We start from the raw sequence: 224,298 nt of genomic DNA, 5'->3' as shown, positions 1-224,298 counted from the left end.
GGGACCTCCAACAAGCGATGGAGGTCCCCTTTTTTCACGTCTTGTCTTTACAGTTCCTGACCCAAAAAGATCAACGTATTGCCGTGGGCTTCAGCGGCTGCACGCTGGTTGTAGCTGTCGCGATGGGAGCAGTTGAAGCCATGTTCGGCCTCCGGGTACACGACAATTTCCACGTTATCGTTGTTCTCGAAACGCTCGGCGATTTTCTCCACGGCTTCCAGTGAAATGTGGCTGTCCTGTTCACCGAAGTGCATCAGCAGCGGCACTTCGATTTCGTCGGCGCGGTCCAGGTGGTTCTGGATCCCGCCGCCGTAGTAGGCAACGGCCACTTCTACCAGCCCGTTGGCGGCGGTGAGGTAGGACAGCAGGCCGCCAAAGCAATAACCGATGGAAGCGATCCCGCCGTCCAGGCCTGGCTGCGCATCGAGCGCTTCGATGGCCAGTTTGATGTCGGCCTGCGCCTTGTCGATGTCCGTGGCGTTCATCAACTCGACGGCGCGTTTCCAGCCGGCTTCGTCGTAGGTCAATTCGATGCGCTGGCCGTTGCGCCAGAACAGGTCCGGCGCGATCACCAGGTAACCATCGGCGGCGTATTGCTCCGCGACCGAGCGAATGTGTTCATTCACGCCGAAGATCTCCTGGATCAGCACGATCCCCGGGCCTTTGCGGGTATGCGGAATCGCCAGGTAAGCGCCGAATTTACCGTCGGGGCTGTCGATCTCGATCCATTGGGTGGTCACGCTCATGGTGGCTCCTGTCTACACAAGTGAGAGGGATGAAGCTTATTGCGGTGGTGTGGCCTGAAAGCTGGGCAGTGCCTGAATCCGTTTCCACCAGTCATCGAAGCCGTTGACGGCAAACACCTGCGGTGCATCCGGCGTCATTGCCATGTAAGCACAGGCCGGTGCCAGGTAAAAGTCACCCAGGCTCGGATCCTGGCCGGCGACGAATGGATCGGAACCTTTGATTTTCATCAACTCACGCAGGACCATTTTCGAGGCCTCGATGCCTTTGCGACGGGATTCTTCGTTCTTTCCGCCGATAAAGTCGGGGAACAAGTGATAGCCGAACACCGAGCCTAGCGCACCGTAGCCGTAGGAGTCGTAAATTCCCATGACCATGTGTGTGCGAGCACGGTCGTGGGCATTGTCAGGTGTCAGCGAAGGCCCCGGCAGGACTTCGTCAAGATACGCCACGATTGCGTCGGTTTCGATAATCCGGAAACCGTCGTGATCGATGACCGGTACCTTGCCAAACGGATGACGTGCCAGGTGTTCGGGCAGGCGCGGTTCGCCTTTCATCACATTGACCTGCAACTGGTCGAAATCCGCACCTTTTTCCGCAAGCAGCATCTTCACTGTGCGCACATACGTACTGCCGTCAAAACCGTAGAGAGTGAGGCTCATGGCGATTGCTCCGTTCTTATGGAAGTGGAGGACGCGATGAAGACTCTGGCGTATCAACGGTTATTGCAACGCCAGGCGAAGCGAGCCAACAGTGCATCCAGGCTGAGCTTGCCGGCACCCCAGAGCAACAACGGCATTAGGGCTGCAAGGTAGATCAGCGGCAGTTTGAAGTTGCCGTGACCTTTGTTGCTGATGGAGTAACCCTGGGCAAGCTCACTCAATGTAGACCAATCGGCCGGCCAGTGAACGGCGGCGGTCGCGACAAGGGTGACAACGATCAGAATGATGGCCGACACCCGCGTCCCGAGACCTACCAGGATGGCCAGGGCGCCAATCAGCTCGGCCCACATCGACAGTTCCCAGTTCAGCGTGGCCGACACGTGGTTGAACGGAAACGGGAAGGCATCCTGAATGTCGGCAAACCAGTTATCGCCATTCCATTTTTTCAGGCCCGACTCGAAGAATTCCCAGGCAATGAACAGCCGCAGCGTCAAAGGCGCGAGCCAGCTACCGGCACGGTCGAGGTTCAGGTGCAGGCCTTTCACGGCCGAAGAGAGTGAGGTGTTCATGGGCTTGATCTCCGTTCAGACAGTGAGGCGGGGCAACGTTGCCCCGCGCAGAGGGTTACTCGCCAGCGCCGCACTTGCCTTCGCCGCACTTGCCTTCCCCACATTTACCTTCAGCCGGTTTTTCCGCGGTGTCGGCCTGGACCTGGCTGTAGCCGTGGGCCAGTTGCTTCATGCTGAACGCCTCGGATTCGGAGGCCGAAGCCACGTTCGACAGTGCCAGGCCACCTGCGATGATCAGGCTTAGGGTCAGGGAAGAAGTCGAGAGCTTGAACATGGTGATACTCCGTAGCATTGAGTGAATTTGAGCGCTTTGATCGGCTTGGCCGATCGACAGGCACAGTTCATCAAGCGGGTGTATCTGCGATGTGTCTTTTGCCCGGGGTTTTATGGGCAGGGTGTGTCGCAAGCGGGTCTATACACACTCCGATACACAACCACGAAAAACTCGAGCCTATGCAATCCCCCCTGTGGGAGCGAGCTTGCTCGCGAAGAGGCCGGCACAGTTGACATCGAGGCTGTCTGACCCAACGCCATCGCGAGCAGGCTCGCTCCCAAAAAGGGGCAGTGTCGTGAACAAATCCAGGGCCCTGCGCAGATCAACTGTGGGAGCGGGCTTGCTCGCGAAGGCGGTGTGTCAGCCAATGTTGACGTGTCTGATCCACCGCTTTCGCGAGCAAGCCCGCTCCCACAAGGGGCAGTGTCGTGCACAAATCCCGGGCCCTGCGCAGATCAACTGTAGGAGCGAGCCTGCTCGCGATGAGGCCGGCACAGTTGACATCGATGCTGTCTGATCCACCGCTTTCGCGAGCAAGCCCGCTCCCACAAGGGATTCGTGGTGTTTTTGAGAGGGGGAGGCGGCAATCTGTGATCCAGCACCAACCAACAGCGTCTAGCCTCCGTGTCCCCGCAATCCCACGGGGCGAGACTTCGGAACCCGGCATGCAAGCGCTGTTGAACGAGATCCTTGACGCCGTCCGGCCGCTGATCGGTCAGGGCAAGGTGGCTGACTACATTCCTGCCCTCGGCACGGTGCCGGCCAATCAGTTGGGCATCGCCGTGTATGGCAACGACGGCGAGTTGTATTGCGCAGGCGATGCCGACACGCCGTTCTCGGTGCAGAGCATTTCCAAGGTGTTCAGCCTGGTGCAGGCCATCGATCATTCCGGCGAAGCGATCTGGGAGCGCCTCGGTCACGAGCCTTCAGGGCAACCGTTCAACTCGCTGGTGCAACTGGAGTTCGAACGCGGCCGCCCGCGCAATCCGTTCATCAACGCCGGTGCCCTGGTGATCTGCGACATCAACCAGTCACGCTTTGCCGCGCCCGCGTTGTCGATGCGCGATTTTGTCCGTCGGCTGTCCGGCAACCCGCAGGTCATGGTGGACGGCAAGGTCGCCGAATCCGAATACCAGCACCGCGCGCGTAACGCGGCCATGGCGTACCTGATGCAGTCGTTCGGCAACTTTCACAACGACGTCGAGGCCGTGCTGCGCAGCTACTTCAGCCATTGCGCGGTGCGCATGAACTGCGTGGACCTAGCGCGGGCGTTCTGCTTCCTGGCCAACGACGGGTTCTGCAAACACAGTGGCGAACAGATCCTCACCGCCCGCCAGACCCAACAGGTCAACTCGATCATGGCCACCAGCGGGCTGTACGACGAAGCCGGCAATTTTGCCTATCGCGTTGGTTTGCCGGGCAAGAGCGGCGTCGGCGGGGGGATTGTCGCAGTGGTGCCGGGGCAGTTCACGGTGTGCGTCTGGTCCCCGGAATTGAATGCCGCCGGCAACTCCCTGGCCGGGATGGCGGCGCTGGAATTGTTGAGTCAGCGGATTGGCTGGTCGGTGTTCTAAGGCGTCCGGGCCAGCGTGGTTAATGACGCTTCCTGGATTTTCCTATACATTTTCCAGCCGCCCCCTGCATGGTGAAACCGCTTCATGTCTCTTGCGCTCGAACGTCTAGTCGCTGGCACGCCGATCCCTTTTGCCGGTAATCGTGTCACTGTCGTCAGCCCCGAACTGGCTGCGCGCTTTCAGCCCGGGGACCATTTGCTGGTGGAGCAGGTCAGCGGCGAGTTGTTGTTGATTCCGGTGGCTGACCAGCAAGCGGCGGCCGTCGCCATCGAGCGCGCCGAAGCGGCGTTCACCGCGCTGTCCAGCGTCTCTGACCAGGCGATCAGCGCCTTCTTCGATCTCTTTGCCCAGCGTTTGGAAAACCCTGAGTGCTGGGCCTTAATCGAGGCCGCCAACCTGGCCGACATCGAGCGCGCCAAGGCCCGCGGGCGTTCAACCACTCGACTGCTGGCCGATGAACGCATGCGTCGCGACATGATCGCTGGCCTGCGAGCCTGGCGCGATGCAGCGGCGACTCGCGGCAAGGTGCTCAGTTGCGTCGAGCACGGCGGTTGGAAAGTCGAGCAAGTGGTGTCGCCACTGGGCATCGTCGCGTTCGTGTTCGAAGGCCGGCCGAATGTCTTCGCCGACGCCGCCGGTGTATTGCGCACCGGCAACACCGCCGTGCTGCGCATTGGCAGCGATGCGTTGGGCACCGCTCAGGCCATCGTCACTCACGCACTGAACCCTGCACTCAGTGACGCCGGCTTACCGACTGGCGCGGTGTCTCTGGTGGAAAGCGTCAATCACGCCGCCGGCTGGGCGATGTTCGCCGATCGGCGTTTGTCGCTGGCCGTCGCCCGTGGTTCGGGCCGTGCGGTGAGCCAACTGGGCAGCATTGCCCAACAGGCCGGCACCGCCGTCAGCCTCCACGGCACTGGTGGCGCCTGGCTGATTGCCGACAAAGACGCTGACGCCCAGCGCTTCGCCGCCGTGGTGCGCAATTCGCTGGACCGCAAGGTCTGCAACACCTTGAACGTCTGCCTGATCCAGCGCGACCGCGCAGCCGAACTGGTGCCGCTGTTTCTCGACGCACTGCAACAGGCCGGCACCGCCCGGGGCCAGGGTTGCAAGTTGCATATCGTTGAGGGCAGTGAGCAGTGGTTGCCGACTGAATGGCAAACCGGCAGCGTTGAGGTTTATCGCGCCGAAGGCTACCAGACCGAGGCGCTGGCCGAACCGTTGCCCGAGGATCAGTTGGGCCGCGAGTGGGAATGGGAAGAAACCCCGGAAGTCAGCCTGAACATCGTCGACGACCTGGACAGCGCCATCGCCTTGTTCAATCGCTACAGCCCGCAGTTCACCGTGTCGCTGATCAGTGAAGACGGGGCGGCGCACGAACGTTTCTATAACGCGGTCAACGCACCGTTTGTGGGCGACGGGATTACCCGCTGGGTCGATGGGCAGTACGCGCTGAACAAGCCGGAGCTGGGTCTTTCGAATTGGGAGAGCGGTCGCCTGTTTGCCCGCAGCGCCATTCTGTCGGGAGATGGGGTGTTTACCGTTCGTAGTCGCATGATCCAGACCGATCTGTCGGTCAAACGCTGAGCATTCCGGGCACAGGCGACGAACGCACTATAATTAAGGTGTGTTTGCGTCTGTGTTTTGAGTGAGGGCTGCGCCATGAAACTTCATTCTTTTCAGCATTACTCCCATGATCTGGAAGCGGTCATGCACGACACGTGGATTACCGCCAGGGTGAAGTCGGCCCTGGCATTGGCCGAACCCACCCTTGGCCTGCAGATCCACGTCAAAACCCTTGGCTCTACGGTGACTTTGAGCGGTCGAGTCAACACCCATAAACAGTGCGAGCAGGCTGTTGCGCTGGCCCGCACGGTGCCGGGTGTCGTCGAAATCGATGCCCGGGATCTGCTGACTCACGTGTTCACGCCAGGCAGCGTCCCCACAGCACCCAACGCCGAAGAAACAGCCGAGCGTCGGCCACCAACGTCAGCAAAAGACGACAAGTGACAAGGGCAACCGTGTGAGTGCAGCGCTCCCGTTAACCGGGAGCGCCTTGACGCGGGCATTTCAGCTCAAGCAACAATGGATTGTGTTTTTTGGGTGTTCTCTCTTGGGGAGCAAAAGCGGACTATCTGCCGGTCCCTGAGAGGTTTACCCAATGAAACGCGTCCTCATGTTGTTGGCCAACGGTGTCGAGCCGCTGGAAATGGCGGCTTTTACCGATGTGCTCGGTTGGGCCAATCTGCTTGGCGATCAACCCGTGGAATTGATCAATGCCGGCCTTCGGCCGCAGATCGTGACGACCTTCGGGCTGTCCCTTAATCCAGGTCATTTGTTGAGTGAGCTGGATCTGGACAGCTTCGATGCCTTGGCATTGCCCGGCGGATTTGAACCGTCGGGCTTTTATGAAGAAGCCTTGAGTGAGCCGTTTCTGGCGGTCATCCGGCACTTTGTCGCGGCCGGTAAAGTCGTCGCCAGTGTCTGCGTGTCGTCGGTGTGCCTGGGCGTTGCAGGGGTGCTGAAAGGCAAAGACGCCACGACCTATCACCAAGTGGGTGGCAAACGCAAAAACCAGCTGGTTGAAGCCGGTGCCCGCTTTGTCGACTGGCCTGTGGTGGTCGATGGCCGCATCATCACTTCGAGTGGCCCCGGTACTGCGACGGAAGTCGCCTTCGTGCTGCTGGAACACCTGAGCAGCGCCGCGAACGCAGGAAATATCCGTCAGAAAATGCGCTTTCCGACACCGTCTCGCCAGTGGTATGAAACGCCGCAAGTGCCTTAGACCTGTACGCCTTCATCTGCCCCGTACATCCGACGAACCTCCCTGGTCCGACACGGCGAACTACGCTTCAACGCCTGAGCCACAAAAACCAGTGCAGGCTTGCGGGCGAAAGACACCTGTTTACGAAGGCGTAGAGGTCGTCATGAATCAGTCGCAAGAGCAGGTCGCGTCACCCTGGCACGCGGGCGAGCGGCAGTTGCAGGAAAGCGTCGGTGTGGCCGAACGCATGGAAGTCTTCGGGCGCAAGGTGGTGCGCGATTATCTGCCCGAGCAGCATCAGCTGTTCTACGCGCAACTGCCGTATTTGCTGGTGGGTGCCGTCGATGAGCAAGGCGTGCCGTGGGCGACCCTGATTGAAGGGCCGCCCGGATTTGCGCATTCGCCTGATCCCCACCAGTTGCAACTCGAACGCCTGCCCGCCGAGGGCGATCCCGTCAGGCCCGCGCTCAAGGCGGGTGCCTCGGTGGGGCTGCTCGGTATCGATCTGAAAACCCGCCGTCGCAACCGAATGAATGGCCGCATCAGCACCGCCACCCAAGGCGGTTTTGCCGTTGCCGTCGAGCACGCCTTTGGCAACTGCCCGCAATACATTCAACTGCGTGCCGTCGACCCTGGATCGGTGGGCCGCGCTTCATCTGCGGTGGGCGTCGAGCGTTTCGATGAACTCGACGAGGCCGCCCGGGCGACCATTGGCAACGCCGACACCTTTTTCCTTACCAGCTATGTAGACCTCGATGGCGACTCGAAAAAGCGCTCGGTGGATGTCTCGCATCGTGGCGGCAATGCCGGTTTCGTGCGGGTCGAGGGCAACGTGCTGACGATCCCCGATTTCGCCGGCAATCTGCACTTCAATACCTTGGGCAATCTGCTGCTCAATCCACGGGTGGGGCTGCTGTTTGTCGATTTCGAATCGGGTGATGTACTGCAAGTCGCGGGGCGCACCGAGATTATCCTCGAAGGCCCTGAAATAGCGGCGTTCCAGGGTGCAGAACGGCTTTGGCGAATGACGGTGGAGCACGTCGTGCGCCGCGCCGGCGTGCTGTCGCTGCGCTGGCAATTTGAAGGATTCTCCCCCAACAGCCTGATGACCGGCAGTTGGCAGCAGGCCGAGGGTCGATTGCAGGCCGATGCCTTGCGCGATCAATGGCGATTGTTGCGTGTAGCCCGCATCGTCGAGGAAAGCACCAGCATCCGTTCGTTTTACCTGGAGCCGACCGACGACGCCGGCCTGCCGCGCTTTGAGGCCGGGCAGCATTTGCCCGTGCGCTTTTGCCTGGCCGAGGGGCAGGCGCCTTTGGTGCGCACTTACAGTCTGTCGAGCGCACCGTCGGACAGTTTCTTTCGTATCAGCGTCAAGCGTGACGGGCTGATTTCGTCGCATCTGCACGAGCGTGTCCGCGAGGGCGATCTGATCGAAGCCCGCGCGCCACAGGGCCGGTTCACGGTGAAAGCCGATGAGCGTCGGCCGCTGGTGTTGCTGGCCGCGGGCGTCGGCGTGACGCCCTTGTTGTCGATGCTGCGCGAGGTGATCTACGAAGGCGAACGCATCCGCCGCACTCGGCCGACCTGGTTTATTCAAAGTGCCCGCAGCCTCGCCGAGCTTGGGTTTCGCGATGAGTTGTACGAACTGGCCACCCGCGCCAAGGAATCGGTGCGCGCGCTGCGCCTGCTTAGCCAACCCGAGGACCATGCCCGTGAAGGTGAGGATTTCGAGGTGGCCGGGCGGGTCGACATCGAGTTGCTCAAGGCGTTGCTGCCGTTGGACGATTACGATTTCTACCTGTGCGGGCCCGGTGCTTTTACTCAAGGGATCTATGACAGTTTGCGGGCCTTGCGCATCGGCGACGAGCGCATTCATGCGGAGACGTTCGGTCCTTCCACGCTGGTCCGTCTGCGGGACCAACTGAGCCCGGCTCCGGCACAAGTGCCGGCAGCGGACAGTTCGGTGAAAGTGGTGTTTTCAGCGTCGGCCAAGGAGGCACGCTGGGAGTCGGGCGGCGGGAGTTTGCTGGAACTGGCTGAAAGCCGTGGCTTGAATCCGCACTTCAGTTGCCGTGGCGGCTCGTGCGGAACGTGCCGCACCCGGCTGCTCAGCGGACAGGTGCATTATCTGAACATGCCCGCCGAGCTGCCGGCGCCAGGGGAAGTACTGATTTGCTGCGCGGTGCCAGCCAAGGGTGATGAGCCCCTGGTGTTAGAGATCTAGGGCGGCCACCCATCAAGCGGCGTCGACGGCTTTGCCATACACGGCGCAGGTAGTCGGGTGCTCGGCTAGTGACACAAAGCTGCGGCTGCTGGCTTCCAGGGCGTCGATCGAACCGGTCTCAATGTCGTAGACCCAGCCATGCAGGTTCAGCTGACCTTTTTCCTGGGCCAGGCGCACGCTCGGATGCGTCTGGATGTTGGCCAGTTGCGCGATGACGTTCTCGCGGACCATCGAACTCACCTTCGCCGCGTCATCGGCATGAGGGCGGGATTCGTTGATGACCTTGGCCGATTCGGCGTGTTGCAGCCATCCGCTGACGGCCGGCAGGTGATCCATGCATTTGCACTTGGCGACGGCGGTCATGGCGCCGCAATCCGAGTGGCCGCAGATCACAATGTCCGTCACGCCCAGTACCGCGACCGCGTATTCGACAGTGGCCGAGACCCCGCCCGGGTGCGGACTGTAGGAGGGCACGATGTTGCCGGCGTTGCGGATCACAAACAATTCACCGGGTTCTTGCTGGGTCAGCAGTTCGGGCACGACACGGCTATCGGAACAGGTGATGAACAACGTGCCGGGATGCTGGGTGGTGGCCAGGTGTTTGAACAGGTCGGTGCGTTGCGGGAACGCTTCTTTCTGGAACTTCAAAAAACCTTCGATGAGCGCTTTCATGGTGATGTCCTCGTAAATGATTCAGATGTCTGTAGCAGCTGTCCTGTGGCGAGGGGGCTTGCGTGTGTTCAGATCGGTTAGAAAGGACGCAGTGGCAGGAACTTGCCATCAAGGGTGATCACAGCGCGGTGGCCGCCTTCCGGATCTTCGACCTTTTTCATGTCGAGTTTGAAGTTGATCGCGCTGATGATGCCGTCGCCAAACTGCTCATGAACCAGGGCTTTCAAGGTAGTGCCGTAGATCTGGATCATTTCGTAGAAACGGTAGATGGTCGGGTCGGTTGGCACACCCGAGAGGCTGCCGCGCAGCGGGATGATTTGCAGGCGGGCCACGGCGTCGGCGTCCAGCTCCAGTTTCTCGCCGATCACTTTGGCGGCGGATTCCGGCAGCGGGTGCTGGCCGAGCAGGGCGGCGGTGACGTAGGCCAGACCGAGGCCGGTGCCTTCGGTCAGGTCCTGCCAGGACAGATTTTTGCGGGCCTTGGCGTCGAGGATCGAGGTGGTCAGGGCCAGACTTGGGTCGTTGTAAGCGTGGGACTGTTGCATGGTGTTTCTCCTGTCGGCGATGTGTTGCTTGGGTGTGAAGCAATCTTCTGCCGATTGATCCATAGCGTCCAAGACCGATATACAATGCTGTGCATAAGTCCTGCCTATAGATGGTGTGCCCCATGCTGCTGCGACATCTGCGTTATCTGCTGGCGGTTGCCGACCACGGCGGCTTCACGCGCGCCGCCGAGGCGTTGCACGTTTCACAACCGACCCTGTCCCAGCAAATCCGCCAGTTGGAAGAAACCTTGGGCGTGAGCCTGTTCGACCGAACTTCGCGCACGGTCAAACCAACGGATGCAGGCGAGGCCTACATCGAGTGCGCACGTCGAGTATTGGTGGAACTGGAAGCCGGCAAGCGGGCGCTGCATGACGTGAAGGACTTGTCGCGCGGCACCTTGCGCCTGGCCATGACGCCGACGTTCATGGCGTATCTGGTGGGGCCGTTGGTGCGCGATTACGTGGCGCGGTTTCCCAACATCCATCTGCAGATTTTCGAGTTGTCGATGGATGACATCGAGGCGGGGCTGGTGGATGACTCGCTGGACATCGCCATCGCGTTTACCCAGGTCAGAAATGCCGACATCGAGTCGATCCCGGCGTTTACCGAAACCTTGGGGGTGATGGTGGGGCGGGATCATCCGTTATATGAACGCCAAGTCGCGCTGTCCGCTGAAGAGGTGGCGCAACTGGATTTTGCGCTGTTGGCCGCGGACTTCGTCACCCGCACCCGTATCAATGAATATTTTGCTCAGGAGCTGATCACGCCGAAGGTGGTGATTGAGGTCAACTCGGTGAGCACGTTGCTGGAGGTTATTCGGCACACGGCCATCGCCACCATCCTTCCGGAGCCCATCGCCACTCAGGATCGGGCACTGCACAAAATTCCGTTGCTGGGGGAAGCGCCTACGCGCGGGGCGGCGCTGCTTCGGCGCAAGAACAACTATCACAGCGCGGCGTCTGTGGCGTTCATGAATCTGGTGTTGGGCGCGGGGGCGACGGAGTCAGTCGTCCAGTGATTGGCAGACGCCATTGGGGGCCTTGCCCGTGGAGCTCACGGTCACCGAGTCGTCATCGGCGAGAACGATCGAAATCGTGACGCCCGAACCCTTGGCTTCGAAGCTGCGCGCTTTGATCATGGCTTTGGTTTCGGCTTCTACGTTGTTGATCAACACCGGTCCGTCCTGATCCGCGTGAATGATGATTTTCCCGGGGCATTCCACATCAAATGAGGGAACACCTTCGATCTTGTTTGCGTGAGCAAGCGTTGCGGTCGCCAGCAACAGCAGAAATGTCAGAGTATTTTTCATCGCAAGTCTCCAAGGGCACAACAGCGAATACGCTTAACGATAGCTGTATTTGCTGCGCACGAGACAAACAAAAAAAGGCCCCGCTCGATATTACGAGCGGGGCCTTTTTGTTGATTAGCGGCGGGGGATATCAGTAGAACCGGTCAATCACCCGAACTTCATTCTGGTTCTGCATCGAGGCCCACGCCTGTTTCAGCGTTTGCAGAACATGACCGATGAAGTCCTTGTCGGCCGCGGCTTTCTTGCCGACGTAGCCCTGGCCGCGACGGTACATCTTCAGTCGGGCGAGCAGGTTCTGGTTGTTCTGGTCGAACTCGGCTTCGTGGGCGTGCGGCGACAGGCAGTCGATATGAACCTGGCCCGATTTGCTGATCCACAGAATGTGGCTGTCATGGCTGTCTTTTTGCGCAGCGAAGATACCAGCCAGTTCATCGATAGTAGGTTGATTGTTCAGATTCATAATATGCCCCTTGACCATTTGGTGATCTTTCAAAGTTGATTCGCTAATACAGGTAGCCCATCGGTTAGTTGATCCCTGGCACCGAAACCAGGACGTCAGCGGTCAGCCGTCGATTCGACGGGGTGTCGCGTCTGTTGCATGTAGTCGTGTTGAATAACTGCTACGCAATAGCGTCACAACGAAGAGAAGCAGCGAAAACCTGGAGGCTACCGCCGACTTTTGAGGGTCGGCCACAAGCTTCATGAGGATTGATCGCCAGCGCTTCTCGTCCTTGTACTGGACGTTCGGGCCAGGTCAGCTTCTTCAATCTGCCTTGTGGGCAGCGTGTATCCGGGAAAAACAGCTCGGCGGTCAGACGAGCTTGCTCAAACATGTTGCTGTACTCCCGATCGGGGAGATGTCTGCATCATGCAAGGGCAAATCGGAGGCGTCAACCGTTATGTAGTGATTATTTTCAGTCACTACATATTGTCGGACAAAGCGCTTTGGAATTAAAAAGGGGAGTCACAACGGGCCGATCAGGACGATGGCTGCGGGCTTTGGAAGCGGTAGAAGGTGCAGGGATAACCGTCTACCGGCCGCTGATGCAGGGTGAATTCATCGCCCGCGAGCTGTGGCATCACCTTGGCCCAGAACCGCCGTGCAGGCGGGTTCGCGTCGATGTGGAAAATCTGCCATTGACCGGGGAACCGGCTCAAGAGGGTGGAAACGACAAACTTCGCGACACCTTGGCCACGAAAGCGCCGACTGACAAAAAGGTAGCCGATGTTGTGCTCGGCACCTTCGATATGAACGTCGTCGTCCACGGTCACGAAACCGGCGAGCTCACCGTCCACCTTGATCAGAAACGGTCGGGTCGCGGGGTTGCGCCAGTAATCCGTTTTCGGCTGAATGTTGTAGAAGCCGTGCTCTCCTAGTTTCAGTGGCAGCCACTCGCTGAAGTCGTGCATGTAGAACTGCATCAGGTTTTCGATCGTGTCCAGTTCATCGCGGTGTGCGGCGTGCAGTTCGATCGCAGGCATGCTGGCTCGCTCCAGATCGCAGGGCCATCCGTGGCCCTTTCGGGATCACTCAGTGGGGCGCGAAGTCGTACGTCCCACCTGTCTTTAACGCAGCGGCGTAGGCAGGACGTGCCTGGAAGCGTTGTACCCAGGCCGCCACATGAGGATAGTTGCCCAGCTTGCCCTGAGCCCGGGCGATCTCGCCGATAAAGCTCATCTGGATATCGGCAGCGCTGAACTCATCACCCAGCAGGTAATCGGACTGGCTCAATGCCGTGTCGAGGTACCCGAGGTAGTTGGCCACTTCCGAGTTGATACGCGGATGCAGCGGTGCACCAGCTTCACCCAGACGCCCGACGTACAGGTTCAACATCAGCGGCAGCATGGCCGAGCCTTCGGCGAAGTGCAGCCACTGGACGTATTCGTCGTAGGCGGGGGTAGACGGATCGGGTTGCAGGCGCCCCTGGCCATGACGGCGAATCAGGTAGTCGATGATCGCGGAGGACTCGATCAGCTTCTGCGCGCCATCCTCGATAACCGGCGATTTGCCCAAGGCGTTGATCGCTTTCAATTCCGGCGGTGCCAGATTGGTTTTCGGGTCACGCTGATAGCGTTTCAGCTCATAAGGAATGGCCAGTTCTTCCAGCAGCCAGAGAATCCGTTGGGAGCGGGAGTTGTTCAGGTGGTGCACGATAATCATAAACAAGGTTCCTTTAGCAGCTGTCGAGTGAAACGAGGCTGCGATGCCTTTTCAGAAAATGGGGCCATCGCCGGGCTTGAAGAACACTAGACCATTACGGCCCATTCGAGTGCCCTCAAGCTTTGCTGGCTGGTTTCGCCGCGCGTTTGGCGCCAGTTGATGGCTTGCGCTTGGTGGGCTTTCGTTTGTTTTTCCACGGTGTGGCACCACGCCCGGCCGGGCTCGCCGGCCCACTGATGGTCAGGCTCAGACCGGTACAACGGGCGACCTGCTTGCTCATCCATGCGGCCTGTTTGGTGACGAACTCTTCCAGGCTCATCTCGCCGCTTTGCACCATGTCCAGCGCCTGTTCCCAGATGGCCGTGGTGCCGGGGTCGGCAATGGCGCGCGGCACCGCATCGATCAGGCTGAAGGCGGCCGGGGTCGCGGCCAGGGCTTTACCGTTCTTGATCAGGTAGCCGCGGTCGAGCAGGCCCTGGATGATCGAGGCGCGGGTGGCTTCAGTGCCAATGCCTGTGGTGTCCTTGAGCTTCTGTTTGAGCAGCGGGTCTTCCACCAGTTTGGCGACGTTCTTCATTGCTTTGATCAGGTCGCCTTCGGTGAACGGTTTCGGCGGTTGCGTCCAGAGGTCCTTGAGCTTCACATCGGCCACCGCGCAGTCACGCCCTTCGGCCAATGCCGGCAGCGTTTGCGGTGCCGGCGCCTCGCGACCCTTCGCCGGGGCGAGCGCCTCGGGCAGCGCGCGTTTCCAGCCGGGCTCGACGATCTGCTTGCCGACGGCACGCAAGGCTTCACCGGCGCAGTCGAAGTCAGCCTGGGTGCGGTCGTATTCATGGTTGGGCAGGAACTGCGCCAGATAACGCGCACGGATCAGGGTGTACACCGCGCGTTGCTTGCCCACCAGTCGATCAAGATTTTTTGCTGCCGCCGTCGGGATGATGCCGTGGTGAGCCGTGACCTTGGCATCGTTCCAGGCGCGAGAGCGGCGCTGTGGCTCCAGGTGGTCGTTCAAGGCGTTCAGCGAAGGATCGGCATGGCGGAGCGCGGCGAGTATGCCCGGGGCTTCGCTGTGCTGGCTCATCGGCAGGAAACCGCAATCGCTGCGCGGATAGGTGATGACCTTGTGGGTTTCATAGAGCGCCTGGGCTATGTCGAGAGTTTCCTGGGCGCCGAGCCCGAGTTTCTTCGAGCAGACTTCCTGCAAGGTGCCCAGATCGAACGGCAGCGGCGCGACTTCACGCATCCGCTCGGTACGCAGCTTGATCACCCGGGCACTCGCCGCGCTGTTGATGGCGGCGGCCGCTTGCTGGGCCAGCGCCTGATTCAGGCAGCGATCCTGATCGTCACAAACGTCGGATGCCGCGCGCCACTGGGCAGTGAACGCCGTACCGTCGTGCAACAGCTGCACGTCGATGGCCCAATAGGCGACCGGCACGAAATCGGCAATGCTGCGGTCGCGATCCACCACCAGCCGCAAGGTCGGCGTCTGCACCCGGCCCACCGGCAACACGCCTTGATAACCGGACTGTCGCCCCAGCAGCGTAAACAACCGGCTCATGTTCATCCCGATCAACCAGTCGGCTCGGGAACGTCCCAGCGCCGAATGATAAAGGCTGAAAGTCTCTGCACCCGGTTTGAGCGCCGCCAGCGCCTTGCGGATCGACGCATCGTCCAGCGCCGACAGCCACAGTCGCCGGATCGGCCCGCGATAGCGGCAATGTTCGACCAACTCCCGGGCAATCATCTCGCCCTCACGGTCGGCGTCGGTGGCAATCACCAGCTCATCAGCCTCGCCGAGCAAGCGTTTGACCGCCTTGTACTGGCTGGCCGTGCGCGGTTTGACCGTCATCTTCCATTTTTCCGGAATGATGGGCAGATCCGCTAGCACCCATCGCTTGTATCGTGCGTCGTAGGCATCCGGCGGCGCGGTTTCCAGCAGATGGCCGATGCACCAGGTCACCGTGACATCCGTTCCCAGCCAGCAGCCGTCGCCCCGACGCTTGGCGCCGAGTACTGCCGCGATGTCTTTGGCCTGGGAAGGTTTTTCACAGAGGTACAGCTGCATAACCACCGTCGTTCATCAAATGTGCAAGGGGCGCACAGAATGGCCGGTGATGAGCAATGGATCAATCATTATCTGTATGGATGTACAGCTTATGCGTTGCGATTGATTGCCAGGGCCGGGCGATGTACATCGGCAGGTGACCAGATCCGCGCCTGATCTGGATTTCAGGTGGTCCACACTTCTAGCGTGACGGCACCGTGATTGTTGAAGTACATCAACCGCGCGTCGTTGGCGAAGCAGAGGAGTGGACCGGAGGCCGGCGCTACCCAGCCCTCCGGCCAGCGGAGTCCATCGCCAATGGCAAAAAAACTGTCGCGATCCTTGCCAATTGCCCCCACGAGCGTGAACCAGGCGGCATCCGCTGATTGACAGCGAATGAAACGTTCGAAAGGTCGCAATTTTTCAATGCGCAAGCCGTTGGCATCGTGCGGCTGGTTCCAGTCGGTCCAGGACCCTGACGCCCGAAAGAAATAGCGTTCTCCAGAGGTGAGTTGCACCGGTGTCTCGAACCAGGGGTCATCCGCTTCCACGGAGCCGCGATAGAGCAGTTTTCCGGCCCCCGGGGGGGCAATTTGCGAATCAGGCATGGAGAAGACCCTTAGATTGCTGAGACTCGAAACCCCACGCCACGAACGCTTATCTGCACAGTAGGGAAGTGACCGCTGACATGAATCGTAGATGATATTTCAACGTAGCCAGGTTTGTTGTCCGCGAGTCTCGCTGACAGCCGCATCGCCCCGTTCGGCTGCGAAGCAGTCGTGGTTGCGAAATTTGGGTTATACCTGACAGTTCGCAGTCTCAAATTTTGGGGCCGCTGCGCAGCCAGCGGGAGCAAGGTCCCTCGCTACATGAGCGGGGCGCAAATCTTGCTTTCACAGGTCCATCACCGTCATGAGGAACGTATTCCATGAAAAGCACCGGTCCTAGTCCTGTCATTACCATCGCAGAGCAGCCAGGCATTCTGTTGGTGAAATTTCACGGTATTCAGGTGGCCGCCTCCTCGCGCGCACTGGTGCTGCTTGAGGCCAATTATCCTCCGGTGTACTACGTACCATGGGAGGACATTGCCGAAGAGTATTTCGCCCGTACCGACCACACGACCTATTGCCCGTACAAAGGCGACGCCACTTATTACAGCCTGCAAATCCCGGGGCATGAGGGCGCTAACGCGGTGTGGCGCTATGAAGACCCCAAAGTGTCGGTCGATCAGATTCGCGGCTACGTGGCGTTCTATCCAGATCAGGTTACGTTTGAGGTGCTCAAAGACGTTGAGTGATGTCGCGCATTGACGGTAATGCTGGTCACTTTACCCAATCTCCAGTCGAGCACGAACCCTGGGGTGAGGGGCGTTATTACATCAGCGAATAGCCCCCACCAGCGTAGATTCATCAATCTGACCAATCGAAGTCACCCCCGTTAACGTCATGGCCACGCGCATTTCCTTGGCGAAGATATCCAGCATGTTCTCCACCCCGCGTTGACCATCGGCCGCCAGTGCATAGGCCATGGATCGCCCCAGCAACACGCCTTTGGCGCCCATGGCCAGCATCCGCACGACATCCAGCCCTGAGCGAATACCCGAGTCGACCAGCACCGTCAGGTCATTCCCCACCGCTTGCATGATCGGCGGCAATGCCTTGGTGGTAGAGAGCACGCCGTCAAGCTGCCGCCCACCGTGGTTCGACACCACAATGCCGTCCGCACCAAAGCTGACCGCGTCCCTGGCATCCTGCGGGTCGAGGATGCCTTTGATGATCATCGGGCCTTTCCAGAATTCACGAATCCACTCCAGATCGCTCCAGCTGATCGACGGGTCGAAGTTATTGGCCAGCCAGCCCATGTAGTCCTCGAGCGTGACGGCTTTGCCAAGGTACTTCGAAATGTTGCCCAGGTCGTGTGGACGACCCATAACGCCGACGTTGAGCGCCCAGTCGGGCCGGGTCATGGCCTGAAGCATTCGCCGCGATGACGCGAAAGGACCTGACATGCCTGAATGCGCGTCCCGGTAGCGGGCGCCGGGGGTGGGCATGTCGACGGTAAACACCAGGTTTTTTACCCCGGCGGCTTTCGCGCGTTCCAGGGCATTTTTCATGAAGCCCCGGTCTTTGAGCACGTACAGCTGAAACCAGATGGATTGCTGGCTCTGCGCCGCGACTTCCTCGATCGAACACACCGATACCGTTGAAAGGCACAGGGGAATGCCTTTGTTTTCCGCTGCTCTGACCGCCTGCACTTCACCTCGGCGCGCGAACATGCCCGTCAGGCCGACCGGCGCCAATATGACGGGCATTGAAAGCGGTTGATCGAAGAGGGTGGTTTGCAGGCTCAGGGTTTCGACGTTTTTCAGAATGCGCTGGCGCAGGCTGATGCCCGTCAGGTCGGCGCTGTTGGCCCTCAGGGTATGCTCTGCATAAGCCCCGCCATCGATGTAGTCGAACAGGAAACGCGGGAGTTTGCGACGTGCTGCCTCGCGGTAGTCGGATGCGGATGAAATGATCATGGTGCCTCGGTCGGGTGAGTGTCGGGGCTGTAAAGCTCGTTGAGCTTACCTGTGGCGAGGGGATTTATCCCCGTTGGGCTGCGAAGCGGCCCTCAGCGTTCTTTCATACAGAATGAGTTGTCTGTATTTACGACTGCTTCGCAGCCGAACGGGGGCAAGCCCCCTCGCCACAGGGGATTGTGGTGACTTCAGTTGGTATCCAGATCCACGTTTTTCGTCTCACGCAGACAGATCATCCCCACCACGAGGCTCACCGCGGTAATTACCACCGGGTACCACAGCCCGTAGAAGATGTCCCCGGTGTACACCACCAACGCAAACGATACCGTCGGCAGGAAGCCGCCGAACCAGCCGTTGCCGATGTGGTACGGCAGGGACATCGAGGTGTAGCGGATGCGCGTCGGGAACAGTTCGACCATCAGCGCCGCCAGCGGGCCGTAGCACATGGCGGAAATGATGATCAGCACCACCATCAGCGCCACGATCATGGTCTTGTTGACCTGTTGCGTATCGGCTTGTGACGGATAGCCCGCCAGGGTCACCGCACCGCGCAGGGCCGCTTCGTCGAAGCCATCCAGTTTCACATCACCGACGCTGACCTGCACGCCGCTACCGGCCGGGGCCGCTTCGCTGCTGTAGGGCAGGCCTTGTTTCACCAGGAAGGTTTTGACCTTGTCGCAAGGGCTGTCAAATTTCGCTTTGCCTACCGGGTCAAACTGGAACGTGCAGGTGGCCGGGTCCGCCAGCACAGTGATCGGTGCCTGACGGCTGGCCTGGTCGATGGCCGGGTTGGCGTAGTGGGCGATGGATTTGAAGATCGGGAAATACAGCGCGGTCGCCAACAGCAGGCCAATCATCAGCACCGGTTTGCGCCCGACCTTGTCCGACAGCCAGCCAAAAAAGATGAAAAACGGCGCGCCGATAATCACGCTGACGATCAGCAGACTATTAGCCAGGGCAGGGTCCATTTTCAGGAACTGGGTGAGGAAAAACAGCACGTAGAACTGCGCCGCATAAAACGTCACCGCTTGCCCGGCGTTGATGCTGAACAGGGCAATCAGCACCACTTTGAGGTTTTCCCATTTGCCGAAGGAGTCACGCAGCGGTGACTTGCAGAGCTTGCCTTCCTCTTTCATTTTCACGAAGGCCGGCGACTCGTGCAGGCTCAAGCGAATCCAGGTCGAGATGCCCAGCAGAACGATCGAAAACAGAAACGGAATCCGCCAGCCCCAGACTTCAAACTGGTCACCGGTGAAGTAGCGGCAACCGAGTACCACCAGCAGCGACAGCAACAGGCCGAGGGTCGCGGTGGACTGAATCCAGCTGGTGTGGAAACCGCGTTTACCCATCGGCGCGTGTTCGGCGACGTACGTCGCGGCACCGCCGTACTCGCCGCCCAAGGCCAGGCCCTGAAGCATGCGCAACACCACGAGGATGATCGGTGCGGCGATGCCGATGCTTGAATAAGTCGGCAGCAGCCCCACGCAGAAGGTCGCCAGGCCCATGAGGACGATGGTCGCGAGGAAGGTGTATTTACGCCCGATCATGTCCCCCAGCCGTCCGAACACCAACGCACCGAAGGGCCTCACGATGAAACCAGCGGCAAAGGCCATCAGCGCAAAGATGAACGCCGTGGTGTCGTTGACCCCGGCGAAAAACTGTTTACTGATCACCGCCGCGAGGGCGCCATAGAGGAAAAAGTCGTACCACTCGAAAACCGTCCCGAGTGACGACGCGAAGATGACTTTGCGGGTGTCGGGGCTGATGTCGACGCTGCGCGCGGCATCCAGCGGCTGAACATGTTCTGACATATCGGTATCCCTCACAGTGATTGTTTTTGTTGTTCCACTGTCGGCGCCTGCCTTGTGGGCGGGTGCCGCGCATCCATAAAACGCGTGAATATCAATCTTTGTAGGAGCGAACGGTGCGGCGATCCGACTTGCTCGCGAAGGCGTCAGACCTGATACACCGCGTCATCGTTTTTCGCGGGCAAGCCTCGCTCCTACGGGTGTGATTCAGGCGTTAGTCAGCAGTTCGTTCTCCGGGGTGAGGCTCCCTGCGCCGGGGTTGAGTATCAGTTGCGCAGCTTTTTCGGCAATCATCAGCGTAGGCGAACACGTATTGCCCGAGGTAATCCGCGGCATGATCGACGCATCAGCGATGCGCAAGCCGGGAATCCCGTGAACACGCAACTCGGCATCGACCACCGCATCCACATCATTGCCCATGCGACACGTCCCCACCGGATGGAAAATCGTCGTGCCAATCCGCGCCGCGGCTTCGTGCAATTCTTCTTCACTCTGCAAGCTTCCACCGGGCAAATACTCGACCGGTTTGAACGCTTGCAAGGCCGGCGCGGCGACGATGCGTCGGGTCAGGCGAATGGCGTCAGCGGCGACCCGCAAATCTTCCGGATGACTCAAGTAATTGGGCTGAATTAACGGTGCTTCCTGCGGATCAGCTGAACGAATTTCCACCCGTCCACGACTCTGCGGCCTTAGATCGCAAACCGACGCCGTAAAAGCGGGAAAGGCATGCAACGGCTCACCAAAACGCTCCAGCGACAACGGTTGCACGTGGTATTCGAGATTGGCCGAAGTCTGTTCCGGCCCCGACCGGGCAAATGCCCCCAGCTGACTCGGCGCCATCGACAGCGGGCCGCTGCGGTCATACAGATAACGCAGGCCCATGCCCATTTTGCCCCACACGCTGCCGGCGATCTGGTTCAGGGTGCGCGCGTTTTCCAGTTTGTAGATCAGCCGCAGTTGCAGGTGATCCTGCAGATTTCCGCCAACGCCAGGCAGCTCATGGGCCACGCCGATCCCCAGTTTTTGCAGCAGCGGGCGAGGGCCGATCCCGGAACGTTGGAGGATGCTCGGCGAACCGACGGAGCCTGCGCACAACACGATTTCCTTGCGCGCCTTGAAGGTTTTCGCCTGACCTTGATAACGCGTACTGACCGCCGATGCACGGCCATTCTCCAGCAGCACACGATCCACTTCGACATCGGTCAGCACGGTCAGACTGGCGCGATTGCGGATCGGTTTAAGAAACGCCTTGGCCGCGTTCCAGCGAATCCCGGCCTTCTGATTGACCTGGAAATAGCCGCAGCCTTCGTTATCGCCCTGATTGAAATCATCGATGCTGGCAATGCCGGATTGCTCGGCAGCGCTGCGGAACGCATCCAGAATCGGCCACGACAGCCGCTGACGCTCGATCCGCCATTCCCCGGCGGCACCGTGAAACTCCGAGTCGCCGGCAAAATGGTTTTCGCTTTTCTTGAACAGCGGCAGGACGTCGTCCCAGCTCCAGCCCGGATTGCCATCGGCGGCCCAGCCGTCATAGTCGCCGGCCTGGCCACGCATGTAGATCATGCCGTTGATCGAGGAGCAGCCGCCCAGCACTTTGCCGCGCGGGTAACTCAGCGCGCGACCTTGCAGGCCAGGTTGCGCTTCGGTCTTGAAGCACCAGTCGGTGCGCGGGTTGCCGATGCAGAACAGGTAACCCACGGGGATGTGAATCCACGCATAGTTATCGCGGCCGCCGGCTTCGAGCAGCAATACGCGGTGTTGCGGGTTGGCTGACAGCCGATTGGCCAGCAAACAACCGGCCGGCCCGGCGCCGACCACGATGTAGTCGAATTCATCAAGGGAAGTCTGCATCCCTGACCTCGTATTGTTGTTCTTGTTGTCGGTCATCCTAGTTGTTAGCTTTCGTCAAAAGAATGTTAGTTTTTGCGCAGCCGCTGTGCGTTTTCAGACAGCGCCTCACCCAGCGTAGACCCAAGGACGACTCATGTTCGACTGGAATGACCTGCGGTTTTTTCTCGAGTTGCAGCGCAGCGGGCGTTTGCTTACCGCCGCCCGCCGTTTGAACACCACCCACGCCACCGTCGCCCGGCACATCGAGGCCGTCGAAAAGAGCCTCGGCACCGCGCTGTTTGTCCAGCATGCCCAGGGCTACGAACTGACCCCGGCCGGCGAAGCGCTGCTCAAACACGCCGAAGCGATGGAAAATGTCGCGTTGCTGGCGCAAGAGGAAATCACCCAATCCACGGCGCTACTGGGCAAGATTCGCGTCGGCGTAACGGAAGGGCTGGGCATCATGTTCCTCGCCAGCCGTATGAACGGGTTGTTCGAACGCTACCCGGGACTGGAAGTGGAGCTGGTGGCCGTGCCGCGCTTCGTCAGCATCCTCAACCGCGAAGCCGAAATCAGCATCCACCTCGAACGCCCGGCCGCCGACATGCTGGTCACGCGCAAACTCACTGACTATCGCCTGGCGCTCTACGCGAGCCAGGCCTACCTCGAAAAGGCACCCCCGCTGCACAGCCGCGAAGACCTCGGCCGCCACGCCTGGATCGGCTACGTCGACGACCTGCTGTTCAGCCAGGAACTGATGTTCCTCAACAGCTTCTGCCGCAACCCGCAGGTGGTGTTCCACAGCACCAGCGTCATCGCCCAGCAACAAGCGGCGCGCTCGGGGTTGGGGATCGCGGTGCTGCCGTGCTACATGGCCAGTGCCGATCCGGAGCTGGTGCCGTTGTTTGCGGATGAGAGCATTCAGCGCAGTTACTGGATCAGCACGCGGCGGGAGTTGCATAAATCGGTGCGGCTGCGGGTGATGTGGGATTACGTGGTGGAGTTGTGCGAACGCGAACAAGACCTACTGCTAGGCCCGAATCCCCTGTAGGAGCGAAGCTTGCTCGCGAAGGCGCCAAGCCTGACACACCGCGTACTCGTTCTTCGCGGGCAAGCCTCGCTCCTACACCGATCAGGTGACTGGTCGATGAAGTTCAGACGATTTCGGAGTGGGAGCGTGTCAGATTCATTTTTCCAAATGTCCACTCACGCCTCAGAACGTGCCGACACTCTTTGCGGTGAAAGCCAACTTAACGATGTTGTTGGGATTGTTCTGCCACTTCTGCACGTCGGTCGGAACGGTCTCGTTGCGCACGATGCACTTCCATTCCACGTCTTTGCCGTCGTCCGCGCCTGGGAAAAGTACCTTGCCGGTCCATGTAGGGTAGTCGGGTTTATCGTTGAGTTTTACGGCCTTGGCCGGGTCCCAGCTCCCTAACTTCGGATGGTCGCCCACAACATAAACGCTATAGCCCGGCGTCGTGTTGCCGTTAACGCACTTAAATTCCACTTCGTCTGTTAAGGGCGTCCACTGGGCACCTTGGGCGTCGTGGAACACCGGCAGCATCGCCAACAAGAGAACGCCCAGGGGCAACAGGTAGCGGTTGCGAGACATGATGAACACCTCAGTTCAATTCAGTGGAGGCAGCTTAGCCCCGGAAAATCTGAAAGTGACCTGTAAGAACTGACAGTTCGTTAGAGTGTAGTGGTCTAATGAAACCGGACACCCATTTAGGCGAGAATGCTCGCCAGATCGAGGTGTCAGATGACCAAACAACGCCGTTCCTTTTCTGCTGAATTCAAACGCGAGGCTGCCGAACTCGTGCTCAAGCAAAACTACAGCTACATCGAAGCCAGCCGTTCACTCGGCGTCGGCGAGTCGGCACTACGCCGCTGGGTCGACCAGGTTCAGCAGGAACACCAAGGCGTTACCCCGCAGAGCAAAGCGCTGACACCGGAGCAGCAGAAAATCCAGGAGCTGGAAGCCCGGATCGCCCGGCTTGAACGGGAAAAATCGATATTAAAAAAGGCTACCGCTCTCTTGATGTCGGAAGATCACGAGCGTACGCGCTGATCAATCAGCTGAGCGTCCATGAGCCGGTTGATTGGCTATGCAACGTATTTGAAATCAACCGCTCAAGTTACTACGCCCACCGCCTCAAGCGCCGAACGCCGAACGCCGGACGTCGAACGACTTCGGTTGCGCAGCCGGGTGAGCGAGTTGTTTTCACAAAGTCGCAGTGCTGCCGGCAGCCGTAGCATCCTCTCGTTGATGCGTGACGATGGTGAGCAACTCGGTCGGTTCAAAGTGCGCAGCTTGATGCGTGAGCTTGACCTCGTCAGCAAACAGCCAGGTTCTCATGCCTATAAACGAGCGACGGTTGAACGGTTGGATATCCCGAACATCTTGAATCGGGAGTTCGAGGTCTCGGCACCCAACCAGGTGTGGTGCGGCGACATCACCTACATTTGGGCTCAGGGGAAATGGCACTATCTGGCTGTCGTGATGGATCTTTGCGCGCGCCGGGTGGTGGGCTGGGCGCTATCGGAAAAGCCGGATGCCGAGCTGGTTATCAAGGCGCTGGATATGGCTTACGAACAACGGGGAAGGCCTCAGGGCCTGCTGTTTCACTCGGATCAAGGGTCGCAGTATGCGAGTCGTTTATTTCGCCAGCGACTGTGGCGTTATCGCATGTGTCAGAGCATGAGTCGTCGGGGGAATTGCTGGGACAACGCGCCGATGGAGCGCGTGTTCCGCAGCTTGAAAACTGAATGGATACCGACCACGGGTTACAGAACTGCTCAAGAAGCCCAACGCGATATCAGCCATTTCTTGATGCATCGGTACAACTGGATTCGGCCCCATCAATTCAACGGTGGGCTGGCGCCAGCTCGGGCCGAAGAAAAACTTAACGTCGTGTCCGGGATTAGTTGACCACTACAATCCCGGTAGGGCTTGCGGTGGGAATTAGCCTGTAACGCCGCGAAATTGTTGAGAGCATGGTGGTTGCATAACGTCGAGCCGAAGGAGTAATCGCAAACCTTCTGTGGCGAGCGGCCAGTCCGTCGCCACAGAAGGGGCGTGATGGCGATGTTGAAATGCCACCACTGAAATAGTATGTTACTCAAAATCTAACTACGGTCCACAAGGAAGACATCATGTCGCTCAAGGGAAAGATCATTTCCGGCTATCTCGTCATTGGTCTGATCTACGCGCTTTACTCCTGGATGTTTACCATCTACTCCCACGCCGGCTTCGCCTACAACCTGGGCAGAGGCCTGATTTGGCCTGCCGCGATGTTCCCTGCGTTCGGTGCCTTTATCGGCGTCATTGTCCTGCTCGTGGTCATCGGCGCGATTCATTTGAATCGCCGCTAAGCGATCCGCACCTCCAAACTGATCAAGGACAAATGCTCATGAGCATGAGAAAGGTATCGCTGGCTGTGTTGTTGGCAGCGGCACTGGCAGGCTGTGGGGCCAGCAAGGATAAGGCCGAGGAGCTGATCGAGACCAGCGGCTTGACCAAAAATTACAGCACCATCGTGGAAATGGCATCGGCCAGTTACGCTTCCCGCTACCCGATGCTGGAACGGGAACAGATTCGCAACGTTGTGCGGGACAAACTCGATCCGGACGAATTGAAAAGCGAGATGGTTGACATCTATGCCGATCACTTCGACAACGATGAACTCGATCTGATGATCCGTGCCAACAAACATCCCGAGCAAGCCATGGCCATCATCCTCGGCTCCAAACAAGGCCGCGCGCTGGCCGAAAAGGTGATGGACGTCCAAAAAACCATTGCTCAAGACATGCAAGAAGCGATGGTGGACAGCGATGACGCAATCATCGATGCGCTGGATGATATGAAGGACGAGCTGAAGGGCTAAAGCTCACCATCGCGCCTAGTATCGTGCACAGACGTCTTGCAAGATTTCCAGGCCGTGGATTCAGTAGATGATCCGTACCCCGTTCGAAGTGGCGGGGCGGATTATTTAATGGCTGGTTAACGCCAGCGTCTGTAGCAGCTGTCGAGCCTGCGAGGCTGCGTCCGAGGGCGCCGAAATAATCCCGAACCCGATGCCGACCAGACACCGGCCATACCCATTGCCCCCCCCTAAAAACCTCGAATTCAACCCAAATCCCCCTGTAGGAGCGAGCCTGCTCGCGATGGCGCCAGACCTGACACTATCGATTCCAGCCAAGAATTTTCCTCCCGACTTTTGATGCCTTAAACATGTTCAAGGGCTCACGTTTAAAGACACTCAGTGTTACGTCCTAACGGCTACAACGCCTTGCGTCATTACCTACGCGTACGCCAGAATCCGCCGGCTTGTGCGTCCAGGGCGTGGGTTCTATCGTGGTCTCGTCGCTGAAAAACAGCGATGGGTTTGGTAGACCCTCAGCATCGACGCATAGCGTCACCTTCGGTGGTCCTTTCTCAGGACTGCGGTTTTATGGTGGCCATGCGTAGGGCTCCTTCGGGGGCGCCGGTTCCGATGCCCGGTCTACCAACCTCCGTATGGCCGCCACCCTCCGTTTGGTAGCGAGAGGGCGATGGCTCCTTTTTTAAGTAGCATCGGAGTTTCACTATGATCAAACCAACACCAAACCCACCAGACACCGATCCGGCATCCCCCTACGAATCCCTCGATTCCAAAAAACTCCACGAAGCCGCCGAACGCGCCCTCGACCACTACCTCAATCCAGGTGCCCACATCATGGCCAGCACCCACGAACCCGAACCCATGTTCCTCGCCAACCCGGCGTACGACACCGAATCCCTGCTGGCCAACGCCAGCGAATCACTGGGCTCGGCGACGACCATGCTCAGCAATTTTGCGGCGTTGTTGGATAACTCGCATCGCAAGACCTTGCTGGGGATTACCCAAGTGGTGATGTTGGGGGAATTGGCGGTGAATCAGGCGTTGGATAAGGTTGAGGTGAAGGAGTAAGTACAAACCCTCTGTGGCGGTCGGGTAGGCCATCGTCGCAGAGGGGAAGTTAATAAGTCGGCATCCCCATTAAAAAATTCTACTATTTGATTTTTTAAATGCCACTCATGCTCTTGCGAGCTCTCTTGGTTGCGTTTGGGTCAGAATCGAAGTATATGGCCATGCTTGTTTCTGTAAGTTTAAGCAGCGTTTTCCCTTTTTGTTTAAGTTCAATGCTGTCTGGTTGCTCTCCGTTAACGACTTCGGAGTCGGGATATGCGGATAGCAGGAGAGATATCATTGCTGCTTTTATATTTTTTCCGCCTACGCTTTCTTTTGCTTTTTCGCTAAAGAAAAACAATATTGCTGTTATAAATTTGTGGTCCCTGTCTTGGTAAAATGTGGCCTCGCTAAATATGCCGTGTTCAAGGTTTTTCACAGAAGAGTACGATGCAGTGTCTCTTATCGTTTTTTCGTAAGTTTCTTTTATTTTGCTGTAAGGCATGCCGAGTTGTACTTCTCGCCAGCCTAAAGGGTAGGGGCTTCCCTCTGAAAATAAATTGTCACTCGTTGCTAGAGTGTACTTTTTTGATATTTCAGAAAGCTTGGACTCTGCTTTATTTAATTTTTCTGTAGTAATTAAAGCTGATTTCTCAATGTTTTCAATTTTTACAGTTAAATGTTGCGTGTAGATTGGTAGTAAGGTGCTATAGCCGAATGCGAGTGTTCCTGCGGCCGAAAGTGCGGCGACTATTCCAGGGTTGTCCTTCCAGCTCATTTTTACAAGCCTCTTTAATTTTGTAAGTGTAGTTTGCACAGGAGTATAGATGCTCCAGTCGGAGGTGAAAAGGTGGATTTTTAGATGCCATTTTTTTGAACCAAAAAGGGGCTGCTGTGTTGTTCCGTTATTTGTGCAGTCCACTTCGAATCGAATGCGGGGCTCACGACAGACAGCAATCGGTCAAAAGCGGCCTAACTTTCTGAGTGGAAAGCAACCAGAAATGGTCAGCGGGTTTTTCAAAATGTTCCGCAAGTCTCTAGATCCTCGTGCATTCGGGTTCAAAGCCTGCTGGAGATCTCCTTCCAGATGTAGGCGTAGTTGTATTTCAGCCAGCGCACCAACACTTTATCGAACTGCCGGCGAAACCAATTACGTTCTCTTGATGCCAGCCTTGTCTCTATCGATTCCCTGAGTATGTCAGGATCGAAGCCCGTCCATACCGGTGGTACAGCAGCCACTAGATTGGTGAAACACACCGGTGCGACTTCTGAATAGAGGATTTCGTACAGAATGTCAGGGTCAACGCCTCTGACCTTCCGCGCGACAAAGTCATACTCGACCGGAAAATCGTTGAATGGCTCGGAGAGTGCGGCTCTGATCTTTGTCAGTTGTGGTTCAGTCAGAAGATGTCCCAATGCGAAAACTCCTCCAGTTCTTCATCCAGTGAGCTCGCAACCGCTTCGCCCGCGAAACCGCCAGCGACTGTTCCAGCCAAGACAATCGCAATCGCGCAAATGGGCATGGCAGGGCCGCAAAACGTGCTGACGCCCATCCCAGCGAGGATACCGCCCTGCGGATTCCACGACACTTGGACACTCAGCCCACGATCATTTGGACACTCGTTCCACGCTCACTTGGACACCTGATCCACGTCCACTTGGGCAGGCAGTCGGAGCGCAGCGACGCAGGCTTGCATTGTTAGTCTGAAGTCTCTGTCGCCGTCAATTTCGTTGCGCGTCTGCGCATCGATTCGCCCTTCAGTTCGATCCGATAAGCGTTGTGCACCAGCCGGTCGAGGATCGCATCGCCCAAGGTCGGATCGCCGATCAGTGCGTGCCATTTGTCCACTGGCATCTGGCTGGTCACTAGCGTCGAGCGGTTGCCGTAGCGGTCGTCCAGCAGTTCAAGCATGTCGCGCCGTTGCGCAGCGGTAAACGGCGCCAGGCCCCAGTCGTCCAGGATCAGCAAGTCGGTCTTGGCATAACCCGCCATCAGTTTCGCGAAGCGGCCGTCGCCGTGGGCCAGGCCTAGTTCTTCCATCAAGCGCGGCAAGCGCAGATAACGCACGCTGTAACCGTCGCGGCAGGCCTTATGAGCCAGCGCGCAGGCGAGCCAGGTTTTGCCTACGCCAGTTGGGCCGCCGATGATCAGGTTCAGGCCGTCGCGCAGCCACTGGCCGCTGCCCAGTTGCAGGATCAAGGCCTTGTCCAAGCCACGCGGACTGCGATAGTCGATGTCTTCCAGGCAGGCGTTATGGCGCAGTCGTGCGGCCTTGAGGCGAGTAGTCAGGCGGGCGTCTTCGCGCTCGGTCAGCTCGCGGTCGACCATCAGACCGAAGCGTTCGTCGAAGCTGAGATCGTTGATGTCAGGCGTTGCGTGTTGTTCGCCAAGCGCCTTGATCATGCCGTGCAGGCGCAGGGTTTGCAGCTTGTCGAGTGTCGGGTTGGGCAGCATTTTGGTGCTCCTTTTTCAGGTCAGTGGTAGTAGCCAGGGCCGCGCAGGTTGATGTGTTCTTCAGGCAGTAACGGCAGGTTTTGCTGGGCCAGCGGCAGCCGTTCCAGCCCTTGGCGCAGGATCGATTCAAGGCTTTTGTAGCTGCACGCGCCCAGTGCCAGCGCTCGCTGGCAAGCGGCTTCCAGCCGCTCTTCGCCGTGCTGTTTGCTCAGGCGCAGGATGCCCAGGCAGGCGCGGAAGCCGTGCTGCGGATGGATCCGGCGTTCGAGGATGTAGGCGATGACGCCGGCCGTATTCGGGCCTGTCTGCTCTGCCCAGTGGATCAGTCGCTGGGGCGTCCATTCGGCGTGTTCGCGGTGACTTTTGGGCATGTGCTCAGTTTGGGTGGTGTGGCGGCCTTTATGTGCTGAGCGCAGATGGCTGGCCACGCGCTGGTTGGCGTGGAAGCACTCGACGGTTTGCGCAGTCAGCCGCACTTCGAGTTGGTGCTTCACCAGCTGATACGGCACCGAGTAGTAATGGCCGTCGACCTCGACGTGGTAGTCGATGTGTACCCGCACCTTTTTCCATTCGGCGTAGACGTAAGGGTGTTCCGGCAGCGGTTGCAACGCAGGTTGGTCGATGGTCTCGAAGGCTGACCGGCGTGAGCCGGGCAGCTTCTTGAAGGGCTTCTGATTGAGGCGATCCAGCAGCAGCGCGATGGCTGTGTTGAGTTCGCCCAAGGAGAAGAACTGGCGGTTGCGCAGCACCGCCAGGATCCACCGCTCGACGACCTGGACGCCGACTTCAACCTTGGCTTTGTCCCGAGGTTTGCGAGATCTGGCAGGCAACACGGCCACGCCGTAATGCTCGGCGAGGTCGCGGTAACTGGGGTTGATGTCGGGCTCGTAACGATGCGCTTTGGTAACGCCGCTGCGCAGATTGTCCGGTACCAGGATCTGCGATGTACCGCCGAGAAAGGCGAAGCAGCGCACGTGCGAGCCCAGCCAGTCGGGCAGTTTCTGCGACCAGGTGGCCTCGGCGAAGGTGTAGCTGGACGCGCCGAGGACGGCGACGAAGATCTGCGTTTGGCGGATCTCGCCGGTTCGCCGATCAATGACCGGCACGGTCTGGCCGGCGTAATCAACGAACAGCTTCTCGCCGGCACGGTGTTCCTGGCGCATGACCACGTCGACCTTGGCGGCCCAGAGGCGGTAGTGCTCGCAGAACCAGCTGTACTGGAAACCTTGCGGGTGGCTGAGCCGATACTCTTGCCAAAGCAGGGCCAGGGTGACGCCGGGGCGACGTAACTCGGCATGGACATGAGCCCAGTCCGGTATCGGACGTTGATCACTGGGCACCGTCGGCGCTGGCGGGAATAGACGTCGCTCCAGTTCGGCGTCCGACAACTGCGTGGGCCAAGTCAGCCCGCAAGCGTTGAAGCGGTGCAGGTAATTGCCGGCACTGCCGCTGCTAATGCGCAGGCTGGTAGCAATTTTGCGCACGGACAGGCCGGCGTCGAACTTTAGGCGTAGTACCTCTCGGATTTTACGCATGGATATACGCTCCACGACGACCTCTTCGCTTCGAGAAAAGAGGTCGATGGTAGTGAATAATCCTGCGTTGCTGCCTGCCTGAGCTTGGGTCGGATCAGTGAGAGATCACTGTCCAAGTGCTCGTGGAATGAGTGTCCAAGTCAGCGTGGAATCGCTGTCCAAGTGTTCGTGGACTGGGTGTCCAAGTGCGCATGGAATCCCCATACCGCCCAACGCTCCCGCACCCACAATGATGCCTTGGCGCGCCGCTTCTTTAGGTTTGTTTTCAGCATCCAATATTTGATAGGTCGCCAGAGCGGCGGTCACCAGAACGCCGAGCTTGCCCATGATCAGCATTTTTTTGGTGCCGGTCGTGAATTTGGCATTATCACGGCCCGAGGATTCCAGAATGGCGTAGTGGACCTTATTTTTTTCTACTTCTGAAAGGCTGTCGTAACCCTTTTGGAATAGGCTTTCAGCGTACATATCTAAGAGCGTTTTGAGCCCCTTTCCGTCCTTTTTCTTCCTTTGGACGATAGCCAAACCCTGCGCAGAGGTGACTTTTCGATGTTCCATCATGATTTTGTTTCGCATCTCATGACTGAACTTCACACCTTATTGCGCGGTAATCTTCCCAGCTTTCACGTCATCCCGAGTTTGCTGAGACATGCGATTGATGTTCCTGGTGTAGCTTGTCCTGACTTTTTCATCAGAAATGGCATCCAGCGAAAACCTCAGCGCAGTGCCCTCCATCAGTTCTAACGCCCTGTCGAGGGGAGAGTCTTGCAAGGCGTGCTCACGCTGAACAACATAGCTGCCGGTGACAATGTACGGCTCTGTCATAGGATGGTCCTTATCCTAGAATTTGGTTCAATAGGCTCTCGGTGAGCGAGGGCGCCTCTGCGGATGCTTGCTCTTCAAACTTGAGCATCCCGCACGTCGTGCCCGATGGGTTCGAAAATCTAACAGCGTTGTCCTTATCGAATACGCCGGGGAGCGATGAGCCGTCCTCAAAGTGCGCGGTGCACGATAAGCCCTCATAGCTTTCTTCAACAGGAATTCTGAAGCCGATCCAGTTCGCGTAACCCGCCAACAGCGAGGGAGGAACAAACTCGCAAGGTGTATGGGTACTGCCGATTATCACCGTCCCCGACCCGCCAACTACAACGCCGCCGTGGGTGCCACCACTGTCGATGGTTGCGGCATTTTTGCCGTTGATGAACACAGTCGAAGACAGCCCTGATGAAAGCGCACTGCCTCACGTACAGGTGTCGCCTTGACGTGCTGCGGAAAGGCCATCGAAAAACACGTCGGGAGAGCCTGTCGCAATGGGATTAGTACCGTGCCCCGGCAACGGGCAACTGTATGGATCACTCTTACGCGCTGCTGGCTTAGCCACTATGACCTCCTGTCAAATCCGTTTGAGCGTTGTAACCTAACAGAACAGATCTTCGATTAGAAATCCGTGGTGATGGGCGTACGCAATGATCTGCGATCCATGAACTGCTGGGCCTGGGAGCCCCCAGCGCCGCTTCTACCTTGTTGGGTGGCCAAAATTAGACCTCTTCAGGCCGACAGCGCCTTCATTAAACCGCTGGTACCGAGAATTTTCATGACCCGCTTCAAGTTGTAGGCGAGGACGTTCAAGCTCATCTCCTGAACCGCGCTTACTCCGCTCAGCTTTCGTGTCAGGAAATGCTTGGCGCCCATCCATTGTTTGAGTGTCCCGAAGGGATGCTCGACCGTACGCTTGCGGACTCGCATCATGTCCGGCGCGTTGCTCAGCCTGTTCTGCATTTCCTCCAGTATGGCTTCATGCTCCCAGCGTCTAACCCGCCGTTCCGTGCTCGGTGTGCACTGCGGTTTCATTGCGCAGCCCCTGCATTTCGAACTCCAGTAACGGTGCAGCGTCAGGCCTTTTTCAACGTTGGTATAGCGCCAGATCAGTGCTTCTCCAGCCGGGCAAATGTATTCGTTTTTGCCGCTTCATAGATGAAGGCATCGTTATTGAAACGCCCGTCCGCTTTGGCTCCAGAGGTCATCGGCTGGGCACATAGGCGGTGATGTCTGCATTGTGACAAGCCAGGATTTGTTCGCTTTTGAAGTAACCTCGGTCAGCCACTACCGACAACGTATCTGACGCCATCGCTTCGCGGGCCTGCTTGGCCATCGAGCTGAGTTGATCGCGGTCGGAACCGACGTTGGTCACCTCATGCGCAACGATCAAATGGTGCTGGGTATCGACCGCTGTCTGCACGTTGTAACCGACGATTCCAGTGCCGCGCGTCCATCATGGAACGGGCGTCTGGATCGGTCAGTGAGACCTGTTTATCCGGTGATTCGTTGAGCTGAGTTTCAATGACCTGTAACTCTTTCATCTGAGCTTTGAGCTTGTCGATTTTCTCTTGCAGACGAGCAACCTTGGGCTGAGCGACCGAGGGTTCTTGCCGATCGGCTTCGTCGAGCGCAGTCAGGTACCGATTGATACTTGATTCAATTTCTTCCATTCGCCGCTTCAGTTTGGCGCTGGTGAAATTGCGGTCGCGGTTGTTGACCGCCTTGAATTTACTGCCGTCGATGGCAACCAGATTTTCTCCGAATAATCCCAGCTGCTGGCACAGCACCACGAACTGGCGGCAGACGCCTCTGATGGCCTTACTGTTGTCTTTTCGGAAGTTGGCAATGGTCTTGAAATCGGGCGTCAAACGCCCGGTCAGCCACATCAGTTCGACGTTGCGTTGGGCTTCTTGTTCAAGACGCCGGCTCGATGGAATGCGGTTCAGATAGCCGTAGATGTAGATCTTCAGGAGGACAGCGGGAAGGTAAGCCGGCCGGCCAGTATCAGCAGGTAAGGCGCCCTCGAAACCTAGTTTGACCAAGTCCAGTTCGTCGACAAAGATGTCGACTACGCGCACCGGATTGGTATCCGTAACGTAATCGTCGAGGTTCGCCGGAAGGAAGGTTCCTTGGCCTCGATGTTCACCTTGGATAAAGCGCTTCATGGGCGATCCCTGCGATGAAATCCTCAGAAATCATAGCAAGGGTTTGCGAAAGCGTTTTTACACACTCTGGGCCAATTGCGGACATTCGTCGCGTCGCTCAGCCTCCAGCGCATCAAGCCGAAAAACCACCGTCGATGGTCAAACTTGCTCCGGTAATATACCCAGCTTCCGGCCCCGCGAGGTAAGCCACAAAGGCCGCGATCTCATCATCTTTACCATACCGATCAAGCGCCATCAGTGCTTTCAACTGATCGGCAAATTCGCCATCAGCGGGGTTCATTTCGGTGTCGATAGGACCTGGTTGAACATTGTTGACCGTAATACGGCGAGGGCCGAGATCGCGGGCCATACCTTTGACTAACCCAACCAATGCCGACTTACTCATGGCATACACCGCTCCGCCTGCAACAGGAACACGCTCTGCGTTGGTGCTACCAATGTTGATAATGCGACCTCCATCATTCATATGGCGAGCCGCTTCCTGGGAAGCGACAAAGACGCCACGAATATTGATTGCAAAGGTTCGGTCCAACTCATCCAGAGGAAATTCCTCGGTGGGAGCCCAACTCAGCACGCCAGCATTGTTTACCAAGATATCTAGCTTGCCGAAATGCTCTGCTGCCTGGCGAATCGCATGCTGCAGCGCAGCGACATCGGCGCTATCAGCGCAAATGGCACGGCACTTACCACCGTTTGCCGTAACTTCCGCAACCAGTGCGTCAGCTCGAGCTGCAGATGAAGCGTATGTAAAGGCTACCGCTGCACCTTCACGGGCCAAACGTCTGACAATGGCTGCGCCGATGCCACGGGAGCCGCCTTGTACAATTGCAACTTTTCCTTCAAGGCACTTTACGAACGACATAGTGTAATCCTTGCTTTCCATCGTGGGATCGCCGCAGCGAAGATGAATGTTTAATGACAAACCAAGCTACATGGCCACAAGCCTTATAGACGCAGCATACTTAAGTATCAATGAGCAGATTGTCTATGTACTGGCTTTTTTTTTGAGCTAGTCTGCTCGAAATCTATTGCCTGGTGTCTGCGCCAAAAGGAGTAACTCTTCAATGATCACGCGCATTTTCGGCTGAATGTAGGGGGTCTTGATCCAAATAGCGTGAATGGGCATATCGTCTACTGCTTGATCGTCCAGCACAGAAATGAGCGCGCCTGATCGGAGGTGCTCCTCCACCAGCCATGTAGGTACCTGGGCCAAACCGCAACCCGCCAAAGTTGCGGCCAAAATTGCTTCGCAATCCCCTATCTCATGACGTACGGGGATTTCATAAGCTGCAGTCATTCCCTCCTCGTTTTTGAGTAACCAGCTAGGCCGTTGGCCTAAAGGCCATCCTATGACACAGTCGTGTTGTGAGAGGTCCTTAGCTACCTGTGGTGCACCGCGGCGCGCGAGATAAGACGGGGAGCCACAGATAACTCGGCGCTGCTCGCCCAATCGACGAGCGACCAGATCTACATTGTTATCGAGCGGCCCCACACGCACCGCCAAGTCAATCCCATTGCCCATCAAATCAACGGTCTGATCGCTGAAGGTAACTGATAGCTCTAGCTGTTCGTACCGTTTCGACAGTTCTATCAGGGCGGGCAGGATGTACCTGCGTCCAAATGCTGTGGGCAATTCAACGCGTACACGACCGGCAGGTAACTGCTGCTCACTGCCCAATCGATTTTCAGCTTCGTCCAAGATGGCCATGGCGTTCTGGCAATCGGTGAGGTAGGAATCACCATCATTGGTCAAGCTCACTCGCCTGGTAGTCCTGTGCAACAGCTTGGTTCCCAAGCGTGTCTCCAGTCGCATGATGCTTTTGCTCAAAGCCGAGCCGGTCATTCCCAAAGCCAGGGCGGCCGAGGTGAAGCTGCCTGTCTGGGCAACGGTGACGAAATTCCGAATCTCAACAAATTGGTTCTTAATCATGCCAATTGATTCCGCGCAGGACCTAGAGAATTGAATTTTAGGGACTTAATCGTATCCTGTGAATAGCATAGACTAATTCAACTGTATGGAAATGTGCTTTAAACATCGTCGAGTTGTGCTGAACTTTTTCATGCTTAATTGTTAAAAGCTAATAAGCGCAAGCTTATCTTGTATAACCTCTACTGAGAATTAGCATAAATGAATGTCGCGAAAAATTTTCAAGGTAAAGTTGCATTTGTACAAGGTGGTTCCCGAGGTATTGGGGCTGCCATTGTTAAACGTCTGGCTCGCGAAGGCGCAGCCGTTTCATTCACTTATCGTTCCTCTCCAGACGAAGCTAAAAAACTAGTAGACGAGATTACCCTCGCAGGAGGCAATGTTTTCGCTATTCGTGCTGACAGTGCTGATCCTGAAGCATTACAGCAAGCTGTGCGCCAAGCAGTAGAGAATTTTGGCAGACTAGATATCTTGGTAAACAATGCGGGCATTCTCCCATGGGGACCACTGGAAGAACTGACATTGGCGGAAATTGACCTTGCATTGGCTGTCAACGTAAGAGGTGTGATTATTGCCAGTCAAGAAGCCGTACGTCACATGAGTACAGGTGGCCGCATTATTAATATTGGCAGCATTAATGCCGACCGAATTCCTGTTGCCGGCGGTGCCGTGTATGCAATGACTAAAGCCTCGCTTGTTGGTTTTACCAAAGGTCTGGCGCGAGACTTGGGACCACGTTGCATTACTGTCAACAACGTTCAGCCAGGACCGGTCGATACCGATATGAATCCAGCCGACGGTGAGGCAGCCAGCCAACTGAAACAGTTAATGGCACTAGGCCGATACGGAAAAGATGAAGAAATTGCCAGCTTCGTTGCATACCTTGCTGGGCCGGAAGCCGGATTTATTACTGGCGCTAGCCTGAGCATTGATGGTGGGTTTGCAGCTTGACCGCCGAAAAGACTGAAGCAGCTGGATTTTTATAAACAGAGATGTGGAGAGAAAACAGTCCGTATCTTTTGTATTTCGTAAAGTGGGACTTATGAATAAATTTATAAAGAATATTGTGATTGCAGCCTGCGTTGTGATGAGTTCTTTCACCGTGCTGGCGACTGAGGAATTTCCTGTTCCGGCAGGATTCGAAAGAGGCTTTGAAGAAGTCAATGGCCTGAAAATGCACTATGTTGCGGGTGGAAGCGGGCCTTTAATGCTGATGGTGCATGGCTTCGGTCAATCATGGTATGAGTGGCATCAGCTCATGCCTGAACTGGCGAAAAAACACAGAGTCATCGCTGTGGATCTTCCTGGTCTAGGGTTGTCTGAACCACTCAAGACCTCGTATACCGGGCAAGAGGTGTCTCCGTATATATACGCTTTTGCCAAACGCTTTAGTCCAGATGCGCCGTTTAATTTAGTGGCTCATGATATTGGTATTTGGGCAACTTATCCGATGCTGGTGCAGCATCAAAAAGATATAGCCAAGGTCGCCTATCTTGAGTCGGTCATTCCGGACGAACTGATATACACCTTTCCGGCGTTTACCCCGCAAGGTGAGTCAACAGCTTGGCACTTTAGCTTCTTTTCAGCGGATGGAGCATTACCCGAAACTGTAATTTCGGGAAAGGAAAAAGTCTTTCTCTCTCATTTCATCAAGAAACATGCTGAGAAGCCGGAGGTGTTTACTGATGAATTGCTTGGACTTTACGCTAAATCGTATTCGAAGCCTCACACTTTGCATGCTGCATTCGAATACTATCGCGCGCTTCCGCAATCTGTGCTGCAGAACAAAGAACTGTTGGCTCAAAGCAAACTGACTATGCCGCTACTGGCAGTGGCGGGTGACGGGCGAGGCAGTCTTGGTCAGACTCAAATTGATCAGATGAATAAGTACGCCACGAACGTACAAGGTCATGTGCTGCCTGGCTGTGGTCATTGGTTGATGGAGGAGTGCCCTACATTGGTCAAACCACTACTCATCGATTTCTTCGACGCTAAATGATCAGGAAGTAGACTGCGTAGTCAAACCTCTACTTGTTAGTCACGCTTGGCATGGATTTCATCGCTCTGTACTAATAAAGTTTGGAGCGATGCCGCAGTGTGCGGGTTAATGTCGTTTTTATTGCTAGCTTTTTTTTAATAAGCGTGTGCTATCTTCTCGTGGTTTTCAGGAATTAGAGCCTTCTTATGCGCCGTTTTCTTACCTTACTATTGATGTTGTTTTCAGGGTTTACCCATGCGGGAGGCAGTCTATTTGATGTTAAACCTGAGTTTCTTCCTGCAGAAAAAGCATTTGCCTTCAGTTCTCAGCGTCTTCCCTCAGGGGAAACTCAACTCTACTGGCAAGTCGCCGATGGGTATTACCTGTATCAGCAACGTTTAAACTTCGATGGTTTGGCCCAAAAAAATACTCCGCCGTTTCCTGAAGGTGAAGTTCACAGCGATGAGTTTTTCGGTACCCAGCAAGTCTATCGGCAGGGGCTGGAGTTGAAGCTTCCAGCCGAGGCCAGCGGTAAAATCAAGGTGGGCTGGCAGGGCTGCGCCGATGCCGGTTTGTGCTATCCACCGCAGTCAGTGATCGTTGACCTGGGCGGTAGCCCGTCGGCCACCACTCCTGCCGAAGCACCCGATCAAGCACTTGCCAGTGGTCTTCAGCAACGAGCACTTGGCTGGAGCCTGCTCATCTTCTTCGGTCTGGGCTTGCTGCTGGCGTTTGCCCCTTGCTCTCTTCCCATGCTGCCGATTCTTGCAGGACTGGTAGTCGGCAGTGGCGCGAGCCCGCGGCGCGGTTTTGCCCTGGCTGGTAGCTATGTGTTCTGCATGGCGTTGGTATACGCCTCCATGGGGGTGCTTGCTGCCATGCTGGGCGCCAACCTCCAGGCGTTGCTGCAACAACCGTGGGTGCTGGGTAGTTTTGCTGCGGTATTCATCCTGCTGTCGTTACCGATGTTTGGTTTTTTCGAATTGCAGTTGCCCGCCTTCCTACGCGATCGCCTGGAAAATGCCAGTCGCCAACGAAATGGTGGCAGCCTGGTGGGCGCCGGAGTCCTGGGCGCGTTGTCAGGACTATTGGTAGGTCCGTGCATGACAGCCCCTCTCGCTGGCGCGCTGCTATACATCGCGCAAAGCGGTAACGCACTGCACGGTGGTCTTATTCTGTTCGCCATGGGCCTGGGCATTGGTCTTCCCTTGTTGTTGCTCGTCACTGTTGGCAACCGCTTCCTGCCCAAACCAGGGGCGTGGATGAACTTGCTCAAAGGCGCCTTCGGCTTCCTGTTTCTGGGAACGGCGATCTACATGCTGAGACCAGTATTGGATGAGTCGATTTGGATCGGACTGTGGGGCACGTTGTCGCTGGCCCTGGCTTATGCTGTCTGGCATCAACGCCAACCAGCGGCCCGGACGACTCACATGTTCGGCATTGCTTCTGTTGTGTTTGGTGTCTGGGGTAGTCTGCTTGTCGTCGGCGCTGCTGGTGGCTCAGATGATCTCTGGCAACCATTGAAGGTATATAGAGCAACCACTACCAGCGCTGCATCGCAACCGTCGGGACATGATGCGTTCTCCACTATTAAGTCTGCGACTGCGTTGCAAAACGAGCTGGATTCGGCGAGGGCAAGTGGTCAGTGGGTGCTGCTGGATTACTACGCCGACTGGTGTGTGTCTTGCCGAGTGATGGAAAAGGAAGTGTTTGGCCAACCACAGGTAACGGACGCATTGAAGGATGTGCGCCTGCTGCGCCTGGACGTCACCGCTGACAACGCTAATAGCCGTGAGTTGTTGAGCCGCTATAAGGTACCGGGGCCTCCAAGCTTTTTATGGATCGGGCCGGACGCAGAGGAGCGTCGTGCTCAGCGTATTACTGGACAGGTTGACGCCGAGGCGTTTCTTCAGAGTTGGAACCAAGCTAAGGAAGGTAGTTGATGCTTACATTCAATATTGGCAGCTTTGTAATTTCACTCAGCCATCTGTTGCTGATCAGCGCGTTATTGGTCGCTACCCTGATTGGACGTCGAGTGGCCAAACAGGGTGGGGAACGCCTGGATTCGGTGCTGTTCTGGCTGTTGATGCTGGGACTTCTGATAGCCCGAGCGAGCTTCGTTCTCGTCTATCGAGAGCACTATGGCAGTGACCTCTGGCGCATCATCGATGTACGTGACGGCGGTTTCCTTGCCTTGCCGGGTGCAATCGCAGTGGTGATTGGGGCTCTGATCTGGGGCTGGCGAAGTGCAGCGCTGCGTCGACCACTGGCTGCGTCGGTGGTTGCCGGCATGCTCCTGTGGGGCTTGGGGACACTATCGCTGAGCGTTTACGAGCAAGGTACGCGTTTGCCGGAAATACCTGTGCGCACGGCCACTGGAGAGACCGTACAGCTCACGCACTATCAAGGGCGTCCACTGGTTATCAACTTGTGGGCCACCTGGTGCCCACCCTGCCGTCGTGAAATGCCTGTGCTGCAGAAAGCTCAGGAACAGCGTCCAGATGTGAACTTTCTCTTCGTGAACCAAGGTGAAGGATCGGATATCGTCAATCAGTTTCTCTCCAGCCAAAAACTAAGCTTGAACAACATTTTATTTGACGGAGGCGGACGGCTTGGCCAGATCGTTGGTTCGATGGCGTTACCAACGACCCTGTTCTACAGTGCAGACGGCAAATTAGTGAGCAGCCATCTAGGAGAGCTATCTGATGCAAGCCTGGCTAGAGCACTCGAACATTTCGAAGAGCGCTGACGGAGCTTAGCTAACGAAGGAGCTACACGCTCGTTTAGCGGCTGTTTTCTCTTCGTGCTACATCGTTAACGACTCACAAAAAATCTACCCTACCCCCCTTGAGAGCAAGTAACTAACTATGGAATGGATTGCGGACCCCACCGCGTGGCTTGGTTTGCTGACACTGATCGTGTTGGAGCTAGTCCTCGGAATAGACAATCTTGTTTTTATTGCAATTCTTGCCGACAAATTGCCACCCGAGCAACGCGACCGGGCACGACTCATCGGGCTTTCGCTTGCACTTCTTATGCGGCTGGGCCTGCTTGCGGGTATTTCGTGGATGGTAACGCTGACCAAGCCATTGGTGACGGTGTTTGATCATGTGTTCTCCGGCCGAGATCTGATCATGCTGTTCGGCGGTGTGTTCCTGCTGTTCAAAGCGACGATGGAGCTTCATGAGCGCCTCGAAGGGCATGTAGCGCAACGTACGGGAAACGTCAGCTATGCGCTGTTCTGGCCGATCGTCTTGCAGATTGTGGTGCTTGACGCCGTCTTCTCGCTGGATGCCGTGATCACCGCCGTGGGGATGGTTGATGAACTCTCGATCATGATGATCGCTGTTATCTTCTCCATCGGTATCATGATTGTCGCCAGTAAGCCGTTGACCAACTTCGTCAACTCACACCCCACTGTGATCATGCTATGTCTGGGGTTCTTGATGATGATTGGCTTCAGTCTTACGGCTGAGGGCCTTGGCTTCCATATTCCAAAGGGCTATCTCTACGCTGCCATTGGCTTCTCCATCCTCATCGAATTGTTCAACCAGATTGCCCGCGCACGTCGCAAGAAATCCTTGCAGGGCCAGCACTCAATGCGAGTCAGAACGGCGCATGCTGTTTTGCGTTTGCTGGGAGGCAAACAACTGGAGCAGGACGAAGTGGGTGAAGAAGTCGTTGATATGGTCGGCAGCGATGGCCTGGAGCCTGTTTTTGATCGGCGCGAGAGGGTCATGATCAGCGGAGTACTCAGGCTTGCAGAACGGAGCGTTCGGACAATCATGACCCCAGGCACTGAGATTGATCAGATCAAACTCACCAGTCCATGGACCGAACTTGAGGACGTACTGATCAACTCCCCTCATTCCAGGCTTCCCGTCACCCGTAACGGCCGTGTAAGCGAAGCACTGGGCTTCGTCCAGAAGAAGGATGTGCTCAACGTATTGCTTGAAGGCAATCAGGCACAGATTGAAGAACTGGTACGTCCGGCGCTCAGATTGTCGGAGAGGTTGACGATTCTCAATGCACTGGAGCAATTGCGCAAAGAGTCCACGCACATCGCCTTCGTGGTCAACGAACGTGACGGGGTGATCGGGCTGTTAACCGTGACCGACATTCTTGAGTCCATCGCCGGCGAGCTGCCTGATACCAGCGACCTTGAGCGCTTATCCGTAGCGCACCAATGAAGGTTGCTTCTCCACACTGGTCATTGACGCCACAAAGGCTGCGGTCTAAGGACGGTATCTGCAAGCGTTGCTAGGGGAGGTTCCCTTCCGCCTCAAACGAAGAGGGGGAAGGCGTAGCCTCAGCTCTTCACCTCAATCAGTTTGTGATTTCTTAGACCCTCTCAAAGGCTGCTTTTGGCCCAGAGTGTGTAAAAACGCGCTGATGGAATGTCGGCGCGCAGCGCCGACGGTTGTTAGCTGAGTAATTGCTCGCAACAAGTCCTGCGGATCATCACTAGGGCCTGGGAGCCCCCAGCGCCGCTTCTACCTTGTTGGGTGGCCAAAATCAGACCTCTTCAGGCCGACAGCGCCTTCATTAAACCGCTGGTACCGAGAATTTTCATGACCCGCTTCAAGTTGTAGGCGAGGACGTTCAAGCTCATCTCCTGAACCGCGCTTACTCCGCTCAGCTTTCGTGTCAGGAAATGCTTGGCGCCCATCCATTGTTTGAGTGTCCCGAAGGGATGCTCGACCGTACGCTTGCGGACTCGCATCATGTCCGGCGCGTTGCTCAGTCTGTTCTGCATTTCCTCCAGTATGGCTTCATGCTCCCGGCGTCGAACCCGCCGTTCCGTGCTCGGTGTGCACTGCGGTTTCATTGCGCAGTCCCGGCATTTCGAACTCCAGTAACGGTGCAACGTCAGGCCTTTTCCAACGTTGGTATAGCGCCAGATCAGTGCTTCTCCAGCCGGCAAATGTATTCGTTTTTGCCGCTTCATAGATGAAGGCATCGTTATTGAAACGCCCGTCCGCTTTGGCTCCAGAGGTCATCGGCTGGGCACATAGGCGGTGATGTCTGCATTGTGACAAGCCAGGATTTGTTCGCTTTGAAGTAACCTGCGCATTCCACGCCATCCGGCCACTCAGTCCACCAACATCCGGCCACCTATTCCACGGTCATCCGGCCGGGCAGTCGGAGCGCAGCGACGCAGGTTTGCATTGTTAGTCTGAAGTCTCTGTCGCCGTCAATTTCGTTGCGCGTCTGCGCATCGATTCGCCCTTCAGTTCGATCCGATAAGCGTTGTGCACCAGCCGGTCGAGGATCGCATCGCCCAAGGTTGGATCGCCGATCAGCGCATGCCATTTGTCCACCGGCATTTGGCTGGTCACCAGCGTCGAGCGGTTGCCGTAACGGTCGTCCAGCAGTTCAAGCATGTCGCGCCGTTGCGCAGCGGTAAACGGCGCCAGGCCCCAGTCGTCCAGGATCAGCAAGTCGGTCTTGGCATAGCCCGCCATCAGTTTCGCGAAGCGGCCGTCGCCGTGGGCCAGGCCCAGTTCTTCCATCAGGCGCGGCAAGCGCAGATAACGCACGCTGTAACCGTCGCGGCAGGCCTTATGAGCCAGCGCGCAGGCGAGCCAGGTTTTGCCTACGCCAGTTGGGCCGCCGATGATCAGGTTCAGGCCGTCGCGCAGCCACTGGCCGCTACCCAGTTGCAGGATCAGAGATTTGTCCAGGCCGCGCGGGCTGCGGTAGTCGATGTCTTCCAGGCAGGCGTTATGGCGCAGTCGTGCGGCCTTGAGGCGAGTAGTCAGGCGGGCGTCTTCGCGCTCGGTCAGCTCGCGGTCGACCATCAGACCGAGGCGTTCGTCGAAGCTGAGATCGTTGATGTCAGGCGTTGCGTGTTGTTCGCCAAGCGCCTTGATCATGCCGTGCAGGCGCAGGGTTTGTAGCTTGTCGAGTGTCGGGTTGGGCAGCATTTTGGTGCTCCTTTTTCAGGTCAGTGGTAGTAACCAGGGCCGCGCAGGTTGATGTGTTCTTCGGGCAGTAACGGCAGGTTTTGCTGGGCAAGCGGCAGCCGTTCCAGCCCTTGGCGCAGGATCGATTCAAGGCTTTTGTAGCTGCACGCGCCCAGTGCCAGCGCTCGCTGGCAAGCGGCTTCCAGCCGCTCTTCGCCGTGCTGTTTGCTCAGACGCAGGATCCCCAGGCAGGCGCGGAAGCCGTGCTGCGGATGGATCCGGCGTTCGAGGATGTAGGCGATGACGCCGGCCGTATTCGGGCCTGTCTGCTCTGCCCAGTGGATCAGTCGCTGCGGCGTCCATTCGGCATGTTCGCGGTGATTTTTGGGCATGTGCTCGGTTTGGGTGGTGTGGCGGCCTTTGTGCGGCGAGCGCAGATGGCTGGCCACCCGCTGGTTGGCGTGGAAGCACTCGACGGTCTTAGCGGTTAGCCGCACTTCGAGTTGGTGCTTCACCAGCTGGTACGGCACCGAGTAGTAATGGCCGTCGACCTCGACGTGGTAGTCGATGTGTACGCGTACCTTTTTCCATTCGGCGTAGACGTAAGGGTGTTCCGGCAGCGGTTGCAACGCAGGTTGGTCGATGGTCTCGAAGGCTGACCGGCGTGAGCCGGGCAGCTTCTTGAAGGGCTTCTGATTGAGGCGATCCAGCAGCAGCGCGATGGCTGTGTTGAGTTCGCCCAAGGAGAAGAACTGGCGGTTGCGCAGCACCGCCAGGATCCACCGCTCGACGACCTGTACGCCGACTTCAACCTTGGCTTTGTCCTTGGGTTTACGCGAACGCGCGGGCAGTACGGCTACGCCGTAATGCTCGGCGAGATCGCGGTAACTGGGGTTGATGTCCGGCTCGTAGCGATGCGCCTTGGTGACGCCGCTGCGCAGATTGTCGGGCACCAAGATCTGCGATGTGCCGCCAAGAAAAGCGAAGCAGCGGGCGTGCGAGCCCAGCCAGTCGGGCAGTTTCTGCGACCAGGTGGCCTCGGCGAAGGTGTAGCTGGATGCGCCGAGGACGGCGACGAAGATCTGCGTTTGGCGGATCTCGCCGGTTCGCTGATCAATGACTGGCACGGTCTGGCCGGCGTAATCAACGAACAGCTTCTCGCCGGCACGGTGTTCCTGGCGCATGACCACGTCGACCTTGGCGGCCCAGAGGCGGTAGTGCTCGCAGAACCAGCTGTACTGGAAACCTTGCGGGTGGCTGAGCCGATACTCTTGCCAAAGCAGGGCCAGGGTGACGCCGGGGCGACGTAACTCGGCATGAGCCCATGCCCAGTCGGGCATCGGACGCTGATCGCTGGGAACGGCGGGCGGCGGTGGAAAAAGCCGCCGTTGCAACTCGGCGTCCGTTAGCGCAGACGGCCAAGTCAGGCCGCTGGCAGCAAAGCGATTGAGGTACTCACCGACGCTGGCTCGACCCACTTGCAAGCTGACAGCGACCTGGCGGGCAGATAGGCCGACCTCGAATTTGAGACGTAGTACTTCTCGAATCTTACGCATGGATAACCGCTCCACGACGACCTCTCCGCTTCGATAAAAGAGGTCGATGGTAGTGAATTAATCCTGCGTTGCTGCCTGCTTTAAGGGTGGCCGGATGAGCGTGGAACGGGTGGCCGGATCACCGTGGAATCAGTGGCCGTATGTTCATGGAATAGGTGGCCGGATGGCCGTGGAATCCGCAGTAACCTCGGTCAGCCACTACCGACAACGTATCTGACGCCATCGCTTCGCGGGCCTGCTTGGCCATCGAGCTGAGTTGATCGCGGTCGGAACCGACGTTGGTCACCTCATGCGCAACGATCAAATGGTGCTGGGTATCGACCGCTGTCTGCACGTTGTAACCGACGATTCCAGTGCCGCGCGTCATCATGGAACGGGCGTCTGGATCGGTCAGTGAGACCTGTTTATCCGGTGATTCGTTGAGCTGAGTTTCAATGACCTGTAACTCTTTCATCTGAGCTTTGAGCTTGTCGATTTTCTCTTGCAGACGAGCAACCTTGGGCTGAGCGACCGAGGGTTCCTGCCGATCGGTTTCGTCGAGCGCAGTCAGGTACCGATTGATACTCGATTCAATTTCTTCCATCCGCCGTTTCAGCTTGGCGCTGGTGAAATTGCGGTCGCGGTTGTTGACGGCCTTGAATTTACTGCCGTCGATGGCGACCAGATTTTCTCCGAACAGTCCCAGCTGCTGGCACAGCACCACGAATTGGCGGCAGACACCTCGGATGGCCTTGCTGTTTTCTTTTCGGAAGTTGGCGATGGTCTTGAAATCGGGCATCAAACGCCCGGTCAGCCACATCAGCTCGACGTTGCGTTGGGCTTCTCGTTCAAGACGCCGGCTCGATGGAATGCGGTTCAGATAGCCGTAGATGTAGATCTTCAGGAGGACAGCGGGAGGGTAAGCAGGCCGGCCAGTATCGGCCGGTATGGCGCCTTCAAAACCCAGTTTGACCAGGTCGAGTTCGTCGACAAAGACGTCGACTACGCGCACCGGATTGGTATCCGTAACGTAATCGTCGAGGTTCGCCGGAAGGAAGGTTCCTTGGCCTCGATGTTCACCTTGGATAAAGCGCTTCATGGGCGATCCCTGCGATGAAATCCTCAGAAATCATAGCAAGGGTTTGCGAAAGCGTTTTTACACACTCTGGGCCAATTGCGGACGTTCGTCCCAAGACCTGGCTCTGGCCGAAAGCAGCCCTTCATCACGATTTGTCGTTACGCTGAGTTCAACTCAAAATGTGGATGCATACTGCCCAAGCACAGAGCAGGCATAGCAGAGCACCGATGAAACAGTAGATGCGGATTCGATATTCCGGGATCACAAAAGCTCCCTTTTCTGGATCTGCCGATAACGGTATCGCTGCTCATCACGGCATTTTAGCGTACTCAAATTCCAGGACCGGGCGGTTCGGTCGTCGCGGTTGTCCACGTGATCACGTTGGAGGAATGCCGATAACGTCATTCGATTACCAAAGGTAGTCGTAAATGCTGATCTCTAGCAGGACTGCGGGTGGTCAGGCAGCCGCTAGCGGCTGGAATGACGATTTCAACCCCCGGACCTTTCAGCCGCACTCAATAAAACTAGCTAAGTAAGTTAGCTAAATGTTAATTTGCCATCCCCTTGACCATGAGACTCCAAATTCAACATGCGCATGAAGTCGCCGTCATCTCCGCCATACCCCGCCGACGATCCACGCAGCTTGCAGATTGCCAGTGATCCCGTTGGCCAACAGCTGCAGCAGATCGCCATCCTGACGCGAAAAGCTGCCGGCAATCTAGGCACGGCCCTGGGCATTAATCAGACCGACGTGGCGGCACTGGAACACCTGATCACCGACGGTCCTCTGCCACCCACTGAACTCGCAGCGCGTCTTTCAGTGACCACAGCAGGCATAACGCAGGTCATCGACCGGCTCGAGCGCGCCGGGCACGTGGTTCGTGAGCGCCAGGTCAATGACAAGCGCCGGGTGCTGGTGTGTCCAGTACCCGCTTCGGTGGCGCAGGCTTATCGGCATATCGCGCCAATGCTCAATGGTCTGGGCGCTGTGCTCGGTGCGCTCGACGGCCAGGACCGCGCGGTGGTTGAGGCATTTCTTGGGCAGGTGATCAAGGTCTACCGCACCACCTTACCGGGCAGCACTGCCGCCCCCCTTGAAAATCAGGACGCGTGATGACACCACAAAAAGTTCTTGTGACCGGGGCCAGCATCGCCGGGCCAACGCTGGCTTACTGGCTGTCGCGGCAGGGCATGGAGATTACAGTGGTCGAGAGGGCGCCAGCCTTTCGCGATGGCGGGCAGACTATTGACGTGCGTGGCGCCGGGCGCGAGGTCGTCCAGCGTATGGGGTTAGAAGATCTGATTCGGGCGAACACGACCCATGAGCAGGGCATCGCATTTGTTAACCAACGCAACCGGACAAAGGCGTTCATTGGCGTAAACGCCTTCGACGGCGGAGGGCCAATAGCCGAACTGGAAATCCTCCGGGGCGAACTTGCCAAGCTGTTGATCCAGCATAGTCAGGACCGGGTCACGTACCGATTCGGCGACAGCATTGAAGCCATGGAAGACAATGGCGAGCATGTTCGTGTGCGCTTCAAACAGGGTGCAGAGCAGGTTTACGATCTGGTCATCGTGGCGGAGGGGATTGGCTCGACAACACGAAACCAAGTGTTTGGCAACGAAGTCCAGCGCCGACCCCTCGATCTCTATACCGCCTATTTCACCGTGCCTCGGCAGCCAAGCGATGGCCAGATAATGCGCTGGCACAACATTCCAGGCGGCCGCTGTGTCTGTTTACGCCCTGACAATCTGGGCACCACGCGCGCCTTTTTGTCTTTTCAGCAGGCGCCGAGCGGATACGAGAAGCTCGCGCAGGCCGAACAAAAAACCTTACTCAAGCAAATGTTTGCCGACGCCGGCTGGGAGACACCCCGCGTGCTCGCTGCGCTGGATGACATAACCGATCTCTATCTGGAAGCGGTTGGTCAGGTCAAAATGCCCCGTTGGTCCAAGGGTCGCATCGTGTTGGTGGGTGACGCAGCCTATTGTGCATCGCCCATCAGTGGCATGGGCACCAGCCTGGGTCTATGCGGCGCCTACGTGCTGGCCGGCGAACTGGGGCGCCACGCCGATCACACTCAAGCGTTCGCGGCCTATGAAAAGCTGATGCGGCCTTACGTCGCTCAGGCGCAAAGCGTACCCAAGTTCGCACCCAGACTGGCATCGCCGCATTCGCGGCTTGGCATCGCTCTTGGTCACGCGGTGCTGAGGATGGCCACCGCGCCGGGATTCAAGACCTTGTTCGGAAAAGTCCTTTCACCGAAAGCTGACGCCATCGACCTACCGAACTATGACGACCGACAGCGGACATAGACCGAATGTCTGCTTCTGGCCCAGAGTGTGTAAAAACGTTCTTCAGCGAGATTGGCGCCCAAATCAGAGCTGAAAATCACGCATCTACGCAAAATCCAGGTCTGCCAACCAACCGATAAACTTCAGATTTCACACAGAAGCGCAGACTTCAATTTTGACTAAGCGTTTTTACACACACTGGGCCGTTTGCGGCCCATCGCGAAGTCTTCCGATCGACCTTAAGCGGACGGCGCAGAGGGCAGGCTTATTTTTGCGATAACGCAGCAGGTCAGGACTGAAGCCATCGCGAGCAAGCTTCGCTCCTACAGAAGCGCGGCATGTTTCAGGCGAGGATTTCGAATGATGTGCTAGCCATGCGTTCGCCGTTCACCAGAATGTGCACTGCGTGTTTGCCCACATAGTGTTTGCGAGTAGTCAGCTCCTTAATCTGCTGCCCTCGACTAACAAACTCACTCCCCCCACCAGCCAAAGTCAACGCCTTCAGCTTGAACACCTTCGCCGAAGTGCTGCCATTGGCTTTGACGTAATCAATCGCATAATCAATCACCAACCGCTGACTCTCTGGCACTGTGGATTTCACCGCAAACGACAGGGTGATTTTCTCCCCCAACCGAATCACCGCCGGCTCCACCTTCACCCCAACAATCTCAACCTCAGCCTTGCCACTCGCCCCAATAATCGCCAACGCCCGCTGATTCCCCTGCTTAATCAAACTGCGCAGCGCATGCTTGGCAATCCACGCCGTGTGCTTGTTCTCCAGCGCCCAACCCTCAATCAGATCCAGCACCCACTCCGGATGGTCCTTGGTAATGTCATTAAGGTGATTAGCCACGGACTTGCGCACGTAAAGGCTGTCATCCGCCTTGAGGTTGTCGAGAATCGCCGCCGCCAATGTCGGATCACTCTGAATCTGCTCCAACCGAAACGACCACGGCAACCGCGGTCGGCTGCCTTCACTGGCCAGGCGCCGAACATGCTCATTCCCATCCCGAGACCATTCCTGCATCAGCGCCAACGACCGCTGCAGATCACTGCGCAGAAAATACCGAATCGCAAATTCCGCAGACCCAAACGCAGTGAAGTACTTGAGCGCCTCCATCGACCGCTCAAAATCATGCCCGCCATACATCGCCACGTAATGCGGCAGCGAGATGCTGACAAACCCGCTGTTCAAACGAGGGGCGAGGGCGCGCAGCACTTCAAGAGATTCGTCATAACCCAGCGGCAACAAGGCGTGTAGGCATTCGCTGACCCGGGCCATGCGTTGCATGATCGACAGGTCGGCGAGGCCGTCGTTGGCCTTTTTTAGGAAGGCTTTGGCGTTGAATGCCGGGTAGACCGCCGTCATTTCGGTGGCGATGTGTTTGAGGCGTTCGGCGTTGAAGATTTCCTTCAGCGCCGGGGCGGGTTGTTCGGCGGCGGTCATGGTCGGGTCCGTTCGAGGGGGCCGGTCAGGTTATCGGGGTACTGATGAAGGCCTCAAGCTTTTCCGCCTGCGCGGTGAATTCGGCGATTAAAGGAAACCGTTCGGCATCGACTTGATCCGGTGTCACCAGGTTGGTGAAGCTCCAGGCGACGGCGAGGGTGATGCCGTCTTGCCCGATCAAGGTGCCGTTTGCCAGCGGCTGTTTTTCCAACTCCCGTTCAAGCGCGGAATACGCCGCGGCGAGTTGGCCTTCAACCCGTTCAACCCAAGGCTGGTATTGAATCTCGGCGGGGCGCAGGTTGCGTTCGTAGTAAAGCTGCACTGACTTTTCGCACGCCGCCAACCCGAGCCCGATCAGGCGCCATGCGCGCAATCGTTGCTTGAGGTTGCTAGGGATCAGGCTTTTGCCGGGGCCGGCCAGGGCTTCCAGGTAGTCGATGATCAGCGTCGAGTCGATCAACACTTCACCGTCGTCCAGCACCAGGGTGGGCGCCTTGACCACGGGGTTGATCTGCTGGAAGTGCTCGAAGTGGCGGAACACCGAAACTGATTCGTGCTCCAGGTCGATGCCCAAATGTTTGGCGGAAATGGCCACGCGCCGCACGTAGGGCGAATCCAGCATGCCGATCAGTTTCATTGAGCCGCTCCTTCAGGTGTCCATGTCGGGATGGACTACCTTAGCTGAGGTTCGGCGACCTGCAAACGGCGCTGGGCTAATCGTCGAAACCGACCTGTTCGTGAATCTCGTCGACCTTCAATTCCAGTCGATACGCCACGGCGATAAACAGCGCCTGGCACAGGCACAAGGTCGCGCTCAACGAGCGGAAGGCAAACGAGCTGCCTTCATTGACCAGCAGCACGGTGTTGGCGCGCTTGGCCAGGGGCGAGAGGTTGCTGTCGGTGATGATCAGGGTTTTCGCCTGATGGTGCTGGGCGATGCGCAGGCAGTGCTGGGTTTCCTTGCCGTACGGCGTGAAACTGATCGCGATCACCAGGTCATTGGCGCGCACGCTGCGCATCTGCTCGCGGTAGCTGCCGCCGAGGCCGGAGACCAGGTGGATGCGCTTATTGGTGTGTTGCAGGTTGTAGACCAGGTAATCGGCCACGGCGAACGAACGGCGCACGCCGACCACGTAGATGTTGTCGGCGTTGACCACCAGGTCCACGGCTTTGTCGAAAGCCTCGTCATCGAGTTCCTGCCCCAGTCGCTCGATGCCGGACAGGGTCGCGTCGATGCACTCGCGGGCGAGGTCGCCGCCGCTGGCTTTCTGCGATTTGTTGGCGATCATGCTGCGAATGCGCTGCTGGTAGTTCTGCACCGGCGTGGTTTTGTGCGTGTACGCCTCTCGGAACAGGGCCTGCATTTCGCTGAAACCGCTGAAGCCGAAGCGCTGGGAGAACCGCACGATGGCCGACGGGTGCACTTCGCACTCGCGGGCGATGTCGCTGATGCGGTCGACCATGATCCGGTCGCTCTGCTGGCTCATGTAGCTGGCGATGCGTTTGAGCTGGCGCGGCAGGCTTTCGTATTCGTTGGTGATCAGCTGCAGCAGACGCTCGGCATTGATCGGGGGGCTGACGAGATCGCTGTCGGGCGTGCTCTCGGTCGTAGCCGGCTGATCGGTGCGGGACATAGGGAATCCTTCTGGCTTGTTCTTATAGGGCTGACTTGTGTGTCGTCCCCTGACAATAGGTTGGCTGTGCGCAGTCTACAGGGTAGGCCGGAATAAAATCTTGAGCTTGCAGCCGGCGCGAGGTTTGCTGAAACGATGCACTGTGTCTGAAATGCTTTGGTAAAAGTTTATTGGAAAAAATATTCCACGTAAAAATTATTTGGAATAATTATTGATTGTTCGGTCCCGGTCGTTTTAGTCTGCATCCCACCAAGAGTGTTCGGCGCCTCCATCGCCCCGAACGCAGGCTGATAAAAATAACAGGAGCCAGCATGGGCCAGACTCGTTTTGCCAGTGGGCGTCAATTGGATCTGATTTGCCTGGGGCGCCTTGGCATCGACCTCTATGCGCAGCAAGTCGGGGCGCGGCTGGAAGATGTTTCAAGCTTCGCCAAATACCTCGGTGGATCATCCGCCAACATTGCCTTCGGCACCGCTCGGTTGGGCTTGAAATCGGCGATGCTGAGCCGGGTAGGGGACGATCACATGGGCCGGTTTCTCCTGGAATCCCTGGCTCGCGAAGGCTGTGATGTCAGCGGTGTCAAAGTCGATCCGGAGCGCCTGACCGCCATGGTCCTGCTCGGTCTCAAGGACCGCGAAACCTTTCCTTTGGTGTTCTACCGTGAAAACTGCGCTGACATGGCGCTGCTGGCCGAAGACATCAACGAAGCCTTCATCGCCTCCAGCAAAGCCTTGCTGATCACCGGCACCCATTTCTCCACCGACGGCGTCTACAAGGCGAGCATCCAGGCGCTGGATTACGCCGAGAAGCACAACGTCAAACGGGTGCTGGATATCGATTATCGCCCGGTGCTGTGGGGGTTGGCCGGCAAGGCTGATGGGGAAACCCGCTTCGTCGCTGATCAGAACGTCAGCCAGCATGTGCAGAAAATTCTTCCGCGCTTTGATCTGATTGTCGGCACCGAAGAGGAGTTTTTGATTGCTGGTGGGTCGGAGGATTTGCTCACGGCGTTGCGTAATGTCCGGCGTTTGAGCGATGCAACGTTGGTGGTCAAGCTTGGTCCACAGGGTTGCACGGTGATTCACGGGGTGATTCCGGTGCGGCTTGAAGACGGGGCGATTTACCCCGGCGTTCGGGTGGAAGTGCTCAACGTATTGGGGGCCGGCGATGCCTTCATGTCGGGCTTCCTCAGCGGTTGGCTGGAGGATGCCAGTGACGAGCGCTGCTGCCAGTTGGCCAATGCCTGCGGCGGTCTGGTGGTGTCGCGTCATGCGTGCGCCCCGGCGATGCCGACTCGCGCCGAACTCGATTACCTGTTCAACAGCCCGGTGCCGATTACCCGGCCGGATCAGGATGCGGTGTTGCAGCGTCTGCATCAGGTCAGCGTGCCGCGCAAACAGTGGCGGCAGTTGTTCATCTTTGCCTTTGATCATCGTGGGCAATTGGTAGAACTGGCGCAGGAGGGCGGCCGCGACCTGAGCGCGATCTGCGAACTCAAGCAACTCTTTATCAAGGCCGTGGAGCGGGTTGAAACCGATTTGCGTGAGCAAGGTATTGACGCTGATGTTGGGTTGCTGGCTGATCAACGTTTCGGCCAGGACTCGCTGAACGCAGCCACCGGTCGCGGTTGGTGGGTGGCGCGGCCGGTGGAAGTCCAGGGCTCGCGGCCGTTGGCGTTTGAACATGGGCGCTCGATTGGCAGCAACCTGATTGCTTGGCCGCAAGAGCAAATCATCAAGTGCCTGGTGCAATTCCATCCCGACGACGAGCCGATGCTGCGGCTGGAACAGGAAGCGCAGATCAAGGGTTTGTATCAGGCCTCCCAGGTCAGCGGTCATGAACTGCTGCTGGAAATCATCCCGCCCAAGGATCATCCGTCGACCCATCCGGACGTGCTGTATCGCGCACTGAAACGCCTCTACAACCTGGGGATTTACCCGGCGTGGTGGAAGATCGAAGCGCAGAGTGCCGAGGAATGGAAACAACTCGACGAGCTGATTCAGGAGCGCGATCCGTATTGCCGTGGCGTGGTGTTACTGGGCCTGAATGCGCCGGCGGCGGCGTTGGCCGAAGGGTTTCAACAAGCGAGTCAAAGCCAAACGTGCCGTGGTTTCGCCGTGGGCCGGACGATTTTCCAGGAACCGAGCCGCGCGTGGCTGGCCGGGGAAATCGACGACGAGGCGCTGATCCGCCAGGTGCAGGACACCTTCGTCGAACTGATCGAAGCCTGGCGCACGGCCCGCGCATGACGCAACACCGCGTTATCGTTCTTCGCGGGCAAGCCTCGCTCCTACAGGAAGCAGCGGTGATCTGTAGGAGCGAGGCTTGCCCGCGAAGGCGGCCTCAGACTCAACGGAAATTTAGAAAACAATAAAAGGTGCAGCCATGCCCGCTATCCGAATTGGCATTAACCCGATCTCCTGGAGCAACGACGACTTGCCATTCCTCGGTGGCGAGACGCCGCTGAGCACCGCTTTGAGCGAAGGCAAGGAAATCGGTTACGAAGGTTTCGAACTCAACGGCAAATTCCCCAAGGATGCCAAAGGCGTCGCTGACGTGCTGCGGCCCTACGAACTGGCGCTGGTGTCCGGCTGGTATTCCAGCCGTCTGGCCCGCCGTTCCGTGGCCGAGGAAATCGACGCCATCGGCAGTCACGTCGAGCTGCTGGCGAAGAATGGCGCGAAGGTGCTGGTTTACGGTGAGGTGGCTGACTCGATCCAGGGCCAACGCATTCCCTTGGTCGAGCGCCCGCGTTTCCACACCGAACAGGCCTGGCAGGAATACGCCGACAAGCTCACCGAACTGGCGCGTTTCACCCTGTCCCAAGGCGTGCGCCTGGCCTATCACCACCACATGGGCGCCTACGTCGAATCCCCGGCCGACATCGACAAGCTGATGGTGCTGACCGGCAGCGAAGTGGGTCTGCTGTTCGATTCGGGCCATTGCTACATCGGCGGCGGGGAGCCGTTGCAGGTGCTGCGTAAACACATCGAACGCATCTGCCACGTGCATTTCAAGGACGTGCGCAAACCGGTGGTGCAACTGGCGCGTAACAACCTGTGGAGCTTTCCTGACTGCATCATCAACGGCACCTTCACCGTGCCGGGCGATGGCGACATCGACTTCGCCGCGCTGCTTGATGTGTTGCTGGCCAACGATTACCACGGCTGGCTGGTGGTCGAGGCCGAGCAGGACCCGGCCGTGGCGCCCAGTTATGCCTACGCGAAAAAAGGCTACGACACCTTGCGTGCGCTGCTCGATGAGAGGATTGCCTTATGAGCCTGCTGGTCAAAAGCAACGCCCGTGGCCGGACCATGGTCGAGCTGGGCAAAGGTGAACTGGAATACGTTGGTTTCGCCGCTTACCGCTTGAGCCTGGGCGAAACCTTGCCGGTGTCGGCCGGTGATAAAGAACTGTGTCTGGTGCTGATTAGCGGCCGTGTCAGCATTAAGGGCGAAGCACCGGGGCAGGGCGCATTCGACTGGGACAACATCGGCGATCGCCATTCGGTGTTCGAAGACAAATCGCCGTTCGCTGCTTATCTGCCACCGGGCAGTCAGGCTCAAGTCGTTGCGCTAAGCGATGTGCAAGTCGCCGTCTGCGCCGCACCGGGCTCAGTCGAAAAGGGCCTCGGCCCGCGTCTGATCAAACCGGACAGCATGAAGCGCAGCGTGCGCGGCAAAGGCGCCAACACCCGATACGTGTGCGACATCCTGCCGGACACCGAGCCTGCCCATTCGCTGCTGGTGGTGGAAGTGCGCACGCCGTCTGGACACTCGTCGAGCTACCCGCCGCACAAACACGACACCGAAGACTTGCCGCACCAGAGTTTTCTCGAAGAAACCTATTACCACCAGATCAACCCGCCCCAGGGCTTCGTGTTTCAGCGCGTCTACACCGACGACCGCAGCATCGATCAAGCCATGGCGGTGGAAAACAGCGACCTCGTGGTCGTGCCCAAGGGCTATCACCCGGTCAGCGTGCCATACGGCTACGAGTCGTATTACCTGAACGTGATGGCCGGGCCGAAACGGGTCTGGCAGTTCCATAACGATCCGCAGCACAGTTGGCTGCTCGATCTCTGAATTCCAATATTCGAACGGAGAACAAGAACAATGAGCGACGCCCCGGTCATCGGCCATTACATCAACGGTCAAGTGCAAGACAGCGGCAGCGAGCGGTTCAGCAACGTCTTCAACCCGGCCACCGGCAATGTTCAGGCACGCGTCGGGCTGGCCAGCCAGAAGACCGTGGACGATGCCGTCGTCTCGGCCCTGAAAGCATTCCCGGCTTGGTCCGAGCAATCGTCCTTGCGCCGTTCGCGGGTGATGTTCAAGTTCAAGGAGTTGCTCGACCGTCATCACGATGAACTGGCAGAAATCATAAGCCGCGAACACGGCAAGGTGTTCTCCGACGCCAAGGGCGAAGTGACCCGTGGCATCGAAATCGTCGAATACGCCTGCGGCGCGCCGAACCTGCTGAAAACCGAGTTCAGCGACAACATCGGCGGTGGCATCGACAACTGGAACCTGCGCCAGCCACTGGGTGTGTGCGCCGGGGTCACGCCGTTCAACTTCCCGGTGATGGTGCCGTTGTGGATGATCCCGCTAGCGTTGGTCACCGGTAACTGCTTCATCCTCAAACCCTCCGAGCGTGACCCGTCCGCCAGTTTGCTGATGGCGCGCCTGTTGACCGAAGCGGGGTTGCCGGACGGCGTGTTCAACGTGGTTCAGGGCGACAAGACTGCGGTCGACGCACTGCTGCAACACCCGGACATCGAGGCGATTTCCTTTGTCGGCTCGACGCCGATTGCCGAGTACATCCACCAGCAGGCCACCTCCCGTGGCAAGCGGGTCCAGGCGCTGGGTGGGGCGAAGAACCACATGATCGTCATGCCCGATGCGGATCTGGATCAAGCCGCAGACGCCTTGATCGGTGCGGCTTACGGCTCGGCCGGCGAGCGTTGCATGGCGATCTCGATTGCGGTCGCGGTGGGTGATGTGGGCGACCAGTTGATTTCCAGATTGTTGCCGCGCATCGACCAACTCAAGGTTGGCAATGGCATGCAGGGCGACAGTGACATGGGGCCGTTGGTGACAGCTGAACACAAGGCCAAGGTCGAAGGCTTTATCGATCAGGGCGTGGCGCAAGGCGCGCAGCTGATTGTCGATGGTCGTGGATTCAAGGTGCCGGGCGCCGAGAACGGTTTCTTCGTCGGCGCGACGCTGTTCGATAACGTCACGACCGAGATGAGTATTTATCAGCAGGAAATCTTCGGCCCGGTGCTGGGCATTGTCCGCGTTCCGGATTTCGCCAGCGCCGTCGCGTTGATCAACGCCCACGAATTCGGCAACGGTGTGTCGTGTTTCACCAGCGACGGCGGCATCGCCCGAGCCTTCGCCCGCACGATCAAGGTCGGCATGGTCGGCATCAACGTGCCGATTCCGGTACCCATGGCCTGGCATTCCTTCGGCGGCTGGAAGCGCTCGCTGTTCGGCGATCACCACGCTTACGGCGAAGAAGGCATCCGCTTCTACAGTCGCTACAAAAGCGTGATGCAGCGTTGGCCCGACAGCATCGCCAAGGGCCCTGAATTCAGCATGCCGACGGCCAAATAGTTCACCTGTGCGGAGAACAACAATAATGAGCAAACCCCTGCGTTTCGCCTTGAACCGTATGGTCGCCCCACGTTTGTCCCTGCCTGCGTTCATCGACCTGGCGGTGGCCCTCAAGGCCGACGCGATCGAAATTCGCAACGACCTTAAAGGCGTCGAGATCGAAGACGGCACCGCGCCCGAGCGCGTCCGTGAGTTGTGTGCCACCCACGGCATTACCGTGCTGTCGATCAACGCGTTGTATCCGTTTGATGTGTGGAATGACGAGCGCCGTGCCCACGCCTTGAAGCTGGCTGCCTATGCCCGCGATTGCGGCGCTTAAGGGTTGGTCATGTGTCCACTCAACGACCGTGCCGACCCGCGTGACGAGGCCGCACGTGCTTCCGGTCTGCGCACGGCGTTGAGTGAACTGGCGCCGATCCTGCGCGATCACGACATTCTCGGTTTCATCGAGCCGTTGGGTTTCGAAGAATGCTCGCTGCGCCGTAAACGCACGGCGGTGGAGGCGATCAAGGCCATCGGCGGGCTGGATGTGTTCCGTCTGGTTCACGACACTTTTCACCATCATCTGGCCTGCGAGCATGAATTCTTCCCCGAGCTGACCGGCTTGGTGCACATCTCCGGTGTCGAGGATGCCGAAGCGCCGCTGGCGACCATTCGCGACGGCCATCGCGTGCTGGTGGGCGAGGGCGACATCCTCGGCAACGCGGCGCAAATCGACACCTTGCTCAGCAGCGGTTACAGCGGCTACCTGTCGTTCGAACCGTTTGCCGACAGTGTCCACGGCCTGGCGGATATCCAGCAGGCGATCGGCGCGAGCATGGATCACCTGCAAAGAACTCAAGGTTAATGGAGATCCCCTGTGGGAGCGGGCTTGCTCGCGAAGACGGCGGTACATCCAACATTGATGTCGCCTGACACACCGCTTTCGCGAGCAAGCCCGCTCCCACATTAGACTGGGTTTGCCTTCAAAAAAAGGTGCAAGCATGACCACAACAAGACTGACCATGGCCCAGGCCCTGGTGAAATTCCTCGATAACCAGTACATCGAGGTCGATGGCGTCCAGAGCAAATTCGTCGCCGGGATCTTTACCATTTTCGGTCACGGCAACGTGCTGGGCCTGGGGCAGGCCCTGGAGCAGGACAGCGGCGACCTGATCGTCCATCAGGGCCGCAACGAGCAAGGCATGGCCCACGCCGCCATCGGTTTCGCCAAGCAAAACCTTCGCCGCAAAATCTACGCCTGTTCCTCATCCGTCGGCCCCGGCGCGGCGAACATGCTGACCGCCGCCGCGACGGCCACCGCCAACCGCATTCCCTTGCTGCTGTTGCCCGGCGACGTTTACGCCTGTCGCCAGCCGGACCCGGTGCTGCAACAGATCGAGCAGTTCCACGACCTGAGCATCAGCACCAACGACGCATTCAAGGCCGTAAGCAAATACTGGGACCGCATCAACCGTCCCGAGCAGTTGATGACCGCGGCGATCCACGCCATGCGCGTACTCACCGACCCTGCCGAAACCGGCGCCGTGACCCTGGCCTTGCCGCAAGACGTGCAGGCCGAGGCCTACGACTATCCCGATTACTTCCTGCAAAAACGCGTGCACCGCATCGAGCGCCGTCCGGCCACTGAAGCGATGCTCGGCGACGCCTTGGCGCTGTTTAAAGGCAAGCGCAAACCGCTGATCATTTGCGGTGGCGGGGTCAGATACTCCGGTGCCAACGCGGCGTTGCAAGCGTTTGCCGAGCGCTTCGATATTCCCTTCGCCGAAACCCAGGCCGGCAAGAGCGCGGTGGTCTCCAGTCACCCGCTGAACGTTGGCGGGATTGGCGAAACCGGTTGTCTGGCGGCGAATCTATTGGCCAGGGAGGCGGATCTGATCATCGGTATCGGCACTCGCTACAGCGATTTCACCACCGCGTCGAAATCCCTGTTCCAGCAGGCGGACGTGCAATTTCTAAACCTCAACATCAGCCCCTGCGATGCCCTGAAACTCGACGGCGTGCAACTGCTGGCGGATGCCAAAACCGGCTTGCAAGCCTTGGCTGAAGCCTTGGGCGATTACCGTTCGGCGTGGGGCGATCAGCCGCGTCAGGCCAAGGCGCAACTGGACGAAGAAGTCGATCGCCTCTATCAGGTCGAATACCAGACCCAGGATTTCATCCCGGAAATCAACGACCACATGGACCCGGCGGTCCTGCGCGAATTCATCGAGCTGACCGGCTCCTGCCTGACCCAGAGCCGCGTGCTCGGCGTGCTCAACGAAACCCTCGCCGATGACGCCGTGATCGTCGCCGCTGCCGGCAGCCTGCCCGGTGACTTGCAGCGCAGCTGGCGCAGCAAGGGCGTGAACACCTATCACGTCGAGTACGGTTATTCCTGCATGGGGTACGAGGTCAACGCCGCATTGGGCGTGAAACTCGCCGAGCCCGAGCGCGAGGTCTATGCGCTGGTCGGCGACGGCTCTTACATGATGCTGCACTCGGAGTTGGCGACCTCGATCCAGGAGCGCCGCAAGATCAACGTGGTGCTGCTCGACAACATGACCTTCGGCTGCATCAACAACCTGCAGATGGAACACGGCATGGACAGCTTCGGCACCGAGTTTCGCTTCCGCAACCCGGAAACCGGCAAGCTCGATGGCGGGTTCGTGCCGGTGGACTTCGCCATGAGTGCGGCCGCCTATGGCTGCAAGACTTACAAAGTGAACACCGTTGAAGAGCTGAAAGCCGCACTGGCGGATGCACGCCGGCAGACCGTGTCGACGCTGATCGACATCAAGGTGTTGCCCAAAACCATGATTCACAAATACCTGTCGTGGTGGCGGGTCGGCGTTGCGCAAGTCTCCACCAGCGCCCGCACCGATGCGGTGGCCAAGACCCTGAACGAACGACTGGCCAAGGCCCGTCAGTACTGACTGCTCGACAAAAATTCCAACAGGAGATCAGAAATGTCTTTGAAGCTGGGTGTTATCGGTACAGGGGCCATCGGCCAGGATCACATTCGTCGTTGCAGCCAGACCTTGCTCAACAGCCAGGTTGTCGCCGTCACCGACATCAATTTGCAGCAAGCGGCCCAGGTCGTTTCCGACCTGAAACTGACCGCCGAGGTCTACCCCGACGGCCACGCGCTGATCAAGGCGCCCGAAGTCGAAGCGATCCTCGTCACCTCCTGGGGGCCGAGCCACGAAGCGTTTGTGCTGGCGGCGATTGCGGCGGGCAAACCGGTGTTCTGCGAGAAGCCCCTGGCGGTCACCGCTGAAGGCTGCCGCAACATCGTCGAGGCCGAAGTAGCACACGGCAAGCGCCTGGTGCAGGTCGGTTTCATGCGTCCATACGATGAAGGCTATCGCGCCCTGAAAGCGGTGATCGACAGCGGCCAGATCGGCGAACCGCTGATGCTCCACTGCGCGCATCGCAACCCGACCGTGGGCGAAAACTACAAGACCGACATGGCCATCACCGACACGCTGATCCATGAATTGGATGTGCTGCGCTGGTTGCTCGACGACGATTACGTATCGGTGCAAGTGGTGTTCCCGCGCAAGAGCAGCAAAGCCCTCGCGCATTTGAAAGACCCGCAAATCGTGCTGCTGGAAACCGCCAAGGGCACGCGCATCGACGTGGAAGTGTTCGTCAATTGCCAGTACGGCTACGACATCCAGTGCGAAGTGGTGGGGGAGACCGGCATCGCCAAACTGCCGGAGCCTTCGCAGGTTCAACTGCGCAGTGGGGCGAAGCTGTCGAATGCGATTTTGATGGACTGGAAGGATCGCTTCATTGCGGCGTACGACGTTGAGTTGCAGGCGTTCATTGATGGTGTGCGCGCTGGTCAGGTGGGCGGCCCCTCGGCGTGGGATGGCTTCGCAGCGGCGGTGGCAGCAGATGCCTGTATCGAAGCCCAAAACAGCGGCCAGATCGTAAAAGTCACCCTGCCAGACCGCCCCCACTTCTACGGCTAACCCCCGATTCCCTGTAGGAGCGAGGCTTGCCCGCGAAGGCGGCTATTCAGCCAACATCAATGTGGATTGTGCTGACGCTTTCGCGGGCAAGTCGGATCGCCGCACCGCTCGCTCCTACAGGATGTGTGCCGGGCTCAAGACCTGTTTAGGGAGAACAATAAAATGCGCATCGCACTAGACCCCTACATGTACCGCAACCTGTCCCTGGGCAAGATGGTCGACAAGGTTGCCGAGCTCGGTTACGAACACATCGAGCTGTCGCCCCGGGAAGATTTCCTGCCGTTCTATAAAGCCCCACGGGTCGACAAGGCGCGGATCAAGGAGTTTCGCAAAGCCCTGAGCGACAGCGGGGTCAAACTCTCTTCCTTATTACCGATGTACCACTGGGCTGCCGCCGATGAAGGTTTGCGCGTGGCCGCCGTGCGTAACTGGAAGCGCGCGATCCAGATTGCCGTGGAGATGGACTGCGAACTGGTCAACACCGAGTTCACCGGCCAGTCGGACAACCCGCTGGTGTGCGAAAACCAGTTCATGCGCTCCATGGACGAGTTGATCCCGGAGTTCGAACGCGAAGGCATCAAGCTCGACATCCAGGCCCATCCGTACGACTTCTGCGAGTGCAACAACGAGTCGGTGGACATCATCCGCGGGCTGGATCGCGACTGGATCAACTACCTCTACGCCGCGCCGCACACGTTTTTCTACGACGACGGCGTCGGTGATATCGCTTCGATGCTCAAGTACGCTGGCTCCAAGCTAAGCCACTTGATCATCGCCGACACCTACAACCACAAGGCTTCCTCGGGTTTGCGCTACATCGTCAACCCGCCGGGCGCTACGGCTACCGTGCACCAGCATCTGGACATCGGTCAGGGCGAAGTCGACTGGGAAGCTTTTTTTGGCACTTTGCGCGAGATCAAGTTCGACGGCATCGCCACGGTCTCGGTGTTCGCCTGGGAAGACCGGCCGGACGAGTCCAACCGGATGATGCTCGAACGCGTCAAAAGCGAACTCTGCCGCTAAAGGCCGGCACAAAACCTGTAGGAGCGAAGCTTGCTCGCGAAAGCGGCGGCACAGTCAATATTGATGTCGCCTGATACAACGCTTTCGCGAGCAAGCTTCGCTCCTACAGGGGCGGTGTACATCCAGTGAGCGGTTACAGAACAATTAGAAGGAATGCACACATGCGTATCGGACTTGTCGGTTACGGCCATGGCGGCCGGTTTTTTCATGCTCCGCTGATCAGCAGTCTGCCGGCGGCGACGTTCGTTGGCGTGGTCACCCGTTCCCCGGAGCGCCGACAGTTGCTGGCGGCCGAGCACCCCGGCGTGCCGGCCTTCGACAGCATCGGCCAACTGGTGGAGGCGGGCGTCGATGTGCTGGTGATCTCCACACCGCTCAAGGGTCGCCCGGCGCTGGTGCTTGACGGTATTGAACTCGGCGTGGCGGTGGTCAGCGACAAGCCGTTCGCCGCCGATGCGCAGCAAGCCCAAACCCTTATCACCATGGCCGAGCGCCAGGGCGTACAGCTCAGCGTCTACCAGAACCGACGCTGGGACTCGGACTTCCTCACCGTGCGCAAACTCATCGAGTCCGGCGCCCTGGGTCACGTCACCCGTTTCGAATCGCGGATCGAACGTTACTCGCCGCAATCGGTGAACAACGGCAGTGGCGGTGGCTTCCTACGTGATCTTGGCAGTCACCTGGTGGATCAGGCGTTGCTCTTGTTCGGCCCGGTGACAACGGTCTACGCCGAACTGGATTATCTGGAAAAAGGCCAAACCTTCGACAACGGCTTCTTTGTGTCCCTGACCCACGCCAACGGGGTGATCTCACACCTGGGCGGCAGCTGCCTGCAAAACACACCGGGCCCGCGATTCCGCGTGACCGGCACCCAAGGTTGTTACAGCGTCGATGGCCTGGACGGGCAAGAAGCCTCGGCGCTCGCCGGGCTCTCGCCGAAATCTGAGGGTGAACGCTGGGGCGTTGAAGAGCATCGCCGCTGGGGCTGGTTCGAGCAGGGCGAAGTGCGCGAGCGCGTTCCCTCCGAGCGCGGGTGTTGGAATCAGTTCTATTTGCAGCTACAAACCGCGTTACAGAGCGGTGGCCCACTGCCTGTTGAGGCCCGTGATGCACTGGCGACCACCCACGTTCTAGACGCTGCGCGGCTGAGTTTCGAGCGGCGTCAGGTCGTGGAACTAAGCCCGTTTGAGAGCCATGGAACAAAATCAGAATAAAATTCTAAAATGAGTTGATATAGAAATAATATTCCAATAAAGTCATTTCCAGCGAACTGCCTCTCGCTCGTCATCAACGCTTTTACCGCTTGCCCGCTTACTGAAAATCGTCACGCCTCATCCATAAAACCAACAAGAATGTGGAGAAAGACTTTTCATGAAGACCAAGATCCGTTTTGCCTCACTGGCCTTGTCCCTGATGTTCGCCAGTGGCGCTGCCCTGGCCGACATGAAGATCGGCGTCAGCATGTCCCAGTTCGATGACACCTGGCTGACCTACCTGCGCGAATCCATGGACAAGAAAGCCAAGTCCTACCCCGACGGCGTGCAGTTGCAGTTCGAAGATGCCCGTAGCGACGTGGTCAAGCAGCTGAGCCAGGTAGAAAGCTTCATCAGCCAGAAAGTCGATGCCATCGTGGTCAACCCGGTGGACACCGCCGCCACCAAGAAAATCACCGAGGCCGCCGTCAAGGCCGGCATCCCGCTGGTGTACGTCAACCGTCGCCCGGATGACCTGAAGCTGCCAAAAGGCGTGGTCACGGTCGCGTCCAACGATCTCGAAGCCGGTGAAATGCAGATGCAATACCTGGCCGACAAGATGGGTGGCAAGGGCGACATAGTGATTCTGTTGGGAGACCTGGCCAACAACTCCACCACCAACCGCACCAAAGGCGTCAAAGAGGTGCTGGCCAAGTACCCGAACATCAAGATCGAGCAAGAGCAGACCGGCACCTGGCTGCGGGATAAAGGCATGACCCTGGTCAACGACTGGCTGACCCAGGGCCGCAAGTTCGATGCGGTCGTGGCCAACAACGACGAAATGGCCATTGGTGCCGCGATGGCCCTGCAACAGGCAGGCGTCGACAAGGGCAGTGTGCTGATCGCTGGCGTCGACGGTACGCCGGACGGCTTGAACGCGATCAAGAAAGGTAACATGGCTGTTTCGGTGTTCCAGGACGCCAAGGGTCAGGCGGATGGTTCGATCGACACCGCCGTGAAAATGGCCAGGAACGAGCCGGTTGAACAGGCCGTGTGGGTGCCATATCGCTTGATCACTCCGCAAAACGTCGACACGTTCAAATAGCCCGTCCGCCAAATAACAACAATAAGCACGCAAGGTTGCCACCGCGACCTTGCTGATGGAGTACCTGATCATGTTCGCTTCAGCGACTGCTTCGAGCACCCCGTTGGTGGGTATCCAGCCAACCGCAACACCTGTCGATGAGCCGTACCTGCTGGAGATCATCAACGTCAGCAAGGGTTTTCCCGGTGTGGTGGCGTTGTCCGACGTGCAGCTTCGGGTCCGTCCCGGCTCCGTCCTGGCGCTGATGGGTGAGAATGGCGCGGGTAAATCCACCCTGATGAAAATCATCGCCGGCATCTACCAGCCGGACTCCGGTGAACTGCGCCTGCGTGGCAAACCGGTGGTGTTCGAGACGCCCCTGGCCGCGCTTCAGGCCGGGATTGCGATGATCCATCAGGAACTCAACCTGATGCCGCACATGAGCATCGCCGAGAACATCTGGATCGGCCGCGAGCAACTCAACAGCCTGCACATGATCGACCACCGCGAGATGCACCGCTGCACCGCGAAATTGCTGGAACGCCTGCGGATCAACCTCGACCCGGAGGAGCAGGTCGGCAACCTGAGCATCGCCGAACGGCAGATGGTCGAAATCGCCAAGGCGGTGTCCTACGACTCCGACATCCTGATCATGGACGAACCGACCTCAGCCATTACCGACAAAGAAGTCGCGCACCTGTTTTCGATCATTGCCGACCTCAAGAGCCAGGGCAAAGGCATCATCTACATCACCCACAAAATGAATGAAGTGTTCGCCATCGCCGATGAAGTGGCGGTGTTCCGTGACGGCGCCTACATCGGCCTGCAACGGGCCGACAGCATGGACGGCAACAGCCTGATCTCGATGATGGTCGGCCGCGAGCTGAGCCAGTTGTTCCCGGAGCGCGAAAAGCCCATCGGCGATCTGCTGCTGTCGGTGCGTGACCTCAAGCTGGACGGTATTTTCAAAGGCGTGTCCTTCGACCTGCATGCTGGCGAGATCCTCGGCATCGCCGGGCTGATGGGGTCGGGCCGGACCAATGTCGCCGAAGCGATTTTCGGCATTACCCCGAGTGATGGCGGCGAGATTCGGCTCGACGGCGAAGTGGTGCGCATCAGCGATCCACACATGGCGATCGAGAAGGGCTTTGCGCTGCTGACCGAGGATCGCAAGCTCAGCGGTCTGTTCCCTTGCCTGTCGGTGCTGGAGAACATGGAGATGGCGGTGCTGCCGCATTACGCCGGCCACGGTTTCATTCAGCAGAAAGCCCTGCGGGTGTTGTGCGAAGACATGTGCAAGAAGCTGCGGGTGAAAACCCCGTCGCTTGAGCAGTGCATCGACACCTTGTCCGGCGGCAACCAGCAGAAAGCCTTGCTGGCACGCTGGCTGATGACCAATCCACGAATCCTGATCCTCGACGAGCCGACCCGGGGCATCGATGTGGGTGCCAAGGCCGAGATCTACCGGCTTATCTCCTACCTCGCCAGCGAAGGCATGGCGGTGATCATGATTTCCTCGGAGCTGCCGGAAGTGCTGGGCATGAGCGACCGGGTGATGGTCATGCACGAGGGCGACCTGATGGGCACCCTCGACCGCAGCGAAGCGACACAGGAACGGGTCATGCAACTGGCCTCGGGCATGTCCGCGGTTCACTAAGTCAAGGGTGAACGCAGTTCTGTGGCGAGGGGATTTATCCCCGTTGGGCTGCGAAGCGGCCCCAAAAGATGGGACTGCTGCGCAGTCCAACGGGGATAAATCCCCTCGCCACAGGGTATGTATTCGATGCCGGAATTCATTAGAAGGGTGAGTGGTTATGAACGCGATACTGGAAAACAAGCCAGCAACGACACCGGTCAAGAGTCGCCGGCGCTTTCCGACCGAGTTGAGTATTTTCCTGGTGCTGATTGGCATCGGCCTGGTCTTCGAAGTCTTCGGCTGGATCGTGCGCGACCAGAGCTTCCTGATGAACTCCCAGCGCCTGGTGCTGATGATCCTGCAGGTGTCGATCATCGGCCTGCTGGCGATTGGCGTGACGCAGGTGATCATCACCACCGGTATCGACCTGTCATCCGGTTCGGTGCTGGCGCTGTCCGCGATGATCGCTGCCAGTCTGGCCCAGACCTCGGATTTCGCCCGGGCGGTGTTTCCGTCGCTGACCGACTTGCCTGTCTGGATTCCGGTGATCGCCGGGCTCGGCGTGGGACTGCTGGCGGGCGCGATCAACGGCAGCATCATTGCCATCACCGGGATTCCGCCATTCATTGCCACCCTTGGCATGATGGTGTCGGCGCGGGGCCTGGCGCGGTTCTACACCGAAGGCCAGCCGGTGAGCATGCTCTCGGATTCCTACACGGCCATCGGACATGGCGCCATGCCGGTGATCATTTTCCTAGTCGTCGCGGTGATCTTTCACATCGCGCTGCGCTACACCAAGTACGGCAAGTACACCTACGCCATCGGCGGCAACATGCAGGCGGCGCGCACCTCGGGGATCAACGTCAAGCGTCACCTGGTGATTGTCTACAGCATCGCCGGGTTGCTTGCCGGCCTGGCGGGGGTGGTCGCCTCGGCACGTGCCGCGACCGGGCAGGCGGGGATGGGCATGTCTTACGAGCTGGACGCGATTGCCGCGGCAGTGATTGGAGGCACCAGCCTGGCCGGCGGCGTCGGGCGCATCACCGGCACCGTGATCGGGGCATTGATTCTCGGGGTGATGGCCAGCGGGTTTACCTTTGTCGGGGTTGATGCGTATATTCAGGACATCGTCAAGGGACTGATTATTGTGGTGGCGGTGGTGATCGACCAATACCGCAACAAGCGTAAACTCAAGCGCTGAGTCGCAGAACAGACAGCCAATGCGCCACGCCTGACCCGCGTGGCGCAGCCGTTTGTCTTCTATATACAGCCGCTCGATTGAATTTCTTGCTATAAACGCACTCCGATAATCACCGCAAAGGCTGCAATAGAGCACTTTCCGGGCTTTGTCGGACAAATTCGCTGTCTTTTCAATTGCAGAGGCCTCAAGTCGGCCTTAGACTGCCGGCCCTCGTAAATTGAGTGCCGGGTGGCGCTTGGAATAAACGGCGCCTTTCCGATGGCCAGACCAGGTCCGCCGGAATGCTCCCTAATTCGCCTTAATGCACGTTTTTTTATAGAGATATCAATGACAAAGGACAAGTTGCTGGCCATGCCGGCGGATGACTACATGAATGCCGAGCAACATGCTTTTTTCTCCGAGCTGTTGCAGAACATGAAAGTCGAAACCCATGAGCGCATCGAACAGAACCGCATCGCCATCGAGAGCCTGGACACACCAGCCGATCCGGCCGACGCTGCTTCTGTCGAAGAAGAGCGCACCTGGCTGGTGAATGCGATCGATCGCGACCAGCGCATGCTGCCTCAGTTGGAACAGGCTCTGGAACGCATCAAAGAAGACAGCTTCGGCTGGTGCGACGACAGCGGCGAGGCCATCGGCCTGAAGCGCTTGCTGATCAGCCCGACCACCAAGTACTGCATCGAAGCTCAAGAGCGTCACGAACAGATCGACAAGCACCAGCGTCAGGCCTGATTTCGTAACGACCCGCATCGCGGGCAATCTTTGCTCCCTGCAGGAGCGAGGCTTGCCCGCGATGCTTTTTGCCGTCTGCGAAAACCTCAAGCACTTCTATTGATCTGCTGCAGCGCCCACTACTAATGGACCATAGATAATGGCCCAGTAGTGGCGTTTAATGCCTGGACAACAATTAGAAGATGCATGGGGTGACGAAGATGACGAGAGACGGATCTCTGGTTGCGGCAGTGCCTGCACCAGTGTTTTTGCCGAAAAACCCTTGGCTGACGCCAACCCTGCAAAGCATCGCCCTGATGCTCTTGCTGTGCGGCATGGCGCTGGGAGGCTGGTCGCTTTACCTTTGCCTGCCACTGGCCATTCTGGTTATCTGGCTGCCACGCCTGCGCTCACGCACCACTCCCCAAGCAACTCCTGCCGACGGCGCCAGTGCCATCGCCGAGTTGACTCGCGATCTTTCCTACACCACCAGTCATAACGCCTTGTCGGCCGCAGGCGTGGCCTTTTCGGTCAAGCAACTGGCCGACAAACTGCAATCGCAACTCGACGCGGCGGCGCAAATCGTCAGCAACGCCGAAGTGATGATCGCGACCGAACAAGCCACCTCGAAACTCAGCCGCGAAGCCCTCAGTGCCGCCAGCGAAGCTCATCAGAGCAGCGCAGCAGGGCGCACGGAACTGATTGAGTCCATCAGTCGCATGCATCAGCTCAGTCAGCGCGCCAGCAGCAGCCGTGAACTGATCGAGGCCTTGAGCCTGCGCAGTGACGATATTCAACGGGTTACCCTGGTGATTCAGTCGATAGCCAGCCAGACCAATCTGCTGGCCTTGAACGCCGCGATCGAAGCGGCCCGAGCCGGGGAACACGGTCGCGGGTTCGCGGTGGTGGCGGATGAAGTTCGCGGTCTGGCGGCGCGCACGGCGACGGCAACCGGCGAAGTCGGGGAGATGGTTGCCGATATCCAGCAACGCACGGCTCAAGTGGTGGAGCAGATCCGCCAACTGTCCAGCGACCTCGACACGGGTGTTGAGCAGGTCGAACACACCGGCCAGCACCTGGAAAACATTGCGCGTCTGGCCGCCGGCGTCGAGAACCAGGTCGGGGAAATCGCCAGGGGCGCGGACACCAACCGCGAACAACTCGACAGCCTGTTCCACGCCATCGAACAGATGCGCAGCGACCTGGCGGTCAGCGACCAACAGACCCAGCGCCTGGCTCAAGCAGCAGTGCAAATGGAAGGTCAGGCCGAAACCATCAGTGAGCGTCTCGCCGAGGTCGGGCTGGATGACTACCACCAACGGATTTACGACCTGGCCCGCGAAGGCGCCAGCCAGATTGCCGCGCGTTTCGAAGCGGATATCGATCAGGGTCGTGTGAGCCTTGATGATCTGTTCGATCGCAGTTACCAGGCGATCCCCAACACCAGCCCCGCTAAGTTTCAGACCCGCTTCGATCGTTACACCGATCAGGTCTTGCCAGAGATCCAGGAACCGTTGCTGCCGCGACATGAAGGCCTGGTGTTTGCCATCGCCTGCACCCAGCAGGGTTACGTGCCGACCCACAACACACTCTTCAGCCAGCCGCTGACCGGCGATGCGCAGGTCGATACGGTAAAAAACCGCACCAAGCGCAAGTTCGCCGACCGTACCGGCATCCGCTGTGGCAGCCATCAGCAGCCCGTGTTGTTGCAGACTTACACCCGCGACACTGGCGAGCTAATGCACGACCTCTCGGTGCCGATCATGCTCAAGGGGCGGCATTGGGGTGGATTGCGCTTGGGCTACAAGCCCCAGAAGCCCAAAAAATAGAACAACCGATGAATCACTTGTTGTGAGGGGGCTTGCCTGTGGCGAGGGGATTTATCCCCGTTGGGTCGCGAAGCGGCCCCTAGCGTCCGTTCAGAGATACTGAATTGTCTGGATTGACGACTGCTGCGCAGCCAAACGGGGCGGTGCGACGTTTCGCTAAACCCCCTCGCCACAGTCAAGACTGGCGGGCTAGTGAATCTGGTGCATGCGCAGGTTCAGGTCGTCGACCACCCGCGCCCAATCGGCGTCTTCACGCAATTGTTCTTTGAGGAAGCCTGCTTGTTGCGGCGTCCAGAACTCGGCATCGATGAGTTTCTTGTCGTCGGCCAAGGGGGAATGACCGGCGATGAAATCGTCGATGGCTTTCTCGCTGGAGTCCAGGCCGAGCTGGTCGAACAAACCTTTCAAGTCGTGTGTAGGTGAATCCATCTTCATCTCCTTGCGGGTCGCGTCGAATGCGAGGTCTGAGGTGCGGTGTCATTGCATCTGAGGGGGCCGCGCTTCAGGAGTTCGATCACGATGTGGGTCAGCAGGAGAGAGCATAGACGGCAAATCCGACGATCAGGCTTTCAATGCACCTTCATCGACGGCGAGTTTAAGGGCTTGGGCAGCCTCCTTGGCGGCGATAGCGGCGACTTCCGAGGTTTTGAACCAGCGATCCTTCTCGACCTGGTGATACGTCACCGCAGTCAACGGTGGTTTGGCACGCATGATGATGACTGCCTGGAATTCGCCGTCGACCTCTCTGGCTTCGCCCCGGATAAAAAATTCACCGATATCAAATTCCGTCACGTAGCTGCCTTCCCTTGGAAATATTTTGTTGTGTTGAACGCCGTCCGTCCTGGGGACGGATTTCGTGGATCGGGCAGTATGGCAGTAGTTGCCTGCCGGCGGCTGAGTTAAGTCGCCGGCATGACGAAACGTCTATAGGTATGAACGCAAAAGAACACGTCAGACGCGTGACTCGAATGAGCGGGCAAGGGCGCAGGCTTCGTTATGGCATCCGCGGAAACCTCTTACGCGTCCCGTGGAAATTTCCTTGATGTGGAAGAAGGCATTACCGGCCAATACCACTTGAAAGCGTGGCAGCAGAAAGCTTTCCGGCTGCAACTCATGCGGCTGGAACATCACCGGGAGCAAGGGGACGGAGCTGTTTGCGCGCTCTGTTTGGGAGGAGGCGAAGTGAGTCATTGTGCACATGTGAAGTCCTTTTCATTGTTTTGCCGACGTGTGTACGTCGTTTTGGGTAGTCTCTGTGAGCAAGGCTGCTCTAGAATCACCCTCACTGGTGGGCGAATGGTGTTCATCTAAAGCAATTTTTTACTGGCGATCTGTCAGAAAAGTGCTTTTTTTAAAGAGATTTTTCCCTAAAGTTGGTAATCCGGTTTCCTCTGGCTGCAAGAAGGGCGTTTTCCTTCAACATCTGACGACTTTCACAGAGGACGGCGCGAGGGGTATTCCAGTAATCTCACTGACCTCGCGAGGCATGAGCGCTCTGCTCAGCTCAGGATTTCAATTCGGGTCTTACGGCAAACTTTCGGCATGGCCGCTTTTTTCTGCTGTGCGCTTCTTCTGCGTGCGGCATCATTTTCAGATGTGGGGATGTTTCCTTGGCAGTAAGTAATCTCGATATGCATGCTTTGTTCGTGCTCGGTGATTTGCGCGCAAAGCTGGTTAAACAGTTTCAGTCACGTTTCGTTTACATCACCGAACAGAACGCTGAAGGCATTTACATTGCCGAGATCGACACCGAAGAGGCACTGGTGGTCGATGACAAGCCAGGGCTCAAGCTCAAGGTCGGCGATCATTTCAGTGCTTCGGTATTGCCCAGTCGTGAAGGTGGCAAGCTCGACATCAAGTTCCGTGAAATCAAACTGACGGTGTACGGACTGGGCGATTACGCCTTTGTCACCACCGCAGACGGTCACGCGATTGTGTTCAAGGAAGGTCATAGCGTGGTGATGGTCTTCGCCGCTCACCAGCAGTTGCAGGAAGGCCTGACCAAAACCCTGAAAGCCGTGACCGCCAAAGCCGCCAAGTGGCGCAAGGGCGAACTGATCACGTTCAAGGCCAGCGAGTAATGACCCTGACCCGCGCCGATTTCCACGAACAGAACCAGGCCAGCGCGCAAGTCGAAGCCCGGCGGCTGTTCGAGCAGAAGGCTGTTCTGCAGGGAGGCTGGCTGAGTTGGGTCGCGTCACAGATCTACACGCTGCGCCCGGCGGCGTACGCCAGCATGGTAAGAAGAGAGCTGGCTCGCTTGCAGGAAACTTCCGAAAAGTAATTCATGCCCCCTCGAAAGCAGGAACCTCTACTACAGTCAGTTGACTGGGTATTCAGAGGCTTGCGGTCTTCTGTCAGGCCATCCTGCTATTGCTGTGAACAGCACGAGGTGCAAAAGCATGAAAGGATTTCGACGGTTGCTGGCCGTTGCCCTGGCCACGTTTGGTGTATTGAGTTCATCCCTTCCGGTATCTGCGGCCCAGGCGCCGATCCACTTCGCCGACCTGAACTGGGAAAGTGGCAGCCTGATCACCGATATCCTGCGGATCATCGTCGAGAAGGGCTACGGCTTGCCGACGGACACCTTGCCCGGCACAACCATCACCCTGGAAACCGCACTGGCCAACAATGACATTCAGGTCATTGGCGAAGAATGGGCCGGGCGCAGTCCGGTCTGGGTCAAGGCTGAAGCCGAGGGCAAAGTCGTGAGCCTGGGCGATACGGTCAAGGGGGCGACTGAAGGCTGGTGGGTGCCCGAATATGTGATCAAGGGCGACCCGGCCAAGGGCATCAAGCCGCTGGCGCCCGGTTTGCGCAGTGTCAGCGACCTGCCCAAGTACAAGGATGTGTTCAGCGATCCGGAAAGCCCGGGCAAGGGACGCTTCCTCAACAGCCCGATTGGCTGGACGTCGGAAGTGGTGAACAAGCAGAAACTAACGGCCTATGGCCTGAACGACAGCTATGTGAATTTTCGCAGCGGTTCCGGAGCGGCGCTGGATGCAGAGATCAGTTCGTCGATTCGTCGCGGCAAGCCGGTGCTGTTTTATTACTGGTCACCGACGCCGCTGCTCGGGCGCTTCAAGCTGATTCAGCTGGAGGAGCCGCCCTTCGATGCCGAAGCCTGGAAAACCCTGACCGACGCAGACAACCCCAATCCGAAACCGACGCGCTCGCTGGCCTCGAAGCTGTCGATCGGTGTGTCCACGCCTTTTCAGAAGCAGTATCCGCAGATTGCCGATTTCTTCAGCAAGGTCGATTTTCCGATCGCCCCCTTGAACAAGGCGCTGGCTGAAATGAGCGAAAAACACACCCCGCCACGTCAGGCGGCGGAGGCGTTCATGAAGGCGCACCCGGATGTTTGGCAGGCGTGGGTGCCCAAGGATGTGGCGGATAAGGTATCTGCCGAGTTGAAGTGATGCAGGGAGACTGATGCCGCTTTCGCGAGCAAGCCCGCTCCCACAAGGATTTTGTGAGCGCTGAAGATCCATTGTGGGGCTTGCTCCGGGCGGCGTTCCGACGAAGCTTTTGCTTTTGCTTTTAAAACCGGGTCTGCACCGCCAATTCAAACGTCCGCGGTGTCCCGAGGTAATACGCCGGCGACACATGCGCAAACTCGGCATACACCTCATTCGTCAAATTACGCACCCGGCCGGTGACGGCGGTATGCCGATCGACCTTGTAACTGAGAAACGTGCCATAGAGCGTGTACGACGGCACAGTCATGGTGTTGGCACTGTCGGCAAACACCGAGGCCACATAACGTGCATCGACACCGCCTTGCCATTGCGGCGCGAAGTCATAGGTCAGCCACAGATTTCCGACCCGGTCCGGCACGTTGGTCGGCGTGTTGCCCTTGCGTGAAACCACCACGCCGGCCGCATTCTTCTCGGTGAACTCGTCGTACTGCGCATCGACCCACGCGAAGTTGCCCTCCGCCAACAGCTTGTCGGTGATCCGCAGGGAGCTGGCCAACTCGATCCCTTTGGACGTCTGCTGCCCCACGGGAATACTGGTGGTCGGGTCCAGTGGATCGGTCACTGCGAAATCCTTTCGCTCAATCGTGTACGCCGCCACCGTTGCCGAACCGCGCCCGTCCAGATAATCGAACTTGCTGCCGACTTCCCATTGCTTGCCGGTGGACACGTCGAAATCCTGCGTGCCGTTGGGCTGTTCGGCGGCGGTGCTGTATTGCACGTAGACGTTGGCGGAGGGAATGAACTGGTAGGTCAGGCCGACCCGACCGGTCACCGGCTCCCAGCTGCGTTTCAAATGCCGGGGATTGCTGGCGGTCACTGCCCGGTGATTGGTCACGTCCAGGTCGATATCGTCGTAACGCACGCCGGTCAGCAACGCCAGTTTGTCGGTCAGTGCCAGGCGGTTTTCGGCGAACAGGGCTTTGGTCGTCACCTCGTTGGTCTTGTCGCTGACAAAACCCGGTTTAGTGCCGGGGATGTCATAGAAGTGCCCTGGCTGAAAGTTGTTCGGGTCGACGGTGCTGGCACCTTTGACGTTCAGCGGCGAGTTGGTGGTCTGGTTGGCCTTGTACTCGAAACCGCCAGACCAGGTAGTGTCCAGGCCAAACAGCGTGTTGTCGTGGCGCAACTCGAACTGGTTGCCATTCTGTTCGCCCTGATGCCGAACCTGATACGCCGTGGAGCGGTTCACCGCGCTGTTGTCGGCGTTGTACTGGTAGGTTTCCAGGTTGCGGTAATCGCGCTGGCTGTCGAGGTGATAAAGGGTGTTGCGCAGGGTGGTGCTGTCGTTGATCCGATAGTCGATGATCGAGCGAACCCAGATCGTGCGCTGCTCGTAACGCCCGTCTTCAACGTTGTAGTTGTTGAAGCGGTTGTGCCTGTCGATTTTCAGTTCGCCGGCCTTGGGGTTGAGCACGGGCGTGCCCCAGTACGGACTGTCTTCATGTTCGTCCTGATATTCCAGCGCGAGGGTGTGGGACAGGTTGGGCGTCAGGTCGCTGAGCAGCGAGAACGCCACACTCCAGGCCTCGCGCTCTTGACGGTCGATGTAGCCATTGCCGGTGTTGTGGCTGACGTCGAGCCGCGCGTAGTGCTGCACATCTGCACCGGCCTCGCTGAGCGCGTGGTTGAGGCCGAACGCGGCTTCGGTGGTGTCATAAGTGCCGTAGCTGACGCGGCCTTCGATCGCGCGCTCTTCGCGGGTCGCGAGTTTGGTCACGTAGTTCAATGAGCCGCCCACGGAACCGGCGCCATTGATCAGCGACGACGGGCCGCCCACCAGTTCCACCCGATCATAAATCCACGCATCCACCGGCCGGGCGAGGCCGCCGGAGACGTTGATGCCGTTGAACATCTGGGTGATCTGGCCGCTGGTGAACCCCCGGTAGGAGACAAATCCGCCGAAACCCGGCGGTGCGCTGGCATTGACGCCGGGCAAGGTGTTGGCGGCGTCCTGGAAGTTTTGCGCGCCGTGGCGCTCGATGTCATTGCGGTCGGCGATGGCCACCGACGCCGGGGTTTCACGCACGCTCAGGCCCAGACGCGAGGCCATGCCGCTGGCTTGATCGAGGCTTAACCCCGGCTCAGTCACCGCTTCGCCATCAATCATGATGGGCGCCAGGTCGACGGTGGATTGCGCCCAGGCGTTAACAGACAGGCAGCCGCACAGGCTGGCCAGTAAAGGAATGCGTTTCATCGATGAATCCTGAATGCTTGTCTAGGAAGCAGCGCACAGGCAAACGTCACGCGTTGGCGCGGTGGGCTGATCGGAAAAGGCGAAGTAACTCAGGCGAAAGGCGGGGCGCGAGGATTGGCCGAAGGCCAGGTGAAGCGGGCAGGGAGGTCAGCGCTGGCGACGACGGCCAAGGGTGGGCTGTGTTGCTCCGGAAGGATCGCCAGGGTCAGGCTGGAGTTGAGCGCCGGGCCCATGCCGCCGGTGGAACACAGCGGGCAACCGAAGGCCTTGGACAGGGTCGGCAGGTTGTCTTCGGAGCTGTTCGGGGAGGCTGGCGCCTGGGTGGCCGGATCAACCGAACAGAACTGGCCGCCGATGCCGTTGAGCTGCATCCCGACCATTTGCCCGTGACCGATACTGCAGGCGAACACGTTGAACAGGACGCAGCAATAAAGCATCCAGGCCATCAGTGTGCGATCAGTTCGGGCGAATTTCATGGAGCGGTACTTTACCACCGCCGATGACAAATACCCTTACAAAAACGTTCAAGGAGGTTCATCCTGCTGCGACATTTCACGCTGGATGTCTGAATATGAGCCTAATGGTCGCGCAATGGATTGCTGCAATCTTCCTGTTGATGAGCCTGGTCCATTTGTACTGGGCGGCGGGGGGCAAGTTGGGAAGCGAGGCGGCGGTGCCGCGAGTACCCGGGGAGGGCGACGCAGAATCAAGGCCGGCGTTCAAGCCGTCGGGATTTGCCACGTTGTTGGTCGCGGTGGGGTTGCTGTTGATCGCGATGCTGGTGTGCCTGCGAGTCGGGCTTTATCTGCCGACGGTGCATCACTGGTCGCTGCAATGGGTGATCAGCGCCATTGCGATGCTGTTGTTTGCCCGGGCGATTGGCGATTCGAACCTGGTGGGGTTCTTCAAACAGGACAAGGATTCGAAGTTTGCCCGGCTCGACACCTGGGCGTATTCGCCGTTGTGTGTGGTGTTGGGGGCCGGGTTGTTGGCCGTTGCCTGGATCTGAATTGTTGCTGAAAAGCTTCGCGGGCAAGCCTCGCTCCTACAGGATCGCGCAAAACCTGTAGGAGCGAGGCTTGCCCGCGAAGAGGCCCGCCCAATCAACACAAACTTCTGAATTAACTCCTGCTCTCAGTGCGCCGACTACTCACCTCAGCCGGCACATCATCCCCCGCCATGCGCTTGCGAAACAGCGCCGCCCGGGCCAGCAGCAACGTGGTCACCGGCACCGTGATCGACAACAGAATCGGAATCAGCCAGGCATGCAGCACCGGCCCGGACTTGAGCGCCGAAAAGTAGATGATCGAGGCCAGCGCCACGCACCACGCCCCCAAGGTCGAGGCCAGCGCCGGTGGGTGCATGCGCTGAAAGTAGTCCTTCATCCGCACCAGGCCAATGGCGCCGATCAGCGCAAACACACTGCCGAGCACCAGCAGGATCGCCACCGGAATTTCAACCCACAGAGACAGTTCCGCGTTCATTCGATCACCTCGCCACGCAGCAGGAATTTGGCCAGAGCAAACGAGCCGACGAAACCGAACAGGGCGATCAGCAGCGCCGCCTCGAAATAAGTGTCACTGGCATAACGAATGCCCAGCGCCAGCATCATCAGCATCGCGATGATGTACAGGTAGTCCAGCGCCAGAACCCGATCCTGGGCCGATGGGCCTTTGAACAGGCGAATCAGGGTCAGGATCATCGCCAGGGAAAACAGAAACAGGCTCAGCAGGATCGCGTTCGACAGCAATTCGCTCATTCGAAGATCTCCATCAAGGGGCGCTCATAGGTCGCCTTGAAGTGCTCGATAAACAGCGCTTCATCATCCAGATCGAACACGTGCACCAACAGGATGCTGCGGTCCAGCGCCAGTTCCGACCAGACCGTCCCGGGAACCACCGTGCAGATCATCGACAGCGCCGCCAGGCCATTGGCATCGCGCAAATCCAGCGGCACTTTGATGAAGCGCGAGCGCGGTGGACGGCGACCGGCGTTGAGCACGCCCCAAGCCACGGTCAGGTTCGACACCACCACGTCGCGGCCGACCAGGAAGAACAAACGCAGGATCACCCCGGGTCGACGAATGCGGATCGGCAGCGGCCGCAGCTTGCGCATCATCAGCGGCGCGCAGAACCCCAGCACCGCGCCGAGCAACAGGTTGCCGGGGCTCATCGACAGGTTCAGCACCAGCCACAACAGCCACAAGGCCAGAGACAACCACGGTGCCGGAAACAGACGCTTCATGGCTGCACCTCCAGCATCGCCGCCCTGGCTTCCGGGCTCGGCACCACACGCGTGCCAAGCACCGCCATGACGTATTGCTGCGGGTTGTTCAAGGCATTCGCGGCCGCCTGGGTATAGCGCATCAGCGGCTCGGCCTTGAAGGTCAGCGCAACGCTCAGCCCCAACAGGACGATGATCGGCACGCACTCGAAGCGGCGCAACAAGGGCGATGGCCGTTCTTCGGGTGTCCAGAAACGCTGGATGCCCAACCGCGAGAAGGCAATCAACGACGCCAGCCCGGACAGGATCAACAACGCCAGCAAACCCCACGCCGCGTTCGACACCGGTTCATCAGTGCCATTGCCCAACCCCAGCGGGTTGAGCAGCGCGCTGAGCAGGCTGAGTTTGCCGATGAATCCGGACAGCGGCGGCATGCCGATGATCAGCAGCGCGCAGGCAATGAAGCTCAATCCGAGGAACGCCATGGTCCAGGGAATCACCTGGCCGACCACGGCTTTCTGCTCGTCATCGAGGTTGATGCCTTTGGGCGGCTGCAAGGATTCCATCGGTCGCGGCAGATCGCCGTCATCGAACAACGGCATTTCATTGGCCGAACGCGAACGCTCGATCAACTCGGCCAACAGGAATAACGCGCTCAATGTCAGGGTCGAGCTGACGAGATAGAACAGTGCCGCGCCGATCAGGTTCGGCTGGGCGAAACCGATGGCCGACAGCAGAATCCCGGCCGACACCAGAATACTCAGGCTGGCCAGGCGCTCCAGTCGTTGTGCGGCAAGAATCGCCACGGCGGCGCAGACGATGGTGGCCATGCCGCCGTAGATCAGCCAGTCGCCGCCAAAGTATGCCGACGCCCCGGCCTGGCCGGAGAACAGCAGGGTCCACAAGCGCAGCAAGGTGTACACGCCGACCTTGGTCATGATCGCGAACATCGCCGCCACCGGCGCACTGGCCGCCGAATAGGCCGGCACCAGCCAGAAGTTCAGCGGCCACATCCCGGCCTTGGCCAGGAACGCTACCGCGAGAATCCCCGCGCCGGCATGCAGCAGGCCACGATCGGCCTCCGGGACCAGCGGGATTTTCAGCGCCAGGTCGGCCATGTTCAGCGTGCCGGTGACGCCATAGATCAGCGCCGCGCCGATCAGGAACAGCGACGACGCCAGCAGGTTGATCGAAATGTAATGCAGCCCCGACGACACCCGCGCCCGGCCCGAACCGTGGAGCATCAGCCCGTAAGACGCCGCCAGCAACACTTCAAAAAACACAAACAGGTTGAACAGGTCCGCCGTCAGGAACGCGCCGTACAGGCCCATCATCTGGATCTGGAGCAGCGCGTGGAAACTCGAACCGGCGCCGTCCCAACGGGCCATGGCGAACAGCAAGGCGCTGACGCCGATGATCCCGGTCAGCACCAGCATCAGCGCCGACAAGCGATCGACCACCAGCACGATACCGAACGGCACCTGCCAGTTGCCCGGCAGGTAGACGCCGACCGAGCCGGGCACGCCGGTGGTCTGCGTCCATTGCAGCAACATCACGGAAATCCCCAGGCCCAGCAGGCTGGAGAACAGGTTGATCTTGGCCTTCAACGGGCGATGTTTCTCGCCCAGCATCAGCATGATGGCGGCGGTCAGCAGTGGCAGCAGAATCGGTGCGGCGATCAGGTGCGTCATCGCATTCATTCTTTAGGCTCCCGGCCATCCACATGGTCGGTCCCGGTCAAGCCACGGGAGGCCAACAGCACCACCAGAAACAGCGCGGTCATGGCAAAGCTGATCACGATGGCGGTCAGCACCAGCGCTTGCGGTAAGGGGTCGGTGTAATGCAACAAGTCCTGCGGCACGCCGTCCTTGATGATCGGTTCCTTGCCGATGAACAGGCTGCCCATGCTGAAGATGAACAGGTTGACGCCGTAGGACAGCAGGCACAGGCCCATCACCACCTGAAACGTCCGTGGCCGCAGGATCAGCCAGACGCCGGACGCGGCCAGTACGCCGATGGCGATTGCGATGACTTCTTCCATCAGACGGCTCCTTTGGTGGCGACGGATCTGGGCAGGGCCGCGGTCTTGTGACCCCGAACCGATTGGTGGGCGAGGGCGGTGAGGATCAACAGCGTCGAACCGACCACCACGGCGTAGACGCCGATGTCGAAGAACAGCGCACTGGCGATGTGGATATCGCCCAGCACCGGCAGTCCGAAATGCCAGGTGTGGGTGGTCAGGAACGGATATCCGGCGGCCATCGCGCCGAGCCCGGTGACCGTGGCGAACAGCAGGCCTGTGCCCATCCAGCGCAGCGGACGCAGGCTCATTTGCGCCTCGACCCACTGGGTGCCGGCAACCATGTATTGCAGGATGAATGCGACCGACATCACCAGCCCGGCGACAAAACCGCCACCCGGTTGGTTGTGCCCGCGCATGAACAGGTAGAACGACACCACAAAGGCAATCGGCAGCAGCAGACGTACCAGCACCGCCGGGACCATCATGAAGCCGAGCGCGGTGTCGCTGGCCTGACGCGGGTTGACCAGATCGGTGACGACGTCGGGCGCCAGCAGGCGTTGCTGGGCCGGTAACTGCAGGCTTTCTTTCGGAGGTCGGAAACGTCGCAGCAGGGCGAATACGGTCAACGCCACGGCTGCCAGCACGGTGATTTCGCCGAGGGTATCGAAACCACGGAAGTCCACCAGCATCACGTTGACCACGTTGCTGCCGCCGCCTTCGGGCAGGGCGCGGCTGAGGTAGAACGAGGAGATGTCGTTCGGCGTCTGGCGCGTCAGCATCGCGTAGGACAGCAACGCCATACCGCCACCGACGACGGTCGACAGCAGCAAGTCGCGGATACGACGGATGCGTGCCTTGCGCAGGGTGCTCGGCAGCGGCGACACCTCTTCGATCCGGCGCGGCAACCAGCGCAGGCCGAGGAGAATCAGCACCGTGGTCACCACTTCGACCACCAGTTGCGTCAGCGCCAGGTCCGGCGCCGAGAACCAGACAAAGGTGACGCAGGTCATCAGGCCGCAGACGCTGACCATGGTCAGGGCCGCGAGCCGGTGATACTTGGCCTGCCACGCCGCGCCGAGGGCACAGGCAATCGCCAGCAGCCAAAGGGTCACGAACACGATCGACCCCGGAATCTTCGGCCGATCACCCCAGCTCAGGCTGCTGTGCAGCATCGGGATCAACCCGGCGAACACCGCCGCGAGCACCACCAGGAACAATTGGGTTTGCAGGCGTTTGGTGCTGATCCGCCGCTCCAGCCGACGGGCCAGGCGCATCATGATCACCAGGCTGCGTTCGAACAGGCGCTTGCCGTTGAACCGCCCAATGACCGGCGGGTATTTGAAACGCCCGAGTTTGAGCTGATTGCGCAACAGCAGATACAGCACGATGCCGCAGGACATGGCGATCAGGCTCATGATCATCGGCGCGTTCCAGCCGTGCCAGATTGCCAGGCTGTATTCAGGCAGGACTCCGCCCACCACCGGCAGGGCGGCGGCGGCCAGCAACGGGCCGACCACTTGCGCCGGGAAAACCCCCACGATCAGACAGGCGAACACCAGCAACTCAACCGGTGCGCGCATCCAGCGTGGCGGTTCGTGCGGGGTGTGGGGCAGGTCGGTGGCGGTCGGGCCAAAGAACACGTCAACGGTGAAGCGCAGCGAGTAGGCGACGCTGAAGGTGCCGGCGATGGTCGCGACAATCGGCAAGGTCATCTCGACCCAGGCCGTGGCGTTGATGAACACGGTTTCGGCGAAGAACATCTCTTTCGACAGAAAGCCGTTGAGCAGCGGCACGCCGGCCATCGAGGCGCTGGCGACCATGGCCAGGGTGGCGGTGAAGGGGATCAGCTTGATCAGGCCGCTGAGCTTGCGAATGTCACGGGTGCCGCTTTCGTGGTCGATGATCCCGGCGGCCATGAACAGCGAAGCCTTGAAGGTTGCGTGGTTGAGGATGTGAAACACCGCGGCCACGGCGGCCAGCGGACTGTTCAGGCCCAATAGCAGAGTGATCAGGCCGAGGTGGCTGATGGTCGAGTAGGCCAGCAAACCCTTGAGGTCGTTCTGGAACATCGCGCAGTACGCGCCGAGCAACAGGGTGCAAGCACCGGCGCCGCTGACGATGTAGAACCATTCTTCACTGCCGGACAGCGACGGCCACAATCTTGCGAGCAGGAACACCCCGGCCTTGACCATGGTCGCCGAGTGCAGATAGGCCGAAACCGGTGTCGGCGCCGCCATCGCGTGGGGCAGCCAGAAGTGGAAGGGGAATTGCGCACTTTTGCTCAGGGCGCCGATCAGGATCAGGGGCAGCAGGATAGGGTAGAGGTGGTGCGCGCGAATCAGATCGCCGGCGGCCAGGACCTTGTCCAGGTCATAGCTGCCGACCACATGGCCGAGCAGCATGACCCCCGCCAGCAGGCACAATCCGCCGGCGCCGGTGACCATCAGCGCCATATAGGCGCCGCGTCGCGCATCGGCGCGGTGGTGCCAGTAGCCGATCAACAGGAATGAAAAGAGGCTGGTCAGTTCCCAGAAAAACACGATCTGGATCAGATTGCCGGAGATCACCAACCCGAGCATCGCGCCCATGAAGGCCAGGAAAAACGCAAAGAAGCGCGGCACCGGATCGTCCGGCGACATGTAATAGCGAGCGTATAAAGAAACCAGCGTGCCGATGCCCAGCACCAGCATCGAGAACAGCCACGCGAAACCGTCCATGCGCAGGACGAAATTCAGGCCCAGGCTGGGCAGCCAGAAAAACTCTTCACGAATGACGCCGCCATGGGCGATTTGCGGGTACAAGAGGGCGACCTGAACGGTGCCTATCAAGGCAACCAGGCCAGCCAGCAAAGATTCGGTGTTACGCGCGTTGTGAGGCAGCAAAGCCGCCAGACAGCTGCCGATAAAAGGCAGAAGCAGTAGAACTATCAGGGACATAGGCTTCTAATCTGCGGAAGTTTGTGAAGCATCATACGTGCCAGCTCCCGGATCGCCAAACGCCAAGCTGTCGCAGAATCCTACAAGGTAGACGGAAAAAACCTGATTCACATTGTTTCAAAGGTGTGTTTTCAGCAGGTCTGGCCCCTTCGCGAGCAAGCCCGCTCCCACATTGGATTAGCATGGTGCACAAAATTTGTGTACACAGCAGATCCCTTGTGGGAGCGAGCCTGCTCGCGATGAGGCCCATACAGCCAAATCAATCTCGGAAATCAAACGACTTCCGTCAGACCTGCGCCCTAATCTGCCGACCCAACACATCCATCACATCACACCCATCACGCAGCAACATTGCCGCCGCATGCGCGAGTTGCTGCACATCGGCCCCCTTGGCTTGAGTGATATCAAGACTGGCCAAACTTTCCATCATTTGCGTCACGGCCAGAAACCGTGTGGCCGCGTTGCTGTGCAACACGTCCAGCGGCGCTTGAGTGGCGACCAGTAACACCGGTATATCGCAGTCATTGTTGGTCATCGGCATATGCGGGTTCATACATCACCTCCAGCTTGGGTCGCGTGCATCCCGTCGATGGATGCTTGAACCAACGAGCGCGCAGTACCGAGCATTTGCTGGCTGGCCCAGCGTAATGAAGCTTTATGTTCCGGGCGGGTAGCGGTGGGGGCTTGATGGGCAAGGGCTTCGGCGCAGCTGAGGTAGACCGCGGCGTGTTCGAGGGCGTCGAGTAGCGGGATGTCGGGTTGTACCGCGAAGAGGTGGTGGTCGACGTGGTCGCAGCGGGCGAAAGGGGTGGATTTTGTGGTTGGATTGGTCATGTGCATCTCCTGAAAAATGGAGTGGCCACGTCATCGCCGTCAAACGAATCAGGTGGCAACTGTACGCAGGTTGACGGACCGGTCCAGGAACCCGGCGCACTCGAAAGTGCCCCACGCACAGCTGCCATAGCGCTGCACAAGGTCCTGGAAAACGCCGAGCCGTCAAACCCGATCACGAATGAGTTCGTGACAGGCGCGAGGATAGGGAGTGAGGGCAGGGCAGTCAACCGGCCAAAAGCCTGAAACAGCTGCTTTGCTTGTAGGTCTGTTCCGAGTCAGCTAACACCCGAAGCCCTTGTGAGGAACGGACTGGCACTGATCGGCGTCACTCAAGCATGACACTGAACCTGTGGCGAGGGAGCTTGCTCCCGTTGGACGGCGCAGCAGTCCCTTTTTTGGGGCCGCTTCGTAGCCCAACGGGAGCAAGCTCCCTCGCCACCGGTTATCCTTATGCTCAAGGGAATAATTGAGGTGTCATAAAAAGGATGTTTACGAATAAAAGACTGATTTTCTGGTTGGGTGTTTTGATGCTGGTTAATGCAACCGTATTGGCGTTTGTTGCATTAAACGTGTCGAGGACCCATGACATGAGCATGATTAAAACTGAGGGGCCGAATGGCGATGAAAACTATTATGTGCTGCCCCTCGGCACCACGCTTTATCGTGACAAGAGCTTTCCTGAAGGGCATGACCGTTATGTCGTTTACTTGAACCACAAGGGTGCAATTGCACACGAAGAAGTGCCGATGAGGCCGGAATACCAAGGAAATTTCATTTCCCCTCTGTGGATGTCAAATGTTGACTCCGATGCCCTAAAGAGGATTTTCAAACGCTTTCCTCTTTCCAAGGAGGATGTTGCCGCGGCCATCAAATCCAACGAGATCACTAGGGATGACCTGGCGGACATCATTCGGTCGTTGCCGGAGTAATCGCAGCGTAGGCGTTATCAATATCATTGGAGATTTCTGGCCGTCTTCCTGAGCATCGGGAGAAAATCTCATTTGTTTGAGTCGATGGCCTCGCTTTCTACCTGGTCGTTAACTACCCCACGATCTTTACCCTTGGTCTTCAACTCACTCACAATCACCGCCGCCACAATCAACCCCGCACCCACCAACGCAATCGCCGGCAACCGCTCCCCGGCAATCCTTCCGACAATCCCGGCCCACACCGGCTCGCCCGCATAAATCAACGTGGCCCGGGTTGGCGAGACACTCTGCTGCGCCCAGTTCATCGCCACCTGAATCGCCGCGCTCGCTGCACCCAAGCCCAGCGCACTGCACAGCAACAGCCATGAGAAACCCGGAATCACTTCCTGAGTCGGCACCACCATCAGGAACGACAGCACCGAGGTGGTCGCCAGTTGCACCACCGTCACCCGACGCACATCGACTTGCCCGGCATACGTACTGATCAGAATGATCTCCGCCGCAATCGCGACAGCACTGATCAACGTGGCGATTTCACCCGGACTGAAATTAAAGGAAGCGCCGGCCGGCCCCGACAACAACATCAACCCGGTAAACGCCAACATGATCCCGATGCTCGGCATCAGCCCCGGACGCCGTCCCAGCACCAGCCATTGCAGCAACGGTACGAAGGGCACGTACAGCGCAGTAATAAACGCGGACTGACTGCTGGGAATGCTTTGCAAGCCGACCGTCTGCAAGCCGTAGCCCAGCATGATCGCCACGCCGATAAACGCCCCGGCCTTGAGTTCGAACAGGGTCAGTTCCCGCAGATGACGCCAGGAGAACAACGCAACAATGATCGCCGCCGCGGCAAAGCGCAGGCCGACAAAAAACATCGGCCCGCTGACGGTCATTGCGTGCTGCACCAGCAAGAATGTCCCGCCCCAGACCATGGTGATCAGCACCAGCACGTACTCGGCCTTGCTGAATCGCGAGAAACGGGAAGAAGTGTGAGAGGCGTTCACAGACGTCATGACCTTGCGCGCTACCTGAGGGGGACGCACAATGCGCCGAATGTTGCGCAGTATACTGCCCAATTCCGCCAAGTGAGCAATATAGTGCACAAAGATTCTACCCCGCGGGCTTCGGTCCTTCAGCACGTCAGTCAGAACGTTCGACGCCTGCGTCATGCCGCCGACATGAGCCAGACCGCGCTGGCCGAAAAGTCCGGGGTCAGCCGCCGCATGCTGGTGGCCATCGAGGCCGGCGAGAAAAACGTCAGCCTGACCACCCTCGACCGCGTGGCCGAAGCGCTGGACGTGGCGTTCAGCGAATTGATCCAGGCCCCGGACGCCCGCGACCCGAGCCGCATCAACGAAGTCGCCTGGGCCGGAACGATTCCCGGCAGCAAAGCCGTTTTACTGTCCAAAGCCACCGCCACCCGTGAAGTGGAGCAATGGGAATGGTGTTTGCAACCGGGGGAGGTTTATCCGTCGCAACCGGATGCGGAGGGTTGGAGTGAGCAGATTTATGTGTTCGCAGGCTGCCTGACGTTGATGCTGGGCGATACGCCGCTTGAGATTGGCGCGGGTGAGTTCTTCATGTTCGCCAGTGACCAGCCGCATTCCTATCGCAATGATGGTCCGGTGGCTGCGCGGTTTGTTCGAAACGTAGTGATTTAACTGTTTGCCGATCAACACTGGACAGACACTTTGGCTGTTTTAAAGCTGTAAGTCTTTCTCGGTAAAATACTCAAGCTATTGAAATAAAACGAAATTGAATTAAGGCACGACTCCTGCAAAAGCTCTGGCGTATTCACCAGAATCCCGGAGTCGGCCCATGACAGCCTCTACCCAACCCCCTCGCACCGCCCATGTGATCCGCTCGGACGCCGAAGCCATCGCCGTCGCTCACAAGCTCGCCGCACGCTTCGCCGTCGAAGCCAGCCTCCGCGACCGCGAACGACGCCTGCCGATTAATGAGCTGGACGAGTTCTCCGCCAGCGGCCTCTGGGGCATCACGGTGCCCAAGGCATACGGTGGCGCCGGTGTTTCCTACGTGACCGTCGCCGAAGTGATCAAGATCATTTCCGCCGCCGACTCATCCCTCGGCCAGATCCCGCAAAACCACCTCGGCGTGCTCGACATCCTCCTGCAAACCGCCACCGAGGAGCAGAAGCGCTTTTACTTCGGCAAAGTCTTGCAGGGCTATCGTTTCGGCAACGCCTTCTCCGAATCCAAAAGCAAAAACGCCGGTGCTTTCGAAACCCGAATCCGTTTCGGCAAAGACACCGCGCAAATCGACGGCGAGAAGTTCTACTGCACCGGCGCGTTGTTCGCGCACATCGTGCCGGCCGTGGCGGTGGATGAAGAGAACAAGGCCTTCATTGCTTTCATTGAGCGCGACAATCCCGGCCTGACGGTGATCGACAGCTGGGACGGATTCGGCCAGCGCACCACGGCCAGTGGCGGCGTGACGCTGAGCGCGGTGAAGGTCCCGCTCAGTGCGGTAATCCCGGCCCACAAGGCGTTCGACGAACCCACCGCCGACGGCCCGATCTCGCAAATCATTCAGGCTGCCGTGGACACCGGCATCGCCGTCGGCGCCCTGGAAGAAACCAAACGCTACGCCCGTGAAGCGCGACCATGGATCGACAGCGGGCAGGACCACGGCTGGCAGGACCCGTTCAGCATCGCCGCGATTGGCGATCTCGAATGGCGGGTGCATGGCACCGAAGCGATCCTGAAAAAGGCCGGACAGGCCATCGACGCGGCGTTGCTCAACGCCAATGAAGACACGGTGGCCCACGCTTCGGTGGTGGTCGCTCAAGCCAAAGTCCTGTCCGCCGAAATCGCCTTGCTCGCCAGCAGCAAACTCTTCGAACTGGCCGGTACCCGCTCGGTGCTGGGCAAATACAACCTCGACCGCCACTGGCGCAACGCTCGGACTCACACGCTGCACGATCCGGCGCGCTGGAAATCCCACCTGATTGGCAACTACCTGCTCAACGGCGTGAAGCCCGCGCGCCACGCCTGGAACTGAGGAGCCCACCATGAACGCTTTGACCCAACCGATTGTTGCCGACCAGCCCCTGACCAAGAGTCAGCACGACTTGCACAACGCCCGCAGCCTGCTCGATGCGACCCTGCGTTTTGTTCGCCAGCAAGCTCAAGCCACGAGTGACCCCTACGTCATCAGCCGTGTCGGTGATTTGCACATCCGCATCGAAGTCGCCGCCGCGCTGCTCGAACGCGCCGACGAGTTTCTGAACAGTCACGAAGACGACACGGAAATCAGCGTTGCCATCGCCGAGTCGCACCTGGCCAGCGCCGACGCGCTTAACGCCGTCAGCAACGCCGAATTTGAACTCACCGGCCAACGCACCGTGTTGCAAGGATCGCTGCACGATCCACTGCGCTGGAAACTTCACCTCATTGGCAATTTCCGCCTCAACGGCATCCATCCCCCACGTTTTCGGAGTGCCGTTTGATGGTCCGTGATATCCGTCTCAACGCCTTTGACATGAACTGCGTCGGCCACCAGTCACCGGGTTTGTGGGCGCATCCACGGGATCGCTCGTGGCAGTACAAGGACCTCGAATACTGGACCGATCTGGCGAAAATCCTCGAGCGTGGCAAGTTCGACGGTTTGTTCATCGCCGACGTGTTGGGCATCTATGACGTTTACAACGGCAACGGTGATGCGGCGATCCGTCAGGCGGCGCAGGTGCCGGTCAACGATCCATTGCAACTGATTCCGCCGATGGCGCTGGTCACCGAGCATCTGGGTTTTGGCCTGACCGCGTCGTTGTCCTTCGAGCATCCGTATCCGTTCGCCCGGCGCTTGTCGACGCTCGACCATCTGACCAAGGGCCGCGCGGGCTGGAACATCGTCACCTCTTATCTGGAAAGCGGCGCGAAGAACCTCGGCCAGAAAGCCCAGACCGAACACGACGCCCGTTATGACTTCGCCGAGGAATACCTGGAGGTTTGCTACAAGCTCTGGGAAGGCAGTTGGGAAGAGGGCGCGATCCTGCGCGACCGCGAGCGACGGATTTTCAGCGATCCGAGCAAGATCCACGAGATCGGGCACGTGGGTAAACACTTTCAGGTGCCTGGGATTCACCTCTGCGAACCCTCGCCGCAACGCACCCCGGTGCTCTATCAGGCGGGCGCATCGAGTCGCGGCAAGCAGTTTGCTGCCGAACATGCCGAATGCGTGTTTGTCGCGGCACCGTCGAAAGTGCTGCTGAAGAAAACCGTGGCCGACATTCGTCGTCGCGCCGCCGAGGCCGGGCGCGATCCGTCGAAGATCCTGATCTTCAACCTGCAAACCGTGATCCTCGGCGAGACCGACGCCAAGGCGAAAGCCAAGTTCGAGGAATACAAAACCTGGGTCAGCTACGAGGGGGCGATGGCGTTGATTTCCGGCTGGACCGGGATCGATTTCAGCCAGTTCAAACCGGATGAGCCGCTCAAGCATGTGCACACCAATGCGATTCAATCGGCGGTGGAAGCGTTCTCGACGGCGGATCCGAACAAGGTCTGGACGCCTAACGAGTTAGCGGATTGGGTCGGCATCGGCGGGTTTGGTCCGTTGTTTGTCGGCAGTCCCGAAACCGTTGCCGATCTGTTGCAGGAGTGGGTCGAGGAGACCGACGTGGACGGGTTCAACCTGGCCTATGCATTGACCCACGAAACCTTCATCGACGCCGTGGAGTTGCTGGTGCCGGAGTTGCAGAGGCGCGGGGTATACAAGACCGAATACGCGCCGGGGACCTTGCGTGAGAAGTTGTTTGGGGCAGGGCCGCGACTGCCGGAGATTCATCCGGGTGCGGGGTATCGGGATCTGGCGGGGTTGCGGCAGCAGGAGAAGAAAGTGGTGTCTGCGTAGGCCCCTTCGCGGGCAAGCCACGCTCCCACAGGTTTTGTTTCGCCGGCGGTATTTGTGGACGACACCAAACCCTGTGGGAGCGGGCTTGCTCGCGAAGGGGCCGGCACATCCAGCATTAAAGTTGCCTGACCCACCGCTTTCGCGAGTAAGCCCGCTCCCACATTGGGACGCGGTCGTTTTACAGATTTCAGCCCGGCGGACCACCGCACGCTTTTGCCCATGAACAGGAGGTCCCATGAGCGTGCATGAACTCAAGCGTCCGCCAGTCGCGGCCTCGGCCCCGTGGCGGGTTGATCTGCCCCAGGCTTTGGATCAGATGCGCCACTGGGCGCAGGTCAGCCCGTTGCAGCCAGCGTTGCGGCACAAGCGCCACGGTCAGTGGGTTGTCTGGCGCTGGATCGACGCCTTGCGCGATGTCGAACGGCTGGCCGATGGCTTGCGTCAGCAAGGCTTCACCGAAGACTCGCGGCTGGCGCTCAGCGGTGCCTTCGAACCGAATCTGTTGCTGTTGGCACTCGCCGCTCAACACATCGGCGGTGAACGGCTGACATTGGCGGACAATCTCGACGCCGAATCACTGCACAAAGCCCTGTGGCGCAGCCGCCCGACCCATGCCTTCGTCCAGGGCCGGCAGACGCAGCAACTCGGGCTCGACCACGGCCAGACGCTGCTGGAGTTCGCCGCACTGCTCGGCCCGACAGAACCCCCGCAACGCTGGCATCGCTGGGCACAAGGCGCCCAACTGTGGAGCGAAGAGGGCACGCAATGGCAGGACGGCCTGACCGTCGTGTTTGAACAATGGCTCAGCAGCGGCCACTCCCTGGCCTTCCCGGAAAGCCCCGGCAGTGCCAGCCGCGATCGCCGTGAAGTCGCGCCGTCGGGGCTGTTGCTGTCGGCCGAACGCCTGCAACGGCTGGCCACTGAAATCGACAGTCGCCTAGCCCCCCAAGGCACCTGGCGTCGACGCCTTTGCGACTGGGCCATCGCCCACCCGCAAAGACCGTTGCAACGCCTGATCAAAAACCGCGTTCGCCGTCTGCTGGGGTTCCACAAACTGCATTTCATCTGGCAAGCCACGCGCACCCCAGACGCTCGACCGGCGCCGACCTGGCTCAACGAATTCAAACGGGACACCGCATGAGCTCGACCGAATCCAACCTGCCAGTGGTACGGCATGTTCGCCATCAGTCGGGCGACGGTGACGCGTCCTACTTTGGTACCGCTTGATGACTGTTCCATGGGTTTGGCGCCTATTATCGTCCAGGAGATTTTCGAGATGAACCATTGACCAGTGAGAACGCCATGACTCAAACCCAACGCGGACTGGCGACCGACGGCATTCGCCACGCGGACATTCTGATCGTCGGCGGCTGCCTCAGCGGCGCGATGTTGGCGGCGCAGTTGTTGCGATTGCCTGGCAAGCGTTCGTTGCGGGTGATCGAGCCGCGCGCCGAACTCGGCCGGGGCGAGGCGTACAGCGCGGTCGAATTGGGCCATACGCTCAACGGCAACGCCGCACGCATGAGCGTCGATCCGGACAACGCCGACGACCTGACCCAATGGCTGACCGAACACATCGCGGCCGGTGGCTGGCCGGAGTCGGATGAGCAGCATGTGCCGGTCAGCGAGCTGTTTCCGCCCCGGGGGCTTTTCGGCGTGTACGTGCAGCAGCGTCTGGTGGAGGCGCAAGCGGCGGGGGCGGTGAACGGTGCGACGGTCGAGCACGTGCAGGCTGAAGTGGTTGATCTGCAAACCCGCGACGATTCGGTACTGCTGACTTTGAGTGACGGGCAACGCTTGCGGGGCGCTTACGCGGTGCTGGCCACGGGGATGTTTCCCGCTGCGCGCACGCCGCAGACCGAGTCAAGCGGTTTGAACGCTGCGGCGCTGGATCCGTGGGATGTCGCGGCTATGCGCCGGTTAGACCCTCAGTCGACGGTGTTGATCATCGGCTCGGGCCTGATCATGGTCGACGCCGTGGTGTCGCTTGAGCAGGCCGGGCATCGCGGGCCGATCGAAGTGTTTTCCCGTCACGGCTTGCTGCCTCACGTGCGCCGGCAGCCACCGGTCTGGGTGGATTTTCTTGCCGAGGATAAAAGTATTCGCACGCCTCGACAGCTGGTGCGAGAACTGCGCAGGCATTGCCGGGGCGCCATCGCTCAGGGTATCGACTGGCAGTCGCCGCTCGATACGGTGCGGGCGCATATCGGCCGGTTGTGGAGTCAGGCGACGGACGTGCAGCGTCGGCAGTTTGTGCGGCACGTGCGGCCCTGGTGGGAAAGTCATCACCACCGCTCGCCACCGTTGAGCGCCGAACTGGTGGCACGGCGGCACAAGGAAGGGCGGTTGCGGATTCAGGCGGCGTCATTCAAAGGGCTGGAATCGACGGTCGAGGGGCAGGTGAGCATCCGCATCCGCCGTCGTGGCGAGGTTGAAACCAGGGTTGTCAGCGGCGTGGCGATGATCAACTCCAGTGGTATCGAATACGACTGGCGCCGAGTGGCCCGTCCGCTACCACAACAATTGCTGGCACGCGGACTGATTCGCCCGGGACCGTTGGCGTTGGGGATTGCCGCAGCGGTTGATGGCGCGGTGCTGGACGCCGATGGGCAGGTCGCCCAACGCCTGTTCGCCATGGGCCCGCCGTTGCGGGGCATGTGGTGGGAAAGTACGGCCGTCACCGATGTGGCCAGTCAGGCCAAAGCCCTGGCGGAGCGCCTGACACGGTCGTTGTAGCTGCCGATGTGGCGAGGGGATTTAGCGAAACGTCGCACCGCCCCGTTTCGCTAAATCCCCTCGCCACAACGACAGCTGCTACGGGATCGATGGACACCTGATACGAAGAAACCCCGGGTAGATCGGATCTACCCGGGGTTTCTTGTTTCAAGCGGCGCAAAGCCGTTGATCAATAACGCTGATACTTCGAACCAAACTCAGGGCGGTTTTCAGCGACGTAGAGTTTGCTTGCCTGGCTGTCTTTGTGATCAAGGTCGACAGTGTTCACGTTCAACGTAGCCGGTTGGCTGACTTTACCCCCGGCAACAACTTGCGAGGTGGCGTGTGGGGCGGCGATGGCGGATGTGGCGCCAAGAACCGAAAGGGCGAAACCAAGACCGATGATGCTTTTCATGATGTTGCTCCAGTAGGTGGGGAGAAGATGTGGCCACTGTAGTGCTGGAGCATCGCGATGAAAAAACACCCTTGCGCATAGTTGATATCGAGCGCGTTGATCCACCGTCAACGGGGTGGGTTGTCGTTGAGCCAACGCTGCTTGAGTTGTTCGAGGCGTCCGTCGCGGCTCATCTCCTCCAGCGCCTGCTGCCAACGCGCCACCTGACGAGCATCGGTGAGCGGAGAAAACGCGATGTAGGTGCCTTGCTTCATCAACGGCATTTGATAATGCAATTGACTGGGCGCCAGACCTTCTTCCCGCGCCAGGGCGGTGATGGAGAGGGTATCCGACACCACGAATTCGGTACGGCCCAGGCGCGCCAGGCGCATCATTTGTTCGGGCGTTTCCACGCCGTATAAATTGTTCAAACCCTGCTTCTGCAAGTAGCTGTAGACCAGCCATTTTCGCGGGACAACGATGCGGCCCAGGCTGCCGGCTTCCTGCAAACTGTGCACCGGTTGCTGGGTGCCATTGGCGGAGTAGAGTGCCGTTTCCACTTCCATCAACGGACCGACCCACTGGTACTGGCCATCGCGTTCGGCGGTGCGCATCACGGTAAACACCCCGGTGGCAGGCTCGGTGCTGGCGACACGCAAGGCACGCAGCAAAGGGACTTGTTGGAAATGCACCTGATCGCCGGCACTTTCGGCCAGCGCCTGCACCACATCCACGCCAAACCCCACCAGTTGGTTGCCTTGCTGGAAATGCAGGGGCGGATGGTTGTCGGTGAGCAGGTTCAGATCGGCCGCCACCGCAGTGAGTGTCAGGAAAGACAACAGGCAACCGGCAATGCGCTTCATGAATCGTCCTTGATTGAATGAGGTGCAGATCTTAGTACGCGCTCATTCAACTGTCCCGAGAAATTGTCGGACTATTACGTCAGATTTCAGGATTTATCAGCGTTGTGCAGGGGGGAAGCGGCAACACGCAATCGAACTGTGGGAGCGAGCTTGCTCGCGATATAGGTAGTCTGTTCCTTTCTCTTCCATACTGATATCGCTGGAAGTCAGTTGTCGGCGAGGAAGGAACATGCACCTGTGGGCTACGAATATGCTCGCGCAGCTGTTTGCAGATAGCTGGAGAGGCTCAGCGGAGTTTCTAACGCTCGGCCTGTTGAGTGGTGAGGAGCGGAAGGTGTACGCCGAATCTTTGTAGGAGCGAGCAGGCTCGCTCCTACAGTGGATTGGGTGTTTGTCAGGCGCCGTTTATTACGCAACCACTTGATAACACGGAACATAAGCCGCGCCACCCGGTAGTTTCATCCGGTGCTGTGCGACAAAGGCCTTGAGCAATTGATCAAGCGGATGCATCACCGCTGCATCGCCACGGATCTGGTAAGGCCCGTGTTCTTCGATCAGGCGGATGCCCTTGTCCTTGACGTTGCCGGCGACGATCCCGGAGAACGCGCGGCGCAGGTTGGCTGCCAGTTCGTGGGCGGGCAGGTCACGGCTGAGTTTCAGGTTGGCCATGTTTTCGTGGGTCGGGTCGAACGGGCGCTGGAAGCCTTCGTCTATTTTCAGCAGCCAGTTGAAATGGAACGCGTCGTTGCGCTCGCGGCGAAACTGTTTGACCACTTTGAGGCCTTGAGTCATCTGGCGCGCGACTTCAGCAGGGTCGTCGATGATGATTTCGTAATGTTGCTTCGCCGCGTCACCCAGCGTCGCGCCGACGAACGCATCCAGTTGCTCCAGGTACGGTGCGGCATGTTTCGGCCCGGTGAGGATGACCGGGAAGGGCAGGCCGGCGTTGTCCGGGTGCATCAGGATGCCGAGCAGGTACAGGAACTCTTCGGCCGTGCCGGCGCCACCGGGGAAAATAATGATGCCGTGGCCCACGCGCACGAAGGCTTCCAGGCGTTTCTCGATGTCCGGCAGGATCACCAGCTCGTTGACGATCGGGTTCGGCGCTTCGGCGGCGATGATGCCGGGCTCGGTCAGGCCCAGGTAACGGCCGCCGTGGATGCGCTGCTTGGCGTGGGCGATGGTCGCGCCTTTCATCGGGCCTTTCATCACGCCGGGGCCGCAGCCGGTGCAGATATCGAGGCTGCGCAGGCCCAGTTCGTGGCCGACTTTCTTGGTGTATTTGTATTCTTCGGTGTTGATCGAGTGGCCGCCCCAGCACACCACGATCTTCGGCTCGACGCCGGGGCGCAGGGTGCGGGCGTTGCGCAGCAGGTGGAACACGTAGTCGCTGATGCCCTGGGAATTGCTCAGGTCGATGCGTTGGCTATCGAGTTCGTTTTCGGTGTAGACGATGTCACGCAGGGCGCTGAAGAGCATTTCGCGGGTGCTGGCGATCATTTCGCCATCGACGAAGGCGTCGGCCGGGGCATTCAGCAGTTCGAGGCGGACGCCGCGGTCTTGCTGGTGAATGCGGATTTCGAAGTCCTTGTAGGCTTCGAGAATGGTCTTGGCGTTATCAACATGGGCGCCGGTATTGAGGATGGCCAGGGCGCACTGGCGGAATAACGTGTAGGTGCTGCCGGATCCGGCTTCGCTCAGTTGCTGTACTTCACGTTGAGAAAGGGTTTCCAGGCTGCCTTTAGGGCTGACGGAGGCGTTGATTACATGTCGTTGGGTCATTCAATGATCCTTAAAACGATGTCATTCATACAGGCAAATGGCATCCGAATAGTGTGTATCCATGAAAGAAGATGGCACGAACTGCGCTGTATCGCCATGTTCCCCGATTGACGATGAAAAGATGAAGAGACGCCCAGCATAGCTAAATCCTGCGCAGGGGCGATAATGCCCCGCAGTCTTTTCGCTCTCCGAGCCTTTTACCATTGATGCAAGGAACCCCGTCACGATGTTCGAAATCCAGCCGATGAACGCCGAACTTTTTCGAAAGCAGACACGGCGCAGCACGGTGATTATTGCGCTGATATTCCTCGCGCTGGCGATGGTGCTGTCCACTGCAGCGGTGGCGCTGTTTGGTGAGCCTGGGGGCGACAATCTGCGATTTAACGTCGGCGGCGTGTTTGTCGCGGTGCTGCTGATGGTGGCGTTGATGCGCGGTACGTTCTGGTCTCAGGCGTGGATGGCGCCGGCGGTGTACGGCTGGCAGCTCAAACGCAGCCTGATGAGCATCACCAATGTGATGCATCAGCTAACGGCAGCAGTGGAAGCGGGTGACCCGACGGCCATGAAGCTGCTGCGTTTCTACCACCTGGGCTTGAGCCAGATGCACGAACTGGACGGAAACTCCAGCGATCATGGCCAATTGAGCCGCGAAATGGAGCAGCACAAGGAGCGGATGGAAACACTGGGCCTCGACACCGAACAGACGCAGTTGAATCCCGCCTGGCTGGAAGCGGTGAAGCAGACGCCGAAGTAAAACCCGTGGGGTGGCATCGTCACCCCACACAAACCCGTCACAACGCTAGCAAAATCACCTATCTTGTTTCTGATGGGGCATTGCGATCCGAGTGTCAGACACAGCTGGATGGCGCAAAAAGGGCGAACGGGAAAATTCGCCATGTCATAACGATTCAGGGAGCGTCATGGGACATCCGTCCATCAACGACCGAATTGAACACACCCGGCCCGTCGCGCCTTGGGTGCCCGAGCACATTGAGTCCAGGCTCAGGGTCCGTTACGCGGTTGTCCTGCTCGTGGCGGTGTGCCTGTCCATGACGGCCATTGTCATCTGGGAAGCCTGGAACTCGCGCCAGTACCATTTGCATGACAAAGAAGTGGCAATGTCCAACCTTGCCCAGACCTTGGCATCGCAAGCGCAGGCGTCGGTCAAACAGGCCGATACGCTGCTGTTTACCCTGGTGGACCGCCTCGAAAACGAGGGCGTGGCTGCGGCGCAGCTACCCAGGTTGCGCCGCTTGCTCAGCACCCAACGCAGTGAGCTGAGCCAGCTCCATGGCCTGTTCGTATTTGACGAGCGAGGGGGGTGGATCGCCAATTCCAACGGCGCGGATATACCCGGTGCGAACAATTCCGACCGTGAGTATTTCATCTACCATCGTGATCATCCTGACCGCGGCCCCCATATCGGCCCGTCGATCAAGAGTCGATCGACCAGCGAGTGGATCATGACCGTGTCACGCCGGATCAATCATCCGGATGGCAGCTTTGCCGGTGTGGCGCTGGCATCGATTTATCTCAGCCATTTCCTCGGGCTCTACGACAGCATCGACATGGGTAAAAACGGCGTGATCAACCTGATCGCCGACGACGCCACCATCGTCGTTCGCCGGCCTTTCAACGAAGCGGAGGTCGGCACCAGCGTCGCCAAGGGCCCGCTGTTTACGCAACTGTTGCCCAAGAGCAATTCCGGCACGGCAACCGTCAAGTCTTATGTGGATGGTGTCGAGCGAGTGGTGGGGTTTCGACGGGTCGATGGTTATCCGCTGATCGTCTTCGCCGCTCTCGACAAGAATGACGTGCTGGCCGGCTGGCGCGAGGAGTCAATCCTCAGCGCCGGCATCGTGCTGTTGCTGCTGGTGTTTCTGGGCGGGCTCGGTTATCGCCTCATTCGCTTCATGAAGCAGCAGAATCACATTCAGAGCGTGTTGCTCGATGCCCAGGAAAAGCTCATCGAGGTCAACCGCAGCCTTGAATTGCTGGCGCTCGAAGACGCACTGACCGGGCTTTCCAACCGGCGTCAGTTCGATCTGTTCATCCTCGCGGAAATGGGCCGTGCCAGGCGCACCCTGACCCATCTCGCCATGTTGATGATTGACGTCGATCACTTCAAGAGTTTCAACGATCGTTACGGGCATGTGGCAGGGGATCAGTGTTTGCGCAAAATCAGCGCGATCATCAAGGACAACATCAAACGCCCCGGCGATCTGGCCGCTCGCTATGGCGGCGAGGAATTTACGGTTGTGCTGCCCGGCACCGACTATGTGGGGGCGTTCCTGGTCGCGGAAAAAATTCGCCGAGCGGTACAGCAAGCGGGGATCGAACACAGCGAGTGCCCGGAGGGTACGGTGACCGTCAGTGTCGGGGTTTGCGCCTATACCCCGGCCTCACAGGATCAGCCCAACGATTTGGTCAGCGCTGCGGACAAGGCCTTGTACGTGGCCAAGGCCAGTGGGCGGAACATGAGTGTCATTGCAAACTGAGTTCAAACGAAGCGATCGCTGCCCTGGACCAGTTTTGTAGACAGGTACGATTGCTTGAGTTTTTCCAGCCACCAGCCCAGTGCGCGACCGTCATGATCGCCGCGCCAGCCGGCGTACAGAATGTTCGGCTCGCGCGGATCAGCCATCTGCTTTTCCACCAGCGTGCCGCTTCTCAGTAACGCGCCGACCCGATGCCTGGGCAACCAGCCCACGCCGAGGCCATCGCACTGGGCGAGAATCTTTGCGCGCATGGTCGGCACGGCGAGTACGGGTTGGCCGCCTGAGACGCCATAGGTGCTGCCCTCGGTAACCCTGGACGAATCGGCCACGACAATCGCCCGGTGCTGCGCAACCATGGCGCGTGAAATCGGTTCCCTGGCCTTGGCCAGCGGGTGTTTGGGCGAGACCGCGAACACCCATTCCATCTCACCCAACTGCATCCAGCGCAGGCTGGGGATGGCCGGCGGTTCATTGGTGGCGCCAATGATCAAGTCCGCGCGGCCTTCACGCAGGGCTTCCCACACACCTTTGAGCACTTCGTGAGTGATGCGCAGCGGTACGCCGGACTCCAGCGCATCGAACTCGTGAATCACCGGGATCAAGGCTTCGAATTCGAGCAGTTCGTCGGTGACGATCCACAACCGGCTCTCCCAGCCATTGGCCACTTGTTGCACCCGTTGGGTCAGCCGCGAGACGTCTTGCATCAGCCGCGCCGCTTCGTTCACCAGCAACTCACCGGCCGGGGTCAGCTGCAAGCGATAGCGACGTCGGTCGAACAACAAGGCGTCGAAGCGCTCCTCCAGTTGCCGCGCGGCGTAAGACACCGTTGACGGCGCTTTGCCCAAGTGAGCGGCGGCCCGCGACAGGCTGCCGGTTTCGCGGATAGCTTGGAGCAACGTCAGGTCTTCAATCGACAGCATGTCCTGTCCTCGGCGGGTGTTTCAGGCTGCCCGGCGTAACTTCCACAGTCTGATCAACCGAAGATAGACCACGACGTTGATCGCCAGCACCACGCTGCCCAGCGCCAGTTGAATCGCGGGTGTCAGCCCGGCCGGGTAGATGACCGGCCAGACGTAATGCTCAATGAAGCCACCGCCGTAGCCGGTTTGCCCGGCGGCCTCGCGCATGAGGTTTTCCCATTGCGTCAGCGGGCACGTCAGGTGGAAGACTTCCACGCTCACACCCCACGCCGCGGCGGGCAGGTGCCACCAGATCAGGGGGCGCCATTTGAGCACCAGCAGCCCGCCGAACAGCACGAATAGAATGAACATCAGATGAAACAGCACCAGCCCATCGGCGGCAATCCGGTAAAGCATGTCGACTCCCTGACGCGTTATGCGAATGGCTCCATGGTACTCGGGTTCTCTTCACTACTGCTGTTCAGAACACTTCGGGAAGCGTTGCCCGCAAGTGCGCAAGATTGTTCAAGCCATCGAACGCAACTGCTGGCACAGTCTGGCGACTTTCCCTGGTTGTAGAGCGTTATGTCGAACTCACTCATGCCGCGCAGCGCCTTTCTTCGCGGCGCCGTGGCGATCATGCCGTTGTCCCTGGCGACTGCGCCCTGGGGGCTGTTGGCCGGGTCCATGGCCATCGAGGCCAATCTCACGCCACTGCAAGGTCAGGGCTTGTCGAGCATCGTGTTTGCCGGTGCCGCGCAACTGGTCGCCATCGGTATGCTCAAGGGCGGCGCCGGGGTCTTTTCGATCCTGCTGACCACGCTGTTACTCACCTCCCAGCATTTGCTGTACGGGATGAGCCTGCGTTCGGTGATTTCACCGCTGCCGGGTCGCTGGCGCGTGGGGCTGGGTTTTTTGCTCACTGACGAGCTGTTCGCGCTGACCAGCCAGCATGACAAACAGCAGTTCAATCGCTGGTACGCCTTGGGCGTGGGCCTGACGTTTTATATCGCCTGGAACCTGTTCACATTGGCCGGCATCGTCCTGGGCAGCAGCATTCCCGGCCTCGAACACCTGGGGTTGGACTTCTCCATCGCCGCGACCTTTATTGCCCTGATCACCCCGGTGGTGCGCAACGTTCCGACGGTGGTGTGCGTCGCGGTGTCGCTGTTTTGCTCGGTGTTGTTCAGTTACTGGCAATGGGGCTCGGCGCTGGTGCTGTCGGGGTTGCTGGGCATGACCGCAGGCTTTATCTGCAACAAATTCTATGGGGGGCGCACATGATGGTCTGGGCTGTGATTATCGGGATGGGCGTGCTCGTCTTCCTGAACCGCTACGTATTCCTCGAACCCAGGCTGCCGCTTCGCCTGAGCAGCAATGCCCGGCAGTTTCTCGGTTTTGCCGTGCCGGGGATGTTGACCGCGATCTGCGGGCCGATTGTGTTCATGCCGGAAAAACAGCTGAACTTGCAGTGGGACAATCCGTACCTGATCAGTTCGCTGGTGGCGGTGGGATTGGTGCTGTACACCCGCAATACCTTGCTCAGCATGTTGTTGAGCATGGGGTTTTTCTTTTTGCTGCGCTGGTGGCTTTGAGTCGCTCTCGGGAAATTGTTCTACGCTTAAAGAGGATTCCATCAGGAAGCGAGGTGAGTATGGCCAACGATCCTAAACGTACGGGCCTGGATGAAGAAGATGAACCCACGGAGGAGGAGATTGAGCGGCAGAGGCGTTCAGAGAAGACTTGGAAACATGACGACAGTCGAGAGCTCTCAGACCGCGATATAGAGATTCCGCTAAAGCCTTGACCGATCTGCATACCAAACCGCGATCAAGCTCAAGACAATCTCCAGTAGAGCAAAAAACTGTGGTGAGGGGATTTATCGAATCGTCGCACCGCCCCGTTGGGTCGCGAAGCGGCCCCCAGCGTCCGTTCATATAGACCGGGTTGTCTCGATTTACGACTGCTTCGCAGCCGAACGAGGCGGTGCGACGTTTCGCTAAATCCCCTCGCCACAAAGGCGGTGTCAAATCGCCTCATTCCAGCGTATGTGCGTGATGCCCAATTGTTTAGCGCTTAAGCGCGCCGCTTCGAGTGAGGCGTGTGCGGCGATCTTTCGGTCGGATTGCGCAAAGGCATGCGCAGAGGCCGAATGGATCGCTTCTACATCGGAGAACTGTTCGACCAGTTTGAAAAAGTGCGGCCGAACGCCATCGAGCAAATAGTGCTCGGCATAGGGAACGAGTTCGCTCATGTATTCCTCCTGAAGTCCGCCAGGGCTTTGGGTCAGTCGTTGAACAGGGCATTCGGAAAGTCTGCGGTGCAATCCTTGTGCAAATGATGAGAGCAAAAAAAAGAGGCCTTGACGGGCCTCTTCTTCAGAGTGCAACGATGTCCGGTTCGTTCAGTGTTGAACTGAACCGCATCACTTCAAAGATCTTCCAGCGGCGGAAAATCAGGGTGGGAGGCCCGATAGCCCAACGTCTTGTCGATCCAGGCATTCAGCTCGTTGACCATGACCGGCGGTTTGCCGGAATAGGTCGCGAGGGTAGAACGCAGGATGTCGTTGATATTGGGGACGGAACGCAGGTTTCGGGTCTTTATGTATTGCCCGATAAAACAGTCAAGTTGATAGCGTTCTGTCAGCGACAGGTACACGCACTCCAGACCGCTGACTTGATTAATTACAAGATCGTCGCGCAACTTAGTTCTCTGCAAGGCTTGTTAGATTTAGGGATTTCCTTGGTTATTGACTCTTTGGTCAACTGGGTACTGCCGACGGAAATGCGGCGCGCATGCTAGCTGTAGCGTTACTAAATGTATGTACGATGATTCGATTGTCAGACAAGCGGTTAATGCGTCGTTTGGCCGCACATCGACAAGTGTTTCTACAATGAAGCAGTCTGTATAACGTTTATGTCTTGCGATTATTCAGGTCCAGGAATGGATCCACTTTAAATAAGCTTATCTATCAACATCGCACCCTGATTCCTGACATTTCCCACCGCTTTATCGACCCTGTACCACTCGAACACTTCGCTGGCTTCACCCTGCATCAGTACCATTTGCTCGGCGCGCTCTTTAGGCGTGGCCGGGTCCAGCCATTCGCGCGCCAACTCAGCTGACAACACCACCGGCCGCCGGTCATGAATGTCGAGCATGCCGCCGGCGCTGTCTGCCGTGATGATGACAAAACCGTCGTCGCTGCGCGGCTCGTTGCCCCCGTGGGCAAACTGGCCGATTGCCACGCAGCAAATCGGCGCCCGATCCCGTCGACGAATAAGCCACGGCTGCCTCGTCGAATCGCCGGCATCCACCCATTCGAACCAGTTATCGATCGGCACAATCGCACGGTGCGGCCAGATCGCCCGGAAGAACGGGCCATGCGCCACTTTCTCGACCCGGGCGTTGATCGGCGCCGCGCGATCCTTTGCCCAGTGCGGACGCCATCCCCAGCGCACCGAATCGGCGTGCAACCCGTCGGGCTCTAGGTGCAACAGCGCGAGCTGGGTGGTGGGCACGGCGTTGTAGCGGGCCAGCGGTTCAACACCGACGTGGTTGATCAGCGCGTCGGGAATGCTCAGCACCGCGACAAAGTCGTGAATGCCACGGTACTGCGACAGTCGTCCGCACATCGGCTGATCCTCCGGCAGGAGCTTTCAGTGTAGGAGCACGGCTTGCCGGCGAAGGTTTCACGGACACCCATCAAATCACATGCGCACGCTGCAACTCGGTCAACGACAACGCCTTCAGTTGCGCGAGCAGCGGGTCCCTTCGGTCGCGAGGATGCGGCAACTCCACGGCCAGTTCCTGACGAATGCTGCTTGGGCGATTGTCCATCACCATCACGCGATCGCTGAGGTACAGCGCTTCATCGACGTCATGTGTCACCAGCAGCAAGGCGATGGCGTGACGCTCGGCCAGTTGCAGCAGCAGGTCCTGGAGCTTCATCCGCGTGAAAGCGTCCACTGCGCTGAACGGCTCATCGAGCAACAAGACTTGCGGTCGCGAGTAGAGGCCGCGGGCGATGGCCACCCGTTGCGCCATGCCGCCGGACAAGGCTTTGGGCAGCGCCTGCGCAAAGCCGCCGAGGCCGACTTCATCGATCAATTGCGCGACCCAGGCCTTGTCGTAGTGGCTGTCGGCGCTGAAGCCGATGTTTTGCTCAACCGTCAGCCAGGGCATCAGCCGGGGTTCCTGAAACACGAAAGCGACTTCCCCGGCGTTGTTGCGTAGCTCACCCTGGAAGTCCTTCTCCAGGCCGGCGACGATCCGCAGCAAGGTGCTTTTGCCGCAGCCGCTGGGACCGAGCAGGCTGACGGTTTCCCGGGGTTGCAATTGCAGATGAATGTTGTTGAGGACCGTAATGGCGGCGAAGGTTTTGCGCTCGACGCGAATGTCCAGCAGGTGTTCGGTCATGGCTCAATCCTCTGCGCTTTGGCCGTTGAAGGTGTCGCGCCAGGCCAGGAAGCGCTTCTCCAGGCCGGCGAGGATGCCGTCGCTGAGTTTGCCCAGCAGCGCCAATACGATGATGGCGGCCAGGACGATATCCGGGCGTGACGTTTCGCGCCCGTCACTGAGCAGATAACCCAGGCCTTTGGTGGCGGCGATCAGCTCGGCGGCCACCAGAAACATCCAGGCCAGGCTCATGCCGCTGCGCAATCCGGTGAACAGGCCGGGCAGGGCGGCGGGTAACAGAATTCGCCGCACCAGGCGCCGCCGGCTGAAAGCGTACATTTGCCCGACTTCCACCAGTTTGCGATCGATGTCGCGGATCGCCGCGACGCCGTTGAGGTACACGGGGAAGAATGCGCCGATAGCGATCAAGACGATTTTCGAGGTCTCGTCGATACCCAGCCACAGCAGCAACAGCGGCACCCAGGCCAGGCTCGGAATCGAGCGCAAACCGGCGAACGTCGGTTCCAGATACGCTTCGGCTTCGCGGCTCAAACCGACCCACGCGGCGAACACCAGGGCCAGGCTGGCGCCAATGGCGAAACCCAGCAGCACCCGCAGCAGACTGGCGCTGATGTGTTTCCACAACGCGCCCTCGGCGAGGTCACTGAGGGTCAGCGCGACCTCGCTCGGGCCGGCATTTGATAGGACGGCAGCCAGCCGATGCGCACGACGCATTCCAGCACCAGGATGATCAGCCCCGGCAGCGCCAGGCCCTTGAGGCGCAGTTTCCAGGCGTTGCTCAGGCCACCGGGTGCAGGTAATGCCAGGGGGGCGGGCAGGTCTTTGCTTTTGCTGGTCATGGGTTTCTCCAGTCACGACGAATCCGCGACGGGCGCGGGCAAAATCAAAAGCTCGCTGCCTCGTTCTACTTGACAGCTCCTGCACGCAAATATGCGTTCCTTGTAGGAGCTGTCGAGTGAAACGAGGCTGCGAGCTTTTGCTGCTATTGACGGGCCACGGTTTCCTTGAATCCGGTGTCGATCAACTGATCGATCACCTGGTCGACATTCACCCCACGGCGAACCAGTTCTTCAGAGACCAGGATCGGTGCGGCGGCCTTGGAGGCGATCACATCCTTGGCGGTCAATTGCGGGCTGCTCAGGTCGGTGCGCGACAGCTGCAGCTTGGCCACTTCCAGCGGCAGGCCGGATTCGCTGGCGAGCAACTGCGCCAGTTCGTCAGGGTTTTTCACCGCCCAGTCACGGGCCTTTTCATAGGCGCTCAGGACGGTTTCGATGGTCTGAGGATGTTCTTTGGCGTAGGTCTCGGTGACGCTGACCACGCCGTAGCTGTTGAAGTGGGTGTTGCGATACAGCAGGCGCGAACCGGCCTGAATTTCGCTGGCCGCCATGTGCGGATCAAGGCCGGCCCAGGCGTCGACGTCACCTTTTTCCAGCGCGGTGCGACCGTCCGGATGCTGCAAGTGCACCAGCTCGACATCGTCCTTGCTCAGGCCGGCCTGTTGCAGGCTGCGCAAGGTGAACAGGTACGGGTCGGTGCCTTTGGTAGCGGCGATTTTCTCGCCCTTCAGATCGGCGACGGTTTTGTACGGCGAATCCTTGCGCACCACCAGTGCGGTCCATTCGGCGCGGCTGTACACGTAGACCGATTTGATCGGGCTGCCGTTGGCGCGGCTGAGCACAGCGGCCAGGCTGGCGGACGAAGCGAAGTCGACGCCGCCACTGTTGAGGTATTCCAGCGAACGGTTGCTGCCCTGGCTCAACACCCAGCTGACCTTGGTCTGTGGCAGGGCCTTTTCCAGGAATCCGAAGTGCTTGAGCACAAGGCTCACTGGCGAGTAATAGGCGTAATCCAAGTGCACTTCGGCCGGCGCGGTTTCGGCTGCCTGCGCCATAGGTTGCAGGCTCAGGGCCAGGGCGCAGGCGCTCAGCAGGTACCTGACGTTTGGAAAGCGGAAGGTCGGTTTCATGGGGCAGCTCCGGGCAAGGTGGCGAGATTCTTATGTCCAAAAATTTATTTTTTACGAATGCTTCCTGCGTAAAAGAAATATTGCAGGCTCTGTGCCATGTCGCGCAGTGGCAGGCTTTTCGAGGCTTTGGCGGCGAGGGTGAGGAAATTGGCTGTACCGGTGAAAACAGTCTGTTGAGTCGCTGTTGCTGGGCGAACAGCAACTTTTACTGGTCATGAGCTTATGCATAAATCGAATTTATAAGCGTGGCTGTAAGAGCGTTAGGGTCTATACGAATACCGTTCCTGGAGCCTTCGATGGACCTGTCCCGATTTGTGCGCGGTCTGTTGACCAGCGCAGTGTTTGCCGCGCCACTGAGCCATGCCGCAGAACCCGTCGTGTTGCACGTCGGGGATCAGAACTACTACAACGTTCGCGCCTCGGTGGAGGCGTCGGGAGTGCTGGAAGGGGCGCCCTATACCGTCGACTGGAAGCACTTTCAGGCCGCCGCTCCACTGGCCGAAGCGCTGAACACGGGTGCCCTGGATGTGGGCTTTCTCGGTGATTCCGGCTTCCTGTTCCTGGCGGCCAAACAGGCGCCGGTGAAGTTGATCGGCGTGTCGCGGCAGAACCCGGACACTATCGCCTTGCTGGTGCCCAAGGACTCACCGGTCAAAACCATTGTCGATCTGAAGGGCAAGAAAGTCGCTTACTGGCCGGGAGCCTGGAGTCAGCAGCTGACCCTGCGCGCCTTGGAAAAAGCCGATCTGCCGGAAGACTACGTCGACTTCATCAAACTGATGCCGATCGACGCCGCCGCCGCGTTGCCGCAAGGCAGCATCGACGCGTTCCCGGTGTGGGAACCCTACATTTCCCAGCAGATTCTGTTCTCCGGTGCCCGGCCGATTCTCACGGCGAAAAATCTTATGCCGGGCCTGAGCGCCATTGCCGCTTCGACGCCGTCGATCGAGAGCAAGCGCGAGGCCATCGCCGACTTTCTGGTGCGCCTGAAAAAAGCCCGGGCCTGGGTCGACAACCACACCGACGAGTACGCCGATCTTTGGGCGAAGAAGGCCAACCTCTACCAGAACGTGTCGCGCCATTGGCTGCGTCAGGCGCACATGACCGTCGGCCCGGTGGATGCCCAAGCTGCAAAGGATTTGCAGAGCACCGCGGACTTCCTGTTCAAGGTCAAGGCGCTGCCGGCGGCATTGGCGACCGCACCGATTATCGACAGCTCGTTCCAGCAGTCGCTGGCGCAGTAATCCACGAGGGTGAGCGCTGGAACCAAACACTGTGTACCCTGATCCAACCTCGGCCAGCAGCACCTGCGGGCCGACAATGGATGAATGGGCGAAGGGTTTTTGCCGTTTAACGTGATGACCGTAACGGTCTGGTCCAAGGCAAACCATGACACAGCTGTTCAAGGTTCTCTCTGCGCTCGCCCTCGCTGTCGGGCTGGTTGGCTGCATTGCCTCTCCGATCGAACTGACCCCGCAGACTGAACAGCGTCTGCGCGAGCAGCCACCGATCCGCTTTCTGCTGACCTTCGACGACGGTCCCAGCGCGTCGAGTTTCTGGAACCCGAGCATGACGGTGCTCGACAGCCTCGCGCAGAACCCGGTGCAACCGGGAATCAAAGCGGTGTTCTTCGTCCAGACCGGCGTACCTCGGGCTGGCGACAGCGACATCGGGCGCGGGGTCATGCACCGGGAACAGGCTGAAGGGCATGTGTTGGGTTTCCACACGGCGACCCATTCGCACACCAATCACCGCTCGCTCAGCCCGCAAGAGCTGGAGCAGTCGCTGGGCAAAGGCAGTGCCGACATCGCCGCGATCACCGGCGCGCCGCCCGCCTTGGTGCGCCCGCCGTTCTGGAATTACGACAAACGTGTGTTAACGGCCTACCAGCGGCATGGTATGCACCTGTTGCTGACCGACCTGAGCGCCAACGACGGCAAGATCTGGGGTTTCAACGCCAGCCCTCGGCGGCGGGCCAACATGCTGCGGCAACTGTCCGAAGTGCGTGAACGCATTGCGCTGGCAGAATTGCCGACGGTGGACGGCGTGGTTCCGGTGGTGGTGACCTTTCACGACCTGAATCGCTACACCGCCCGGCATGCCCGCGAATACCTGCAAATTCTGCTCGATAGCGCCCGTGCCACCGGGGTGACGGTGGCGCAAAAACCGTTTTACGACAACACGGCGGCGCTGCAACGTGCGGCCTTGGCGCGTACCGTTAGTAGCGGTTCAGAGGCAGAGAAGTTGCCGGGGATCTGGAACTGGTTGTGGGATGGGGATTCTCACTAAAACCTCAGCGAAATGAGCAACAGCCAACACATAGAACGGGTGGGAATGCGCGCCAGTTAAACAGGCATAACTCAGAACTGTGGCAAGAGGGCTTTTGTGGCGAGGGGGTTCACCCCCGTTCGGCTGCGCAGCAGTCGTAAATCCTGCCAACTTCGGAGTGCCTGACAGAATGCCGGGGGCTGCTGCGCAGCCCAACGGGGGTAAACCCCCTTGCCACAAAAGCCCCCAAGTCCCAGGTCACTTATTGGCTGTTTCATCACCGCGGCAGCAACTCGTCAATCATTTTCAAACAATGATTCAAACCCGGCGTCACGTCGCCTACGCGCCGGCTGAGAATGATCGGTGAGGTCGCGTTGTCTTCCAGCAACGGGGTGAAACCAATGTCGTCGCGGTGCAGCAACTGCACCGACGCGGGCACCAGCGTGACGCCGATTCCAGCCCCCACCAGTCCGATTGCTGTTTGCAGCTCGTTGGTCCATTGCGCCACGTGGATGCTCACGCCGTAGGACTCGAACAGTGCAATCACATGATCGGCGTAGCTGGGGCGCGGATTTCCGGGGTACAGCACAAAGGGTTCCTTGGACAGTTGGCGAAGGCTGATCGGGCCGGCCAGCAGCGGATGACCGGCGGGCAGGGCGGCAACCAGCCGGTCTTCGGTCAATACCGTCTGGATGATCGCCGGGTCGTCGATGCGAATCCGCCCGAAACCGATGTCGATGCGCCCGGCCTTGAGCGCCTGCACCTGTTGCAACGTGGTCATTTCCGACAGCCCGAGCTCAAGCTCCAGGGGCTCGCCGCTGCGCAAACGGCGAATCAGGTCCGGCAGTACGCCATACAGCGTCGATGGAGCAAAACCGATGCCCAGCCAGGTCTTTTCCCCCAGGCCAATCCGCTTGGTGTTGTCGCACACCTTGGCCAGTTGTTCGAGCAGGGCGGTGGAATGTTCATGGAAGAAACGCCCGGCGTCGGTCAGCTTCAGCGGACGGCCGCGCTCCAGCAATATCACCCCGAGTTCATCTTCCAGCTGCTGGATCTGCCGGCTCAGAGGCGGCTGGGCAATGTGCAGCAGTTCGGCGGCGCGGGTGAAGTTGAGGGTTTGAGCCAATACCTGAAAATACCGCAGGTGACGCAGTTCCATGGGGCCTCCAGGCATTGATCAGTTGAATACCTTTAAGGTATCGAGCCAGACCAATTCTATATTGGCCGTGGGCAAAAAGCCGTACGAGAATCCAATTCAGAACTTCAAGAACCTGACGGGTATCGACATGCGTGCAACAGCCATTGAATCGATCGAGACGATCATCATCGATCTGCCGACCATTCGCCCGCACAAACTGGCCATGCACACGATGCAGAACCAGACCCTGGTGATCATCCGCGTGCGCTGCGCCGATGGCATTGAAGGGATCGGCGAGTCGACCACCATCGGTGGCCTGGCCTATGGCAACGAAAGCCCGGACAGTATCAAGACCAACATCGACAAACACATAGCACCTCTGCTGATCGGTGAGGACAGCGGCAACATCAATGCAGCGATGTTGCGCCTGGAGCGCAGCATCCGTGGCAACACCTTCGCCAAGTCAGGTATCGAAACCGCCTTGCTCGACGCCCATGGCAAGCGCCTTGGCCTGCCGGTCAGCGAGTTGCTGGGCGGCCGCGTTCGTGATGCGCTGCCGGTGGCGTGGACCCTCGCCAGCGGTGACACCGACGAGGACATCGCCGAAGCGGAAAAAATGCTCGACCTGCGTCGCCACCGGATCTTCAAACTGAAAATCGGTGCCGGTGAAGTCAATCGCGATCTGGCCCACGTCATCGCCATCAAGAAAGCCCTGGGCGATCGCGCCAGTGTGCGGGTCGATGTCAATCAGGCCTGGGACGAGGCGGTTGCACAGCGCGCCTGCCGGATACTGGGCAGCAACGGCATCGACCTGATCGAACAGCCGATCTCGCGCAATAACCGCGCCGGCATGGCGCGCCTGAATGCCGTGAGCCCGGCGCCGATCATGGCCGATGAATCCATCGAGTGCGTGGAAGACGCCTTCAATCTGGCGCGCGAAGGGGCCGCTTCGGTGTTCGCCCTGAAGATCGCGAAGAACGGCGGACCACGCGCCGTGCTGCGTACCGCCGCCATCGCCGAAGCCGCCGGTATCGGTTTGTACGGCGGCACTATGCTTGAAGGTGGGATCGGCACGCTGGCCTCGGCCCATGCCTTTATCACCCTGAATAAACTGGCCTGGGACACCGAGTTGTTCGGCCCGTTGCTGTTGACTGAAGACTTGCTCAGCGAGCCGCTGGTCTATCGCGATTTTGCGCTGCATGTCCCGCAGACACCGGGCCTTGGCCTGTGCCTGGACGAAGAACGCTTGGCGTTTTTCCGTCGTGACAAAACATCCACTTCCGTTCAGCAAGCCTGAGGAGAGCATCATGCTATTCCACGTAAAAATGACCGTGAATCTGCCGGTCGACATCAATCCGGATCTCGCCACCCAGCTCAAGACCGATGAAAAAGCCCTGGCCCAGCGCCTGCAAGAGCAAGGCAAGTGGCGTCACCTGTGGCGCATCGCCGGGCACTACGCCAACTACAGCGTTTTCGACGTCGACAGCGTTCAGGAACTGCACGACCTGCTGATGCAATTGCCGCTGTTTCCGTACATGGCGATCGAGGTCGACGCGATGTGCCGGCATCCTTCTTCCATTCGCGAGGATGACCGCTGAACCCAGCCTGTTCAGTTCGCTACGCTAATAATTACAAGATGAGGAACCACCCAAAATGAACGTCAAGATTTCCCACACTGCCAGTGCCCAGAAGTTTCTCGAAGACGCCAGCGGCTTGCTCAACGACGCCGGCGACCCGCGAGTCAAAGCCCTGGTCTACCGCATTCTGCGTGATTCGGTGAACATCATCGAAGACCTGGCCGTCACCCCGGAAGAGTTCTGGACAGCCGTCAATTACCTCAACGTGCTGGGCGCGCGACAGGAAGCCGGTTTGTTGGTGGCAGGGCTGGGTCTGGAACATTACCTGGACTTGCTGATGGACGCCGAAGACGAGCAGGCGGGAAAGGCGGGCGGTACGCCGCGGACCATCGAAGGCCCGCTGTATGTGGCGGGTGCGCCGCTGTCTGAGGGTGAGTCGCGACTGGATGATGGCGTCGATCCGGGCGTGGTCCTGTTCATGCAGGGCCAGGTGCGTAACACCGCAGGCGAACCGCTGGCGGGTGCGGTGGTGGATGTCTGGCACGCCAACACGGGCGGTACATACTCCTACTTCGATACCACGCAATCGGAATTCAACCTGCGCCGCCGCATCGTCACCGATGCCGAGGGTCGCTATCGTTTCCGCAGCATCGTGCCGTCGGGCTACGGTTGCCCGCCGGACGGTCCGACCCAGCAACTGCTCGATCAACTGGGCCGTCATGGCCAGCGTCCGGCGCACATTCACTTCTTTATCTCCGCGCCGGACCACCGTCACCTGACCACCCAGATCAACCTCGACGGTGACCAATACCTGCACGACGATTTCGCCTACGCCACCCGCGACGAGCTGATCGCCCACATCACCTTCAGCGACGACCCGCAGCGTGCAGCGGCCCATGGCGTCAGCGGCCGGTTTGCCGAAATCGACTTTGATTTCACCTTGCAGACTTCCGCGCAACCTGAAGAGCAGCAACGCCACGAACGGGTTCGTGCGCTCGAAGATTGATTACCTCGAACAGCCGAACCGTGTGGGAGCGGCGGTGCGACGATTCGACTTGCTCGCGAAGGGGGTATCAGCTTCAACATCAACGTTGACTGACACAACGCTTTCGCGAGCAAGCCCGCTCCCACAGTTGACCGCGTTTTACCTGTGGGAATGCGGTCAACTGTGGGAGCGGGCTTGCTCGCGAAGGGGCCCGAACCTTCCACATGTCAGCCCACTGACACGCCGCTGCAAGTACGGCCTTAGAATGGCCCGACAACACCTATAACAACAACGAGAGTGACCCGATGATGCACGCGCAACTATTGAGTCAGCGCAGCAGAATATTCGACCACGCCGACCCTTACGCGGTGTCGGGTTACGTCAATCAGCATGTTGGCAACCATTGCATCCTGATGCCCAGGGTCGGCCGCCCACTGGCCAGCCTCGATCATCGCAAATTCGCCAGCCTGGACCTGTGCCGCATCAGCTACGGCGCCAGCGTGCGGGTGACCTCCAGTGCGCTGGAAAGTATCTACCATCTGCAAGTATTGCTGCGTGGCAACTGCCTGTGGCGCGGTCACGGTCAGGAGCATTACTTCGCGCCGGGTGAATTGCTGCTGATCAACCCCGACGATCCGGTGGACCTGACGTACTCCGACGATTGCGAAAAATTCATCCTCAAAGTGCCCACCCGGCTGTTTGAATCGGTGTGCGAGGAGCAACGCTGGCGCTATCCGGGGCAGGGCGTGCGGTTTCTTGAAAACCGTTATCAGCTCGATGAACTGGAAGGTTTCGTCGGCCTGCTGGCGATGATTTGCCAGGAAGCCGAAGCCACCGAGCAGATCCCCCGGGTGCAGGAGCACTACGCGCAGATCATCGTCAGCAAGATGCTCAGCCTGATGAAAACCAACGTCATCCGCAGCAGCCTTGGTTCGTCGTCGGCGACGTTCGAGGTGATTGCCGATTACATCGCGCGCAACCTCAAGCAAGACATCGACAGTGAAGAACTGGCGCGCCAGGCGAGTATGAGCCTGCGTTCGCTGTACGGCTTGTTCGAGCGCAACGCCGGCACCTCGCCGAAAAACTACATCCGGCAGAAGAAACTCGAACGCATCAACCTGTGCCTGAGCGACCCGACCTGTAACGTGCGCAACGTCACGGAAGTGGCCATGGATTACGGCTTCCTGCACCTGGGCCGGTTCTCCGACAACTACCGCAAGCAGTTCGGCGAATTGCCTTCCGACACCCTCAAACGCCGCGACTGACTCACCATAAATCCCCTCGCCACAAGGCAGCTACAGGGAAGTGGGCTGTTTGCAGTAAACGGATACACGTCTGCACCCATCGGATAGTCCGCCCCATCCCCCCGTCCTAGCATGGCCCTGCCTGAATAAAAACAATGGAGGCGGCGGCCATGTCCCTGCGACCCGAATACCTTCACTCCCTGCTTGAAGACGACAAAGAACAGGGCATCTACCGCTGCAAGCGCGAGATGTTCACTGACCCACGGCTGTTCGACCTGGAGATGAAACACATCTTCGAAGGCAACTGGCTGTACCTGGCGCACGAAAGTCAAATCCCCAATATCAACGATTTCTACACCACCACCATGGGGCGTCAGTCGATCTTCATCGCGCGCAATAAGGAAGGTGTGCTCAACGCTTTCATCAACGCCTGCAGCCATCGCGGCGCGACGCTGTGCCGGCACAAGACCGGCAACAAAAGCTCCTACACCTGCCCGTTCCACGGCTGGACCTTCAACAACTCCGGCAAGCTGCTCAAGGTCAAAGACCCTGCGGCTGCGGGTTACCCGGCGAGCTTCAACTGTGAAGGCTCCCACGACCTGACCAAAGTTGCGCGTTTCGAATCCTATCGCGGCTTCCTTTTCGGCAGCCTGAAGGCTGATGTGGTGCCGCTGGTCGAGCACCTGGGCGAGTCGGCGAAGATCATCGACATGATCGTCGACCAGTCCGCCGATGGCCTCGAAGTGCTGCGCGGCTCATCCAGCTACATCTACGAAGGCAACTGGAAGCTCACCGCGGAAAACGGCGCTGACGGTTACCACGTCAGCTCCGTGCACTGGAACTACGCTGCCACCCAAAACCAGCGAAAACAGCGTGAATCCGGCGATAGCAACCCGACGATGAGCGCCGGGACCTGGGCCAAACAGGGTGGTGGTTTCTACTCGTTCGACAAGGGCCACATGCTGCTCTGGACCCGCTGGTCAAACCCCGAGGATCGTCCGCTCTACGAGCGCCGCGACGAACTGTCCCGGGACTTCGGCCAGGCCCGCGCCGACTGGATGATCGAGAACTCGCGCAACCTGTGCCTGTACCCGAACGTGTACCTGATGGATCAGTTCAGTTCGCAGATCCGCATCGCCCGGCCGATCTCGGTCGACCGCACGGAAATCACCATTTATTGCATCGCCCCCAAAGGCGAAAGCGACCACGCCCGTTCGAGCCGGATTCGTCAGTACGAAGACTTCTTCAACGTCAGCGGCATGGCCACCCCGGACGATCTGGAAGAGTTTCGCTCCTGCCAGACCAGCTATCAGGGCAGCGTCACGACGTGGAATGACATGTCCCGCGGTGCCGAGCACTGGGTCGAAGGCGCCGATGAGGCGGCCAAGGAAATTGACCTGCATCCACTGCTAAGCGGCGTGCGCACCGAAGACGAAGGCCTGTTCGTGCTGCAACACAAGTATTGGCAGCACACCATGCTCAAGGCGTTGGCCGCCGAACAGTCCGAATTGGTCGCTGTGGAGGCCGTGCAATGACCATCACCTATGACGCCGTGCGCGATTTTCTCTACCGCGAAGCACGCTACCTCGACGACAAGCAATGGGATGACTGGCTGGAACTGTACGCCGCCGATGCCTCGTTCTGGATGCCGTCCTGGGACGACAACGACGAGTTGACCGAGGACCCGCAGCGCGAAATCTCGCTGATCTGGTACGGCAACCGCACAGGCCTGGAAGACCGTATCTTCCGCATCAAGACCGAGCGTTCCAGTGCGAGCATTCCGGAGACGCGGACTTCGCACAACATCAGCAACATCGAGTTGCTTGAGCAGGCCGATGGTCTGTGCAAGGTGCGCTTCAACTGGCACACCCTGAGCTTTCGCTACAAGACCGTCGACAGCTATTTCGGCAGCAGTTTCTACACCCTTGATGTGCGCGGCGAAAACCCGCTGATCAAGGCCAAGAAAGTGATCCTGAAGAACGATTACGTTCGCCAGGTCATCGATGTCTACCACCTCTGAGGCGGCCGTCATGACTCATTCCATTGCATTCAATTTCGAAGACGGCGTCACTCGGTTCATTGACGCCAATGTGGGCGAAACCGTGGCCGATGCCGCGTATCGCCAAGGCATCAACATTCCGCTGGATTGCCGCGACGGCGCCTGCGGCACCTGCAAGTGTTTCGCCGAGGCCGGTCGTTATGACTTGGGCGAGGAATACATCGAAGACGCGCTCACGGCGGACGAAGCCGAACAGGGTTTTGTCCTGACCTGCCAGATGCGCGCCCAGAGCGATTGCGTGGTGCGGGTGCCGACCTCATCGCAAGTCTGCCGTACGCAGCAGGCCAGTTACGACGCCACCATCAGCGCCGTGCGGCAGCTGTCCGACAGCACCATTGCGCTGTCGATCAAGGGCGAGGCGCTGAGCAAACTGGCGTTCCTGCCAGGCCAGTATGTGAACCTCGCAATTCCCGGCAGCGAGCAGACCCGTGCTTATTCCTTCAGCTCGCTGCAGCGTGACGGCGAGGTCAGTTTCCTGATCCGCAACGTTCCCGGCGGCTTGATGAGCAGCTTCCTCACCGGCATGGCCAAGGCCGGCGACAGCATGAGCCTGGCCGGGCCGTTGGGCAGTTTTTACCTGCGCGACATCCGCCGGCCGTTGTTGCTGCTGGCCGGCGGTACGGGCCTGGCGCCGTTCACCGCGATGCTGGAAAAAATCGCCGAGCAGGGCAGTGAGCATCCGCTGCATTTGATCTACGGCGTGACCAACGATTTCGATTTGGTGGAACTGGACCGGCTCGAAGCGTTGGCCGCGCGAATCCCGAATTTCAGCTTCAGTGCCTGCGTCGCCAACCCCGACAGCCAGCACCCGCTCAAGGGCTACGTGACCCAGCACATCGAGCCACGGCATTTGAACGATGGCGACGTCGACGTCTACCTGTGCGGCCCGCCGCCGATGGTCGAAGCGGTCAGTCAGTTCATCCGCGAACAAGGCGTCGCGCCGACGAACTTCTACTACGAGAAATTCGCCGCCAGCGCGGCTTGAGCATTTGTCAGCAGTGACTCACGTTTCCTGTAGGAGCCAGGCTTGCCGGCGAAGGCGTCCTTGAGTGCGCCTTCGCCAGCAAGCTTGGCTCCTACGAAAAGCGACTCACCGCGAAAGCGATATTCGTCACGAGGTATACATGAACATATTTCACGAAAAAGTCGCGCTGATCACTGGCGCGGCGCAAGGCATCGGCCGGCGTGTGGCGGAGCGTATGGCCGCCGAGGGTGCGCGGCTGATTCTGGTCGATCGCTCGGATCTGGTGTTCGAGGTGCAGCAACAATTGGGGCAGGGCAGCCAGGTGCTCGCGCTGACCGCCGACCTTGAGCAATACAGCGAATGCAGCCGCGTGATGCGCGCTGCCGTCGAGCGCTTTGGGCGTCTGGATGTGCTGGTCAACAACGTGGGCGGTACGATCTGGGCCAAGCCTTTCGAGCACTACGAAGAGCAGCAGATTGAAGCCGAAGTCCGTCGTTCGCTGTTTCCGACGCTATGGTGCTGCCATGCCGCGCTGCCGTACATGCTTGAACAAGGCAGCGGCGCTATCGTCAACGTCTCGTCCATCGCCACTCGCAGCATCAATCGCGTGCCGTACGGCGCCGCGAAGGGCGGCGTCAATGCGCTGACCGCTTGTCTGGCGTTTGAAACCGCCGGTCGCGGGGTTCGGGTCAATGCCACCGCACCCGGTGGTACCGAAGCACCGCCGCGGGTCATCCCGCGTAACAGCACAGAGCAAAGCGCCGAAGAAAAGGTCTGGTACCAACAAATTGTCGACCAGACGCTCGACAGCAGTTTGATGAAACGCTACGGCACGCTGGATGAGCAGGCAGGCGCTATTCTGTTTCTGGCCAGCGACGAAGCGTCGTACATCACCGGCATGATCATGCCGGTGGGCGGCGGCGACCAGGGCTGACGCGACTCATTAAAAACAACCTGCAAACATATGAGCGACAAACCCACGATTGTGCTGGTCCATGGTTTTTGGGGCGGTGCCGCCCACTGGAACAAAGTCATCGCCGAACTGTTGACCAAGGGCTACACGAAGATCCGCGCGGTCGAGATACCGCTGACGTCACTGGCCGACGATGCCGAGCGCACGCGCAAGATGGTCGCTCAGGTGCCGGGGCAGGTATTGCGGGTGGGCATTCCTATGGCGGCGCGGTGATCACCGAGGCCGACGATCAACCGAATGTCGTGGGGCTGGTGTACATCGCCGCATTCGCCCCGGACGCCAGTGAAAGTCCCGGCCGCATCACTCAGCGGCATCCTCCCGTGGCGGCGGCCAACCTGGCACCCGACAGCGATGTATTTGTGGGTCAAACCTGAGCTCTACCACGAAAGTTTCTGTCAGGATCTGCCCGCGACCGAAGGCTTGGTCATGGGCCTCACCCAGAAAGCGCCCCTGGCCAGTACTTTCGGTGACACCATTAAAATGGTGGCGTGGAAGACCAAGCCGTCGTGGTATCAGGTGTCCAGCGATGACCGCATGATCGCGCCGCAATATCAGCAATGGATGGCCGGGCGACTGAACGCCAGGGAAGTACTGACCTTGAACGCCAGCCATGCTTCGCTGGCCTCGATGCCGGCCGAGATTGCGGCGTTTATCGACAAGGCCGCGACCGCGTTAGCCTAGACACCATTACAGGCGGCGCTGAAAGGTCCTGACAATCTTGAGCGTGGCGTCGCTTGTGTTCAGGTTCTGGACCGCGTCCAGCGGATACCGCATGCAATCGAAAATTTCATTTTGTGGCCAAGCCTCGTCCGAGTTGAGCACCGAAGCCGCTGTTTCAAGGGTTGGAGTAAGGGGGGCGACAGAAAGTGCAAAGGAATGTCGAAACCTGGCGCGACGTCTGGTCGGCACTTGAGCAAAGGTCGGGTGTAAGGTAGCCAAGTCAATCGTGGCTTATCACTGCCGAAAAGGAGGTGAATATGAGCGTTCCGATGCTTAACAAAATGCACATGAACGGTTATGACGTACTCAGCGTAAACAACGGCCCTTGGCGGGTTTGCACCAAAGGCGACCGGCTCGGTGCCTTTGCCAGCAGAGAGGAAGCACTGGCCTACGCGGCTGCGCTGCCTGGCTACAAAGCGGGTCGATCGACTCGAAGTCGGAAATCAGAATGAGCGTGAGCTTGAAGCCCTGGAATGCCGGGGCTTTTTTTGTCGTAAAACCACGGCCAGGAGGATTCTAAGCGCGACATTCGGGTGATAGGGTGCCCGCTTTCAATCCAAGGATGAACTCATGTTGAAAGTCGCTGGACTGCGCTGGCAGTGTGGTCTGCTCTTTGTTTTGCTGGCGTAAGTCAGGCTCAAACCCAGGCGCCAGGCGCCAGGCGAAATCCACACTAATCAAATGGTCTGCGATGTTTTCCGTACATTGGCCGGATCGATCATGCAGTCTCGGCAGAATGGCGAATCGAAAGAAAGTTTGCTGGCGGGGAAGTCGGGTAATCCTGATCACGACGCGTTAGGTGAAATGCTGATCAACGAAGCGTACAACCAGCCCGTCCTCGATTCTTCAGAACTCAAGAGCAAGGCAATCAATACGTTCGCGGATAAATGGCGGAACACCTGTAATAAGCCAGTTTCCAGCTAGCCCGGTACGCCAACCAGGTTAATAACCTCCACCGCTCGCACTGCGAGAGGGCTCCCTGGCTTTCTGTTGCGCGTGGCTCCATTGCGCGCAGTTCATGAAGCTTTTGTGTTCGACCTTGCCCCTGTCATCGAAGCTGATGCTGTACGGCTTCTGTTGCCCGGTCTGTGTCAGCTTGTAGTCAAAGCAACTGCCAGGCACCACCGTGCGCTCCGTTATGGATAAAGGCTGACCGCCAATCTGCTGAACCTGATCCTTGCTCATGCCGGTCTCGACTTTGCGACCAGCGGCTGGTCGCGATAAACGTGCGAATCAGTGCTGCAGCCACCCGTCGCCGAGCACGACGACCAGCGCGAATAGAGGCTTGTTCATGACATCGCTCCCGTTAGTGAGCTTTCGTCCGACTGATGACCTTGGCTTTCACTTCTTCGGCATAGCCCGCCAGTCGCTGTTCATCGCCTTGAAACAGGTCGCACAATTTCAGGGCAGCTTGCGCATCCACATCATTACCGGCCTGGCGTAGTTGCTCTGCGATGCGCAAGAGTTCCACTGCCGACCACCTCAAGTCCGACGCAACGCCTTGCAGGTCACGTCGAAGTTCATTTTCATCTTCGTTAAGCCACATGATGACCTCCTGCAAATACCCCTCAACAAAGCGTAGTCCCGATTAGCGGGCGGGGCGTTTGTTCAACGGAGGCTCAATGGATGGAAGGTACGCCGCTTGTCGGGAGGATAAGCCCGAACGAACCGGCGTGATGTCGTACTGAGGTGGCGAATTTTCGCTAGGGCGAGGCAACTTCAATGACCAGTACTGATGATTTCAGATTCCATGCGAAAGAGCTGATTGTTGATCTGAACGCAGCAACCACGGAGATGATGAATCTGATTTCGGCTCATCAGTTAAACGGTCCGGAGTGGGAGCGGGTCAATCAATGGCAGCATGAAGCCCATAAACGATGGATGAGGTATTTGAATGCAGACCACGGTGATCACAAACCAACCCCCTGAAGGGTGATTCAATAGATGGATGTCTGGACCGCTACGCGCTACATTTCCCGTTTTTCAGGATAAGGAAGCGTCATGCGGATGTTGATTGGGGGAGTAGCGATGGCGATGCTGGCAGGTTGTTCGTTGCCGGCATCCCTGGTTCCAGGTGAGCCTAACGTCAGCAAGTACAGTAACAAGACGCCCAAAGAATACGCCGCGTGTCTGTTGCCGCTATGGCAGCAGGAAGTCTCCAGAACGACTCAGACCGCGATTTCCAATGGCTACCGGATCAACGCGCCAAGCATCATTACGGCTGACGAGATTCTGGACATCGTGAAATACAAGGACGGCAGTCGGGTTTCGCTGTATCAAGGGCCGCCGTGGGCCAAGTCGGACGCAATGCGTAAAGCGGTTCGCAGCTGCTTGTAAAACTCACTTCGTGTGAACTTCGTGTGAACTTCGTATGTAAGCGCCGTATGTCGGAACCGAGGAACGCTTGTTCGCTGGAAAACTTCCAAGTGAAACTGTTCTTGGGAGTTTGGCGATGAATGATGATCAAAAAGAAGAAGCACTGGCTGCCTGGTACAGGCTCCTCAACGAGCCTGAAATTCGCATGGATTGTGAAGAACAGTACGACGAGTTGCTTAAGGCGGCTGATGAGATGGAGCGTACCGGGCTGATCAACGACGTGGAATGGCGCAAGTTGGTGCAGGAAGCCGGCATTGCCTTTTCAAAAGCGATAGAGGGCGTTGGCGGCGGCACCTAGGTTGACCGCACGCCGGCATTTACGGTAACTCCTCCCAACTAACCTGTATCAAGCCAAATTCCTGCGCATGGCTACGCAGCGCATCGAAATTTTGTTGATCGTGATTGTCTCCATACGAAAGCCCGATCCCCGAATGGAGGCAGGCGTAGTACCAAGCGTCTGCCTCAGTCATGTGGGAGTCGGGTTGAATAAAAATATGCCGAGTCTTGTTGAAGCCATATGTGATTTGAAAATATCGAGGGCGGGTCATCCGAATCTCCAGGTGCTGCCACTACGACATTGATGGCGTAGTGCCAGTTCCCTCTGTTTTCGGACTTTTATCAGCTTCAGCAAAACGCGACGTTTTTCATTCAGTCGTCATGCGCGCGCTCATGGCGCGTTCACGCAGGGGGGCTCAGCAAGCATGATTGGAGGCATTCAGTATTGAGCTGCGAGCACTCTTTTTCGGCTTCTACTCGTGTCGGGTAGGTCGTTGGGAGCCTTCGCTTTTCTTCATTGTCGTAGAGGTTGAACCCTATGGGGGCGGTTTTGCAGTAGAAGCGCGTTCCGTTGCGCGTTGATCCCGTTTCCGTGGGAATTGCAGGGACGACAACGAATCTTGAAATCATCTTCGCGTACTCCTTCCGAATTCACCTTAATGGGTAGCGGCTACTGGCCACCACCGCAAAGGGCGCGCTTGAAGTATCTGATGAACAGGCGGGGTTTGCCAAAAAAGGCGCTGGTGGACGCCGTCAGGAAGTTGGTCGGCGTCGCTCGTTGCCAGAAGGGTTGCCAGTGTCTAACAGCCTCCTTTCTACCAGGACATTCTGAAGTGCCTGGCGGTTTTCAGCGTCCAGCTGGTGCTCTCTCTCCTTGAGTTCCATCAGGATAGGGTTGGAGTAGGTGCGATAGATTTTCTCGGCTTTAAAAATGGATGTCATCTATCCTCCTGATCAGGCGCCCGCGACAGAATCCGCGCCATTCGATTCGGTAGAAACCCTAGTCGAGGAAATGGATTTACGCCAATAAATTGCACTGCAATGGTGCGCCTGTTTACGCGTGGCGGTTCACCAGAAGTCGACGTTCCCGAACCTGCCCTACAGGTGAACGGTGGCATCAAACTTCGACCCGGCCGTACGTGGGGTAGCCACCGGGTCGTGCAGCAACGATTAGCCTCGGTCCAGTAATGTGCGGCTGATAAAACGTGATCCCACTTCATTCAAGTGCGAATCATCCAGGTACAACAGTTGGCCCTTGCTAATCGGGCTGCACACGCCTGTCGGACATATCACCTGATTGGGATCGATAAAGTGCACCTGCGGGTACTTCTCGCGAATATCAGCCTAATAGGGCGCCTTGGGGGTTTGGGTAACCGAGCAATCGTGGTCGGTACCGAACCATCAAGTGGCGGATCGGGCAACTTGCGGCTTTTTCGATGTGCTGATTCCTCAAGATGACGATGACCTCTTCGCTGTGCGCCACCACCCGCTTGATACTCGCCTCGACCATGTCTTTGGCAATCGCGTCCCTGGAACAGATCGCCGCCAGCACCACATAGCGGTAATGGTTCTGCTCGATCAGGCTGAACGCCCGCTCGTTGCGTTGTGCACAATGGGCGGCATAGACCGCGGACATGTCGACGGTGTACCCGAGGATCGGCGGGCACGAGTCCATGGTGTAGTCCATGATCCGAGAGGTTGTTGGGTTTGGCCAGAAGATCGACCATGCCGGTGAAGTGATTGGCAAACGAATCGCCGATCATGATGCCGTCCAGCCCTTCTTTTTGACCCCCAGACGACACGCGTCATTAGGTGCAGTGCCGTGGAGAGCATTGGTGACTTGGTGCCCCCTGCGAATCTCGCTCGGCTTTTGCAGGGTCATCGCTTCGAGTTGCGCAACATCAGGGCTGAAACGTTGCGCAAACCCGTTGAATTGCAGGTTCAGCACCGCCAACGCGGCCAGGCCCAATGCCGGAACGGCGAATCGACGGGCGAAGACCCGGGAAAAGTGCCACGTCGCCCCGTTGCGATCACAGTGGCCAGCAATACCGTCACCAAGGCAGGAACAATGCGATTGATGCGCCGCTGATAAAAACCCTTCAGCGAAAAAGCGTTGCGCTTGATCTCGGAATAAACCTGGGAGGTGATCAAAAAGCCGGAGATGACAAAGAAGATGTCAACGCCAACGAACCCCCCTGGCAGCAGGCTGGCGTTGAGGTGATGCAAAAGTACCGCGATAACCGCCACAGCCCCAGCCCATCGATGTCCGAACGGTACTTGCCATGTGCCTGACCATCCCTAACGCTGTTGCTATCTGTCGGACGTCCGAGCCATGACGACCACTGTCAAGATTTGGACACAACCCACCTCACCTATCATTTGTAATTGGAAATTTGACGGTGAGCTAAATTGAAATGCGAAATAATTGCGCGGATTCAGGGCGCTCTTCCTGGACGAGTTGATTCTGTTGAGATTCGATAGTTTGGATATCAAGCCTCGGCTGTCGGTAGAACTTGATTGATATCAACCGTAATCATCGGAGTGCCCTGTACGCTGGGGGAAAGCGATGTTCGTGACATCCGCTGTGGGTGAATCGTGTTCATCGGATCCAAGATTGAGAACCCCATGCTCTATCCGCTGTTTCTGACATTGCATCTGTTTGCCGCGCTGATTTTTATCGGCACGGTTTTCTTCGAAGTCCTGTTCCTTGAAGGTATTCGCAAACAATTGCCCGTCAAGGTCATGCTGCTGGTTGAGCAGGGTATCGGTCGACGCGCGCGCACCCTGATTCCATGGGTTTTGCTGGTGCTGTTCGGTGCAGGGTCGGAGATGGTCTGGTTGCGCTATTTGCCGGCCCTTGCCACACCAATGGCCTCTTCGTTCGGCACATTACTGATGTTGAAGATCGTGGTCGCGGTCAGCGTGCTGATGCACTTCCTGGTCGCCATGTACCTGTTCAAAACTGACCGGATGAGTGCTCGGTACCTGCATTTCATCCATGGCAGCCTGTTCTGCCACATGGTCGTCATCGTACTGCTGGCCAAGGGCATGTTTTACCTGACGTGGTGACCTGGCTTGACCGGTGGACTGTTGTACAACCAGCACTTTGCCCGCGCTTGATACAAATCAAGGTGCATTAGTCGCCAGACCCCGACACGGTTAGTCTGCAGCCAGTCTCGGAGACCCGTCATGCTCAATTTTTTTCCCCACTGCGTATTTCGGCCCATCGTGACCGCCCGTTTCGGTACATCGTGACCGACCATTTCGCTAACGCGTGACCGCTCATTTCGCTAACAACGTGACCGATTTCCGCCTGTTCCGAAACAGCCGGTCAGGCCCTTACCGAAATGACCGGTCACGTTGTTAGCGAAATACCCTCCACTCCGTTGCGCATGACCTGACGCGCCGCCACCCTCAGTCCCATTTCGGGGAATCGAAGGATGGCGGCGCAGCGAGTAGCCATGCGTAATATCAAAGAATGCCTGCGCCTCAAGTTCGAGGCCGACTTGTCCCACGAGAAGATCGCCCGCGCCTTGCTACTGTCCAAGGGCGTGGTCAGCAAGTATATCAAGGCGGCGCGCGACACCGGTATCGAGTGGCCCGCGCTGGCTCTACTGGATGAGGCGGCGCTTGGGCCGCCCTGATTCCGGCCGCCAAAGTCGTGCACACGCGCGGCGACCGCGTGTTGCCCGACGTGATCACCCTGCACCGCGAACTACGTCGCAAAGGCGTGACGCTACAACTGCTGTGGGAGGAATACACCGCAGCTCATACCGACCAGCCAACCTACCGCTACAGCGTAGTAGTCAGAGATTGGGTTGGTGATGTGTGTTTTAAGCGATCGGCCGGATACCTGAGAAGCGGCTTCTCAGGAAAGATTCTGACGTGCTTTTCTGTGAAGGGTTGCGGAAATGGCCGAAAAGTTGCGGAAACGATTGCATCACCGGGGATCCAGCCACCAAACCCCAGAAACGACAAAGCCCTGAATAATCAGGGCTTTGTCGGTACAAATATGGCGGAGGCGATGGGATTCGAACTCATGGACCTGTTACAGTCGACGGTTTTCAAGACCGTTGCCTTAAACCACTCGGCCACACCTCCGTTTGCGTTGCGGGCGCCATAATACCTGAATGAAACACACTGTCAAACTCTCTGCATGGCTTGTTACAGAGCGTCTGTTATGATCTTTGCGACTGAACGTTTCAAACCAACAGGAGTGTCGCCATGCGCGAACAGGATTACGCAGTTAATAACAGCGTGCAGGCTGAGCAGCTAGAGGTTAGCCGCGTCCTGCGCAACACATACGGCTTGCTCGCTCTCACCCTCGCATTCAGCGGCGTGATGGCGTTCGTGGCTCAGCAGATGCGTGTCGGCTACCCGAACATTTTCGTGGTGCTGATCGGTTTCTACGGGCTTTTCTTCCTCACCAACAAACTCCGTGACTCGGCCTGGGGCCTGGTGTCGGCATTTGCCCTGACCGGTTTCATGGGTTTCTTGCTCGGCCCGATCCTCAACCGCTACCTGGGCATGCAGGGCGGCGCTGAAGTCGTCAGTTCGGCTTTCGCGATGACCGCGCTGGTGTTCGGTGGTCTGTCGGCTTACGTGCTGATCACCCGCAAGGACATGAGCTTCCTCGGTGGTTTCATCACCGCAGGCTTCTTCGTGCTGCTGGGCGCGACGCTGGCGAGCTTCTTCTTTCAGGTCAGCGGTCTGCAATTGGCGATCAGCGCAGGTTTCGTGCTGTTCTCCTCGGTCTGCATTCTGTTCCAGACCAGCGCCATCATTCATGGCGGCGAGCGTAACTACATCATGGCGACCATCAGCCTGTATGTATCGATCTACAACCTGTTTATCAGCTTGTTGCAGATCCTCGGCATCATGAGCCGCGATGATTAATCGGCAGCCTTGAGTAAAAAACCCGCTTAGGCGGGTTTTTTATTGCCTGAAATTCAGCGTCATTCCGTGATGATAATGCTGCCATCGGCCTGCTGGCGGTAGATGGTATAGGGCAGGAGCAAGGTATCGAGGGCGCCGGAAATGACCACGTCGATGAGGACAATGGCCGGAGCATTGTCATGCTCCTGCGCATCCCGTCCTTTTTCGAGGGGAGCATTGAGCATGCAGAAATCGTAGGTCACGCCGCTGTAGATACGGGGCACTGCGCCGCAGTAACTTTTGTGATCCTTGAGACTCTTCGCCGCCACTTCGTCACCGCGAACCACTGTTTGTACCGTGCCGCAACCCGCGAGCATCAGCGCCGCGAGAACTATTGCCTGAGTTTTCATACCGCCAATCCTTCGCCGGAAAACTGTCAATTTACGCGCTTCCAATCAAAACCGCACTCATGCCATCGGTGGCAATCGGCGTTTGACCGGAGTCTTCTTGACGATGGCGGTGTTGGTTTCGGCGTGGCTGTTGAGGCGGTCGAGCAGGGTGTCCAGTTGCTCCATCGAGCGCACATGCAGGCGCGCAATGAAGCAATCGTCGCCGGTGACTTTGTCGCACTCGGTAAATTCGGGGATCGCCTGAATCTGCCGCTCGACTTCCTGTAATTGGCCCGGCAGCGGGCGGATCCGCACGATGGCCTGGAGTTGATAGCCGAAGCACTTGGGGTCAATTTCGACTGTGTAGCCCTTGAGCACTCCACGCTCTTCGAGTCGACGCAGGCGTTCGGCAACGCTGGGTGAGGACAGGCCGCTGATCTGCGCTAAAGCCTTGAGCGAGCGGCGTGAGTCTTCCATCAATGCGCTGATCAGCACTTGGTCGATGTCGTCGGTCATGGCAAATCCCCTGTTAGGCAGTTGACGGAATACGCCTTGATAAAAAAGGCAAAAACCGAGTTTAGCCTGCTTTTTGCGCTGGAGAAGCCCTTGGGCGGATTGGCATAATCTGGGCTCAATCACGGGAGTCTGATGATGGACAACACACTACGTCGCGGTTCATTCGAAATGAGCGCCGCCATGCTGATCTCCGGGACCATCGGTTGGTTCGTGCTGGTGTCCGGACAACCGGTGCTGGACGTGGTGTTCTGGCGGTGCGTGTTCGGCGCCGGCACGTTGTTGTTGATCTGCGCGGCCTTCGGCTTTCTGCGCCCGGGCATTCTGACCCGCACCACGTTTCTGCTGGCGGTGCTCAGCGGTGTAGCGATTGTCGGCAATTGGGTGCTGTTGTTCGCCTCTTATTCCCGTGCCTCGATTGCCATCGGCACCGCGGTCTATAACGTTCAACCGTTCATGCTGGTCGGTTTGGCGGCGCTGTTTCTTGGCGAGAAAATCACGCTGCAAAAGCTGTTCTGGCTGGGCATTTCGTTTCTCGGGATGCTGGCCATTGTCAGCGCGCATGGCGAGCAGGGCGCGGGTGGCAACGATTACCTGATGGGTATCGGCTTGGCCTTGGGGGCAGCGTTTCTGTACGCAATTGCGGCGTTGATCATCAAACACCTGACCGGCACGCCACCGCACTTGATTGCCCTGATCCAGGTCAGCACCGGGGTGCTGCTGCTCGCGCCGTTCGCGCACTTTTCGGCATTGCCACAAGCGCCAAGTGCCTGGGCCAGTTTGGTGACGCTGGGCATCGTCCACACCGGTGTGATGTATGTGCTGTTGTACGGCGCGATTCAAAAATTGCCGACGGCGCTGACCGGAGCGTTGTCGTTCATCTACCCGATTGCGGCGATTTTCGTCGACTGGTTCGCCTTCGGTCATCGTCTGGAGCCGTTGCAATGGATCGGTGTTGCCGCAATTCTGCTGGCCGCCGCTGGCATGCAGCAAGGCTGGGGCCTGAAGTTTCGTCGAGCGGTCCCACAATAAGCGGGTGTCAGATGTTCCAGCGCGGCGCAGTTTTTGCCAGTCGCTGGCGCATCTCGCCGATGTTCGAAGCGAACTGCCGGATCAGTAACCGATAGCCGTCCAGCGGCTCGTAGACCGGTGCTTCAAGACCTGAATTGGCCGGCAGATCGAGGGGGCGACTGAGACGCTGTGATGCGCCGGTTTTCAGCGCCCGGGCCATGCCGATCAGTTGAACGCGAATCTGCCGGTGTTCCGCTTTGAAACTCGATTGCAGATGCGCCACGGCGTCGCGGTCGCTGGCATCCGGCCGGGTGTTGCCGAGGATTTCCAGGGTGCTGACGCACATCCGCAAATTGCGCTGGATCGCATCGAGTTCGGTCATGGAAATCTTCACTTCCTTGGACACCGACGGCATCAGCGACCGCAGTTGCACCATCACCGCGTTCAGGCGATTCATGAGCTTCAGGTGTTCGTCATCGGAGACGGGCTGTCCATCGATGATGCGTCCGTAAATCGTCGCGCAATCGCTCAGCGAGTTGGCCAGGTTGTAGCGCCAGGAATAAACCGCATACGACGGCAGGGCGAAGGAAAAAGCCAGGGCCAGGGCCACGCCAATCAGAATATCCACACCGCGCCACAGTCCGTCAGAGATCGGGTTGTCGCCATGCCCGGCGACAATAAACACCGTGATTCCCGCCAATAGCGCCGTGTAACCGCCCTTGCCGATGGCGTGATACGAGAAAACCCCGCACACCACCGACATCACAAAATAGGTCAGCCACGGCATTCCGAGCCAGGCCTGTTGCGCCACCAACAGCAGGCCGATACTCGCGCCGATCAACGTGCCGACGGCGCGCTCGGCGGCTTTTTTACCGATGTTGCCGTGGTGCTGCAAACCGCCGATCACCACCAGCATCGTCACCGACGCCCACTCACCGTGGGGCAGGTTGATGCCGGTGGTCAGCATGATCGATGCCAGCAATCCCAGCGACACGCGGACCGCGTGGATCAGCTTGGCGTAGCGATAGCGCCGATACGGGTCCAGCAACGGACGCAGTAATCGGCGCAGCAGCGGTGGCAGTCGATGGGCTCTGAACGTGTTCAGGCTCGGTGTCCTCAGAAGATGTAATCGGTGGTCAGGAAACTCGAACTGCGTCCGCTGATGATCTCGCTGATGAGTTCTTTGTTGGTTTCCTGGAACTTGGTCGCCACCAGCGTGCGGATCGAAAACACCCGCAGCGCGTCATGCACCGACAGCGTGCCTTCGGCGGAGTTCTTGCGGCCGTTGAACGGGTAGGTGTCCGGGCCGCGCTGGCACTGGGCGTTGAGGTTGATCCGGCCGACCTGATTGGCAAAGGTGTCCACCAGTCGACCGACCGCCACCGGGTTGGTGCCGAAGATACTCAGCTGCTGGCCGAAGTCCGATTCCAGGACGTAGTCGATCACCGTGTCAAGGTGCCGGTAAGGCACGATCGGCACCACCGGGCCGAACTGTTCTTCCTGATAGACGCGCATCTGCGGCGTCACCGGGAACAGCACCGCCGGGTAGAAGAACGACGCCCGCGCTTCACCGCCATTTGGATTCACCACCTTGGCGCCTTTTCTGACCGCATCTGCAACCAGCGAATGCAGGTACTCGACCTTGCTCGCTTCCGGCAACGGCGTCAGCGCAACACCGCTTTCCCACGGCATACCCGGTTTCAGGGTGGCCAGTTTGGCGTTGAATTTCTCGATGAATGACTCGACCACGTCTTCATGAACGAAGAGGATTTTCAGTGCGGTGCACCGCTGACCGTTGAACGACAGCGACCCGGTCAGCGCTTCGTTGACCGCGTTGTCCAGATCGACCTCCGGCAACACGATGCCGGGGTTCTTCGCATCCAGGCCCAGTGCTGCGCGCAAACGGTGCGGTTTCGGGTGGAGTTTTTTCAGGTCGCTGGCGGCTTTGTTGGTGCCGATAAACGCAAAAATATCGATCTTGCCGCTGGCCATCAGCGCGCTGACGGTCTCGCGGCCGCTGCCGTAGATCACGTTGATCACCCCGGCGGGGAAGCTGTCGCGGAAGGCTTCCAGCAGCGGACGAATCAACAACACCCCCAGCTTGGCCGGTTTGAACACCACGGTGTTGCCCATGATCAGCGCCGGAATCAGCGTGGTGAAGGTTTCGTTCAACGGGTAGTTGTAAGGTCCCATGCACAAGGCTACGCCCAATGGAACGCGGCGGATCTGCCCGAGGGTGTCCTGTTCCAGCTCGAAGCGGCTGGAGCGGCGGTCGAGTTCCTTGAGGGCGTTGATGGTGTCGACGATGTAATCACAGGTGCGGTCGAACTCTTTTTCCGAGTCCTTGAGGTTCTTGCCGATCTCCCACATCAATAGCTTGACCACCGCCTCACGCTGTTCGCGCATGTGGCCCAAAAACGTTTCGACGTGCTGGATGCGTTCGGCCACACGCATGGTCGGCCACAAACCCTGGCCCCGGTCATAGGCGCGGACGGCGGCGTCGAGTGCAGTCAATGCGGTTTCCGCGTCGAGCAGCGGCGTGCTGCCGAGGATGACTTGTTCGTCGCCATTTTCGCCGGTCAGGTACACCGGGCTGCGGACCTGGGCGAGGGGGCCGGACCAGGTTTTCAGTTCGCCATCGACCAGGTATTCACGCTGCTCGGTCTGACCGTCGAGGCGGTATTTTTCCGGGATGTCGCTTGAGTCGGGAAACAGGTTGCCAAGGATATGTGCTGTGGTCATGTCGCTACCCCGTCTGGAATGGGTGATGAACTGATGAATCGTTTTAGCAGACCTTGGTCTCGCTTGTCATGACTCATCTCATCGTCTGGCGGCTCAGGGTTTTTGATCGTGGACCTGCCGATGCCTTCGGTCATGCCTCAGAAGCCCCCCTTGTTGGCCCCCAATGCCCTCAACCCGCCCGCGTCGGTGCCTTAGTGTTGACCTGTGCTTGATCACAATAAAAAAGGTGCTCTCCACTGAGGGGCGCCATAGAGAGGACAGCCATTCGGGCCAGTCGAGTCACTGAAAAGCCTAGCCTTTGTTTGGCGCTGGTGGGCGGCGTCTTTGCGGCGCTGCTCAACGGTTGTGGCGATGAGCCGAAAAGCCCGGCGATGCACAGCGAAGCGGCCGACGCCATGCCCACCGACGCCGAGCTGGCGCTGATTGCCTTTATGTCCGGCCAGCCCATCCAACAATAAGAACGGCAGGGTGTGATTCATGACGATGGACTTAACACGGCGTCAGTTGCTGCAACGGGCGAGTGTCATTGGCGCCTTCACCGCGCTGGGCTCAACCCCCGCGTTGGCCGAATTCCTGCGCGCACCACGGCTGATCCCTTGGCGCAACTGGTCCGGTGGCCAGAGTTGCCTTCCGGCGGCGCGGCTGGCGCCCAAGACCCTGGAAGAACTGACCCAGGTCATCCGCCAGGCCCCGGGCAAGGTTCGACCGGTGGGCTCGGCGAATCTTTCAGCGCGCTGGTGCCTACCGACGGCACGTTGCTGTCGCTGAGCTATTTTACCGGGCTGCTCGATCACGATCCCCAAACGCTGCAGGCGGAGTTCGCCGCCGGCACGCCGATGTCACGTATGGGCACGCCGCTCAAGGACATCGGCCAGGCCTTGCAGAACATGGCTGACATCGATTACCAGACCCTGGCCGGCGCGATCGCCACCTCGACCCACGTCACCGGAAAAACGTTCAGTCCTATTCAGCACACGTCTGCGGCCTGCAACTGGTGAACGCCAATGGCGACGTGCTCGACTGCGACAGCACGCGCCACCCTGGAGTGTTCAACGCGGCGCGAGTGTCGCTCGGCGCGCTCGGTGTGGCCACCAAAGTACGGCTGCAAAACCGCCCGGTATATCGCTTGCGAGAGCGCCAGTGGATCGCCAAGACCGAAGAGCTGCTGGAAGACCTCGACAAGAACACCCAGGAAAACCAGCACTGGGAAATGCTCGTGGTGACCCATTCCAACTACGCCTTGTCTATCGCCCTGAACGAAACCACCGAGCTGGCCACACCACCGATCCCGCCGGATGAGGAGGGTGGCAACGAGTTCGTGACGCTGATCGAGAAAATCGACAAATACGCCAGCGACTTCCCTGACCTGCGCCGCACGATGCTGAACAATTTGCGCCACCTCGCCAGTTTCGATGACCGGGTCGGCGACTCGTTCGACATCTACGCCAATGTGCGCACGGTGCGTTTCAATGAAATGAAATACTCAGTGCCGGCTGAACACGGCCGGGCCTGCTTGCGGGAGACTCTGAAGCTGATTCAGGACAAGGACCTGCGCACCTGGTTTCCCATCGAGTACCGCAACATCAAAGCCGATAACATACCGTTGAGCATGTTTGAAGGCCGCGACAGTAGTTCGATCTCGGTCCATCAGCATTACCAGATGGATCACCACAATTTCTTCGCCGCCATCGAGCCGATTTTCTGGAAGTACAACGGCCGGCCACATTGGGGCAAGTTGCAAACGCTCAACGCGAAGAACCTGCAACTGTTGCACCCGCGTTGGTATGAATTCATTGAGGTTCGACAGGAACTCGACCCCAGCGGCATATTTCTCAACGCGCATCTATCGTCGATTCTGGGGGTGAGCTGATGGCCGTCAATCGTCGTAACTTTCTCATCGGGACTGTCGGTGTCGGGGCCTTGCTCGCGGACGTTAGTGTGTGACTGCGACCGGGCGACCGGGGCGGTCCGTACAGCGACTATTTCCGGGCGCTGAACGATGAGCTTCGCCGCGCCTTCAAGCGCTGGACCGGAATGAGCCCGAGCGCCTTTCGCAACGAAGCTCCCAACCCGATTTAGCTGCTTTTGGTGAGAGGGCTTCTGTGGCGAGGGGGCTTGCCCCTGTTCGGCTGCGAAGCAGTCGTAATGCCGGCGCACGCGGTGTACCTGATGCAATGCGGTGACAGGTTTTGGGGCCGCTTCGCAGCCCAACGGGGGCAAGTCCCCTCACCACAGGGGACGGTGTTCAGCCTCTCGCATGCGCAGGTCTCGTTAATGCCGAAGCCACACAAACCCCCGTGCTCCGGTTAAACTCCGCGCTCTTTTTAAGGAGTTCATATGAGTTACTACCAGCCGGGCATTCTCGCCACCCCCGTTCCGCCTCAAGCCCGTCATATGTTCTTCGCCCTCGAATCCGCCGATGCACTACCGGCCGCGCTCGACAACCTGATGCAACTGGTGGACGGAAAATCGGCGGTTGTCGGCTTTGGTGAATCCCTGGTCAAGGCGCTGCACGTTGAGATCGATGGCCTGCGGCCCTTTCCGGCGCTGACCGGTGTCGGCGTCGACAACCCGTCGACCCAACACGCGCTTTGGTGCTGGTTGCACGGCGTCGACCGTGGCGAATTGCTCAATCGCAGCAACGCCATCGAAGCCGCGCTGGCCCCAGCCCTGCGCCTGGTGCAGATGAACGAAACCTTCCGCCACCTGACCGGCCACGACCTGACCGGTTACGAAGATGGCACCGAAAACCCGCACGACGAAGCCGCCGTGGCCGCCGCGCTATTGGGCGAAGGCGCTGAAGGCCTGGTCGGTGGCAGCTTTGCCGCGATCCAGCAGTGGCAGCATGACCTGAAGGGCTTCCACGCAATGCCGTCCCATGAAAAGGACAACATCATGGGCCGTCGCTTGAGCGATAACGAAGAACTGGATGACGCGCCGACTTCCGCCCATGTCAAACGCACCGCCCAGGAAAGCTTCGCCCCTGAAGCGTTCGTGGTCCGTCGCTCGATGCCGTGGATCGAAGGCGATCGCGCGGGCCTGATGTTCCTGGCGTTCGGCTTTTCCCTCGATGCCTTCGAAGCCCAACTGCGGCGCATGAGCGGACTGGAAGACGGCATCACCGACGGTTTGTACCGCATCAGCCGTCCGATCACCGGCGGCTACTACTGGTGCCCGCCGCTCAAGGACGGTCATCTGGACCTGCGCGCATTGCGCATCGGCTAAACATCAAGGAGCGATGATGAACGTGGTGCGCTGGGGCATGATTGGTTGTGGCAGTGTTGCTGAACGCAAGAGCGGGCCGGCCTTTTACAAGGCCCCGGGCTCGGCGCTGGTGGCGGTGATGGGGCGGCGTCTGGACGCGGTGACCGACTACGCCGCACGCCACGGCATCGCCCGGGTTTACACCGACGCGCAAGCTCTGATCAATGATCCCGAGGTGGACGCGGTGTACATCGCCACGCCACCCGACAGTCACCACGCCTATAGCTTGCTGGTCGCCGCAGCCGGCAAACATTGCTGCGTCGAAAAACCGATGTCGCTGAATGCCGGACAAAGCCGTGACATGCAAAAGGTCTTTGCCGACGCCGGGTTGCACCTGTTCGTTTCCTATTATCGACGCTCGCTGCCGCGCTTCCAGCAAGTGCGGCAGTGGCTGGAGGAGGGGCGGATCGGCGAGGTGCGGCATCTGTCCTGGACCCTGACCAAAACACCTTCGCCGAACGATCTGGGTGGCGCCGACAATTGGCGCACGGATCCGGTGATCGCCGGCGGCGGTTACTTCGCCGACCTGGCCAGTCATGGGTTTGACCTGTTCCAGTATTTGCTCGGGGATATCGTCGAAGTCGCCGGTTTCACCGCGCGACAGGCCGGTTTGTATGCCGCCGAAGACGCCGTCAGCGCCAGTTGGCGGTTCGCTTCGGGTGCCCTGGGCATGGGCTGCTGGAATTTCGTCGCAGACCGCCGCGAAGATCGGGTCGAGCTGATCGGCAGCCAAGGCCGGATCAGCTTTTCGGTGTTCGATGAGCACCCGGTGCAGCTTGAAGCCGATGAACACCTCAGCCTGCACATCGACCATCACGAGCACATCCAGTGGCATCACGTGCTGGGCATGAACGCTCACATCCGGGGCGAGGCGCAGCATCCGGCGGTGGCCGAACACGCGCTGAAAACCGACTGGGTGATGGACCAGATCCTCAAGCGCTGACGCACCGCAGAAACCGATCCGTTGTAGCAGCTGCCTTGTGGCGAGGGGATTTATCCCCGTTCGGCTGCGAAGCAGTCGTAAACCCTGAACACACGGTCTATCTGACGCACCGAGTTGTCTGAATTCACGCCTGCTTCGCAGCCGAACGGGGATAAATCCCCTCGCCACAAGGCAGCTACAAAGCCTGCGGTTGTCTGGCGAATCTAACCTTATGCTTAATCAGTATTTCTCAATCCCCACACCCGCTCTCTAAGATCACGTCATAACTCGTTATAACAAGTGATCTTCCATGACCGATAACGTTCTATCCCTCAGTAGCGTCCCGCTGCACACCCAGCTACGCGATGTGCTGCGCGCCCGCATCCTCGACGGCGAATACCCGCAAGACAGCCAGATGCCTTCCGAAAGCGAACTCGGCGCGCTGTTCAAAGTCAGCCGCATTACCGTGCGCCAGGCGTTGGGGGATCTGCAAAAGGAAGGGCTGATCTTCAAGATTCACGGCAAGGGTACTTTCGTCGCCAAGCCGAAAACCTTCCAGAACGTCAGCACCCTGCAAGGCCTGGCCGAGTCCATGACCGGTCGCGGCTACGAGGTGATCAACCGCCTGCACAGCTTCAAATTCATCCCCGCCGATAAACTCGTCGCCGAGCGTTTGCGCGTTGCCGAAGGCGAGACCGTGGCGCAGATCAAACGCGTGCGACTGATCAACCGCGAGCCGATTTCACTGGAAATCACCTACCTGCCCAAAGCCATCGGCGAACGGCTGGAGAAGGCCGATCTGGTCACCCGCGACATCTTTCTGATCCTCGAAAACGACTGCGGCCTGGCGCTTGGTCATGCCGATCTGGCCATCGACGCGGTGCTGGCCGACAGCGACCTGACCCTGGCGCTGAACGTCGAACCGGGCTCGCCGATCATGCGCATCGAGCGCCTGACCCACGACGCCAGCGGTCAACCTGTGGACTTCGAACACCTTTACTACCGCGGCGATGCCTTCCAGTACCGCTTGCGAATCGACCGGCAAAAAGGGGATCAGGCATGACCCACAGCTCTATCACCAGAAGCACTCTGGAGCAGGAATACGACATTGTCGTGATCGGCGGCGGCACGGCCGGGCCGATGGCGGCGATCAAGGCCAAGGAACGCAACCGTGATCTGCGCGTGCTGCTGATCGACAAGGCCAACGTCAAGCGCAGCGGCGCGATCAGCATGGGCATGGACGGCCTGAACAACGCGATCATTCCCGGTCACTCGACACCGGAGCAGTACACCAAGGAAATCACCATCGCCAACGACGGCATCGTCAACCAGGCGGCGGTGTATGCCTACGCGACCCACAGCTTCGAAACCCTCTCGCAACTGGACCGCTGGGGCGTGAAGTTCGAGAAAGACCAGACCGGCGACTACGCGGTGAAAAAGGTCCACCACATGGGCGCCTACGTGCTGCCGATGCCGGAAGGGCACGACATCAAGAAAGTCCTGTACCGCCAGTTGAAACGGGCGCGAGTCAGCATCACCAATCGCGTGGTTTGCACTCGTTTGCTGACGGACGAAGAGGGCGCAGTCAACGGCCTGATGGGCTTCGACTGCCGCACCGCCGACTTCCATGTGATCAAGGCCAAGGCTGTAATCCTTGCCTGCGGTGCGGCCGGGCGCCTCGGTTTACCATCCTCCGGTTACCTGATGGGCACCTACGAAAATCCGACCAACGCCGGCGACGGCTACGCGATGGCCTATCACGCCGGCGCCGAACTGGCGAACCTCGAATGCTTCCAGATCAACCCGTTGATCAAGGATTACAACGGCCCGGCCTGCGCCTACGTCACCGGCCCGTTGGGCGGCTACACCGCCAACAGTAAAGGTGAACGCTTCATCGAGTGCGACTACTGGAGCGGGCAGATGATGTGGGAGTTCCACCAGGAACTCGAAAGCGGCAACGGCCCGGTGTTCCTCAAGCTTGATCACCTGGCCGAGGAAACCATCCAGAACATCGAAGAGATCTTGCACAGCAACGAACGCCCGAGCCGCGGCCAGTTTCACGCCAATCGCGGCACCGACTACCGCACGCAAATGGTCGAGATGCACATCTCGGAAATCGGCTTTTGCAGCGGCCACTCGGCGTCGGGTGTGTGGGTCAACGAGAGAGCCGAAACCTCAGTGAAAGGTTTGTACTCGGCGGGTGACATGGCGGCGGTGCCGCACAACTACATGCTCGGCGCGTTCACTTATGGCTGGTTTGCCGGCACCAACGCGGCGGATTTTGTCGCCGGTCGCGAGTTTTCAGCGGTCGACGCGAAGCAGATCGAAACGGAAAAACTAAGGGTTTACGCGCCACTGGATCGCGAACACGGTCTGCCGCCCGCCCAGGTCGAGTACAAGCTGCGACGCTTTGTGAACGACTACCTGCAACCGCCGAAAGTGACCAAGAAAATGCAAATCGGCCTGCAACGCTTCAGCGATATCCAGCGCGACCTCGATCAGATCAAGGCCCGCAACGCCCACGAACTGATGCGCGCCATGGAAGTCAGCATGATCCGCGACTGCGCCGAAATGGCTGCCCGTGCGTCCTTGTTTCGCGCCGAAAGTCGCTGGGGGCTTTACCACTATCGGGTCGATCATCCACAACGCAACGACAGCGACTGGTTCTGCCACTGCCACCTGAAGAAGGGCGACGACGGCCAGATGACCAGTTTCAAGAAAGCCGTCGAGCCTTACATCATCCCGCTCGACGCCGAAGAAATGCAGGCCTACGACCGGCTGCGGGTCGGCGCGTTTGCGGCCTGAGCATCACAAAAAGAGAGACCACGAAATGGCCTATCAACCCCAGGAAATCTTCTTCCGCACCAACGCACCGGTCACGGTCGATGAAGACCTTTGCATCGCCCACAAAGGCTGCACCGTGTGCGTCGACGTTTGCCCGATGGACCTGCTGGCGATCAACCCGGCCACGCAAAAGGCCTACATGGCCTTCGACGAATGCTGGTACTGCATGCCGTGCGAAAAGGACTGCCCGACCGGAGCCGTGAAAGTCGAAATTCCCTATTTGCTGCGCTGAATGACAGGACGCCTTCGCGGGCAAGCCTCGCTCCTACAGATTACCGATGTCTGTAGGAGCGAGGCTTGCCCGCGAAGGGGCCAGTACAGACAACACAAAACGCCATCCGGCCACCCCCGGACGCTTGCTTCAAACCACCCCTCGTTTCCCACCACGTCCTGATCGTGGCGGAGACGAACATCCTATAAATGATTCGAGGGGATTCACCATGTCTTTGCCAACATTGCTGCGTGCAGCATTCGCCGGTCTGGTACTGGCTTCATTCACCCTGTCGGCCTCGGCCGAAACCATCCGCATTGCCATCGGCACCCAGGACACCACGATCAACTGCGCCGCTGGCGGCCTGTTGATCCGCGAGCTCGGCCTGCTGGACAAATACTTGCCCCACGATGGCCAGTACAAGGACGCCAAATACGAAGTCGAGTGGAAGAACTTCACCAGCGGCGCGCCCCTGACCAATGAGATGGTCGCCGGCAAACTCGACTTCGGTGCCATGGCCGATTTTCCCGGTTCGTTCAACGGCGTGGCGTTCGAAACCGCGGGCAAGCACAGCCTGTTCATCAGCGTGCTCTCGGGCAGCATCAAGGGCAGCGGCAATGGCATCGTGGTGCCGAGTGCCTCGGGCGTGCAGTCATTGGCAGAGCTGAAGGGTAAGACCATTTCCGTGCCGTTCGCGTCCACCGCCCATGGCATGTTGTTGCGAGCCGTGGCCGCTCAAGGCTGGGACCCGCTGAAGGATGTGAACATCATCGCCCAGCCGCCAGAAGTCGCTGGCTCGGCATTGCAGGCCGGGAAAATCGACGCCCACGCCGACTTTGTGCCGTTCGCCGAACTGTTCCCGAGCCGTGGTTTCGCTCGCAAGATCTACGACGGTTCGCAGGCCAATGCACCGACCTTTCATGGTGCGTTGGTGGATCAGGCCTACGCGAAAAAGTACCCGGAAATCGTCGTCGCTTACCTGCGCGCAAGTATCGAAGCCAATCAACTGCTGACGGCCGAGCCAGAGAAATACAGTGAGCTGATTGCCAAGGTCACGGGCGTCGATGCCGAGGTCAATTACTTGTTTTACGGCCCGCTCGGTGTGCAAACCCGCGACCTGAGCTGGAAGCCGGAGTACCGCCAGGCCGTGGGCACGGCGATCGACACCCTCAAGCTGTTGAAGAAGGCTGATCGTGGGCTCGATCTCAATACCTTTATCGATGACCAGTACATCCGCGCCGCGTTCAAGGCCTCAAACCTGGATTACACCGCGCAACTGGCCAACTACGCACAGACACCGCTCAACGGCGTGGATGCGGCGAGCGGCAAAGCCATCACCGACTTCAGTCATGTGGCCGAGATCTGGGTGCGTGGCGAGCCTAAGGTCCGTCAGTACGCCTCGGCGGAGTCGGCATTCACTGCGTTGGCCAGCCTGAAGCAGCAAGGCAAAAACATCCGCGCCGTGTATGCCCAGGCGAGTGACAGCGGGATCAAATTGCTGGCGGATCAGGCGTGGTTTGCCAGTGATGCAAAGGGGCGCCTCAGTGCATTCCTGCTCAAAGGCCAGGCCCAACAATTCGCCACGGCCCAGGGCGGCAAAGTCCTCGACTTCACCGACGCCACCACCCAGGCCGTTGCCGTTCGCTAAACCCCAGACGCACTGATCCCTGTAGGAGCGAAGCTTGCTCGCGAAGGTGTGTCAGCCAAAATTGACTTAGCTGACACACCTTCGCGAGCAAGCTTCGCTCCTACAGGGTTCTCGGTTGAGAGGATGAATTGTGTTCGGATCATATTTACGCTGGACTCCAAGAGCCGCCTCGCTGCTGTTCTGCCTTCTATTTTGGCAACTCGCCGCCAGCCATCACTGGAACCTCGGTCTGGTGACCTTCGCCAGCGTCCCGACCCCGGTGGCCGTCATCGAAGCCGCACTCGGCCTCGGCGATTCCGGCAAGCTCGCCCAGCACCTCGTCAGCAGCCTCAACCGGGTCTTCGCCGGCTTTTTCCAGTTCGTCGAGGTCGACCACCTCATCTTCCATATTGGCCGAGACCATCTCCAGGCCGCCGAAAACCGCGTGGGAATGGCTGTCGATCAGGCCTGGCATCAGGGCTTTTCCGCCGAGGTCGACGACTTTGGTGCCTGAGTCGATCAGGGCCTTGATCTGCGCATCGCTGCCGACTTGCAGCACTTTGCCATCCTGTACCGCCAATGCCTGCACCTTCGGTTGGGCGCGGTCGGCGGTGAAAATCTTGCCATTGATCAGCACCAGATCGGCGGCTGCCATGGCTTCCATCGAGGCAAAACTGACTGCGACCATCAATAGATTCGGGATGAATCTTTTCATTGAATGTTTCCTTGTTATTGCGTCTGATGGCCAGATTAGTGGCTTGTCACGGCAAGCAGAACGCCTGGCTCACGAAAAACGTTTTTGCCTGAATGGAAAAAGAATGGACAAGTTGGGTGCATTGAAAATGTTCGTGGTCACGGCGCAACTGGGCAGTTTCAGCCGCGCCGCCGAGCAACTGGGCAAGACCCCGTCGGCCTTGACCAAAGCGGTCAATCACCTCGAAGCGGAACTCGGCGCCCGGTTGTTCGAGCGCAGCACCCGACGGATTTTGCTGACCGAATCGGGTCGTCTTTATCTGGAAACCGCGCGGCAGGTCTTGCAGCGGCTGGAGGAGGCCGGCGAGGAAATCGAGCAGTTGCAGCATGGCCTGCGCGGTAACCTGAAAATCACCGCGCCGCTGGCGTACGGGCAGGCTTTTCTCGATCAGGTGTGCGGCGGTTTTCTGGAGCAATACCCGCAGATCAACCTGCAAGTGGATTTGTGCGATGAGTTCGTCAATCTGCTGGAAAGCGGCTATGACCTGGCGTTGCGCGAGGGGCATGACGACTTGCCGGGGTTGATTGCTCGCGTCGTCGGCAGCAATCGCCTGGCGTTGTGCGCCAGCCCGGCGTATCTGGCGCGCAAGGGATTACCGGTCACGCCGCACACCCTCGATGACCACGAATGGCTGCTCTACCGGCATCCGTTGCTCAGCCGCGAATTCTGGTGGGCCGAGCGTGACGGGCAGCGTTTGAGCCTGGCGCAACCGCAGTCGCCACGGTTGCGCAGCGACAATTACGACCTGCTGCTGGACAACGCGTTGGCAGGACGTGGTTTGCTGCACACGCCGTTGTGGAGTGCCGCGCCGTATCTGGCGGATGGCCGGCTGGTGCGGGTGATGGCCGATTACGACATCGATCCGGACAGCTTCGGCTCGTACATTCTGGCGGTTTACCCCAGTCATCGACGGGCAACCGCCAAAGTGCTGGCTTTCATCGATTACATCGCAGGGTTTCTGGCGTCTCGTGGCTTGAGCTGACTGGCGGTCCTTGCCAGGAAAATGCCGAAAGAGTACAAATGTACTCCATGACGACTTTAACTCCCCGCCGTACCGCCATCCTGACCTTTATCCGTGATCGAATCGCGGAGCACGGTCAGTCTCCGAGCCTCGCTGAAATCAGCGAGGCGTTTGGTTTCGCCTCCCGCAGCGTGGCGCGCAAGCATGTGCTGGCGCTGACCGAGGCCGGTTTTATCGAGGTCAATGCGCATCAGGCCCGGGGCATTCGTTTGCTCGGGCAACCGGCGCGGCCCGAGTTGCTGGACATCCCGGTACTCGGTCGGGTCGCGGCGGGTTCGCCGATCAGTGCCGATGCCGAGGTGCACAGCCGCTTGCTGCTCGATCCGTCGATCTTCTCGCGGGTGCCGGACTACATGCTGCGGGTCCAGGGGGATTCGATGATCGAGGACGGCATTCTCGACGGCGATCTGGTGGGCGTGCACCGCAATCCCGAGGCGCTCAATGGCCAGATCGTCGTGGCGCGGCTCGACGGCGAAGTCACCATCAAGCGTTTCGAGCGGGTCGGCGACGTTGTCCGGTTGCTGCCACGCAACCCGGCCTATAAGCCGATCATCGTCGAGGCCAATCAGGACCTGGCCATCGAAGGGGTGTTCTGCGGTCTGGTGAGGCAAGGGTGATGGGCGCCGTCGTTGCGCTGGACACGCTGTTCAATGGCGGCCAGGTCTGGAAGGGCCGGCCTGCGCCACCGGCTGTCAGCCCGCAACCCACCGGGCATGCTGCGCTGGATGCGGCGTTGCCCACTGGCGGTTGGCCGGAAGCAGCGTTGACGGAAATCCTCCTGGCCGGGCAGGGCGTTGGCGAGTTGCAACTGGTGTGGCCGGCGCTGGCGCGGCTGTCGGCGGCGGGCGAACGTATCGTGCTGGTGGCGCCGCCTTACGTGCCGTATCCCCAGGCCTGGCAGAACGCCGGGGTTGATTTGCGCCAGTTGTCGATCATCCAGGCCAGCGAACGCGATGCACTGTGGGCAGCGGAACAATGCCTGCGTTCGGGCAGTTGCGGTGCGGTGCTGTGCTGGCCGCACAAGGCCGATGACCGTGCGCTGCGGCGCTTGCAGGTGGCGGCGGAAACCGGCTCGACCCTGGCGTTCGCCTACCGCTCGATCAACGAAGCCATCAACCCTTCGCCCGCGGCCTTGCGCATCGCCATCGATGTCAGGCCTGCACAGTTGCGCGTGCTCAAGTGTCGGGGCGGGTTGGCGCGTTCGGCGCCGATTGCCTTTCCCGTGGGGCATTGAGGTTGCCATGCGCTGGGTGTGCATTCTCTTCCCGCAATTGGCGCTGGACGCGGTACTGCGTCAGCGCCCCGATCCTGATGAGCCGTTGGCGCTGCTGACCGGCCCCGCGCAACGTCGGGTGCTGCAAGCCGTCAACGCTCCGGCGCGGGCGCTGGGCTTGCGTCCGGGCCAGTCGATGACCGCTGCGCAAGCCTTGAGCAAAGGCTTTGTCACGGCCGAATACGACGTCGCCGAGATCGAACACTGGCAGCAGTTCCTGGCGGCATGGGCCTATCGCTTCAGCTCTCAGGTCAGCGTGCATTACCCGCGTGCCGTGGTGTTTGAGATTGAATCGAGCCTGGGGTTGTTCGGGCCTTGGCCGCAGTTCGAGGCGCGGTTGCGCGCTGAGCTCGGTGAGCTGGGCTTTCGTCATAGGATCGTCGCCGCGCCCAACCCGGTGGCCGCGCGGGTGTTGGCCAACGTGTATGACGGTTTGGTGGTGCCGGACGATCAAGCCTTGCGCTATCACCTGGGGCAGTTGCCCGTCGACCGGGTTGCCCTGGAGCCGGCGGTGGCCACGGCGTTGTCGCGCATGGGGTTGCGCACCTTGAGTCAGGTGCAGGCGTTGCCGCGCAATAGCCTGGCGCGACGTTTCGAGGCACAGGTGCTCAAGCACCTGGATGCCTTGTTCGGTGAGCGGCGGCTGGCGCTGGCGTTCTACCTGCCGCCGGACCGGTTTGATGTGCGCATCGAACTCAATTTCGATGTGCAGTCCCATCAGGCGCTGCTGTTTCCATTACGGCGCTTGACCGGCGATCTGTCGGCATTCCTCTGCGGCCGGGACAGTGGCGTGCAGCGTTTCGACCTGCACCTGGAGCACGCCGGCTTGCCGGACACGGTGATCAAGGTCGGCCTGCTCAGCGCCGAGCGCGATCCGGCGATGCTCTTCGAACTGGCCCGGGGGCGGCTGGAACAGGTCCAGGTCGAGGCCCCGGTGCGCGGTTTTCGGCTGCGCGCCGAAGACCTGCCGAGCTTCGTCCCGCAGCGTCAGGAACTGTTCGACGACCGTCCGCAGCAGTCCTTGCCCTGGGAGCAACTGCGCGAACGCCTGCGTGCGCGGCTTGGAGATGAGGCGGTGCACGGCTTGCGCTTTCAGGCCGATCATCGGCCAGAGTGCGCGTGGCAGGCGCGGGCCGACAGTCAACTTTGCGCGGGGTTGGCGGGGGTGCAGCGTCCGGGTTGGTTGCTGACGGAGCCGCAGGCCGTACACGAAGGCTCGACGCGGATTCTCATGGGGCCGGAGCGCATCGAGTCCGGCTGGTGGGACGGCGACGACGTGCGCCGCGATTACTACCTGATCGAAACCCGTTCCGGTCAGCAGGGCTGGGCCTACCGTGCGGTGGGTGAGGGCGGCCCGCTGTGGCTGCAAGGCTGGTTCGCATGAGCGTCGAGTATGCGGAGCTGCACTGCCTGTCGAACTTCAGTTTCCAGCGCGGTGCTTCCAGTGCCCTCGAGCTGTTTCAGCGGGCGAAAAAGCACGGCTATCAAGCGCTGGCGATCACCGATGAATGCACATTGGCCGGCATCGTCCGTGCCTGGCAAGCGGCCAGGTCGGTGGAGCTGCCGCTGATCATCGGCAGCGAAATCCGCATCGAGGACGGTCCGAAACTGGTGCTGCTGGTGGAAAACCTTGAGGGTTACCAGACCCTTTGCCGGCTGATTACCCGGGCGCGGCGCCGTACACAGAAAGGTCAGTACCAGGTGCTGCGTGAGGACTTCAGCGAGCCGATGCCGGGGCTGTTGGCGTTGTGGGTGCCGGACACAGTCGATGATGTTGCAAGCGGTCACTGGCTGAAACAGACGTTCACCGATTGCCTGTGGCTGGCGGTGCAGTTGCATCGCGGTCAGGACGACACCCGGCGACTGGACGCACTGCTGACCCTGGCGCGGGAACTGCGGATTCCCGCGGTGGCCAATGGCGATGTGCACATGCACACCCGTGGGCGGCGCGCCTTGCAGGACACCATGACCGCGATCCGTCATCACCTGCCGGTGGCCGAGGCCGGGTTGCGGCTGCATCCGAACGGCGAGCGGCATGTGCGCAGCCTCGATGCCCTGCAATCGATCTACCCGCAAGCACTGCTCGATGAAACGCTAACCATTGCCCGGCGCTGCACTTTTGACCTCGGCCAGTTGCGTTACCAGTATCCCCGCGAGCTGGTGCCGGAAGGCCAGACGGCCACGTCCTGGCTGCGGCATCTGACTGACGAGGGGATCGCGTGGCGCTGGCCAGACGGTCCGCAAGCCAAGGTGCTGGTGCAGATCGATAAGGAGCTGGAGCTGATCGCCGAGCTGGGCTATGAAAGCTACTTCCTTACGGTTCACGACATTGTGCGGTTCGCCCGCGCGCAAGAAATCCTCTGTCAGGGCCGTGGTTCTGCCGCGAACTCGGCGGTGTGTTTTGCCTTGGGCATCACGGAAATCGACCCGGATCGCACCACGCTGTTGTTCGAACGCTTTCTCTCCAAAGAGCGCAATGAACCGCCGGACATCGATGTCGATTTCGAACACGAACGTCGCGAGGAAGTCTTGCAGTACGTGTTCCAGCGTTATGGCCGGACCCGCGCCGCGCTCACGGCGGTGGTCAGCACGTATCACGCCGCCGGCGCGGTGCGTGATGTGGCCAAGGCCTTGGGGTTGCCGCCGGATCAGATCAACGCCCTGGCCGATTGCTGTGGCCACTGGAGCGATGCAACACCCCCCGTGGAACGCCTGCTTGAAGGCGGGTTCGACCCCGAGAGCCCGGTGCTGCGGCGGGTGCTGAGTTTGACTGGACAACTGATCGGTTTCCCTCGCCACCTGTCCCAGCACCCCGGCGGTTTCGTGATTTCCGAGCAGCCGCTGGACAGTCTGGTGCCTGTGGAAAACGCCGCCATGGCCGAGCGCACCATCATTCAGTGGGACAAGGACGATCTCGACGCGGTGGGCCTGCTCAAGGTGGATATTTTGGCGTTGGGCATGCTCAGCGCGATCCGCCGCTGTTTTGATCTGCTACGCCGTCATCGCAATCAGGACTTGAGCCTGGCGACGATCCCGTCCGAAGACTCGTTAACCTACGACATGATCGGCCGTGCCGACACCATCGGCGTGTTCCAGATCGAGTCCCGGGCACAAATGTCGATGCTGCCCAGACTCAAGCCCCGCAAGTTCTACGACCTGGTGATTGAGGTGGCCATCGTCCGTCCGGGGCCGATTCAGGGCGGGATGGTGCACCCGTATCTGCGCCGCCGGAACAAGGAAGAGCCCGAAACCTATCCCTCGCCGGAACTGGAAGTCGTGCTCAAACGAACCCTGGGCGTGCCGCTGTTTCAGGAGCAGGTGATGCAGATTGCAATTGTCGCCGCCGACTACAGCCCCGGCGAGGCCGATCAGTTGCGTCGCTCCATGGCCGCCTGGAAACGCCACGGTGGACTGGAACCGCACAAGGATCGGCTGGCCGCCGGGATGAAGAAAAACGGCTACACGGCGGAGTTCGCCGCGCAGATCTTCGAACAGATCAAGGGCTTTGGCAGCTACGGTTTTCCCGAGTCCCACGCCGCCAGTTTCGCCTTGCTGACCTACGCCAGTTGCTGGTTGAAATGCCATGAGCCGGCGGCCTTCGCCTGTGCGCTGATCAACAGCTGGCCCATGGGTTTCTACAGCCCGGACCAGATTCTGCAGGACGCGCGCCGGCATCATTTGCAGATTCGCCCGGTGGACGTGCGCGCCAGTGACTGGGATTGCAGCCTGGAACCGATCACCGGTGCGCAGCCGGCGATTCGCATGGGGTTGCGGATGATCAAGGGCTTTCGCGAGGACGATGCCCGGCGCATCGAAGCGGCGAGGGCGAAGGGGGTATTTGTCGACATCGCCGACCTGGGCGAGCGCGCGCGACTCGATGCCCGTGCCCAGGAGCAACTGGCCGATGCCGGTGCGCTACGTGGCCTGGCCGGTGACCGTCATCGGGCGCGCTGGGAAGTGGCGGGGGTGCAGAAACAGCTCGGTTTGTTTGCCGGTCTGCCGAGTCAGGAAGAACCCGCGATCTATCTGCCCAAACCCACCGTGGGCGAGGACCTGCTGGCGGACTACAACAGTGTCGGCACCACCCTCGGTCCGCATCCGCTGGCGTTGCTGCGCGGTGAATTGAAAGCCCGACGCTGCCGCAGCTCGAAAGAACTGATGGAGGTCGAACACGGGCGACCGGTCAGCGTCGCGGGGCTGGTCACCGGTCGGCAACGGCCGGGCACTGCCAGCGGTGTGACCTTCGTCACCCTGGAAGACGAGTTCGGCAACGTCAACGTCATCGTCTGGCGCGACCTCGCCGACCGGCAACGCCAGGTATTGGTCGGCTCGCAATTGCTCAAGGTCGATGGCCGCTGGGAAAAAGAAGGCGAGGTGCGGCACCTGATTGCCGGACGGCTGAGCGACCTGAGCCCACTGCTGGACGGCATCAGCGTGCGCAGCCGCGATTTCCGCTGATCCCAATCACTGAACGCCACTGATCGTTCCCACGCGGAGCGGGAACGATCGCGGCAGCCAATGTATTGGCGCCAATAAAAATTAAACACTGTTCTCAGTGGTGGCACTTTGGCATAATGCCGGCCGCCGACGTCCCGCACGTCGATTGTCGATCTGATTCCCCTCGCTTTTTCGCCGCTGCAACCCGCAGCGGTTGGCTATGGCCGTGCCGGGATAAACCGTTTTTTCAGAAGGAATGCACAGTGAGAATGATCTCTCGGATGTTGGTATCGGCGGCAGCGATTGCCTTCTTGGGCGCAATGGCCGGGTGTGCCACCGAAAGCTCGCGCGCCTTGCCGATTGCAAAAGTCGAAAGCGCCAGCGTGGTTTACAACGGTGTTCGTGTACCCATGGCCGTCGGCAAGTTCGACAACCGTTCGAGCTACATGCGCGGGATCTTCTCCGACGGCGTGGATCGCCTCGGCGGTCAGGCCAAGACCATCCTGATCACTCACTTGCAGCAGACCAACCGCTTCAGCGTGCTGGACCGCGACAACATGGGCGAGATCCAGCAAGAAGCCGCGATCAAGGGCCAGTCCCAGCGCCTCAAGGGTGCTGATTTTGTGGTGACCGGTGACGTCACCGAGTTCGGCCGCAAAGAGACCGGCGATCATCAGCTGTTCGGCATTCTCGGTCGCGGCAAGACCCAGGTGGCCTACGCCAAGGTCAACCTGAACATTGTCAACATCAGCACGTCCGAAGTGGTTTATTCGACTCAGGGTGCGGGCGAGTACGCCTTGTCCAACCGTGAAGTCATCGGCTTCGGCGGCACCGCTGCCTACGATTCGACCCTCAACGGCAAGGTGCTCGACCTGGCCATGCGCGAGGCGATCAATCGCCTGGTGGACGGGATGAACGCCGGGGCATGGAAACCGGGTAACTGATCAAGGTTGATGACAAGGAGCGGTACAAGCATGTTCAAGACTTATGTGTCGTGGGCGCTGATGGCGTCGACATTGCTGGTCAGCGGTCTGTTGGCCGGTTGCGCCGGCCCGAAAACCCTTTACCAGTGGGAAAGCTACCAGCCTGAGGTCTACGAGTACTTCAAGGGTGAAGAACCCAAGGAAGCTCAGGCCGAAGCGTTGGAACGCGACCTGCAGAAGATCAAGTCCACCGGCAAGACACCGCCGCCTGGCTACCACGCTCACCTGGGTCTGTTGTATCTGAGCATGGGCAAGGACGATCAGATGGTGCAGCAGTTCAGGACCGAGAAAACCCTGTTTCCCGAGTCGACGCCGTACATGGATTTTCTGCTTAAAAACGCCAAGACCGGAGACACCCAATGATCGCGCGCTCATTGAAACTGATGGCCGGGCTGCTGGCGCTGGCCGTGCTCGGTGGCTGCGTCAGCCCCAAGACCGTGGACTATTCGGCGTACAAGCAAGCCCGTCCGAAAACCATTCTGGTGCTGCCGCCGCTGAATAACTCGCCGGACGTCAAGGCGTCCTACAGCATGTTGTCACAGGTCACGTACCCGCTGGCGGAAGCCGGTTACTACGTGCTGCCGATCACCCTGGTCGATGAGACATTCCGCCAGAACGGCCTGACCACACCGGCGGACATTCACCAGGCACCGGCCAACAAGCTGCAGGAAATCTTCGGTGCCGATGCGGCGCTGTACATCACCGTGACGGACTACGGCACTCGCTACATGATCATCAGCAGTGAAACCGTGGTGACTGCCACCGCGAAACTGGTGGACCTCAAGAGCGGCACCACCCTGTGGACCGGCTCGGCCCGGGCTTCGAGCGAAGAGGGCGGCAACAACGGTGGCGGTGGTTTGGTGGGTATGCTGATTACGGCAGCGGTCAAGCAAGTGATCAACAGCTCCACCGACGCCGGCCACCCGATTGCCGGCGTGACCAGTGCGCGACTGCTGTCGGCTGGGCAGCCCGCGGGCCTGCTGTACGGACCGCGTTCGCCGAAATACGGTACTGACTGAACCCAGTGAGATCGTTCCCACGCTCCGCGTGGGAATGCATCCCCGGACGCTCCGCGTCCGCTGTTGGGACGCAGAGCGTCCCTTGCTGCATTCCCACGCAGAGCGTGGGAACGATCAGCCAGGGAAGGATCATTTGACCTCAGGCCAAAACCGCTCCCCACCCCCAGGCGCATCCGTCCACGCCTGCAACGACCGCGTCGGCAAATCAAAATAATCCCGGGTTCGCGCATAGCCATGCCCACCCATGCGCCCAATGGCATCCAGCCCCAGCTGATCGATGTACAAGGTTTTCGGGTCGATCAATTCGTCCCGCACATGCGCCATCAACACTTCCCCAAAGATAATCTCCCGCGACTGCCCGATGGACAGCGCCATCATCCGCCGACATTCCAACGCCACCGGCGCCTCGCCGATACGCGGGCATTTGACCGTGGTGCCGGCAATTGCAGTAAGTCCCGCCGCCGTCAACTCATCGAACCCGGGAGCGAAGGGCACCGCACACACATTCATCGCCTCCACCAGCGCATCGCTGACGATGTTGACGGTGAATTCCTGATTGAGCTGGATGTTGCGAGTCGTGTCCTTGGGGCTTTGATCGCCGTAGTTCTCCACGCCCAGCGCGAGGATCGGCGGGTCGGCGGACAGCGCGTTGAAGAAGCTGAACGGCGCGGCATTGATCCGGCCCTCGCCATCAATCGTAGTGACGAGCGCAATCGGTCGAGGCACGACGCTGCCGATCAGAATCTTGTATTTATCCCGGGCACTCAATGTGCTGAAGTCGAAGCTTTGCATAGGCAGACATCTCTAAAGAAGGGGATCGATTGCGCTCAGCGGCGCGTGTGCGCTGTAGTCGTCGGCGAACGGAATGGCCGGTTTGAACAGGGTTTTCCAGTCCGGTTGACCAAAGGCCCGGTCGCTGTGGCTGCGCATCAGTTTTTCGAATTGTTGTTGGGCCTGGCGTTGCAGGGCGGGGTAATCGATGCCTTGAACCTGACCGTCCTGCATGACGCAGCGGCCGTTGATGTAACTGGCGATGCAGTCGTCACCGCGACCGGCCAGCACCAGGTTTTTCAGCGGATCGAACAACGGTCCCAGGTGCAAGCCGCGAAGGCTGAACACCGTGATGTCAGCCTTGGCCCCGGTTGCCAGGCGGCCAAGATCGTCGCGGCCCAAGGCGTTGGCGCCGCCGAGCGTGGCGGCGTTGTACATATCCAGCGTGCTGGTCAGAGCGCTGCCGCCTTCCTTCAAACGTGCGATGTTCAAGCCTTGGCGCATGTTCTCCAGCAAGTCCGCCGGCCAGGTGTCGGTGCCCAACGCGAAGTTGATGCCCTTGGCCCGATAACGACCAAAGGAATTCAGCGCCTCACCGTCGCGGGCAAACACCACCGGGCAATGCACCAGACTGGCGCCGCCATCCACCAGACGTTGCAGATCGTCATCGCCTGAGGTGTAGAGGCCGTGGGGGAGCAGGCTGCGCGGGGTCAGCAGGTCCAGTTGCTGCAACCAGCGCAGCGGCGACACACCGCGCAGTTGCTCGACGATCGCCACTTCACCCAGCCCTTGGCAGCAATGCAGACGCATCGGCGCGTTCAGTTCGCGACTCAGCGCGGCGGTGCGTTGCAGCAGTGCCGGGGTGCACGTCTGGATGCGATCCGGCAACAACGCGCCACGAATCAAACCCTTGTGCGTACCCTCGAAATCATGGAAAAACCGCACAGCCGCATCCAGCCCGGCCATTCCCCGCGCTTCATCCCAGTGATGCCCGAGGGTGCCATCGGCACGCCAATAACTCATGCCGCTCATATAGCAGGGGCCGAGGTAAGTCCGCAGCCCCAACTCGGTAGCCACACCCGCCACGGCAGCAAATTCGTCGTAGGTCTCGGCCCACTCGCGGTAATACATCGAGGTGATCGGCATGGCGGTGGTGATGCCGTTGCGGATCAGTTGAGTGAAGGCGTAGCGGTATTTGAAGACTTCTTCGTCGGGGTTGAAGCTCTCGCGCGGACCCGCCGCCAGAGAGTCCTCGGACCACATCCGACCCATGTCGCGTTCATCGCCGTTGTCCAGCGTCAGCACCGTGGAGTCCAGGTCCCCGAGTGCATCCAGGTCGATGAAACCCGGGCCGATCAGCGCGTTGCCATAGTCGACCCACTGATCCACCGGCCCCGCATAATCACGCCCGACAAACACAATGCGCGAGCCTTCGAACACCACTTCACCGTCGCGCCACAGCACGTGCTGCGTGCCGTCGAAGCCGACCACGCAACTGGCTTTCAGGCCGATGCGTTTCACAAGCGGCTGTCCAGTAGACGGCCGCCCGTAGCGATCAACTCACCACCGCGATAAACCTCGCGCACGGGTCGTGAGACCACAGCTTCACCCAGCGTCTGCACCGGCATTAGCAGGAAGTCCGCAGGCTGGCCGATGTCCAGGCCATAACCTTCACGGCCCAGCGCCCGAGCACCATTCACCGTGGCCGCTTCGAACGCTGCCGCCAGTTCATCGTCCTTGTTCAAATCAAAGCGGAACGCCAACAGCATCGCCCGTTCCAGCATGTCGCCGTTGCCCATCGGAGACCAGGCATCGCGAATGCCGTCCGAACCCAGGCACACATTTACCCCTGCCTCGCGCAACGCGAGGAACGGCGGCACCGCGCAATCGGCGGGCGCCGAGCTCATCAGCGAAATCCTCAATGCCGCCAAGCGTTCGGCCACCGGTTTCACTTGATTCCACGGCAACATCCCCAGGCAGTACGCGTGACTGATCATCACCCGACCCTGCCGCCCGAAGCGCTCTGTGTAGTCAGCGATCAACGCGACTTGCCACAGGCCCAGTTCGCCTTTGTCGTGCAGGTGAATGTCGACGCCCCGGTCGAATTCGCTGGCCAGTTTGAAGACGAAGTCGAGTTGCGCGACCGGGTCGTTGTCGATGCCGCACGGGTCGAGGCCGCCGACGTTTTCCACGCCCAGCGCCATGGCTTCACGCATCAGTTCGGCGGTGCCGGGACGGCTGATCAGGCCGGTTTGCGGGAACACCACCAGTTGCAGGTCGATCAGGTCACGGTAGGTGTCGCGCAGTTGTTGCATGGCCTCGACATGGCGCAGGCCGAATTCCGGGTCGATGTCGACGTGGCAACGCATCGTCAGCGAGCCCCGGGCGATGCAGTTTTCCAGCAGCGCGCCAGCCCGTTGGGCGATGGGCGCGTCGACTTCACGCAGCACGCGGCGCTCGTTGGCGATGTAATCCTTGAGCGTCGGCCCGGCGCTGTTCGCACGCCAGGGTTGGCCCCAGAGGGTTTTGTCGAGGTGGACATGGCTTTCGACCAGGGCAGCGGTGAGGAGCTGGTTTTGGCCGTCGATGTCGGTGGCGGTGAGGACCGCCGTCGATGCCGGGCGGTGTTGCTTGAACAGGCCGTTTTCGATCAGCAGGTCTTTGGCGGTTGAACCGTAGGGCCGCACATTGCGCAGCCAGCGGGGTTGGGTCATATCAAGCCTCAAATTGGGTGGTGTATTCGCTGGTCTCTTCGCGGGCAAGCCTCGCTCCTACAGTTCGTTGTCGATCATAACGTTGTTATTCAACGCGAATCCCGTAGGAGCGAGGCTTGCCCGCGAAGGCCGCGACTCGGTCTCAAGTCAGCCAATCAGCCCTTAAGCTTCGACCAAACCCGATCCTGCAACTCCCGCGCCTTGTTGCTGCACTCTTTCTCCGGGCGCAGGCGCGAGGCGAATTCGTCGGGCATGTTGATGGCGTCCATGACTTTCCACTTGGCGTCGAGCAGCTTGTCGCTCTGGATGCCGTTGGCGTAGGCAATCGCGTTGGACACGGCGGCGGCGTTTTCCGGTTTCATCATCCAGTCGATGAAGATCTTCGCGTTGCCGGGGTGCGGCGCGCTTTTCGGCACGGCGAAGTTGTCCTGGAACATCGCCAGGCCTTCACGCGGATAGACGTACTTGATGGTGCTCTTCTGCAACGTGGCGCGTGCGGTCGAGCCGTTCCAGTTCTGCATCATGATCACCTCGCCGGAGGCCATGCGGTCGACGGTGTTGTCCGAGCTGTACATCTTCAGGAACGGCTTCTGTTTTTGCAGCAGCTCCAGAATTCGCTTGGCGTCCTGCGGGTTTTCGCTACATTCATCGACGTTCAGGTAGTGGCTGGCGGCGTTGATCACGCTGCTGGAGGTGTCGAGGGCGGCGAGTTGACCTTGCAGTTCCTTGCGCGGCTCGAAGAACTCTTTCCACGAGTCATCGAGTTTGCCGCCGGGCACGCGCGCGCTGTCATAGGAGAACCCGGTGGTGCCCCACAAGTACGGCGCGGAGAACTTGCGGCCTGGGTCGAAGCTCGGGTCGCGGAACGCCGGTTTGACGTATTGGAAGTTGGGCAGGGTGGCTGCGTCGATTTGCAGCAGCAAGTTCTGGTTGATCAAGGTGCGCATGATCGACTGCGACGGCACAATCACGTCATACGCCGCGCCGCCGGCCTGCAACTTGGCCAGCAGGGTTTCGTTGCTGTCGTAGCCGTCCATGGTGACCTTGATCCCGGTCTCCTTTTCGAACTTGGCCAGCAGGTCGACCGGGTAGTAGTCGGTCCAGTTGTAGAAGAACAATTGTTTGGGTTCGGCGGCCTGGACGCTGAGGGCGGTGAAGCAGCTCAGGGCCAGACCGGTGACGGCGAAACACAGGTTTTTCATTTTCATGTTTTTGTGCGCTCCAGGATTATTGGTTTTTGCCGCGCTGTCCCAGCCAGAAGGCCAGCACCACCAGCACGATGGAAATCAACAGCATCAGGGTCGAGATCGCGTTGATCTCCGGTGTCACGCCGGCCTTGATCGCCGAGAAGATGTACACCGGCAAGGTGGTTGAACCCGGCCCGGCGACAAAAAACGTCATGATGAAATCGTCGAGGCTGACCACGAACGCCAGCACCGAGCCGGACAGCACCGCCGGCCACAACAGCGGCAACGTCACCCGGCGAAACACCTGCCACGGGTTGGCGTACAGATCGTTCGCCGCCTCCAGCAGGCTCTTGTCCAGATCGTTCAAGCGAGCGCGGATCGGCAGGTAGGCGAAGGGAATGCAAAAGCCGATGTGCGCGACGATCACCGTCAGCAATCCGAGCTTGATCCCCAGCGCCATGAACAGCAGCAGGGTGGCCACGGCGGTGACGATCTCCGGCAGGATCAGCGGCAGGTTGATCCCTCCCTCGACGATCTTCTGTCCATAGAACGGCCGGTACGTCGCCAGCGCCGCGAGCAGCGCAATCGCCGTGGCGCAGACCGTGGCGATGCTGGCGACGATGATCGAATTCAACGCCGCGGTCTGGATCGACGGGTTGGCCAGAATCCGTCCGTACCAGGCGAAGGAGAACTCGGTCCACACTGTCGCCGAGCGGTTGGCGTTGAAGCTGTAGGCGATCAGGACAAAGATCGGCACGTACAGATAGGCCAGGATCAGCAGGCTGACTTCGCGGGTCAGTGGCAGTTTTTTCAGGTGCAGGGCGATCATGCGGTGGCTCCCCGACGTAGGGTTTTGGCGGCGCTGCGGCTGTAGAGCGCGTAGCCCACCAGCGACAGCAGCAGAATCCCCAGTAACAGGAACGACAGCGAACTGCCCAGCGGCCAGTTGCGCGCGGTGCCGAACTGTTGCTGGATCAGGTTGCCGATCATCAGCGTCTTGCCACCGCCGAGAATCGCCGGGGTAATGAAGGCGCCGAGGCTCGGCACAAACACCAGCAGCGCACCGGCAATCACTCCCGGCATCGACAGCGGCAGGATGATCCGCTTCAGCGCGTGCCAGCGATTGGCACCCAGGTCGTAGGCGGCCTCCACCAGGCGCCAGTCGAGTTTCTCCAGGGTCGAGTAGATCGGCAAAATCATGAACGGCAGGAAGCTGTAGACCAGCCCGACGCTGACCGCGAAGTCGTTGTAGAGCAGGGTGATGCCGCCAGCCTGGGGGAACATTGCGTTGAGGCTTTGCGCAACCCAGCCGTGCTCGCGCAGGATGATCAGCCACGCGTAGTTGCGGATCAGCAGGTTGGTCCAGAACGGAATGGTGATCAGCAAGACCATGAGGTTGCGCCGACGCGGGGTCAGGCTCGACATCCACAACGCCACCGGAAAGCCGAACAGGAAACACAACACGGTGGTGCCACCGGCCTGGAACACCGAGCGCAACAACGCTTGGGCGTAGACCCAGTTCAGTTCCAGTTCACCGTCGAAACCTTCCTGGAAAAACAGTTGCACGTAGCTTTGCAATTGCCAGTCGGCCTGCCAGTCGACGCCGCCATACACGTTGCGCGGCAACAGGCTGATGTAGCCCATGATGCCCAGCGGAATGGCAATCAGCGCCAGCAAAGTCAAAACCACCGGGCTGAGCAATAGCGCACGGTTAAGGGCGGGAGAAGTGCTGCTGACGCTCATCTCAAGCCTCCATCAACAGGCAGGCGTGGGGCGGCAGGTTGACCGCGACGCGATCACCGACCACCCGGCCGCGGTTCAGGCCTTCGTTGTTCTCGCGCAGCATGACTTTGATGTCGTTGTTCAAGCGGCATTGGTAAAGGGTCGCGGTGCCGACATACAACACCGCTTCAATCACGCCGCGCAGGTGATGCGGTTGCGTAGGGTCGACCAGTTGCGAACGCTCCGGACGGAAGGCCAATTGCACGGCCGCGCCGTCGAAGCCTTGGGCCGGGCAGGGGATTTCCACCGGCATGCCGTTGGGCACGAAGAGCTTTTCGTTCTGCTGACCGCGCTTGAGATGGCCGGGGAGAAAGTTGATGTCGCCGATGAACTGGGCGACGAACTGATGCTGCGGGCGTTCGTAAATGTCATTGGGTGTGCCGATCTGCAGGATCTTGCCGGCGGACATCACGGCAATGCGGTCGGAGAGCGTCAGCGCTTCTTCCTGATCGTGGGTCACGAAAATGAAGGTGATCCCGGCTTCCTTCTGCACGCGCTTGAGTTCGACCTGCATTTCCTTGCGCAACTTAAGGTCCAGCGCCGACAGCGGTTCATCCAGCAACAGCACTTTGGGTTTCGGTGCCAGGGCCCGGGCCAGGGCCACGCGTTGCTGCTGACCGCCGGACAATTCCGCCGGTTTGCGCTTGGCCAGGTGTTGCATTTGCACCAGCGCCAGCATCTCATGGACGCGCTGCGCAATTTGCTTGCTATCAAGACCCTGCATCTCGAGGCCGAAGGCGATATTCTGCGCGACACTCATGTGCGGAAACAGCGCGTAGCTCTGGAAGACGGTGTTGACCCGACGCTTGAACGGCGGCAAGTCATTGACCGGTTCGCCGGCGAGACGTATCTCGCCTTCGCTGACATGCTCGAAGCCGGCGATGGTGCGCAGGAGGGTGGTTTTGCCGCAGCCGGAAGGGCCGAGCAGGGTGAAGAATTCGTTATCGGCAATGTCGACTGAAACGTTGTCGAGGGCTGGAGCCAGCCCCGGATCGTCGGAATACCGCTTAAAGACGTTACGCACTTCGATAGCTATTGGTTGACCCATAATGGTGCAATCCTCTAATTATTGTATGCAATATCTGGATGCAATCTACAAATAACCGGATTATTCTGCTCGTGCAACCCCCTTTTTCCAATGGCTGCTCACCGCCAGGGGCCGGTTGTTTAGCGCTAAAGGAGTGTTGAGATGACCGAGAAGAAACTCAAGACCACGGTCGACCGCGTCTACCAAGGGGTTTACGAGGCGATCAGCAAACGTTCGTTGCGTCCCGGGATGAAGCTTGGTGAGGCGTCGCTGGCCGACCTTTTTAATGTCAGCCGCACGTCGGTTCGTGCCGCGCTCAAGCAATTGGAAGCGGATGGGCTGGTTACCATCGAGCCCAATAAAGGGGCGTCGGTGTCGTTGCCCAGCGACGAAGAGATCCGCTCGTTGTTCGAAACCCGGCGCTTGATCGAGATCGGCATCGTCAGCGAACTCTGCCGTCGACGTGACACCGCGGTGACCCAGGACCTGCGCGATCATTTGCTGCTGGAAGATGAAGCGCACCGCAGAGGCGACCATGAACGACTGATTCATCTGCTTGGCGAGTTCCACATCAAACTCGCGCGAAGCCTGAATAACCCGGTGCTGCTGGACTGGTTCCAGAAGCTGATTTCCCGCGCTTCGCTGTACGCCGCCGCCCTGGATGACGACAGCCACGAGGCGTGTCGCGACGACGAGCACCTGCGGCTGATCGAGTACATCGAAGCCGGTAATCAAAGCGCGGCCATCGAACTGACCTGCATGCATTTGAACGGCATCGAGAAGGCCATCCTCGATGTCGCCGCCACACTCAAAACCGACTACCACCCGTTCAAGCACCTGATCGAGGTCTAATGATTCACGGCGATATCTGTAGCCGTTGTGGCGAGGGGATTTATCCCCGTTCGGCTGCGAAGCAGTCGTAAAACCTGAACACACGGTCTATCTGATGCACCGTGTTGTCTGAATTCACGACTGCTTCGCAGCCGAACGGGGATAAATCCCCTCGCCACAAGGCAGTTGCGACAGGGGGGGGGAAGTCAAAACCACAAGAATCCGCAGACCAGAATCGGCTAACCTCTATGAAACCATTGGCGTCGGCGATGCTCGAAACAAACGGGCCCGCGCCGTCCTCGAGCAGTTGCGATCGCGCACGTCAACCACTCACAGGGACACAGAGTCAGTCGATGCAGTTTCTATCTGATAGCCACGGGTGTGCCGGCTGGAACGGTGAAATGGCCGGGCGCATCCGCGCGTTCGACTGGAGCCACACCGAGCTTGGAAACATCGACGCCTGGCCCGCCAGCCTGTGCAGCGCGGTGCAGCTGATGCTTGCGTCCCCACTGCCGATGGTGATGCTCTGGGGCCGGGCGGGCTACATGATCTATAACGATGCCTACTCGGTGTTTGCCGGTGGCCGCCATCCGTATCTGCTGGGTGCTCCGGTGGAGCTGGGCTGGCCGGAAGTGGCCGAGTTCAATCGACATGTCGTCGACACCTGCCTGGCGGGTGGCACCTTGTCTTACCGCAATAAAGAGCTGGTGTTGCTAAGAAACGGGATCCCTGAAGACGTCTGGCTGGACCTCTATTACAGCCCTGTCGCCAATGATGAAGGTTGCCCGGCCGGGGTCATGGCGATGGTGGTCGACACCACTGAGCATGTGATTTCCGAACGTCGTCGCCAGCAAGCCGAAGATGCTTATCGCGCCGACAACGAACGGGTGCGCCTGGCGCTCAATGCCGGGGCTTTGCTCGGTTCGTTCGTCTGGGACATCAAGGGCAATGTGCTGTCCGGCGATGAGCGCTTCGCCCGGACTTTTTCCTACCCCGCCGAGCAGAACCTGGCCGACCTGTGCACCGACATCGCTGAAGCAAAGATTCATCCCGATGACCGCAATTGGGTCCAGGAACAGGTCAGTCAATCAGTGGCAACCGGCGAGCCCTTCAATGCCGAGTATCGGGTCCTGCGCCCCGACGGCAGCTATCTGTGGGTGCAGGCCAGTGGGTGTTGCGAGTTCAACGAGCAGGGCGAGCCATTCCGTTTTCCCGGTGTGTTGATCGACATTCACGAACGCAAGATTGCCGAAGAATCCTTGCTCAAATTCACCCGCAACCTCGAGCAGCGCGTGGCCGACGAAGTCGATGCGCGGCTGGCCGCTGAAGAGCAACTGCGCCAATCACAGAAGCTCGAAGCCATCGGCGGCCTCACCGGAGGTGTGGCCCACGACTTCAATAACCTGCTGCAGGTGATCGCCGGCAACCTGCACTTGCTGGCGCGGCATGAGCCGGACAACGCCAACGTGCAACGCCGGGTCAGCGCATCGATTGCGGCCGTCGAGCGCGGCGCCAAACTCTCTTCGCAATTGCTCGCGTTTGCCCGCCGCCAACCGTTGTCGCCGGCGGTGTGCGATCCACAACAGATCTTCGAAGGTCTGGGCGAGCTGTTGCAGCGAGCGTTGGGGGAAACCATCCAGATCGATGTGCAGGTGCCGCAAGCACCTTGGCACATCAACGTCGACCGCAACCAACTGGAAAATGCCATTCTCAACCTGGCGATCAATGCCCGTGACGCCATGCAGGGCGAGGGGACGATTGAGCTGAGCGCCGAGAATGTGGCACTCGACCGTAGGTTCTGTGCCGGCAAGGGCATCGTGGCCGGCGAGTATGTGCGTGTCGCGGTGGCTGATACGGGCGCCGGCATGTCACCCGAAGTGCTCGGGCAGGCATTCGAGCCGTTTTTCACCACCAAGGCCGACGGTCAGGGCACGGGGTTGGGTCTGAGCATGGTGTTCGGCTTCGTCAAGCAGAGCGGCGGGCACATCGAAATCTCCAGCGTCGTCGGGCAGGGCACTCGGGTGCAACTTTACTTTCCACGCAGCCTGCGAGCTTTGCCCAGTGAAACAACGGTGCGGGATTTACCCCGCCGGGGCGGGCACGAAACCATTCTGGTGGTCGAGGACAACGAAGCGGTGCGCAGCTCGGCGGTGGAGTTACTGCGCGAAGAGGGCTATCAGGTCCTGACCGCGGCCAACGGCGACCAGGCGATGCAGATGTTGCTGGAGGGGGTGGAGGTGAACCTGATTTTCACCGATGTGGTCATGCCCGGCCTGATCAAAAGCTCGGACCTGGCGGCCTGGGCCAAGGTGCAAAATCCCCCAGTGGCGGTGCTGTTTACCTCCGGCCACACCCGGGACATCATCTCGCGCAATCACCAGCTCAGCCCCGATACCCATCTGCTGAGCAAACCGTATGGGCCCGAAGCACTGACACACATGATCCACACCGTCCTCAGCGGCTAACCACATCCAATGTGGGAATATCCCCTGTTGATAATCGTTCCCACGCTCTGCGCTCATCGTTCTACATAACTCTGTTTTCAAGTATTTTTGAAACTCGGAGAAATGGAGAGCGATGATTGAATTGGGCACAGGACGAAATGAAAACCGCCGACTTGGGTGATGGCCGTTTAAATGCCAGGCTCGCCAGCTTTTTAGGACGCCTAGCCGATCATCCCGGCAACAGCATCCCAACTGCTTGTCGAGGGCTGGCAGAAACGACGGCGGCTTATCGATTTCTTGATAATGAGAAAGTCACGTTCCAGAAGGTGTTGCGGCCCCATCAGGACGCGACCCTGCAACGGATGCAAAACAGTCCCGTGGTGCTGTTGGCGCAAGACACGACCGAGATGGACAAATGGGTCAATCTCGGTCCCAAAGGGATGGGCACGATCAAGGCGCAGAAGAAGTTTTCTCGACGTCTGCACCCAACTATTGCCTTTACCCCCGAACGTATTTGTCTGGGCGTCGTCGATGCTCAGTGGTGGAGCCGCGATAAACCAAGCCCCCGCCATGAGCGCCGAGATAAAGGGATTGATGAGAAAGAGAGTCAGCGCTGGATTGACAGTTATCAAACCAGTTGCGCGATTCAGGGGCAGCTACCGCAGACCTTGGTGGTCAACCTCGCCGATGCTGAGGGTGATCTGTACGAATGGTTTATTGATTATCAGCAATTCGCTCCAGACACGCAGGCCCAATGGATCGTGCGGGCGGCTCAAGACAGGCGCTTGTCAGGGCCTGACAACGGGAAGTTGTGGTCGGTACTGGATCAGGCACCCTCTTTGGGAACACTCAAGGTTGAAGTCAAAGCGCGCGTCCAACGCCCCGCCCGGCTGGCTGATGTCACATTGCGCGCAGCAACCGTGACCCTGCGCGCCCCCGACAGGTCGGGTTATAAATTGCCCAGTGTCTCGATCAATGCTGTTTTGGCCCGTGAAGAAAACGCCATAGACGGCGTTGAGCCTCTGGAGTGGATGCTGTTGACCAGTCTACCGGTCACCCGCCTGGAACAGGCGAGCACCGTGGTTGAATGGTACGGGGTACGCTGGTCTATCGAAGTGTTTTTCAATGTGCTGAAGAATGGCTGTCAGGTCAGTCGATTGCAGCTGGAAACCGAGGAACGGTTGTTACCCTGCATTGGTTTGTACTTGATCACGACATGGCGCGTGCTTTACGGCCTGATGCTGGGACGTGCTTGTCCGGATTTAAGCTGCGAGATGGTGTTTGAGGCTTCGGAGTGGAAAGCGGCCTATATCGTGGTCAAACGGTGTCAACCGCCCTCTGCACCTCCTTCTTTGGGCGAGATGGTTTTACTGGTCACAAGCCTGGGAGGTTACTTAGGGCGCAAAAATGACGGACCTCCCGGTCCTAAAGCCATGTGGATAGGGATGCAACGAATACGTGAGTTTGTTATCGCATTAGAAGCCCAGCGTGCGCTCATCGAGAGTTGTGTAGAACGATGAGCGCTCTGCGTGGGAATGCCTCAACGGACGTTCTGCGTCACGCTTATGGGACGCGGAGCGTCCCGGGCTGCATTCCCACGCGGAGCGTGGGAATGATCAGGTCACGGCTATCGCGAGCAGGCTCACTCCTACAGGGTTTTGTGTTTTTTTCTGCAATCTAATAAGGGCTCCCGATGACTTCCACGCGCACCTCCAATCCTCCTTCCGGCATGGTCAGGGTACGCGGTGCCCGGGAACACAATCTCAAGAACATTGACGTCGACATTCCCCGGGACGCACTGGTGGTGTTCACCGGCGTCTCGGGTTCGGGCAAGTCGTCGCTGGCGTTTTCCACCCTGTATGCCGAAGCGCAGCGACGCTATTTCGAATCCGTGGCGCCGTATGCGCGGCGGCTGATCGATCAGGTCGGTGTGCCGGACGTGGATTCCATCGAAGGCCTGCCACCGGCCGTGGCCCTGCAACAGCAGCGCGGCACACCGAGTACGCGGTCTTCGGTGGGCAGCGTGACGACGCTGTCGAGCTTGATCCGTATGCTGTACTCCCGGGCCGGCAGCTATCCGTCGGGGCAGTCGATGCTGTACGCCGAGGACTTTTCGCCCAACACACCTCAAGGCGCCTGCCCCGAATGTCATGGTTTGGGCCGGGTCTATGAAGTCACCGAAGCCTTGATGGTCCCGGACCCGAGCCTGACCCTCCGCCAGCGCGCGGTGGCTTCCTGGCCCACGGCGTGGCAAGGACAAAACCTGCGCGACATCCTGGTGACGATGGGCTACGACGTTGATAAACCCTGGCGCGATCTGCCGAAAAAGCAGCGTGACTGGATCCTCTTCACCGAGGAAACACCGACCGTTCCGGTGTATGCCGGGCTCACCCCCGAAGAAACCAAAGTCGCGCTCAAACGCAAAATGGAGCCCAGCTATCAGGGCACGTTCACCGGCGCCCGACGCTACATCTTGCACACGTTCAGTCACTCCCAAAGTGCGCTGATGAAGAAGCGCGTCGCGCAATTCATGCTCGGCAGCCCGTGCCCGTTGTGCGACGGCAAACGGCTCAAGCGCGAGGCGTTGTCGGTGACCTTTGCCGGCTACGACATCGGCGAGCTGTCGCAGATGCCGTTGCTGCAAGTGGCCGAGGTGCTGAAGCCCGTGGCGGCCCACAGTTACCTGGAACAGGCCGAGGAGGCGGGCGAAGTGTTGACTCACAGCCAGACGCGCGAGGCCCGTGAACAGCGCGTGGCCCACGGCGCCAGCGCTCATGCCAACGCGCCGGACGTGCGGCACACGCCTAACCTGTCGGTGGAGAAACGCCTGGCCGCGCAACGGATCGCTCAGGATTTGCTGGAGCGGGTCAGCACCCTGACCGACCTGGGCCTTGGTTATCTGGCCCTTGAGCGCAGCACGCCGACCTTGTCGTCCGGCGAGTTGCAGCGACTGCGCCTGGCCACTCAATTGGGCTCGCAATTGTTCGGCGTGATCTACGTGCTGGATGAGCCGTCGGCCGGTCTGCACCCGGCGGATGGCGAAGCGCTGTTTGAAGCGCTGCAACGCTTGAAGGCTGCCGGCAACACGCTGTTTGTGGTTGAGCACGATCTGGAAACCATGCGTCGTGCAGACTGGCTGATCGATGTCGGCCCGGCGGCGGGTGAGCATGGCGGGCGGATTCTGTACAGCGGACCGCCCCAGGGGTTGGCCGAGGTCAAAGACTCGCAGACTCGTGCCTATCTTTTTGCCGAGCAGATTACTGATGCCAGAACCCAGCGCAAGGCGACCGATTGGCTGCGCCTGGAAGGCATCACGCGCAACAACCTGAACGACCTCGGCGTCGAGTTCCCCCTGGGGTGTTTTACCTCGGTGACCGGTGTTTCCGGTTCCGGCAAATCAAGCCTGGTCAGTCAAGCCTTGCTGGAACTGGTGGGTGCGCATCTGGGGCGTGCCGCGAGCGGCAGCGAGCCTGAAGAGTTGAGCCTTGAGGACGATGCGCCGCAAGTCAGCGGCGGTCAGGTCACGGCAGGGCTGGGATCGATCAAGCGCCTGGTGCAGGTCGATCAGAAACCTATCGGCCGCACGCCGCGCTCGAACCTGGCGACGTACACCGGGCTGTTCGACAACGTGCGCAAACTGTACGCCGCCACACCCCAGGCCCAGGCCGAGGGTTATGACGCCGGGCAGTTCTCTTTCAACGTCGCCAAGGGCCGTTGCCCGACCTGCGAAGGTGAAGGCTTTGTCAGCGTCGAGTTGCTGTTCATGCCCAGCGTCTATGCGCCATGCCCGACGTGTCATGGTGCTCGCTACAACCCCGAGACGCTGGCGATCATCTGGCAAGATCTGAACATTGCGCAGGTGTTGCAGTTGACGGTGGACGAAGCGGTCGAGGTGTTCGCCGAGCAGCCGGGCATTCGCCGATCCCTGGAAGTGCTGCGCGATATCGGCCTGGGCTATCTGCGCCTCGGCCAGCCGGCAACGGAGCTCTCGGGGGGCGAAGCCCAGCGCATCAAACTGGCGACCGAGCTGCAACGCAACCCGCGTGGGGCGACGTTGTACGTGCTCGACGAACCGACCACAGGCTTGCATCCACGGGACGTTGACCGGCTGCTTGAGCAGTTGAATACGCTGGTGGCGGCGGGGCACACGGTGGTTGTGGTGGAGCATGAAATGCGCGTGGTTGCGCAGAGTGACTGGGTGATTGATATCGGGCCGGGGGCGGGGGATCAGGGTGGGAAAATTGTCGTGGCCGGCACGCCGCAGAAAGTAGCGAAGAGCAAGAAGAGCCGGACGGCTCCGTTTCTGGCCCGGACCTTGGGAGCTGCTTGAGAGGTGCGGTGTTTTGACCGGCCTCTTCGCGAGCAAGCCCGCTCCCACATTGGATTGCATTTCCCTGTGGGAGCGGGCTTGCTCGCGAAGGCGGTCTATCAGGCGCGGTCGATCGTGCGTCGGACCTTGTCCAACAGCTCATTAATCTGAAACGGCTTGATCAGCATGTCCATGCCTTCGCCCAGGAACACCTGACGGTTGAGTGCGTTCTCCGCGTAGCCGGTCATGAACAGAATCGGTAATCCTTCACGCCAACTCCGGGCAACATCGGCCAGTTCACGACCATTCATGCGCGGCAGGCCCACGTCGGTCAGCATCAGATCAATCGAGGGGTCGTTTTGCAGGCGCTCCAGGGCGCCTTCAATATCGCCCACTTGGGTGCAGCGGTAACCAGCATCCACCAACACTTCGGCAACGAACATGCGCACCGACGGCATGTCTTCGACAATCAACACATGCTCACCCAAGCCCTGTTGATCCAATGACGCCTGTTCCGATTCAGTGGTGGTCGGATCGGCACTGGCGGGCAGCATGATGGTCACTTCGGTGCCACGGCGGGCCACGCTGCGGATGTGCGCATCGCCACCCGATTGCCGGGCGAACCCGTAAATGCTCGACAACCCCAACCCGGTGCCCTGGCCCAGTGGCTTGGTGGTAAAAAACGGGTCGAACACCTTGTCGATCACATTGTGTTCGATGCCCGTCCCGTCATCGCGCACGGACAGTGCAACATACGCCCCGTCCGCCAGTTTCAGATCACCGCGTGAATACGCCGCGTAGGTGCTGACCCAGATATTCCCGCCCTGCGGCAGCGCATCGCGCGCGTTGATCACCAGGTTGAGTACGGCGCTTTCCAGCTGGATTGGGTCGACCAGGGCAATCGCGGCTTTGGAGGTCAGTTCGAGTTTCAGCGCAATGTGTTCGCCGATGGTGCGCGCCAGCAATTCTTCGAGGGAACGAATATGTTCGTTGATGTCCACCGGCCGGGTATTGAGCGGCTGCTGGCGGGCGAAGGCCAGCAAGCGGTGGGTCAGGGAGGCGGCGCTCATGGCCGAGTTCAGCGCCGCTTCGGCATAGAACTGGACCTTGTCGGTACGCGAATCGGCCACCCGTTTCTGGATCAATTCCAGGCTGGTGATGATGCCGGTCAGCAGGTTGTTGAAGTCATGGGCGATGCCGCCGGTCAACTTGCCCAGTGCGTCCATTTTCTGCACTTGCAGCAACTGGCTCTCGGTGCGCACGCGCGCGGCGATCTCGTGTTCCAGTTGCAACGTCGTGTCGTCGAGCTGGGCCAGGTGCGAGCGTTCGCGATGGCGATGCTCGGTGACGTCCTCCACGAACACCAGGCTCAGTTCAGGGGTGCGATACGGAGAAATTTGCCACTCAGTTTCCCGCAGTTCCCCCTCGATCCGCATATTCAGCGTGCCTTTCCAGCGTTCACCCGCTGTCAGGCGCAGGCGCAGTTCATTGAGGATCGCTTGCTGTTGGTCGGCGAAGCATTCGCGCAAGGTGTCCGGGTCGCGGTTGTCCTGAATCAATCGGGAGAAGGCATGGTTGCATTCGTGGACTTTGAACTGGGCGTCCAGCACCGCGATGGGTGCCGAGACATTGACGAAAATCTCGCGAAAACGCGCCTCGCTTTCACGCAGGGCGTTTTCCGTATCACGTACCCGCAGCAGGGTGCGCAGGGTCGCCAGCAAAACGTCCGGGTCCACGGGATGGATCAGGTAGGCATCGGCCCCGGCGTCCAGGCCGGTGATGATGTCACCGGTCTGGATCGACGCCGCCGACACGTGAATTACCGGCAGCAACGCCGTGGCGGGTTCCGAGCGCAGTTTACGGACAATGTCGAAGCCGCTCATGTCGGGCAGATTGACGTCCAGAATCAACGCATCGATCAATTCGCTGTCGATCAGCGCCAGGCCGTCGCCGCCGGTCCCGGCCTCCAGCACGATGTAGCCGTGCGGCTCCAGGCGTCGGCGGAGGGCGTAGCGAGTGGCGACGTTGTCGTCGACGATCAACAGGCGAATGTCACGTTTCATCGGCAGGCTCCATGGCGATGGCCAGCGGGATGATCACGAAAAAGGTCGAACCGACCCCGGGAGTACTCTCGACCCCGACCTCGCCACCCAGTAGTTCGGCGAAGCGTTTGCACAAAGACAAGCCCAGACCGGTACCGCGCAAGCGTTTTTGCAGGGGCGAATCGACTTGGGAAAAGTCCTCGAACAATGCGCCATGTAGCTCGGCAGCGATACCTATTCCTGTATCGGTGACGGCAAAGCGTACCTGGCTGGCGCCTTCGAGGGAGGCCGAAACCCGCACTTCACCGCGGGTGGTGAATTTCAGCGAATTGGAAATGAAGTTGCGCAGGATCTGCGCCAGCTTCTTGTCATCGGTGTACAGGCGCGGCAGACCGACCGGTTCTTCGAAGATCAGGTCCACCGCCGAAGCGTCGACGATCGGGCGAAACATGCCGCGCAGGGCGGCGAACAAGTCGAACATGTCGAACCAGGCGGGCGAGATGGTGATACGCCCGGCCTCGATTTTCGCAAGGTCCAGCAAGTCGTCGACCATGTCGCTCAGCTCCCGCGCGGCGGTGCTGACGAACGCGACCTGCTTGTGTTGCTCGGGGCTCAGCGGGCCGTCGAGTTCATCGTTCAGCAGGCTGGCGATGCTCAGGATCGAGCCTAGCGGCGTGCGAAACTCGTGACTCATGTACGACAGGAAGCGGCTTTTGAGGTCCGACGCCTGACGCAGTTCTTCAGCCTGGGTGTCGAGCTCGGCATACAACGCGAGCACGCCCTGATTGGTTTCGTCGAGCTCTTCGCGCAGCGCTGCGGTTTCGTTCTGCAAGCGCTCGATCAGCGCCTGGGGTTCGTCGATCGGCGGCATGGGCGACTTAGCCATGGGCGGCCTCCAAAGCAACGACCAGTACCGTCACATCGTCCCGGCCGCGACAGAAATCGCGATGCAGGACTGCGGCTATCACGGCGGGATGTCGGTGCACCAGGCCGGGGTAGTCGTTCAAATTCCAACGGGACTGCAGGCCGTCGCTGTACATGATCAATAGATGTCCGTTCACGTGAGCATAGTCAAAAGGCTGGGCTTTCCGGTATTGCCCGCCGACGATGCCCGGATGGGACGCCAGGCCACGGGACTTGTCCAGGCTGATCAGACAGCCACCGATGTTGCCGATGCCGATGAATCTGAGTGAGCCGTGGTGGCCGTCAAACTGCGCGATCGCCAGGGCGCCGCCACGGGTGCCGATCATGGCTCGGTGAATGTCTTCGAGCAGGAACACCGGCAAGGCAAACGGTGCCACGGCGAAGGCTTTTTCGCCGGCGCGGGCGGCGCGTTCGGCTTCTTCGCCATGGCCCAGGCCGTCGATCACCAAGGCGCTGAGGTTCGCCCCGTCAAACGCCAGGTGCCAGACGTCCCCACACGCCGGGTCGTCGTGCAGCGAGTGCTGGCTGATGCCGATGCGCAAGTCCGCTGCCTTGCTGGCGCGTGGATACAAGCGGGCCAACAACACGGTACCGCGTGAGTCGGTGTAAACATCAAAGACCTCCGTCTGGCGCGACACCGCACCGAGGCCTATGCCCTGAGTGCCTCCCGTGGAAAACCCGTCAGCCATGCACGCCTGCAAGTCAAAGCCGTGGGCACGGTCCACCGCGAGCATCTCGATGCCGCTGGCGCTTTTACCGGGCAGGATTCGCAAGTGCAATTCGCCCCGGGCTGCGTGCTTGAGTACGTTGCTGGCCAATTCAGTGGCCACCAGCGCCACGCGGCCAGCGTCCGTCGCGTCGAAACCGTGGTCTTCGGCGAGCTTCTGCGCAGTGCGCCGGGCAAAGCCGATCTGGCTGCTGTCCTCGATCAACAGCACTTGGGTCATCGCCCCCCCGATGTTCATGTCCATCGGGTGATCGTTATGCGAGTGCCTTTGCCGGGTTCGGTGTCCAGTTCGAACTCGTCCACCAACCGTTTCGCCCCGGTCAAGCCAAGACCCAGACCGCTGCCGGAGGTCCAGCCGTCGGTCATGGCCAGTTTGATGTCCGGGATTCCAGGGCCTTCATCGCGAAACGTCAGGCGCAAGCCGACCCTCGAATTTTCGTCGAGGATCTGCCAGTCCATGTCGCCACCGCCGCCATAGACCATGGTGTTGCGCGCCAGCTCGCTGACGGCAGTCACCAGCTTGGTCAGGTCGATCAGGCGCATGCCGCACTCGGTGGCCAGCTTGCGCGAAGTCTGCCGGGCCAGGACCACGTCCTGCTCGATCTGGATTGGCTGAGTGCCGCTGCTGCGCAGGGTCATTGCTTGAGTACTCGTTCCTGAAGCCGTTTCATCCCGCGTTCGACGTTCAGCGCGGTGCTGACACCGGGCAGGGTCAGGCCGAGCTCGACCAGCGTAATCGCCACGGCGGGCTGCATGCCCACCAGCACGGTTTCAGCGTCCATGATTTTCGACAGCCCGGAAATCGTCCCGATCATCCGGCCAATAAACGAATCGACCATGTCCAGCGCGGAGATATCGATCAACACACCGCGCGCCGAGGTGTTGCTGATGCGCTCCGACAGATCGTCCTGCAGGGTCAAGGCAAGCTGGTCGTGCATGTCGACCTGAATGGTCACCAGCAGAAAATCGCCCATTTTCAGAATAGGAATGCGTTCCATCGGCTTATACCGTCTTGCTGACGGTGATTCCCAGACGGGTCAAAGCCAGTTTGAGGGCATCGGCCAAGTTGGCCTTGGTGACCACGCCTTGCAGGTCCAGCCCCAAGTGAACGATGGTCTGTGCAATCTGCGGACGCACACCGCTGATGATGCAATCGGCGCCCATCAGGCGAATCGCGGTCACGGTTTTGAGCAGGTGCTGCGCCACCAGGGTGTCGACCGTCGGCACGCCGGTGATGTCGATGATGGCAATTTCCGAACCGGTATCGACGATCCGTTGCAGCAGCGATTCCATCACCACCTGGGTGCGTTGCGAGTCCAGGGTGCCGATCATCGGCAGGGCGAGTACACCGTCCCAGAGCTTGACCACCGGGGTGGAGAGCTCCAGCAATTCTTCCTGCTGACGCTTGATCACCGCTTCGCGGGATTTCTGAAAGGTACGGATGGTGTGCATGCCCAGCGCATCGAGCAGCTCGGACACTTCCCAGAGCTGTTCGGCCAATACAGCCGGATTGTCGTTGTAGTGAGATTGCAGCAAGGAAAACAGCGGACCTTTCAGCGAGAAAATGAAGTTAGCGGTCTGGTGGGAATCCTGACCGAGCTGGGCGCGGCTGTGGGAGAGTTTTTCGAGGAATTGGCGAACTTCGTCCCAGCCCGGCGCGGCGATGTTCGGGCCGTTGCCGTTTTCCAGGCCCGTGACCACCAGTTGCAGAAACTCCGAGGTCTGCTGCTTCAGTTCGTGGTCCTTGAGGTTACGGTTGGCACCACTGGCTTCCAGGCTAGTGACCCAATCGCCAAGCAATTGCGCGTGGTTGTTCTTCATCGCGTCGAGTGTGCTGATTTGCATTGCTGCCATGTCCTTGTGCTCCTGAAATTTGACGGGCCGATTCCCCAGAAAACAACGGGCCCGAGTCAGTGACATTTGCGGTATGAAATAGTTAGTAAGTCAGGCGGGATATTTTGCATCCTGGTCAGTACTTGCCCGATAACTCTAGTCGGCACAGCCGTCGACGACGATTTTTGACCTTGATCCTGCCGGGTGCCTGTCTTTTGCATTGAACCCCTGTCCGCGGTTGGCTTCGAACCTTCAAGGCCCCGGCTTTTTGTATCGTGGGCTTGCCGTCACGAGCGAGGTACGTATGAAAGACGAATCGACACAACGACAGGAACAATCGGGGGCGCCGGTTGACCGCAATGACCCGGCGATTGATCCGCAGACCCCGGGTGAGGGCGCGCCGGCTGGTCAGCGTCAAAGCCAATCCACCGACTCGCCAAGCGCCGATGCAGCGGTGGATCAGAAGAACCATCACACCGACAACGACAATGAGTTCAGCCCTGGTTTCAAACCGACGCCAGACCGGCCAAAACCCGGCGAAGATACGGATGCCGACATCGATACGGATGGCGGCTAGTCCCGTCAGGCTAAAAAAGAAGGCCGCATCAAACGATGCGGCCTTCTTTTTGAACATTATTTGCTGGGATGGGCGGCCTGGAGTTTTTTCGCCATATCCAGATGTTTTTCCAAGGCTGGCAACATTTTTTGTGCGAAGCCTTTCAGGTCGGTGGCGCCTTTGACCTTGTCGTCCGTCACCGTGTTAGCCTGTTTTTTGAACAGCTCGATGGTTTCTTCGTGGGCCTTCACCTGGTTATTGGCATAGGCCGCGTCGAAGGATTCGTCGCGCATGTCGAGGATTTTTTCCTTGGCCTGCTTGACCAGCGTCGTGTCGTCCGGAACCTCGATGTCGTTCTTTTTGGCCAGCGCAGTCAATTCCTTATAAGCCTTGGTGTGGTCGGTGATCATCATATTGGCGAATGCCTTGATGTCCGCCGATGAGCTTTTTTCCAGGGCCAGTTTGCTGGTTTCGACTTCGGCGATGCCGCCTGCGGCGGCGTTATCGACAAAGTCATTGGAAGTGGCGGCAAAAGCGGTGCCCATGCTGGTGCTCAAGGCTACGGCCAGGGCGAGGTGGCGCAGGGTGAATCCGTCCATTGGTCATTCTCCACACAGGATTTTGGTCAGCGATCGAGATGATCGTTATTCAGTGGAGGCGGGCGCTCGGGCAAAAGTTTTATCGGGATTGCGCCAGGACGACGAACGGACACCGCTGGTCTGATAGGCGGTCGACAGAACCCGCTTACCGAGGCCATTCTGATAGTTCGTGAACGCAATCGATCGCGTTTGCTACCCGAAAAACAAACGGAGGTGTTCCATGCCGGTGCCACACGATATTTGTCAGGACCTGAAACTTTCAAAGGAAGATATCCAGCAAAAACGCTCCAAGGATTCTCGACTGGACTCATTGCTTAACCAGTATTCGCAAGCGGACGCCGAGGTGGTAAAGGCTGAAACCGCACAATCGGATGCGCCCAGCGATGACGCACTGAAGAAACTCAAGGAGAAGCGCGTGCAGGTCAAGAATCAGATCGTTGAACGGCTCAAGACGCCATCCTGACGCGCTTGCCAGCTCACCGACAATCGGTGACTGAAAAATTGGAACGGTGATCAAAATCGGCACCTCGAAAGATCAGAGTCCGACCTTTTCGACTCGCTGCGAGGTGCCTTATGACCGAACCCAAATTTCCCAGTGAAGAGCAGGGCGGGTTTGACCCGATTCCGACTCATCCTGAACCGTTAAGCCCCGGCCGCACAGCGGTGAACCCCGAGGATGAGCCGGGCATCGACGAATTGCCAGACAACGAAGGTGTGCGCCCGCTGGATGATGACGACTCCACCTCGATGGACCCGGAACGGGTGCGTGAAGAAACGGACCACGCCGTACGCGATAACCCAATGGATCCCCGTTAACCCAACTTCACACAGATCCCCTGTAGGAGCGAGCGGTGCGGCGATCCGACTTGCCCGCGAAGAGGCCTTCACATTCAATATTGATATCGACTGAATAGACGCCTTCGCGGGCAAGCCTCGCTCCTACAGTTGATTTTCGTTATTTCTGGAGGGCGGTGGTGAGGGGGAGGCGCGCCATGTTCATTGCTTTCAGCGAGCCCAGGTACAACCAGTCCCCGTACTCGCGCACCGTGGTGATCGGCGAGTAATTGCCGGTACTAGCATCCTGCAGGTTGGCAATCACCTTGCCGTCAAGGTCCAGACCCAGCGCAAAGGCGCGCTTTTCAACGGGTTTGGGCAGCACCGTCATTGCCCGTACGATCATCTTGCGCACGAACGGATGCGGCGCCGTGGCGTCGAGAAGTGCATTGCGTGGCGCATAGAGCGCCACCCAGAAGCGATCGCGGCCATTGAAGGCGAGGTTGTCCGGCAGCCCCGGCAGATTGTCGATAAACACGTCATGGGTACCGGCTTTCGGCCCGCTCAACCAAAAACGGCTGATGCGGTAAGCGCCAGTTTCGTTGACCAGCACAAAACTATCGTCCGGCCCCAGCGTCACGCCGTTGGCAAACTCGAGCTTGTCCAGCAACACTGTGGTCTTGCCCGTCTGGAAGTCATAGCGCAACAAACGGCCGTCACCACCGTGCTCGATGATCGCCTCGCCATCCTTGCCATAGCCCCAGCGGCTGGAGGCGTCGCTGAAGTAGGCGTAGTGCCCGGACTTGTCGATGGCCACATCATCGGTAAAACCGAAGGGCACGTCGCCGGCCGCAGTGGTCAACGGAATCAACCGACCCTGGGCATCCAGGGACAGCAAACCTTTGACGCCGTCAGCGATCACCAGCAATCCATTCGGGTGGCGTGCCAGGCCCAGCGGCCTGCCGCCGGTATCGGCCAGTACTTTGGTGTCCTTGCCGTCGAGGCTGGTGCGGATCAGCCGACCATCGTGCAGCCCGGTGATGAGCACGTTGTCTTCCAGTAACAGCGCCTCGGGCCCTTCGATGTCCGCCGGGCCGACACGCTCCACCCCTTTGAGACGCTGATTGTCGGCATACACGCCGCTGGTGAGGGAAGGCGCCGGCGGCGGTGTCCAGGCCACAGGTCGAACCTTGGTCGGGAACAACAGCAGAAACGCGCCCAAGGCAATAATCAGCAATAGCAGCAGATTGCGAAACCTGAAGGCTCTTCTCACACGCTGACTCCTGCCGGGGTCAGGTGTTTTTGCGCCATCTCGCGCAACGCCAGCATCGACGCTGCGGATTCGCGTTCGATGCGCCGCTTGAGCAGCAATTTATTGGTGATACGCATCGCCAGGCCACTGAATTGATACTCCAGTGTGCGCACGAAGCGTGTGCCTTCACCCTGCGACTCGCATTCGTAGGTTACGACCAGCGACAACCCATGATCACCGCGCGCCCAGGCACTCCAGCGCCGTCCTGGCAGGTATTCGTTGACCTCCCAGCTCAAGTGTCCGGTACGCCCGCCGGCACGGATGTCCTCCTCGAACCGCTGACCGGCATGCAGCGGGCCACCTTGCCCCTCGACCTTGAGGGAGGACGGATGCCACTCCGGCCAACGGGTGACGGTGCTGGCATAGGCGAGCACGTCAATCGGGTTTCCAGCGATAGCGATCTGGTGCTGCATGCGGGTCATGGTCGTTCTCGTCAGGGGCAGGGGGTCATGCTCGGGCTCCCAGTACAGGGTGCCGAACAAGTAGTCCATCAGCGGAAAAACGATATTGAAATTGCGTTCCTGCATCAGCTCGCGGCGGTGATGCAGCTCATGCAGGCGGCGCATCTGGCGGATCCACGGTAGGCGCGTGACCGGGTTTTCGGGGGGCAAGTGTTCGCAGGCATGAAACACCTCGTACATCAGGTAGCCGAGGACGAGACAGCCACCAAACAATCCGGCGACGTTGGCATCGACCTGCTTGAGCAGCCACCAGAGGGGCAGGGTGATGGCGACGGTGTGTAACACGATCAGCCAGGCCGGGAACAGAATCACCCGCCAGTCCCGGGCGCTGTCGTAGGTCATGTGGCCTGGGGCGAAAAAGCTGTGATGGTCGCCGGCATGGCGGGCGTAGAACATCCGCGCGAAGCTCTTTTTGTGGTGCCCCAGATGCCGATGCACCATGTACACGCCGAAGTTGAAGAACAACAGCGTCAACGGCACCGCCAACCATTCCAGCGGCTGGACCTGATGCACGGTGCTCCAGAATCCGCCGATGGCCAGCAATCCGAACAGCAGCACGAAGGCGCCGTGCAGCCAAGGGTTGTAGCGGGGATGGATGTCAGCGCGATAGCGGCTGCGAAATGCCTGGGTGGTCTGCCTCACTGCGGTCACCTCTGGTTATTGTTATAACCAGCAGATTAGCTGATCTGCCCGCTTAGGCTTGAGCAAACCTGGAGGACACAAGCGCCATGATCCGGTGTATTCAGGTCAGCGGGTTCCAGCGCTGGGACCAGTCGTCGTCGGTCTTGATGACTTCACGCAATAAATCGAAGGCCCGTTGCAGAGTCGCGGAGTCGCGATCGCGCGAATAAACCAGGTAGGTCGGGTAACTGAATTCCGGGGCTTTGGGCACGGGCTCCAGCACGCCGCTTTCCAGGTAGCTCTGGACCACGCGGGTACGGAAGTAGCCGCTGCCGCCGTTTTCCAGGATGTATTGCAGGGCCAGCGGCCCGAGGTTGAAGCTCAAGGCCGCCTTGGCTTTTTCCGGCAGGGCGGCATCGTGCTGGCGGCGAAAGTCCGGGCCCCAGTCGATGTACACGTAAGGATCGGGCCGCCCGGCGAGGCGTACGAGGATGAGTTTTTCTTCGAGGATCTGCTCGACTTGCAGACGCGGCCAGTACTCAGGCTGATAGACCAGCGCCGCGTCCAGCACCCCCAGTTCCAGTTGGCGCAACAGGTTTTCGCCGTCACGGATTTCCATGCGCAGGGCGTGGCTGGGAATCTTCTCGCGCAGTTCACCGGCCCAACTGAGCATCAGCGGATTGCACAGGCTGACTTCGCCGCCGATGTGCAGCACGTCGCGATAACCCTCGGGCAACGGCAAGTCTCGACGCGCGGCTTCCCAGGTCTCGACCAGTTGATTGGCGTACACCACAAAAGCCTCACCATTGGGCGTCAGACGCGCACCGGCGCGGTTGCGCACAAATAACGTGCTGCCCAGCTGGCTCTCGAGTTTTTGCACGCGCGCCGTGATTGCGGTCTGGGTGACGTGGAGTTTTTCGGCGGCGGCGGCAAGGCTGCCGTGGCGGACAATTTCCAGAAAGGTGCGAGCGAGATCGATGTCCATGGGGCGGCCGGTGCGGGAAGTGCGGGCATTGTAAACGGATACGAGAGGACCGGCTTATGTAGCCGCTGGCGAAGCCCTGTGGGAGCGAGCTTGCTCGCGAAGGCGGTTTTTCAGTCACATCATTGTTGAATGTGCCGCCGCTATCGCGAGCAAGCTCGCTCCCACAGGGGATTATGAAACACCGGGTGACGTGGAGTTTTCAGCGGCGGCGGCAAGGCGGCCCGTGGCTTATGTAGCAGTGGCCAAAGGCTGCGTCCGACTGCGCTGCCGTGCCCACTGCGCCACCAGCCGCACCGGGGTGCCACACGCCTTGCGCTTGAACACAAAATGACGGCACTTCTCGGCGAACTGTTTGCGGTTGTGCACCATGTCCAGTTCCATCTCCTCCAGTTCGGCATTTCTGCAGTGCTGAATGACTTGGGTGTCGAACCGGTCCTTGCGCTCGCGCACAGCGGTATACGCCGGATCGGTCAGCGCATTGCCCGCCCGTTGCAACAACCACAGGCCAAACGCCTCCGGGCAGCGTGGGCCGATTTCTTGAACCATGCCCAGTTGCATCGCCTGGGTCGCGCTGACCGGCAGGCATTCCTCGCAGAGTTTTTCCGCCATCTGCGGGCCGACGGCGCGGGGCAGGCTGTAGGTCCAGTACTCAGAGCCATACAGCCCCATGGTTTTGTAGTGCGGGTTGAGCACGATATCCGCGCGGGCGAAGACAAGGTCTGCGGCCAGCGCCAGCATCACGCCGCCGGCCCCAGCACTACCCGTCAGGCCGCTGACCACCAGTTGCCGGGCGCTGAGCAATTCCGCGCAGACGTCGTCGATCGCCTGGATGTTGGCCCAGGCCTCAAGCTCCGGCGCCTTGGCGGCCTGGATCACGTTGAGGTGCACGCCGTTGGAGAAACTGCCGCGCCCACCCTTGATCAGCAGCACCTGGGTGTCTCGGGATTTGGCCCAGCGCAGCGCGTTCACCAGTCGCTGGCATTGCTCAGTGCTCATGGCGCCGTTGTAAAACTCGAAGGTCAGCTCGCCGACATGCCCCGATTCACGGTAGCGGATCGGTTGATAGGTTTCGGTGTCAGGGGTTGAGGCGATCGACCCCTGGAGAATGGGCACGTCACTCAACTGTGCAGCGAGTACATGCCGGGCCGGACGTTTGAAGGTTTCTTCGCCGGGCCGGGGTTTGCGTCGCAACGAACCGATCCACACACTGCGATCGCCGGTGGCGACCAGTACCGCGTCGTCTCGTACCGCCAGAATTTCTCCAGGTGTGCCGCAGCGTGAATCCAGATGGGCGTCGTACACGTAATACTGACCACCCGCCAGGCTCGCCAAAACACCGGGCTGACCGTCGGCGGCTTCGATGCAGCGTTTGATGAAGCGTGAGCAGTCATGCCAGCTGAAGGTCCGATCATCCTGCTTCATGTTCGGCTGCAAGCGGCCCACTACTCGAGGATGGTTATAGTTCACCGGTACTGGCGCATAACCGTCGATGAATTTGTCCACGACATCACGAATGCAGCGGATCGCCGCATCGCTGACCGGGCCGTTATACAGTTCGGATTTGCGCAGGCCCTGGGGCAGGTTGAAATCGCAGGTGGACCAGACCGGCCCGGCGTCCATTTCTTCCACGGCTTGCAGCGCAGTGACACCCCAATGGGTCAGCTCCCGGGTAATGGCCCAGTCCAGTGCGCTGGCGCCACGGTCACCGACAATGCCCGGATGAATAATCACAACAGGGCGTTCACGGTTGCTCCACAATTGTTGCGGCACCCGGTCCTTGAGGAACGGGCAGATCACCAGGTCGGCGCCAGACTGTTCAATCTGCTCGCAGACTGTTTTTTCGTCGGTGAATAGCACTACGCTGGGGCAATGCCCCATCTGGCGCAACTCCAGCCAAGCCCTTTGGCTCAGGCCATTGAATGCCGATGACAACAGAATAATGTTGAGTGGTCGCATGTTTGTCTCTTCCTTGAAAATGGCCGGCCATCGGCCTCGAATGAGCCTTCATTGGCTTTCGATGAAAGTTATCGTGCGGGATTTACAGGCGCGGGAAGTTGACGTGGGTCAAACCATTCCTGCGTGTCTGGTATTGAAAGAGTAGAACTAATGCCCTCGTACTGGCACCTGTAAGAACTAACAGTTTATTAGACGAGTTTGCGATGGCGACGGTAGTGAACGAAGGGGGTGGATTGGTTCATAACTGTTGTTACAGCGTGAAATTTTTGCCCGACGCAAATCCCCTGTAGGAGCGAGCCTGCTCGCGAAGGCGTAGTGCCAGTCGACATCAATGTTGAATGACAAATGGCCTTCGCGAGCAAGCTCGCTCCCACAGTTAATCGGCGGTGTTGGTGAGGTCTTTGTTTAAAACGCGAAACACGAGCAGCCAAACGCCCCCCAGAATCCCTGAAAGTCACTGACCGGCGCTGACGACAATCGCGCTCGCTCATGACTGTGCGCATGCACCGCACACGCGCCGACGCATTGATGCACCTGCGCCGCCAGTGGTGCCAGGGGTTTCCAGTGGCCCGGCACCTTGGCGACCGGCGACCATTCAGGCACAACAGGCACCGGCGGCGGCCCGAGTTTTTCGAACTCGACGGCACCATAGACGATCTTTCCGTCAACGATGGTCAACACCGACTCAATCCATTTGACCGCTTCATCCTCAATGTGGAAGTAGTCCGCCGACAGCGCAATCAGATCCGCCAATTGCCCGACTTTGATCTGACCTTTCTTGCCTTGTTCGGAGGAAAACCAGGCGCTGCCGTGGGTGAACAGCTCCAGTGCCGTGTCGCGACTCAAGCCTTGCGGGTACAGCTCCAATCCACCGACGGTGCGGCCGCTGACCAGCCAGTACATCGAGGTCCACGGGTTGTAGCTGGAGACTCGCGTGGCGTCGGTGCCGGCGCCCACCGGAATGCCTTCGGCCAACATGCGCGCAATCGGAGGCGTGTGTTCGGCGGCTTTGGCGCCATAGCGATCGACGAAGTATTCACCCTGAAAGGCCATGCGATCCTGAATGGCGATGCCGCCACCCAAGGCTTTCACCCGCTCAATGTTCTGCGGGGTGATGGTTTCCGCATGATCGAAAAACCACGGCAAACCGTCGAACGGAATGTCGCGATTGACCTTCTCGAACACGTCGAGCATGCGGCTGATGGATTCGTTGTAAGTGGCGTGCAGGCGGAATGGCCAGCGTTGTTCCACCAGATGGCGCACCACCGGTTCCAGCTCTTGTTCCATGGTTTGTGGCAAGTCCGGACGAGGCTCGAGAAAGTCTTCGAAGTCAGCCGCCGAGAACACCAGCATTTCCCCGGCACCATTGTGCCGCAGAAAGTCGTCGCCCTGGCCGTAATGGGAAGTGCTGGTCCAGTTTTTGAAATCGGACAGTTCTTCCTTGGGTTTTTGCGTGAACAGGTTGTAGGCGATGCGCACCGTGAGCTGTTGGTCTTTGGCCAGTTGCTGAATGACCTGATAGTCGTCCGGGTAGTTCTGATAACCGCCGCCGGCATCAATGGCGCTGGTAACGCCGAGGCGATTGAGTTCGCGCATGAACTGGCGGGTCGAGTTGACCTGATACTCCAGCGGCAACTTCGGACCCTTGACCAGGGTCGAGTAGAGAATCATCGCGTTTGGGCGGGCGATCAGCATGCCGGTGGGATCGCCGTTGGCATCACGCTGGATTTCTCCACCCGGCGGATTTGGCGTGTCACGGGTGTAACCGACCACTTTCAGCGCGGCGCGGTTGAGCAGGGCGCGGTCGTAGAGGTGCAGCACGAACACCGGCGTATCCGGCGCAGCCTTGTTCAGTTCATCAATCGTCGGCAGGCGTTTCTCGGCGAACTGGAATTCGTTCCAGCCACCGACCACCCGCACCCATTGTGGCGTTGGCGTACGGTCAGCCTGGTCCTTGAGCATGCGCAAGGCATCGACCAGCGACGGCACACCTTCCCAGCGCAGTTCGAGGTTGTAATTCAGGCCGCCGCGGATCAGGTGCAGGTGCGAGTCGTTGAGGCCGGGAATCACCGTGCGGCCATGCAAGTCGATGATTTGTGTGCCGGGGCCTTGCAGGGCCATGGCTTGGGCGTCGCTGCCGACCACCACGAAGCGCCCGTCCTTGATCGCGACGGCGCTGGCCTGGGGTTTCTTGCGATCGACGGTGTGCAGGCGTCCGTTGTACAGAATGAGGTCGGCCGGGGTATCGGGCATGGTTTTACTCCCTGCGATGAGAGGGCTGATCCAGGCACCGACGGCGCCTGCCGAAAGGCCTTGCAGTACATGTCGGCGGTTGAAACCTTCGTGGTCGTCAGGTGGGCTCATGGGCAGTGCTCCGCGCAATTCATTTGGGAGGCAAGCAGCCGATGTCTGACGCATGCGGCCAGAAGGAATATAGACGGCAAATCCACAGGTAGCCGTTTTCCGGGGGCGGAAAACGACGAATCCCGCCTCGAGGGGCGGGATTCGTGTGCAACCAGGAAGGTTTCCGAAGACGGAAACCGCCGTCTTAGCTTGGGAACAGCTCGGACAGTTTCATCGCCAGCATCATGTCGCCTTCAGCGCGCAGTTTGCCGCCCATGAACGCTTGCATGCCGTCGGTCGAACCGTCGACGATGCCTTGCAGGGTTTCGCCGTCCATCACCAGAGTGACCTGGGCATCAGGGTTTTCGCCTTCTTGCAGCTCGCAAGTGCTGTCTTTGACGATCAGCGAGAAGTTCTTGGTGTCGTCGATGCGGAAACCGAATACCAGGTCCAGACCGGCAGCGGCGGCTGGGTTGAACTTGGCTTTCATTGCTTGTACGGCATCAGCTACGGAGGTCATGGTTTGATCCTTTCTTGGGTAATTAGAGCTGGGTGATTACAACCAGGGTCACAATAGTCCGGACTCAGCGAAACGTGATGAGTTCCGGTGCCTTCAACAGTTGCAAGTGTGCATGACTGTTGAAAGAAGACAGAGCCACCTCGCGACCGCGAAACTTCAGCAGGTTGAGCGAGGTGTTGACGATTTGCCAGTTCAGTTCAAACGCCTGTCTTGCCGGCATTTGCGTAATGAGGTGGAGCAGGGCAGTGATGGTGCCGCCGGAGGTGAACACGGCGATTTTCTGGGTGTTGTCGGCGCTTTCGAGGATGCGGTGAAGACCGGCCTGCACGCGTTCGACAAAGCCCAGCCAGCTTTCAAGCCCCGGCGTGTCATAGGTACCGGCGAGCCAGCGTTCGATGATCAGGGCGAAAATGCGCTGGAATTCGGCACGGTTTTGCGCGGCGTTGCGCAGGATCTCCAGTGCTTGCGGTTCATCCTCCAGCATGGCTGGCAGCAGCGCGCGGATCACCGCGTCGGCGTCGAATTCGTTGAAGGCTGAATCGGTTTCCAGGGTCGGCACTGGCAGGCCCACGGCAGCGAACTGATCCAGCGCGCTGGTGGCCGTATGCTGCTGGCGGCGCAGGTCGCCCGAGAGGCAGCGGTCAAAGCTGACACCCAGCTCCGCGAGGTGCTGGCCGAGGATTTCTGCCTGGCGAACACCGGTCGGCGACAGGACGTCATAGTCGTCTGCACCAAAGGAGGCCTGGCCATGTCGAATCAGATAGATGCTGCCCACGTCCGCGTCATCCCGGTACGTTGAAGGTTTGGCGAGGTTATGAGGATGACGGAGAGCTGTCAATGAAAAAACATACGCTTGTTTGAAATGGCCGTTACAGGCTTGTTGCCAGAGGTTTCACGGCTGGCCGCCGAGGCGGAGCATGGGTATGCTGGCGTTGTCCCGCGCGTGTTTTAAGCCGCGCATCGTTTTGAAGGAGTCACTGTGGAGTTTTTGTCCGAGTACGCCAGTTTTCTGGCCAAGACCGTGACACTGGTGATCGCCATTCTGGTGGTCCTGGCCAGTTTCGCGGCGTTGCGCAGCAAAGGTCGGCGCAAGTCCGCCGGGCAGTTGCAAGTCAGCAAGCTGAATGATTTCTATAAAGGGCTGCGCGAACGCCTTGAGCAAACCTTGCTCGACAAGGACCAGCTCAAGGCCTTGCGCAAGTCCCAGGCTAAAACCGATAAAAAGCAAAAGAAGAAACCCGAGGTCAAACCACGGGTATTCGTGCTGGATTTCGACGGCGACATCAGGGCGTCGGCCACTGAAAGCCTGCGCCACGAGATCACCGCGCTGCTGACGTTAGCCACGCCAAAAGACGAAGTGGTACTGCGTCTGGAAAGCGGCGGCGGCATGGTTCACAGCTACGGCCTGGCGTCCTCGCAACTGGCGCGCATTCGCGACGCCGGCGTGCCGTTGACCATCTGCATCGACAAGGTCGCGGCCAGCGGTGGCTACATGATGGCATGCATCGGCGAGAAGATCATCAGCGCCCCGTTCGCGATTCTGGGCTCGATCGGCGTCGTGGCACAGTTGCCTAACGTCAATCGCTTGCTGAAAAAACACGACATCGACTTTGAAGTCCTGACTGCCGGCGAATACAAACGCACCTTGACCGTGTTTGGCGAAAACACCGAGAAAGGTCGCGAGAAGTTTCAGGAAGACCTGGACATCACCCACCAGCTGTTCAAGAACTTCGTCTCGCGTTATCGCCCGCAACTGGCCATCGACGAGGTCGCCACCGGTGAAATCTGGCTCGGCATCGCTGCGCTGGACAAACAGCTGGTGGACGAACTGAAGACCAGCGACGAATACCTCGCTGAGCGTGCGAAGAAGTCCGAGCTGTACCACTTGCATTACGCCGAACGCAAAAGCCTGCAAGAGCGCATCGGCATGGCGGCCAGTGGTTCGGTCGATCGCGTATTGCTGAACTGGTGGAGCCGCTTGACCCAGCAACGCTTCTGGTAATTTTCTACACCAAACAAAAAAAAATGAAACCGTGGATATCCACGGTTTTTTTTGGCCTTTGGAAAGGTCTACGTGAGAAAAGCGAATTTTCCCAGGACCATTGTCGATCGCTCCGGCATCCGACTGGAGTCAGGCCGGGTAGGGTGATGGTCCTGAAATGAATGCAATGGAATGCACCATGAATGAACCCGACGATAATGTTGCCGGCCCCCATCCAGCACCGACTCTGCCAATGCGCGACGAACTGAAAGCCGTGGTGGATCTCGCCTTGCCACAATCCCCCGGCCAGTTTGGCGAACGCTTGATCAAGGAAAAGTGGGGGGCGGGCATCGACCCGCGGACAGCCTTGCTGGTCACGCTTGATTACCACTACAAGGGCCATCCAGCGGAGAACGGTATCGAGCAGGGGCAGGTGGCGAGTTCCCGCTCGCTGTTGCAAACGCTGCTGTCCAACTACCAGACCGTGGGCGACGGTCGTTTCGCTGAAACGGCGTTCGGCCTGTACACGCCGCCGGACGTCGGGCCGATGGTTCGGATCGTCGAGCATGTCGACGAGTTCGCCGATCACGGCAGCGGCAATCACCAGACGTATGAAGGCATCTATCGCCAAACCACACCGCAAGCTTATGGGCCGCAGACCCAGATCAATCTCAGACCCGCCGATTTCAAGAAGTGGGTCTGGGAACTGGAGTTAAAGAACTTGTACCAAGCGTATCTCGATCAGGTCTGGCCTGCCGATGACGTGCTCGTTGCGGCCACACCTTACGCCTTGAGAACGTCGGTCAAAGCAGCGTTCGTCATGGCCGCCTGGTTGCAGCATCATGAGCAACGCCTGACGCAAAAAGGTTTGGAGCTTGCGATGCGGGCGGCAGGCTTGCTTGCGGATCAGCGATGGGAAACGCTGACCTTCGGGCAACTGCAAGCACCGGCGCGTGTTCCTTCAACCGTCAAGTTCGGCCTTTTGAAACTGTACCGCTACACCGCAACCGATATCTGGGTCTTCCGCGACACTGCCAGTGCCCGCGTGCTGGTGTACATCCCTGGCAATTCTTCTCCGCTGCATGAATTTGCCGATGCCACGCAACTGCACCAATGGATTGTCGCGCAGGGCACGTCCAGCGAGGCCAAACAGGCATTGGCCCTCCACTTTGCCGAAGATGATCGTGAGGACGGTACGTTTCACGCCGGTGTGCTGACGGCGCTGGATGGCATGGCGCTTTATCCCGTAAAACACTGGCTGACCCACAATGCCGGCTTCTTCAACAACGACGGTTATTGGGACCCGAAAGAGTACATCGGCTACGACGATCCGGCCGTTGCGACCGATCCTTTTGCCCGGTTGGTGCTGACGATGAAGCAAGCCGCACGGTCAGGCATCGAGACCATCCGTGACGATGCCCAGGTCAACCGGGATCAGTTGAGCGCTGTCGTCGAACCGATTGTGCAATGGGTCAACCGGTTTGCTCCGCTCGCCATATTCGTCCCTGGAGGCGAGGGGCTGCTGGCATTGGCCGGGCTTATTGACGCCGGTTATGGTCTGAATCAGGTGGTCAACGGAAAAACCCCAAACCAACGTTCGGAGGGCAGGACGCGCACGGTGTTTGGCTTGCTGAATGCGTTGCCGATGCTGGGTGCAGAGTCGGCTGTGAAGGGGGATGTTGCCGAGGCCGATAGCATGGTGGAGCGCGCCCACGAACCCGGCACTGATCCGGGAGAGCAGGGGCCCCGACCCGCGTCGGATGCAACCGTTACCCCGACGCCCATGAGCAACCGGACCGAGCTCATCCGTGGAATCGGCCCCTCGGTGGCCTCCTTCAGCGATGAGGTTCTGGCGCAGATCGGCAAGGTCAGCGCGATTGACGACGACATGCTGCGGTTGATGCAGACGGGCCGCGCACCGACGCCCTTGCTGGCGGACACGATCAGCCGCTTCAAGATCGATCAGGGCCTCGGTCCGGTCGGGAACCCCGCGCTATTCAATCAACGTTACGCAGCGCTTCAACGGTCGGAGCATGAATGGGTCCGACTGTTTCAACGCGAATACCCGGGCCTGCCGACAATCGCCATCGAGCAAATGCTCGACCGCTATGGCGTCGACATCCAGGCATTGCCCGACGCTACCGAGACCAGGCAAGTATTCGCGCGCCTGGACAGCAAGGCGCGCCAATACCAGCAGCACGTACGGCTCAATCGAGCCTATGAAGGCTTTTATCTGCGGTCGGTGGTGAGCGCCGAGACTGACACGCTGGCATTGCACTCCCTGAAAAATCTGCCCGGCTGGCCAAAGGATTTGCGAATCGAGATCCTTGACGGTTCGTCCACTGGCCGGGTTCTTGACCGTTGCGGCCCCCTTGATACCCCTCATTACCGAAACGTCATCAAGGTGGGAAGCCGTTACCTGCGCCATGGCCGGCAAACGGATTTCTACGACGCAGTCCTTGGCGTGCTGTCGGACGAGGAGCGTTCGGCGTTGCATCTCTCGTCGCTGGATCCGGCCAGCGAGTTGCGGCTCAACCTCAGCGATCGGGCATTGTCCCGTGCCGAAACCCTACTTGGTTTGCAACGGCTGGACACCGGTCTGATCTTTGAGCGCCAGGGCCTGCGCGGCGGAGGCTACCCGACGACCCCGCAGGGCGAAGCCATGAAGTTGCAAGCGACCAAGTTGCAGATCAAGGACATTTATCCGGACATCACCGAAGCGGGCTTTGATCAGGTGTTGCAGTTCGCAGGTGTCAGGGTGCAGGCGTATATCGACCAGCTGAATCAGCAACTGCAACAGCTCAACATCGACCTGCGTGGCTGGGTCGATCAAGCGGCGCAAGACATTACCGACATGGATATTCCCTTCGTGACGATGGGTGATGAGGAGGCTGAAGGGATGAGCCATGCGCAGATCGCCGTGCACAATGCTCACGTGCTTCAAACCGCTCTGGAACAGGAGCGAGGGGTCAGGACAGAGCTCGCCGAGGAGCTGGTCGCCATTTGGCAAAAGCGCGGGCCGGTGCAGGATCATCTCTATGCACAGGACGGGCAACTGCGCGGTGTCAGGCTGGATCTGGCCTTCGAAGACTACCACCGATTACCCGCCTTGAATGTCAGGCTCACCGATGTGATCGAATTGTCTATGCGGGGTTTCCACCTGGTCGAGCAGGACAGTTTGAACGGGTTCCTGGAGAGTTTTCCAAACCTTGAATTGTTGAATCTGGAGCGTTTCGACTTGCGTCCTTTCTTCGTGGACGGCGACGCAGGGCGCGCCTTGCCACCCGTCATCGGCCAGTTGACCCACCTGACCTCACTCAACCTGCGAGCCACTCGGCTGGTATTTTCCGAGAGCGCCGCTTCGCAACTGAGTGAGCTGAGCCACTTGCAAACACTGGACCTGAGCGACAACCCGTTGGGTGTGCCGCCTGTGGTGCTGGGTATGGACAATTTACGTCAGCTCAACCTGAGGAATACCGGGATAACCCGCTGCCCGGTCGGGATCAAGGACGAGCCTTATCTGACGATGCTGGATTTGCGCGACAACGGTATTACGCGGGTCCCGCCAGCGATAATGAATCAGGCTGTGGCCGACGACCGCGTGCTGTTATGGGGGAATCCGTTGACCGACGAGGACACGTTGCGCCGGTTGGTCAGTCATCGCGAACAAACGGGAGTCAATGTGTGGTTGAGCGTGCCGGGCGCAGACTATGGCACGCCGACGGTGTGGTTACGCGACTGCGACGAAGCGTTGCAACAGTCCCGGCAAGCCCTTTGGCAGCGACTGGCAAGCAAACCCTCCGGTACGCGGTTTTTGGCCGTAATCGACCGGCTGAGCCTGACGGCCGACTTTCGGGTCGGTTATCTATCGCTCCAGGCGCGGGTCTGGCGATTATTGCAGGAGGCAGATGCCACGGACGAAATGTGGGGTCGAATGAGTCGTAGCAGCGGGCGGTTTGATCACCCGTTGGCAGCGTTCAGGGCGCTGGAGGATCGTGCCGGTTTTTAGGCGAAGGAATGAGCCTTGAACCCCGGGCGGGGTTCAAGGTTTGCCAGTCAGCGGCGACGGAACAGCGGCAGCGGTTCGTCGGTGGCGGCCTGATAGGTCACCGAAAAGTCCTTGAGACTTTCCAGGGCTTCGTACGGGTCTTTATCGGCACGCAATGCAAAGGCGTCGAAACCGCAGCGATGCAGGTAAAACAGCTGGTCGCGCAGCACATCACCAATCGCCCGCAGTTCGCCTTTGAAACCGTAACGGTCGCGCAGCAAACGGGCGTTGGAATAGTTTCGGCCGTCGGTGAAGGCAGGGAAATTCAAGGCGATCACCTTGAAGTCTGCTACGTCTTCACCGATTTCTTCGGCTTCTTCGTCAGCGTCCAGCCACACACCCAAACCGCCATCGCGGGCCTTGAGCATACGGCTGTGTTCGCGCCACAGCTGCAGCGGGACGATCAGGTCGTCGCAGTTGCTGACCTCGTCGATGTTGAAGTCCTTGGGCAGCAAGTGCCAGGTTTCGTCGACGACCTCGTTGTTCTTAATGATTCGCTGCATAGACGCGCTCCTTGAAGAGGTCGATGCCAATACGCTGATAGGTGTCGATGAAGCGCTCGTCTTCGGTACGTTGTTCGATGTACACGTTGATCAGCTTTTCGATCACATCAGGCATGGCTTCCTGGGCAAAGGACGGGCCGAGGATCTTGCCCAGGCTGGCGTCGCGGCTCGCGCTGCCACCGAGGGAAACCTGGTAGAACTCTTCGCCTTTCTTGTCCACCCCGAGAATGCCGATGTGGCCGACGTGGTGGTGACCACAGGCGTTCATGCAGCCGGAGATGTTCAGGTCCAGTTCGCCAATGTCGAACAAGTAGTCCAGGTCGTCGAAACGACGCTGGATCGACTCGGCAATCGGGATCGACTTGGCGTTGGCCAGCGAGCAGAAATCACCGCCAGGGCAGCAGATGATATCGGTCAGCAAGCCGATGTTCGGCGTGGCGAAACCCTGTTCGCGCAACTCGCCCCACATCGCGAACAGTTGGGTCTGTTCAACGTCGGCCAGAATGATGTTCTGCTCGTGGGAGGTGCGCAGTTGACCGAAGCTGTAGCGATCGGCCAGGTCGGCCACGCCGTCGAGTTGCTTGTCGGTGATGTCGCCCGGCGCAACACCGGTCGGCTTCAGGGACAGGGTCACCGCCACATAACCCGGCTTCTTGTGGGCCAGGGTGTTGCGGGTGCGCCAGCGGGCGAAACCCGGGTGTTCTTTGTCGAGTTCGGCCAGCGCAGCGCTCTGATTGTCCAGGGCCTTGTAGTCCGGGTCGACGAAGTGCTTGGCGACGCGATGCACTTCGGCTTCGGTCAGCGTGGTCTGGCCACCGCGAAGGTGTTCCATTTCCGCATCGACTTTTTGCGCGAAGACTTCAGGCGTCAGGGCCTTGACCAGAATCTTGATCCGCGCCTTGTACTTGTTGTCACGACGGCCATAGCGGTTGTAGACCCGCAGGATGGCATCGAGGTAGCTCAACAGGTCTTGCCACGGCAGGAATTCATTGATGAACGCGCCCACCACCGGCGTACGGCCGAGGCCACCGCCCACCAGCACACGGAAACCCAGCTCGCCCGCGGCGTTGTGCACCGGCTCAAGGCCGATGTCATGGACTTCGATGGCCGCACGGTCGGACGTCGAACCGTTAATGGCGATCTTGAACTTGCGTGGCAAGTAAGCGAATTCAGGGTGGAACGTAGTCCACTGACGAACGATCTCGCACCATGGACGCGGGTCGATCAGCTCATCGGCAGCGACACCCGCGAACTGGTCGGTGGTGACGTTGCGCAGGCAGTTGCCGCTGGTCTGGATCGCGTGCATCTGCACGGTGGCCAGTTCAGCAAGGATGTCCGGGATGTCTTCCAGAGCCGGCCAGTTGAACTGCACGTTCTGCCGGGTACTGATGTGGGCATAGCCCTTGTCGTAGTCGCGGGCAATCTTGGCCATCATCCGCGTCTGGCGCGAGGTGAGTTGGCCGTAAGGCACCGCCACCCGCAACATCGGCGCGAAGCGTTGGACATAAAGCCCGTTTTGCAGGCGCAGGGGGCGGAACTCTTCTTCGCTCAGCTCGCCTGCCAGATAGCGTCGGGTCTGATCACGGAACTGCTTGACGCGGTCCTCGATGATCCGCTGATCGTACTCGTCGTATACGTACATATAAGTCCTGTTCTCAGGCTTGGGCCGGTCGGATCCCGTTGCGTTTTTTCGCCTGGAGGTCTCCGATACTGCCTCGGCAATTCTGCGCGCACGGCCGCGCACTCCCTACGGAGCCGGGGCAAGATACCAGTTTGCAGTTATGCGCAAAAGTGATGTTTGAGTATATGCAAAGAACCAAAACGACTAACGAGAACCGTTATTGGTAATCCCGTATTTGTAGTGCGGGCAATCGTCGTCTTTACTGTGGTCGAGTCTTTATGCAATCACCGATAAAACCGACAAGAGGCGATGCAATGAGCAACCCTACCAAAGCTACAAAGCCTGATAGCACGGTCGATGCTTGGGCGATTCTGTTCCTGATCATCCTGGTCGTGGGCACTGCGGTATTTTGGGTCAGCCATCAATAACCGACCCCGTCCTGGCCCGGTTCCGACGATTGTCGGACGAAAACCGGAATAAACGCCGTTTGCCGGGACTTCGCTGGCTATAATGCGCGGCGAAATTTCCGGGGGCTCGGACGTTAATGTTGAAGTTTTTCTACACCTTCCTGCTGATGCTGGGCGCGGCTTATGGTCCTGCTGGGCGCGCGGAGTCGGTGTTGTTCCTGAATCCCGGGAAGACGGACGAAGCCTTCTGGCTCAGCTATTCGCAATTCATGCAGGCAGCCGCCACGGATCTGGGCATTGACCTGCGAATTCTCTATTCCCAACGCATGCCTGAACTCACCGTGGCGCAAGCCCGCCGCGCGCTGCAAGGTCCCGATCGTCCGGACTATCTGGTGTTCGTCAACGAACAGTACGTCGCCCCGCAGATTTTGCGTCTGGCCCAGGGCAGTGGGGTCAAGCTGTTTACGGTCAACGCTGCGCTGACGGCCAATCAGCTGAGCCTGCTGGGCGAGCGTTCCGATCGATTGGGTAGCCTGGTGCCGAACGATGAAGAGGGCGGCTACCTGATGCTCAAGGAGCTGATTCGCCAGCATCCACCGGTGGCACCCGGTCAGGTCATCGAGTTACTGGCGTTTTCCGGCCTGAAGATCACGCCTTCGGCGCAACTTCGCGAGCAAGGCATGTTGCGCGCCTTGGCCGAGCACCCGGAAGTACGTCTGCGCCAGCTGGTTTACAGCGGCTGGACCCGGGGAAGAGCCTATGAACAAGCCAAGTTGCTGTTCAGGCGTTACCCGAAAGTCTCGTTGGTGTGGTCTGCCAATGACGAAATGGCGTTTGGCGCCATGCAGGCGTATTCGGAAGCGGGTGGAGAACCCGGCCAAGACGCGTTGTTCAGTGCAGTGAATACGTCGCCAGCCGCGTTGCAGGCGATGGTCGACGGTCGTATGAGCGTGTTGTTGGGCGGGCATTTTACGTTGGGCGGTTGGGCGCTAGTGGAGTTGCATGACCTGGAACGGGGCGTGGATTTGGAACAGTACGGCGGGCGCGACCGGCTGATTCCATTACTGCAACTGATCGACAAGGCCCAGGCCAAACGCTTGCTGGCCATGGACGCATCACCGAACTATGGGGTAAACTTCCGTCGTCTGTCGGCCAAGGGTCGGCCGTCGTCCTATCGCTATCCGTTCAGCCTGCAAACCCTGATGCGCTAAACCCCGGCCAGATGCACCACCAGTTGCACGATGCCGAACAGCGTCAATGCAAACACCGCCGTGAACAGAACCCCCAGAATCACGAAATGACTCGGCTTGCCGTGGGTGAAATCCCGCGCCCGGTTCTTCCCGCTCTGCACCCCGAACGCCGCCGCCATGACGCTGTGCAGCATCTGCCAGAAAGTTGGTGGTTTGTTGTCGACTGGATCGTCCATAAATCCCTCGTCATGTATGTGTGTCAGGCAAGCATAGTCAATGCACGGCATACACAAACCAAATGTGGGAGCGAGCCTGCTCGCGATGGGGCCATAACATTCAACATCTTCGTTGACTGTTACACCGCCATCGCGAGCAATCCCGCACACACTCAATCAGGTTGACCCCGGTATTTTTGAACGCCCCAAAACAACTGTAGGAGCGAGACTTGCCCGCGAAGGCGGTGTAACAGTCAACGAAGATGTTGAATGTTATGACCTCTTCGCGGGCAAGCCTCGCTCCTACAAGGGATCTTTGTTGCTTAAGGGTTAGTTGTCGTAACCGAGGTTCGGCGCCAGCCAGCGTTCGGTCACGCTCAGTTCCTGTCCTTTGCGTGACGTGTAGCTCTGCACCTGGTCCTTGTCGATCTTGCCCACCGCAAAATACTGCGCTTGCGGGTGAGCGAAGTACCAGCCGCTGACTGCTGCCGCCGGGAACATCGCGTAGTGCTCGGTGAGGAACACGCCGCTGCGGCCGGCCTGCATTTCGCGGGCTTCAGGGTCAAGCAATGCAAACAGGGTGCTTTTCTCGGTGTGATCCGGGCAGGCCGGGTAGCCGGGAGCAGGGCGGATGCCGGTGTATTGCTCTTTGATCAGCGCCTCGTTGTCGAGCGTCTCGTCCTTGGCATAACCCCAATAGTCTTTACGCACTTGCTGATGCAGCCATTCGGCACACGCCTCGGCCAGGCGGTCGGCCAAGGCCTTGACCATGATCGAGTTGTAATCGTCGCCGGCGTCTTGATAAGCCTTGGCCACTTCTTCGGCGCCGATCCCGGCAGTGGTGATGAAACCGCCCACGTAATCGGTGATTTCGCTGTCCTTCGGCGCGACGAAGTCGGCGAGGGAGAAGTTCGGTTTGCCGTCGGTCTTGATGATCTGCTGACGCAAGTGATGCAGCTTGGCAATCGCCTTGCCGTCATCGCCGTAGACTTCGATGTCATCCTCACGCACCTGGTTGGCGGGCCAGAAGCCGAACACCGCACGGGCGCTGATGAGTTTTTCGTCGATCAGCTTGGCCAGCATTTCCTGCGCGTCGGCGTACAGCGAGGTGGCGGCTTCACCGACCACTTCATCCGTGAGGATGCGCGGGAACTTGCCGGCGAGGTCCCAGGAGATAAAGAACGGCGTCCAGTCGATGTACTCGGCCAGGACTTTCAGGTCGATGTTGTCCAGCACTTTGGAGCCTGTAAAGGTCGGTTTCACCGGCTCATAGGCGCTCCAGTCGAACTGCGGCTTCTTGGCGATGGCGGCCGGGTAGCTCAGGCGTTCGGTGCGGGCGCTGCGGTTGGCGGTGCGCTCGCGAACGTCGATGTATTCCAGGCGGGTCTTCTCGACGAACGCCGGTTTCAGTTCCTTGGACAGCAACTGCGTCGCCACGCCCACGGCGCGGGAGGCGTCGGTGACGTAGATCACCGCATCGTTGCTGTACTTCGGCTCGATCTTCACCGCCGTGTGCGCCTTGGAGGTGGTCGCGCCACCGATCATCAGCGGCAGATGGAAGTCCTGACGCTGCATCTCACGGGCCACGTGGACCATTTCATCCAGCGAAGGCGTGATCAGGCCGGACAGGCCGATGATGTCGCACTTCTGCTCCTTGGCCACTTGCAGGATTTTCTCCGCCGGGACCATCACGCCGAGATCAACGATGTCGTAGCCGTTACAGCCGAGCACCACGCCGACGATGTTCTTGCCGATGTCGTGCACGTCGCCTTTCACCGTGGCCATCAGGATCTTGCCCTTGGCTTGCGGCTTGTCGCCTTTTTCCAGTTCGATGAACGGGATCAAGTGCGCCACGGCCTGCTTCATCACGCGGGCGGATTTCACTACCTGCGGCAGGAACATTTTGCCGGCGCCGAACAGGTCGCCAACGATGTTCATACCGGACATCAGCGGGCCTTCGATGACTTCGATCGGCCGGGTGAACGACTGACGGGATTCTTCGGTGTCTTCAACAATATGCGTGGTGATGCCCTTGACCAGTGCATGCTCCAGACGCTTGTTGACGGGCCAGCCGCGCCATTCTTCGGTCTCGGCTTCCTTGACGCTGCCATCGCCCTTGTACTTATCGGCGATGGCGAGCAGGGCGTCGGTGCCTTCCGGCGTACGGTTGAGTACCACGTCTTCGACCGCATCACGCAGCTCGGCCGGGATCTGGTCGTAGATCTCCAGCTGACCGGCGTTGACGATACCCATGGTCAGGCCGTTGCGGATCGCATACAGCAGGAACACCGAGTGAATCGCTTCACGCACCGGGTTGTTGCCACGGAACGAGAACGACACGTTGGACACGCCACCGGAGGTCAGCGCGTACGGCAGCTCGTCACGGATGTAGGCGCAGGCATTGATGAAGTCCACCGCGTAGTTGTTGTGTTCTTCAATACCGGTGGCCACGGCAAAGATGTTCGGGTCGAAGATGATGTCTTCCGGCGGGAAGCCGACTTCGTTGACCAGAATGTCGTAGGAGCGTTTGCAGATTTCTTTCTTGCGCGCTTCAGTGTCGGCCTGGCCGGCTTCGTCGAAGGCCATCACGACCACAGCGGCGCCGTAGCGCTTGCACAGTTTGGCGTGATGAATGAACTGCTCGACGCCTTCTTTCATGCTGATCGAGTTGACGATGCCCTTGCCCTGGATGCACTTGAGGCCGGCTTCGATCACTTCCCACTTGGAGGAGTCGATCATGATCGGCACGCGAGAGATGTCCGGTTCACCGGCAATCAGATTGAGGAAGGTCACCATGGCCTTCTTCGAATCGAGCATCCCTTCGTCCATGTTGATGTCGATCACCTGGGCGCCGGCTTCGACCTGCTGCAGGGCGACTTCCAGGGCTTCGGTGTAATTGTCTTCACGGATCAGACGGGCGAATTTGGCGGAACCGGTGATGTTGGTCCGCTCGCCGACGTTGACGAACAATGAACTGCGATCGATGGTGAACGGTTCCAGGCCCGAGAGGCGGCAGGCCTTCGGGATTTCTGGAATTTCACGAGGCGCATAACCGGCCACGGCTTTGGCGATGGCTTCGATGTGGCCCGGCGTGGTGCCGCAGCAGCCGCCGACGATGTTGAGGAAGCCGCTCTGGGCGAACTCTTCGATGACTTTGGCGGTTTCCGACGGCAGCTCGTCGTACTCGCCGAACTCGTTCGGCAGGCCAGCGTTCGGGTGCGCCGAGACGTGGGTGCCGGCCTTGTTCGACAGCTCTTCCAGGTATGGACGCAATTCACTGGCGCCGAGGGCGCAGTTCAGGCCGACGGAAATCGGTTTGGCGTGGGCCACCGAGTTCCAGAACGCTTCGGTGGTCTGGCCGGACAGGGTGCGGCCGGAGGCGTCGGTGATGGTGCCGGAAATCATGATTGGCAATTCGACGCCCAGTTCTTCGTAAACCCCCTGCACGGCGAAGATAGCGGCTTTGGCGTTCAAGGTGTCGAAGATGGTTTCAATCAGAATCAGGTCGGCGCCGCCTTCGATCAGGCCTTTGGTGGCCTCGGTGTAGTTTTCCACCAGTTCATCGAAGGTCACGTTGCGGTAGCCGGGGTTGTTCACGTCCGGCGACAGCGAGCAGGTGCGGCTGGTAGGGCCAAGCACGCCGGCGACGAAGCGTGGCTTGTCGGGGTTCTCCAGGGTTTTCGCATCGGCGACTTTGCGCGCCAGGCGGGCACCTTCTACGTTCAGTTCGTAGGCCAGCTCTTCCATGCCGTAATCGGCCATGGAAATCCGGGTGGCGTTGAAAGTGTTGGTTTCCAGAATGTCGGCGCCGGCATCCAGGTAGGCTTTCTCGATGCCGCCGATCACGTCCGGACGGGTCAGCACCAACAGGTCGTTGTTACCTTTGACGTCGCTCGGCCAGTCAGCGAAGCGTTTGCCGCGGTAATCCTGCTCTTCGAGCTTGTAGCTCTGGATCATCGTGCCCATGCCGCCATCGAGAATCAGGATGCGCTCTTTGAGGGCGTGCTTGAGAGCTTGAAGGCGAACACTGCGATCGGACATTGGGACTACTCGGAAAGACCATGACGAAGGGCCGGGATGATAGCAAACCTGTGCGGTTTTAGAGCATGTCCCGGTTTTGCATGAATATCGCTCATGTTTGTGCGGTTGCCACACCGGTAGAATCGCGGCGTTTTTCATGATCGGGACCAGGGACATGTCGTATCGCGTCATCACCAGCATTTTTATGCTGCTTTTAAGCTGGGATGCCGTTGCGCAAGGTCCGGCGATTTCACCTGACATTTCCTACAGCCGGGATATCCAACCGATCCTCACCGAAAAGTGCGTGGCCTGCCATGCCTGCTACGACTCCGCCTGTCAGCTCAATCTGGGCAGCGGCGAAGGGGTGGCGCGTGGCGCGACTAAAACCCCGGTCTACGACGGAGAACGCAGCCAGGCCGCCGCGCCGACCCGGCTGTTTTATGACGCGTTCGGTAAACGTGCCTGGCAGCAGAAGGGCTTCTATTCGGTCCTCGACGCCCAAGGCAGCCAGGCCGCTCTGATGGCGCGAATGCTGGAGCTGGGCCACACAACCCCGCTGCAACCCAACGCCAAATTGCCGGAAGACATCGTGCTGGGCCTGAACCGGGAAAACATGTGCGCCATGCCGGCGGAGTTTGACGGCTACGCCAGTACCCACCCAAAAGAAGGCATGCCGCTGGCGGTCACCGGCCTGACCGACCAGCAATACCAGACACTGCAACGCTGGCTGGCCTCGGGTGCGCCAATCGATGAGCAAGGCCTGGTCCCGAGCGCGAAGGAAGCCTTGCAGGTGGTGCAGTGGGAAAATCTGCTTAACGCCCCGGGCGCGCGGCAAAGTCTGGTCGGCCGCTGGTTGTTCGAGCATTGGTTCCTCGCCCACCTCTACTTCAAGGATGGCGAGCCAGGGCATTACTTCCAGTGGGTGCGCTCGCGAACCCCGACCGGGCAGCCTATCGACCTGATCAACACCCGCCGGCCAAACGACGATCCGGGTACTCAGGTGTATTACCGCTTGTGGCCGGTGCAGGGCGTGATCGTGCACAAGACCCACATCACCTATCCGCTGAGCGCGGCGAAGATAGCGCGGATCAAAAGCCTGTTTTACAACGGTAACTGGCAGGTCAACGCCTTGCCGGGATACGGGCCGGAACGACGGGCCAATCCGTTCACCACGTTCGAAGCGATCCCGGCGCAGGCCCGTTATCAGTTCATGCTCGATAACGCCGAATACTTTGTACGCACCTTCATTCGCGGCCCGGTCTGCCGCGGCCAGATCGCCACCGATGTCATCCGCGATAACTTCTGGGCGCTGTTTCAGGCACCGGAACACGACCTCTACATCACCGACCCGCACTATCGCGGCCAGGCCACGCCGTTGCTGGCCATGCCGGGTCAAAACGACGAAGTCGGCAGCGTCCTGAGCCTGTGGTATGACTACCGCAACAAACGCAACGAGTACGAAGCGCTACGCCGGGACAATTACGCCGATCTGCCGGCGCCGAGCTGGTCGACCCTATGGGCGGGAAATGACAACGCGCTGCTGAGCATCTTTCGGCATTTCGACAGCGCTTCGGTGAACAAGGGCCTGATCGGCGACGTGCCGCAGACCCTGTGGCTGTTCGATTTTCCACTGCTGGAGCGCACGTATTATCAGTTGGCGGTCAACTTCGATGTGTTCGGCAACGTGTCTCATCAAGCCCAGACGCGGTTGTACTTCGACCTGATCCGCAACGGCGCCGAGCAGAATTTCCTGCGCCTGATGCCGGCCGATTCGCGGGACGATTACCTCAATGATTGGTACCAGAGCGGCGGCCAATTCAAGATGTGGCTGGATTACGAAGCCATCGACAATGACACGCCGACGGCACTGAAACTGGATGAAAAGGACCCCAAGCGCGACTTTGCGATGCAGTTGCTGTCCCGTTACGGCGAACTCAATGCCAGGCCCGATCCGATCAACCGCTGTGACGGCGCTTACTGCTCGCGCCCGAACATCGACCCGGTCTTGCAGAATGCCGAGCAGGCGCTGAGTCGCCTGACTTCACGCCCGGCGGCCGGTTTGCGGGTCATCGATCAGTTGCCGGAAGCGACCATGCTGCGCATCGAAACCGCTGGCGGCAAGCGCGAGGTTTATAGCCTGCTGCGCAACCGGGCCCACAGCAATGTGGCATTCCTGCTCGGTGAATCGCTGCGCTATCAGCCGGGGCTCGATACGTTGACCATTTTCCCGGGCGTGCTCAGCAGCTACCCGAATTTCATGTTCAACATTCCCGCCGACCAGGTGCCGGCGTTCGTCGATGCGATGGAAAACGCCAAGGACGCGCACCGCTTCGAGAAAATCGTCGAGCGCTGGGGTGTTCGCCGCAGTCATCCGCAGTTCTGGTTTTACTTCCATGACCTGAGCCGATACCTCCACGAAACCGAGCCAGTGGAAGAGGGCGTGCTGGACATGAACCGATACGAGAATCTTTGATCGACTTTTGACTGCTGCCCGGTGTCGGATCTGTAAGGCAACGCTGAACCCATGTGGGAGCGGGCTTGCTCGCGAAAGCGGTGTGTCAGTCGACGTAAGTATTGCCTGACATACCGCTTTCGCGAGCAAGTCGAGTCGTCGCACCGCCGCTCCCACAGGGAATCTGTGGTGGTTTGGGATTGGGAACGGGAGGGGCGTTGATGTTGATTTCTGTACAAGCCCTGCGCGCCATCGCAGCCTGGGCGGTGGTCTGCCACCATTTCATGCAGATTTTCTTCGACTTCCAGGCCCGTGGGCCGGTGGGGCAGGCGTTTATCGACAAGGGCGCCGTGGGCGTCGACATCTTCTTCGTCATCAGCGGTTTGGTGATCTTCCTGTCCACCGAGGGCAAGTCACTGCCACCGATGCGGTTTCTGTTGTACCGACTGTTTCGGATCGTCCCGGCTTACTGGCTGTACACGGTGCTGATGGCACTGGTCGTGGTATTCGCTCGGCCGGTGTTGCCGGATCAGACGGTTGACTGGTCGCACTTCCTGCTGTCGCTGTTGTTTATTCCTACGGAGAATCCGGGCGGCTATGGGATTTATCCGACCCTCAACGTCGGCTGGACCCTCAACTACGAAATGTTGTTCTACCTGCTGTTCGGCTGGGCACTGCTGTTCCGCTTGCACTTCAGGTTATTGATCGTTGCGGCGTTGCTGTTCGCGGTATGCCAGGCCTGGACCGGCTATGGCTGGGTCAGCGAGTTCTACCGTTCGGACATCGTTTATGAGTTCTTACTGGGGATCGCCATCGGTATGCTTTACCGCCAACGCTGGATCAAGCCGGGACTGTGGCTGCCGCTGCTGGGAATTGGCGGCGCGTTGCTGGCCATTTATCACTGGCCGCCGGCCCCACGCTTCCTGGCCTGGGGCTTGCCGAGCGCGGTGCTGGTGATGGCGTGCATTTCGCTGGAGCGCTATGTCGAGAACAATCGGCTGTTCAAATTGCTCGGCAATTGCTCCTACTCGGTTTATTTGATGCACGTGCTGGTGCTGTCTGCCGGTGGATTTGTCGCACAGCGTTATGGCGTGAATCCCTACGTGATGTTCGTCGTTTGCGCGGCGACAATTGGTCTGGCGTCCTGGGCAAGTTACGAATGGGTAGAAAAGCGCAGCTATCAGTGGCTTAAAGCCCGGATTGACGGCGAAACGGTTACTTAAGCGGCGATGGCTCTTTCCCGACAAAAATACTAGGACTTTGTACGGCGCGATGATTGGCGTAAACTGCGCCCAAGCCTGCGAGGAGTTTCCATGACCGCTATTACCATCACCGACGCCGCCCACGATTATCTGGCTGATCTGCTCTCCAAGCAGAACACCCCGGGTATCGGCATCCGCGTCTTTATCACCCAGCCTGGCACCCAGTACGCCGAAACCTGCATTGCTTACTGCAAGCCGGGCGAAGAGAAACCTGAAGACACCGCGCTGGGGCTCAAAAGCTTCACCGCTTACATCGATTCGTTCAGCGAAGCCTTCCTGGACGACGCGGTAGTCGACTACGCCACCGACCGCATGGGCGGCCAGCTGACGATCAAGGCGCCAAACGCCAAAGTTCCGATGGTCAGCGCCGACAGCCCGGTCAACGAGCGCATCAACTACTACCTGCAAACCGAGATCAACCCGGGGCTCGCCAGCCACGGCGGTCAGGTCAGCCTTATCGATGTGGTCGAAGACGGTATCGCCGTACTGAAGTTCGGCGGCGGTTGCCAGGGCTGCGGCCAGGCAGATGTCACCCTTCGCGAAGGCATCGAGCGCACTTTGCTCGAGCGCATTCCCGAGCTCAAGGGTGTACGGGATGTGACTGACCACACGCAGAAAGAAAATGCCTACTACTGAGTAAGGTGTTCGCTGCGAAATGAAAAAACGGCACCCGTGAGTGCCGTTTTTTTGTGGACGATTGATTATCTGTGAGTGAAGGGATTTACCTGTGGCGAGGGGATTTAGCGTGACTCAGGGCCGATACAAGTGCGCATGCCCGGCGCGATACAGCGATGATTCGCTGAACTGATCACTGCCCAACACCCGCCCCACCAGTATCAACGCCGTGCGCCGAAAACCCTTCGCCGCAACCTTGGCCGCAATGTCCGCAATCGTCCCCACCACCCAATCCTGATCCGGCCAGGTCGCCCGGTGAATCACCGCGATCGGGCAGTCCGCGCCGTAATGCGGCAGCAATTCGGCGAGGATTTTCTCCAGATGATTGACCCCCAAATGAATCGCCATGGTCGCCCCGTGCTGCGCCAGACTGCCCAGCTCTTCACCGGCCGGCATCACGGTCTTATCGGCATAGCGGGTCAGAATCACGCTCTGGGAAATGTCGGGCAACGTCAGCTCAGCCCCCAAAAGCGCCGCACACGCGGCAGTAGCCGTAACGCCGGGAATGATTTCAAACGCAATCCCGAGTTCTCGCAGATAACGAATCTGCTCACCAATCGCCCCGTAAAGACTCGGATCACCCGAATGCACCCGCGCCACGTCCTGGCCGTTGGCATGGGCGGTTTTGAACAGTTCGATGATCTGTTCCAGATGCAACTCCGCGCTGTTGACCATCTGTTCGGCACAATGGCCTTCCAGCACGGCGGCGGGCACCAAAGAGCCGGCATAGATGATCACCGGGCAACTGCGAATCAGCCGTTGGCCTTTGACGGTGATCAGTTCCGGGTCGCCGGGACCTGCGCCAATGAAGTAGACGGTCATCGTCCGTTCCTTTGAAAAAAGAGTCTGTCAGAAAAAGGGCGTGAGTAAGGCTTCAGATGAAGATTGCTCATGATCGAAGGCGGGGATTATCGGGGATCTTACGCAACGCAGGCCAATGCCAGGGTGGCCTGGGCGTATTTTTGTCGCGAAATCAGCAGTTTTGCCGGTGCCTGGGCCAGTTGTTCGGCCAGGGCCAGGGCGGCACTTTCCGCCACGCCGTAGCAACCGGTGCGTTCGAACGCGATGTCCGAATGATGGCTGAGTCGCGGTTTGTAGCCTTTCAATTGCTCGCTGCTGAAATACATCAGCGGCAATGCGAGTTGCGCAGCCAGCTCGATCAGGCCAGGTTCATCACGCTTCAGGTCGATACTGGCCAGGGCCTTGATCTGGTGAAGTCCGATTTTATGAGCCTGTAGTGCCTGATCGAGCAACGCCCGCAGCGTGCTGGCGGGGCAGCCGCGCTGGCAGCCCAGGCCGACGACTAAAGTCGGCGGTGTGCCGGTATCCGTCATGCGTGGTATTGGCCATCGCTTTTGCGGCGGAACAACCAGGCGCTGATCAGGCCCAGGGCCAGCCAGAACGCGACGTTGGTCAGCTGCGAAGCGATTTTGAACTGTGCTTCCAAGGCTTCCGGAGCGAGCATCGAGTGCACTTCCGGTTGCGGCGCGCCGATCACATGCGGAACGGCGAGAATCGCCACGCCGAGGATCTTCATCAGCCAGTGACGGCTAAACACGATCAAGGCGATGCCGACAGCCGTGGAGGCGGCCGTGCCGATCCACCAGAGTTGCCGTTGCGCCAGATCGGCCGCGGCAGTGCCCGGCAGTTCAGGCGGCAGGCCAAGGGTTGGCGCCAGCACGAAGGTCGCGTAACCGGCCAGGCCCCAGAGCAAGCCCTGCGAGGTTTTAGTCGGTGCGCGCAAGGTGTAGAGCCCGGCGAGCATCAAGGCGAAACCAACGGCTACCACCAAGTTACCGCCCGTGGTCGACAACACGCGCTGCCAGCCGTCTTCCGGTTCCCAGGCTTCGGCATCGTGGGTATGAGCGGCAACACCGGCGGCGTGTTCGTGAACTTCAGCAGCGGCGGGCTCGGATTTTTCGAAAGTCTCGGCCTGCAGAATCAGCGGAGCCACCCAGAAACTTTGCATCAGGGTCAGCAACAGGGCGGCCAGAAGCCCGGAGAACCCTGCGGTTTGCGCAATACGCTTGATCATGTCAGCAGGTCTCAATGGCACGGGAATGCAGAGCTGTGACGGGTATCGTGCGCGGCGTTGTGGACCGCTTCGATGTGCGAGAAACCGGCGAAATACACAAGGCAAGCGCCAAGGATCGATGCGCAAACGGCAGCGGTCAGGCGTTGAGTCAGGGTCGTGGTGGTGCTGGCCGCTGTGTGGCTAGTGCTGCTGATGATCGACATGGCGCTTCCCTCTGGTCTGTCAGCGGGTGAATAGAGCGCATGGAAAACCCCTGCGAATCGGGCGCGCAGAGGTTCAAACAGCGCCCGCCCACCGCGGGTTTGTTATTCAGTGATCGTAATGGTCACTTTCTGTTGCGGGCCGGTCTCCGGGCTCACGAGGGGCACTGGCTTTCGCCTTGACCTGCAAGCATCACCTTCCCATGCCGAACTGCTGGCACAGTGGATCTGACGCTTCGCTCGCTTACCGTTGCGGGGGCAGCACCGGACTGACATGGCTTGAGTAAAGCACATGATTCACCGGTTTCCCGTTTCACCCTGTGAAGGGCACCCGTAACAAGGCGTGTAGGAGAGCATGGGCGGGGGTTTGGCGTCAATTGGCATGGGTTCTCATCTCGCAATTGAGGGGTGTAACTGTGTTGAAGGGATTTATCTGTGGCGAGGGGATTTATCCCCTTTGGGCAGCGAAGCGGCCCCTGCATTTCTTCAGGCACACCCCGCAAACAGGTTTTGCGACGGCTTCGCCGCCGAAGGGGGCGGTGCGACGTTTCGCTAAATCCCCTCGCCACAGAGATCGTCATTGCGGACATTGACCCGCCCCAAGACGATGCGTAGCCTTGCGCTTTCGAGGTTCTTCGGCATTTGCCGAAGCTAAGAAGGGAACGCGGTCGATGCCGCGGCTGCCCCCGCAACTGTGAACGGTGATGTTCGCTGCCACGCCACTGAAAGCCCTGTCCAACGGGTTCGCGGGAAGGCGCAGCGAATGCCAGGCCAACCGCCCGGCACACCGTCAGCCAGGAGACCTGCCTCGACACAGATTCTCACTACAACCGGGCGGGGTGATCCGGTGGCGAACTCTTCCGCGCGCGCCCGTCGCTGCGATTGTCGTCCCGTATGCCCGCCACCTTGCCAAAGGGCATCCGATGAAAACACTGGCCAAACTCCCCGTCACCATCGTTACCGGCTTCCTCGGCTCGGGCAAAACCACCTTGCTGCGGCACATGCTCGACAACGCTCAGGGTCGTCGCATCGCGGTGATCGTCAATGAATTTGGCGAGCTGGGCATCGACGGCGAGATCCTCAAGCAGTGCTCCATCGGTTGCACTGAAGAAGAAGCCAACGGCCGCGTCTACGAACTGGCCAACGGCTGCCTGTGCTGCACCGTTCAGGAAGAATTCTTCCCGGTGATGCGCGAACTCGTCGCCCGTCGCGGCGACCTCGACCACATCCTCATCGAAACCTCGGGTCTGGCCCTGCCAAAACCTCTGGTCCAAGCCTTCCAGTGGCCGGAAATCCGCAGCGCCTGCACCGTTGACGCGGTGATCACGGTGGTCGACAGCCCGGCCGTTGCTGCCGGCACCTTCGCGGCTTTCCCGGACCAGGTCGATGCCCAACGCAAACTCGACCCGAACCTGGACCACGAATCGCCGTTGCACGAGCTGTTCGCCGACCAACTGGCCAGCGCCGACCTGGTGATCCTCAACAAGGCCGACCTGATCAGCCCTGAAGACCTGGCCCGTGTGCGCCTGGAAGTCGCCGAAGAACTGCCGCCAGCGGTAAAAGTCATCGAAGCCAGCAGCGGGCGCGTGCCATTGGACGTGCTGATCGGCCTCGGTGCCGGTTCCGAGGAACACATCGACAGCCGTCACAGCCATCACGATCACCACCACGAAGGCGAGGACGATCACGATCACGATGCTTTCGATTCGATCTCCATCGAACTTCCGCAGGCTGACGAAAGCCTGCTGCTGGACGCACTGACCCAATTGGTGGTCCAGCACGGCATCCTGCGGGTCAAAGGTTTCGCGGCGATCCCGAACAAGCCGATGCGCCTGCTGATCCAAGGCGTGGGCACGCGTTTCGACAAGCATTTCGACCGTCAGTGGGGCGCCGATGAAGCGCGCGCCACGCGCCTGGTATTGATCGGCCAGGAACTGGACGGAATTCTAATCGAAGCGCAATTGCGCGCTGCGCTCAGCGTTTAAGCCATGCACCTGCTCAGGACCCAGCCCGGCGGATTCGTGTCGGATGACAACATCGCCGACCTTGGACAAACCCCGGCCGAGCTGGTGATCCTGTGCAGCGGTGACTCAAGCCTGGCGCTGCTCGCCGAAGCGGCGCAACAGTTGCCGGATGATTACCCGAGCGTGCGCCTGGCCAACCCGATGCAGGTGCAGAATCACGCGTCGGTCGATCTGTATGTCGACGAAGTGCTGCGCCACGCCAAGGTGATTCTGATTTCGTTGCACGGCGGCATCGCCTATTGGCGTTACGGTGTCGAACGTCTGGTGGAGCTGTCCCAACGCGGCGTACAACTGATTCTGGTGCCCGGCGATGATCGGCCGGACCCGGAACTCAGTGACCTGAGCACCGTGTCTGCCGACGACCGCGACCGTCTCTGGCAGTTTTTGCGTCAGGGCGGCATGGCCAATGCCCAGGATTTTTTCTGCTGCCTGGCCAATCGCTGGCTGGATCGCGATTACGTGTGGGCCGAGCCGCAAACGCTGCCGCGTACGGCGATTTACCATCCGCACAAAAGCCCCGCCGAACTGCACGATTGGCAAGCCGACTGGCAGGCCGGTCAACCGGTGGCGGCGGTGCTGTTTTATCGCTCGCATTTGCAGGCGGCGAACACCGCTTTTATCGATGTTTTCTGTCAGCGTTTGCAGGCTGCGGGCCTCAACCCTTTGCCGATTGCACTGGCCAGTTTGAAAGAACCCGGCTGCCTGACGGTGGTCGAGGACCTGCTGGATGAAGTCGAGGCGGGGGTGATTCTCAATACCACCGGCTTTGCCCAATCCAGCCCCGAAGCGCCGCATTTGCGGCCGTTTCGCCGCAACATTCCGGTGATCCAGGCAATCTGCGCCCAAGACAACGAGCCGGGCTGGCGTGCCAGTGAACAGGGCCTCGGCCCGCGTGATCTGGCGATGCACATCGCCTTGCCGGAACTGGACGGGCGAATCATCAGCCGGCCGATCAGCTTCAAGGACCTGGCGTGGCGCAGCGAGCGCAGTCAGTCGGACGTGGTGTGCTATCGGGCGCAACCGGAGCGCATGGATTTCGTCGCCGAACTGGCGCGGCGCTGGATCGATCTGGCGCGAGTACCGAATCGCGAAAAACGCATCGCGCTGATCCTCGCCAACTACCCGACCCGCGACGGGCGCATCGGCAATGGCGTGGGCCTCGACACCCCGGCCGCCGCGCTGAACATCTTGCGTGCGCTGCACTCCGAAGGTTATCCGCTGCCCGCCGAGTTACCGGAGAGCGGCACTGCGTTGATCCAGCAATTGCTCGGCGGCGTCAGCAACGACCTCGACACGATCGACCAGCGTCCCTGCCAGCAAAGCCTGGCGCTGGACGACTATCAGCGGATGTTCAACACATTGCCCGAGGCCAATCAGCACGCCGTGCTGGAGCGCTGGGGCACGCCCGAGAGCGATCCGATGTTCCGTGACGGACGCATGATGATCGCCGGGTTGCGCTTTGGCCTGACCTTTGTCGGCATTCAGCCGGCGCGGGGTTATCAGGTTGACCCGAGCGCGGTGTATCACGACCCCGATCTGGTGCCGCCCCACGGTTATCTGGCGTTCTACTTCTGGCTGCGCAACACCTATGGCGCCCACGGCGTGATCCACGTAGGCAAGCACGGCAATCTCGAATGGTTGCCGGGCAAAGGTGTCGGGCTCTCCGAAAACTGCTGGCCGGACGCGCTCCTCGGGCCGTTGCCGAATATCTATCCGTTCATCGTCAACGACCCGGGCGAGGGTGCCCAGGCCAAGCGTCGCACCCAGGCCGTGATCATCGATCACCTGATGCCGCCGCTGACCCGCGCCGAAACCTATGGCCCGTTGCGCAACCTTGAGTTGCTGGCCGACGAGTATTACGAAGCGCAATTGCTCGATCCGCGCCGCGCCCGGGAATTGCAGCGCGACATTCTGCAACTGGTGCGCGAGACGCACATCGACCGTGAACTGCAGCTGGACGAGAAGCTCAACAGCGACGCCGATGCGGCGATCTGGTTGCCACGGCTGGACACGTACCTGTGCGACTTGAAAGAGTCGCAGATTCGCGATGGCCTGCACATTTTTGGCGAGTCGCCGACCGGGCGCTTGCGCATCGACACGTTGTTGGCGCTGTTGCGCATTCCCCGTGGCGATGGTCGTGGGGCGCAGTCGAGTCTGTTGCGGGCGTTGGCCAAGGCGTTTGAGTTGGGTTTTGATCCGCTGGATTGTGCGTTGGCCGAGCCTTGGATCGGACCTCGACCGGATGCCTTGCAATCGTTGAGCGAAGAAGTCTGGCGCACGGCGGGTGATTCCCGCGAACGTCTTGAGCTGTTCGCTGCTCAACTGATCTCGCAGACGTTGAATGCCAACTACGAACCCTGTGGGAGCGAGCCTCTGTGGCGAGGGGATTTATTCCCGTTGGGCTGCGCAGCAGTCCCATTTTTTGGGGCCGCTTCGCAGCCCAACGGGGATAAATCCCCTCGCCACAAAAGCACCATCCCACAGGAGAGTGGTTGGTCTGAGGTTGGCGCCATCCTCGACAGCCTGCGCGAAGTGGTCGCCCCGCGTCTGGACGCCTGCGGTCCAGCAGAAATTCGCGGCCTGCTCGACGCCTTGAGCGGTCGTTTCGTCCCGGCCGGCCCCAGCGGTGCACCGAGTCGCGGTCGTCTGGACGTGCTGCCGACCGGGCGCAATTTCTACTCGGTGGACGTGCGCAACCTGCCGACCACCACGGCGTGGCGCATCGGCTTCCAATCGGCGAACCTGATTCTTGAACGGCATTTGCAGGACCACGGCGATCACTTGCGCCAGCTCGGGCTATCCGTCTGGGGCACCGCGACCATGCGCACCGGCGGCGACGACATCGCCCAGGCCATGGCGTTGATGGGCGTGCGTCCGGTCTGGGCTACCGGCAGTCAACGGGTCGACGACTTTGAAATTCTGCCGCTGAGCTTGCTCGACCGTCCGCGTGTGGACGTGACTTTGCGGGTTTCCGGATTCTTCCGTGATGCCTTCGCCAACCTGATCCGCCTGTTCGACGCCGCCGTGCAAGCCGTCGCCGCGCTCGACGAGCCGGACGACCTCAACCCGCTGGCCGCCAAGGTGCGTGCCGAGCGTGAAGCATTGATGCAATCGGGCCTCGATGAAGACGCGGCGAGGCGTCAGGCCGGCTGGCGGATTTTCGGTGCCAAGCCCGGTGCTTATGGCGCAGGCGTTCAGGGCGCCATCGACGGGCGTCTGTGGCAAAGCCGCGAGGATCTGGCCGAGGTTTACCTGAATTGGGGCGGCTACGCTTACGGCGGCTCCGATGAGGGCACCGCGGCCCGCGAGCAATTCGCCCAGCGCTTGAGCCAGGTTCAGGCCGTGCTGCAAAACCAGGACAATCGCGAGCATGACTTGCTCGATTCCAACGACTATTACCAATTCCAGGGCGGCATGCTCGCTGCCGTGGAAAGCCTCAGCGGCGAAGCGGCGGCCAGTTACCATGGCGATCACAGTCAGCCGGACCTGCCGAAGATCCGCACCTTGAAGGAAGAGCTGGCCCGGGTGATCCGCTCCCGGGCGGCCAATCCGAAGTGGATCGACGGCGTGAAGCGTCACGGTTATAAAGGCGCGTTCGAACTGGCGGCGACGGTCGATAATCTGTTCGCCTTCGACGCGACGACGCAGTTGATCGACGATCATCAATACGCGTTGCTGGCGGATGCGTATTTGCTCGATCCGGCGACCCGGGATTTTGTGCGTGAGCATAATCCCCATGCGCTGCGCGACATGACCGAGCGGATGCTGGAAGCGCAGCAGCGCGGGATGTGGAAGGAGCCGGGTGCGTATCGCGACGCGCTGGAAAACCTTTTGCTGGATATAGAAGAAGACAGCTGATGCACCGCAAAACCCTGTAGGAGCGAGGCTTGCCCGCGAAGAGGCCTTCACATTCAATATTGATACCGACTGAATAGACGCCTTCGCGGGCAAGCCTCGCTCCTACAAGGTACAAGGTGTGCCTGCTACCGACCATGACCGAGATATAAAAATGACCGACACCCCGCATTTCCCGCTCTCCGCCGTGGTCGGCGCCGACGATCTGAAGCTCGCCCTCTACCTGACCGCCATCGACCCGAAAATCGGCGGCGTGTTGATCGAAGGCCCGCGTGGCATGGCCAAATCGACCCTGGCCCGGGGCCTGGCGGACTTGCTGGCCAGCGGTCAGTTCGTCACCTTGCCCCTCGGCGCCACCGAAGAACGGCTGGTCGGAACCCTCGACCTCGACGCCGCCCTGAGCGAAGGTCGCGCACAATTTTCCCCCGGTGTATTGGCCAAGGCCGACGGCGGTGTGCTTTACGTCGATGAAGTCAATCTGCTGCCCGATCACCTCGTCGACCTGTTGCTCGACGTGGCCGCCAGCGGCACCAACCTGATCGAGCGCGACGGCATTTCCCACCGGCATTCGGCGAAGTTTGTATTGATCGGCACCATGAACCCGGAAGAGGGCGAACTGCGGCCGCAACTGCTCGACCGTTTTGGCCTGAACGTCGCGCTCGGTGGCCATACCGCACCGGCCGAACGTGGCCAGATCATCCGTCGGCGTCTGGATTTCGACAGCGATCCCCAGCGCTTTTGCGCTGAGTGGGAAAACCAGCAGCAGTCGCTGCGTGAACGTTGCCAGAAGGCGCGCAGCCTGTTGGCGAGCATCCCTCTGGATGATGAAGCACTGGCGCAGATTACCGAGCGTTGTTTCGCCGCTGGTGTCGATGGCTTGCGCGCCGATCTGGTCTGGTTGCGCGCTGCCCGTGCCCACGCCGCATGGCGAGGGGCGAGCGCTATCGCCGAGGAAGATATCGACGCGGTTGCCGAGTTTGCCTTGCGTCATCGTCGTCGCGAGCAATCGCCACCAGCGTCACAACACAATCAGTCACCTTCGGCTCAACCTTCCAGCCCGAGCGAAGGCCAGGGCCAGTGGGGCGAAATGCCAGCCCAGGCGTTGCCGATCGGTGCCCGGCGTGAAGTGCCGAGCTGGCCAAAAAAGTCCTAGGCATTCGCCCTCGATCTGACGCGGGGGCGAATGCCAGACCCCGCGCCGGACGACTGGATAACGGTAAACAGGGCAAGCGTCACGCCGCACGCAGTGGCTCGATCAACTGGCCCGGCACCTTGCTCAACGGCCGTCCTCGTCAGCACAAAGATGTGCTGTTTTATCTGCGGACCCGATCCGCTCATGAACTGTGGCTGGTGATCGTCGATGCGTCAGCCTCGACCCGCCGTCATCAGGCACTGAGCGATGCCAAGGGTCTACTCGCGCAATTGTTCGACGACGCGTATCGCCAGCGCGCGCGTCTGGCGTTATTGACTGCCAGTGGCCATGCGCCGAAGTGGCAGGTGCAAGGCTTGAAAGCGTCGGCAGGGTTGCGAGGCTGGCTCGATGACCTGGGCGCGGGCGGCGGCACGCCGTTGTTGGCGGCACTTGGCGAAGCGGGCCGTTGGCTGGCGACACGGCAAAAACGCTTTCCGGCGGAACAGCAAAGGCTGTTGCTGGTGACCGACGGGCGATTGAAGGAATGGCCGGGGCTACCGGTGCTGGATTGCCCAGGGTTACTGATTGATATCGAACGCGGGCCGATCCGGTTAGGTCGGGCGAAACAGATGGCGGTAGAGCTGCAAGCGGATTATCGGCACATTGATGAGCTGTTTTCAGGCTGAGATCTTTGTTGTTTGCAGAGGCCCCTTCGCGAGCAAGCCCGCTCCCACATTAAATCTGCGCCGTTCACAAGTCCCCTGTGGGAGCGGGCTTGCTCGCGATGGCATCACCTCGGTTCCGGATAATCATGGCAAACCCAGCATCGCTGACCCAAACCCGATCTGCGGCATCCACAAATCCTGTGGGAGCGGGCTTGCTCGCGAAGGCATCACCCCGGGTTCCGGATAATCATGGCAAATCCAAATCACTACCCTATGCTCTGCGGGCCATTCGATCACAGGAGTGAATCATGCGCGTACTTGCCGTTAACGATCAGAACGATTTCCGCGTCAAAGCCTACGCCGGTACCAATGGCGTGCTGTTGGCCATGGATCTGGCCGAACCCCGCCGCAAAGGCCTGCTGGGTTTCGCCATCGAAAAGCAGCAGGGCAACAAACCCTGGCAGTTTTTGTTCAATAGCCTGACGTTCCAGGGTAAGTCCCATACCTTCGCGCAATATCACGCCACCCCGAGCAATATCGCGCCGTTACAGAAATTCCGCTGGGCCGATTACGCGGTCAATCCAGGGCTGACGATCCATTACCGGGTCCATCTGGCCTACGGCAGCGCCGATGCACCGCAACTCGGTGAATCCCTGGAAGTGACGGTCACCACCGACGATGGACATCCCGGCAACCAACGTGTCAATTTCAACCGCGCAGTGGCCGCCAGTCAGGCGTTCCAGCGCAAGTTTCCCGAGCTCGACGCGCTCATAAGTGACAATAAGAGGCTCCCCATCGAAGTCTGGCCCGATGCCCCGCGCCAATGGCTGGAGAACGGTTTGCTCGGGCGTTTGCTGGGCTTTATCGAGCGGGCCATCGATGGTCAGTGGGCACTGGACATCGCCATCTACGAGTACCAGTTGCCGGTGATTGTCGATGCGGTGAACGCGGCGCACGACCGCGGCGTGCACGTTCGCGTCCTTTATCACGCGCAACCGGACGAAGACACGACCGCCATGAATGAGGCGAGCCTGGAAAAGATCCCGGCGGCGAACAAGCGCGGACGCGTCACCCACAGCATTTTCCACAACAAGTTCATCGTCCTGAGCCGTCTCGATGCAGCGGGGCTGCGCCAGCCTGAAGCCGTGCTCTGCGGCAGCACCAACTTCACCCCCAACGGCATCTACCGTCAGGCCAACGTGGTGCATGTGCTGGACGATCCTCGGGTCGGCGCCAGTTACCTGCAAACGTTCGAGCAGGTCTGGAACACACCGGCGGATGTCGGCGCCACGCGGCAATGGATCACGCAACACAACCCGATGGACCCGACCCAACCGTTGTTCGCCGGATTCTCACCGCGCTCGGGGCAGGGCGACTTGCATGAGTTCGTCGACATCATCAACGCGGCGAAAAAAGATGTGCTGTTCGTTACTGCGTTCACCTTGCCCGACGCCATCCTCAACGCATTGCTCGGTCAGCCCCACGACGACATCCTGCGCTACGGCCTGCAAAACTCCGCGAGCAAAATCACCGGGTTTCACGCCGACCGCACCGCTGAATTCACCACGGTTGCGCTGCTCAATACCGGGCTGGAAGGTTGGCTCATGGAAAGCAAGGAAGGCCAGAAGGGCAACCTGCTGGTGCACACCAAAGCCGTCGTCACGGATTTCACCAGCGATACGCCGACGATCATCAGTGGCAGTCATAACCTCAGTGCGGCGGCCAGTCGCAGCAATGACGAGAACTACCTGATCATTCGCGGGGATACCGATTTGGCGGATCGGTATGGGTTGGAATTGCTACGGTTCTATGAGCACTACCGGTTTCGCTATTACGCGAAAAAACTGGCGCTCAAGCAGGTCCAGCCGTTAGCAGCGGATGACAGCTGGACTGATGATTATTATGTCGAGGGGAATTTGCGGATGCTGTCGAGGTTGCGTTTTTCCGGGCAGTAAATCACTGACTCAAATGACCCCTTCGCGAGCAAGCCCGCTCCCACATTGGATCTCGGGCGTTCACGAAATCCTGTGGGAGCGGGCTTGCTCGCGAAAGGGCCGACGCGGTTTTCAGCGCTTAGCGAAACAGATTGGTCCGCGCCAACTCAATCACCTCATCCCCACGCCCGCTCATCACCGCTTTAAGCATGTACAAACTGAACCCTTTGGCCTGTTCCAGCTTGATCGTCGGCGGCATCGCCAGTTCCTGGGTCGCCGTCACCACGTCCACCAGCACGGGCCCGTCATGCGCCAGCGCCCGGCGCAAGGCCGGTTCCAGCGCCTCGGATTCCTCGACACGAATTCCCAGGATCCCCATGGCATTGGCCATCGCCGCGAAGTCCGGATTGTGCAAGTCCGTGCCGGTATCCAGTAGCCCGCTGGATTTCATTTCCATGGCCACGAACCCGAGCGAGGCATTGTCGTAGACGATGATTTTCACCGACAGCTTCAGTTGCGCCAGAGAGATGAAATCCCCCATCAACATGCTGAAACCGCCATCGCCGGACAGCGAAATCACCTGCCGCCCAGGAAACGCCGCTTGCGCGCCAATGGCCTGGGGCATCGCGTTCGCCATGGAGCCGTGATTGAACGAACCGAGCAGTCGGCGCTTGCCATTCATTCTCAGATAGCGCGCGGCCCAGACCGTCGGTGTGCCCACGTCGGCGGTGAAGATCGCATCCTCATCGGCCAGTTCACTGAGCAGGCGCGTAAGGTATTGCGGATGAATCGGCCGGCCCGGCGCAGAAGGTTGAGCCAGGTCATCAAGACCCTGACGCGCCTTTTGGTAGTGCTTGAGGGAAGACTCGAGAAAGCTGCGGTCGCCACGATAAGGCAGGCGCGGCAGCAACGCGGCGAGGGTTTCGCCAACATCGGCGGCGATGCCCAGATCCAGCGTGGTGCGCCGTCCGAGGGCTTGCGGGTCGTGGTCGATCTGAATGATGGTGGCGTCGGTGGGGTAGAACTGACGATACGGAAAGTCAGTCCCGAGCATCACCAGCGTGTCGCAGTTGAGCATCGCATGATATCCGGAGCTGAAGCCGATCAGCCCGGTCATGCCAACGTCGAACGGATTGTCCCACTCCACGTGCTCCTTGCCGCGCAATGCATGCACCACCGGCGCGCCGAGGGCGTCGGCCAGCGCCACCACCTGAGCGTGGGCTCCCGCGCAGCCGGCTCCACACATCAGCGTCACGGCTTTGCTTTGACTGAGCAATTCGACCAGCCGATCCAGGTCATGAGGCGCGGGCAGGGTGCGTGGTTTTGAAAGCGCCGGCCAGGGCTTGAGGTTGTCTTCGACTTCCTGCAGCGCCACGTCACCGGGAATCACCACCACCGCGACGCCGCGATTGAGGATTGCACTGCGCATCGCCCGGTGCAGCACCTGGGGCATTTGCGCCGGGTTGCTCACCAGTTCGACGAAGTGGCTGCATTCCTTGAACAGTTCCTGCGGGTGGGTTTCCTGAAAGTAATTCAGGCCCACTTCCGAGGACGGAATCTGCGCGGCGATGGCCAACACCGGCACATGGTTTTTGTGGCAATCGAACAGTCCGTTGATCAGGTGCAGATTGCCCGGCCCGCAACTGCCGGCGCACACCGCCAGTTCCCCGGTGACCGCTGCTTCGGCGCCGGCGGCGAACGCGGCGACTTCCTCGTGGCGCACGTGCATCCACTCGATGCTGTCCATGGTGCGCAGGGCCTCGGTCAGGCCGTTGAGGCTGTCGCCCGTCAGGCCCCAGATGCGTTTCACGCCGGCCTGTTCAAGGGTGGTTGCCAGTTGCTGGGCAATGGTGATTTTCGCCATGGGGTGCTCCAGTGATTGATGAATTGTCCTCGGGGTTAAAAGAGGACAACGCTGTGGCAACCATGACTCACCCGGGTTTGTGATTAATAGACGATTACTTGCCCATCGCCTGCCGGTACTGGCGCGTACGCCGGGCGATGTACAGCTGATCGAGAATCAACGCCCATATCGCTGAAACCTGTGGCCGGGTCTTGCGCCCGCGGCTCAGGCGATGCAGCTGGAACTTCACCACGGCCATGCTCGCCAAGGCGGCCAGTGGTTTGCGTTTCCAGCGGATCGGCGGCAATTGTGGGTGGCTGTTCTGGCCTTCGCGCCAGCGTTTGACCAACTTCGGTTCGATGGCCAGCGCCGTGCCGATACCGGCCATGGCGATGCCGCTGTCGAGCACCTGTGTTGCCCACTGACGAAACTGCTAAAGATGCCGTTCGTCTTCCAGCACTACGGCCCGCAGGGCCGGTCATGGTGCGGCGATCGATCATCACGTTGCCGGTCAGCAGCAGCCCCGTTTCACCCTCGACCCAGGCCTGATACTGCTGGAACAGTGCGCTGGACGGCGCTTGTCCGGTATCCGCGAGGTTCTCTTCCATCGCGGCTTTGGCGATGCGATTGCCGAGGGGCTGGCCGTTTGCCCTGCAGTGCGAATGCCGAGCGGGTACTGGCGTCGCTCAAGCATTAGTTTTGACCGAGACAGTCATCGCCAAAGGCCTGGTAACGCAGGACATGGGTGGTGCCCATGGTGTCGATGTAGGTCATCTCCCGCGCGCCGGGTCCGCAGCCATCGTTGCGGGTCATGTTGAGCACTTTGGCAATATGGAGCGGCGTCGAATACGTGTAGTCCTCGACTTTCGGGGTGCTGGAATTGTCGATGGAAGCGGCCGCTGCAACACCGCTCAGACTGATCAGAAACAGGGCGGACAGAATGCGTTTCATGATGGGGCTCTCGTAGTGGCTACTGAACGATTTCAGTGGCAGTACGACGAGCCCCGTTGGGGTTTATTCCAGGCTCAGGGAAAAACTTTTCTGCGCCGGGATCGGATTGCGCATCAGCGTGCCGACCACCAGCGCCCCCAGCAAGGCCAGCAAACCGGCGACTATAAGCAGCAGGCTGAAGCCGCCGACGAATGCCTGGCGCGCCAACGGTTCGACGAGCGGGCGTGCGGTTTCCGGTAGCAAGTTCATGGCCGCGGTCATATCACCGGCGACCACCCGCGATGCAATGCCCTGGGTCTGGCCGAGCCATTGTGTACCTTGCGTCGACAGACTGGTACGCAACAACAGTTCGGTATGGCTGGACAGCAATGCACCGAAGACGCCGATGGCCAGTACGATCGCGCTGAAACGCATGGTGGTGCTCATGCCCGAGGCCATGCCGGTGCGCTCGCGGGGCACGCAGGCCATGATGTTTTTCTGCGTGTCGCCATTGAGCAAACCGGCACCGGCGCCTGTTACGGCAATGGCCAATGCGAAGGGCAGATAGCCGCCGCTGCTGACGGCCCAAGCGCTGAGCAGGTTGCCGCTGCCGACCAGGGTCAAACCCGCCGCCATCAGCGTCGCAGGGGCAAATCGATTGGCCAGCCGAGCGCCGATTCGCGGGCAAATCAACATGGTCACCGCAAATGGCAGCATCCCCAGCCCGGACGCGATGGCCGAGAAACCCAGGCCGTTTTGCAGATAGAACGGCAGCAACGTCATCATCACTTGGGCGCACCCGGCGTAGGCAAACATGCCGAGCAAGGCGCCGATGAAGCGCGGATGCTTGAACAATTGCAGGTCGACCATCGGCCGCTGTTGCATCCGCTCAATCAGCACAAACAGCCCCAACAGCAGGGCGCCACCGATGAGCCGGGCGTAGGTGAGCGGGTTGCTCCAGCCAATCCGGTTGGCTTCGATCAAGCCCCAGATCAGGCACAGCAAGCTCGCACTGAACGCCAGGCTGCCCCAGGGATCGAGGCGCGCAGACTGGGTGTTCCTCGATTCCGGCACGGCGCGCCAGACCCTGTACATCAAGAACAGCCCGACCGGCAGGTTGAGGTAGAAGATCCAGCGCCAGCCGACATACTCGGTGATCAGCCCGCCGACCGTCGGCGCGGCGGTCATCGCCACGCCCATGCACGCGCCCCAGAACGCCCAGGCCTTGGCTCGTTCGACTTCATCGTGAAAGGTGTGGCCGATCGCGGCCAGGGCCGACGTCAGCAGCAATGCCGCACCGACACCCTTGATCGCCCTCGCGATGTCGAGGAACAACGCAGTGGGCGCTGCGCCGCAACCTATGGAGGCCAGGATGAAAATGCCCAGGCCGCAGAGCATGGTTTTCTGCCGGCCAAAGCGATCGGCGATGCTGCCCGCGGGTAGCAATAAGGCCGCGAACGCCAGCATGTACGCGCTGACCACCCATTCGATGTCGGCAAAGTTCGCGCCCAGGTCCCGGGCGATGGTCGGCAGGGTGACGGCGACGATGTTGGTGTCGAGCACGATCAGCGAGCACACGCCGGAGGCCGTCAGTAAGGTCAGACGCGGACTGACCCGGCTCATGGCGTAATTGCCTTTTGAGCAAGATTGTTGGCCACGGCGCAGAAAAGGGGTTTGACGTACATGACGATGGCTCTCTACTGTGATTGTCTGTGAGCTTATCGCGGTCGATTATCGGCTTTGTTAGCCTGCTATCGGGACTTCATTACCTTTGAGCTAATGCACCCATGGACATACGGCATTTTCGCTACTTTCTGGCCGTTGCCCGGCAAGGCAACTTTACCCGCGCCGCCGAACAACTCGGTATCGCACCGCCCACCTTGACTCGACAGATCCAGGACATGGAGAACGAACTCGGCACGCGACTGTTCGTGCGCCAGACACGTGAAGTCAGCCTGACCGAGGCCGGTGCCGCGTTAATGATCGAGGCCGAGGCGACGGTGCGGCAATTCGAATACGCCCAGCACAATGCCCGGCGGGCTGGACGCGGGGATATCGGTCATATCGAACTCGGCTACGTGGCATCGGCGGTGTATTCGGGGTTACTGCAAAAACAGGTGCAGGCCTTCAGTCACGAGTGCCCGGACGTCAGCTTCAATGTGCGGGAAAGCCTCATGGCGTCATTGCCGGCCATGGTGGTCGAGGGGCGATTCGATATTGGTTATGTCCGCTCACCCATGACCCTGCCTGATGGCCTGGAGGCCATTCGCCTGGATGCAGAAGGCTTTGTGCTGGCGCTGTCCACCGAGTCCTGGCTGTGTCGTTTGCCGGACATCAGTCCGGAGCATCTGCAAAATGAGACGTTCATCCTGCCGGAGCAAATCAGCGGCACCTTGCAAGTCGCCGCCGAGGGCGGATTTGCGCCGAAACTGGGTGCGCAGCCGGGCGGACTGGTGGCGGTGATTGCGCTGGTATCGTTGGGGCAGGGCGTGGCGGTGGTGCCGGAGTCGGTGGTCGGGCATGTCGGTTTGCCCGGTGTGTTGTACCGAGCGATCAAGGGCTGCGAAGCGGCGTCGTGGTTGTCGTTGATTCATCGGCGGTTCGAGAAGTCGGCGGCGGTGGTCAGGTACATTGAGCAGGTCAAAAAGCGCTGATTACAGATTTTGTAATGATTTCCGACTGTAGGAAATGTCACTTTCGCGTGTACGCTCCAAGTCCTTTTTCCTTTCAGGACTTGCATGAACACCCTTTTGGAGCCTCCCGGTTATCCTTTCTCCTCGCGCTACCACGCGGTCTTGATGCACGCGAAACATCCGGTTTTCCGACTTCTGAATCCCCTTGTCACTTTACCGCCACGGCCTCTGCGTCGCGCCTTGCCGTGCCCGGCTTTCTGAACTCACTAAAGGGATCGAGACGTTTTTATGGAATGGATAGCTGACCCCACCGCATGGCTGGGCCTGTTGACCTTGATTGTGCTGGAGCTGGTGCTAGGCATCGACAACCTGGTGTTTATCGCCATCCTGGCCGACAAGCTGCCGCCCGAACAACGCGACCGTGCGCGGCTCATCGGTTTGTCCCTGGCGTTGCTGATGCGCCTGGGCCTGCTGGCGAGTATTTCGTGGCTGGTGACCCTGACTCAGCCGTTGATCGAGGTGTTCGACAAGAGCTTCTCCGGCCGCGACTTGATCATGCTGTTCGGTGGTGTGTTCTTGTTGTTCAAGGCCACCATGGAATTGCACGAGCGACTCGAAGGCCATGTCGGCCAGCGCGCTTCTAATGCGACCTATGCGATGTTCTGGCCGATCGTGGCGCAGATCGTGGTGCTCGATGCGGTGTTCTCCCTCGATGCGGTGATTACCGCTGTGGGCATGGTCGATGAATTGGCCGTGATGATGATCGCGGTGATTATTTCCATCGGCCTGATGATCGTCGCCAGCAAGCCGCTGACCCGTTTCGTCAATGAACACCCGACGGTGATCATGCTCTGTCTGGGCTTTTTGATGATGATCGGCTTCGCGCTGACCGCTGAAGGCTTGGGGTTCCACATTCCGAAGGGCTACCTGTACGCGGCCATCGGTTTCTCGATCCTGATCGAGGTCTTCAACCAGATAGCCCGGGCTCGCCGTAAAAAATCGATGCAGGGCCTGCGACCGATGCGTGAGCGCACGGCCCACGCCGTGTTGCGTTTGCTCGGTGGCCGCTCGCTGGCGGTGGAGGAGGTTGGCGAAGAAATTGCCGACATGCTGGAGAATGGCGAAGCGCCGAGCGTAGAACTGTTCGACCGTCGCGAACGAGTGATGATCAGTGGTGTTCTGCAACTCGCCGAGCGACCGATCCGCACCTTGATGACCGTACGCGTTGATGTGGATCACATCGACCTGTCCGACGATGCCGAAGTCATTCGCACGCGCCTGATGAATTCGTCCTATTCACGCCTGCCGCTGATTCGCGATGGCGCGGTGGATGAGCCGCTGGGCTTCGTGCACAAGAAGGAATTGCTCAAGGAATACCTGGCCGGCAACCAGCCCGGTCTTGAGCATTTGGCGCGCAAGACCATCAACTTGCTGGACAGTTACTCGATCCTCAATGCCCTGGAACAGATGCGCCAAGCCTCGACTCACATTGCGTTCGTGGTCAATGAGTTCGGTGACTTCGTCGGTGTGCTGACCATGACTGACATTCTCGAATCGATCGCCGGCGAGTTGCCGGATGCCAGCGAAATCGAGGGCCCGGATGTGGTCGAGGAGAAGGGTGGGTTCATGGTCAGCGGCGCGTTGAACCTGGCGCGGGTGCGACAGCGGACCGGGTTTGCGGCAGAGCCTACCGACGACTATCAAACCTTGGCCGGGCTGGTGGTCAGCCTGCTGGATCGCCTGCCGATGATCGGTGACAGCCATGAGTGGGAAGGCTGGCGGATCACGGTGGCGGCGGTTGAGGAGCGGCGGGTGACGCGGGTGTTGCTGGTGCGCGCGGTTTAGATCGTTCCCGCGCGTGGGAACGATCATTGCTCAAACCCCGATCAACGTGTGCGCCCGAGGAACAGTGCGCAGTCGGCGCAGGGTCTGGCGTAACCACGCCAGATCGTGAACCGGTTTAGGGGTCACCGTTGCCGGTTTCACCTTGCCGATGTACATGGCGAATTCTTCCTGCAGGGTTTGCTCGGTGCCGATGCCCTTGAGCTTTTTCAACAGTTTCCCATCCTTGTAAAACAGCACGGTCGGGGTGCCGGTGACGTTCGGGTGCCGAGGCGATTCACGAGTGTCCAGCATGTAGATCTGCGCGTGATGCCGATAAGCCTCGGCGATCTGACGAAAGATCGGCCCGGCTGTTTCGCAGGCCGGACAGTGCTGACTGCCGAAGTACAAGATCACCGGGCGCCAGGTTTTCAGGGCTTTGCGGTAGGTTGGGGCCAACAATGTGTGGGTGGGGCGTGAGTTCATTGAAATCACCTTTTACCAACGAACAAATTCAATTTTAAAGGGAGTTGAATCGCTGCTGATCATCAGATTGATGACCAGCAGCTGATAGAGCAACTCAGCTTGATAAAGGCATGAGCAAGGCATAATCAAAAAAGGATCCGAACTTGCCTTGAACACCATCGTTTGCGCGCAACGTGACAATCATCTCGGTGGTGCCAGCAGGCGCGTTGACAATCTGTTCTTTCTTGATCCAAGGAGTGCCGCCGCCAATGTCGAGGTGAACGGTTTGATGTGAAGGAAGCAACTCCAGTGTTGCTCGACACGCGGAACCGCCTGCCGTTTTCATTCGCACGGAAAACTCAAAGTCACCTGCCGCGTCGAACTTGACGCTTTGAGTAATCAGAGCCTCGACCTGCAAGGCACAGTAACCCTCTTCAAATTTTACTTTCGCTTGCGAGTTAGTTTTCCAATTCGCGCCGCCTTCCAGGAAGCCACCGTTAAGTAATAAGTTGGAAGTGTCTTTAGCGGGTTGTTGGGACATTTGGGAACTCCTGTAAGTGGTAATACATGATTTCGGTGCTCCATCACGTGGCAGACGCCCGGGCGACCGAGTAGAGATTGAGCGCTGATATCAGCGGAGCCACAACTGTCAGGTCTGACAGGTAAAGCAGAAATCCAGACGAGCGGTATAGGGCAAGACGCGGTGCGTTTCCGTCGTACCCGCTCGCTTTTGAATGGGTGACAACGCACCCAAATTTGGCCTTGTTACCCAACTTGTTGCTTGGGGTAGCGCTTTCCCACATACCGCACAAAGCACCCGCTCAACTGGAACATTGGCTATCCAGTTGAATTCGTTGGTTTTCCCACACCCCTAGGATTTAGCGCCGAGTCTGTGGCACACTTTCTGCTGTCTATTCCGTTGTTACATACCTACGTCCGGTATAGCGGAATAAACATCACCCTGGAGTGCTTGCCATGCATCGCCGACCTTCCTTATTTAAAGCGTGTATTTTTCTTGTCGCAGCGTCTGCTGCTGCCATGGGGGTGGCCCAGGCGGCGGACGGCAAGCTCGATAGCGTGCTGGCCCGCGGGAAACTGATTGTGGGCACGGGCAGTACCAATGCGCCGTGGCACTTCCAGGGAGCGGATGGCAAGTTGCAGGGGTTTGATATCGATATCGGGCGCATGATCGCCAAGGGATTGTTCAACGACCCGACCAAGGTCGAGTACGTGGTGCAGTCGTCCGATGCGCGGATTCCCAACCTGCTGACGGACAAGGTCGACATCAGTTGCCAGTTCATCACCGTGACCGCCAGCCGTGCCCAGCAGGTGGCGTTCACCCTGCCGTACTACCGCGAAGGCGTCGGCCTGTTGTTGCCGGCCAGCAGCAAATACAAGGAAATCGAAGACCTAAAGGCTGCCAACGACAGCGTGACCGTGGCGGTGCTGCAGAACGTGTACGCCGAAGAGCTGGTGCATCAAGCCTTGCCCAAAGCCAAGGTCGATCAGTACGACAGCGTTGATTTGATGTATCAGGCCGTCAACTCCGGCCGTGCCGACGCCGCCGCCACCGATCAGTCATCGGTGAAATACCTGATGGTGCAGAACCCTGGCCGCTATCGCAGCCCGGCTTACGCCTGGAGCCCACAGACCTACGCTTGCGCGGTCAAACGCGGCGATCAGGACTGGCTGAACTTCGTCAACACTACCCTGCATGAAGCCATGACCGGCGTTGAGTTCCCGACTTACGCGGCGTCCTTCAAGCAATGGTTCGGCGTTGATCTGCCGACTCCAGCCATCGGTTTCCCCGTCGAATTCAAATGATCCCGTGAGAGCGGGGCGCCCATAACGCGCCCCGTTCAAGGTACTGCTGACCATGAACTATCAGTTGAACTTTGCCGCCGTGTGGCGCGATTTCGACACTTTGCTGGCGGGGCTCGGTCTGGGCCTTGAGCTGTCGCTGGTGTCGATCGCCATCGGTTGCGTGATCGGCCTGATGATGGCGTTTGCTTTGCTGTCAAAGCACCGCGCATTGCGGGTGCTGGCGTCGGTGTATGTGACGGTGATCCGCAATACGCCGATTCTGGTGTTGATTCTGTTGATCTACTTCGCCTTGCCGAGCCTGGGGATCCGTCTGGACAAGATCCCGTCGTTCATCATCACCTTGTCGCTGTATGCCGGGGCGTACCTGACCGAAGTGTTCCGCGGCGGTTTGTTGAGCATTCCCAAGGGGCAGCGTGAAGCCGGCCTGGCCATCGGGCTCGGCGAGTGGCAGGTCAAGGCCTACGTCACCGTGCCGGTGATGTTGCGTAACGTGTTGCCGGCCCTGTCGAACAACTTCATTTCGCTGTTCAAGGACACCTCGCTGGCCGCCGCGATTGCGGTGCCGGAGCTGACCTACTACGCGCGCAAGATCAATGTCGAGAGCTACCGGGTGATTGAAACCTGGCTGGTGACCACAGCGCTCTATGTTGCGGCCTGTTACCTCATTGCCATGATGCTGCGTTACCTCGAGCAGCGTCTGGCGATCCGCCGATAGGAGGCCCACATGTACGAATCCCCTAGTTGGTTGCATGAATTGTGGGTCGCGCGGGAAGTGTTGTGGCAAGGCTTCCTGACCAGTGTGCAGGTCTCGGCGCTGGCGATTTTGCTGGGCACGATGGTCGGCATTGTCGCCGGTCTGGTGCTGACCTACGGCAATGTCTGGATGCGCGCACCGTTTCGGTTTTACGTTGACCTGATTCGCGGCACGCCAGTGTTTGTCTTGGTGCTGGCCTGCTTTTACATGGCGCCCGCAGTGGGCTGGCAGATCAGTGCGTTCCAGGCCGGCGCCTTGGGGCTGACGCTGTTTTGCGGCTCCCACGTGGCGGAGATTGTGCGCGGCGCGTTGCAAGCGTTGCCCAGCGGCCAGATGGAAGCGAGCAAGGCCATCGGCCTGACGTTTTATCAATCCCTTGGTTACGTGTTGTTGCCTCAGGCGTTGCGGCAGATCCTGCCGACCTGGGTCAACTCGTCCACCGAGATCGTCAAGGCCTCGACTTTGTTGTCGGTCATTGGTGTGGCGGAATTGTTGCTCAGCACGCAGCAGATCATCGCCCGCACCTTTATGACGCTGGAGTTTTACCTGTTCGCCGGATTTCTGTTTTTCGTCATCAACTACGCCATCGAATTACTCGGCCGGCACATTGAAAAGCGGGTGGCCTTGCCATGACTCAACCTCAAGTTTCGACACAGAACCAGGCCCTGCTGGACATTCGCGGCCTGCACAAACAGTACGGCAAGCTCGAAGTGCTCAAGGGCGTCGACCTGACCATGCAGCGCGGCAACGTGGTCACGCTGATCGGCTCCAGCGGTTCGGGCAAGACCACGCTGCTGCGTTGCGTGAACATGCTCGAAGAATTCCAGGGCGGCCAGATCGTGCTCGATGGCGAGTCCATCGGTTATGACGAGGTCAACGGCAAGCGCGTGCGCCACGCGGAAAAAGTCATCGCTCGGCATCGGGCGATGACCGGCATGGCGTTCCAGCAGTTCAACCTGTTCCCGCACCTGAGCGCGTTGCAGAACGTCACCCTTGGCTTGCTCAAGGTCAAAAAGCTGCACAAGGACGAAGCCGTGGCACTGGCGGAAAAATGGCTGGAGCGGGTCGGCTTGCTGGATCGGCGTGATCACTACCCCGGTCAGTTGTCCGGCGGTCAGCAACAGCGCGTGGCGATTGCCCGGGCGATTGCGATGAACCCGAGCCTGATGCTGTTTGACGAAGTGACCTCGGCCCTCGACCCGGAACTGGTCGGCGAAGTGCTGAACGTGATCAAGGGCCTGGCCGATGAAGGCATGACCATGTTGCTGGTCACCCACGAGATGCGTTTTGCCTTCGAGGTATCGGACAAGATCGTATTCATGAATCAGGGGCGCATCGAAGAGCAGGGGCCACCCAAGGAACTGTTCGAACGCCCGCAATCACCGCGTCTGGCTGAATTTCTCAAGAACACGCGGTTCTGATTTTTTAAAAAGCATTCCACTTGCAATCAGGAGAAACACGCATGAGCATTACTCGTTACGGCACCGGCAGCAGCGCCGCTGGCGGTACGCCTCGTCCTTTCGCCCGCGCCGTTGAAGCCGATGGCTGGCTGCACGTGTCTGGCCAGGTGCCGGCGCTGGATGGCGAGATCATTGTTGGCGGCATTGTCGAGCAGACTCACCAGACTATGAAGAACCTGATCGCGATTCTCGAAGAGGCCGGTTATGGCCTGGAAGATGTGGTGCGTGCGGGCGTGTGGTTGGAGGATCCGCGGGACTTCACGAGTTTCAACAAGGTCTTCTCCGAATACTTCAAACCTGAACACGCTCCGGCACGGGCCTGTGTGCAGGCGAACATGATGGTCGACTGCAAGGTCGAGATTGACTGCATTGCGTACAAGAAAAAGGCCTGAGATTTGCGGTGACTTCATCGCGAGCAGGCTCACTCCTACATTTGGAATGCATTCCTCTGTGGGAGCGAGCCTGCTCGCGATGGCGGCCTAACGGTCAACACAGCACTCTAGGTAAACTCCCGGCACTTTGTATGGGAACTACAGACATGACCGAAGACACTATCAAGCGCCGGGCTCGCGGTCTGGACCGGGCGTTCGATATCCTCGATTTCCTCAAGGAAGTCGGCAAACCGCTGCGCCCGAATGAAATCGCCAGCGGCATCGACAGCCCGAAATCCACGATCTACGAACTGGTCGCTTCCCTGCTGGAACGACGCATTCTCGAACCGGTGGGCAAGGACGGTCACGTCTACCTCGGCCGTCAGTTGTACTTTCTCGGGCAGGCGCACCTGCGCCATTTCGACCTGACCCGCGAGGCTGACCACGCCCTGCAGGAAATCGTCAGCCAGACCCAAGAAACCGCACAGATGTGCCTGCTCAACGGGCGCAAATACACCGTGGCATTGATGAGAGAGGGCGAGCGGCATTTCCGCATTTCCTCGGACATCGGCGAGAACGCGCCAATCCCCTGGACCGCGTCCGGGCGCCTGTTGCTGACGCATTTGAGCGACCAGCAAATCGTCGACCTGATCGACCACGACGACTTCATCCTGCCCGACGGCGAGCGCCTGCCGCTGGAGCAATTTCTCAAGGAAATCCGTCAGGCCGATATCGATGGCTTTTTCTCCTTCGATAGCGTTGCCGACACCTTCACCCATTGCTTCGCCGCCCCGGTCAAAGACCCTAGCGGTGTGGCGATTGCGACCCTGTGCATCGTCGCCCCACGGGACGACGCCAAGAACAATTACAACGACTATCGCCGGGTGCTGATCGACAGCGCCAACAGCCTGGCCCGGCGTATCAACGAATAACAGCGGCTGGCTGCAGCCGCGAATGTGAGGAGTTCGACCATGTCTTCTGCCCAACATACTGCCGCCGTGGAAAAGGGCTTTGCCCAGACCGGCGCCAACCTGGTACGCGACGTCAGCCTGCCTGCGCTGGTGCTGCACCGCGAAGCGCTGGAGCACAACATTCGCTGGATGCAGACGTTTGTCAGCAACAGCGGCGCCGAACTCGCGCCCCACGGCAAAACCAGCATGACGCCTGCGCTGTTCCGCCGCCAACTGGACGCCGGCGCCTGGGGCATCACCCTGGCCAGCGCCACACAAACCCGCGCGGCTTACGCCCATGGCGTGCGTCGGGTGTTGATGGCCAACCAATTGGTCGGTACGCCGAACATGGCCCTGATCGCCGACCTGCTGGCGGACCCGACCTTCGATTTCCATTGCATGGTCGATCACCCGGACAACGTCGCTGACCTGGGGGCGTATTTCGCCTCGCGTGGTGTGCGTCTGAACGTGATGATCGAGTACGGCGTGGTCGGCGGCCGTTGTGGTTGCCGCAGTGAAGAAGAAGTGGTCGCGCTGGCCAAAGCCATCAACGCCCAACCGGCGCTGGCGCTGACCGGCATCGAAGGCTATGAAGGCGTGATCCACGGGGATCATGCGGTCACCGGCATTCGTGAATTCGCCGCGTCCCTGGTGCGTCTGGCCGTGCAGTTGCAGGACAGTGGCGCCTTTGCGATCCCCAAGCCGATCATCACCGCCTCGGGTTCGGCCTGGTATGACTTGATCGCTGAGTCCTTCGAAGCGCAGAACGCCGGCGGACGTTTCCTCAGCGTGTTGCGCCCCGGCAGCTACGTGGCTCACGACCATGGTATCTACAAAGAAGCGCAATGCTGCGTGCTCGACCGTCGCAGTGACCTGCACGAGGGCCTGCGCCCGGCGCTGGAAGTCTGGGCGCATGTGCAGTCGTTGCCGGAGCCGGGTTTCGCGGTGATCGCCCTGGGTAAACGCGACGTGGCCTACGACGCGGGTTTACCGGTGCCGCTGCTGCGTTACAAGGCCGGCGTGGTGCCTGCAACCGGCGACGATGTCAGCGCCTGCAAGGTGACGGCCGTCATGGACCAGCACGCGTTCATGACGGTGGCACCGGGGGTTAAGTTGCGCGTGGGCGACATCATTTCGTTCGGCACTTCGCACCCGTGCCTGACGTTCGACAAGTGGCGCACGGGGTGTCTGGTGGATGAGCAGTTGAACGTCATCGAAACCATGGAAACCTGTTTCTAAGGCTCGAGACCGAGGCGCGGCCTTCGCGGGCAAGCCTCGCTCCAAGTGCTGCGGTCGCCGCCGATTTCGCGTCCAACGCGAATCCTGTAGGAGCGAGGCATGCCCTAATGCCAGTCAGTTAAGAAATTGACTTGCCCGCCCAGCAGTAATAGAAACGGGCTTATGTTTTTATGAGCCCGCTTCATGTCCCTACAAAACGCCCTTCAAGAAGTTACCAAACTCAATCCGATCTCTTTCGAACGCTTTGCGCAACTGATCGATCCCCTGTGGATCGAGCAAGCGCTGGCCTCGACCGGAACGGTTTCTCTGCGCCGTAGACGCCTGCCGGCCGAGCGTATTGTCTGGTTGGTGGTGGGGTTGGCCTTGTTCAAGAACGAGCCGATTTGGCTCATCGTGCAGCAGCTGGGACTGGCTTTGGGCGAAGCAAAGGTGCCTGTGCCCAGCGCAGCAGTCCAGGCCCGGCAACGGCTGGGAGCAGAGCCCCTTGCCGCACTGTTTAAGCAATTGGCAGAGTCATGGGGCGGTGCTGAGCAGCCAGCTTCGGCTGGCTTTTTAGGGTTACGCAGCTTTGCGGTAGACGGCGTGGTTTGGTCCACCCCTGACACACCAGAAAACCGCCAAGCCTTTGGTGGCGGGCGGACTCACTCGGGAGACGGAGCCTGGCCACAAGTGCGCGGTGTTTGCCTGATGGATACCTATAGTCACTTGATTCGGGCTGCCTGTTTTGGCGAGTTTGCTGTCGGCGAACTTCGCTATGCCAAAGGTCTGGAGAAAGCGGTAAGCGATCATTCGGTGACGATTTTTGACCGCGCCTATTACTCGGCGGCCCTCTTGCTCGACTGGCAGCACAGTGGAACCGAACGGCACTGGCTCATGCGGGCACGCAAACCGCTCAAGTACGAGGTGATCGAAGAGTTGGGCGCCGGTGATTGGCTTGTGCGACTGACGGTTTCCAGAGATGCGCTCAAGCAACGTCCAGACCTTCCTAGCCATTGGCAGGCAAGACTGATTGAGTACTCGATAGACGACAAACCCCGCCGCTATCTCACCTCGTTGATCGATGCCGAACGTTACCCTGCCAATCAGGTGGCGGGGCACTACAACGAACGCTGGGAAATCGAGTTGGGTTACCGCGAGATCAAGCAAAACCTGCTCAAAGGAGAGCAATTACGCAGTAAACAACCTGATCTGGTGCGTCAAGAACTGTGGGGAACTCTGCTGGCCTACAACCTGATCCGTCAGGAAATGCGCTTGATGGCTGAAGAAATAAAGGTGGTACCGCAACGCTTGAGTTTTCTCTGGTTGTCTCAAGCGGTCAGCAATGCGCTGCGCTTCTGTCCGCTGGAAACGCCAGGCACGATCCCTAAACGACTGGCAGAACTGAGAATCCAGGCTCAGCACTTCATACTGCCAGCCAGACGAGAGCGAAGTTACCCAAGAGTGGTCAAGCCTAGACCAGTCAAATACCCCAAAAAGAGGGCTGGAGGGCTTAACTGACTGGCATTAAGGCATGCCCGCGAAGACATCCTCCCAGACAACCGCAATACCAGAGACCCCACAACAATGAACACCATCAACACCCTCGGCCCCAATATTCCGCGCATCGCCCTGATCGGCGAGTGCATGATTGAGTTGCAACAACGCGCCGACGGCACTCTGCAACAAAGCTTCGGCGGCGATACCCTCAACACCGCGGTCTACCTGTCCCGGGAACTGGGCACGGGCGTCGTCGTCGATTACGTCACGGCGCTGGGCGACGACAGTTTCAGCGATGCCATGTGCCAGACCTGGGCCAACGAAAACATCGGGCTGGGCATGGTCCAGCGCTTGCCCGGCCGACTGCCCGGTTTGTACTGCATCCAGACTGATGCTGCCGGCGAGCGACGTTTCCTGTATTGGCGCAACGA

Annotated in this window: 208 protein-coding genes, 1 tRNA gene, 16 pseudogenes and 2 riboswitches (1 of these 227 only partly in view); of the genes and pseudogenes, 117 read left to right on the top strand and 108 right to left on the bottom strand. The window is 59.4% G+C overall.

From position 1 onward, the window contains the following. Positions 1-47: 47 nt before the first annotated feature. From ACYZTM_RS03145 to ACYZTM_RS03130, 4 genes are read right to left on the bottom strand one after another with little or no spacing between them, the layout of a single operon-like run. Positions 48-746, bottom strand: coding sequence for a dienelactone hydrolase family protein (locus ACYZTM_RS03145; protein WP_131060148.1), 699 nt, complete (start codon positions 744-746; stop codon positions 48-50). Between the two features lie 36 nt (positions 747-782). After that, on the bottom strand, positions 783-1,406 hold the full coding sequence (locus tag ACYZTM_RS03140) for a glutathione S-transferase family protein (protein ID WP_131060149.1): 624 nt from the start codon (positions 1,404-1,406) through the stop codon (positions 783-785). 53 nt (positions 1,407-1,459) lie between these two features. After that, complete coding sequence (locus ACYZTM_RS03135; RefSeq protein ID WP_131060150.1) at positions 1,460-1,975, bottom strand: HvfX family Cu-binding RiPP maturation protein; 516 nt, start codon at positions 1,973-1,975, stop codon at positions 1,460-1,462. A gap of 55 nt (positions 1,976-2,030) precedes the next feature. Beyond that, positions 2,031-2,249 (bottom strand): HvfA family oxazolone/thioamide-modified RiPP metallophore, encoded by a 219-nt coding sequence (locus tag ACYZTM_RS03130; RefSeq protein ID WP_461986967.1) that lies wholly within the window; start codon positions 2,247-2,249, stop codon positions 2,031-2,033. 665 nt (positions 2,250-2,914) lie between these two features. Between ACYZTM_RS03130 and glsB the strand changes: the two genes are divergently transcribed. The 5 genes from glsB to ACYZTM_RS03105 all read left to right on the top strand — a co-directional run bounded on the left by glsB (position 2,915) and on the right by ACYZTM_RS03105 (position 8,814). Then, positions 2,915-3,823 carry a glutaminase B gene (glsB, locus tag ACYZTM_RS03125; RefSeq protein ID WP_010459549.1) on the top strand — a complete coding sequence of 303 codons (909 nt, stop codon included), beginning with the start codon at positions 2,915-2,917 and terminating at the stop codon, positions 3,821-3,823. An 84-nt stretch (positions 3,824-3,907) separates the two neighbouring features. Further along, positions 3,908-5,410: an aldehyde dehydrogenase family protein gene (locus ACYZTM_RS03120; protein WP_461986965.1), complete on the top strand. Its 1,503-nt coding sequence runs from the start codon at positions 3,908-3,910 to the stop codon at positions 5,408-5,410. 75 nt (positions 5,411-5,485) lie between these two features. Beyond that, on the top strand, positions 5,486-5,833 hold the full coding sequence (locus tag ACYZTM_RS03115; RefSeq protein ID WP_461986963.1) for a BON domain-containing protein: 348 nt from the start codon (positions 5,486-5,488) through the stop codon (positions 5,831-5,833). Between the two features lie 151 nt (positions 5,834-5,984). Beyond that, entirely contained in the window at positions 5,985-6,608 is a 624-nt protein-coding gene (locus ACYZTM_RS03110; RefSeq protein ID WP_461986961.1) for a DJ-1/PfpI family protein, read from the top strand. Positions 6,609-6,750: 142 nt separating this feature from the next. Beyond that, positions 6,751-8,814, top strand: a complete 2,064-nt coding sequence (locus ACYZTM_RS03105) for a 2Fe-2S iron-sulfur cluster-binding protein (protein WP_461986959.1) — start codon at positions 6,751-6,753, stop codon at positions 8,812-8,814. Between the two features lie 12 nt (positions 8,815-8,826). On the opposite strand, the gene ACYZTM_RS03100 is transcribed toward ACYZTM_RS03105, so the two are convergent. Beyond that, positions 8,827-9,486, bottom strand: a complete 660-nt coding sequence (locus tag ACYZTM_RS03100; RefSeq protein ID WP_131060157.1) for a carbonic anhydrase — start codon at positions 9,484-9,486, stop codon at positions 8,827-8,829. Between the two features lie 77 nt (positions 9,487-9,563). Then, the gene (gene cynS / locus ACYZTM_RS03095; RefSeq protein ID WP_461986956.1) at positions 9,564-10,031 is read right to left on the bottom strand and encodes a cyanase; all 468 of its coding nucleotides are present in this window, start codon (positions 10,029-10,031) and stop codon (positions 9,564-9,566) included. A gap of 122 nt (positions 10,032-10,153) precedes the next feature. Between cynS and cynR the strand changes: the two genes are divergently transcribed. Continuing rightward, a complete protein-coding gene (gene cynR / locus ACYZTM_RS03090) occupies positions 10,154-11,050 on the top strand; it encodes a transcriptional regulator CynR (protein WP_131060159.1) in 897 nt (298 codons plus the stop codon). Here the strand turns inward: cynR and ACYZTM_RS03085 are convergent. The 6 genes from ACYZTM_RS03085 to ACYZTM_RS03060 form a co-directional block, all read right to left on the bottom strand. Beyond that, entirely contained in the window at positions 11,036-11,341 is a 306-nt protein-coding gene (locus tag ACYZTM_RS03085) for a hypothetical protein (RefSeq protein WP_131060160.1), read from the bottom strand. The genes cynR and ACYZTM_RS03085 overlap by 15 nt on opposite strands. Positions 11,342-11,471: 130 nt before the next feature. Next, positions 11,472-11,801, bottom strand: coding sequence for a hypothetical protein (locus ACYZTM_RS03080; RefSeq protein ID WP_131060161.1), 330 nt, complete (start codon positions 11,799-11,801; stop codon positions 11,472-11,474). Positions 11,802-12,319: 518 nt separating this feature from the next. Further along, positions 12,320-12,823: a GNAT family N-acetyltransferase gene (locus tag ACYZTM_RS03075; RefSeq protein ID WP_461986953.1), complete on the bottom strand. Its 504-nt coding sequence runs from the start codon at positions 12,821-12,823 to the stop codon at positions 12,320-12,322. Between the two features lie 49 nt (positions 12,824-12,872). Beyond that, positions 12,873-13,502 carry a glutathione S-transferase family protein gene (locus tag ACYZTM_RS03070; RefSeq protein ID WP_461958422.1) on the bottom strand — a complete coding sequence of 210 codons (630 nt, stop codon included), beginning with the start codon at positions 13,500-13,502 and terminating at the stop codon, positions 12,873-12,875. A gap of 115 nt (positions 13,503-13,617) precedes the next feature. Further along, positions 13,618-15,567, bottom strand: coding sequence for a DNA topoisomerase III (locus ACYZTM_RS03065; protein ID WP_461986951.1), 1,950 nt, complete (start codon positions 15,565-15,567; stop codon positions 13,618-13,620). A gap of 164 nt (positions 15,568-15,731) precedes the next feature. Next, positions 15,732-16,154 (bottom strand): hypothetical protein, encoded by a 423-nt coding sequence (locus tag ACYZTM_RS03060; RefSeq protein ID WP_461986949.1) that lies wholly within the window; start codon positions 16,152-16,154, stop codon positions 15,732-15,734. Positions 16,155-16,474: 320 nt separating this feature from the next. Between ACYZTM_RS03060 and ACYZTM_RS03055 the strand changes: the two genes are divergently transcribed. Further along, positions 16,475-16,843: a DUF427 domain-containing protein gene (locus ACYZTM_RS03055; protein WP_131060166.1), complete on the top strand. Its 369-nt coding sequence runs from the start codon at positions 16,475-16,477 to the stop codon at positions 16,841-16,843. Between the two features lie 81 nt (positions 16,844-16,924). On the opposite strand, the gene lldD is transcribed toward ACYZTM_RS03055, so the two are convergent. The 3 genes from lldD to ACYZTM_RS03040 all read right to left on the bottom strand — a co-directional run bounded on the left by lldD (position 16,925) and on the right by ACYZTM_RS03040 (position 21,729). Further along, positions 16,925-18,067 carry an FMN-dependent L-lactate dehydrogenase LldD gene (lldD, locus tag ACYZTM_RS03050; protein ID WP_461986947.1) on the bottom strand — a complete coding sequence of 381 codons (1,143 nt, stop codon included), beginning with the start codon at positions 18,065-18,067 and terminating at the stop codon, positions 16,925-16,927. Positions 18,068-18,255: 188 nt separating this feature from the next. Beyond that, positions 18,256-19,878 carry an MFS transporter gene (locus ACYZTM_RS03045; protein WP_131060168.1) on the bottom strand — a complete coding sequence of 541 codons (1,623 nt, stop codon included), beginning with the start codon at positions 19,876-19,878 and terminating at the stop codon, positions 18,256-18,258. 204 nt (positions 19,879-20,082) lie between these two features. Next, a complete protein-coding gene (locus tag ACYZTM_RS03040) occupies positions 20,083-21,729 on the bottom strand; it encodes a GMC family oxidoreductase (protein ID WP_461986944.1) in 1,647 nt (548 codons plus the stop codon). A 133-nt stretch (positions 21,730-21,862) separates the two neighbouring features. Between ACYZTM_RS03040 and ACYZTM_RS03035 the strand changes: the two genes are divergently transcribed. Continuing rightward, positions 21,863-22,759 (top strand): LysR family transcriptional regulator, encoded by an 897-nt coding sequence (locus ACYZTM_RS03035; RefSeq protein ID WP_461986942.1) that lies wholly within the window; start codon positions 21,863-21,865, stop codon positions 22,757-22,759. A gap of 162 nt (positions 22,760-22,921) precedes the next feature. Here ACYZTM_RS03035 and ACYZTM_RS03030 read toward each other — a convergent pair whose 3' ends face one another. Then, positions 22,922-23,323 (bottom strand): carbohydrate-binding module family 20 domain-containing protein, encoded by a 402-nt coding sequence (locus tag ACYZTM_RS03030; protein WP_256656927.1) that lies wholly within the window; start codon positions 23,321-23,323, stop codon positions 22,922-22,924. A gap of 150 nt (positions 23,324-23,473) precedes the next feature. Here ACYZTM_RS03030 and ACYZTM_RS03025 point away from each other — a divergent pair. The 4 genes and pseudogenes from ACYZTM_RS03025 to ACYZTM_RS03010 form a co-directional block, all read left to right on the top strand. Continuing rightward, positions 23,474-24,640 (top strand): annotated as a pseudogene (locus ACYZTM_RS03025) (transposase); the annotation flags it as partial. Between the two features lie 227 nt (positions 24,641-24,867). Continuing rightward, complete coding sequence (locus ACYZTM_RS03020; protein WP_461986940.1) at positions 24,868-25,086, top strand: hypothetical protein; 219 nt, start codon at positions 24,868-24,870, stop codon at positions 25,084-25,086. A 38-nt stretch (positions 25,087-25,124) separates the two neighbouring features. Beyond that, entirely contained in the window at positions 25,125-25,598 is a 474-nt protein-coding gene (locus ACYZTM_RS03015) for a DUF2059 domain-containing protein (protein WP_461986938.1), read from the top strand. 702 nt (positions 25,599-26,300) lie between these two features. Beyond that, positions 26,301-26,663 (top strand): DUF6124 family protein, encoded by a 363-nt coding sequence (locus ACYZTM_RS03010; RefSeq protein ID WP_461986936.1) that lies wholly within the window; start codon positions 26,301-26,303, stop codon positions 26,661-26,663. A 94-nt stretch (positions 26,664-26,757) separates the two neighbouring features. Here ACYZTM_RS03010 and ACYZTM_RS03005 read toward each other — a convergent pair whose 3' ends face one another. The 10 genes and pseudogenes from ACYZTM_RS03005 to ACYZTM_RS02960 all read right to left on the bottom strand — a co-directional run bounded on the left by ACYZTM_RS03005 (position 26,758) and on the right by ACYZTM_RS02960 (position 35,543). Then, the gene (locus ACYZTM_RS03005) at positions 26,758-27,564 is read right to left on the bottom strand and encodes a hypothetical protein (RefSeq protein ID WP_461986934.1); all 807 of its coding nucleotides are present in this window, start codon (positions 27,562-27,564) and stop codon (positions 26,758-26,760) included. 137 nt (positions 27,565-27,701) lie between these two features. Continuing rightward, positions 27,702-28,058: a DUF7079 family protein gene (locus ACYZTM_RS03000; RefSeq protein WP_461986932.1), complete on the bottom strand. Its 357-nt coding sequence runs from the start codon at positions 28,056-28,058 to the stop codon at positions 27,702-27,704. Positions 28,059-28,341: 283 nt separating this feature from the next. Further along, positions 28,342-29,097 carry an IS21-like element ISPsy14 family helper ATPase IstB gene (gene istB, locus ACYZTM_RS02995; RefSeq protein WP_461984078.1) on the bottom strand — a complete coding sequence of 252 codons (756 nt, stop codon included), beginning with the start codon at positions 29,095-29,097 and terminating at the stop codon, positions 28,342-28,344. A gap of 20 nt (positions 29,098-29,117) precedes the next feature. Continuing rightward, positions 29,118-30,632 carry an IS21 family transposase gene (istA, locus tag ACYZTM_RS02990; RefSeq protein WP_461986642.1) on the bottom strand — a complete coding sequence of 505 codons (1,515 nt, stop codon included), beginning with the start codon at positions 30,630-30,632 and terminating at the stop codon, positions 29,118-29,120. 105 nt (positions 30,633-30,737) lie between these two features. Further along, positions 30,738-31,190 (bottom strand): hypothetical protein, encoded by a 453-nt coding sequence (locus tag ACYZTM_RS02985; protein ID WP_461986930.1) that lies wholly within the window; start codon positions 31,188-31,190, stop codon positions 30,738-30,740. Between the two features lie 36 nt (positions 31,191-31,226). Then, the gene (locus ACYZTM_RS02980; protein WP_461986928.1) at positions 31,227-31,454 is read right to left on the bottom strand and encodes a hypothetical protein; all 228 of its coding nucleotides are present in this window, start codon (positions 31,452-31,454) and stop codon (positions 31,227-31,229) included. Positions 31,455-31,464: 10 nt separating this feature from the next. After that, a pseudogene (locus ACYZTM_RS02975) lies at positions 31,465-32,013 on the bottom strand (PAAR domain-containing protein). A gap of 164 nt (positions 32,014-32,177) precedes the next feature. Continuing rightward, positions 32,178-33,613: pseudogene (locus tag ACYZTM_RS02970) on the bottom strand (IS1182 family transposase). A gap of 112 nt (positions 33,614-33,725) precedes the next feature. After that, positions 33,726-34,475 (bottom strand): 3-oxoacyl-ACP reductase family protein, encoded by a 750-nt coding sequence (locus tag ACYZTM_RS02965; protein WP_461986926.1) that lies wholly within the window; start codon positions 34,473-34,475, stop codon positions 33,726-33,728. 147 nt (positions 34,476-34,622) lie between these two features. Next, positions 34,623-35,543, bottom strand: coding sequence for a LysR family transcriptional regulator (locus ACYZTM_RS02960; RefSeq protein ID WP_461986924.1), 921 nt, complete (start codon positions 35,541-35,543; stop codon positions 34,623-34,625). Between the two features lie 198 nt (positions 35,544-35,741). Here ACYZTM_RS02960 and ACYZTM_RS02955 point away from each other — a divergent pair, with 198 nt between their 5' ends. From ACYZTM_RS02955 to ACYZTM_RS02935, 5 genes are all read left to right on the top strand, one after another. After that, positions 35,742-36,491 (top strand): 3-oxoacyl-ACP reductase family protein, encoded by a 750-nt coding sequence (locus tag ACYZTM_RS02955; RefSeq protein ID WP_461986922.1) that lies wholly within the window; start codon positions 35,742-35,744, stop codon positions 36,489-36,491. Positions 36,492-36,582: 91 nt separating this feature from the next. Continuing rightward, positions 36,583-37,539 (top strand): alpha/beta fold hydrolase, encoded by a 957-nt coding sequence (locus tag ACYZTM_RS02950; RefSeq protein WP_461986920.1) that lies wholly within the window; start codon positions 36,583-36,585, stop codon positions 37,537-37,539. 185 nt (positions 37,540-37,724) lie between these two features. Next, positions 37,725-39,461: a protein-disulfide reductase DsbD gene (dsbD, locus tag ACYZTM_RS02945; RefSeq protein ID WP_461986918.1), complete on the top strand. Its 1,737-nt coding sequence runs from the start codon at positions 37,725-37,727 to the stop codon at positions 39,459-39,461. Then, a complete protein-coding gene (locus ACYZTM_RS02940) occupies positions 39,461-40,267 on the top strand; it encodes a prolipoprotein diacylglyceryl transferase family protein (RefSeq protein ID WP_461986916.1) in 807 nt (268 codons plus the stop codon). The genes dsbD and ACYZTM_RS02940 overlap by 1 nt, the downstream gene beginning before the upstream one ends. 118 nt (positions 40,268-40,385) lie before the next feature. Then, positions 40,386-41,708, top strand: a complete 1,323-nt coding sequence (locus ACYZTM_RS02935; RefSeq protein WP_461986914.1) for a TerC family protein — start codon at positions 40,386-40,388, stop codon at positions 41,706-41,708. A gap of 335 nt (positions 41,709-42,043) precedes the next feature. Here ACYZTM_RS02935 and ACYZTM_RS02930 read toward each other — a convergent pair. From ACYZTM_RS02930 to ACYZTM_RS02915, 4 genes and pseudogenes are all read right to left on the bottom strand, one after another. Continuing rightward, positions 42,044-42,571 (bottom strand): annotated as a pseudogene (locus tag ACYZTM_RS02930) (transposase); the annotation flags it as partial. Positions 42,572-42,689: 118 nt separating this feature from the next. Then, entirely contained in the window at positions 42,690-43,445 is a 756-nt protein-coding gene (istB, locus tag ACYZTM_RS02925; protein ID WP_025163932.1) for an IS21-like element ISPsy14 family helper ATPase IstB, read from the bottom strand. 20 nt (positions 43,446-43,465) lie between these two features. Further along, positions 43,466-44,980 (bottom strand): IS21 family transposase, encoded by a 1,515-nt coding sequence (istA, locus tag ACYZTM_RS02920; protein WP_461983466.1) that lies wholly within the window; start codon positions 44,978-44,980, stop codon positions 43,466-43,468. A gap of 121 nt (positions 44,981-45,101) precedes the next feature. Continuing rightward, positions 45,102-46,058 (bottom strand): annotated as a pseudogene (locus ACYZTM_RS02915) (IS1182 family transposase); the annotation flags it as partial. Positions 46,059-46,626: 568 nt separating this feature from the next. Here ACYZTM_RS02915 and ACYZTM_RS02910 point away from each other — a divergent pair. Together ACYZTM_RS02910 and ACYZTM_RS02905 are read left to right on the top strand one after the other, a co-directional pair. Then, positions 46,627-47,151 carry a MarR family winged helix-turn-helix transcriptional regulator gene (locus ACYZTM_RS02910; RefSeq protein ID WP_461986912.1) on the top strand — a complete coding sequence of 175 codons (525 nt, stop codon included), beginning with the start codon at positions 46,627-46,629 and terminating at the stop codon, positions 47,149-47,151. After that, positions 47,151-48,353 carry an FAD-dependent monooxygenase gene (locus ACYZTM_RS02905; RefSeq protein WP_461986910.1) on the top strand — a complete coding sequence of 401 codons (1,203 nt, stop codon included), beginning with the start codon at positions 47,151-47,153 and terminating at the stop codon, positions 48,351-48,353. Before ACYZTM_RS02910 ends, ACYZTM_RS02905 begins: the two co-directional genes overlap by 1 nt. 322 nt (positions 48,354-48,675) lie before the next feature. On the opposite strand, the gene ACYZTM_RS02900 is transcribed toward ACYZTM_RS02905, so the two are convergent. From ACYZTM_RS02900 to ACYZTM_RS02890, 3 genes are all read right to left on the bottom strand, one after another. Continuing rightward, positions 48,676-49,779 carry a DNA alkylation repair protein gene (locus ACYZTM_RS02900; protein WP_461986908.1) on the bottom strand — a complete coding sequence of 368 codons (1,104 nt, stop codon included), beginning with the start codon at positions 49,777-49,779 and terminating at the stop codon, positions 48,676-48,678. Positions 49,780-49,804: 25 nt separating this feature from the next. Beyond that, positions 49,805-50,416, bottom strand: coding sequence for a glutathione S-transferase (locus ACYZTM_RS02895; protein ID WP_461986906.1), 612 nt, complete (start codon positions 50,414-50,416; stop codon positions 49,805-49,807). Between the two features lie 76 nt (positions 50,417-50,492). Then, positions 50,493-51,413, bottom strand: a complete 921-nt coding sequence (locus tag ACYZTM_RS02890; RefSeq protein WP_461981388.1) for a MurR/RpiR family transcriptional regulator — start codon at positions 51,411-51,413, stop codon at positions 50,493-50,495. Between the two features lie 311 nt (positions 51,414-51,724). On the opposite strand from ACYZTM_RS02890, the gene ACYZTM_RS02885 reads away from it, so the two are divergent. From ACYZTM_RS02885 to ACYZTM_RS02820, 14 genes and pseudogenes are all read left to right on the top strand, one after another. Next, positions 51,725-53,662 (top strand): bifunctional 5-dehydro-2-deoxygluconokinase/5-dehydro-2-deoxyphosphogluconate aldolase, encoded by a 1,938-nt coding sequence (locus tag ACYZTM_RS02885; protein WP_461986904.1) that lies wholly within the window; start codon positions 51,725-51,727, stop codon positions 53,660-53,662. Positions 53,663-53,798: 136 nt separating this feature from the next. Next, a complete protein-coding gene (gene iolE / locus ACYZTM_RS02880; RefSeq protein WP_461986902.1) occupies positions 53,799-54,692 on the top strand; it encodes a myo-inosose-2 dehydratase in 894 nt (297 codons plus the stop codon). Continuing rightward, complete coding sequence (gene iolB / locus ACYZTM_RS02875) at positions 54,689-55,498, top strand: 5-deoxy-glucuronate isomerase (protein ID WP_461986900.1); 810 nt, start codon at positions 54,689-54,691, stop codon at positions 55,496-55,498. The genes iolE and iolB overlap by 4 nt, the downstream gene beginning before the upstream one ends. A gap of 30 nt (positions 55,499-55,528) precedes the next feature. After that, positions 55,529-57,031, top strand: a complete 1,503-nt coding sequence (locus ACYZTM_RS02870) for a CoA-acylating methylmalonate-semialdehyde dehydrogenase (protein ID WP_461986898.1) — start codon at positions 55,529-55,531, stop codon at positions 57,029-57,031. A 25-nt stretch (positions 57,032-57,056) separates the two neighbouring features. Continuing rightward, positions 57,057-57,878: pseudogene (locus ACYZTM_RS02865) on the top strand (TIM barrel protein). Between the two features lie 136 nt (positions 57,879-58,014). After that, entirely contained in the window at positions 58,015-59,946 is a 1,932-nt protein-coding gene (iolD, locus tag ACYZTM_RS02860; protein ID WP_461986896.1) for a 3D-(3,5/4)-trihydroxycyclohexane-1,2-dione acylhydrolase (decyclizing), read from the top strand. 33 nt (positions 59,947-59,979) lie between these two features. After that, the gene (iolG, locus tag ACYZTM_RS02855) at positions 59,980-60,990 is read left to right on the top strand and encodes a bifunctional inositol 2-dehydrogenase/D-chiro-inositol 1-dehydrogenase (protein WP_461986894.1); all 1,011 of its coding nucleotides are present in this window, start codon (positions 59,980-59,982) and stop codon (positions 60,988-60,990) included. Between the two features lie 162 nt (positions 60,991-61,152). Further along, entirely contained in the window at positions 61,153-62,013 is an 861-nt protein-coding gene (locus ACYZTM_RS02850) for a sugar phosphate isomerase/epimerase family protein (protein WP_461986892.1), read from the top strand. Positions 62,014-62,174: 161 nt separating this feature from the next. Further along, positions 62,175-63,227 (top strand): Gfo/Idh/MocA family protein, encoded by a 1,053-nt coding sequence (locus ACYZTM_RS02845; protein ID WP_461986890.1) that lies wholly within the window; start codon positions 62,175-62,177, stop codon positions 63,225-63,227. Positions 63,228-63,384: 157 nt separating this feature from the next. Further along, complete coding sequence (locus ACYZTM_RS02840) at positions 63,385-64,311, top strand: sugar ABC transporter substrate-binding protein (protein WP_131060191.1); 927 nt, start codon at positions 63,385-63,387, stop codon at positions 64,309-64,311. 70 nt (positions 64,312-64,381) lie between these two features. Beyond that, positions 64,382-65,947 carry a sugar ABC transporter ATP-binding protein gene (locus ACYZTM_RS02835; RefSeq protein WP_131060192.1) on the top strand — a complete coding sequence of 522 codons (1,566 nt, stop codon included), beginning with the start codon at positions 64,382-64,384 and terminating at the stop codon, positions 65,945-65,947. Positions 65,948-66,104: 157 nt separating this feature from the next. Then, positions 66,105-67,127 (top strand): ABC transporter permease, encoded by a 1,023-nt coding sequence (locus ACYZTM_RS02830; RefSeq protein WP_461986888.1) that lies wholly within the window; start codon positions 66,105-66,107, stop codon positions 67,125-67,127. Positions 67,128-67,454: 327 nt separating this feature from the next. Continuing rightward, a complete protein-coding gene (locus ACYZTM_RS02825; protein WP_007907888.1) occupies positions 67,455-67,859 on the top strand; it encodes a TraR/DksA family transcriptional regulator in 405 nt (134 codons plus the stop codon). Between the two features lie 182 nt (positions 67,860-68,041). Beyond that, positions 68,042-69,667 (top strand): methyl-accepting chemotaxis protein, encoded by a 1,626-nt coding sequence (locus tag ACYZTM_RS02820; protein ID WP_461986886.1) that lies wholly within the window; start codon positions 68,042-68,044, stop codon positions 69,665-69,667. A gap of 189 nt (positions 69,668-69,856) precedes the next feature. Here the strand turns inward: ACYZTM_RS02820 and ACYZTM_RS02815 are convergent, their stop codons facing one another. From ACYZTM_RS02815 to ACYZTM_RS02805, 3 genes are all read right to left on the bottom strand, one after another. Beyond that, entirely contained in the window at positions 69,857-70,096 is a 240-nt protein-coding gene (locus ACYZTM_RS02815; protein WP_131060194.1) for a DUF2789 domain-containing protein, read from the bottom strand. Positions 70,097-70,228: 132 nt separating this feature from the next. Then, entirely contained in the window at positions 70,229-70,459 is a 231-nt protein-coding gene (locus ACYZTM_RS02810) for a hypothetical protein (RefSeq protein WP_131060195.1), read from the bottom strand. A gap of 707 nt (positions 70,460-71,166) precedes the next feature. After that, positions 71,167-71,304 (bottom strand): hypothetical protein, encoded by a 138-nt coding sequence (locus tag ACYZTM_RS02805; protein WP_165557445.1) that lies wholly within the window; start codon positions 71,302-71,304, stop codon positions 71,167-71,169. Between ACYZTM_RS02805 and ACYZTM_RS02800 the strand changes: the two genes are divergently transcribed. From ACYZTM_RS02800 to ACYZTM_RS02790, 3 genes are all read left to right on the top strand, one after another. Further along, complete coding sequence (locus tag ACYZTM_RS02800) at positions 71,278-71,748, top strand: hypothetical protein (protein WP_131060197.1); 471 nt, start codon at positions 71,278-71,280, stop codon at positions 71,746-71,748. The genes ACYZTM_RS02805 and ACYZTM_RS02800 overlap by 27 nt on opposite strands. Further along, the gene (locus ACYZTM_RS02795; RefSeq protein WP_461986883.1) at positions 71,748-71,951 is read left to right on the top strand and encodes a hypothetical protein; all 204 of its coding nucleotides are present in this window, start codon (positions 71,748-71,750) and stop codon (positions 71,949-71,951) included. Before ACYZTM_RS02800 ends, ACYZTM_RS02795 begins: the two co-directional genes overlap by 1 nt. 118 nt (positions 71,952-72,069) lie before the next feature. After that, positions 72,070-73,086: an ABC transporter substrate-binding protein gene (locus ACYZTM_RS02790; RefSeq protein WP_131060199.1), complete on the top strand. Its 1,017-nt coding sequence runs from the start codon at positions 72,070-72,072 to the stop codon at positions 73,084-73,086. A gap of 121 nt (positions 73,087-73,207) precedes the next feature. On the opposite strand, the gene ACYZTM_RS02785 is transcribed toward ACYZTM_RS02790, so the two are convergent. Both ACYZTM_RS02785 and ACYZTM_RS02780 read right to left on the bottom strand, forming a co-directional pair. Next, the gene (locus ACYZTM_RS02785; RefSeq protein ID WP_461986880.1) at positions 73,208-75,340 is read right to left on the bottom strand and encodes a TonB-dependent receptor; all 2,133 of its coding nucleotides are present in this window, start codon (positions 75,338-75,340) and stop codon (positions 73,208-73,210) included. Between the two features lie 89 nt (positions 75,341-75,429). Further along, a complete protein-coding gene (locus ACYZTM_RS02780) occupies positions 75,430-75,816 on the bottom strand; it encodes a DUF2946 domain-containing protein (RefSeq protein ID WP_131060201.1) in 387 nt (128 codons plus the stop codon). Between the two features lie 95 nt (positions 75,817-75,911). On the opposite strand from ACYZTM_RS02780, the gene ACYZTM_RS02775 reads away from it, so the two are divergent. After that, entirely contained in the window at positions 75,912-76,349 is a 438-nt protein-coding gene (locus ACYZTM_RS02775) for a DUF3995 domain-containing protein (RefSeq protein ID WP_461986878.1), read from the top strand. A gap of 112 nt (positions 76,350-76,461) precedes the next feature. Here the strand turns inward: ACYZTM_RS02775 and ACYZTM_RS02770 are convergent, their stop codons facing one another. The 8 genes from ACYZTM_RS02770 to ACYZTM_RS02735 form a co-directional block, all read right to left on the bottom strand. After that, positions 76,462-76,824 carry a Na+/H+ antiporter subunit G gene (locus ACYZTM_RS02770; protein ID WP_131060203.1) on the bottom strand — a complete coding sequence of 121 codons (363 nt, stop codon included), beginning with the start codon at positions 76,822-76,824 and terminating at the stop codon, positions 76,462-76,464. After that, entirely contained in the window at positions 76,821-77,099 is a 279-nt protein-coding gene (locus tag ACYZTM_RS02765) for a K+/H+ antiporter subunit F (RefSeq protein WP_131060204.1), read from the bottom strand. The genes ACYZTM_RS02770 and ACYZTM_RS02765 overlap by 4 nt, the downstream gene beginning before the upstream one ends. Continuing rightward, positions 77,096-77,584, bottom strand: a complete 489-nt coding sequence (locus ACYZTM_RS02760) for a Na+/H+ antiporter subunit E (protein ID WP_131060205.1) — start codon at positions 77,582-77,584, stop codon at positions 77,096-77,098. The genes ACYZTM_RS02765 and ACYZTM_RS02760 overlap by 4 nt, the downstream gene beginning before the upstream one ends. Further along, a complete protein-coding gene (locus tag ACYZTM_RS02755; protein WP_461986875.1) occupies positions 77,581-79,263 on the bottom strand; it encodes a monovalent cation/H+ antiporter subunit D in 1,683 nt (560 codons plus the stop codon). The genes ACYZTM_RS02760 and ACYZTM_RS02755 overlap by 4 nt, the downstream gene beginning before the upstream one ends. Beyond that, complete coding sequence (locus tag ACYZTM_RS02750; RefSeq protein ID WP_007986256.1) at positions 79,260-79,604, bottom strand: Na+/H+ antiporter subunit C; 345 nt, start codon at positions 79,602-79,604, stop codon at positions 79,260-79,262. Before ACYZTM_RS02750 ends, ACYZTM_RS02755 begins: the two co-directional genes overlap by 4 nt. Continuing rightward, on the bottom strand, positions 79,604-82,522 hold the full coding sequence (locus ACYZTM_RS02745; RefSeq protein WP_461986873.1) for a monovalent cation/H+ antiporter subunit A: 2,919 nt from the start codon (positions 82,520-82,522) through the stop codon (positions 79,604-79,606). Before ACYZTM_RS02745 ends, ACYZTM_RS02750 begins: the two co-directional genes overlap by 1 nt. A gap of 286 nt (positions 82,523-82,808) precedes the next feature. Then, positions 82,809-83,075: a short-chain dehydrogenase gene (locus ACYZTM_RS02740; protein ID WP_461986871.1), complete on the bottom strand. Its 267-nt coding sequence runs from the start codon at positions 83,073-83,075 to the stop codon at positions 82,809-82,811. Next, positions 83,072-83,356, bottom strand: coding sequence for a DUF3077 domain-containing protein (locus ACYZTM_RS02735; RefSeq protein ID WP_131060208.1), 285 nt, complete (start codon positions 83,354-83,356; stop codon positions 83,072-83,074). The genes ACYZTM_RS02740 and ACYZTM_RS02735 overlap by 4 nt, the downstream gene beginning before the upstream one ends. Positions 83,357-83,943: 587 nt before the next feature. Here ACYZTM_RS02735 and ACYZTM_RS02730 point away from each other — a divergent pair. Further along, a complete protein-coding gene (locus tag ACYZTM_RS02730; protein ID WP_461986868.1) occupies positions 83,944-84,285 on the top strand; it encodes a hypothetical protein in 342 nt (113 codons plus the stop codon). Positions 84,286-84,353: 68 nt separating this feature from the next. Here ACYZTM_RS02730 and ACYZTM_RS02725 read toward each other — a convergent pair whose 3' ends face one another. Then, complete coding sequence (locus tag ACYZTM_RS02725) at positions 84,354-85,391, bottom strand: DMT family transporter (protein WP_461986866.1); 1,038 nt, start codon at positions 85,389-85,391, stop codon at positions 84,354-84,356. On the opposite strand from ACYZTM_RS02725, the gene ACYZTM_RS02720 reads away from it, so the two are divergent. From ACYZTM_RS02720 to ACYZTM_RS02690, 7 genes and pseudogenes are all read left to right on the top strand, one after another. Continuing rightward, positions 85,386-85,949 (top strand): helix-turn-helix domain-containing protein, encoded by a 564-nt coding sequence (locus ACYZTM_RS02720; protein WP_461986864.1) that lies wholly within the window; start codon positions 85,386-85,388, stop codon positions 85,947-85,949. The genes ACYZTM_RS02725 and ACYZTM_RS02720 overlap by 6 nt on opposite strands. 157 nt (positions 85,950-86,106) lie before the next feature. Continuing rightward, complete coding sequence (locus ACYZTM_RS02715; RefSeq protein WP_165557447.1) at positions 86,107-87,309, top strand: SfnB family sulfur acquisition oxidoreductase; 1,203 nt, start codon at positions 86,107-86,109, stop codon at positions 87,307-87,309. A 10-nt stretch (positions 87,310-87,319) separates the two neighbouring features. Next, the gene (locus tag ACYZTM_RS02710) at positions 87,320-87,757 is read left to right on the top strand and encodes an acyl-CoA dehydrogenase (protein WP_461986862.1); all 438 of its coding nucleotides are present in this window, start codon (positions 87,320-87,322) and stop codon (positions 87,755-87,757) included. Beyond that, positions 87,757-89,160, top strand: a complete 1,404-nt coding sequence (locus ACYZTM_RS02705) for an LLM class flavin-dependent oxidoreductase (protein WP_461986860.1) — start codon at positions 87,757-87,759, stop codon at positions 89,158-89,160. Before ACYZTM_RS02710 ends, ACYZTM_RS02705 begins: the two co-directional genes overlap by 1 nt. 235 nt (positions 89,161-89,395) lie before the next feature. Then, complete coding sequence (locus ACYZTM_RS02700) at positions 89,396-90,301, top strand: AMP-binding protein (RefSeq protein WP_461986858.1); 906 nt, start codon at positions 89,396-89,398, stop codon at positions 90,299-90,301. Between the two features lie 33 nt (positions 90,302-90,334). After that, positions 90,335-90,439 (top strand): annotated as a pseudogene (locus tag ACYZTM_RS02695) (ABC transporter ATP-binding protein); the annotation flags it as partial. A 23-nt stretch (positions 90,440-90,462) separates the two neighbouring features. After that, a complete protein-coding gene (locus ACYZTM_RS02690; protein ID WP_461986856.1) occupies positions 90,463-91,896 on the top strand; it encodes an FAD/NAD(P)-binding protein in 1,434 nt (477 codons plus the stop codon). A gap of 169 nt (positions 91,897-92,065) precedes the next feature. On the opposite strand, the gene ACYZTM_RS02685 is transcribed toward ACYZTM_RS02690, so the two are convergent. The 3 genes from ACYZTM_RS02685 to ppnN all read right to left on the bottom strand — a co-directional run bounded on the left by ACYZTM_RS02685 (position 92,066) and on the right by ppnN (position 94,914). Further along, the gene (locus ACYZTM_RS02685; protein WP_131060218.1) at positions 92,066-92,290 is read right to left on the bottom strand and encodes a hypothetical protein; all 225 of its coding nucleotides are present in this window, start codon (positions 92,288-92,290) and stop codon (positions 92,066-92,068) included. A 107-nt stretch (positions 92,291-92,397) separates the two neighbouring features. Then, positions 92,398-93,132, bottom strand: coding sequence for a substrate-binding periplasmic protein (locus tag ACYZTM_RS02680; RefSeq protein WP_131060219.1), 735 nt, complete (start codon positions 93,130-93,132; stop codon positions 92,398-92,400). 408 nt (positions 93,133-93,540) lie between these two features. Continuing rightward, complete coding sequence (gene ppnN, locus ACYZTM_RS02675) at positions 93,541-94,914, bottom strand: nucleotide 5'-monophosphate nucleosidase PpnN (RefSeq protein WP_461986853.1); 1,374 nt, start codon at positions 94,912-94,914, stop codon at positions 93,541-93,543. A gap of 226 nt (positions 94,915-95,140) precedes the next feature. On the opposite strand from ppnN, the gene ACYZTM_RS02670 reads away from it, so the two are divergent. Both ACYZTM_RS02670 and ACYZTM_RS02665 read left to right on the top strand, forming a co-directional pair. Further along, positions 95,141-95,668 (top strand): DUF3087 domain-containing protein, encoded by a 528-nt coding sequence (locus tag ACYZTM_RS02670; RefSeq protein ID WP_461986851.1) that lies wholly within the window; start codon positions 95,141-95,143, stop codon positions 95,666-95,668. A gap of 166 nt (positions 95,669-95,834) precedes the next feature. Further along, the gene (locus ACYZTM_RS02665) at positions 95,835-97,412 is read left to right on the top strand and encodes a sensor domain-containing diguanylate cyclase (protein WP_461986849.1); all 1,578 of its coding nucleotides are present in this window, start codon (positions 95,835-95,837) and stop codon (positions 97,410-97,412) included. Positions 97,413-97,414: 2 nt separating this feature from the next. Here the strand turns inward: ACYZTM_RS02665 and ACYZTM_RS02660 are convergent, their stop codons facing one another. Beyond that, entirely contained in the window at positions 97,415-98,332 is a 918-nt protein-coding gene (locus ACYZTM_RS02660) for a LysR family transcriptional regulator (protein ID WP_461986846.1), read from the bottom strand. A 21-nt stretch (positions 98,333-98,353) separates the two neighbouring features. Further along, positions 98,354-98,728, bottom strand: a complete 375-nt coding sequence (locus ACYZTM_RS02655) for a DUF2784 domain-containing protein (RefSeq protein ID WP_131060223.1) — start codon at positions 98,726-98,728, stop codon at positions 98,354-98,356. Between the two features lie 168 nt (positions 98,729-98,896). Here ACYZTM_RS02655 and ACYZTM_RS02650 point away from each other — a divergent pair, with 168 nt between their 5' ends. Together ACYZTM_RS02650 and ACYZTM_RS02645 are read left to right on the top strand one after the other, a co-directional pair. Then, positions 98,897-99,595, top strand: coding sequence for an AzlC family ABC transporter permease (locus tag ACYZTM_RS02650; RefSeq protein ID WP_131060224.1), 699 nt, complete (start codon positions 98,897-98,899; stop codon positions 99,593-99,595). Next, positions 99,595-99,906, top strand: a complete 312-nt coding sequence (locus tag ACYZTM_RS02645) for an AzlD domain-containing protein (RefSeq protein ID WP_165557448.1) — start codon at positions 99,595-99,597, stop codon at positions 99,904-99,906. Before ACYZTM_RS02650 ends, ACYZTM_RS02645 begins: the two co-directional genes overlap by 1 nt. 431 nt (positions 99,907-100,337) lie before the next feature. Here ACYZTM_RS02645 and ACYZTM_RS02640 read toward each other — a convergent pair whose 3' ends face one another. From ACYZTM_RS02640 to ACYZTM_RS02615, 6 genes and pseudogenes are all read right to left on the bottom strand, one after another. Continuing rightward, entirely contained in the window at positions 100,338-100,565 is a 228-nt protein-coding gene (locus ACYZTM_RS02640; protein ID WP_131060226.1) for a hypothetical protein, read from the bottom strand. A gap of 176 nt (positions 100,566-100,741) precedes the next feature. Beyond that, on the bottom strand, positions 100,742-101,014 hold the full coding sequence (locus ACYZTM_RS02635) for a hypothetical protein (protein WP_461986843.1): 273 nt from the start codon (positions 101,012-101,014) through the stop codon (positions 100,742-100,744). A gap of 251 nt (positions 101,015-101,265) precedes the next feature. Continuing rightward, the gene (locus ACYZTM_RS02630; RefSeq protein WP_461986841.1) at positions 101,266-101,946 is read right to left on the bottom strand and encodes an SOS response-associated peptidase; all 681 of its coding nucleotides are present in this window, start codon (positions 101,944-101,946) and stop codon (positions 101,266-101,268) included. A gap of 70 nt (positions 101,947-102,016) precedes the next feature. Then, positions 102,017-102,730 (bottom strand): ABC transporter ATP-binding protein, encoded by a 714-nt coding sequence (locus tag ACYZTM_RS02625; protein ID WP_461986839.1) that lies wholly within the window; start codon positions 102,728-102,730, stop codon positions 102,017-102,019. Between the two features lie 3 nt (positions 102,731-102,733). Continuing rightward, a pseudogene (locus ACYZTM_RS02620) lies at positions 102,734-103,569 on the bottom strand (ABC transporter permease). Positions 103,570-103,712: 143 nt separating this feature from the next. Continuing rightward, positions 103,713-104,699 carry an aliphatic sulfonate ABC transporter substrate-binding protein gene (locus ACYZTM_RS02615; RefSeq protein WP_131060231.1) on the bottom strand — a complete coding sequence of 329 codons (987 nt, stop codon included), beginning with the start codon at positions 104,697-104,699 and terminating at the stop codon, positions 103,713-103,715. A gap of 296 nt (positions 104,700-104,995) precedes the next feature. Between ACYZTM_RS02615 and ACYZTM_RS02610 the strand changes: the two genes are divergently transcribed. Together ACYZTM_RS02610 and ACYZTM_RS02605 are read left to right on the top strand one after the other, a co-directional pair. After that, positions 104,996-105,943 carry an ABC transporter substrate-binding protein gene (locus ACYZTM_RS02610; protein ID WP_461986837.1) on the top strand — a complete coding sequence of 316 codons (948 nt, stop codon included), beginning with the start codon at positions 104,996-104,998 and terminating at the stop codon, positions 105,941-105,943. Positions 105,944-106,088: 145 nt separating this feature from the next. After that, complete coding sequence (locus tag ACYZTM_RS02605; RefSeq protein ID WP_461986835.1) at positions 106,089-106,988, top strand: polysaccharide deacetylase family protein; 900 nt, start codon at positions 106,089-106,091, stop codon at positions 106,986-106,988. A 256-nt stretch (positions 106,989-107,244) separates the two neighbouring features. Here ACYZTM_RS02605 and ACYZTM_RS02600 read toward each other — a convergent pair whose 3' ends face one another. Beyond that, positions 107,245-108,126 (bottom strand): LysR family transcriptional regulator, encoded by an 882-nt coding sequence (locus ACYZTM_RS02600; protein ID WP_131060234.1) that lies wholly within the window; start codon positions 108,124-108,126, stop codon positions 107,245-107,247. A gap of 127 nt (positions 108,127-108,253) precedes the next feature. Between ACYZTM_RS02600 and ACYZTM_RS02595 the strand changes: the two genes are divergently transcribed. The 10 genes from ACYZTM_RS02595 (at position 108,254) to ACYZTM_RS02550 (ending at position 116,588) form a co-directional block, all read left to right on the top strand. Continuing rightward, entirely contained in the window at positions 108,254-109,402 is a 1,149-nt protein-coding gene (locus ACYZTM_RS02595) for a muconate cycloisomerase family protein (RefSeq protein ID WP_165557449.1), read from the top strand. A gap of 10 nt (positions 109,403-109,412) precedes the next feature. Further along, a complete protein-coding gene (catC, locus tag ACYZTM_RS02590) occupies positions 109,413-109,703 on the top strand; it encodes a muconolactone Delta-isomerase (RefSeq protein ID WP_131060236.1) in 291 nt (96 codons plus the stop codon). Between the two features lie 55 nt (positions 109,704-109,758). Beyond that, a complete protein-coding gene (gene catA / locus ACYZTM_RS02585; protein WP_131060237.1) occupies positions 109,759-110,688 on the top strand; it encodes a catechol 1,2-dioxygenase in 930 nt (309 codons plus the stop codon). A gap of 284 nt (positions 110,689-110,972) precedes the next feature. Next, complete coding sequence (locus ACYZTM_RS02580; RefSeq protein ID WP_461986832.1) at positions 110,973-111,932, top strand: AraC family transcriptional regulator; 960 nt, start codon at positions 110,973-110,975, stop codon at positions 111,930-111,932. Between the two features lie 149 nt (positions 111,933-112,081). After that, on the top strand, positions 112,082-113,446 hold the full coding sequence (benA, locus tag ACYZTM_RS02575; protein WP_461986830.1) for a benzoate 1,2-dioxygenase large subunit: 1,365 nt from the start codon (positions 112,082-112,084) through the stop codon (positions 113,444-113,446). Further along, positions 113,443-113,931 carry a benzoate 1,2-dioxygenase small subunit gene (gene benB, locus ACYZTM_RS02570; protein WP_461986828.1) on the top strand — a complete coding sequence of 163 codons (489 nt, stop codon included), beginning with the start codon at positions 113,443-113,445 and terminating at the stop codon, positions 113,929-113,931. Before benA ends, benB begins: the two co-directional genes overlap by 4 nt. A 10-nt stretch (positions 113,932-113,941) precedes the next feature. After that, on the top strand, positions 113,942-114,955 hold the full coding sequence (benC, locus tag ACYZTM_RS02565) for a benzoate 1,2-dioxygenase electron transfer component BenC (RefSeq protein WP_461986826.1): 1,014 nt from the start codon (positions 113,942-113,944) through the stop codon (positions 114,953-114,955). 139 nt (positions 114,956-115,094) lie between these two features. After that, entirely contained in the window at positions 115,095-115,868 is a 774-nt protein-coding gene (locus ACYZTM_RS02560) for a 1,6-dihydroxycyclohexa-2,4-diene-1-carboxylate dehydrogenase (protein WP_461986824.1), read from the top strand. A gap of 68 nt (positions 115,869-115,936) precedes the next feature. After that, positions 115,937-116,281 carry an alpha/beta fold hydrolase gene (locus tag ACYZTM_RS02555; protein ID WP_461986822.1) on the top strand — a complete coding sequence of 115 codons (345 nt, stop codon included), beginning with the start codon at positions 115,937-115,939 and terminating at the stop codon, positions 116,279-116,281. Beyond that, entirely contained in the window at positions 116,259-116,588 is a 330-nt protein-coding gene (locus tag ACYZTM_RS02550; RefSeq protein ID WP_371928416.1) for an alpha/beta hydrolase, read from the top strand. Before ACYZTM_RS02555 ends, ACYZTM_RS02550 begins: the two co-directional genes overlap by 23 nt. A gap of 6 nt (positions 116,589-116,594) precedes the next feature. On the opposite strand, the pseudogene ACYZTM_RS02545 reads toward ACYZTM_RS02550, so the two are convergent. Beyond that, positions 116,595-116,735, bottom strand: a pseudogene (locus ACYZTM_RS02545) (NUDIX hydrolase); the annotation flags it as partial. Positions 116,736-116,884: 149 nt separating this feature from the next. Here ACYZTM_RS02545 and ACYZTM_RS02540 point away from each other — a divergent pair. Further along, positions 116,885-117,079, top strand: a complete 195-nt coding sequence (locus ACYZTM_RS02540; RefSeq protein ID WP_131060243.1) for a DUF2188 domain-containing protein — start codon at positions 116,885-116,887, stop codon at positions 117,077-117,079. Between the two features lie 268 nt (positions 117,080-117,347). Continuing rightward, positions 117,348-117,551, top strand: a complete 204-nt coding sequence (locus tag ACYZTM_RS02535) for a hypothetical protein (RefSeq protein ID WP_461986819.1) — start codon at positions 117,348-117,350, stop codon at positions 117,549-117,551. A gap of 18 nt (positions 117,552-117,569) precedes the next feature. Here ACYZTM_RS02535 and osmE read toward each other — a convergent pair. Both osmE and ACYZTM_RS02525 read right to left on the bottom strand, forming a co-directional pair. Beyond that, a pseudogene (gene osmE / locus ACYZTM_RS02530) lies at positions 117,570-117,920 on the bottom strand (osmotically-inducible lipoprotein OsmE). A 13-nt stretch (positions 117,921-117,933) separates the two neighbouring features. Further along, positions 117,934-118,173, bottom strand: a complete 240-nt coding sequence (locus ACYZTM_RS02525; RefSeq protein WP_131060245.1) for a hypothetical protein — start codon at positions 118,171-118,173, stop codon at positions 117,934-117,936. A 176-nt stretch (positions 118,174-118,349) separates the two neighbouring features. Between ACYZTM_RS02525 and ACYZTM_RS02520 the strand changes: the two genes are divergently transcribed. The 3 genes from ACYZTM_RS02520 (at position 118,350) to ACYZTM_RS02510 (ending at position 119,301) form a co-directional block, all read left to right on the top strand. After that, positions 118,350-118,556, top strand: a complete 207-nt coding sequence (locus ACYZTM_RS02520) for a hypothetical protein (RefSeq protein WP_131060246.1) — start codon at positions 118,350-118,352, stop codon at positions 118,554-118,556. 72 nt (positions 118,557-118,628) lie between these two features. Beyond that, positions 118,629-118,964: a hypothetical protein gene (locus tag ACYZTM_RS02515; protein WP_131060247.1), complete on the top strand. Its 336-nt coding sequence runs from the start codon at positions 118,629-118,631 to the stop codon at positions 118,962-118,964. A gap of 115 nt (positions 118,965-119,079) precedes the next feature. Then, on the top strand, positions 119,080-119,301 hold the full coding sequence (locus ACYZTM_RS02510; protein WP_461986817.1) for a hypothetical protein: 222 nt from the start codon (positions 119,080-119,082) through the stop codon (positions 119,299-119,301). A gap of 19 nt (positions 119,302-119,320) precedes the next feature. On the opposite strand, the gene ACYZTM_RS02505 is transcribed toward ACYZTM_RS02510, so the two are convergent. The 5 genes from ACYZTM_RS02505 to ACYZTM_RS02485 form a co-directional block, all read right to left on the bottom strand. After that, the gene (locus ACYZTM_RS02505; protein ID WP_131060249.1) at positions 119,321-119,551 is read right to left on the bottom strand and encodes a DUF6555 family protein; all 231 of its coding nucleotides are present in this window, start codon (positions 119,549-119,551) and stop codon (positions 119,321-119,323) included. Positions 119,552-120,032: 481 nt separating this feature from the next. Further along, complete coding sequence (locus ACYZTM_RS02500) at positions 120,033-120,221, bottom strand: hypothetical protein (RefSeq protein WP_131060251.1); 189 nt, start codon at positions 120,219-120,221, stop codon at positions 120,033-120,035. A gap of 228 nt (positions 120,222-120,449) precedes the next feature. Continuing rightward, the gene (locus tag ACYZTM_RS02495) at positions 120,450-120,572 is read right to left on the bottom strand and encodes an SGNH hydrolase domain-containing protein (protein ID WP_256656935.1); all 123 of its coding nucleotides are present in this window, start codon (positions 120,570-120,572) and stop codon (positions 120,450-120,452) included. 46 nt (positions 120,573-120,618) lie between these two features. Further along, on the bottom strand, positions 120,619-120,954 hold the full coding sequence (locus tag ACYZTM_RS02490; protein WP_461986814.1) for a hypothetical protein: 336 nt from the start codon (positions 120,952-120,954) through the stop codon (positions 120,619-120,621). A 266-nt stretch (positions 120,955-121,220) separates the two neighbouring features. Continuing rightward, positions 121,221-121,526 carry an acyltransferase family protein gene (locus ACYZTM_RS02485; protein ID WP_461986812.1) on the bottom strand — a complete coding sequence of 102 codons (306 nt, stop codon included), beginning with the start codon at positions 121,524-121,526 and terminating at the stop codon, positions 121,221-121,223. Between the two features lie 378 nt (positions 121,527-121,904). On the opposite strand from ACYZTM_RS02485, the gene ACYZTM_RS02480 reads away from it, so the two are divergent. Next, on the top strand, positions 121,905-122,348 hold the full coding sequence (locus ACYZTM_RS02480) for a CopD family copper resistance protein (protein ID WP_461986810.1): 444 nt from the start codon (positions 121,905-121,907) through the stop codon (positions 122,346-122,348). 371 nt (positions 122,349-122,719) lie between these two features. Then, positions 122,720-123,096: pseudogene (locus ACYZTM_RS02475) on the top strand (IS21 family transposase); the annotation flags it as partial. Positions 123,097-123,292: 196 nt separating this feature from the next. On the opposite strand, the gene ACYZTM_RS02470 reads toward ACYZTM_RS02475, so the two are convergent. Beyond that, positions 123,293-123,380, bottom strand: a tRNA-Ser gene (locus tag ACYZTM_RS02470). 123 nt (positions 123,381-123,503) lie between these two features. Here ACYZTM_RS02470 and ACYZTM_RS02465 point away from each other — a divergent pair. Further along, complete coding sequence (locus tag ACYZTM_RS02465) at positions 123,504-124,175, top strand: Bax inhibitor-1/YccA family protein (RefSeq protein WP_131061486.1); 672 nt, start codon at positions 123,504-123,506, stop codon at positions 124,173-124,175. Positions 124,176-124,234: 59 nt separating this feature from the next. Here ACYZTM_RS02465 and ACYZTM_RS02460 read toward each other — a convergent pair whose 3' ends face one another. Then, on the bottom strand, positions 124,235-124,564 hold the full coding sequence (locus tag ACYZTM_RS02460; RefSeq protein ID WP_131061487.1) for a YceK/YidQ family lipoprotein: 330 nt from the start codon (positions 124,562-124,564) through the stop codon (positions 124,235-124,237). Between the two features lie 57 nt (positions 124,565-124,621). Further along, a complete protein-coding gene (locus ACYZTM_RS02455; RefSeq protein WP_008006559.1) occupies positions 124,622-125,059 on the bottom strand; it encodes an Lrp/AsnC family transcriptional regulator in 438 nt (145 codons plus the stop codon). 135 nt (positions 125,060-125,194) lie between these two features. Here ACYZTM_RS02455 and ACYZTM_RS02450 point away from each other — a divergent pair, with 135 nt between their 5' ends. Continuing rightward, on the top strand, positions 125,195-126,088 hold the full coding sequence (locus tag ACYZTM_RS02450; protein WP_461986807.1) for a DMT family transporter: 894 nt from the start codon (positions 125,195-125,197) through the stop codon (positions 126,086-126,088). Positions 126,089-126,095: 7 nt separating this feature from the next. Here ACYZTM_RS02450 and ACYZTM_RS02445 read toward each other — a convergent pair whose 3' ends face one another. Together ACYZTM_RS02445 and ACYZTM_RS02440 are read right to left on the bottom strand one after the other, a co-directional pair. After that, positions 126,096-127,115, bottom strand: coding sequence for an FUSC family protein (locus ACYZTM_RS02445; protein ID WP_461986805.1), 1,020 nt, complete (start codon positions 127,113-127,115; stop codon positions 126,096-126,098). A 68-nt stretch (positions 127,116-127,183) separates the two neighbouring features. Further along, positions 127,184-128,809: an NADP-dependent glyceraldehyde-3-phosphate dehydrogenase gene (locus ACYZTM_RS02440; protein ID WP_461986803.1), complete on the bottom strand. Its 1,626-nt coding sequence runs from the start codon at positions 128,807-128,809 to the stop codon at positions 127,184-127,186. Between the two features lie 311 nt (positions 128,810-129,120). On the opposite strand from ACYZTM_RS02440, the gene ACYZTM_RS02435 reads away from it, so the two are divergent. The 10 genes and pseudogenes from ACYZTM_RS02435 to ACYZTM_RS02390 all read left to right on the top strand — a co-directional run. Continuing rightward, a complete protein-coding gene (locus ACYZTM_RS02435) occupies positions 129,121-129,267 on the top strand; it encodes a hypothetical protein (protein ID WP_461986801.1) in 147 nt (48 codons plus the stop codon). An 85-nt stretch (positions 129,268-129,352) separates the two neighbouring features. Further along, positions 129,353-130,679, top strand: a pseudogene (locus tag ACYZTM_RS02430) (D-arabinono-1,4-lactone oxidase). Continuing rightward, a pseudogene (locus ACYZTM_RS02425) lies at positions 130,679-130,819 on the top strand (DSD1 family PLP-dependent enzyme); the annotation flags it as partial. The pseudogenes ACYZTM_RS02430 and ACYZTM_RS02425, both read left to right, overlap by 1 nt. A 327-nt stretch (positions 130,820-131,146) precedes the next feature. Next, a complete protein-coding gene (locus tag ACYZTM_RS02420) occupies positions 131,147-132,034 on the top strand; it encodes a Dyp-type peroxidase (protein ID WP_131061492.1) in 888 nt (295 codons plus the stop codon). Positions 132,035-132,050: 16 nt separating this feature from the next. Continuing rightward, positions 132,051-133,016, top strand: coding sequence for a Gfo/Idh/MocA family protein (locus ACYZTM_RS02415; RefSeq protein WP_131061493.1), 966 nt, complete (start codon positions 132,051-132,053; stop codon positions 133,014-133,016). 289 nt (positions 133,017-133,305) lie between these two features. Continuing rightward, a complete protein-coding gene (locus tag ACYZTM_RS02410; RefSeq protein ID WP_461986798.1) occupies positions 133,306-134,058 on the top strand; it encodes a GntR family transcriptional regulator in 753 nt (250 codons plus the stop codon). Further along, a complete protein-coding gene (locus ACYZTM_RS02405) occupies positions 134,055-135,800 on the top strand; it encodes a fumarate reductase/succinate dehydrogenase flavoprotein subunit (protein ID WP_461986796.1) in 1,746 nt (581 codons plus the stop codon). Before ACYZTM_RS02410 ends, ACYZTM_RS02405 begins: the two co-directional genes overlap by 4 nt. 25 nt (positions 135,801-135,825) lie before the next feature. Then, positions 135,826-136,071, top strand: coding sequence for a 4Fe-4S dicluster domain-containing protein (locus ACYZTM_RS02400; protein WP_131061495.1), 246 nt, complete (start codon positions 135,826-135,828; stop codon positions 136,069-136,071). 208 nt (positions 136,072-136,279) lie between these two features. After that, the gene (locus tag ACYZTM_RS02395; RefSeq protein WP_165557470.1) at positions 136,280-137,698 is read left to right on the top strand and encodes an ABC transporter substrate-binding protein; all 1,419 of its coding nucleotides are present in this window, start codon (positions 136,280-136,282) and stop codon (positions 137,696-137,698) included. Between the two features lie 130 nt (positions 137,699-137,828). After that, a pseudogene (locus ACYZTM_RS02390) lies at positions 137,829-138,050 on the top strand (ABC transporter permease); the annotation flags it as partial. On the opposite strand, the pseudogene ACYZTM_RS02385 reads toward ACYZTM_RS02390, so the two are convergent. Then, positions 138,048-138,392, bottom strand: a pseudogene (locus ACYZTM_RS02385) (amidohydrolase family protein); the annotation flags it as partial. The pseudogenes ACYZTM_RS02390 and ACYZTM_RS02385 overlap by 3 nt on opposite strands. Positions 138,393-138,495: 103 nt before the next feature. Between ACYZTM_RS02385 and ACYZTM_RS02380 the strand changes: the two are divergent. The 8 genes from ACYZTM_RS02380 to ACYZTM_RS02345 all read left to right on the top strand — a co-directional run bounded on the left by ACYZTM_RS02380 (position 138,496) and on the right by ACYZTM_RS02345 (position 147,164). Next, positions 138,496-139,413 carry a LysR family transcriptional regulator gene (locus ACYZTM_RS02380; RefSeq protein ID WP_461986793.1) on the top strand — a complete coding sequence of 306 codons (918 nt, stop codon included), beginning with the start codon at positions 138,496-138,498 and terminating at the stop codon, positions 139,411-139,413. Positions 139,414-139,451: 38 nt separating this feature from the next. Next, complete coding sequence (lexA, locus tag ACYZTM_RS02375; RefSeq protein ID WP_461986791.1) at positions 139,452-140,069, top strand: transcriptional repressor LexA; 618 nt, start codon at positions 139,452-139,454, stop codon at positions 140,067-140,069. Continuing rightward, on the top strand, positions 140,069-140,686 hold the full coding sequence (gene imuA, locus ACYZTM_RS02370) for a translesion DNA synthesis-associated protein ImuA (RefSeq protein WP_461986789.1): 618 nt from the start codon (positions 140,069-140,071) through the stop codon (positions 140,684-140,686). The genes lexA and imuA overlap by 1 nt, the downstream gene beginning before the upstream one ends. A 7-nt stretch (positions 140,687-140,693) precedes the next feature. Beyond that, positions 140,694-142,109 (top strand): Y-family DNA polymerase, encoded by a 1,416-nt coding sequence (locus ACYZTM_RS02365; protein ID WP_461986787.1) that lies wholly within the window; start codon positions 140,694-140,696, stop codon positions 142,107-142,109. Further along, the gene (locus ACYZTM_RS02360; RefSeq protein ID WP_461986785.1) at positions 142,085-145,183 is read left to right on the top strand and encodes an error-prone DNA polymerase; all 3,099 of its coding nucleotides are present in this window, start codon (positions 142,085-142,087) and stop codon (positions 145,181-145,183) included. Before ACYZTM_RS02365 ends, ACYZTM_RS02360 begins: the two co-directional genes overlap by 25 nt. Positions 145,184-145,431: 248 nt before the next feature. Then, the gene (locus tag ACYZTM_RS02355; protein WP_461989095.1) at positions 145,432-146,106 is read left to right on the top strand and encodes a CsgG/HfaB family protein; all 675 of its coding nucleotides are present in this window, start codon (positions 145,432-145,434) and stop codon (positions 146,104-146,106) included. Positions 146,107-146,166: 60 nt separating this feature from the next. Continuing rightward, complete coding sequence (locus tag ACYZTM_RS02350) at positions 146,167-146,508, top strand: DUF4810 domain-containing protein (protein WP_370654478.1); 342 nt, start codon at positions 146,167-146,169, stop codon at positions 146,506-146,508. Beyond that, complete coding sequence (locus ACYZTM_RS02345) at positions 146,505-147,164, top strand: DUF799 domain-containing protein (protein ID WP_131061502.1); 660 nt, start codon at positions 146,505-146,507, stop codon at positions 147,162-147,164. The genes ACYZTM_RS02350 and ACYZTM_RS02345 overlap by 4 nt, the downstream gene beginning before the upstream one ends. 129 nt (positions 147,165-147,293) lie before the next feature. Here the strand turns inward: ACYZTM_RS02345 and ACYZTM_RS02340 are convergent, their stop codons facing one another. The 7 genes from ACYZTM_RS02340 to ACYZTM_RS02310 all read right to left on the bottom strand — a co-directional run bounded on the left by ACYZTM_RS02340 (position 147,294) and on the right by ACYZTM_RS02310 (position 154,666). Next, complete coding sequence (locus ACYZTM_RS02340) at positions 147,294-147,956, bottom strand: flavin reductase family protein (protein ID WP_131061504.1); 663 nt, start codon at positions 147,954-147,956, stop codon at positions 147,294-147,296. A 12-nt stretch (positions 147,957-147,968) separates the two neighbouring features. After that, positions 147,969-149,456, bottom strand: a complete 1,488-nt coding sequence (locus ACYZTM_RS02335) for an amidohydrolase family protein (RefSeq protein ID WP_461986782.1) — start codon at positions 149,454-149,456, stop codon at positions 147,969-147,971. Continuing rightward, positions 149,453-150,649, bottom strand: coding sequence for an amidohydrolase family protein (locus ACYZTM_RS02330; RefSeq protein ID WP_461986780.1), 1,197 nt, complete (start codon positions 150,647-150,649; stop codon positions 149,453-149,455). The genes ACYZTM_RS02335 and ACYZTM_RS02330 overlap by 4 nt, the downstream gene beginning before the upstream one ends. 155 nt (positions 150,650-150,804) lie before the next feature. Beyond that, positions 150,805-151,857 (bottom strand): extracellular solute-binding protein, encoded by a 1,053-nt coding sequence (locus tag ACYZTM_RS02325; RefSeq protein WP_131061507.1) that lies wholly within the window; start codon positions 151,855-151,857, stop codon positions 150,805-150,807. 19 nt (positions 151,858-151,876) lie between these two features. Next, entirely contained in the window at positions 151,877-152,665 is a 789-nt protein-coding gene (locus ACYZTM_RS02320) for an ABC transporter permease (protein ID WP_131061508.1), read from the bottom strand. After that, the gene (locus tag ACYZTM_RS02315; RefSeq protein ID WP_131061509.1) at positions 152,662-153,579 is read right to left on the bottom strand and encodes an ABC transporter permease; all 918 of its coding nucleotides are present in this window, start codon (positions 153,577-153,579) and stop codon (positions 152,662-152,664) included. Before ACYZTM_RS02315 ends, ACYZTM_RS02320 begins: the two co-directional genes overlap by 4 nt. A 1-nt stretch (position 153,580) precedes the next feature. Beyond that, the gene (locus tag ACYZTM_RS02310; protein ID WP_131061510.1) at positions 153,581-154,666 is read right to left on the bottom strand and encodes an ABC transporter ATP-binding protein; all 1,086 of its coding nucleotides are present in this window, start codon (positions 154,664-154,666) and stop codon (positions 153,581-153,583) included. A 141-nt stretch (positions 154,667-154,807) separates the two neighbouring features. Here ACYZTM_RS02310 and ACYZTM_RS02305 point away from each other — a divergent pair, with 141 nt between their 5' ends. From ACYZTM_RS02305 to ACYZTM_RS02290, 4 genes are all read left to right on the top strand, one after another. Next, positions 154,808-155,497: a GntR family transcriptional regulator gene (locus tag ACYZTM_RS02305; protein WP_461986776.1), complete on the top strand. Its 690-nt coding sequence runs from the start codon at positions 154,808-154,810 to the stop codon at positions 155,495-155,497. A 332-nt stretch (positions 155,498-155,829) separates the two neighbouring features. Then, positions 155,830-157,941 (top strand): hybrid sensor histidine kinase/response regulator, encoded by a 2,112-nt coding sequence (locus tag ACYZTM_RS02300; RefSeq protein WP_131061512.1) that lies wholly within the window; start codon positions 155,830-155,832, stop codon positions 157,939-157,941. 116 nt (positions 157,942-158,057) lie between these two features. Next, positions 158,058-159,440 (top strand): IS4 family transposase, encoded by a 1,383-nt coding sequence (locus ACYZTM_RS02295; RefSeq protein ID WP_461983473.1) that lies wholly within the window; start codon positions 158,058-158,060, stop codon positions 159,438-159,440. Positions 159,441-159,613: 173 nt separating this feature from the next. Further along, complete coding sequence (locus tag ACYZTM_RS02290; protein ID WP_461986774.1) at positions 159,614-162,250, top strand: excinuclease ABC subunit UvrA; 2,637 nt, start codon at positions 159,614-159,616, stop codon at positions 162,248-162,250. A gap of 98 nt (positions 162,251-162,348) precedes the next feature. Here ACYZTM_RS02290 and ACYZTM_RS02285 read toward each other — a convergent pair whose 3' ends face one another. From ACYZTM_RS02285 to ACYZTM_RS02260, 6 genes are read right to left on the bottom strand one after another with little or no spacing between them, the layout of a single operon-like run. Continuing rightward, the gene (locus ACYZTM_RS02285; RefSeq protein ID WP_131061514.1) at positions 162,349-164,292 is read right to left on the bottom strand and encodes a response regulator; all 1,944 of its coding nucleotides are present in this window, start codon (positions 164,290-164,292) and stop codon (positions 162,349-162,351) included. After that, positions 164,282-165,157, bottom strand: coding sequence for a sensor histidine kinase (locus ACYZTM_RS02280; protein ID WP_131061515.1), 876 nt, complete (start codon positions 165,155-165,157; stop codon positions 164,282-164,284). Before ACYZTM_RS02280 ends, ACYZTM_RS02285 begins: the two co-directional genes overlap by 11 nt. Further along, positions 165,150-166,160 carry an ATP-binding protein gene (locus tag ACYZTM_RS02275; RefSeq protein ID WP_131061559.1) on the bottom strand — a complete coding sequence of 337 codons (1,011 nt, stop codon included), beginning with the start codon at positions 166,158-166,160 and terminating at the stop codon, positions 165,150-165,152. Before ACYZTM_RS02275 ends, ACYZTM_RS02280 begins: the two co-directional genes overlap by 8 nt. Next, positions 166,157-166,561 carry an anti-sigma regulatory factor gene (locus ACYZTM_RS02270; protein ID WP_461986771.1) on the bottom strand — a complete coding sequence of 135 codons (405 nt, stop codon included), beginning with the start codon at positions 166,559-166,561 and terminating at the stop codon, positions 166,157-166,159. The genes ACYZTM_RS02275 and ACYZTM_RS02270 overlap by 4 nt, the downstream gene beginning before the upstream one ends. Then, positions 166,558-166,920, bottom strand: coding sequence for an STAS domain-containing protein (locus ACYZTM_RS02265; RefSeq protein ID WP_131061517.1), 363 nt, complete (start codon positions 166,918-166,920; stop codon positions 166,558-166,560). Before ACYZTM_RS02265 ends, ACYZTM_RS02270 begins: the two co-directional genes overlap by 4 nt. A gap of 4 nt (positions 166,921-166,924) precedes the next feature. Next, the gene (locus ACYZTM_RS02260; RefSeq protein ID WP_461986769.1) at positions 166,925-167,776 is read right to left on the bottom strand and encodes an STAS domain-containing protein; all 852 of its coding nucleotides are present in this window, start codon (positions 167,774-167,776) and stop codon (positions 166,925-166,927) included. 283 nt (positions 167,777-168,059) lie between these two features. Between ACYZTM_RS02260 and ACYZTM_RS02255 the strand changes: the two genes are divergently transcribed. Continuing rightward, positions 168,060-168,332 (top strand): hypothetical protein, encoded by a 273-nt coding sequence (locus ACYZTM_RS02255; RefSeq protein ID WP_461986767.1) that lies wholly within the window; start codon positions 168,060-168,062, stop codon positions 168,330-168,332. 56 nt (positions 168,333-168,388) lie between these two features. Here the strand turns inward: ACYZTM_RS02255 and ACYZTM_RS02250 are convergent, their stop codons facing one another. Further along, positions 168,389-168,910: a DUF4142 domain-containing protein gene (locus ACYZTM_RS02250; protein ID WP_131061520.1), complete on the bottom strand. Its 522-nt coding sequence runs from the start codon at positions 168,908-168,910 to the stop codon at positions 168,389-168,391. Positions 168,911-169,130: 220 nt separating this feature from the next. Between ACYZTM_RS02250 and ACYZTM_RS02245 the strand changes: the two genes are divergently transcribed. Next, positions 169,131-169,373, top strand: a complete 243-nt coding sequence (locus ACYZTM_RS02245) for a hypothetical protein (RefSeq protein WP_461986765.1) — start codon at positions 169,131-169,133, stop codon at positions 169,371-169,373. Between the two features lie 110 nt (positions 169,374-169,483). Continuing rightward, positions 169,484-169,726 (top strand): hypothetical protein, encoded by a 243-nt coding sequence (locus tag ACYZTM_RS02240; RefSeq protein ID WP_461986763.1) that lies wholly within the window; start codon positions 169,484-169,486, stop codon positions 169,724-169,726. A gap of 139 nt (positions 169,727-169,865) precedes the next feature. Here ACYZTM_RS02240 and ACYZTM_RS02235 read toward each other — a convergent pair whose 3' ends face one another. The 7 genes from ACYZTM_RS02235 to ACYZTM_RS02205 all read right to left on the bottom strand — a co-directional run bounded on the left by ACYZTM_RS02235 (position 169,866) and on the right by ACYZTM_RS02205 (position 178,657). Continuing rightward, positions 169,866-170,957, bottom strand: a complete 1,092-nt coding sequence (locus tag ACYZTM_RS02235; protein WP_461986761.1) for an SMP-30/gluconolactonase/LRE family protein — start codon at positions 170,955-170,957, stop codon at positions 169,866-169,868. Continuing rightward, on the bottom strand, positions 170,954-172,099 hold the full coding sequence (locus ACYZTM_RS02230; RefSeq protein WP_461986759.1) for a sterol desaturase/SRPBCC family protein: 1,146 nt from the start codon (positions 172,097-172,099) through the stop codon (positions 170,954-170,956). The genes ACYZTM_RS02235 and ACYZTM_RS02230 overlap by 4 nt, the downstream gene beginning before the upstream one ends. A 100-nt stretch (positions 172,100-172,199) precedes the next feature. Then, complete coding sequence (locus ACYZTM_RS02225; RefSeq protein ID WP_131061525.1) at positions 172,200-173,063, bottom strand: LysR family transcriptional regulator; 864 nt, start codon at positions 173,061-173,063, stop codon at positions 172,200-172,202. Positions 173,064-173,291: 228 nt separating this feature from the next. Continuing rightward, the gene (locus ACYZTM_RS02220) at positions 173,292-175,019 is read right to left on the bottom strand and encodes a hydrogenase maturation protein (protein WP_461986757.1); all 1,728 of its coding nucleotides are present in this window, start codon (positions 175,017-175,019) and stop codon (positions 173,292-173,294) included. A gap of 405 nt (positions 175,020-175,424) precedes the next feature. Further along, positions 175,425-177,272: an amidohydrolase gene (locus ACYZTM_RS02215; protein WP_461989094.1), complete on the bottom strand. Its 1,848-nt coding sequence runs from the start codon at positions 177,270-177,272 to the stop codon at positions 175,425-175,427. A gap of 295 nt (positions 177,273-177,567) precedes the next feature. Then, positions 177,568-177,882: an SCP2 sterol-binding domain-containing protein gene (locus ACYZTM_RS02210; RefSeq protein WP_007946492.1), complete on the bottom strand. Its 315-nt coding sequence runs from the start codon at positions 177,880-177,882 to the stop codon at positions 177,568-177,570. Between the two features lie 64 nt (positions 177,883-177,946). Beyond that, on the bottom strand, positions 177,947-178,657 hold the full coding sequence (locus ACYZTM_RS02205; protein ID WP_461986755.1) for a histidine phosphatase family protein: 711 nt from the start codon (positions 178,655-178,657) through the stop codon (positions 177,947-177,949). Positions 178,658-178,861: 204 nt separating this feature from the next. Between ACYZTM_RS02205 and sohB the strand changes: the two genes are divergently transcribed. Continuing rightward, on the top strand, positions 178,862-179,884 hold the full coding sequence (sohB, locus tag ACYZTM_RS02200) for a protease SohB (RefSeq protein ID WP_131061528.1): 1,023 nt from the start codon (positions 178,862-178,864) through the stop codon (positions 179,882-179,884). A gap of 178 nt (positions 179,885-180,062) precedes the next feature. Continuing rightward, positions 180,063-183,872, top strand: a complete 3,810-nt coding sequence (locus tag ACYZTM_RS02195) for a dermonecrotic toxin domain-containing protein (protein WP_461986753.1) — start codon at positions 180,063-180,065, stop codon at positions 183,870-183,872. A gap of 47 nt (positions 183,873-183,919) precedes the next feature. Here the strand turns inward: ACYZTM_RS02195 and ACYZTM_RS02190 are convergent, their stop codons facing one another. After that, positions 183,920-184,414, bottom strand: coding sequence for a DUF934 domain-containing protein (locus tag ACYZTM_RS02190; protein ID WP_131061530.1), 495 nt, complete (start codon positions 184,412-184,414; stop codon positions 183,920-183,922). Next, the gene (locus tag ACYZTM_RS02185; RefSeq protein ID WP_131061531.1) at positions 184,398-186,056 is read right to left on the bottom strand and encodes a nitrite/sulfite reductase; all 1,659 of its coding nucleotides are present in this window, start codon (positions 186,054-186,056) and stop codon (positions 184,398-184,400) included. The genes ACYZTM_RS02190 and ACYZTM_RS02185 overlap by 17 nt, the downstream gene beginning before the upstream one ends. 523 nt (positions 186,057-186,579) lie before the next feature. On the opposite strand from ACYZTM_RS02185, the gene ACYZTM_RS02180 reads away from it, so the two are divergent. After that, positions 186,580-187,653, top strand: coding sequence for an ABC transporter substrate-binding protein (locus tag ACYZTM_RS02180; protein ID WP_461986750.1), 1,074 nt, complete (start codon positions 186,580-186,582; stop codon positions 187,651-187,653). On the opposite strand, the gene ACYZTM_RS02175 is transcribed toward ACYZTM_RS02180, so the two are convergent. Together ACYZTM_RS02175 and metH are read right to left on the bottom strand one after the other, a co-directional pair. Beyond that, positions 187,650-187,868, bottom strand: a complete 219-nt coding sequence (locus ACYZTM_RS02175; protein WP_131061533.1) for a DUF2970 domain-containing protein — start codon at positions 187,866-187,868, stop codon at positions 187,650-187,652. The genes ACYZTM_RS02180 and ACYZTM_RS02175 overlap by 4 nt on opposite strands. Before the next feature lie 309 nt (positions 187,869-188,177). Beyond that, complete coding sequence (metH, locus tag ACYZTM_RS02170; protein WP_131061534.1) at positions 188,178-191,888, bottom strand: methionine synthase; 3,711 nt, start codon at positions 191,886-191,888, stop codon at positions 188,178-188,180. Between the two features lie 154 nt (positions 191,889-192,042). On the opposite strand from metH, the gene ACYZTM_RS02165 reads away from it, so the two are divergent. The 3 genes from ACYZTM_RS02165 to nfuA all read left to right on the top strand — a co-directional run bounded on the left by ACYZTM_RS02165 (position 192,043) and on the right by nfuA (position 196,217). Beyond that, entirely contained in the window at positions 192,043-194,340 is a 2,298-nt protein-coding gene (locus tag ACYZTM_RS02165) for a fatty acid cis/trans isomerase (protein WP_461986747.1), read from the top strand. Between the two features lie 200 nt (positions 194,341-194,540). Further along, positions 194,541-195,542 (top strand): acyltransferase family protein, encoded by a 1,002-nt coding sequence (locus ACYZTM_RS02160; RefSeq protein WP_461986745.1) that lies wholly within the window; start codon positions 194,541-194,543, stop codon positions 195,540-195,542. Positions 195,543-195,632: 90 nt separating this feature from the next. Beyond that, positions 195,633-196,217, top strand: coding sequence for a Fe-S biogenesis protein NfuA (gene nfuA, locus ACYZTM_RS02155; RefSeq protein ID WP_008150988.1), 585 nt, complete (start codon positions 195,633-195,635; stop codon positions 196,215-196,217). Between the two features lie 114 nt (positions 196,218-196,331). Here nfuA and cobM read toward each other — a convergent pair whose 3' ends face one another. The 4 genes from cobM to ACYZTM_RS02135 form a co-directional block, all read right to left on the bottom strand. Beyond that, the gene (gene cobM / locus ACYZTM_RS02150; protein WP_131061538.1) at positions 196,332-197,078 is read right to left on the bottom strand and encodes a precorrin-4 C(11)-methyltransferase; all 747 of its coding nucleotides are present in this window, start codon (positions 197,076-197,078) and stop codon (positions 196,332-196,334) included. 98 nt (positions 197,079-197,176) lie between these two features. After that, a complete protein-coding gene (locus ACYZTM_RS02145; protein WP_131061539.1) occupies positions 197,177-197,590 on the bottom strand; it encodes a cobalamin biosynthesis protein in 414 nt (137 codons plus the stop codon). Continuing rightward, positions 197,587-198,291: a CbtA family protein gene (locus tag ACYZTM_RS02140; protein WP_461986743.1), complete on the bottom strand. Its 705-nt coding sequence runs from the start codon at positions 198,289-198,291 to the stop codon at positions 197,587-197,589. Before ACYZTM_RS02140 ends, ACYZTM_RS02145 begins: the two co-directional genes overlap by 4 nt. A gap of 11 nt (positions 198,292-198,302) precedes the next feature. Beyond that, positions 198,303-198,494, bottom strand: coding sequence for a CbtB domain-containing protein (locus tag ACYZTM_RS02135; protein ID WP_131061541.1), 192 nt, complete (start codon positions 198,492-198,494; stop codon positions 198,303-198,305). A 120-nt stretch (positions 198,495-198,614) separates the two neighbouring features. Further along, a riboswitch (cobalamin riboswitch) is annotated at positions 198,615-198,841 on the bottom strand. A gap of 261 nt (positions 198,842-199,102) precedes the next feature. Further along, positions 199,103-199,316, top strand: a riboswitch (cobalamin riboswitch). 98 nt (positions 199,317-199,414) lie between these two features. Here ACYZTM_RS02135 and cobW point away from each other — a divergent pair. The 5 genes from cobW (at position 199,415) to ACYZTM_RS02110 (ending at position 208,122) form a co-directional block, all read left to right on the top strand. Then, positions 199,415-200,476, top strand: a complete 1,062-nt coding sequence (gene cobW, locus ACYZTM_RS02130; RefSeq protein ID WP_461986740.1) for a cobalamin biosynthesis protein CobW — start codon at positions 199,415-199,417, stop codon at positions 200,474-200,476. Between the two features lie 3 nt (positions 200,477-200,479). Continuing rightward, positions 200,480-204,373 (top strand): cobaltochelatase subunit CobN, encoded by a 3,894-nt coding sequence (cobN, locus tag ACYZTM_RS02125; protein WP_461986738.1) that lies wholly within the window; start codon positions 200,480-200,482, stop codon positions 204,371-204,373. A gap of 151 nt (positions 204,374-204,524) precedes the next feature. Beyond that, positions 204,525-205,523, top strand: a complete 999-nt coding sequence (locus tag ACYZTM_RS02120) for an ATP-binding protein (RefSeq protein WP_461986736.1) — start codon at positions 204,525-204,527, stop codon at positions 205,521-205,523. A gap of 53 nt (positions 205,524-205,576) precedes the next feature. Next, a complete protein-coding gene (locus ACYZTM_RS02115; protein WP_461989284.1) occupies positions 205,577-206,188 on the top strand; it encodes a vWA domain-containing protein in 612 nt (203 codons plus the stop codon). A gap of 287 nt (positions 206,189-206,475) precedes the next feature. After that, a complete protein-coding gene (locus ACYZTM_RS02110) occupies positions 206,476-208,122 on the top strand; it encodes a phospholipase D-like domain-containing protein (RefSeq protein WP_131061546.1) in 1,647 nt (548 codons plus the stop codon). Between the two features lie 118 nt (positions 208,123-208,240). On the opposite strand, the gene poxB is transcribed toward ACYZTM_RS02110, so the two are convergent. From poxB to ACYZTM_RS02090, 4 genes and pseudogenes are all read right to left on the bottom strand, one after another. Then, a complete protein-coding gene (poxB, locus tag ACYZTM_RS02105) occupies positions 208,241-209,965 on the bottom strand; it encodes a ubiquinone-dependent pyruvate dehydrogenase (protein ID WP_461986734.1) in 1,725 nt (574 codons plus the stop codon). A gap of 94 nt (positions 209,966-210,059) precedes the next feature. Further along, positions 210,060-210,567: pseudogene (locus tag ACYZTM_RS02100) on the bottom strand (hypothetical protein). Between the two features lie 70 nt (positions 210,568-210,637). Then, complete coding sequence (locus tag ACYZTM_RS02095; RefSeq protein ID WP_461986732.1) at positions 210,638-210,895, bottom strand: DUF2790 domain-containing protein; 258 nt, start codon at positions 210,893-210,895, stop codon at positions 210,638-210,640. A gap of 63 nt (positions 210,896-210,958) precedes the next feature. After that, positions 210,959-212,497, bottom strand: coding sequence for an MFS transporter (locus ACYZTM_RS02090; RefSeq protein ID WP_131061549.1), 1,539 nt, complete (start codon positions 212,495-212,497; stop codon positions 210,959-210,961). A 164-nt stretch (positions 212,498-212,661) separates the two neighbouring features. Between ACYZTM_RS02090 and ACYZTM_RS02085 the strand changes: the two genes are divergently transcribed. Both ACYZTM_RS02085 and ACYZTM_RS02080 read left to right on the top strand, forming a co-directional pair. After that, positions 212,662-213,528 (top strand): LysR family transcriptional regulator, encoded by an 867-nt coding sequence (locus ACYZTM_RS02085; protein WP_461986729.1) that lies wholly within the window; start codon positions 212,662-212,664, stop codon positions 213,526-213,528. Positions 213,529-213,795: 267 nt separating this feature from the next. Next, positions 213,796-215,352, top strand: coding sequence for a TerC family protein (locus ACYZTM_RS02080; RefSeq protein ID WP_461986727.1), 1,557 nt, complete (start codon positions 213,796-213,798; stop codon positions 215,350-215,352). A 30-nt stretch (positions 215,353-215,382) separates the two neighbouring features. On the opposite strand, the gene ACYZTM_RS02075 is transcribed toward ACYZTM_RS02080, so the two are convergent. After that, complete coding sequence (locus ACYZTM_RS02075) at positions 215,383-215,814, bottom strand: thioredoxin family protein (RefSeq protein ID WP_461986725.1); 432 nt, start codon at positions 215,812-215,814, stop codon at positions 215,383-215,385. A 94-nt stretch (positions 215,815-215,908) separates the two neighbouring features. Next, positions 215,909-216,334, bottom strand: coding sequence for a hypothetical protein (locus ACYZTM_RS02070; RefSeq protein WP_461986723.1), 426 nt, complete (start codon positions 216,332-216,334; stop codon positions 215,909-215,911). A 434-nt stretch (positions 216,335-216,768) separates the two neighbouring features. Here ACYZTM_RS02070 and ACYZTM_RS02065 point away from each other — a divergent pair, with 434 nt between their 5' ends. The 9 genes from ACYZTM_RS02065 to ACYZTM_RS02025 all read left to right on the top strand — a co-directional run. After that, positions 216,769-217,617 carry a transporter substrate-binding domain-containing protein gene (locus tag ACYZTM_RS02065; RefSeq protein WP_131061554.1) on the top strand — a complete coding sequence of 283 codons (849 nt, stop codon included), beginning with the start codon at positions 216,769-216,771 and terminating at the stop codon, positions 217,615-217,617. A gap of 52 nt (positions 217,618-217,669) precedes the next feature. Continuing rightward, positions 217,670-218,332, top strand: coding sequence for an amino acid ABC transporter permease (locus tag ACYZTM_RS02060; RefSeq protein WP_131061555.1), 663 nt, complete (start codon positions 217,670-217,672; stop codon positions 218,330-218,332). Between the two features lie 9 nt (positions 218,333-218,341). Continuing rightward, the gene (locus ACYZTM_RS02055) at positions 218,342-219,004 is read left to right on the top strand and encodes an amino acid ABC transporter permease (protein ID WP_461986721.1); all 663 of its coding nucleotides are present in this window, start codon (positions 218,342-218,344) and stop codon (positions 219,002-219,004) included. Beyond that, entirely contained in the window at positions 219,001-219,792 is a 792-nt protein-coding gene (locus ACYZTM_RS02050) for an amino acid ABC transporter ATP-binding protein (RefSeq protein ID WP_131061557.1), read from the top strand. Before ACYZTM_RS02055 ends, ACYZTM_RS02050 begins: the two co-directional genes overlap by 4 nt. A 41-nt stretch (positions 219,793-219,833) precedes the next feature. Beyond that, a complete protein-coding gene (locus tag ACYZTM_RS02045) occupies positions 219,834-220,223 on the top strand; it encodes a RidA family protein (protein WP_008033044.1) in 390 nt (129 codons plus the stop codon). 146 nt (positions 220,224-220,369) lie between these two features. Further along, a complete protein-coding gene (locus ACYZTM_RS02040) occupies positions 220,370-221,134 on the top strand; it encodes an IclR family transcriptional regulator (protein WP_131058732.1) in 765 nt (254 codons plus the stop codon). Positions 221,135-221,173: 39 nt separating this feature from the next. After that, complete coding sequence (locus tag ACYZTM_RS02035; protein WP_131058731.1) at positions 221,174-222,391, top strand: amino acid deaminase; 1,218 nt, start codon at positions 221,174-221,176, stop codon at positions 222,389-222,391. Positions 222,392-222,574: 183 nt separating this feature from the next. After that, entirely contained in the window at positions 222,575-223,888 is a 1,314-nt protein-coding gene (locus tag ACYZTM_RS02030; protein ID WP_131063535.1) for an IS4 family transposase, read from the top strand. 66 nt (positions 223,889-223,954) lie between these two features. Continuing rightward, positions 223,955-224,298, top strand: partial view of a sugar kinase gene (locus ACYZTM_RS02025; RefSeq protein ID WP_461986717.1) — the 5' portion only. It continues 592 nt past the right edge of the window; 344 of the gene's 936 nt are visible here — the first part of the coding sequence; the start codon lies at positions 223,955-223,957; the stop codon falls past the right edge of the window.

The sequence above is a fragment of the Pseudomonas sp. MDT2-39-1 genome (assembly GCF_054898085.1).
The sequence above is the reverse complement of the archived record's forward strand: the minus strand, read 5'-3'. Positions and strand labels throughout refer to the sequence as shown.

What these genes read in the sequence shown, in the direction of transcription:
- benB (WP_461986828.1), top strand. Translation starts at nt 113,443, where the DNA reads ATGACCATCACCTATGACGCCGTGCGCGATTTTCTCTACCGCGAAGCA.
- ACYZTM_RS02760 (WP_131060205.1), bottom strand. Translation starts at nt 77,584, where the DNA reads ATGAAGCGTCTGTTTCCGGCACCGTGGTTGTCTCTGGCCTTGTGGCTG.
- istB (WP_025163932.1), bottom strand. Translation starts at nt 43,445, where the DNA reads ATGCTGCCCAACCCGACACTCGACAAGCTACAAACCCTGCGCCTGCAC.
- ACYZTM_RS02655 (WP_131060223.1), bottom strand. Translation starts at nt 98,728, where the DNA reads ATGCTTTACCGGATTGCCGCCGATGGGCTGGTGCTGTTTCATCTGATG.
- ACYZTM_RS02805 (WP_165557445.1), bottom strand. Translation starts at nt 71,304, where the DNA reads ATGCATATCGAGATTACTTACTGCCAAGGAAACATCCCCACATCTGAA.
- ACYZTM_RS02845 (WP_461986890.1), top strand. Translation starts at nt 62,175, where the DNA reads ATGCGTATCGGACTTGTCGGTTACGGCCATGGCGGCCGGTTTTTTCAT.
- ACYZTM_RS02180 (WP_461986750.1), top strand. Translation starts at nt 186,580, where the DNA reads ATGTTGAAGTTTTTCTACACCTTCCTGCTGATGCTGGGCGCGGCTTAT.
- ppnN (WP_461986853.1), bottom strand. Translation starts at nt 94,914, where the DNA reads ATGACCCAACGACATGTAATCAACGCCTCCGTCAGCCCTAAAGGCAGC.
- ACYZTM_RS03070 (WP_461958422.1), bottom strand. Translation starts at nt 13,502, where the DNA reads ATGATTATCGTGCACCACCTGAACAACTCCCGCTCCCAACGGATTCTC.
- ACYZTM_RS02410 (WP_461986798.1), top strand. Translation starts at nt 133,306, where the DNA reads ATGACCGATAACGTTCTATCCCTCAGTAGCGTCCCGCTGCACACCCAG.
- ACYZTM_RS02965 (WP_461986926.1), bottom strand. Translation starts at nt 34,475, where the DNA reads ATGTCGTTCGTAAAGTGCCTTGAAGGAAAAGTTGCAATTGTACAAGGC.
- ACYZTM_RS02540 (WP_131060243.1), top strand. Translation starts at nt 116,885, where the DNA reads ATGAGCGTTCCGATGCTTAACAAAATGCACATGAACGGTTATGACGTA.
- ACYZTM_RS02075 (WP_461986725.1), bottom strand. Translation starts at nt 215,814, where the DNA reads ATGAACTCACGCCCCACCCACACATTGTTGGCCCCAACCTACCGCAAA.
- ACYZTM_RS02145 (WP_131061539.1), bottom strand. Translation starts at nt 197,590, where the DNA reads ATGACGGATACCGGCACACCGCCGACTTTAGTCGTCGGCCTGGGCTGC.
- ACYZTM_RS02515 (WP_131060247.1), top strand. Translation starts at nt 118,629, where the DNA reads ATGCGGATGTTGATTGGGGGAGTAGCGATGGCGATGCTGGCAGGTTGT.
- ACYZTM_RS03105 (WP_461986959.1), top strand. Translation starts at nt 6,751, where the DNA reads ATGAATCAGTCGCAAGAGCAGGTCGCGTCACCCTGGCACGCGGGCGAG.
- ACYZTM_RS02950 (WP_461986920.1), top strand. Translation starts at nt 36,583, where the DNA reads ATGAATAAATTTATAAAGAATATTGTGATTGCAGCCTGCGTTGTGATG.
- ACYZTM_RS02120 (WP_461986736.1), top strand. Translation starts at nt 204,525, where the DNA reads ATGACCGACACCCCGCATTTCCCGCTCTCCGCCGTGGTCGGCGCCGAC.
- ACYZTM_RS02665 (WP_461986849.1), top strand. Translation starts at nt 95,835, where the DNA reads ATGGGACATCCGTCCATCAACGACCGAATTGAACACACCCGGCCCGTC.
- ACYZTM_RS02040 (WP_131058732.1), top strand. Translation starts at nt 220,370, where the DNA reads ATGACCGAAGACACTATCAAGCGCCGGGCTCGCGGTCTGGACCGGGCG.
- ACYZTM_RS02300 (WP_131061512.1), top strand. Translation starts at nt 155,830, where the DNA reads ATGCAGTTTCTATCTGATAGCCACGGGTGTGCCGGCTGGAACGGTGAA.
- ACYZTM_RS02455 (WP_008006559.1), bottom strand. Translation starts at nt 125,059, where the DNA reads ATGACCGACGACATCGACCAAGTGCTGATCAGCGCATTGATGGAAGAC.
- ACYZTM_RS02420 (WP_131061492.1), top strand. Translation starts at nt 131,147, where the DNA reads ATGAGTTACTACCAGCCGGGCATTCTCGCCACCCCCGTTCCGCCTCAA.
- ACYZTM_RS02780 (WP_131060201.1), bottom strand. Translation starts at nt 75,816, where the DNA reads ATGAAATTCGCCCGAACTGATCGCACACTGATGGCCTGGATGCTTTAT.
- ACYZTM_RS02165 (WP_461986747.1), top strand. Translation starts at nt 192,043, where the DNA reads ATGTCGTATCGCGTCATCACCAGCATTTTTATGCTGCTTTTAAGCTGG.
- ACYZTM_RS02055 (WP_461986721.1), top strand. Translation starts at nt 218,342, where the DNA reads ATGTACGAATCCCCTAGTTGGTTGCATGAATTGTGGGTCGCGCGGGAA.
- ACYZTM_RS02660 (WP_461986846.1), bottom strand. Translation starts at nt 98,332, where the DNA reads ATGCTGTCGATTGAAGACCTGACGTTGCTCCAAGCTATCCGCGAAACC.
- ACYZTM_RS02460 (WP_131061487.1), bottom strand. Translation starts at nt 124,564, where the DNA reads ATGAAAACTCAGGCAATAGTTCTCGCGGCGCTGATGCTCGCGGGTTGC.
- ACYZTM_RS02935 (WP_461986914.1), top strand. Translation starts at nt 40,386, where the DNA reads ATGGAATGGATTGCGGACCCCACCGCGTGGCTTGGTTTGCTGACACTG.
- ACYZTM_RS02650 (WP_131060224.1), top strand. Translation starts at nt 98,897, where the DNA reads ATGTCGAACTCACTCATGCCGCGCAGCGCCTTTCTTCGCGGCGCCGTG.
- ACYZTM_RS02245 (WP_461986765.1), top strand. Translation starts at nt 169,131, where the DNA reads ATGCCGGTGCCACACGATATTTGTCAGGACCTGAAACTTTCAAAGGAA.
- ACYZTM_RS02775 (WP_461986878.1), top strand. Translation starts at nt 75,912, where the DNA reads ATGAGCCTAATGGTCGCGCAATGGATTGCTGCAATCTTCCTGTTGATG.
- ACYZTM_RS03010 (WP_461986936.1), top strand. Translation starts at nt 26,301, where the DNA reads ATGATCAAACCAACACCAAACCCACCAGACACCGATCCGGCATCCCCC.
- ACYZTM_RS02310 (WP_131061510.1), bottom strand. Translation starts at nt 154,666, where the DNA reads ATGGGTCAACCAATAGCTATCGAAGTGCGTAACGTCTTTAAGCGGTAT.
- ACYZTM_RS02630 (WP_461986841.1), bottom strand. Translation starts at nt 101,946, where the DNA reads ATGTGCGGACGACTGTCGCAGTACCGTGGCATTCACGACTTTGTCGCG.
- ACYZTM_RS02685 (WP_131060218.1), bottom strand. Translation starts at nt 92,290, where the DNA reads ATGAAAAGCATCATCGGTCTTGGTTTCGCCCTTTCGGTTCTTGGCGCC.
- ACYZTM_RS02490 (WP_461986814.1), bottom strand. Translation starts at nt 120,954, where the DNA reads ATGGACTCGTGCCCGCCGATCCTCGGGTACACCGTCGACATGTCCGCG.
- ACYZTM_RS03040 (WP_461986944.1), bottom strand. Translation starts at nt 21,729, where the DNA reads ATGCAGACTTCCCTTGATGAATTCGACTACATCGTGGTCGGCGCCGGG.
- ACYZTM_RS03110 (WP_461986961.1), top strand. Translation starts at nt 5,985, where the DNA reads ATGAAACGCGTCCTCATGTTGTTGGCCAACGGTGTCGAGCCGCTGGAA.
- ACYZTM_RS02505 (WP_131060249.1), bottom strand. Translation starts at nt 119,551, where the DNA reads ATGACCCGCCCTCGATATTTTCAAATCACATATGGCTTCAACAAGACT.
- ACYZTM_RS02815 (WP_131060194.1), bottom strand. Translation starts at nt 70,096, where the DNA reads ATGGATTCACCTACACACGACTTGAAAGGTTTGTTCGACCAGCTCGGC.
- ACYZTM_RS02625 (WP_461986839.1), bottom strand. Translation starts at nt 102,730, where the DNA reads ATGACCGAACACCTGCTGGACATTCGCGTCGAGCGCAAAACCTTCGCC.
- ACYZTM_RS02870 (WP_461986898.1), top strand. Translation starts at nt 55,529, where the DNA reads ATGAGCGACGCCCCGGTCATCGGCCATTACATCAACGGTCAAGTGCAA.
- ACYZTM_RS02250 (WP_131061520.1), bottom strand. Translation starts at nt 168,910, where the DNA reads ATGGACGGATTCACCCTGCGCCACCTCGCCCTGGCCGTAGCCTTGAGC.
- dsbD (WP_461986918.1), top strand. Translation starts at nt 37,725, where the DNA reads ATGCGCCGTTTTCTTACCTTACTATTGATGTTGTTTTCAGGGTTTACC.
- ACYZTM_RS02080 (WP_461986727.1), top strand. Translation starts at nt 213,796, where the DNA reads ATGGAATGGATAGCTGACCCCACCGCATGGCTGGGCCTGTTGACCTTG.
- ACYZTM_RS02050 (WP_131061557.1), top strand. Translation starts at nt 219,001, where the DNA reads ATGACTCAACCTCAAGTTTCGACACAGAACCAGGCCCTGCTGGACATT.
- ACYZTM_RS02365 (WP_461986787.1), top strand. Translation starts at nt 140,694, where the DNA reads ATGCGCTGGGTGTGCATTCTCTTCCCGCAATTGGCGCTGGACGCGGTA.
- ACYZTM_RS02985 (WP_461986930.1), bottom strand. Translation starts at nt 31,190, where the DNA reads ATGATGGAACATCGAAAAGTCACCTCTGCGCAGGGTTTGGCTATCGTC.
- ACYZTM_RS02740 (WP_461986871.1), bottom strand. Translation starts at nt 83,075, where the DNA reads ATGAACCCGCATATGCCGATGACCAACAATGACTGCGATATACCGGTG.
- ACYZTM_RS02255 (WP_461986767.1), top strand. Translation starts at nt 168,060, where the DNA reads ATGAAAGACGAATCGACACAACGACAGGAACAATCGGGGGCGCCGGTT.
- ACYZTM_RS02405 (WP_461986796.1), top strand. Translation starts at nt 134,055, where the DNA reads ATGACCCACAGCTCTATCACCAGAAGCACTCTGGAGCAGGAATACGAC.
- catC (WP_131060236.1), top strand. Translation starts at nt 109,413, where the DNA reads ATGCTATTCCACGTAAAAATGACCGTGAATCTGCCGGTCGACATCAAT.
- ACYZTM_RS02400 (WP_131061495.1), top strand. Translation starts at nt 135,826, where the DNA reads ATGGCCTATCAACCCCAGGAAATCTTCTTCCGCACCAACGCACCGGTC.
- ACYZTM_RS02910 (WP_461986912.1), top strand. Translation starts at nt 46,627, where the DNA reads ATGCGCATGAAGTCGCCGTCATCTCCGCCATACCCCGCCGACGATCCA.
- ACYZTM_RS02715 (WP_165557447.1), top strand. Translation starts at nt 86,107, where the DNA reads ATGACAGCCTCTACCCAACCCCCTCGCACCGCCCATGTGATCCGCTCG.
- ACYZTM_RS03115 (WP_461986963.1), top strand. Translation starts at nt 5,486, where the DNA reads ATGAAACTTCATTCTTTTCAGCATTACTCCCATGATCTGGAAGCGGTC.
- ACYZTM_RS02890 (WP_461981388.1), bottom strand. Translation starts at nt 51,413, where the DNA reads ATGTCCCGCACCGATCAGCCGGCTACGACCGAGAGCACGCCCGACAGC.
- istA (WP_461986642.1), bottom strand. Translation starts at nt 30,632, where the DNA reads ATGCGTAAAATCCGAGAGGTACTACGCCTAAAGTTCGACGCCGGCCTG.
- ACYZTM_RS02835 (WP_131060192.1), top strand. Translation starts at nt 64,382, where the DNA reads ATGTTCGCTTCAGCGACTGCTTCGAGCACCCCGTTGGTGGGTATCCAG.
- ACYZTM_RS03145 (WP_131060148.1), bottom strand. Translation starts at nt 746, where the DNA reads ATGAGCGTGACCACCCAATGGATCGAGATCGACAGCCCCGACGGTAAA.
- ACYZTM_RS02850 (WP_461986892.1), top strand. Translation starts at nt 61,153, where the DNA reads ATGCGCATCGCACTAGACCCCTACATGTACCGCAACCTGTCCCTGGGC.
- glsB (WP_010459549.1), top strand. Translation starts at nt 2,915, where the DNA reads ATGCAAGCGCTGTTGAACGAGATCCTTGACGCCGTCCGGCCGCTGATC.
- ACYZTM_RS02265 (WP_131061517.1), bottom strand. Translation starts at nt 166,920, where the DNA reads ATGGAACGCATTCCTATTCTGAAAATGGGCGATTTTCTGCTGGTGACC.
- istA (WP_461983466.1), bottom strand. Translation starts at nt 44,980, where the DNA reads ATGCGTAAGATTCGAGAAGTACTACGTCTCAAATTCGAGGTCGGCCTA.
- ACYZTM_RS02090 (WP_131061549.1), bottom strand. Translation starts at nt 212,497, where the DNA reads ATGAGCCGGGTCAGTCCGCGTCTGACCTTACTGACGGCCTCCGGCGTG.
- ACYZTM_RS02095 (WP_461986732.1), bottom strand. Translation starts at nt 210,895, where the DNA reads ATGAAACGCATTCTGTCCGCCCTGTTTCTGATCAGTCTGAGCGGTGTT.
- ACYZTM_RS03020 (WP_461986940.1), top strand. Translation starts at nt 24,868, where the DNA reads ATGTCGCTCAAGGGAAAGATCATTTCCGGCTATCTCGTCATTGGTCTG.
- cynS (WP_461986956.1), bottom strand. Translation starts at nt 10,031, where the DNA reads ATGCAACAGTCCCACGCTTACAACGACCCAAGTCTGGCCCTGACCACC.
- ACYZTM_RS02315 (WP_131061509.1), bottom strand. Translation starts at nt 153,579, where the DNA reads ATGAGCGTCAGCAGCACTTCTCCCGCCCTTAACCGTGCGCTATTGCTC.
- ACYZTM_RS03140 (WP_131060149.1), bottom strand. Translation starts at nt 1,406, where the DNA reads ATGAGCCTCACTCTCTACGGTTTTGACGGCAGTACGTATGTGCGCACA.
- ACYZTM_RS02610 (WP_461986837.1), top strand. Translation starts at nt 104,996, where the DNA reads ATGGACCTGTCCCGATTTGTGCGCGGTCTGTTGACCAGCGCAGTGTTT.
- ACYZTM_RS02535 (WP_461986819.1), top strand. Translation starts at nt 117,348, where the DNA reads ATGCAGTCTCGGCAGAATGGCGAATCGAAAGAAAGTTTGCTGGCGGGG.
- istB (WP_461984078.1), bottom strand. Translation starts at nt 29,097, where the DNA reads ATGCTGCCCAACCCGACACTCGACAAGCTGCAAACCCTGCGCCTGCAC.
- ACYZTM_RS02795 (WP_461986883.1), top strand. Translation starts at nt 71,748, where the DNA reads ATGACCCTGACCCGCGCCGATTTCCACGAACAGAACCAGGCCAGCGCG.
- ACYZTM_RS02770 (WP_131060203.1), bottom strand. Translation starts at nt 76,824, where the DNA reads ATGAACGCGGAACTGTCTCTGTGGGTTGAAATTCCGGTGGCGATCCTG.
- ACYZTM_RS02830 (WP_461986888.1), top strand. Translation starts at nt 66,105, where the DNA reads ATGAACGCGATACTGGAAAACAAGCCAGCAACGACACCGGTCAAGAGT.
- iolD (WP_461986896.1), top strand. Translation starts at nt 58,015, where the DNA reads ATGACCACAACAAGACTGACCATGGCCCAGGCCCTGGTGAAATTCCTC.
- nfuA (WP_008150988.1), top strand. Translation starts at nt 195,633, where the DNA reads ATGACCGCTATTACCATCACCGACGCCGCCCACGATTATCTGGCTGAT.
- ACYZTM_RS02710 (WP_461986862.1), top strand. Translation starts at nt 87,320, where the DNA reads ATGAACGCTTTGACCCAACCGATTGTTGCCGACCAGCCCCTGACCAAG.
- ACYZTM_RS02640 (WP_131060226.1), bottom strand. Translation starts at nt 100,565, where the DNA reads ATGAGCGAACTCGTTCCCTATGCCGAGCACTATTTGCTCGATGGCGTT.
- ACYZTM_RS02580 (WP_461986832.1), top strand. Translation starts at nt 110,973, where the DNA reads ATGATGCACGCGCAACTATTGAGTCAGCGCAGCAGAATATTCGACCAC.
- ACYZTM_RS02110 (WP_131061546.1), top strand. Translation starts at nt 206,476, where the DNA reads ATGCGCGTACTTGCCGTTAACGATCAGAACGATTTCCGCGTCAAAGCC.
- ACYZTM_RS02275 (WP_131061559.1), bottom strand. Translation starts at nt 166,160, where the DNA reads ATGAACATCGGGGGGGCGATGACCCAAGTGCTGTTGATCGAGGACAGC.
- ACYZTM_RS02140 (WP_461986743.1), bottom strand. Translation starts at nt 198,291, where the DNA reads ATGATCAAGCGTATTGCGCAAACCGCAGGGTTCTCCGGGCTTCTGGCC.
- ACYZTM_RS02355 (WP_461989095.1), top strand. Translation starts at nt 145,432, where the DNA reads ATGATCTCTCGGATGTTGGTATCGGCGGCAGCGATTGCCTTCTTGGGC.
- ACYZTM_RS02705 (WP_461986860.1), top strand. Translation starts at nt 87,757, where the DNA reads ATGGTCCGTGATATCCGTCTCAACGCCTTTGACATGAACTGCGTCGGC.
- ACYZTM_RS02325 (WP_131061507.1), bottom strand. Translation starts at nt 151,857, where the DNA reads ATGAAAATGAAAAACCTGTGTTTCGCCGTCACCGGTCTGGCCCTGAGC.
- ACYZTM_RS02280 (WP_131061515.1), bottom strand. Translation starts at nt 165,157, where the DNA reads ATGGCTAAGTCGCCCATGCCGCCGATCGACGAACCCCAGGCGCTGATC.
- ACYZTM_RS03045 (WP_131060168.1), bottom strand. Translation starts at nt 19,878, where the DNA reads ATGTCAGAACATGTTCAGCCGCTGGATGCCGCGCGCAGCGTCGACATC.
- iolG (WP_461986894.1), top strand. Translation starts at nt 59,980, where the DNA reads ATGTCTTTGAAGCTGGGTGTTATCGGTACAGGGGCCATCGGCCAGGAT.
- ACYZTM_RS02735 (WP_131060208.1), bottom strand. Translation starts at nt 83,356, where the DNA reads ATGACCAATCCAACCACAAAATCCACCCCTTTCGCCCGCTGCGACCAC.
- catA (WP_131060237.1), top strand. Translation starts at nt 109,759, where the DNA reads ATGAACGTCAAGATTTCCCACACTGCCAGTGCCCAGAAGTTTCTCGAA.
- ACYZTM_RS02960 (WP_461986924.1), bottom strand. Translation starts at nt 35,543, where the DNA reads ATGATTAAGAACCAATTTGTTGAGATTCGGAATTTCGTCACCGTTGCC.
- iolB (WP_461986900.1), top strand. Translation starts at nt 54,689, where the DNA reads ATGAGCCTGCTGGTCAAAAGCAACGCCCGTGGCCGGACCATGGTCGAG.
- ACYZTM_RS02980 (WP_461986928.1), bottom strand. Translation starts at nt 31,454, where the DNA reads ATGACAGAGCCGTACATTGTCACCGGCAGCTATGTTGTTCAGCGTGAG.
- ACYZTM_RS02820 (WP_461986886.1), top strand. Translation starts at nt 68,042, where the DNA reads ATGCATGGGGTGACGAAGATGACGAGAGACGGATCTCTGGTTGCGGCA.
- ACYZTM_RS02185 (WP_131061531.1), bottom strand. Translation starts at nt 186,056, where the DNA reads ATGTACGTATACGACGAGTACGATCAGCGGATCATCGAGGACCGCGTC.
- metH (WP_131061534.1), bottom strand. Translation starts at nt 191,888, where the DNA reads ATGTCCGATCGCAGTGTTCGCCTTCAAGCTCTCAAGCACGCCCTCAAA.
- ACYZTM_RS03085 (WP_131060160.1), bottom strand. Translation starts at nt 11,341, where the DNA reads ATGAAAAATACTCTGACATTTCTGCTGTTGCTGGCGACCGCAACGCTT.
- ACYZTM_RS02730 (WP_461986868.1), top strand. Translation starts at nt 83,944, where the DNA reads ATGAGCATGATTAAAACTGAGGGGCCGAATGGCGATGAAAACTATTAT.
- cobW (WP_461986740.1), top strand. Translation starts at nt 199,415, where the DNA reads ATGAAAACACTGGCCAAACTCCCCGTCACCATCGTTACCGGCTTCCTC.
- ACYZTM_RS02645 (WP_165557448.1), top strand. Translation starts at nt 99,595, where the DNA reads ATGGTCTGGGCTGTGATTATCGGGATGGGCGTGCTCGTCTTCCTGAAC.
- ACYZTM_RS03065 (WP_461986951.1), bottom strand. Translation starts at nt 15,567, where the DNA reads ATGCAGCTGTACCTCTGTGAAAAACCTTCCCAGGCCAAAGACATCGCG.
- benC (WP_461986826.1), top strand. Translation starts at nt 113,942, where the DNA reads ATGACTCATTCCATTGCATTCAATTTCGAAGACGGCGTCACTCGGTTC.
- ACYZTM_RS03030 (WP_256656927.1), bottom strand. Translation starts at nt 23,323, where the DNA reads ATGTCTCGCAACCGCTACCTGTTGCCCCTGGGCGTTCTCTTGTTGGCG.
- lldD (WP_461986947.1), bottom strand. Translation starts at nt 18,067, where the DNA reads ATGATCATTTCATCCGCATCCGACTACCGCGAGGCAGCACGTCGCAAA.
- ACYZTM_RS02750 (WP_007986256.1), bottom strand. Translation starts at nt 79,604, where the DNA reads ATGGAAGAAGTCATCGCAATCGCCATCGGCGTACTGGCCGCGTCCGGC.
- ACYZTM_RS02955 (WP_461986922.1), top strand. Translation starts at nt 35,742, where the DNA reads ATGAATGTCGCGAAAAATTTTCAAGGTAAAGTTGCATTTGTACAAGGT.
- ACYZTM_RS02525 (WP_131060245.1), bottom strand. Translation starts at nt 118,173, where the DNA reads ATGTGGCTTAACGAAGATGAAAATGAACTTCGACGTGACCTGCAAGGC.
- ACYZTM_RS02085 (WP_461986729.1), top strand. Translation starts at nt 212,662, where the DNA reads ATGGACATACGGCATTTTCGCTACTTTCTGGCCGTTGCCCGGCAAGGC.
- ACYZTM_RS02160 (WP_461986745.1), top strand. Translation starts at nt 194,541, where the DNA reads ATGTTGATTTCTGTACAAGCCCTGCGCGCCATCGCAGCCTGGGCGGTG.
- imuA (WP_461986789.1), top strand. Translation starts at nt 140,069, where the DNA reads ATGGGCGCCGTCGTTGCGCTGGACACGCTGTTCAATGGCGGCCAGGTC.
- ACYZTM_RS02480 (WP_461986810.1), top strand. Translation starts at nt 121,905, where the DNA reads ATGCTCTATCCGCTGTTTCTGACATTGCATCTGTTTGCCGCGCTGATT.
- ACYZTM_RS03055 (WP_131060166.1), top strand. Translation starts at nt 16,475, where the DNA reads ATGAAAAGCACCGGTCCTAGTCCTGTCATTACCATCGCAGAGCAGCCA.
- ACYZTM_RS02440 (WP_461986803.1), bottom strand. Translation starts at nt 128,809, where the DNA reads ATGACCACAGCACATATCCTTGGCAACCTGTTTCCCGACTCAAGCGAC.
- ACYZTM_RS02755 (WP_461986875.1), bottom strand. Translation starts at nt 79,263, where the DNA reads ATGAATGCGATGACGCACCTGATCGCCGCACCGATTCTGCTGCCACTG.
- lexA (WP_461986791.1), top strand. Translation starts at nt 139,452, where the DNA reads ATGTACTCCATGACGACTTTAACTCCCCGCCGTACCGCCATCCTGACC.
- ACYZTM_RS02895 (WP_461986906.1), bottom strand. Translation starts at nt 50,416, where the DNA reads ATGAAACTGATCGGCATGCTGGATTCGCCCTACGTGCGGCGCGTGGCC.
- ACYZTM_RS02285 (WP_131061514.1), bottom strand. Translation starts at nt 164,292, where the DNA reads ATGAAACGTGACATTCGCCTGTTGATCGTCGACGACAACGTCGCCACT.
- ACYZTM_RS02510 (WP_461986817.1), top strand. Translation starts at nt 119,080, where the DNA reads ATGAATGATGATCAAAAAGAAGAAGCACTGGCTGCCTGGTACAGGCTC.
- ACYZTM_RS02885 (WP_461986904.1), top strand. Translation starts at nt 51,725, where the DNA reads ATGGGCCAGACTCGTTTTGCCAGTGGGCGTCAATTGGATCTGATTTGC.
- ACYZTM_RS02190 (WP_131061530.1), bottom strand. Translation starts at nt 184,414, where the DNA reads ATGCAGCGAATCATTAAGAACAACGAGGTCGTCGACGAAACCTGGCAC.
- ACYZTM_RS02615 (WP_131060231.1), bottom strand. Translation starts at nt 104,699, where the DNA reads ATGAAACCGACCTTCCGCTTTCCAAACGTCAGGTACCTGCTGAGCGCC.
- cobM (WP_131061538.1), bottom strand. Translation starts at nt 197,078, where the DNA reads ATGACCGTCTACTTCATTGGCGCAGGTCCCGGCGACCCGGAACTGATC.
- cynR (WP_131060159.1), top strand. Translation starts at nt 10,154, where the DNA reads ATGCTGCTGCGACATCTGCGTTATCTGCTGGCGGTTGCCGACCACGGC.
- benA (WP_461986830.1), top strand. Translation starts at nt 112,082, where the DNA reads ATGTCCCTGCGACCCGAATACCTTCACTCCCTGCTTGAAGACGACAAA.
- ACYZTM_RS02940 (WP_461986916.1), top strand. Translation starts at nt 39,461, where the DNA reads ATGCTTACATTCAATATTGGCAGCTTTGTAATTTCACTCAGCCATCTG.
- ACYZTM_RS02900 (WP_461986908.1), bottom strand. Translation starts at nt 49,779, where the DNA reads ATGACCGCCGCCGAACAACCCGCCCCGGCGCTGAAGGAAATCTTCAAC.
- ACYZTM_RS03130 (WP_461986967.1), bottom strand. Translation starts at nt 2,249, where the DNA reads ATGTTCAAGCTCTCGACTTCTTCCCTGACCCTAAGCCTGATCATCGCA.
- ACYZTM_RS02700 (WP_461986858.1), top strand. Translation starts at nt 89,396, where the DNA reads ATGAGCGTGCATGAACTCAAGCGTCCGCCAGTCGCGGCCTCGGCCCCG.
- ACYZTM_RS02035 (WP_131058731.1), top strand. Translation starts at nt 221,174, where the DNA reads ATGTCTTCTGCCCAACATACTGCCGCCGTGGAAAAGGGCTTTGCCCAG.
- ACYZTM_RS03135 (WP_131060150.1), bottom strand. Translation starts at nt 1,975, where the DNA reads ATGAACACCTCACTCTCTTCGGCCGTGAAAGGCCTGCACCTGAACCTC.
- cobN (WP_461986738.1), top strand. Translation starts at nt 200,480, where the DNA reads ATGCACCTGCTCAGGACCCAGCCCGGCGGATTCGTGTCGGATGACAAC.
- ACYZTM_RS02210 (WP_007946492.1), bottom strand. Translation starts at nt 177,882, where the DNA reads ATGACCTCCGTAGCTGATGCCGTACAAGCAATGAAAGCCAAGTTCAAC.
- ACYZTM_RS02045 (WP_008033044.1), top strand. Translation starts at nt 219,834, where the DNA reads ATGAGCATTACTCGTTACGGCACCGGCAGCAGCGCCGCTGGCGGTACG.
- ACYZTM_RS03080 (WP_131060161.1), bottom strand. Translation starts at nt 11,801, where the DNA reads ATGAATCTGAACAATCAACCTACTATCGATGAACTGGCTGGTATCTTC.
- ACYZTM_RS02825 (WP_007907888.1), top strand. Translation starts at nt 67,455, where the DNA reads ATGACAAAGGACAAGTTGCTGGCCATGCCGGCGGATGACTACATGAAT.
- ACYZTM_RS02560 (WP_461986824.1), top strand. Translation starts at nt 115,095, where the DNA reads ATGAACATATTTCACGAAAAAGTCGCGCTGATCACTGGCGCGGCGCAA.
- ACYZTM_RS02330 (WP_461986780.1), bottom strand. Translation starts at nt 150,649, where the DNA reads ATGACCCAACCCCGCTGGCTGCGCAATGTGCGGCCCTACGGTTCAACC.
- ACYZTM_RS02680 (WP_131060219.1), bottom strand. Translation starts at nt 93,132, where the DNA reads ATGAAGCGCATTGCCGGTTGCCTGTTGTCTTTCCTGACACTCACTGCG.
- ACYZTM_RS02270 (WP_461986771.1), bottom strand. Translation starts at nt 166,561, where the DNA reads ATGACCCTGCGCAGCAGCGGCACTCAGCCAATCCAGATCGAGCAGGAC.
- ACYZTM_RS02380 (WP_461986793.1), top strand. Translation starts at nt 138,496, where the DNA reads ATGGACAAGTTGGGTGCATTGAAAATGTTCGTGGTCACGGCGCAACTG.
- ACYZTM_RS02450 (WP_461986807.1), top strand. Translation starts at nt 125,195, where the DNA reads ATGGACAACACACTACGTCGCGGTTCATTCGAAATGAGCGCCGCCATG.
- ACYZTM_RS02065 (WP_131061554.1), top strand. Translation starts at nt 216,769, where the DNA reads ATGCATCGCCGACCTTCCTTATTTAAAGCGTGTATTTTTCTTGTCGCA.
- ACYZTM_RS02595 (WP_165557449.1), top strand. Translation starts at nt 108,254, where the DNA reads ATGCGTGCAACAGCCATTGAATCGATCGAGACGATCATCATCGATCTG.
- ACYZTM_RS02225 (WP_131061525.1), bottom strand. Translation starts at nt 173,063, where the DNA reads ATGGACATCGATCTCGCTCGCACCTTTCTGGAAATTGTCCGCCACGGC.
- ACYZTM_RS02905 (WP_461986910.1), top strand. Translation starts at nt 47,151, where the DNA reads ATGACACCACAAAAAGTTCTTGTGACCGGGGCCAGCATCGCCGGGCCA.
- ACYZTM_RS02520 (WP_131060246.1), top strand. Translation starts at nt 118,350, where the DNA reads ATGACCAGTACTGATGATTTCAGATTCCATGCGAAAGAGCTGATTGTT.
- ACYZTM_RS02060 (WP_131061555.1), top strand. Translation starts at nt 217,670, where the DNA reads ATGAACTATCAGTTGAACTTTGCCGCCGTGTGGCGCGATTTCGACACT.
- ACYZTM_RS02135 (WP_131061541.1), bottom strand. Translation starts at nt 198,494, where the DNA reads ATGTCGATCATCAGCAGCACTAGCCACACAGCGGCCAGCACCACCACG.
- ACYZTM_RS02220 (WP_461986757.1), bottom strand. Translation starts at nt 175,019, where the DNA reads ATGCGACCACTCAACATTATTCTGTTGTCATCGGCATTCAATGGCCTG.
- ACYZTM_RS02670 (WP_461986851.1), top strand. Translation starts at nt 95,141, where the DNA reads ATGTTCGAAATCCAGCCGATGAACGCCGAACTTTTTCGAAAGCAGACA.
- ACYZTM_RS02195 (WP_461986753.1), top strand. Translation starts at nt 180,063, where the DNA reads ATGAATGAACCCGACGATAATGTTGCCGGCCCCCATCCAGCACCGACT.
- ACYZTM_RS02465 (WP_131061486.1), top strand. Translation starts at nt 123,504, where the DNA reads ATGCGCGAACAGGATTACGCAGTTAATAACAGCGTGCAGGCTGAGCAG.
- ACYZTM_RS02415 (WP_131061493.1), top strand. Translation starts at nt 132,051, where the DNA reads ATGAACGTGGTGCGCTGGGGCATGATTGGTTGTGGCAGTGTTGCTGAA.
- ACYZTM_RS02305 (WP_461986776.1), top strand. Translation starts at nt 154,808, where the DNA reads ATGACCGAGAAGAAACTCAAGACCACGGTCGACCGCGTCTACCAAGGG.
- ACYZTM_RS02070 (WP_461986723.1), bottom strand. Translation starts at nt 216,334, where the DNA reads ATGTCCCAACAACCCGCTAAAGACACTTCCAACTTATTACTTAACGGT.
- iolE (WP_461986902.1), top strand. Translation starts at nt 53,799, where the DNA reads ATGCCCGCTATCCGAATTGGCATTAACCCGATCTCCTGGAGCAACGAC.
- ACYZTM_RS02605 (WP_461986835.1), top strand. Translation starts at nt 106,089, where the DNA reads ATGACACAGCTGTTCAAGGTTCTCTCTGCGCTCGCCCTCGCTGTCGGG.
- ACYZTM_RS02500 (WP_131060251.1), bottom strand. Translation starts at nt 120,221, where the DNA reads ATGACATCCATTTTTAAAGCCGAGAAAATCTATCGCACCTACTCCAAC.
- ACYZTM_RS02240 (WP_461986763.1), top strand. Translation starts at nt 169,484, where the DNA reads ATGACCGAACCCAAATTTCCCAGTGAAGAGCAGGGCGGGTTTGACCCG.
- ACYZTM_RS02840 (WP_131060191.1), top strand. Translation starts at nt 63,385, where the DNA reads ATGAAGACCAAGATCCGTTTTGCCTCACTGGCCTTGTCCCTGATGTTC.
- ACYZTM_RS03035 (WP_461986942.1), top strand. Translation starts at nt 21,863, where the DNA reads ATGTTCGACTGGAATGACCTGCGGTTTTTTCTCGAGTTGCAGCGCAGC.
- ACYZTM_RS02215 (WP_461989094.1), bottom strand. Translation starts at nt 177,272, where the DNA reads ATGCCCGATACCCCGGCCGACCTCATTCTGTACAACGGACGCCTGCAC.
- ACYZTM_RS02785 (WP_461986880.1), bottom strand. Translation starts at nt 75,340, where the DNA reads ATGAAACGCATTCCTTTACTGGCCAGCCTGTGCGGCTGCCTGTCTGTT.
- ACYZTM_RS02690 (WP_461986856.1), top strand. Translation starts at nt 90,463, where the DNA reads ATGACTCAAACCCAACGCGGACTGGCGACCGACGGCATTCGCCACGCG.
- ACYZTM_RS02290 (WP_461986774.1), top strand. Translation starts at nt 159,614, where the DNA reads ATGACTTCCACGCGCACCTCCAATCCTCCTTCCGGCATGGTCAGGGTA.
- ACYZTM_RS02745 (WP_461986873.1), bottom strand. Translation starts at nt 82,522, where the DNA reads ATGTCCCTGATAGTTCTACTGCTTCTGCCTTTTATCGGCAGCTGTCTG.
- ACYZTM_RS02790 (WP_131060199.1), top strand. Translation starts at nt 72,070, where the DNA reads ATGAAAGGATTTCGACGGTTGCTGGCCGTTGCCCTGGCCACGTTTGGT.
- ACYZTM_RS02345 (WP_131061502.1), top strand. Translation starts at nt 146,505, where the DNA reads ATGATCGCGCGCTCATTGAAACTGATGGCCGGGCTGCTGGCGCTGGCC.
- ACYZTM_RS02395 (WP_165557470.1), top strand. Translation starts at nt 136,280, where the DNA reads ATGTCTTTGCCAACATTGCTGCGTGCAGCATTCGCCGGTCTGGTACTG.
- ACYZTM_RS02260 (WP_461986769.1), bottom strand. Translation starts at nt 167,776, where the DNA reads ATGGCAGCAATGCAAATCAGCACACTCGACGCGATGAAGAACAACCAC.
- ACYZTM_RS03075 (WP_461986953.1), bottom strand. Translation starts at nt 12,823, where the DNA reads ATGCCTGCGATCGAACTGCACGCCGCACACCGCGATGAACTGGACACG.
- ACYZTM_RS02765 (WP_131060204.1), bottom strand. Translation starts at nt 77,099, where the DNA reads ATGAGCGAATTGCTGTCGAACGCGATCCTGCTGAGCCTGTTTCTGTTT.
- ACYZTM_RS02320 (WP_131061508.1), bottom strand. Translation starts at nt 152,665, where the DNA reads ATGATCGCCCTGCACCTGAAAAAACTGCCACTGACCCGCGAAGTCAGC.
- poxB (WP_461986734.1), bottom strand. Translation starts at nt 209,965, where the DNA reads ATGGCGAAAATCACCATTGCCCAGCAACTGGCAACCACCCTTGAACAG.
- ACYZTM_RS02550 (WP_371928416.1), top strand. Translation starts at nt 116,259, where the DNA reads ATGTATTTGTGGGTCAAACCTGAGCTCTACCACGAAAGTTTCTGTCAG.
- ACYZTM_RS02030 (WP_131063535.1), top strand. Translation starts at nt 222,575, where the DNA reads ATGTCCCTACAAAACGCCCTTCAAGAAGTTACCAAACTCAATCCGATC.
- ACYZTM_RS03100 (WP_131060157.1), bottom strand. Translation starts at nt 9,486, where the DNA reads ATGAAAGCGCTCATCGAAGGTTTTTTGAAGTTCCAGAAAGAAGCGTTC.
- ACYZTM_RS03015 (WP_461986938.1), top strand. Translation starts at nt 25,125, where the DNA reads ATGAGCATGAGAAAGGTATCGCTGGCTGTGTTGTTGGCAGCGGCACTG.
- ACYZTM_RS02340 (WP_131061504.1), bottom strand. Translation starts at nt 147,956, where the DNA reads ATGCAAAGCTTCGACTTCAGCACATTGAGTGCCCGGGATAAATACAAG.
- ACYZTM_RS03120 (WP_461986965.1), top strand. Translation starts at nt 3,908, where the DNA reads ATGTCTCTTGCGCTCGAACGTCTAGTCGCTGGCACGCCGATCCCTTTT.
- ACYZTM_RS02600 (WP_131060234.1), bottom strand. Translation starts at nt 108,126, where the DNA reads ATGGAACTGCGTCACCTGCGGTATTTTCAGGTATTGGCTCAAACCCTC.
- ACYZTM_RS02175 (WP_131061533.1), bottom strand. Translation starts at nt 187,868, where the DNA reads ATGGACGATCCAGTCGACAACAAACCACCAACTTTCTGGCAGATGCTG.
- ACYZTM_RS02350 (WP_370654478.1), top strand. Translation starts at nt 146,167, where the DNA reads ATGGCGTCGACATTGCTGGTCAGCGGTCTGTTGGCCGGTTGCGCCGGC.
- ACYZTM_RS03060 (WP_461986949.1), bottom strand. Translation starts at nt 16,154, where the DNA reads ATGCCTGATTCGCAAATTGCCCCCCCGGGGGCCGGAAAACTGCTCTAT.